Here is a 230,686-nt window from a genome sequence, read left to right on the forward strand (position 1 = left end):
AACCGGGAAGAACACGCGCGGATCCTGCAACAGCGCCGGGTACGCGAACGCGGAGCGGTCAATGATCTCCATGACCTCGAAATTCCTGCCAAAGCGGCCGTCATCGAGGGTGATGGGGCGCCCCACGACCTGTCCCACGGCGAACCTGGCTCCGTTCTCGAACGGAACCGCAACCGGCGTCTTCCCCGGGAGGGTCCGGAACGCCTCCTCCTGCGCCGCGCGCTTGCGGGTGGGCTTCTTCTCCTGAGGCTTCGGGGGCGCCTTCTTGGGCGCCCGTGACGGCCGGCGGGACCCGTCGTCCACGTAGACAGGGGAGTAACCGTCATCTCCGGCCGACATCGCGGCCGCGGCCGCAGCGCTCCGGTTCACCGGCGGAAGCGCAACGGTCCTGAGCGACTGGGGGTCGACGTCGTCATGCGGCTCCCGCAGGATCCAGAGAATGTCCCCCTCCGGTTCCTGCGGCAGGAATTCGTGCCGGGGTTCTGGCCAGACGTAGTCCATGTCCGGAATGGCGTCCGGGAAAACGGACGTGTAGAACTTCGGTTCCTTGTGCACCAGCTTGGAACGGTGGCTCAGGTGGAAGTCGGGGTCCCCGAGCCAGGGCGGCAGGATGATCTTGGCGGCGTAGTCCGGATGGGCAGCCTGCGGCGCAAACTCGGCGATGTTCGCCCGGGTGTTGTCCGGGTGGCCACGTTCGATCCATTCGTCCACCATCGCCAGCCCATACATGGTGAGGGCCGGCACGTGGCCCATCCACATGCGGATGGCGGGGTGGGTCTGCCAACCGTACCCGGGAATCACCAGGGCGCGGAGGGTCTGCAGCGCTTCAACCCGCTGCTTGCCCAGCCGTGCAGTGTCCAGGGCTTTGGCGCTTTGGCGGAAGTCAGGGTACGGGAGGAAGGTTTGCATCTATTCAGTCTGACGGTCCCCGGCGGAAGTGCCAATTGCTGTGCCAACGGCCACATCGCGGAGAGGTTAATGTCCAAATAGTGGACGCATGCATACGACGTTCAGGTTAAACCACTAAGATCACCGCAACCCCAACCGCGTTTCGGAAGCTCTCTCATGACATCTACACCTGACAAAGCAGTCGCCCACGCCCGCACCGCCCTGCCCCGTTTCGGGCAGATGCTGGCCCCGGAAGCCCAGGGAATCCTGGTCCTCGACGAGTTCACCATCGATCCCGCCGCCGCGCGCAAGGACCAGCACCGGTTCCGCGACGGCATGGCCACCGTGGCCAGGACGGTCCGGCGGATCGCCGCCCTTCGCGTGGTCATCGCGCTCGTGGCCATCGGCAACCTGCCCCTGTTCCTGCTGTCCAGCGGCGTGTGGATCTACGGAGTCTCACTCGCCCTGGTCGTTGCGGTCCACGCAGCAGTGACGCTGCTCAACCGGCACGAACCGCGGCTCAAGCAGCGCTCCGCCCTGGAACTGCACATGCACCGCGAACGCAGCGCCAACTACCGCAAGGTGCGCGACGCCGTGAAATACATGATCGACACCCCCAGCCGCATGAACGAGCACCTCTACCTGGAGTTGCTGGCCGTCAAGCGTGTCGCCCTGAACCTTGCGCACGGCACGGTTGCCCTGCTGGACACCAGCGATGACTCCGCCTGGAAGGTGCGGATCGTCCGCGAACTGCCGGCCAGCTGACCGGCGGTTCCCTGCCGACTCCGGCAGCGGCCCGGGAATTAAAAGAACGACGCCGGCACATCCCTTGTGGGGGTGTGCCGGCGTCGTCTTTTGGTCAACGGAATTTGTCTATCGCCGACCTGTCTGTGTCGCCTTCCAAAAGGCGGGCGGCCAGGGGGCCGCTGGGGATGCCGCCTCAGGCGTTACGCGGGAAGCTGGATGACCTGTCCCTCGAACACGAGGTTCGGATCCGAAATGGTGTCCAGGTTGGCGTCGGCAAGATGCTGCCAGCCGCCCTGGATGCCCAGCTTGTCGGCAACAATGCTTAAGGTATCCCCGGCCTGCAGCGTGTAGGTCTCGCCGCTAAGGGCAACCGACGTAGCATGCCGCGGCGCCGGTGCCTGCTTAACCGGAGCACTTTGAGCCGGGGCACTTTGAACCTGGACGCTCTGCGTGGGAGCAGCCTGGACGGGCGCGCTCTGGACCGGGGCTCCGCCGCCCCCGCTCAGGCCGAGCTGGGACGCGCAGGAGGGCCAGGCACCCCAACCCTGGGAGGCCTGGACCCGCTCCGCTACCGCGATCTGCTGTTCACGGCTGGCATCCGCGGGGGAGCCGGTTCCGCCGTAAGCGGCCCAGGTGCTGGAGGTAAACTGCAGGCCGCCGGAGAAGCCGTTACCGGTGTTGATGGACCAATTGCCGCCGCTCTCGCACTGGGCGAGTGCATCCCAGGTGGAGGTCGGGGTGGCTGCGTTGGCCGCCGTGGCTGAGAGGGCCAAACCTGCCGCGGAGACGGCGGCCAGGGTGACTCCACGGCGTGCGGCAGTACGGAATTTGGTGTTTTTCATGATGGTGATGCTCCTGAAGGCCACCAGCGCTGGTTCCGTCCCCGGAGATCGTCGCGCCACTGCCCGCCCCTGACAAATAGAGGTCACTGTCGGTGGCTGCCGCTGGGCAGTTCTGGTGGAGGCAGCACCGGGCAATCAAAGAGCCCGCCGGGCGGGCATGCATTTCACGCTAGGACATCGCTTGGGCGTTATCAAATCGAGATTCCAGCAGGGGTGTCGGGTAGGTGCAGTGCATCTGCGGGGAGCCGGCGGTCTTTAAGGCGTCGAAGTCCCGGGCAGGCGCAAAACCGGGAGGGGCATTATCCTGACCGGATGGACAACTTTGCCGGCGGCAGCACCATGCCCGAAACCGAAACGGACCCTGCGGAACCCGCAGCCCCTGCCAAGCCCCTCCCGGTGGCAGAACTGCACCTGCACATCGAGGGCACGCTGCAGCCCGAGCTCATCTTTGCCTTGGCCGAGCGCAACGGTATTGCGCTGCCGTATTCCGGTCTGGACGAACTCCGCGAGAAGTATGAGTTCACGGATCTGCAGTCCTTCCTTGACCTCTACTACGCCAACATGGCGGTGCTGCGTACCGAGCAGGACTTTGCGGACATGACCCGGGCCTACTTGGAGCGGGCTGCTGCCGCCGGGGTCCGGCACGCGGAAATCATGATGGACCCGCAGGCGCACCTCTCCCGCGGCATTCCCCTTGAGGCGTGCGTCAGGGGTGTGGCATCGGTGCTGGCGACCTCGGAGGAGGACTACGGTATCTCCACTATCCTGATCGCGGCATTCCTCCGGGACCTGCCGGAGGACTCCGCGCTGGAAGTCCTCGGCCGGCTGCTGGCCATGAATGCGCCCATCGGTGCCATCGGCCTGGATTCGGCCGAAGTGGGAAACCCGCCGTCCAAGTTTGAGCGGCTGTACGCGAAGGCGCGTGAAGCAGGCCTGCGGTTGACGGCGCACGCGGGGGAGGAGGGCCCGGCGTCGTACATCATCGAAGCCCTGGACCTCCTGGGCGTGGAGCGGATCGACCACGGCATCCGCTGCATGGATGACCCCGACCTGGTGGAGCGCCTGGTGGACGAACGCATTCCCCTGACGGTCTGTCCCCTGTCCAACGTCCGGCTCCGTGCCGTGGATACTCTGGCCGACCATCCGTTGCCCGCGATGCTGGCCGCCGGACTCAACGTCTCGGTCAACTCAGACGATCCCGCCTACTTCGGCGGCTACGTGGATGACAACTTTGCGCAGCTGACTTCGGTGTTTGAACTCTCTGATTTCGACAGGGCACGCCTTGCAGCGAACTCCATCCATTCCTCGTTCGCGTCAGAGGAGCGGAAAGCGGAGCTGCTGGCGGAATTGAACGGCAGGGAAGTGTCCGACTGACCGCTGCTGTGTCGGGGGCAACAGCCGGTCTTTCTGCCCGGTAAACTAAGTGCCGCAGGCGTGTCTGGGGAGTGCAGGGCAGCATCCATGCCAGCACTTGAGGGTTATGCAGACAGCCCTTACCCGAGACCTCCGCCTCACTTGCGGCACTATCCGCTTCATAGTCGGTCACGACACGCAGAATTTACCAATTAAAGTCGCGCGATTTAATCGGCTGTTGGCAAGATGCCTAAGACCGATCGCTTTTATATAAGGGGAATCATGGCCAAGTCCACCGCAGAAAACACCTACCTTCGACTCAAGACCGTGCTCGATGTCCTGACCGAAGGCGTGTGGTCCGGCGATGCACTGAATGCAGGCCAGGTCCTGGCGGAAGCAACTGCCCGCGTGCCGTTCAACGAGCATGAGGCAGAACTTCTCAGCGGCGGAATCCCGCGCGGCCACAAGACCCTCACCTCCGCCACCGCCAAGCTGGTCAAGGCCGGCTGGCTGATCAAGGGCCGCTCGGGCTGGACCATCACCGAGGACGGCATGCGCGCTACCGTCGCCTTCCCCGACGCTGATTCCTTCGCCGCAGCGCTCGACGCCGGCACTCCCGTCCCTGCCGATACTCCCGTTCCCACGGCTCCCGAAGGCTTTGTCCGCCCGGTCTCCGCCGCCGCGGCGACGCTGGAGGTTCCGGCCAAGGAGGAGGCTCCGAAGAAGACCGCCAGGAAGGCTCCCGCGAAGAAGGCCGCCTCGGCGGTGGGCAAGGCAGCCAAGGCGATCGAAGACGCCGTCGAACCCGTAGTGAAGGCAGTACGCAAGGGCAAGGCTTCGGCCAAGGACAAGGCAGCAGCAGCAACCCCCGCTGCCGAGACCTCCGCCGCCACCGAGCCGTTCGAGGGCCCGGACGTTGAAACCCTTCCGCAGCCCGAAGCTGTGGCCTTGGCTGGTGACTTCAACACCATCCTGGGTGCCCCGGAGAACTGGGCACCGCAGTACGACGAAGCGCAGATGGAATTCGATTTCCTGGACCAGCTGTGGAAGAAGAGCGCCGAGCTTCCCGCCGGGTTCTACACCTTCAAGATCGCCCTCAACCGATCCTGGACTGAGAACTACGGTGCCTTCGGCACGTTCGACGGTCCCAACCACGAGTTGCACCACGCCGGCGGCAAGGTGACCATCCGCTACAACCACGCCACCCGCGACATCACCATCAACTAAGGGATGCATCCGCCCGGCCGGGCCGCGCTGACTGTCGTTTCCAAACAACGGTGACAGGTAGCGCGGCCCGGCCGGGACGGCAAGCTGCGGACGAGGAGGTCCACCATGGGTAGGCACGCAGGGCCCGCGCAGGAAAACCCGGCGCAGGCCAATATCCGGCTGGACGCGCGCGTGTCCGGCATGGTGCAGGCTGTGGGCTTCCGCTTCCGGACCATGGGCCAGGCTGAGGACCTTGGACTTTCCGGCGAAGTGAAGAACCTCGACGACGGTTCGGTTTCCGTGGTGGCCGAGGGGCCCGAGCCGAAGGTGCGCCAGCTCCTGGAGTGGCTCAAATCCGGCCGCACGCCGGGCCGGGTGGACAACGTGGAGGCATCGATGTCCGAAGCCTCCGGTCAATTCCGGGGCTTCCGGGCGCACTGAGTCGCTCCCGCGGCAGCGACGTTCCCGCGGCGCCGTCAGGGGGCCTGTCCCGCGCTAATCCCGCGGACTAAGCCCGATGAAGGCCCCGAGTTCCTCCAGCCCCGCGGGCTTGTGCGGCATGTAGCTGGTGAGGTCGGGGGAACGGATGATGACCGCGCGCCACTGGCCGCGGGACACCGCCACGTTGATGCGGTTCCGGTTGAGCAGGAACTCCGCTCCCCGCGGAGCCTCTGACACGGCCGAGCATGCCATGGAGACCAGCACCACGGGAGCTTCCTGGCCCTGGAACTTGTCCACGGTGCCCACCCGGACATCGGGCAGTCCGGCCTCCGCCAGGTGCCTGCGGATCAGGTGGACCTGGGCGTTGTAGGCGGCCACCACCAGCAGGTCCTGCTGCCCGAGGGGGCGGGATTCGGTCTCCGGGCCGCAGGTCCATTTCAGGCCAAGGTGCCGGCGGGCCTGGCTTACCACTTCTGCAGCTTCTTCTTTTGACGCGGTGGCGTTGCCGGTGTGGTTGACGAACACCGTCTCCACCCCGGGCGCCAGGACCTCCAGTTCGCGAAGGGACGCGGCCGGAGCCGATGCCAGCCTTCCCTCGTAGCTGAGGTTCGACACTGCCCGGCACAGGTCCGGATGCATCCGCCAGGTATCGGCGAGGAAGTAGCCCAGGCTTACGGGAAGGGTGGCGTGGCCGGCCGCGAGCCAGCCAAGCGCGGACTGGTCCACTGGTTCCGGGTGCGCGCCCTGGGTGACTTGCGGGAGCTGCTGGGGATCGCCAAGCAGGAGCAGCCGCGTACCCGCGACGCTGACCGCCAGGGTGTTGGCCAGCGAGAACTGCCCGGCCTCGTCAATGACCAGGAGATCGAGGGACCCGGCGGGGACTTCCTTGCCGGTCATGGTCCAGGCGGTGCCGCCCACCAGGCATCCGCCCGGGGATGCCAGCAGGCGGGACACGTCGCCTTCTGAGGTGAGGTTCCAGGGGACAGGATGGGGTGCGGCCAGTTTCTTGCCCACCACCTGGGGGTCCACTCCGCCGGTTTCGATTGCCCGGCAGAGCAGGTTTTCCACCACGTTGTGGGACTGGGCAACCACCCCGACCTTCCAGCCCTCGGCCACCAGCCTGCCGATGACATGGGCACCAACGTAGGTTTTGCCTGTCCCTGGCGGACCCTGGACGGCCAGATAGGAGTGGTCCAGGTCCCGCAAAGATTCGGTGATGGCCGGCGCGTAATCGGCTGAACCATCGTCGCCATGCCGGACGTCCGCCGGCCCTGGCAGCGAGTGGAACCGCGGCGGCAACTTGCGCAGGATGTCCAGGCCCGGTTGCGCGGGGAGGGACGGCACCGAAGCCCCGACAGCGCTGGCGATGTCCGCGATGGCTGCTTCAATGCTGGCGGTGGCCAGGGGCTGGTCCTCCGTGAGTGCCACCGGAAGGTGCGGATAGGCGCGAACTTTCCCGGTCTCCCGCTCGGCAATGGTCACGAAGTGTTCCGGGCTGTCCGGTGCCGGCTCCAGTTCGCTGATCCTGGTCCCGAAGGAGTAGGCCCTGGTCCCCGGGGCAGCGTCCGGGGCGGTCATGCCATCAGGTCCCGGGGCGTCGTACAGCCGGCACCAGTTGGAGTCGGCGCGGAAATCGGAGCCCTCCGTCATGGTGCCTCGGAGCTTCAGGACGCGGGTTTGCATCCGTTCCCGGGGCTTGGCCAACGCCCAGTCCGAGACGACTTCCGCTGACGATACAACGAACACGTTGCGTTGGTCGGACCAGTTTTCCAGCGGCGCCTCGACCCGGTCGAAGTGTTGCCACCAGAACTGCTTGCGCTCACGCCGGTGATATCCGGTGGCTGCCGCAACCATGGCGATGGCACGCTCGTCGTCAGTCCACGGGCGGTTGTCCGGCAGGCCGGCAAGATACTCGCGGAGCCGACGTTCTTCGGCGGTTTCGTCCTGTGCATCCTGGCGTCCGTCGACTGCGGGATCTGTCGGGGGAGCAACGGTCAAAGCAGCCGCCGCAGGGGCGTCCCCTGACGCTTGGGCGTCCGCACGGGCCACGGAAGCGATTCGAAGCAACCAGTCACGCAGCCGAAGGGTGGAGAGGCAGTCGTACCGGTTGTAGTCGGAAATCGACGCCAGGATGGTGTCGGCCTCGTCCTGCCGCCCTTCATCGCGGGCGGCACAATAGGCGGCGTAGGCCACCACCGAAGCGCCGGCGTCCTTGACGTCCCCGGACCGGAGGTTGTCTCCCATGTACAGCGGTTCAAGCTTCTTGATGGAGTACGACGCCTCCGAGATCCGAAGGGAATGCCGCACCGTGGCGTACAGGTCCACCAGCAGCCCCTGCCGGAGCCAGTCATCCACCGTGTCCTCGCCCGCCTGGTGCGCAAGCGAAAGGTTCCGCAGCGCGGTCTTTTCGTACGGGGCGTAGTGGTAAACGTGCATGTCCGGGTACCGGGCACGCCGCTTTTCCACGTAGTCCAGGAAGTCCAGGAAGGCGCGGCGCTCCCCGGAACGGGAGTGCGCCCAGAACGGGCGGAAGACGGGATCGCCTTCCGCACCAGGCACCGGGGCCTCGATGACGCCAAAGAGGTACTCAATGCCCCACGCGCCGGTGGCCGGGTCCTGCCACAGCGGATCGCCCTCGAAGTCGAAGAAGATGTCCCCGGCACTGGGGGCGGGCAGCGATCCGATGGTGTTGTCCGGAAGGACCGTGTAGGAGACCGTGTGCGGCTGGCCATCCTTGGTAAATGTCCTCGAGCCTGCGGGCTGGTCCAGGCCCAGCTGCATCCTCGCCTGGGCGCGGAGCCGGGCCACGGAGTTCCTGGCTTCGCCGGCCGGCATGGCTGCCAGTTCATCGATGCTGGTGATCTTCGCAGCATGAAGTTTCCGTCGCTGGACCACGGACATGCCCGCCACCATCAGCAGATCCCTGTGCAACTTCACCTGCTCGGCGCAGTAGTCGCAGCGCCCGCAATGCACGACGCCGGGCTGCTGCCACTGGACGGGACCATCGGCCGCCCGGTGGGTGGCTGTGAGTTGGCGGAAGCGCCGCCGTCGTTCACGGAAAACGGGCAGCAGGTCCGGCAGGGAATGGCTGCTCCGCAGCCAATCGTCGCCGACGCGGGTGCCGAGGACCAGCGTGACGGCGGGGGAGGGATCCAGCCCCATCCCGAGGAGCTGGTCGCCGTAGGCAGCCAGCTGCAGCAGGGCCCCCACCTTGGCGTGCCGGGCAAGTTTGGTGTCCCAGACCTCGTACCGGCCGGGGTTCCCGGTGCCTGCCGCCTCATTGACCAGGAAATCCGCGTAACCAAGGAACTCGCCGTCGAAGAAGGTGGCCTGGAACACGACGTCCGCCCCGGACCGCAGGGCAAGTTCGGTCTCTGCGTGTTTCGCCTGAAGCTCGCCCCGGAGGTTTTGGCCGCGGTCCAGTGAGTAGACGCCGGACCCGCGGCCCGCGTCCCATTGGCCGTACTTGGCCACCAGGCTGGCCAGCACGGTCTGTTCATGCCGGTCGCCCAGTTCGCCGGCGCGCTTCTGCATCTCATCGACCGGGAACTCTGCCTTGGGAGTACGCCCCAGCTTTTCGTCCAGGATTCGCAGCGTGCGGTACTCACACTCGGAAGCTGCCACAAGGTCGCTGGCGGAGAAGACCAGGTCCGGCGGCGCAGCGGATCCGGCATGATGACCGGCAGCGTCCAGCAGAAACACGGGGCCTCCCCAACTGTTTGCGGGCCCGGAGACGGTTTCCCTGGCCTGGAATCAAACCTAGCAAGAGGGACTGACAAACAGGCACCGTGGGTAATTGGTTAGCCCATTTGGGTGGTTGGAATTTCCGTGGACGCCGGAGTCCCGCAGCAGTACCCTTTCAGTGCGGGCAGCCGCCACAAGCGCCTGGCCGGGAGATGAAGAAGGCGCCCATCCAACTCCGGCGCCGCGTTTGGGTCTGCGATCTGGGGGCAACCAACCGGCCCTATCGGCTGCTGCGGGCCTTGGCCGCCGCCGGCAGCTAACGGAAATCCCATATCCCAGAAACGGTTCCAGTCATGACTGTCCTTCTTCGCCGCGCTGCCATCTTCAGCCTCGCCGGGCTGTCCATCCTCGCTGGGAGCGCCGCTCCGGCCCAGGCAACCAACGACGCCGCCAGTTGCGTCGGAATTATTGTTTCCACCCAGGCGCAGGCAGGGGAGCTTGACGTGAACTACTTCAAGGACCTGGCTGATGACGAAGACGCACCCAATTTCGGGCAATTCGTCCAAGGCGGTGCGCACTTGCACTACGGCTCGATGGAGGCATGCCTTCCTGATTAGCTCCTGATCAGCCAGCCTGACCAGGGCGCGCGCGACGGCGGGACTTCCCGCCGTCGTCGGCCGCACACCTTGGGTGACTTAAGTCAGGCGGGCAACGCTCCGCCGTGAAGGACGCCGGGCGGCGGCGTCGGAGAACAGCTCCGGGGTGGATTCCTGGATGCGCTGGACGTCCTCGAAGACGGCGCGAAGGTGAAGGCGCAGGCTGCTGTCCGCATCGGAAAGGTCGTTGGCTTCCAGTGCGTCCACCACGGCCGTGTGCTGCTCGATCAAGGTGGAAACGGGCCGGGTGTCCAGCAGGCTCATCCGTCGCGCCCGGTCCAGGTGTGCCTTGGCGGAGTTGACCGCACTCCAGGCGGATTCGTGTCCGGCCAGGCGCAGGAGTTCCCGGTGGAAATCCTCGTCCAGCCGGAAGAATTCCTCCACGTCGCCGCTGGCGTCAGCATCCGACTGCGCCTTGAGAATACCCCGCAGGACGCCGATGCCTTCCGCGTCCACGGCGAGATCCCGGAGCGACGCGCACTCGATGGCTTCGCGGATGAACTGCGCTTCGGAGACCCGCGCCAGGTCCACCAGCGAGACGAACGAGCCGATCTGGGGAAAGACCTGCACCAGTCCTTCCTCGCGGAGCAGGATGAGGCTCTCGCGTACCGGCGTGCGGCTGACGCCCAGCTCCTGCGCCAGCTCGTTCTCGGATAGGGGCTCGCCCGGCGGGAGTTGCAGCGAGATGATCCTGCTGCGGAGCGTCTCGAGGGTTTGGTCGCGCACCGAAAGCCGGGGGGAAGCACCTCTTTTGTCCGTTGCCATGCCATTAGTCTAGCCCGTTGACACACTAGAATGGTAGTGCTTGTATGGTAGTAGAAATCGAAGTGCTGCCGGTTCACTGATGCCCATCCGAGGGGCCCGGCCGGGCAGTCCACAGCTTTCCGCTGTTCAATCCCCTTCAACGTTTTTCCTCCCCCTAGACAGCATCACCTGCAAAGGAGCAACTGATGACCGAAAGCATTGCACCGCCTACCAGCAGCAAGGTTGAAGCCCGGAACACCCGCGACCTCGCAAAGGTGGCCGTCTCCGGCTGGCTTGGCACGGCCATGGAATTCATGGACTTCCAGCTGTACTCCCTGGCAGCCGCCATCGTCTTCAACAAGATCTTCTTCCCGGACGTCAGCCCCGTCATCGGCCTGATCGCCGCGATGGCCACCTACGGCGTGGGGTACGTTGCCCGCCTCTTCGGTGCTGTCTACTTCGGCCGCATGGGCGACCGCATCGGCCGCAAGAAGGTCCTGTACATCACCATCGCCCTGATGGGTGCCTCCACCACCCTGATCGGCGTACTTCCCACCTACGCCATGGTGGGCATCTGGGCACCCATCCTCCTGGTGGCCCTGCGCCTCATCCAGGGTTTCGGGGCCGGCGCGGAAATCGCGGGTGCCACGGTGATGCTGGCGGAGTTCGCTTCGGCTCGCCGACGCGGCATCATCTCTTCCCTGGTCTGCCTGGGCACCAACTCCGGAACCCTGGGCGCCTCGGCATTGTGGGCCATCCTGGTCAGTTCCCTTTCGCAGGAGGACCTGCTGAGCTGGGGCTGGCGCGTCCCGTTCCTTGCCAGCTTCGTGATCATGCTGTTCGCCGTCTGGATCCGCCGCTCCATCAAGGAAAGCCCGGTCTTCGAACAGCGTGCCGACGTGGTTGACGGCGTGGCACTCACCAAGGACAAGATCAAGAGCGCAGCCGCAAAGGCCCCCGAACTCGCGGGAACCAGCACCATCGAAGCTGCCCTGCACCAGAAGAAGGGCAAGGCGTTCCTGATCGCACTGGGCCTGCGCTTTGGCCAGGCCGGCAACTCCGGACTGGTGCAGACCTTCCTGGTGGGCTACCTGGCCACCGTCCTGATGACGGACAAGAGCGTGGGCACCAACGCGATCATGTACGGCTCGATCCTCGGCTTCGTCACCATCCCCTTGATTGGCCTCCTTGGTGACCGCTTCGGCCGCCGCCCCCTGTACCTGGTGCTCAGCGCCCTCACTGCCCTCTACGCCATCCCGATGATGCTCATGATCACCAGCGGCAATTCGGCGCTTATCACCATCGCCATGGTCATCGGCCTGAACCTGGGCGTGCTGAGCCTCTTCGCGATGGAAAGCGTCACCATGGCCGAGTTCTTCGGTGCCCGCACCCGCTTCACGCAACTGGCGCTCGCCAAGGAGATCGGCGGCATCCTGGCCACAGCCATCGGCCCGCTGCTGGCGGCAACGCTTACCGCAGTCACCGGACACTGGTGGCCGCTCGCCGCCATGGTCATCGGCTACTCGCTGATCACCCTGGTCTCCGCAGCTGTTGGCCCCGAGGTCCGCGGCCGCGACATGGTCCGCCTGGAGGACGCAGTATGAAGGCAGTCGTCGTCCACGGTGCCAACGACCTCCGCATCGATGACCGGCCCGAGCCCGTCGCCGGGCCCGGAGAGGTAGTGCTCGACGTCGAATGGGGCGGCATTTGCGGCAGCGACCTTTCGTACTGGCGCCACGGAGCGTCGGGTACCGCGGCGCTGAAGTCACCGCTCGTCCTGGGGCACGAGGTGGCGGGCCGGATCGCCAAGCTGGGCGCCGGCGTCGAACATCTCGAAGTGGGCCAGCCCGTCACGGTGCATCCCGCCGAACTGGTGGGGGACGGCGCGCTGCCGGAGCGGCTCCGGGGCAGGACCAACCTCTACCCGCAGATCCGCTACTTCGGCTCGGCGGCGTTCGACCCCCACACCGACGGTGGGTTCAGCGAACGGAAACTCGCCAAGGCATTCCAGGTCCGGCCGCTTCCGGACGGGGTGGACACCCTCCGTGGGGCACTGGCGGAGCCGCTCGCCGTCGCCATGCATGCCGTCAGCCGCGCCGGCAGCCTGCAAGGCCGGGACGTGCTGGTCAACGGTGCCGGGCCCATCGGGTCGCTGGTCACGGCGGCCGCCAAGTACGCCGGAGCCCGGACCGTGATTGCCACCGACATCAGCGACGCGTCCCTGCGGATTGCCAAGGCCATGGGCGCAGACGAGGTACTGAACGTCTCGGACACTGCGCTCCCCACGGACATGGAGCTCGTCTTCGAGGCCACCGGGATCCCTGCCGTTTTGGGCGGAGTCCTGCACGCCACGGCCCGCGGCGGCACCGTCGTCCAGGTGGGCAACCTGCCCGGCACCCCTGCGGCCTCCGCGCTGGGGGACCTGGTCACCCGGGAAATCACCTGGATAGGGTCCTACAGGTTCGTGGATGAAATCACCGATGCCTTGCAGGCCATGAAGGACGGCCTGGACGTCTCGCCCATCATCACCCACAAGTTCGCCATCGAGGACGCGGCGCAAGCCATGCAAACGGCCGCGGACCCCGCGGCCGGCAGCAGCAAGGTCATGCTCCGCCTCAGCTCGGACTGACACCCACCCCCACCAAAACAGCGGTAAGTGCCCGTTCTGAACCCTCACAGCGGGCACTTACCGCCACCGAACATTGCATACCACCATGAGAAGGACTCCCAGTGAAGATCACCGACGCACGGGTTGTGGTTTCGTCGCCCGGACGGAACTACGTCACGCTCGTAATTGAAACCGAGGACGGCATCACCGGCATCGGCGACGCCACTTTGAACGGTCGCGAGCTGGCTGTAGCCTCCTATCTCTCCGAGCACCTCTGCCCGTTGCTCATCGGCCGCGATGCCCGCCGCATCGAGGATGCCTGGCAGTACTTCTACAAGGGCGCCTACTGGCGCCGCGGCCCGGTGACCATGACGGCCATCGCAGCCATCGACGTCGCACTCTGGGACATCAAGGGCAAGGCGGCCGGCATGCCGGTCTATGAACTCCTGGGCGGCGCGGCCCGCGAGGGCGTGATGGTCTACGGACACGCCAGCGGCACCACCCTTGAGGACCTCAGCGCAGACTTCCAGCATCACCTGGACCTTGGCTACAAGGCCATCCGCGCCCAGGCAGCCGTGCCCGGCCTGGACAAGACCTACGGGATCGCCCCCGTGGACGGCAGACTCTACGAGCCGGCCAGCGGCAACGTGCCCCAGGAAGACACCTGGGAGACCACCGCCTACCTGGACTTCGCACCGAAAATGATGGCCCACGTCCGAGGGGAGTTCGGCTACGGCGTCCACGTCCTGCACGATGTCCATCACCGGCTCACGCCCATCGAAGCAGGCCGGCTTGGCGCCTCCCTTGAGCAGTACCGGCCGTTTTGGATCGAGGACCCGACGCCGGCTGAAGACCAGTCGGCATTCCGCCTGATCCGCCAGCACACCACCACCCCCGTCGCCGTGGGTGAGGTGCTCAACTCGATCTGGGACTGCCAGCAGCTCATCACCGAACGCCTGATCGACTACATCCGCACCTCCGTCTCGCACGCCGGCGGCATCACGCACCTGCGCCGCATCTTCTCCCTCGCAGACCTCTACGGCGTGCGCTCGGGCTCGCACGGCGCAGGTGATCTGTCGCCGGCCTCGTTCGCAGCCGCACTGCACGTTGACATGAGCATCCCCAACTTCGGCATCCAGGAATACATGGGCCACCGCGACCCCGCCGGGGAAGTCTTCACCACCTCCTACACCTTCAGCGACGGCTACATGCACCCCGGGGACGCTCCCGGCATCGGCGTAGAGTTCAATGAGGAAGCCGCCGTACGCTTCCCCTTCGACCCCAAGTACCTGCCGGTGAACCGGCGCCTGGACGGATCGGTGCACGACTGGTGAACACTGCAGCCCACCAACCCTTTGACGTGGTGGTGATGGGGGAGATCCTCGTCGAAGTCGCCACCGACCTTCCCTTTGCCCACGGCGTTCCCGCGCAGCTTGGCATCTCCGGCGACGCCCTCAACGTCGCAGCCTCCGCCGCCGCCGCAGGCGCCACGGTAGGCCTGTTGTCCGTGCTGACCGATGACGAATTGGGCCACGCCATTGCCGCCCGTATCGCCGAACTGGGCGTTTCGACCGACCTTCTAAAGTTCCGGCGCGGCCAGCAGGGCGTTTACCTCGTCCACAGCGATCCTGCCGGCGAACGCGAGTTCTCCTACGCCCGCAGCGGCAGCGTGGGTTCCACCCTGGGCCCGGAGGACGTCGATCCCGAAGTTGTCGCGGCAGCCGGGGCCCTGGTGGCGGGCGGCATCGCCTGCGCCATTTCACCAACGTCGCGCGCCGCCGTCGTCAAAGCTGCCGGCCTGGCCACACGCTTTGTCTACGATCCCAATTACCGCCCCCGCCTCACCACCGTGGAAGAGGCGACGGCGGCACTCACCGCCCTGGCGCCGCAGGCCTTCCTGGTCACGCCGTCATTCCCCGGCGAGACGGATGCCCTGCTGGGCGTTGCCTCTCCGCAGGAGGCCGCGGCCAAGCTGCGCTCGCTGGGTACCGCCAACGTTGCCGTCACCTGTGGGGCGGAAGGGGTCCAGCTCGAATGGAGCGGCGACGCCGCCCAAGGTGCCGGCTCTGCGTGGGTGCCGGCGGTTCCCGCCCCCGCCGTGGTGGACCAGACCGGTGCCGGGGACGCGTTCGTTGGGACGCTCACCGCGCGTCTGGTGCTGGGCGACGACTTCCCGACGGCGGCACGTTTCGGGGCTGCCGCATCGTCGCTGGTGGTGGGCGGCAAGGGCGGTACCGGTTTCATCCCCACATTCGAACAGACCAGGGCGCACGCCTCCGGGAACTTCTCCGAAGGAGCGCAGCCATCGAACGCCTGACTACATCTTCCCTGGCAACCAGCGGACACCACGCCGGCATCAAGCGGGACAAACTGCAGCCCGGCATCGTCCACCTGGGCCTGGGAGCCTTCGCCCGCGCCCACACCGCGGTCTTCACGGAAGACGCAATGCTTGCCGCCGGCGACTTCGAGTGGGGGATCATCGGGGTCACCCAGCGTTCCAGCACCGTGGCCCGGCAACTGGCGCCCCAGGATGGCTTGTTCACCGTGGCAGAACGGGGAGGCAACGCCGCCCCGCTGCGTGTGGTCTCCAGCATCGTCGACGCCATATCCGGGCGCGACAACCCCGAACTGGTGGTCGAGCGGATCGCCGCACCGGCCACAAAGATCGTCACCCTCACCATCACGGAAAAGGGATACCGGTTCGATCCGAAAACCCGCACCCTTGACCTGCAGGACCCGGAAGTCCAGGCGGACCTCTCGGGACGCCCGCCGCGTACCGCCATCGGGCAAATTGTCCGTGGCCTGCAGCAACGGCCACTCACGGGTGCCGGAGCCATCACCGTGGTGTCCTGCGACAACCTGCCCGGCAACGGCGAACTGACCGGAACCCTGGTCCGGAATTTCGCGGCCGCCCTGCCCGCACCTGAAAGCGAACCCCTGCTGGTCTGGTTGGCAGGAAACGCAACCTTCCCCAGCACCATGGTCGACCGGATGGTGCCGGCCAGCACGCCAGGCGACCTGGCCGGCGTCGAACGTGAACTTGGCCTTCGGGACGAAGCCGCCGTGGTGGCCGAACCCTTCAAGCAATGGGTGATTGAGGACAATTTCGCCGCCGGCAGGCCGCGCTGGGAGGATGCCGGGGCGGTGTTCAGCACCGACGTCGCCGCGTGGGAGGCAGCCAAGCTGAGGCTGCTGAACGCCAGCCATTCGATGCTGGCCTATCTGGGGCTCGCCGCGGGCAAGGAAACCATCAGCGACGCCGTGGCCGTGGACGCGTTCCATACCGCCTGCCGGCGCATGATGCTCCAGGAAGCGCTGCCCACCATCACCCTCCCGGCCGGGCTGGGCGGGGAGCAGTACTGCGACGAGGTGCTCCGCCGCTTCGCCAACCCCGCCCTGGGCCACACCACCGCGAAAGTGGGCAGCGACGGTTCCCAGAAGATAGGGCTGCGCCTGCTGCCCACCATGAGGGGAACGCTCGACGCCGGCCGCGAACCCCGCTGGGCTGCGCTCGCCATTGCCGCGTGGATGCACCATGTGGCCACCACCCTGGAAACCGACCTCAACGATCCGCTGGCCTCGGAGCTGAACGCAACACTGCCGGCCGCCAGGGACGCCGACAGCGTGGTGCCTGCACTGCTGGGCTTCCGGCCCGTTTTTGACCAGGACCTGGCGGAACATGGCGGCTTCCGCAACCTGCTCCTGCACTGGTACCGCATCATCGAAACCAACGGGCCGGACGGCCTGGGAAATGAGATCAACCATGGCTGACGCATCAGGCGTCCTTGGCGTTTCACCTGTCATCCCGGTGGTCACCATCGACGACCCCCAGGATGCGGTGCCCCTGGCCCGTGCCCTGGTGGACGGCGGCGTGAAGATCATCGAGCTGACGCTGCGCACCGACTCCGCGCTGACCTCGCTGAAGCTGATCGCCGAGGAGGTGCCGGACATCCTGGTGGGCGCCGGCACCATCCTCACGCCGGGCCAGGCCGACGCCGCCGTCCAGGCGGGTGCCACATTCCTGGTCAGCCCCGGTGTCACCCCGGCCCTGCTCAAGCACATGCTGTCCCTGGACGTCCCGGTGCTGCCCGGCGTCGCCACCGTGGGCGAGGTAATGGCCGTCCTGGAAGCCGGATTGGATGCGATGAAGTTCTTCCCCGCCGGGCCTGCAGGCGGTCCGTCCTATCTGGCGGCCATCGGGGCGCCCCTCCCGCACGTGCAGTTCTGCCCCACCGGCGGCATCAGCCTGGCCACCGCCCCGGATTACCTTCGGCTGCCGAATGTGGCCTGCGTGGGCGGCAGCTGGCTCACTCCGGCGGACGCCGTCGCGGCCAAGGACTGGGCGCGGATCACCAGCCTGGCCAGCGGGGCGGCCGCGCTGGGCCGGTAATCCACCCCGCAAGCCGGCCGGGCGTCAGCTCTCGGCTGCGGCAGCCCGGACCTGGGCTTTGTCGTGCTCCGCGTGGGCGTTGCGCAGCAGCTCCATGAACTCGGTTTCGTTGCGGACCAGCCGCTTGTACTTCTCGGGAAGCTTGCGGATCTGGTTTTCTTCGCGGCACATCTTGGCGAAGATCTTGTCGCGTTCGGCCATGTCCGTCTCGTAGTTGAGGTCCATGTATTCCGTGGCGTGGCGCCGCGCCCCGGACACCGCGTTCTTGGCCTTGCCCTTGGGGCTGAAGATGGACGCCAGGATGGTCACCACCAGGACACCCAGGATGACGCCCAGCGAGACAACGGTGCTGACCTCCACCACGTTGACGTGCTTGCCGTCGTTGATGAAGGGAAGGGTGTTCTCGTGCAGGGCGTGCAGGATGAGCTTCACGCCGATGAAACCCAGGATGACCGCCAGGCCGTACGAAAGGAAGATCAGCCGGTCCAGCAGGCCGTCAATCAGGAAGAACAGCTGGCGCAGGCCCATCAGCGAGAACGCGGTGGCGGTGAACACGATGAACACGTTCTGGGTGAGGCCGAAGATGGCCGGAATTGAATCCAGGGCGAACAGGATGTCCGTGCCGCCGATGGCCACCATCACCAGCAGCATCGGCGTCAGGACCCGCTTGCCGTTCTCCACTGTGAAGAGTTTGTCGCCGTCGTAGTGTTGCGACGCCGGCAGGAGCTTCCTGGCAAGCCGGACCACCAGGCCTTCGGAGTCGTCGTCGTGGCTGTCGGGTTTGAGCAGGTTGCCGGCGGTGAGCAGCAGGATGAGCCCGAAGATGTAGAACACCCAGGCAAAACTGTTGATCAGTGCCGCGCCCAGGAAGATGAACGCCGTGCGGGCGATCAGGGAGAACACGATGCCGAACAGCAGCACCTTTTGCTGGTCCGCGCGGGGCACCTTGAAACTGGCCATGATGATGAGGAAGACGAAGAGGTTGTCCACTGACAACGCCTTCTCCGTCACGTAGCCGGCAAAATATTCCGTCCCCATGTCGGGTCCGCCGAACACCAGTACGGCCAGCCCGAACAGCACGGCAATTCCCACGTAGATCGCGGACCAGGTGGCGGATTCCTTGAGGGAGGGCGTGTGGGCCTTACGGACGTGGAAGAAGAAGTCGAAGGCCAGCAGCCCCACGATTCCCGCAATGGTCAGGGTCCAGATATAAGCAGATACTTCCACGCGGCGGGCCTTTCGTCGGAGGGTCCCTCCAGCCTACCTAAGCGGGCTTCAGGAGTTCGTGCTCCATGACGGCGGTCCGGGACAGCGTCTTGTACCCCTCCTGTTCAAAGAGCACCGTGATGACGTCGTCCTCGTGCCGCATCACCAGGCCGGGCCCCCACTCCTTGTGCACCACCGCGGACTGCAGCGGGAAAGGCTCGGCGGCGGCGGAAGCCGGCCCGCCGCCGTCGGACGCCTTGCCCGGCTGTTTCTTCCCCTGCTTTTGCTTGGCGTGGGACTTCTTTCCCGCCTTCCCCTTGTCCGGCTGCCCCGCGTCCCCCGAAGCGGCAGCAGCGCACCCGTCGCAGTTTCCGCACGGCTCCGGCAGGTCCTCGCCGAAGTAGCCCAGCAGGAACTGCCGCCGGCAGCCGTCCGTCTCCGCGTACGCACGCATCATGGTCAGCCGGGACTGGTCCACGCGCTGCCGGGCTTCGGCGAGTTCGACGGCGTCGTCCACCAGGGCGGGCAGCTTGGCTTTGGAGGTCAGCCGGATGCCCCGCTTGCCTGTGCTGACGGCGCCAACCTCTTCCAGCTGGTTGATGAGTCCCGTGATGCGGCGGGCGGGTAACCCGGTGAGCTCGGCCAGGGACGCCTTCGGCGCGGGAGCCTTGGCGGCCTTGAGGATCTTCAGCACGGCCAGGAGGGAACCGGTGTCGGGGGAGTGGGTGCCGAAGAACTTCCGCAGGCCGAGGTCCTCGGAGCGGTAATGCAGCACGGCGGATGCGGGTTCGCCATCCCTGCCTGCCCGTCCGATCTCCTGGTAGTAGGAGTCCAGCGACTCCGGAATGTCGGCATGCACCACGAACCGGACGTTCGGCTTGTCGATGCCCATGCCGAACGCCGTGGTGGCAACCACGACGTCCAGCTGGTCAGCCAGGAACAGCTCATGGATGTGTTCCCGGTCCCTCGCGGAACGGCCGGCATGGTAAGCCTCCGCGCGCAGCCCCTCCTTGACAAGCTTGGCCGCGTATTTCTCCGTGTCCTTCCGGGTGGCCGCATACAGCAGGCCTCGACCCTTCCCAGCCAGCTCCGCCACCTGCTCAAGGACGGCCTTGCGCTTGCCCTTGTCCTCATGGTGGCGGACCACATCGAGGCTGATGTTGGGCCGGTCGAAGCCATGGACCAGGACCAGTGGCTGGTTCATGCCCAGCCGCTCCACGATCTCGTCCCTGACCGGCGGGGAGGCCGTAGCGGTCAAGGCAGCCACGGGCGGATTGCCCAGCTGTTCCCGGACATTGCCGAGGGCGAGGTAGTCAGGTCGGAAATCGTGGCCCCAGGAGGAAACGCAGTGGGCCTCGTCCACCACGAAGAGGGAGATGTTTAGGGCTTTGATCCGGTCCACGGTTGACTGCTTGGCCAGCTGTTCGGGGGCGAGGAACAGGAACACGGCCTGGCCATCCTCGGCGGCCTGCCATGAAGCCTCGACTTCGGCGTCTCTGTGCGAGGAGTTGATGGCCACAGCGGCATCCGGCCCGAGCGCCTGGGCCAGGCCGTCCAACTGGTCCTCCTGCAGGGCAATGAGCGGTGAAACCACGACGGCGGGACGTCCGGTGGTCCTGTGCAGGTGCAGGGCGGCGACCTGGTAGATGGCGGATTTGCCATATCCGGTGGGCATCACGGCCAGGACGTCGCGGCCGTCCGCAAGGGCTGCCATGCCAGCCAATTGGCCGTCCCGCAGGTGGGGCAGCGAGAAGGGTGATTCAGCAAGGGCCCGGAGGGCTGGTTCGTCGGCCATGGAAAGCGGCTCCGCACAGAAGAAAACTGCGGCCGCTTGCTTCAGCCGTAGGAACCACCCTACGCCAGCCCCGCGCCGCCGTCGTAAACCTTCGGGCGTATGTGGAAAAGCAGGCCGGACAGGGTGTCAGCCCACGGGCCTGCCGGCCGGCGGCCGTCCTTGACTTCAGGGGCAGCCTCAACAACTGTGGAAATTACCGAAACGGCTGGGCAGCAGGCGCATCTGGGACCGGCAAGCAAGGAGAACCCAACGTGGCGCGCGAAAACCCGAAGGTCGAAGAACCCGACGAATCCGAACTTGAGGTGAGCGGCCATCCCAAGACCTGGGCTGCCGGCGTGCCCGGCGTCTACCACTCGATGCAGCCTGCCCTCAAGCACATGGGCGTGGAGCGCTCGCGCAAGACCCTGCTGGCGCTGAACCAGAAGGACGGCTTTGACTGCATGAGCTGCGCGTGGCCGGACCCGGGCCACCGCAAGACCTTCGAATTCTGTGAGAACGGGGCCAAGGCGGTCACCTGGGAAGCCACCCCTGTGGTGGTCGGAAGCGAATTCTGGGCCGGGCATCCCGTCAGCGAACTGCGCCGGCGCACCGAGTACTGGCTGGGGATGCAGGGCCGGCTCACCGAACCGGTGTACAAGCCCGCGGGGGAGGACCACTACCGTCCGGTCAGTTGGGAGGATGCCTTCACGATCATCGCGGACAAGCTGAAGTCCTTGCCCAACCCCAACCAGGCAACGTTCTACACCAGCGGCCGCACCTCCAACGAGGCCGCCTTCCTGTACCAGTTGTTCATCCGGGCCTACGGCACCAACAACCTGCCCGACTGTTCCAACATGTGCCACGAGTCCTCGGGCTGGGGCATGGGCCAGACCATCGGCGTGGGCAAAGCGACCGTCTCCTACGACGACTTCGGCAAGGCCGACCTGATCATCGTCATGGGCCAGAACCCGGGCACCAACCACCCGCGCATGCTGACGGCACTGGAAGAAGCCAAGGAGGCCGGCGGCCACATCGTCGCCATCAACCCGCTGCCCGAGGCCGGACTGATGCGGTACAAGAACCCGCAAAAGGTCAAGGGCGTCATCGGCCACGGCACCCAGATTGCCGACCAGTTCCTGCAGGTGCGGATCGGCGGGGACATGGCCCTGTTGCAGGCCGTTTCGAAACGGGTGCTGGATGCCGAGGATGCCAATCCGGGCAACGTCCTGGACCACGCCTTCCTCCAGGAACACTGCGAGGGGCTGGCTGAACTCCGGGCGCACCTGGCCAACCTCGACGAAGCCGCGGTCCTCGAAGCCACGGGTCTGCGCAGCGGGGAAATCGATGAACTGGCGGCCCGCTATCTGGCTGCGGACAAGGTCATCATCACCTGGGCCATGGGCATAACCCAGCAGAAAAAGGGCGTCGCCACCATCAAGGAGATCATCAACCTCCTGCTGCTGCGCGGCAACATCGGAAAACCCGGCGCCGGGGCTTCCCCAATCCGCGGCCACAGCAACGTCCAGGGTGACCGCACCATGGGCATCTGGGAACAGATGCCGCCTGCCTTCCTGGACGCCCTGGGCAAGGAGTTCAGCTTCGAACCGCCCCGGGAACACGGCGCGGATGCCGTGGAAACCGTCCGGCAGATGCGCGACGGTGGCATCAAGGTCTTTGTGGGGCTTGGCGGCAACTTCGTGGGCGCGATGTCGGACACCTCAACGGCCGAGAACGCCATGGAGAACACCGAACTTTCCGTGCAGATCTCCACCAAGCTCAATCACTCGCATGGAGTCACCGGGGCTGAAGCGCTCATCCTGCCAACCTTGGGCCGGACGGAGATCGACCGCCAGGAAACCGGGCCGCAGTTTGTTTCAGTGGAGGACACCGTCTGCGCGGTGCACTCTTCCCACGGCACGGTGGAACCGGTGGGACCCAACCTGCTGTCCGAGGTGGCGATCATCTGCCGGCTGGCCCAGGCGACGCTGGGAGACACCATCAACGCCGACTGGGCCGGCTTCGAGAAGAACTACGACCTCATCCGGGACCACATCTCCCGCGTGGTCAACGGGTGCGGGGACTACAACCGCAAGATCCGGCAGGCCGGCGGCTTCGTGCTGCCCAACGGCCCGCGGGATTCACGGACTTTCCACACTCCCACCGGCAAGGCCATCCTGACGGTCAACGAACTTGAGCACGTGGAACGCCCCGCCGGCACCCTGATCCTGCAGAGCATGCGCTCGCATGACCAGTTCAACACCACCATCTACGGCAACAACGACCGTTACCGTGGCATCAGGAAGGGCCGCGAAGTGGTTTTCGTCAATCCGGCAGACCTTGCCGAACTGGGGCTGGCCGACGGGCAGCGCGTGGACATCCGTGGCGTATACAGGGACAACGTGGAACGGGTCCTCTGGAACTACCGCGTGGTGTCCTATCCGTCCGCGAAGGGCTGTGCCGCGGCGTACTACCCCGAGGCCAATGTCCTGGTTCCGCTGGACAGCGTGGCCGAGGGCAGCCAGACACCCGTGTCCAAGGCGGTCATCGTCCGCCTGGAGCCGGTGAAGGTACTGGAGGACGAGCCCACCGCCGCGGGCTGACTGTTCTCGCCGGCTATTGACCGGTGTCCGCCCACCCGCTGCCTGCCGGCCCGCCGTGGGCGCCGTCGTCGATCAGCTGGAACGCCACCTTGGCAGCCTTCTCGATGGCTGCACCAGCGGCTTCCCTGTTCCCGGCGCTGCCCGTGCCTGCCTCCAGCGCTGCCGCGTAGCCCACCAGGAACGTGGTGACGGGGGCGGCGGCATGGATGACGTTCTCGGAGGATTTGCGGGCCAGGTCAAGGAGCAGCTCCTGGTCCATGTTGAGGTCAAGGATCTGCAGTGCCTGGGCCAGCCGGTGGCTCCACTGGTCCAGCACCCGTGCTTCGTCGTCGTTCATTGCCATGGTTCTCCTTAGCGCCGTTGGTGCGTTTACGTGTCGATAGTGGACATGTTGGGGTAGCGGGCGCCGGCAGTTGCTCCGGCCGGTGCCAGCTGGTCCAGCAGCTCAAGCTCGTCCTGGCTGAGCTCGATGTCCACGGCGCCCAGGTTCTCGCGCAGCCGTTCACGTTTCTTGGTGCCCGGGATGGGGACGATATGTTCCCCCTGCGCCAGCAGCCAGGCGAGGGCCAGCTGGCCGGGAGTGCACTGTTTTTTGTCGGCCAGCTCCCTGACCCGGTCCACGAGTTCCAGGTTGCGGGTGAAGTTGTCGCCCTGGAAACGCGGGGAGTGGCGGCGGAAGTCGTCCTCGGCGAAATCGTCCACGCTGCGGATCTGCCCGGTGAGGAACCCACGGCCCAGCGGGCTGTAGGGCACAAAACCGATGCCCAGTTCCGCGAGCACGGGAAACACCTTGGTTTCAGGCTCCCGCTCCCACAGCGAATACTCGGTTTGCAGGGCGGTGATGGGGTGCACGGCGTGGGCCCGCCGGATGGTCGCGGCGGATGCTTCGGACAAGCCTAGGTGCCGGACTTTTCCGGCCTGGACCAGTTCCGCCATGGCGCCAACCGTGTCCTCGATGGGAACGGTCTTGTCCACCCGGTGCTGGTAGTACAGGTCGATGTGGTCCACGCCCAGGCGCTGGAGGCTGGCGTCGCAGGCGGACCTGACGTATTCGGGGCGGCCGTTGATGCCCACCCAGGAACCGTCTTCGCGGCGCTCGTTTCCGAACTTGGTGGCCAGGACCGCTTCTTCGCGGCGGCCGGCGATGGCGCGGCCCACCAGTTTTTCGTTGGTGAAGGGGCCGTACATGTCCGCTGTGTCCAGCAGGGAGCCGCCGGCATCCAGGAACTCGTGGATGGTGGCGATCGACTCCTGCTCATCGCCGTCGCCGTAAAACTCGCTCATGCCCATGCAGCCAAGGCCCAGGGCGGACACTGTGAGTTGTCCAATGGTGCGCGTTTTCATGGGTGCTCCTCAACGGTAGAACGTGTTCGGAAACCAGCCGGCAGCGTCCGTTTCCAGGGCAGCGGAACCGGTTGGTGCAGCGTACGCCACTATAGGGGTTTCCCTCATGGATTGCTCCCCTAAACAAGGGGCTTCATACCCCTAGACCCCTTGGTGGGCCGTGCCTAGACTGGGCGAATCCCCACCCGGAACCGTTGCCTGACCACTTCACATATCAGGACGCACCAATCGGCCAGGGCTGTTCCCCTCGCGGGATGTGCCACCCAACCAGATCACGGCCGTCCCACCGGACGCCTGACTACAGGAGCGATAGATGACAGGGAACAAAGCCGTTGCCTACAAAGAAGCCGGCAAGGTGGAAGTAATCGACATTGACTATCCGACGTTTGAGCTCAAGGACGGGCCAGGTGTCAACCCCGCGAACGTGGGACGCCCGGTCAACCACGGAGTGATCCTCAAAACGGTGGCCACCAACATCTGCGGATCGGACCAGCACATGGTGCGCGGCCGTACCACGGCTCCGCCCAACCTGGTGCTGGGCCACGAGATCACCGGCGAAGTGGTGGAGGTGGGCCGCGATGTCGAGTTCATCAAGGTGGGCGACCTCTGCTCGGTGCCGTTCAACATCGCCTGCGGCCGCTGCCGGAACTGCAAGGAGCGCAAGACCGGCATCTGTTTGAACGTGAATCCCGCGCGCCCCGGCGCCGCGTACGGCTACGTGGACATGGGCGGGTGGGTCGGCGGCCAGGCCAACTACGTTCTGGTGCCGTACGCAGACTGGAACCTGCTGAAGTTCCCGGACAAGGACCGGGCCATGGAGAAGATCATGGACCTGGCCATGCTTTCGGACATCTTCCCCACAGGGTTCCATGGCGCAGTCACGGCAGGGGTGGGCGTCGGTTCCACCGTGTACATTGCCGGGGCCGGTCCCGTGGGTCTTGCGGCAGCCACCAGCGCGCACCTGCTGGGGGCCGCCGTCGTCATCGTGGGCGACATGAACGAAGACCGGCTGGCACGGGCGCGCAGCTTCGGCTGCGAAACCGTGGATCTGACCAAGGGCGATCCGAAGGACCAGATCGAGCAGATCCTGGGCGTCCCGGAGGTGGACTGCGGCGTCGACGCCGTGGGATTTGAAGCGAAGGGCCACGGCCACGATGCCAAGGAGGCGCCGGCAACGGTCCTGAACTCCCTGATGGAGCTCACGGCCGCTGGTGGAGCCCTTGGTATCCCCGGCCTGTACGTCACGGGCGATCCGGGCGGCATCGACGAGGCCGCCAAGAAGGGCGCACTGTCACTGAGCCTCGGCACCGGCTGGGCAAAATCGCTGAGCTTCACCACTGGCCAGTGCCCGGTAATGAAGTACAACCGGCAGCTGATGATGGCCATCCTGAATGACAGGGTCAACATCGCCAAGAACGTCAACGCCAAGGCCATCCCGCTGGAGGAGGCACCGAAGGGCTACGCGGAGTTCGACGCCGGCGCAGCCACCAAGTACGTCCTCAATCCCAACGGCTACTTAAGCTGACGCGGCGGCGGGCGGGGATGCCACCAAGGGCCCCTTGCTGCGGAAATAACTGTTGCCCGGGCCGGGTTAGGCTTTGCACGGGCAACACAAACCGCAAACGAAGGAGTTTCCCTTGAGTGACATCACCGTCCGCCACAATCCCGGGCGCGAACGCTTCGAGATCCTCGACGCCGGCAACGTGATCGGCAAGGCGGTGTACAAGGAGTACGACGGCGGGGAGTCGCCGCAGCGGATTTTCTACCACACGGTGATCAACGAGGAATACGGCGGGCAGGGCCTTGCCGGGCGGCTGGCCACGGCTGCCCTGGACAGCACGGTCCAGGCCGGGAGCAGCATCATCCCGGTATGCCCGTTCATCAAGAAGTTCCTTGCAAAGCACCCGGAATACTCGGCCAACGTGGTGCCTGTGGCGCCGGCGCACCTGGAATTCCTGGACAGCGCGCTGTCCGCCCGCGCCCGCGGCTAGCGCATCCCTATTACAGCCGGCGGAACACCCCGCAAGCCTTCAGGAAGCTCCCAACCGCCGGTGATTTAATCAGCATCTGTCAGCGCGGCTCACCGCCGCGCTGGTGTTGTTTTTGATTGCCGAGGCGGGACAGGAGCCCTTGTATGTCCGTGCACCCCATGGTGCCCACACCAGGCCGCGGTGCTCCGCTGCAACCGCCGGGCAGGCCATCAAACGGCAAGCCAGCTCCGGGCAGGAACCGGGGCCACAGAAGGCTGCTGTGGCTGGCCCTTGCGGTAGTACTGGTCATCGTCGGGACCATCACCCTGGCCGTGGTCCGGTCCGAGCCACTCACCGGTGCCGTGGTCCCCACCCAGCCGGCCGTACCCGCAGCGCCGGTGGCGGCAGCTCCGCCGTCGTTGCAGGACAGCGTGGACGACATCCTCAGTGACGCGGCCGAATACCGGATTGGGCTGGCGCTCGCCGATGTGTCCGGAGGTGCGGAACGGACGTTCGGCGACCAGGACACGTTCACCGCGGCCAGCACGGCCAAGATCCTCACTGCCGCCGCCTACTATCACCTGGTGGAAAACGGGCAGGCGGGCCTGGAGGATCCCATGGGCGACTACGACGCCGCGTTCCAACTCAAAGCCATGGTCAACGACAGCAACAACGACTCCTGGCTGTTGCTGATGGATGCCGTGGGGTACCCGCAGTTGATCGCCTACGCGGGCTCCATCGGCGTCACCTACGACCCCGAAGAGAACCTCCTGACCGCGGCGGACATGGCCCTGATCCTGAAGAAGCTCTATGCAGGCGAACTCCTGGATAAGGACAACACGGCGCAGCTGCTCAGCTACATGCAGGACACCAACAACGAGGACCTCATCCCGGCGGGATCACGGTCCGGTGTGGATGTCTACCACAAGTACGGGGAAGTCTCCGGGGAACTGCACGACGCCGCGCTCCTGAGCTACCGCGGTTCGACCTTCGCCCTGGTCATCTATACGGAGAACCCCGACGGCGGGGCGGATGAGGGCCAGGCCGAGGTGATCCGGGACCTGACCAGGGCGGTGGAGGACGCACTCTTCCCGGTGGGAGTGGCAGGAAAATAGCGCACGCCACACCGCCCGGGAGCCCGCCGAGTCGCCCGCGGCGGAAGCTTTAGGCCAGACTGTTACCGTGAGCAACAACCCCCGGACTGCCCTGGCCGTCGCCGGACTCAGCCTGGGCACGGCACTGAACCCACTGAACTCCTCCATGATCGCCGTGGCCCTGGTGGTGCTGCGCGCCGACTTCGGGCTCGACGTTGCTGCCGTCACCTGGGTGGTCACCTCGTTCTACCTGGCCTCCGCAGCCGGGCAGCCGGTGATGGGCCGGCTCGCCGACCGGTTCGGCCCGCGGCAGATGTTCATGCTGGGCATGGGGCTGGTCGCCGTCACCTGCGCGCTGGCCCCGCTGGCCCCGAACTTCGCGCTGCTCTGCGTGGCACGGGCGGTCATGGCTCTGGGAACTGCCACCGCATATCCCAGTGCCGTGGTGATGGTGGGCGCTCTGGCGCACCGGGCCAAGGTGGACTCGGCCCGCCCGCTGGGCCGGTTGCAGATGGCCAACACGTCCGCAGCCGCGGTGGGCCCGGTGGTCGGCGGCCTGCTGGTGGGCTTCGTGGGCTGGGAGTCGCTGTTCCTGGTCAACGTCCCGCTGGCACTCGCGGCATTGCTGACCGTGCGGAAGGCCGCACCGCCGGACCAGGTCCGGGAGCGCGGCAGCCTGGCGGAACTGGTGCGGGACTCCGACGTCCCGGGGATTGCCGGGTTCATCGCCGCCCTTCTCCTGGTCATGATGGCTGCGCTGAACGTGGCGCCGGACTACCGGTGGTGGATGCTGGCCGCCGGAACCGTGGTCGCGGGGCTGTTTGCCTGGCGGGAGCTGCGCTTCGCCAAACCCTTCCTGAACCTGCGGCTGCTGGGCCGGAACCGGCCGCTGATGCTCGTGTACCTGGCGTTCGCCGTGTTCAGCAGCGTGTACTACTTCGTCTTTTTCGGCCTCCCGCAGCTGCTGCAGGAAGCCGGCGGTTACGACCCCGGCGTGGTGGGGCTGCTGATGCTGCCCCTGGCCGGCATGTCCGTGGTAGCCACCCCGTGGGCAGTCTCCGCCATGGGAAGGTTCGGTGTCCGGCGGGTGCTGCTTGCCGGCGTCGTCCTTTTGACCGTGGTGGCGGCGCTCATGTGGCTGCTGACCGGCACGCTGGCCATCCCCGTTGTGGTGGTACTGACCGCGTTGATGGGCATCCCGTACGGCACGGTCAGCATCGCCTCCAACCAGGGCATGTTCGTGTCCACCCGGCCGCAGGACCGCGGGGTGGCGGCCGGGATCTACCAGACCTGCCGCTACGTGGGCGCGATCACCGCCACCGTGATGATCGGCGTGTTCGCATCAGGCGGGGTGCACCAGGACAGCTGGATGCGGATGGTGCTGGCCATGCTGGTGCTCTGTGCCGTGACGTTCGGGATCTCCGTGTTCTGGCGGCAGCAGAAGGCCTAGGTGCGTTGCGCGGGTGCCCCCGGAAAGGTGTGTCCAGCCTGCGCTCACCTGCAGTAGTACACCTCGCGGTTGTACAGGAGCCGGTCCCTGACCTGTTGGCTGTCTTCCCGGTCGGTGCACCGCCCGGTGGTCTGCGCATAGTGCTGGCCCACTTCGATGGACTCCCCATTCCGATCGAGGCTATGGGTATTGATCCGGGTCCGGACGGTGGAACCGGCTGACTGATCGTCCGGATAGGTGCTGGAGGAGTTGTACGACGACGATTCCAGGCCGCTGGGTGTGGAGACGTCAGTGCTGACTGTGACACCTGAATGGCAGAACCGGGGATCGCTGTAAGTGCCGCATTCGCCGGGCTTGCTGACTTGCGCGCCATCGCTGCTTGCTGCCTGTGCCGGTCCCGCAAAAGCCGCAGCGGCCAGCGCCACTGCGGTGCCAATAAGGGCGGTGCGTTTCGTGAACATCGTGATTCGTCCTGCCTGCCGGGGGTATGGAGAGCTCCAATTCTGGCCGCCGCCCCATCCGCCCCCTAGGGCCATTGGTCCCCGATGCCGGCCCTTGGCGCAGGATCAGGCTGGGGTGAGCAGTCAGGGGCTAAGTGGGTGCCACCGGCGTGACCCGGATCCGGGCAATCCGTAACCGGTCCATGCTGAGGACCGTCAACACGTACCCCGGTATCTGCACCCGGTCGCCTGCCTTTGGGAGGCGGCCCAGGCGGTCCATCACGAACCCGGCCACCGTTTCGTAGTGCCCCTCCGGGAGTTCGATTCCGGCGGCGGCCTTGAACTCCTGCAGGATCAGGCCGCCGTCCACGTCGATGGTTCCGTTGGCCACGTTGACCCGGTCCTCGTGCTCGGCGCCGGTGTCGTATTCGTCGTAGATCTCGCCCACCAGTTCCTCCACCAGGTCTTCGAGCGTGACCACGCCGTCGGTGCCCCCGTACTCATCCACCACCAAAGCGATGTGCTGGTTGGTCTTGCGCATCCGTGAGAGGGAGGGGAGCACGCGGTTGGTGCCGGGCAGGGGCAGGATCTCCCGGGCGATGTCCCGCACGGGCGAATGGTCCTGCACCTCGTCGCGGGGCATCAGGTCGCGGATGTGGACGAAGCCCAGGACGTCATCCGGGCTGCGCCCGATCACCGGAAACCGTGAGTACGGGCCGTCCCTGACCATCCGGCGGGCGTCCGCGACTGTCATGGCGCCGTCAATGAACGTCACTTCCGTGCGCGGGCGCATCACCTCCTGCAGCGTCCGGTCCCCGGCGCCGAACACGTCGGCCAGGATGTGGCGGCTGCTCTCTTCGAGGAGTTCGTTCTCGGCCACCATGTCCCAGAGCTCTTCGGAACTGATGCTTTCCCGCTTGACGCGCGGGTCGCCGCCAAAGAGCCTGACCACGGCGTCCGTCGAGACCGACAGGAGCCAGATGACCGGCCGCATGGCATGCGACAGGGCAATCAGCGGCGGGGCCAGGATGCGGGTGAAGGCAACAGGGCTTTGCAGCGCCAGCCTCTTGGGGGCGAGTTCGCCCAGGACCAGGGAAAGAAAAGCCACCAGCAGGGTCATGCCGATGAAGGACACGGGCCCGGCAGCCGCACCAAGTCCGAGGGCTTCAAGGAGGGGTACGACGGCGGGAGCGATCGCCGAGGCCCCATACGCCGCCGAGAAGAATCCGGACAGGGTCACGCCGATCTGGACCGTGGAGAGGAAACGGTTGGGGTTGCGGGCAAGGGCGGCAGTCCGGGCGCCGGTGTCACCGGATTTCTCGATGCGGCGCACCTGGCTTTCGCGCAGGGAGACCAGTGCGATTTCCGCCGCCGCGAACACCCCGCCCAGCAGCACGAAACCGAGAACCAAAGCGATATTAACCAGGGTGCCGCTGTCCATGACACGACCTTACCCAGCCGCGGACCCGCCGGCGCCTGCCTTCGTGTCGAAGTCAGGACGCCGCGGGGCGGGGCCGAAGCCGGAGTGCCTGCATACCGCCGTCAACAGCCAGGTCCACTCCCGTGGTGGACCCGGCGAGGGGGCTGGCCAGGTATGTGACGGCTGCAGCGACCTCTTCCGGGCAGACGAGCCGGCCGTGCGGCTGACGGGCCTCAAGGGCGGCCCGCTCGGCCTCGGGGTCTGCCGCTGTGGACAGCAGGCGAGCGATCCACGGAGTGTCAGCGGTACCCGGGTTTACGCAGTTGACCCTGATCCCTTCCTGAAGGTGGTCGGCAGCCATGGCCAGGGTGAGTGACAGCACAGCACCCTTCGTTGCGCTGTAGAGGGCGCGTTGGGGCAGGCCTGCGGTAGCGGCGACGGAGCAAGTATTGACGATCGCCGCGTGGGAGGACCGGCGCAAGTACGGAAGGGCGGCCCTTGAAACGCGGACTATACCCATCACATTGATATCAAACACACGGTGCCACTCGTCGTCGTCGTTGGATTCAATGGTGCCCTGTGCGCCCACTCCGGCGTTGTTGGCCAGGATGTCGATCCCGCCCAGCTGCTCTGCTGCCTGCCGTACGGCCCGCCGGACAGAGCTGTCATCCGAGACGTCGCACTGAATTGCTGTGACCCCTTTCGGCGCCTGCTCGGGGCGGAGGTCCAAAACCGCCACTGCTGCGCCGCGCTCCTGCAGCAATTGGGCCGTTGCGGCCCCTATTCCGGAGGCTCCGCCGGTGACGATTGCCTTAAGTCCCGCAAACTCCATTGTCTGGTCCTTTCGTGGTCGGGCTACCTAGCCCTGGAAGAATTCCTGGCGCTGGCGGCCGAGTCCCGCTACTTCAATTTCGACGACGTCCCCGGCCTTCAGGTAAGGAAAGCGCCCGGACAGGGCGACCCCCTCCGGAGTGCCGGTGCAGATCAGGTCCCCTGGCTCAAGGACCAGGAACTGGCTGAGATCGTAGATCACCTGCTCCACCCCAAAGATCAGGTCACGGGTGGAGGAGTCCTGGCGGATTTCACCGTTGACCCAGCTCCGTAACTGCAGGTCGCTGGCGTCCACTTCATCCGGGGTAACCAGGTACGGGCCGGTGGGGCAGAATCCGGCGCAGCTCTTTCCCTTGGACCACTGGCCGCCGGACACCTCCAGCTGGAATGTGCGCTCGGACAGGTCATTGACGGTGACGTAGCCGGCGATGTGGTCGCGAGCCTGTTCGGGGGACTGCAGATAGGAAGCCTGCCGCCCGATGACCACTCCCAGCTCGACCTCCCAGTCGGTCTTGGTGGACCCGCGGGGAATCGCCACAGCATCGAACGGGCCTGCCACCGTGTTTGGGGCCTTATGGAAAATGATGGGCACCGACGGAGGAGCGGCCCCTGACTCGGCCGCATGGGCCGCATAGTTCATGCCCACGCATATGACCGATGACGGCCGGGCGATCGGGGCGCCGATCCGGGCACCATCAACTGCGATCTCTGCCAGTTCCCCGGCGGCTAGCGCTGCCGCTGTGCGCACCGGTCCGTCGGATTCCCAGAAGCCGGCATCGATGTCCGCCGCCACCTGTTCGAGGGAGTAGTACTTCTGGTGGTGCAGGACGGCTGGTACTTCCTTGCCTGGCTCGCCAATTCGTGCGAATTGCATGGTCCTTCTTTCGCTAATTGATGCTGTTGGGTTGGGGGAACTACGTGATGAGGCCGCGGTTGCGCAGCTCGGCCCATAGCTGGTCCGGGACTGCCTGCGATGCCAGATCGAGGTTTTGCTTCACCTGTTCGGGCGTCCGCATGCCCAGGACCACGCTTGTCACGGCGGGGTGCTGGCACGGGTACCTCAAGGCGGCGGCAGGGAGGGTGGTTCCATGCGACTCGCAGATGTCGGCCAGCAGGTTTGCCCGGTCTAAAAGCTGCGGGGGCGCGGGTTGGTAGTTGTAGGTGGCGTCGCGCGCCGGACGGTCTTTGGAGAGCAGGCCGGAGTTGAAGACTCCGACGTTCACTACTCCCACTTTCCGCTCAAGGCACGCCGGCAGCAGATCCGCTGCTGCTCCCTGCTCCAGCAGCGTGTACCGGCCCGCCAGCATGATCACATCGATGTCCGTTTCGGTGACGAAGCGGGCGAGCATTTCGGACTGGTTCATGCCTGCGCCCCAGGCACCGATGACGCCCTCATCCCTCAAGGCGGACAGGGTGGGTGCGGCACCGTCGACAGCCTCGCTCCAGTAGTCGTCCGGGTCGTGGATGAAGACGATGTCGATCCGGTCAGTCCCGAGCCGCTGGAGGCTTTCCTCGATGGAGCGCAACACCCCCTCGCGTGAGTAGTCGCGGACCCGGACCAGATCATCGGGCACGTCGAACCCCTGGGTGTCCTTACCGTTCGGGGATGGGTTGGGTCGCAGTAGGCGCCCCACTTTGGTGCTGAGCACGTAGCTGTTGCGGTCCTGGCCGGCGAGTGCTTTTCCAAGGCGGCGCTCCGAAAGTCCCAGCCCGTAGTGTGGGGCTGTGTCGAAGTACCGGACGCCACCCTCCCAGGCTGCTTCAACGGCGTCGATCGCCTCCTGCTCCTGCACCTGCCGGTACAGGTTGCCGATGGGGGCGCCCCCGAACCCGAGGACGGGCAGTTGGATTGCGGTGCCGGGGATGGTGCGGGTTTCTGTTTGCATGGTTAGTCTTTCTCCTCTTCCGGGTGTGCCGGACCCCGGACTGCCTTGAGTCCGTAAGCGCGAACTGCGGTTCCACGGGCGACGTTTTCGCGTTCGTAAGAGGAGGCGTCGGACATCGCCTGCTCCACCGTGAGAATCCAGTCCTGGTACGCGGCCGGCTCCGTCAGAGAGACCGGCCAGTCACTGCCGATCATGCACCGATCGGCCCCAAAAACGTTTAAGGCTTCCAGGATGAAGGGCAGCGCCTGCGGCCCAAGTGGACGCGTGGGGTCAGCTTCCGCGCCCGCCCCTGAAATCTTCACGACGACGTTGGGCAGCCTGGCCAATCGACGCATCGCTGTGCTCCATTCGCTGAGGCTGCCGGCTGCAATGGGTGGTTTGCCCATGTGGTCCAGCACTATGCGCAGTTCCGGTATCCGGGCAGCAAAAGCTGCAAGTTCCGAAAGCTGCCACGAGCGGACGCAGGCGTCGAAGGCAAACCCGGCCCTCCCTACATGGCGGCCTCCGGCCAGTGTTTCCGCCGTCAGCATGAAACCGGCCTCCCTGTCCTGGAACAGCTGGCGCACCCCGCGGACCAGGGGCCGCTGACACAGCTCCGCAAGGTCTTCGGACACGCCGTCCCCGCGGTTGATGGGGGCATAGGCCACAATCGCCGCCAGCTCCGGCCAGGTGGCCCGGAGGCTCGCCACCCAGTCAACTTCCTTCAGCGCCTGGTCATCACGGCAATCGGCCTGCACAAAGACAGCCTGCGTCCCGGGCGCGTGTGGAAGTTCCCGTGGAAGGAAGGGCCGGTTCAGGGAAGGGACACGGTTCAACCAGTCATAACTGAGCACGGAAGGGTCCCAGACGTGGACGTGTGAGTCTATTACCTGAAGCAACTGTCAGCCCTCATGCCTGTCCGTCGGGCCGAACGCCGATGGTCAGGAGCAGGTTCGCGTAGTGCCGGGTGTCCCCACTGGCGATGACGACGGCGACGTTCGGCGACCGCGCGGCATCGTAGAAGTCGAAGCGCTGGTGCGAAGTGATGGGAATTGCGGTGCCCAGCGCTCGTTCGTAGCCTTTGACTGCCTCCGTCCAGTTTCCGTCCGGAGGCGTCATTACCGCGGCGGCTTCGAGCGGAACGGCGTCGATCAGCACCTCCAGTACCTGGTCAATGGTCAGCAGGCCGGGCCGCAGATTCAGGGCTATCCGCCTCGCGGCTGCAGGGGCGCCGGTGTTGTGCGGGTAGTTTGCGTCCGCCAGGAGGATCTGCGAGCCGTGGCCGGATTCAGCGAGGGCTGCGAGCAGGCCCGGGTGGGTAAGTGTGTAGTTGATCACGCCTGTTCCCCTACCCTTTCCCCGGTCCCTGCCCGAGCGAAGGCGACACCGCGCTCAGCGCGGGCCGATTCCCATGCCTGTTCGGCTTGGCCGGCGTCGGTGCCGGCCCAATAACTGCCCCGGGGAAAGGAATACGCCTGCAACGTCTGCTCCTTCAGTTCCGACGAGTACCCAGGGTTCGCCGGCATGATGTAGGCGCCGTCCCGGATGATGCACGGATCCACAAAGTGTTCGTGCAAGTGATCCACGAATTCGGTGACCCTGCCGGCCAGGTCTCCGGAGACGGCAATGAAGTCGAAGATGGACAGGTGCTGGACGAGTTCGCACAGACCTACCCCGCCGGCATGTGGGCACACCGGGACACCGAACTTGGCGGCCATCAACTGGACGGCCAGCACTTCGTTGACGCTGGCGAGCCGGCAGGCATCCAACTGGCAATAGTCGATCGCCCCGGCCTGGAAGAGCTGTTTGAAAAGGACGCGGTTCATGCCGTGCTCGCCGGTGGCCACCCCGATCGGTTGGACGGCCCTTCGGATCTCGGCGTGGCCCAGGACGTCATCCGGGCTGGTGGGTTCCTCGATCCACAGCGGATTGAATTCAGCCAGCTGCTTGATCCAGTCGATGGCCTGCGGAACATCCCATACCTGGTTTGCGTCGATCATGAGGTTGCCCTCTGGCCCGATGACTTCGCGGGCGATCCTGAGGCGGCGAATGTCGTCCTCGAGGGATGCGCCAACCTTGAGTTTGATGTGGCGGTAGCCCTGGTCCACGGCCTCCTGGCAGAGCCGCCGTAGCTTCTCGTCCGAGTAGCCCAGCCAACCGGCCGAGGTGGTGTAGCACGGGTAGCCGTCCCGGGCCAGCTGGTGGATGCGCTGATCCCGGGTGGGGTCGAGTCGTTCCAGAAGCGCCAGGGCTTCCTCCCGGGTGAGGGCGTCTGAAAGGTAGCTGAGGTCGGCCGCGTCCACGATCTGTTCGGCGGTCATGTCCACCAGGTAACGCCACAGGGGCTTTCCCGAGCGGCGGGCGGCAAGATCCCAGACGGCGTTCATCACGGCTCCGAGGGCAAGGTGCTCCACGCCTTTATCGGGCCCCAGCCAGCGAAGCTGGGAATCACGTTTCAAGCTTCGGTACGCCTCGCCAAGGTTGCCGCAAAGGACATCCAAGTCTTGGCCTATGAGGGGCCTGGCGCGCAGTTCCATCGCGGCGGAGCACACCTCATTGCCCCTGCCGATGGTAAAGGTGAAGCCGCAGCCATAAAGGTCTGGGTCGTCCGTTTTCAGCACGATGTACGCAGCGGAGTAGTCTGCGTCATGATTCATGGCATCTGAACCGTCTGCGGAAAGCGACGTGGGAAACCGCACGTCGAAAATATCGAAACCGGTGATTTGTGGCAAGGTGAGCCCTCCAGGTTCAGGCCGTGAAGACGGCGCTCCAGCAACATCGCGAGCGTCATCTGATGTATGTGGAAGTATTTGATGAGAATATCGGAAGAAGCATCCCATTCCAAGGGATACATCTGATGAAAGCGAATTGTGCGTTCAGCGTCACTAGACGAAGCACTGGGAAAGGTGGCTGCGATGACCAACAGCAACTCCACTGGGTCGATGTCCCAAACCGACGTCGTTATTTCGGGCGTGAAGCAGATGCTGTCGTCCCGCAGGCTTCGGCCCGGCGACCGGCTGCCCATTGAGAAGGACCTGGCAGCAGAGCTGCAGGTTTCCCGGGGTTCCCTTCGGGAGGGCGTGCGGGCATTGTCCACTATGGGCATCCTGGAGACGAGGCAGGGCGCCGGCACCTTCGTGACCAGGCTGGAGCCGTCGGCTTTGCTCTCCGCGATGGAATTCTGGGTGGGCCTGCAGGATGGAGAGCGGGCAAACCAGGTGCACACTGTGCGGCGGGCCCTTGAGACAGAGGCTGCTGCCGCGGCAGCGGTTTGTATCGAAAGCTCGCAACTCGACGAGGCCGAAAGCATATTGGAGCGGGCGAACGCGGCCATTCAAGCATCGCCCATAGACCATGCCGGCGCCATGCAGTGTGACATCGAATTCCATCGGCTCATCGCCCATGCCTCAAGGAATCACGTGCTGTCAGCGCTGATCGAAACCGTCTCCACCAACACCATCCGCGGCCGGATGTGGCGGTCCATTCATGACAATGAAGGCCTGCTGGCCACGCATCGGGAGCACTTGGGAATCCTGGAGGCGCTCAGGCGGAATGACGTGGACAGGGCCAGAACCCGCATGGCGAACCACCTGTACGCGGTGGAGGACTACGTGACAACCATTCCCGCTCCCGAGCTTGAGGAACAGACGTAGGATTCGTCAGACCTTGTATTGACTATTTCCGACAAATGGCCTGTTTAGGGTCGATCCAGGAATTTTGGAGTCAAAAAGATCAGATGATTCCTTGACTTTCCAAACTGGGGCGGGTCATGCTGTTGGGGACAAGGGTTGCGGGAATTACAGCGGGCAGGCCACGAGGACGTCGCCGGGCAGCCTTTGTCCCCAGCTATTGAAAGGACGTTCGTTGTGTCGACTAACCGTGTTACCGGCAAGCTGCTGACAGCTGCAGCGGTTGCAGCCCTGGCCGTCGGAAGCCTTACCGCATGTGGTTCCTCAAGCGGGAGTTCATCATCGGGGGAGAGCAAGGAAGCCTCCGCCGTGTACACCTGGATCACCAATGAAAACGACAGGGCCCAGTGGCAGGCCTTTGTGGACGCAGCCAAGAAAAAGGACCCTGCATTCAACCTCACTTTGGAGGGTCCGAGCTTCAACGATTACTGGACCAAGGTCAAGACCCGCCTCTCCAGTTCCGGAGCGCCGTGCATCATCACAACGCAGGCGGCTCGTGCCCAGGAGCTTAAGGACCTTACGGTGCCGCTGGACGACATGGTTAAGAGCAACAACATTGACGTGTCCATGTACAACAAGGCAATGATCGACGGCCTGACCGTTGATGGCTCGCTGCGGGGGATACCTTATGACGCCGAACCGGTGGTTCTTTACTACAACAAGGATCTCCTGGCCGCGGCCGGCGTGGCGCCGCCTACCACCAAATACACCACCAGCCAGTTCGCGGCCGACCTTAAGGCGCTGACAAAAGGCGGCGTGATGGGCCTCGCAGTGCCGCCGGGATTCGGCTCGGGCCCGGGGCTTCCCATGGCATTCGCCAACGGCAATGAACCGGTCAAGGATGGAAAGCTTGACCTCACCAACCAGGGCCTCGTCAACGACCAGCAGTTTGCCTTCGACCTTGTGGCAAAGGCGCAAGTCGCGAACCCGCCGCAGGCGTCGGACGGGACCGATGTGCCGGAGCAGCAGTTCATGAGCGGCAAGGCGGCGATGATCATCGACGGTCCCTGGATGTACGACACCCTGACCACCAAAACGCAGGGCAAGGTGGGCATCGCCGTCGTCCCTTCCACCTCGGGAGAGAGCATCGGCATGATCCAGGGGTCCGCGTTTGCCATCGCAGCGTCCTGTAAGGACAAAGAAGCTGCCTTCAAGAACATCATGAAGATCACCACCCCTGAGGTCATCGGCGCTGTTGGGGCCGCCCGTGGAACCGTTCCATCTGTTGAGTCCGCGGTGAAGGACTGGGCCGGGACCAAGCCGGCGGCTGACGTGGCAGTTGTCCAGGCCCTTCTGAAGAGCGGGCGTCCGCTGGTTACCACCCCTAGCTGGAACCAGGTGGAGACCAACTTCACGCAGTACTCCGGAGAAGGCTTCCGCGGCAGCAAGACCGCGCAGGAACTCCTCTCCACCATCATGAATTCAGCCAAGTAAACTCCCCGGGGGCAGGCTCCCGCACCGGAGCCTGTCCCCTTCATGGAACAGGTCAACGATGACTGCTTTACCCACACTTGCTGTCAAAGACGTGAAAAGGACCCCCGCCAGGGGCGGGCAGGGCCGGCTCGCAGCGGCTTACCTCGCTCCCGGGATGCTCGGGTTCCTGATTTTTATCGTGCTTCCGCTGGTGGCTTCGCTGGTCATCAGCCTGTTCGACTGGCCCTTGTTCGGGGCACCAAAATTCGTGGGGCTGGACAACTACGTTCGGCTGCTCACTGGTGACCCGGTGTTCTGGACGGTTCTGGGCAACACCCTCTTTTTTGCCGTCTCCTACACCGTGGTCAACCTGATCGCTGCCCTGGCTGTTGCCATCTGGCTTCACAACCTGGGCAGTTGGGGCCCGTTCTTCCGGGTGCTGTTCTTCATTCCGGTGGTGACCCCCATGGTCGCCAACGCGTTGGTTTGGCGCCTGATGCTGACCGATGACGGCGTCATCAACAGCTTTCTGGCCAACTTTGGCATACACGGGCCTTCCTGGCTCAGTGACAGCCAGCTCGCCATGGGGTCGTTGATCGCAATGTCTGTCTGGCAGGGGATCGGCTACAACATCATCGTTCTCGGCGCAGGGCTCAGCGGCATCTCGCCGAATTTGCTTGAGGCCGCCCGCATCGATGGGGCAGGAGCCTGGCAGCGGTTCTTCCGGGTGGTGCTGCCGATGCTGTCGCCGTCGCTCTTCTTCTGCACGGTCATGACCATCATCGGCTCTTTCAAGGTATTTACCCAGCCTTACCTGCTGACACTCGGCGGGCCGGGCGATTCCACCAACACGATCGTTCTGTACCTCTACCGCAACGGTTTCTCCTTTGACAAGCTCGGCTACGCGTCGGCACTCGCTTGGGCGTTGTTCGTCATCGTCATGCTCATCACCGCACTGCAGTTCTCGCAGCAAAAGAGGCTGGTCAACTATGACAACTGAAACTCTCGCCCAACCGGAAATCGACAAGGGCCTCGCGCACCGTCGGCACGCAACAGCGTCGCGGAAGAAGAGGCGGGCCGGCCGCCTCGTCAGCCGCATCGGCGTTGTCCTGGTCGGCGCTGCGTTCTTCTTCCCGTTCCTCTGGATGTTCGCCACATCGCTGAAGCCCACCTCCGAAATATTCTCCACCGGTGCCAGCTTCCTTGCCTCCCGCGTGGAGTGGTCGAACTACCAAACAGTGTGGACCGCTATTCCCTTCGGACGGGTCATCATCAACAGCTTCTTGGTGGCCGTCTCCGGAGCGGTGCTGACAACGGTCGTGTCATTGCTGTCCGCCTACGCTTTTGCCCGGCTGCAGTTCAGGCACCGGGAGAAGTTGTTCCTCGTTTTCCTTGGCACGCTGGTGCTGCCCCAGGAAGTCCTGGTAATTCCGCTCTACATCATGATGGCAAAGCTGGACATGATTAACTCCCTGCCGGCGCTCATCGTCCCTTTTGCTTTCGGTGCCTTCGGTGCCTTCCTGATCCGACAGTTCCTGCTGTCCCTGCCCGTTGAGTTTGAAGAGGCAGCCCGTATCGACGGAGCAGGTTCGATCAGGATCCTGTGGAGCGTGATCCTTCCGCTTGTCCGTGCGCCGCTGGCCGTGGTGGCTGTCTTCAGTTTCATCGATTACTGGAGCAGTTTCCTGTGGCCGCTGATCGTCATCAACGACGTCTCGCAGGCAACCATTCCACTGGGGCTCTCCATGTTCTCCGGTGAACGCGGAACGGACTGGGGACCGCTCATGGCGGCCGCTACTTTGGCGGTGATTCCCAGCCTGCTCGTCGTCATCCTCCTGCAGCGCCAGCTCGTGAAAGGCGTCAGCATGGGCGGCTTCGGCGGCCGCTGAGCACCGCCCTGACCCCTGGAATTCCCAAAATCAACCATCTGGAAATTGGAGTGCATTATGACTGACAGCACAGCTATGCCTGAAGACTGGAACAAATTGGCCAGGCCCGTGCCGGAGTGGTTCCAGAACGCGCCGTTCGGCATCTTCATCCACTGGGGCGCCTACTCCGTTCCCGCCTGGGCCGAACCCATCGGCGCCCTGGGCACCATCGAGGACCGCGAGTGGTTTACCCACAACCCTTATGCGGAGTGGTACTACAACACCATCCGCATTGACGGCAGTCCTGCCCAACAGCACCACCGGGACGTGTTCGGAGGCGAGGACTACGACGCCTTCCTGGACCAGTGGAAAGCAGAACAGTTCGATCCGGGGGACTGGGTGGAGCTGTTCAAATTCGCCGGTGCCGATTACGTGGTGCCCACCACGAAGCACCATGACGGCATCGCGCTCTGGGACGCTCCGGGAACAGGCGAACGGAACACGGTCCACCGCGGACCGCGCAGGGACCTGATCGGCGAAATCGCCCGGGCCGTGGGTGACAAGGGCCTGAAGCTGGGCCTGTACTATTCCGGCGGACTGGATTGGCATGTACGCCCCTTCCCGCCGCACGTCACCAGCGAAAGCGTCCACGACACTTCCCGCCCCAAGGACGCCGGCTACGCCGAATACGCCTACAACCACGTGGTGGACCTGGTGGACAAGTATCGTCCAGACGTCCTGTGGAACGACATCGAATGGCCCGACGCCGGCAAGCACTTTGGCGAGTACGGGCTCGGCCGGCTGTTCGAGCACTTCTACTCGATCAGTCCGCAAGGCGTGGTGAACGACCGGTGGGGCGCCACCCACAAGGACTATGCCACCAGCGAGTACGAAGCGGCCAGGGAGAACGAGTCCGAATCCGAGTGGGAGAACTGCAGGGGCATCGGATTCTCCTTCGGCTACAACCAGGTGGAAGGACCGGAGCAGTCGCTGACCGGCCAGCAGTTGGCCCGCCAGCTCACGGACGTGGTCTCCCGCGGTGGCCACTTCCTGCTGAACGTGGGACCGCGGGCGGACGGCACCATTCCTGAGATCCAGCGCCAGGCCTTGACCGATCTTGGCCACTGGATGGCTTCCGCCAAGCAGTACCTCGTGGGTGCCCGTCCGCTTCAGGATGGAACCGTGGCAAGCAGCGACGACCCCTGGATCCGCTGGGTTGACCGCGGAACGGAAGCCGTGGCCTTCGTTGACTTGCTAGGCGGGGGAACGGAAGCCGCCTTGAAGCTGGACGCGGGCAGGTTCTCATTGTCACAAGCGTCAGCGGCGGGTGACGGCGGAACGGTCGAGGCCACCGTGGATGGACTCAAAGTCACCCTGTCGCCTGACCGAACCGGGCCGGCCATCGTCCGCGTCCCCAAGGCATAGTCCCGGAAGTGCATCGACGGCGGCGGGCAGCACCCGCCGCCGTCGTGCGTTACCTCAAAATCAATGGCTTAGGTGTACATCAGCGAGCCGGGCGTAGTGAGTTTTTCGCCGGTTTCCAGCCATGTCTTGAGACCGGAGAGGATCATCGGCCAGCCGCCGTAAAGCTGTTCGTTGGCGCCTTCGCGCAGGTCGCTGTGGGTGACGGTGAGGTGGCAGGAATCGCCCACCGGTTCGATCTCCCAGGTGATGGTGGACGTGCCCTCGGCCTTGACGTCCTCGCCCCACAGGGCGCGCATGGTCTGGACCAGGCGGCGCGGCGGGTCCACCTCCAGGTTTTCGCCTTCGCCGAGGGCCTCCCCGGCCTTCGGGTTGCCCATCACGAAGCGTCCGCCCGGTGACCAGTCGGAATCGATGGTGTTGCCGAACTGGTACTTGCTGCGGATGTCGCTGTCCGTGATGGCTTCCCAGAGCCGTTCGGGCGTGGTCTTGATGTAGATCTCGAAGATTTTTTCCATGGGACTTTCCAATCTGGATTTGAGGTCGCTGAGGGCAGCGGCCCATGGTTCTGCGTATTTGCTGACCCAGCGGTCGTGGACCAGGCGGATGGGGACAGGATTGAGGAAGTGCAGCTTTTCCCGCCCCCGACGGCGGGTCACCACCAGGGCTGCGTCCTCCAGGATGCGGAGGTGCTTGGCGATCCCGAACCGGCTCATGCTGAACCGGGCTTCAAGGGCGCTCAGGGTTTGGCCGTCCTCGCGGTAGAGCTCATCGAGCAGGTCCCGGCGGGTGGGGTCGGAGAGTGCCTTGAACACGTCGTCCATGACAGCAATGATATGTGACCTAATGGTCACCTATCAAGGGGTCTTGCCTGCCTCAGTTGCGGGAGGCAAGGTTCCGGTCCCGCTCCTCGAACACTTCCTCACCGGGCCCGGTGAACGCGCGCGACCTCTCCACTGCCTCGATGGAGCCGGTGAACAGCTGCGATTCGTGCGGGTCCGCCGGGGGACGGGCACCGGCGGCCGGGGGCGACCCCAGCCCGCGCAGTGGTGCCCTGCGCCGTGCGGCCGTGCCGCCGTCGTCCGCTGCCTGCTCCCAACGCTGGTGCGGCAGGGCCTCCGGATGGTTCTGCTGCAGGAACATGACCATGGTTTCCCGGACCAGGCAGCGCAGGTCGAAGAGCGCGGCACTGTCCGCCGCGCTGACCAGGATCCGGACGCGGACAAAGCCGCCGGTGGCGTCGGTGATCTGCAGGACGCCCACGCGCTCGTCCCAGAGCTCGGAATCCGCCAGGACGCGGCGCAGTTCGGTGCGCATGTCCTCCACGGGGGCGCGCCAGTCCAGGTCGAACTCCACGGTGCCCATGACCTCGGACTGGCGGCGGGTCCAGTTCTCGAAGGGCGTGGTGGTGAAGTAGGTGGACGGCAGGATGAGCCGCCGGTCGTCCCAGAGGTGCACCACCACGTAGGTGAGGGTGATCTCCTCGATCCGGCCCCATTCCTTCTGCACCACCACCACGTCGTCCACGCGGATGGCATCGGTGAACGCCAGCTGCATGCCGGCAAAGACGTTCACCAGCGACGTCTGCGCGGCGAGGCCCGCAACGATGGAAATCACCCCGGCGGACGCCAGCAGCCCCGCGCCCAGCGCCTGGATGGCGGGGAAGGTCAGCATCGCGGTGCCGACGGCGAGCACCACCACCAGTGCCACGGCAATGCGCCGTGCCAGGATCATCTGCGTGCGCAGGCGCCGTGCCCGCCGGTTGTCCGCCACGTCCACGCTGTGCCGGTTCAGCACCACGGCTTCCACGATGAGCAGCACCGCGACGGCGAGCCAGGCGACCGCGCCGATGAGGGCGATCAGCAGGAGATGGTCGACGCCGGCGTGCCAGCTTTCGTTGTTGGCAGTGAGCCTGAGGGCAGCACGGACGCCCACCAGGCACAGTGCCAGCCGCAAGGGCTGGCGGGCCACCCGGGAGGTTGCCTGCAGCTCGGGCCGGTTCCGGTTCAGATGGAGGACCACCTTGCGGAGGAGCCAGGACAGGACCAGTCCGGCGGCCACCGCCACGGCGACGGCAAGGAAGGGCATGGCGCGGTTAAGTAGGTCTGGCATCCGTTAACCACTACCAACTTCGGCGGCAGGACCGAAATCGCGCCGGCGCCTTGGCGTGCCCCGCTTATGGCCCCAGCGGCAGCAGGAGCAAGGCAACGAGTGCCGGGACGGTGGCCGCGAGGGTTCCCGGCACACTCTCCCATTTACTTGGGTAGTGGCCCTGGATGTCGGCGAGCAGCATGGTGGGGGCGGTGAGGACCATGTTGGCGCAGCAGTAGACCACCAGTGTGTAGCCCACCACGAGCTGCCCGGAGTTGGCGGCAACCACTCCGGCGATCACCCCCAGCGCAATCACCAGGTTCCTGTAACCGGTGGGGATGGCCCACATCATCACTGCACGCACATTTTCCGGCGGCGTGCTCAGGAACTTCTGAGCCCACCGGTGACGGCGGAGGAGGAAGCTCTCCACTGGAAACACGACGATGTAGATGGCTGCGGCGAGTACCGCGAAGACCTGCGCTGCGGCGTTCATGCTTGCAGCGTAGGGCTGCGCCTGCGGGCTGCTCCATCCCCGCATTGGGGGATCTTGGACGCCCACGCCGACGCTGGCGCCCGCGCTCGTACCGGAAGGCCGTTTGGCACGTGTTCATCTCCCCACCACGTGGGTAGCCTTGGGCCCATGCAGAAGATATCTATTGACGCGCTGGCCCGGCAGCAGCTCGAAGCAGCCATCGGCTCCCCGAACGGAAGGGCTGCGGACACGGTGTACGGGGGCCACGAAAAGATCCTCCGGCAGACGGTCATGGCGATGACCGCGGGAACGCAGCTGAGTGAGCACCAGAATCCGGGCGACGCCACGGTGTTCGTGATCCGGGGCTGCGTCAGCCTCCGCGCCGGCGGGGAATCCTGGCAGGGCAAGTCCGGCGACCTGCTGATCGTCCCGCCCGGTCTGCACAGCCTTCACGCCGAGGAGGACTCCACCTTCCTGTTCACGGTTGCCAAGCACCGGGACTGACCCAGGGTCAGGCCGGGTCCTTGACGGTGTCCTTCACCGGCCGGGGCTCCAGCCAGATGCGTTCACGGGGGCCTGGTGGGTAGGCGTAGCGCTTACCGGCAAGGGTGATCACCAGGGCGGCAACCACAGGAATCGCCGCCGCCGCCGGGACCAGCAGCGGGCCGCCAACCACCAGGGCCGCGGAGCCGTAAAGTGCCCCGACGGTGATGCCCAGCTGGATGGTCAGGACGGTGAGCCCGTTCGCGGCCTCACTGTATTCGCCGCCGGCCCGGAGGATCGCCGACTGGTTGTAAATGCCGATCGCGCCCAGGCCGGCTCCCCAAATGGTCATCAGCACCAGGGCGGCGGGCAGGTTCCCCACGGCGAGGGGCAGGAGGAACATCGATGCTGCGATGGCCGCCGTCGTGATGAGCAGCGAGCGGCGGGGACGCGAGTCCACGGTGAGTCCAGCGATCCAAATACCCAGCAGTCCGGACCCGCCCAGTACCGTGAGCGAGAGGCTGATGGCGTAGTCCGGCAGGGCCGCCTCGCGGATGAACGGCGCGATATAGGTGAACAGCGCGAAGTGGGCCAGGACCAGCAGCGGCCAGGCGGTGGCCACCGGCTTCACGCCGGGCTGGCCGATGGCCCTGCGCAGTGACGGCCGGACCGAATCGGTAATGCGCCGGACGCGGGGAAGCAGCCAGAACGCCAGCACGGTCAGGACCACGCCGAACCCGGCGAGCACCAGGAACGCTGCGCGCCAGCCCAGGAATACGCCCAGAGCCGTACCCACCGGAGCGCCGATGGCCAGGCCCAGGCTGTTGCCGCTGAACACTATGGCCAGGGCCTTGCCCACCTTGTCCGCCGGGACCACGCGGGATACGAACGGCGCCATGGTGGTCCACAGCAGCCCATGCGCCAGCCCGCCCACCAAACGCGCGATCATCGCGGCGGTGAAATCCGGTGCGAGTCCCACCATCGCGTTGCTGAGCGCGAAGGTCAGGACCAGCCCAACCAGCAGGGCGTGGCGGGGAATCTTCCCCAGCATCCGGGCGGCCGGAACCACCGTGACAACAATGACGGCGGCGTAGGCGGCGGCAAGGTAGCCGGCCACCGGCTCGGACACTCCCAGGCCGGTGCTGATCTGGGGCAGCAGGCCGGACGGCAGGAGTTCAGTGGTGATGGCCGTAAAAGCGATGGTGGCGAGGACCACCATCGCGGCATACGGAAAACGGGCAGGTTCCGGCGCAGGGATCGCGGAAGACATGGGGGAAGCGTCCATTCAAGGGGGAGGGTGTGGAATGCGGCGCTGCTCGCCTGACAATTCCTCCCTTAAATTTACCGGATCGAAGGGTCTGTCACAGACATGACACGTTGTCCGGATCGTGCTCCCGCTCCTGCCGTGCGGGACCCGCTGCCAGGCTCCCCGAACCTGGTCCACGGCCGTGATCCCCGAACCGTGATTCCGGTCAGGAAGTCCTACCTGCGGCCGAAATCGGTGTCCGTGTACGACCCCGGCCGGCCGGACGCACTGCCTTGGCAGGTACAGGTGCCCTGCACTTCGATGCGCACCGCCGTCGGCCGCGCGGCGTCCAGGTGCAGGGTCACGGGCTCATGGTCCGCAGCGGCGACGCGCAGGAGTGATTCTTCGGGGGAGATGGCAGACATCGCTGTCCTTTCGGAAGGGGGGTCGTTTTAGGGGGATTGTTCAGGAGGACTGTTTCCGGGGGCAAGCCGGGGGCGTGCCGCCCGGGACGAAGTGCCGAATCAGAGGCCGGCTGATTCGCTGGCCTGCAGGGTTTGGTTAAGGCGTATGTCCAGCAATCCTGCCGCGACCGCCGGTGCCAGCCCGGGGGCCAGCGGAAGGCGGGGGACCACCAGGCAGTGCCACAGGTGGTAGATGTCCGCCTTACCTGACCATACGGTGGAGGAGACATTGCCGTTCTCGTCGAGTTCCTGCTTCCAGGACCCATGCTCGTAGTCGATGAACCAGTCACGGGCATGGTCCCAGATCCGCTCATACCAGTCCGCGTACTTCTGGTCCCCCGTGGCGATATAGAGGGCTGCCGCACCCCCGATTGCCTCGGCGGGCACCCAGCGGATGCGGGTGGTGACCACCGGCTTGCCCTCCCAGTCAACGGTGTACACAAAGCCGGGGTGGCCGTCCGGTTCCCAGGCGTCGCGGATGGCGGCGTCAAACAGGCCGCGCGCATCGTCGAGCAGCCAGGCCGGGACGTCCAGGCCGCGGGCTTCGAGCCCGGCACGGAGGTGGAGGAGCAGGCGCGCCCACTCAACCCAGTGGCCCGGGGTGCCGCCGTACGCCCGGAACTGGCTGGCCCGGTCATCGGTGTTGTACTCCGGCATGGGGTTCCACTCCGGGTCGAAGTGCTCGAACACCCGGTAGTTGTTGTTGCGGGCAAAGTTGTGGATGAGCACTTCGGCGATGTGCAGGGCCCGTTCGAGCCAGCGGTTCTCCCCGGTCACATCGGCCACAATGAGGTATGCCTCCACGGAATGCATGCTCGCGTTTCCGCCACGGTATGCCTCGGTTTCCGTGAATTCCCGGTTCCACGAGTCGAAACACATGTTGGCCTGGTGGTCCCAGAATTTGGTGTCAGCCACCCGGAGCGCCTCGTCCAGCAATTCGCGGGCCCCTGGCCGCCCTGCGGCGACGGCACTGGCAGCGGCGAGGAGCACGAAGGAATGCTGGTAGCCGGACTTCGTATCGTTCACGGGGCCGTTCGCGTCCACCTCGGCGTACCAGCCGCCGAACTCATCGTCGTGGAGGGGGCCGTTGAGCGCAGCGATGCCGTGGTCCACAAGGAGCGCGGCACCCGGCCTGCCCATCAGCGCGGCGACGGCGAAACTGTGCGTCATCCGGGCGGTGATCCACAGATGGGTGGGCTTGTCGGCGAACACCTTGCCGTAGTTGTCCAGCCAGCCGAATCCGGTGGGGACCTTGGAGGCCTCGGCAAAGCGGACCAGCCGGTCCGTCTCCGCCTCAAGCCATCGTGCGTGGGCGGCACTGTCGAGCCACGTCATGTTAATTCCTCTCTCTGGTGCTGGTGCAGGTGAAAAAATGTCGGATCAGGCGACGGCATCGGATATGCCGCGGATGATGGTGGCGGCCGCGCCCAGGTAGGCCAGGACGATCAGCAGTATCTGCGCTGCGCGGGTGGGGACGTGCTTGGCGGCGAGGTCGCCGAGAACCAGGCCGGCCAGGCAGGCGACGGCGACGGCGAGCCACATCGCCAGGGGCATCACGGGGAACGTCTGGGGCGCGGTGATCGCCTTGGAGATGAGCGAGAAGACGCCGATGGTGAAGAAGTACGGTTGCATCGTGGCCGCGAAGGACTTGTGCTGCCACCGGGTGGCGATGGAATACATGCTGACGGCTGGACCGCCCACTCCTGCCGCTGTGTTCATGAACCCGCTCAGGCTGCCGGCGGTGAGCAGGTACCGCCGGCGCGCCGGCAGCGTGGCGGACTTCAGGGCCAGCAGGATGGTCAGTCCGGCGGCGAGGATCACCCCGATGGAAATTTCCAGGACCGCCGCCGGGACCAGCCGGATCAGGAATGCGGCCGGGACAATGCCGAGCAGCGCCGAGGCCGCGAGCATCAGGTACCGCTTCCAGTCGATGTCCCGCACCACCCGGAAGATGATGGCGCCCGCCGTCACGGCGCCGCACACATTCACCAGCACTACTCCTTCCACCGGGCCCAGGAGCAGGACCAGGAATGGCGCGGCCACCAGGGCGAAGCCCATCCCGGTGATCCGCTGCATCCCGGCGCCCATGACGACGGCGCCCAGCACCAGTCCGGTGGTCAGCACTTACGGCCGCCAGGCCACGTACTGGACCTCCTCGAACTCTTCGAGGCCCAGGCTTGATCCTTCCCGGCCCAGGCCCGACTGCTTGGCGCCGCCCATGGGAGCGAAAGCAACGGAGGGCAGGGGATCGTTGACGCCCACTATGCCGGCTTCGAGGCGTTCGGGAATGTCCCAGCCGCGCTTGGCGCTGCTGGTCCACACGTAGGCAGCCAGGCCCATCTCGGTGGCGTTCGCCTTCCTGATGGCGTCCTCGTCGGAGGAGAAGGTGACGACGCCGGCCGCGGGGCCAAAGACTTCCTCGGTCACCAGGCGTGCGTCGTCCGGGACGTCCGCCAGCAGGGTGGGTGCCAGGAAGGACCCCTTGGCCGGGACGTCGGTGCGCTGGGTGACCTGCCGGGCGCCCCGGCTGAGTGCGTCGTCCACCAGGGACTGAACCGCGGCCACCCTTTCGGCGTCGATAACGGGACCGAGCTCCGGAACCGGTGCGCCGCCGTCGGGAACGCCGTGGCCGATGCTCATCGCATCAAAGCGGGCGCCCAGCCTCTGTGCAAACTCTTCCGCGATGCCCTCCTGGACCAGGAACCGGTTGGCGGCAACGCAGGACTGGCCCGTGTTGCGGAGCCGGCCCAGGACGGCACCGTCGACGGCGGCGTCCAAATCGGCGTCCTCGAACACGATGAAGGGTGCGTTGCCGCCCAGCTCCAGCAGCGGCCGGACCACGCGTTCCGAGGCTGAGGCCATGATCTGCCGGCCCACGCCGGTGGATCCGGTGAAACTGACGGCCCTGACCGCGGGGTGGGACATCAGGGCGGCGGTGATGTCACGGGAGGGGCCGTGGACCACGTTGACCACGCCGGCGGGGAAGCCGGCGTCGTGCAGGACTTCGAACAGTCCCGTGGCAGCCAGCGGCGCCTTCTCAGACACCCGGCCCACCACCGTGCAGCCTGCGGCCAGCATCGCGGCGAGCTTCCGCGCCTGGATGGAGACCGGGAAGTTCCAGGGGGTGAGGCTGAGCGCCACTCCGATGGGTTTGCGCAGGCTCAGATGGCGGCGGCCACGCAGTTCAGGCGGGCTGACGGTGCCGGTGGCCCGGCGCGCCTCCTCCGCGAACCAGCGGAAGTACTCCACGGAGAAGTCCACCTCCCCCTGCGCTTCGGGAAGCCGTTTGCCGGCTTCGAGTGCCAGGGTGTGGGCCAGTTCGTCGCGGCGTTCTGCCAGGAGGTCGGCGGCGTTGCGGAGCAGGTCTGCCCGGTGGCGGACGGTGGAGCCGGACCAGGAATTGAAGGCCTCCGCGGCGGCGTCGGCGGCCTTGGTGGCATCGTCGGCCGTGCCCCAGGCCACCTCTCCCACGGTGGTGCCGTTGCCCGGGTCAATCACGTCCTTGGCGGTTCCGGAGGTGTGCCAGGTGCCGCTAATGAGGTGCCGGGCGGATTTGAGGTTCATGGATTGTGCCTTTCGTAGGGCTGGGAAAAGATTCGGCAGTTCCGGGCGGCCGCCAAAGCCGGGCCCGGGGCCTGGTTCCTTATCCCTTGCTCGCGCCGGCGGTGATGCCGGCTACAAAGTAGCGCTGCAGGAAGACGTAGGCGATGACGACGGGCAGGGATGCCAGGATCACGCCGGCGAACAGCAGCGGGTAGTTGGTTTGGAACTCGCCCTGGAAACTCAGCAGAGCCAGCGGCAGGGTGCGGTTGCCGGGGGACTGGATGAACAGCAGCGGGTACAGCAACTCGTTCCAGTGGATGACGAACAGGAAGATGGCGGCTGCGGCGATGGAGGGCGCCGAGAGCGGCAGGGCGATGGAGAAGTAGGTCTTCCACGGTCCGCTGCCGTCGATGGAGCTGGCCTCGTAGAGTTCCTTGGGCAGGGTCCGCATGAACCCGCCCAGGATGAACACGGCGATGGGCAGCGTGGAGACCACGTTGGCCACGACCAGGCCGGCCAGGTTGTCCAGCAGGCCAAGCCGGCCGAAGAGCACATAGAGCGGCACCATGTTGGCCTGCGCCGGGATGGCCATGCCCAGGACCAGGAACCCGAAGATGGCCCAGGCCATAAATCCCTTCAGCCGGGACACTGCGTAGCCGGCCAGGCTGGCAAGGAACAGGGTGAGCGGCACGGAGATACCCGTGACGATCGCGCTGTTCATGAAGGATGAGCCCAGGTTCTGGCCGCCCACCACTTCCGCGAAGTTGTCGGCGGAGAGGGAGTGCGGCAGGCTGAATGGCCCGGCGAACAGTTCCTGCGTGGACTTGAAACTGCCGAACGCCACCACGGTCAGTGGAACGATGATGATGACCGCATAGATGGCCAGGATGGCGCGGCGGCTTAGTGAGGCGAGCATGCTGCTATTCCCCCTTCGGGGTCAGCCGGAGCAGTCGGCGCTGAAGCCAGGTGACCAGGGCGATCATCGCCATGAAGATGATCGACTGGGCGGCGGCGTAGCCGAACTCCGAGTTGGCAAAGGTGCTGTAAATGCGGGTGGACAGGATGTCCAGGGCAGCCTTGGGCGGGTTGCCCGCGATACCGAGGATCAGGTCGAATGCCTTGAACGACTGGACGGTGGTGTAGGCCACCACAATGGACGTGGCCGGGGCCACGAATGGCCAGGTGATGGACTTGAACTGCTGCCACTTGTTGGCGCCGTCCATTTCGGCTGCTTCGTAGAGTTCCCTGGGGATGGCCTGCAGCCCCGCGATATAGACCACCATCATCTGGCCGGAATGGAACCACACCTGGGTGACAGCAACCCAGTAGAGGGCCTGGGCGTCATTGCCGAGGTAGGCCCCGCCGTCCACCCCCACGGTTCTGAGGACCGAGTTGGCCAGGCCGAAATTGGGGTCGTAGATGAACTTCCAGATGAAGGCCACGGACACCGAGGACAGGATGGTGGGGAAGAAGAACAGGGCGCGGAGCAGGATGCTGCCGCGTGAGTTCCGGGTGAGGAGCAGTGCCAGGACCAGCGAGAACGCCGTTTGGGCGATGACCACCAGCAGCACGAACTTCAGGTTGTTGGTCAGGGCATTGGTGAACAGCGAGTCCTTGGTGAACGCACGGATGAAGTTGTCCAGGCCCACGTAGTTGAAGGCCGCCGAGAAGCCGTTCCAGTCCGTGATGGCGTACTGGAAGGCCTGCAGCGTGGGCATCACCAGGAAGAAGGCGACGACGGCGACGGCGGGCAGTGGGAAGAGGTACAGTGCCGGATTCACCCGGGTGGGGGAGCGCCGGCGCACCTTGGGGGCGTTGGCGGAGGTTTGGCTCTCCGGCGCCTTGCCCTTGGCTGCGGTTCCGGGATGGATGCTCATAGCCGTTCATCAACAATCTTCTGGGCGGCGGCGGCTGCCTGTTCCGGGCTGGTGCCGGAGATGACGGCCGTGGCACTGGCCTCCACCGCATTGCGGACGTCGAGGTTCTGGAACTGGAAGCGGGCTGCGAGCGCCGTCTTCTTCTGCAGCCAGGGGCTCAGCCGCTTCAGGTCCGGGTTGGTGTACTCCACCTTGTCCACGGACACGTGCTGGGCGGTCTGGTTGGCGTAGTAGCCGGCGTTTTCGGGCTCGGAGAGGAAATCGATCCAGGCTGCTGCGGCGGCCTGGTTCTTGCTGGCCGAGTTGACGCCGAGGATGAACGTGGCGTTGTAGGCGCCCTCGTATTTGCCGTTGCCGTCGGAAGTGGTGTTGGGGAACACCAGGTCGATGGGGAACTTGGCGCCGAGTCCCCGCACGGCGGCGATGTGGTAGGAGCCGGTGGCCAGCATGGCGGCCTTGCCCTGGGAGAACAGGTTCTGGGCCGGTTCCACGGCGGTGCCGGTGGCGTTGGGCTGAACGAAGGGCTTCAGGTCCTTGTACTGGTTGAGCATCTTGATGAACCAGTCGTCGGTGCACTTGAGCTTGCCCTGTTCGATCTGGGCGCACATGTCGTCAACGGGGGCGTTGTTGGCAATCATGCAGTTGAACAGCTGGCCGCCGTTTCCAACATCGCCGCCCGGCCAGGAGATGGGGATGACACCGGCGGAGGCCAGCTTCTCGCACATGCCCAGGAACGCATCCCAGTTCTTGGGGGCGATCTCCGCACCGGCCTTATCAAAGAGATCCACGTTGGCCATGGGCATGGGGAACACCACCTGGTAGGGCAGGCCCAGTTGGCTGTCGCCGTTCCGGCCCGCGGACAGCAGCCCCTTCTGGTAGTTGCCCACCGCCTTGCTGTCCTTGAGCTCGGTGTAGATGCCGGCTTCGGTGAAGTTCTTGAACTGGGCGCCGCGGAAGGTGGCAAAAGCGTCGCCGATCGAGCCGCCGCGCAGCTTCTGGAGGGCCTGGGCGTTGTAGTCGTTGGAGGTGGAGATGTCCTGGGCAACCTCCACGCCGTTGTGCTGGGCGGCGAAGCGCTTGATGAGTTCGTCGAACACGGCCTTGTCCTCGCCGCGCCAGTGGGCGAACGACACCCTGCCGGTCACGGCGCCGGTGGAGGGTGCCGCCGGTCCGGTTGCACCGCCAGGTCTGGTGGAACCGCCGGGCCCGGCGCACGCTGCCGCAGCGGCGCCGAAGCCCATGGCTCCCAGAAGGGCGACTGCCTGCCTGCGTGAAATCTGACTCACAATAATCTCCTCGTTGAGTGTTTGGTGTGCCTTGTTTGCTTACTGCGGAAAGGGTCTGCCCCGGTCAGGACGTTGGTGCGCGCCACTTATGGCTACGCGTGCGTCCTCTGCGCGGAGACGACGTCGTCAACGACGGCGCAGAGGCGCTGCAGCCGGCGGACGGCGTCGGTGGAGAGGGATTCGACGACGTCGGGGGCACCGATGCAGGATGCCCAGACGGCGCGTCCGGAGAGGAAGCCGCTGGCGCCTTCCAGGCAGGCCCACCGAACGGCATCCGGGAAGACGTCCTCGGGGACGCCGGAGGACAGGACCACCCAGGGGCCGTCGATGGCCTTGGTCAGTTCGGCGCAGGCGGCGCGGACCTGGTCTTCGGGGGCTTGGCCGTGGAAGGGGACCTCCGCTTTGTAGAGGTCGGCGCCCAGGCTTCCGAGTTCCTTGGCTGCGGCCAGGATGCCGGCATCCCAGTCAAAGTCGCCGCCGGCCAGGGGCTTGCGGGAGACGGGCTCGATGATGCTGATCAGTCCGGCGGACCGGCAGCTTTCCACGAATTCACGGACCATGGCCACACGGCCTTCGGCGGGCTCGTCCGGGCGGTAGAGGACCAGCAGCTTGAGGGCCTTCACCCCCAGGGCCGCGTACTTCTGCGGATCCACCAGCCGGTCGATGGTGACCTCGCCAACGAGCTCGCCGTGGGCGGATTCGAAGTGGTCGGCGGAGGCGATGAGCCCGCAGTTGGGGTCCACGACGCCGGCTTCGATGGCCTGGTCCAGGGCGAACTGACGGTCGATCAGGATGCCGGAGGCGTACGGGGTCAGGATCCGGGCCGCTTCAAGCTTGAAGTCGCGCAGGTCCTGGTCCGTGACGGGCTGGTCGGTGTGTTCGGCGAACATGTTCCGCATGGCTTCGCGCTGGTCCACGGCCAGCATGGCGAAGGCGCCTGAGGGGCGCTGGAGCGGGGAGAGGTCGGTATGGCTCATGGGGTGGCTTCTTTCGGTGGTCAGTTGGACGCTGGGACAAGATTGACGGTTTGGTGCGGGATGGCGGACCGGCCGTCCAGTCCGCCGCAGGAGGCGGAGGCGGTGCGCCCGGCGAATACGGCGGCTTCCACCAGTGGAAGTCCGGCAGCGACGGCGGCGAGCAGGGCGCCGTGGTAGACGTCGCCGGCACCGAGGGTGGACACGATGGTGGCGGGCGTGGCCGGGACGTGGACGGGTTCGGCGCCGCGTTCCAAAACCCAGGCACCTTCGGAGCCGGCGGTGGCGACGACGGCGGAGGCGCCGTCGTCAATTGCCTTCCGGAGCAGCGACTCAGGGGAGAGGTCCTCGCCGTATTCTGCGCGGAGCCTTTCGATGGTGGGGACGTACAGGGCCACGCCGCGGGGGCTGAAGGCGGGGATGGGGTTGCCGGCGTCCACGCTGATGGCCAGGCCGGCCGGCCGCGCGGGGGCATTGGCCACCGCGTTCCAGCCCAGGTGGTCCGTGTGGACCCAGGCCGCTGACTGGAGCAGTTCGGAGAAGCGGCTGTCCCCGGGGAAGCTGACCGGCGGGACCGGACGGGTGACGATGGCCCGGCTTTCGGTGGCCCTGCTGACCACGATCACGCTGGCACCGGTCTTGACGCCGGCGTCGCGGATCACGGCGGAGGTGTCCACGCCTTCTGCCTGAAGGCCGCTGACGATGCGGTCCCCTTCTTCGTCGGTTCCCAGGACGCCGGCAAAGGCCGTCCTGGCTCCGGCGCGGGCGGCCGCTACGGCTGCCGTGGCGGCGGGTCCGCCGCCCGCCGTGGCAAAGTCCGTGGCGACGGTGCGGCTGTCCGCGGCAGGGTAATCCTGCACCAGGGCGATGGCGTCAAGAGTGGCGCAGCCTACGAAGAGCAGGGTTCCGGTTGACGGTTGGGGCACGTTCCACCTCGTTGTAGTTCCGGCTGATACTGAAGAAATATACACATAGCATGTTGGAAAAACAACACTTTCTGTATAGTTGTGTTTGGGATGCAACGCCGCGGTCCCGCCCACTCAACGTAGAGAAACGGAGCAGCTCATGTCATTGCCTACTGCGGAATCGGTCCGGACCATCCGGTATGGCCTCATTGGAGCGGGCCATATGGCACGCGAACACGTCCGGAACCTTGCCCTGATCCCGGGAAGCCGCATCACCGCAGTCTCGGATCCCACACCCTCTTCACTGGAAGAGACGGTGAAGGAGATCGGCCATGAGGTGCGGACTTTCCCTTCCCACCAGGAGTTGCTGGCCTCGGGCCTGGTGGACGCGCTGGTGATTGCCAGCCCCAACGACACCCACCTGGGCATCCTCAAGGACATCTTCGCCAGCGGGACCAACCTTCCGGTCCTCGTGGAGAAGCCCGTGTGCACCACGGCGGAGCAGGCGGACGAACTGGAGGCGCTGGCCGGCAGCTACCCGGCCCCGGTGTGGGTGGCCATGGAATACCGGTACATGCCGCCGGTCCAGGAGATCATCCAGGCGGCGCATGGCGGCAAGCTGGGCAACATCCACATGCTCTCCATCGTGGAGCACCGCTTTCCGTTCCTGCACAAGGTGGATGCGTGGAACCGCTTTGCGGAACGGACCGGCGGGACGCTGGTGGAAAAGTGCTGCCACTTCTTTGACCTGATGCGCCTGATCCTGCAGGACGAGCCCGTACGCGTCTTCGCCAGCGGCGGCCACGACGTGAACCACATGGATGAGGTCTACGACGGCCGGGTGTCGGACATGCTGGACAACGCCTATGTGATCGTCGATTTCAAGGGCGGCCGCCGCGCCATGCTGGAGCTGTCCATGTTCGCCGAGGGATCCAAGTTCCAGGAACGCATCTCCATTGTTGGGGATGCTGCCAAGATTGAAACCCTCATCCCGGTGGCCGCCAACCACTGGATTCCCGGTGACCACGCTGAAGCGACGGTTGAATTCAGCCCACGGTCCCCGCTGGGTCCCGAAAAGCACGAGGTTCCGGTGGATGAGGCTGTCCTGGCGGCCGGCGCGCACCACGGCTCCACCTACTATGAGCACCAGGGCTTCCGGAAGGCCATCCTGGGCGAGGGGCCGGTGGAAGTCACCATTGCGGACGGACTGCAGTCCGTACGCATGGGCCTGGCCGCCGAACGCTCTATTACGGAAGGACGCCCCGTTGAGCTTGGCAATGCCGCCCTCGGGGTACGTTCATAAGAAGATACATGTTGGAATTGCAACATCCCGCCAGGCTCCTGCCCGGCGCACGGGGGAGGGAGAACAGCCAATGGGCACCGCAGATAAAGAGGCGCCGCTGACACCCCGCCAGCGCACCATCCTCGATGAGCTGGGCCGCCGGGGGTTCATTTCAACAAATGATCTGGCGGAGACCTTTGCCGTCTCCGACATGACGGTGCGGAGGGACACCCGGGTGCTGTCCAAGCGCGGACTGGCCCGGGTGGTCCACGGCGGCGTCAGCGCCGTGGACGGTCATGGCCAGAACGCGAACTTCGCCGCGCGCGTCCGGGAGCACGCGGACGCGAAGCTTCGGGTGGCCAGGGTGTGCCTCTCGATGATTGGCGAACGGGATGCCATCATCCTTGATGCCGGCACCACGACGTACCAGATCGCGCAGGAACTGCCCACGTCGTTCACCGGCACCATCATCACGCACTCCGCGCCCGCCATCCAGCGCTGCCTGCAGCTGACGGCGGCGCGCACCATCTGCCTGGGCGGGGAGCTGCTGCTGGACAGCCAGGCGTTCAACGGACCGATGACCGTCAGCGCCGCCTCCGGACTCCGTGCCAAGACAGCCTTTATTGGCGTCAGCGGCATCCATGACGAGGCGTTCTATATTGAGCGCGACGTGGAGCGCGCCACTAAGATCGCCCTTATGAATTCAGCGGAACAGGTAGTGGTGGTGGCAACCCACCAGAAGATGCTGCGGTACGCGCTGGCGCGGCTGGCGGCGTTCGACGCGGTGGACATCCTGGTCACGGACGCTCCGCCGCCGCGGGAGATCGAGACAGCCCTGCGCGCCGCCAACGTCAAGCTGATGGTTGCCGCATGACGGCCCGCCTGCGCGTGTGCCTGCCGTCCCGGGACCTGCTGGACGCACTGGCGCCGATTGACGGCGTCGACTTTGTCCTGTGGGACCTCACCGGGCCGGCGCCGGACGGCCGGCTGGACCTGCTGGTGCCCGGCTACATGGGCAAACCGGCGGCGCTCGCCGCACTGGAGGGCGTGGACGTCGGCCTGGTGCAGAGCCAGTCCATCGGGTACGACGGCGTCGCCTCGGTGCTGCCCGCCGGCGTCACCTTCGCCAACGCGGCGGGAGTCCATGAAACCTCGACGGCGGAGCTCGCCGTGGGGATGATGGTTGCTTCCCAGCGCGGCATTCCGGACTTTGTCCGGAACCAGGAAACCGGTACGTGGGACAACAGCCAGCGGCCCAGCCTGGCGGACCGGCGCGTGCTGCTGGTGGGTTACGGGGGAGTGGGCAAGGCCATCGAGGCCCGGCTCCTGCCGTTCGAAACCGACGTCACCCGGATGGCCAGCCGCGCCCGCGACGATGAGCGCGGGACCATCCTCGGGATCGATTCGCTGTACCAGCAGCTGCCGCTGCACGAGATTGTGGTGGTCAGCGTCCCCCTGGGCGAAGACACCAAGCAGTTGGTGGATGCGAAGTTCCTGGCGGCCATGCCGGACGGGGCCCTGCTGGTCAACGTGGCCCGCGGCCCGGTGGCGGATACCGGGGCCTTGCTGGCAGAGACCGCAAGCGGACGGCTCCGGGCCGCGCTGGACGTCACCGATCCGGAGCCGCTGCCCGCCGACCATCCGCTCTGGACCACTCCCGGCGTGCTCATCACACCGCACGTGGGCGGCGCCAGTTCGGCCATGTTCCCCCGGATGGTCCGGTTGCTCAGGAAGCAGATCGGGCTGCTGTTGGAGGGCAAGGACCCGGTGAACGTGGTCCTCCCTTAACCGCGGCGGTTCCCGCCCCTATGCTTGGCCCATGTCCACTTTTGAAGTCCGCCGCAGTTCCGTCATCCCTGCCGCCGCCGAAGACATCTTTCCGCTCGTCAACAACTTCCACGAATGGACTGCCTGGTCCCCCTGGGAGACCATCGACCCCCGCATGAGCCGCCGCTACTTCGGCACTGAAGCAGGCACGGGGGCCGGGTATGAGTGGAGCGGCAACCGCAAGGCGGGCAGCGGCACCATGGAGATCGAGGAGTCGGTGCCGTCGAATCTGGTCCGGATCCGGCTGCAGTTCACCAAGCCCTTCAAGGCCCTGAACCCCACCACCTTCACGTTCACCCCTGCCCCGGGCGGCACCGAAGTGACCTGGCGGATGACCGGCGAGAACAAGGGCCTGGGGAGGGTGTTTGCACTGTTCATGAACATGGACAAGATGGTGGGCGCCGATTTCGAACGCGGCCTGGCCGCGTTGGCTGCCACAGTGGCGGCACGAAAGAGCTGAGGCCGCCACATGGGTGTCGTTGACGAAGCCCTGGACAGGATTGACGGACCGGACCGCAGTTGCCTTCAGCACGTGGTGGAGATTGCGCGGTCCCTGGCTCCCGACGCCACGGAGGGCATGAGCTACGGCATGCCCGCCCTCAAACTGGACGGCAAACCGCTGGTGGCGGCCGTGGCCGCAGCAAAGCACCTCTCGGTTTTCCCGTTCTCCTCCGCGGTGGTGGAGGCAGTGGCCGGCCGGCTGGAGGGGTACTCCCTGTCCAAGGGGACCATCCGCTTCACGGCGGACCATCCAGTGCCGGACGACGTCCTCGCTGACATCGTCCGGCTGCGGATGGCGGAAATACGGAAATAGGGCGCAGGACGACGGCGGGACCTATGGTCCTTCCAGCCGGCCGCGCCAGTGCATAGCGTGGTGCCATGGCTGATACTCTCTCCTCCCTCGCAGACTCCTTCAAGAACATGGGCGTTGCCCGCGCGTACGGCTCTCCCGTGAATGTGGGCGGGGAGGACATTGTGCCGGTGGCGCTGGTGTCCTTCGGTTTTGGCGGCGGCACGGAATCGGACCAGGGGGCATCGGGCGGCGGGGGCGGCGGTTTCGTTGTCCCGTTGGGCGTGTACCGGACCGTGAATGGGCGCGCGGTCTTCCGCCCCAACACCATCGCCATGCTGGTGTGCCTTGTCCCATTGGTTTCTGTTGCCGGCGCGGCGTTCCGAAAAGCGGCGCGCTCGGCCCGGAAATAAGCGCCGGCCGGCGGCCCGGCATTCCATAAAATTCCCCTATTTCGTCCCCGGTAATTCGGTTCCATAATGGCCTCGTAGACTTCGGGAACCTCCCGCCGCTGTCCTGTGCCACGGCGGAACCAGGGGTTCCAGGTGGCCGCCCCGGCAATCGGCGGGAAGGACGGCCACGAGGCCCGGCCGGGACGGCCGGACTGTTTCAGGGGGAGAGCAACGCCACTAAATGCACAAGGAGAATTGTCATGCTCAAGGATAGGGAAATCATGGCTGTGCTGCCGGCCAAGGATATTGACCGGGCACGGGAGTTTTACCGGGACAAGTTGGGACTGGAGCCGGTCCAGACGGTCGAAAACGACAACCTTATCTACCGCTGCGGCAAGGGAACGGGCTTCCTGCTCTACCAGACGGACAACGCCGGTTCCGCCAAGAACACCCAGATGTCCTGGGGCGTCGATGACGTCGAAAAGGAAGTGGAGGAACTGCGGGGCCGCGGCGTCGTCTTTGAGGAGTACGACATGCCGGGACTCAAGACCGAGAACGGCATCGCAACGATGGAAGGCATGGGCAAGGGTGCGTGGTTCCTCGACAGCGAGGGCAACATCCTGAACATTTCCTCGATCCCCGTCACGTAGCCATCCGCCTTGCACAGGCGCATACTCAATCACCTGGCAGCAAAGCCATAAGTACGACGCCGGCACGTGCCGCCCGAAGCACCCGCACCCGGGTGCGTGGCAGCGGCAGGCCGGCGCCGCCGTCGTAAGCGGCCTGAAAGGAAGGCACGGGAATGGGCGCGGAAGACATGGTTCCGGAGACAAAAGGCGTCTCGGTGGAGTTGCTGGCGGCCGTAGACCTTGACGGCGAGATTGACGGGATGGAAGGCCGGCAGCTGCGGATGCGGATGGTGACGATCGACCCCGGCGGGGTCTTCGGGCCCCTCCATGACCATGTGGGGCGACCCGGAACCGTCTTTATCCTGCAGGGAACCATCACCGACCACCGCGACGGCGCCGCCACGGACTATGGGCCCGGAGTGGGCTGGCCGGAGGACCGGAACACCACCCACTGGCTGGAGAACAGGGGGACGGTCCCGGCGGTGGAAATCTCCGTGGATATCGTCACCAAGCTTCCGTCATAAGTCCACGTGTTGTAAAAACCGGTGGCTTATCCGCTGTGTTCTGGGTATCTTGTGCATACCCGTGGTTGAGCAGTCAGCTGGCAAGTTACTCATGGGGGCCACTGATGGACGCCGCTGCTGACCAGCCACCTTCCGGGAGGATCCGTCCCGGCACCAGCTCACAGGGCAGGGTGTTCCATGCCTTCCGGCGCTGGCCGCTCGTCCCGGCCGCCGACCTGCTCCTGCTGCGCCACGCGCTCGTCGGCCAAGATTCCTCCACCGAACCGGACCACGCGTCCGCTCTCCGATGCCTCGTCGACGACGAACTCACGCGCCGGCTGGCCCTCCCGCCCGCTTCGGGGGACTAAGACTGCCGTGGGTCGGTAACGTGTGACATTGGGGGACCGGCCCACGGCCCAAATAAGCCGTCTGTTCCTTCCCCCGCCAGCCAATTCAAACGGCGGGCTGGCGCCGCCCCAGCGCCAGCCGCAGGGCGGCGCGGAGGGTGAGCCGGTTCCGCCTGGTTACCGCGATGACGGCTGCGACACCAGCCAGCAGCACCACGATCCCGCCTGCGGCCACGGACCAGCGGGCGCCGAACTGGCTCCCGATCCAACCGACCAGCGGTGAACCCAGGGCGGTGCCGCCCTGCAGGATGGCCAGGTACAGGGCCAGCACGCGACCGCGGAACTGTGGCTCCACGGACAGCTGGATGCTGGTATTGCAGCTGTTCAGGAACGTGATGGACGCCAGCCCCACGGGAATGAGGAGGGCAGCGTAGGCCCAGAAAGACGGCGCGACGCTGCCCAGGATGGTGAAGACACCCAGGCCCAGCGCCCCGCCCAGCAGGAACCTCAGCCGAGGACGGGACCTGCGGGCCGCCAGGAGGGCGCCGGCCAGGGTGCCCACCGCCATGATGGAACCGAGAAGCCCGAATTCACCCGGGCCCATGCGGAATTCGGTGGTGGCCATCAGCGAGTTGATGACGGGAAAGTTCATGCCGAACGCGCCCAGGACGCCCACCAGGACCATGATCAGCATCAAGTCCGGCCTTCGGCGCACGTAGCGGATGCCCTCAACCACCTGGTGCTTGTTCCGCTCGCCCTTTGCCACCGGGGCGGGCTGGGTAATGCGGATCCTGAACAGCGAGACCAGGACGGCCGCGAAGCTCGCCGCGTTGAGCAGGAACACCGGGCCCGTTCCCACCCAGGCGATAAGCACCCCCGCGATCGCGGGGCCTGTGAGCCGGGCGGTGTTGAAGGAGGCGGAATTCAGGGCCACCGCATTGGAGATGTTCTCCTGCCCCACCAGTTCCGAGACGAAGGCCTGGCGCGCCGGTGCGTCCACGGCACTGGCAACGCCCAGGCAGAAGGCCGCCACGTACGCATGCCACAGTTGGGCGGTGCCGGTCACCACCAGGAGGCCGATGGCGAGGCCGGTGGATGCCATGGCCAACTGCGTCCACATGAGGATAATGCGTTTCCGGTACCGGTCAGCCAGGACTCCGCCGTAAGGGCCGAACAGCAGCATGGGCAGGAACTGCAGGCCCGTGGTGAGGCCGACGGCGGCGCCTGAGTGGTCGGTGAGAACGGTCAGGACCAGCCAGTCCTGGGCCACGCGCTGCATCCAGGTGCCGATGTTGGAAACGATCGCACCGCTGGCCCAGATGCGGTAGTTGGGGTTTTCGAGGGCCCGGAACATCGCGCTCATTTGCCGCTCATTTCCTGCATGATGCGGGCCGCCCGGCTGAGGGTAAGCCTGTCGTCCTCGCTGAGCCCGGCCACGCGCTGGGCCAGCCAGGCCGTCCGCTGGCTCCGTGCCTCGGCGAGGACCGTCCTTCCCGCATCCGTGATGTCCACGCGGACCTGCCGCCCGTCGTCGGGGTCTGCGCTCCTGGTGACGAAGCCCTGGTCGGCGAGCGCGTTGACGATCCTGGTCATGGACGGGGCCTGGACGTGCTCACTCTCGGCAAGTGCCCGGAGCGTGCTGGGGCCGCTGCCGTTCAGCAGGGCCAGGACCGTGTATTGCCCGGGGGTGATGATGTCGCCCGTTGCCTCAACGCGGAGCCGGCGTGAAGTACGCATCACGGCGGTGCGGAGCTCGATGGCGAGGGTATCGGGCGTGGTGGGGTCTGCGGTTGCAGTGTTCTTCGTTTGGGTGGGTGACATGTATGCGGGTGCGCCTCCTGCTGACGTTCCTTAGCAGTGCTAATTAGTTCTGCTAACTATTATGGTCTGCTTGCTTATCAATGGGCAACAGCCTGCGGTGTGGGTTTGGTGACATGCTCCGGCAGAATAGGAGGCGTGACTGGGGGCAGAGCTGATGTAAAGCGCAAATCCGCGTTGTCGTGGAAAGGAAAAGCGAACCTTGCGGTGGCCGTCCTGGTCATCTGCCTGGGCCCGATCCTGATTGGCGTGGGCAGTTTCATGATCAACGCCGACGAGGAGCTTGCGCGGACCGGGACACAGGCCACCGGAACGATCGTCCACTTCAAGGACGTCACCAAAGCCTCCTCGCGCAGGATGCAGGTTGAATTCACGGCGGCGGACGGGCTGCCCCACAGGACGTTCGCGGCCGTTGACCACGACCAGCATCCCGTCGTCGGCAGCGAAGCCACGGTGGTCTATGCCGAAAATGACCCGGCCAGGGCCGTTGTGCTGGGCCATGAGAGCGACGGTGTGTGGTTCCGTGGCGTGGGCATTGTGCTGACCGTCATCTTCGGCGGACTGGGACTGCTGCTCTGCCTTGGGGTTGGCACCGCGGCCCTCCGTGCCAAATTCCGGAAACCCGCCACAAACCACGTGGTCTGAGACTGTCACGGCTCTTGGGTCTGGCCGCTGCGGCTCGGCGGGCGTAGGCTCGGTCCACCATGACCGAGCAGCAGCCCTTTGAATTGATCCGGCGCTATCCGCATTTCGAGCTGCGCCGGTATCCGGACTACGTGGTGGCCGAAGTGACGGTCACCGCGGATTTTGACCGCGCCGGCAATGCCGCCTTCCGGCATCTCTTCAACTACATCAGCGGCAGCAATAATGCCCGGCAGAAACTGGCCATGACCGCTCCGGTGCTCCAGGAACCAGGGCCCCGGAAACTGGCAATGACCACCCCCGTACTCCAGTCCGGTCCGGTGCCGGGGTCGGGGGAGCCTGCCGAATATTTGGTGGCGTTCGTCCTTCCGGCCGGCGTGACAGCTGACGGCGCTCCGGTCCCTGCCGATCCCATGGTCAGGATCCGCGCGGTGCCAGGTTCCCTTGCCGCAGTGCTGGGATTCTCCGGCAGCGGTTCGGCATCGGCTTTCCAGAAGCGCAACGACGGCCTGCAGGCTGCGCTCACCCTGGCCGGGCTGACTCCCGTGGGGACGCCGAGATTCGCCCGCTTCGACCCGCCGTTCAAGCCGTGGTTCCTGCGCCACAATGAGGTTGTCCAGGATGTCCTGGAACCCCAGGCGGGTGGAACGGCACCGGGCGCTTAGCTGGAAGCAACGCTGTAGGTTTCTTTCCCCCTCCCCACCCGATACTTTCCTGCCTGCCCGGAAAGATCCCTATTCGGGCAACCACGCATAACGGATGGCCAGTCCGCACTCCGCTGCCCCATTCTCTGGGTATCGCTGCCCTTATGGATGGTTGCAGGGGACGCGGAGTCTCCTCCCACTTTCCCTTTTCTGTTGTTATTGCTGAAACTTTACGATAGTTTCTCACTGTGATGCAGGTCGCACTGGTGGGAGCCCGCGGCCATGATGCCAACAAAAGGACGATGATGACCCGCGAGCACAGCACCAGCACCTCCGAACACCGCTTCAAACGCCTGCACGAACGTCTGGGCGGCATCGCCTACGGGGGTGACTACAACCCCGAACAGTGGCCACGCGAGGTGTGGGACCAGGATGTCCGGCTCATGAAGCAAGCGGGCGTCAACCTGGTCACCCTGGCCGTCTTTTCCTGGAGCCGGCTCGAGACAGCCGACGGTCTTTACGACTTTGGCTGGCTGGACGAGGTGATGGACCTGCTGCACCGGAACGGCATCGGCGTGGACCTGGCCACTCCGGACGCCGTCCCGCCGGCCTGGTTGATCGCCCAGCACCCGGACATCCTGCCCGTCCTGGCCGACGGCTCTACGTTCGGCTTCGGCTCCCGACAGCACTTCGACGTCTCCCATCCTGCTTACCGGGAAAAATCGCTGGCCATGGCAGAGAAGATGGGGGAGCGCTACGCTGCCCACCCGGCCCTGCGCATGTGGCATGTAAACAACGAGTACGGACCGGTCTCGTACGGCCCGTACGCCGGCCGCGCCTTCCGGGCATGGCTGCAGGAAAAATACGGCGACCTGGAGAACCTGAACCAGGCATGGAGCACCGACGTATGGGGACAGCGCTACTCCGACTGGTCACAGGTGAACGCACCCGCCCAGCCGCGCACGTGGTCCAACCCGTCCCGCCGCCTTGATTACCACCGGTTCACTTCGGACAGCATGCTGGAGCACTACAAGGCCGAGCGGGACATCCTGCGCCGGTACACGCCAGATCTGCCGATTGTCACCAACTTCATGCGCTTCTACAAGAACAACGATTACTGGGCCTGGGCTGCTGAGGAGGACGCCGCGGCCCTGGACATCTACCCGGACCCGCGCGAGGAAGACGCCCACGTGGCCGCGGCGCTCAACTTCGACCTGATGCGCTCGCTCCGCCGCGGCCAGCCATGGCTGGTGATGGAACAGGCTACCGGCGCCGTCAGCCAGTGGTCCGTCAACGTCTCCAAGCTGCCCGGCAAAATGAGGCTTGGCTCCTACCAGGCCATCGCGCAGGGCGCCGATTCCATCCTCTTCTTCCAGTGGCGCCAGGCCAGGGGCGGCACCGAACGCTTCCACTCCGGCATGGTCAACCACGCCGGGCCCAATACGCGCGTTTTCCGGGAAGTTTGTGAACTGGGCCAGGAACTCAAGGGCCTGGCCGGCCTCACCGGCACACGCTCCAGCGCCAAGGTCGCGCTGGTCTTCGACTGGGACTGCTGGTGGGCCCTGGAACTGGGGAACTCCCCGCGCTCGGACCTGAACTACGCCCAGGAAGTCCTCCGCCTCTACCGCCCCTTCTTCGACGCCAACATATCCGTGGACTTCGTGAACACCACCAGCGACCTCAGCCAGTACGGCATGGTGGTCCTGCCGGCGTCGTACCTGCTCACCGACCAGGCCGCCGGGAACATCGAGGACTATGTGGCCCGCGGCGGGCATCTGGTGGCCAGCTACCTCTCCGGCATCGTGGACCAGGACAACACCATCCTCCTGGGCGGCTACCCGGGCGCGCTGCGCAACGTCCTGGGGGTGTGGAGCGAGGAGATGCATCCGCTGGCCGGGGAGGGCGAGGCAGTCAAGCTTTTAACGGCCGACGGCGGTACGGCCTCAGCCGATTACTGGACCGAGCACCTGCACACCACCACGGCTGACGTTGTTGCGAGCTATGCCTCCGGCCGGCTGGAAGGCTCGCCCGCCGTCACCCGCAACAGCTTCGGCGCCGGCACTGCCGTGTACCTGTCGGCCAGGGTGGACAGCTCCTTCCTTGCGGAACTGCTCTCAACTGAACGTGCCGCTGCGGGAATCCGCGCGGAACTGGACGCGCCGCTGGGAGTGCAGGTCCGCCGTCGTGCCGGCAACGGACGCAGCTACCTGCTGGTCCTGAACCACAACGATGCACCCGCCAGGGTGGACGTGGGGCAGGGCGGCACAGACCAGCTCACCGGAGCCAATGTCACCGGCACGGTGGAGCTCGCCGCCAACGGCGTGCTGGTGCTGGAGGAAATACCCACTAAAGACTCAACCGCAGAAACGGGCCGGTAGGAGGCAGTCATGGCCATGCGATTGGAAGTACCTCCCGAGGCGGTCCCCACGGACGCCGATGCGCGAACTGAAAAACCGCGGAACAAACCCGGAGGCTGGAAGCTGGCCTTCAGGCGGGACTGGCGGCTCTACACCCTGGTGCTGTTGCCGCTGGCCTACTTCGCCATCTTCCGGTACCTGCCCATGGCAGGCAACGTGATCGCGTTCCGGCAGTTCCAGCCCGGCGGCAGCATCTTCGGCGAGAAATGGGTGGGCCTGAAATACGTCACCCTCTTCATCAACGATCCCAGCTTTTGGCAAGCGTTCCAGAACACCATCATCCTGGGCGTGCTGACACTGCTGTTCTGCTTCCCGATGCCCATCATCTTCGCGCTGATGCTGAACGAACTGCGTTCGCAGAAGTTCAAGAAGTTCGTCCAGACCGTGGCCTACCTGCCGCACTTCATGTCCGTGGTGATCATCGCCGGCATGATCCTGCAGAACTTCTCCATGACAGGCACCGTAAACCAAATTGCCAACTCGCTGTTCGGCACCACGGTTAACTTCACCCAGGACGCCGCGTGGTTCCGGCCCATGTACATCAGCTCCGAGGTGTGGCAGACCATGGGGTGGGGAGCCATCCTCTACCTGGCCGCCCTGACCCGGGTGGACGAATCGCTGTACGAGGCAGCCCGGATCGATGGCGCCAACCGCTGGCAGCAGACCTGGCATGTGACCCTGCCGGCCATCCGGCCCACCATCATCACACTGCTGATCCTCAACATCGGCACGTTCATGGCCGTGGGCTTCGAAAAGATCCTACTGATCTACAACCCGCTGAACTACCAGACCTCGGATGTCATCTCCACCTACCTGTACCGGGTGGGCCTTGAATCGTCGAACTTCAGCTACGCGGCGGCGATCGGCATGTTCGAATCCGTCATCGGCCTCACGCTGATTCTCTCCGCCAACGCCATATCCAAGCGGCTCGCCGGAACGAGCCTGTGGTGAAGGGGACAACTGTGAAAGGGACAGCCGTGAAAGAACCCGGCGCGAAAGCAGCACCAAAGGACACAGGTGTCCTGGTCAAGGACATGAAGGTTTCACGCAGCATGCGGCTGTTCCGGGTGGTGAACCTGGCCTTCCTGCTGGTGGTGGTGTTCCTGACCTTGTATCCGTTCCTGAACATCCTGGCGCAGAGCTTCTCAAGCGAAGGATTCATTAACGCCGGCAAGGTCAACCTGTTCCCCATGGGCTTCAACACCGAGACTTACCAGCTGATCCTGGCCGACTCGGTCTTTTGGCGGAACTACGGCAACACGATTCTGTACACCGTGGTGGCCACGGCTATCTCCATGGTGCTGACCACCAGCTTCGCGTATGCCATCGCGAGGAAGGACCTGAAGGGGCGCAGCCTGTTCATCGGCATCGCGGTGTTCACCATGTTCTTCAATGGCGGCCTGATCCCCAACTATGTGCTCATCACCTCGCTTGGAATGCGGGACACCTTATGGGCCGTAGTGCTGCCCAACGCCATCAGCGTCTTCAACCTGCTCATCATGAAGTCGTTCTTCGAGAACATGCCGCGTGAACTGGAGGAAGCGGCCGCCATTGACGGACTTACCCAGTACGGGGTGCTTTTCAAGGTGGTCCTGCCGCTGAGCAAGGCAATCGTTGCCACCATGGTCCTGTTTTACGCAGTAGCCAACTGGAACTCCTGGTTCCAGGCGTTCCTGTACCTGGACAACCCCGATCTGTTCCCGGTGACCATCTACCTTCGCAACATGATTGCCGGCGTCACCACGGCAGGCTCCGCCGGCGGTACGGCGGAGAACGTGGGCCAGATTGCCGCGAACATCCAGTCCGTCACCATCGTCCTGACCGTGATCCCCATCCTCTGCGTCTACCCCTTTGTCCAGAAGTACTTCTTTTCGGGCGTCATGCTCGGCTCCGTCAAGGAATAACCCTTATGAAAGGAAAACCCATGATCCGCAGACGAGATTTCCTCGGCCTGTCCGCGCTCGCAGCCTTCGGCCTGGTGATGGCGGGATGTGACTCTGACTCCGGCAGCAAGGCCGATACCTCAAAGGCCCGCAATGGTGCGATGGACAGCTTTGGGGTTGGGGACACGTTCAAGGCGACGGCGCCGCTGAGCTTCACCTTCCTGTTCAGCGATCAGCCCACCTATCCATACAAGAAGGACTGGCTCCTGTTCTCCAAGATGGCCAGCGACAACAACGTCACCCTGGAACCGACCATCGTTCCCAGCAGCGACTACGAGCAGAAGCGCAGCCTGTTGATCAGTTCCGGCAAGGCTCCGGAGATAATTGCCAAGACCTACCCGGGGCAGGAGAGCGCGTATGTATCCTCCGGCGCCGTCCTTCCCGTCAGCGACTACGTGGACCTCATGCCGCACTACCAGGACAAGATCAAGAAGTGGAAGCTGGAGCCTGAGATTGCAGGCCTCACCCAGGAGGACGGCAAGTACTACGTCCTGCCCGGTCTGCACGAGGAACTCTGGCCGGACTACACGCTGGCGTTCCGGACCGACGTGCTGGAGAAGGACGGGATCGCGGAGCCCACGACCTGGGACGAGTTCCGGGAGGTGCTGCGCAAACTCAAGAAGAACCATCCCGATGTGGTGCCCTTTTCCGACCGGTTCAACGGCAACAGCGTGCTGAACATTGCCGGCACCGCCTTTGGCACCGTGGCAGGCTGGGGCCTGGTGGACGGACTGACGTTCGATGAAGGCAAGAAGGAGTTCGCCTTCGGTGCCGGCAGCGGCCAGTTCAAGGATCTTGTGACCTACTTCAACTCCTTGGTTTCGGAGGGGCTGATGGATCCGGAAAGCTTCACACAGACCGATGATTCGGCCATCCAGAAGTTCACCTCGGGCAAGTCGTTTGTGATCAGCGCCAACTCCCAAAACATCATCACGTACCGCACGTCAATGGAGCAGTCTCTGGGGAAGGGCAACTTCGCCGTCCGAAAGATCACGGTTCCCGGCGGCCCCGCAGGCGATGTCATTGGCGGTTCCCGGCTGGAAAACGGCATCATGCTGAACGCGTCCGTGAAGGACAAGGACAGCTTCGTGGCGCTGATGCAGTACATCGACTGGCTGTTCTACAGCGACGGAGGCCAGGAGTTCGCCAAGTGGGGGGTGCAGGGCACCACCTACAACAAGGAAGGCGGCAAACGCATCCTGGCCAAGGACATCAACTTCCAGGGCCTGAATCCGGGCGGCACCAAAGACCTGCGCGTGGATTACGGCTTCTCCGGCGGCAACTTCGCCTACGGGGGCACCACGGACCTGCTCCAGTCCACCTTCAATGAGGAAGAGCTGGCCTTCCAAAAGGCCATGAAGAGCAAGAAGCCCAGGCCCGTTGCCCCACCCGTACCGTTCAGCGACACCGACCGTGAGCAAGCCACCCTGACTCTCACGCCACTGAAGGACCACGTCAAGCAGAACACCTTGAAGTTCATCACCGGCCAGCGCAGCCTCTCGGAGTTCGACGCCTACGTCAAAGAGCTGGACAGCAAGGGCATGGGCAAATACGTAGAGTTGGCCAACAAGGCCTACAAGGCATACGCCGAAAAGAAGTAGGGCGTACGACGGCGGCCGCGGGCCTTCCGCGGTGACCGAAAGGCAGTCAGTGGTTCAGAAGAAGGCGGAGTACGGAGCCGGCCCCCTGTTCAGGGCGGCCGGCACCGTTGCGGGCGTGATGATGGGCTCGGTCCTCCTGGGGCTGGCCAATATCCTGCTGCTGCCGGCCCTGGTGGCGGCACCCATCGCGGGGGCCTGGCCCCTTGTGGTGGCACTCGTTCCGGCGGGGCCGGCCCTGGTGGCGTGCATGTACGCATTCAACCGAATGGCCGCCGGCCATGAGGGCGGGGTTTACCAGGACTTCGTCCGCGGGTACCGGATGAATCTGGGGCAGGCCCTGCAGGTTTGGGTGCCGTACCTTTTGGTTCTGGCCGTCATCGCGGTCAACCTGGCCGGGCTGTCCTCGCTGCATCCGGGCAACCCGGCCACGCCCGCGCTCAGGCCGGCGATGCTGCTCCTCGCAGTGCTCGTGGCCACCGCCGGCCTGAATGCTTTGCTGCTGCTGTCCAGGTTTTCGTTCCGGACCCGGGACCTCTACCGGCTCTCCCTGTACAGCTTCAGTGCCCGGAAGCGGGTTTCACTGGGCAACGCCGGGATCCTGTTCGTCGCGGGAACCCTGCTGCTGGTGACCACTGCGTACCTGCTGCCGGTTCTCGCCGGCACCGTAGTGTTTCTGGTGTGCCTGAACTCCCGGCCGCTGCTGGCGCTGGTTGAGGAGAAATTCACCGCCGCCTGACCGGTCATGGGCGCAGTTCAGCTGGTTCGGGAAGCCGCTGACTGGATGGCCCCGGCGAGGTCGCGGGGACGGCTCCACATGGGCCAATGCCCCGTTGGGAGGTCGATGACGTCGAGGTGTTCAATGTTCGCCACTTCGGCAAACATGGCATGCCCGGAGCGGGCGAGCTCCAGCACCTGCGCGCCCGGGATCGAGCAGCACACCAGGGTGGTCCGGACCTTGTGGCGGGCATCGTTCGTGAGCTCGACGGCCTGACGAAGCACAGGGCCGGGTTCAGGGACAGCCCGGGCCCGAAAACGCTCGAGGACTTCTGGGCTCAGGCCGTCGAGGCTCGCCTGCTGGGCCAGGACATCGAAGGGCGGCAGCGGAAGCTCCGCCAACTCCTCCGGGATGCCCGGGCCGAAGGCGCTTCCCGGTGCCACAGGGCCGGAGTCGACCCACACCACTCGATGGACAAGCTCAGGGTGTCGGTCCAGGACGAGGCTGACGGGGGCGTTTGCCCCGCTGTGGGCGACGAGAGTGGCGGGGTGGTCCCCAGAGGCCCTGAGCTGGCTGATGACGTCCAGGACCGCCGCGGCCTGGTCGTCGAGGGTCTTTGCCGCACGCCCGGGATCGTCCCCGTCGAGACCGGGCAGCGTCATCGCGACGGCGCGGGATTGGTCGGTTGCCAGGTGTTCCAGCACTTCATCCCACGCCCAGGCGCCCAGCCAGTGGCCGGCGATGAGAATGATGATGGGACGGCTTGCAGTAGTTGTCATGCCAATACCCTCGCAGCCGCCTTGGACAAGGGTGTGTCACTATTTATGTCATGAATCTGCCCGGGCTTGAACGGTGAAGCGGGTCGAACGGCTCCATGCCCTCTCCGAGATATTGCGCCGCAGCGGCAGGCAGGGGGTTTCTGCCGGGCGGCTGGCTGCAGAACTTGAGGTATCTGTTCGCACCATCAAGAGGGACCTCGATGCGTTGGAGAACAGCGGTGCGCCGGTATGGTCCCGCCCAGGTCCGGGCGGTGGCTATGGGTTGGCTGCAGGCGGGTCCCTGCCGCCAGTCAGCCTGTCCCCGGCGCAGGCCGTGGCGCTCATGGCAGCGGTGTCCGCTGCGTCGGATGCCCCCTACGCCGATCTGGCAACAGCAGGTGTCCGGAAGATCATGGATGTCCTCGATCCCAAAACACGGGCACGAGCCGACGCATTGGCCCACCGTGTCTGGGTCAACGCCCTTCCCTCCTCGTCGCGGGCCATCAAGTCGGTACTGGAGGAGGCGATGGCCGAGCAGCGCGTGATTCGCCTTCGCTACACATCCGGGGACGGGACCACCACCACCCGCGACGTCGAGCCGGTGCTGTTCGCAGCCACCAACGGCCAGTGGTACCTGGTTGGGTGGTGCCGGCTGCGCAACGCCATGCGGTGGTTCACCGTTTCGCGTATCGAGCGGGCCAGCGTCACCAAGACGGCCTGCAGTGGCCATGGCATCCATGAGGTTGGGGAACCCCCGGCAAACGCCAGGCCGGTGCACGGCCGGGGGTGAGTCCTCAATCAACCTCTCGGGTCAGTACACGCCCGGAGCGGCGCCACCGTTGCCGGTGTCAGCATGTCCCGGTCAAAACCCACGACGCGGCGGCCGCCCTGCAGGATGAGTTCGTGGCTGTGGGTGTCCCGGCTGCTGGAGGTCGACACGTGCAGCTTCACCAGGCCCGGCGTCACCACCCGCTTCAGATCCACCCCTGTGAAGGACGTCCGGTCGGCGTGCACCGTGAACTCGACCCTCGCCGATGCGCCGGCGGCAAGGTCCACCCGGGCGTAGCCAATCAGTTCGCGGAGGGGCCGCACCACCTCGCCCACCGGGTCCTCGAGGTACAGCTGCACCACTTCGGCGCCGTCAACGGGGCCGGTATTGGTCACGGTGCATCCCACGGTGACGGCATCCGCTGTGGACATGGCGTCCGCACTGGCCGAGTGGCAGGAAAAGTCGAAGGTCGTGTAAGACAGGCCGTGCCCAAAGCTGAACAGTGGCGAGGGGTCCAGCGCGCTGACGCCGGACGGCCCGGCCAGGCGGCTGTGCAGGTAGGTGCCGGGTTGTCCGCCGGAAGTTCGGGGTACGGAAACGGGCAGTTTGCCGGACGGGTTGACGGCCCCTGTCAGGATGTCCCAGAGCGCCTCCGCGCCCTCTTCGCCGGGAAAGAAGCCCTGGACGATCGCCCCGGCCCGGTCCGCGAAGTCGCCCAGGGCGTAAGGCCGGCCGCTGAGGACCACGACGACGGTGCGCGTTCCGGCAGCCTCGGCCGCGGTGAGCACCTGGTCGAGCATGCGGTGCTGGTCCCCGGGCAACTGAAGGTCAGCTGCGTCGTTGCCTTCCCCGGAGGTGCCGCGGCCGAAGAGGCCGGCGTTGTCGCCCACCACGATTACGCAGGTGTCCACCGACGCGGCAGTCCGGCAGGCCTCCGCGATCTGTTCGTCCGTGATGGCCTCGCAGGTGCCGGTCGCAGCGCTGCGCAGCGATCCGAAACGGTTTCTGCCTGCCGAGGCCACGGTGGGAACGTGGACACCCATGGGAACGTCCGGGTGTGATGCGCCCACATGCGCGTCAAATGAGTAGCAGCCCAGCATTGCGAATGGATCCTCTGCCAGGGGCCCCACCACGCCAAGCGAGGCCAACGCCGTAACGGGCAGCGGGAGGCTGGCGCCGCCGTCGTGCATCCCGTTGGTCAGCAGCACCAATGACTGGGCGGCGATCTCGCGGGCCAAAGCCCGGTTCCCGGCTGGATCCAGGTCGACGGCTCCGGCGCTGAGGACCGGGGGCGCGGGGTCAAAATCCGGCGCGAGCAGCCCGGCCTCCTGCTTCTGCCGCAGCACCCGGCGAAGGGCGGTGTCCACCAACGCCTCGGAAACCTCCCCGGACCGCACGCGCTCAAGCAGGGGCGTGCCATAGCAGTTCACTGTAGGCAACTCCACGTCAACGCCCGCTCTGAGTGCCAGGGCGGCTGCATCGCCCGAATCGGCGGCAACGCCGTGGGTGACATGCAGGAAGGCGATGCCGAAGTAGTCGGCAACCACGGTGCCGGCGAAGCCCCACTCGTCGCGCAGCAGCGAGGTCAGCAGTGCGCGGTTGGCGGCTGCAGGAATGCCGTCGGTGTCCGTGTACGCATGCATCACGGAGCGGGCTCCGCCGTGTTTAAGCGCCATTTCGAACGGGGGCAGCATCACGTCCGCCAACTCGCGCGGGCCCATGGACACCGGTGCATGGTTGCGTCCGGCGCGGGACGCAGAGTAGCCAACGAAGTGCTTGAGCGTGGCCACGATTCCGGACCCTTCCAGCCCGGAGACGTAGGCGCTGGCTACCGTGCCCACCAGGTAGGGGTCCTCGCCGATGGTCTCCTCCACCCTGCCCCAGCGCAGGTCCCGCACAACGTCCAGCACGGGAGCCAGCCCCTGGTGGACGCCGAGTGCCCGCATCTGCCCACCAATGAGACCCGCCATCCGACGGATCAGCGGAGGGTTAAAGGTCGCGCCCCACGCCAGGGGGACGGGGAAAGCCGTGGCCTTCCACGCAGCCAAGCCGGCGAGGCATTCCTCATGGACCTGCGCCGGAATCCGGAAGCGTGAGGCCGCCATGATCTGTTCCTGCGCCGCGGCCAGCCGCCGGGCGCCCTCGAGAGGCTCCAAGGGCACCGTGCCGTACATGCGGGTGATCTGCCCCAGTCCGGAGGCAATCATCTCCTCCCAGGAGCGCGCGTCGCCGGCCATCTCATTCTGCAGCGGCGCTACGGAGTCTCCGTCCGTGGACGCATTGACCCACACACCTGCCAGTTGGGCCAGCTTCTCTTCCAGGGTCATGTGCCGCACCAGCTCATCAATGGAGAGGCGTTCGACGGCGTCACGGGAGCCGTTGCCGGCGGCCGGGGAGGTGATGGCTTGCTTTTCGGCGGCACCGCTGGTCACGGGCGTCTCCTGGGATCGTAGGAAGTTTCTAAGAAACTATCAGAAACTATCGTTTACTTTCTAGGTCCTAAAGCATTGACTCTTCAAAGATAATCCTCCTACGGTTGACAATGGGAGTGGGATAAGTCTGCGACGGAACCCACGAAACTTCGTGAATGGAATAGAAACTTTCCATTGACTTTGGGACCAGGCGCCCGGAGGCCCTTCGGACCACTTCGAAGCCCTGGGGCGCTACCTACATCACTGCAACGACGGAGAAAACATGCGGACGTACAGAGTGGCCATCGTGGGAACCGGCGGGATCGCGGCGGTCCATGCTGACAACCTGGCCCGGACAAACGGCAGGGCGGAGCTGGTGGCGGCATGCGACGTGGACCAGGGCCGGCTGGATGCCTTCGCGGAGAAGCACAGCATCCCTGGTATGTACCTGAGCCTGGCCGATCTTCTGGCAGAGGCCAAACCGGACATTGTCCACCTCTGCACGCCGCCCATGTTCCACATCGGCCAGGCCATCGAATGCCTCGAAGCAGGCGTCCATGTCCTCTCCGAAAAACCCCCGGCGCTAAGCCTCGCTGACTTCGACCGGCTGGAGACCGCCCAGGCAAAGGGCGGCGCCCAGTTCTCTTGCGTCTTCCAGCACCGGTTCGGGGATGCGGCAGCCGCGGCCCGCCGGCTGATTGGCGGCGGTGACTTCGGCCGTCCCCTGGTGGCCCGGTGCGACACCCTCTGGTACCGGCCGGACAGCTACTGGGAACTTCCCTGGCGCGGAACCTGGGAAGCCGAGGGCGGCGGGCCCACCATGGGTCACGGCATTCACCAGTTCGATCTGCTGTTGCACCTGCTGGGTCCGTGGGAGGAAATCACCGCCATCGCCAGCCGGCAGGCACGGCCTACTTCCACTGAAGACTTGTCCGCCGCCCTGGTCCGGTTCAGTAACGGAGCCGTGGCCACCATTATCAACTCGCTGCTCTCGCCGCGGGAAACCTCGGACATCCGAATCGACTGCGAATTTGCCACTGTGGAGCTGAGCCACCTCTACGGCTACAGCACGGACAACTGGACCATTACGGCAGCGCCCGGCCACGAGGACCAGGTAGGAACAGCGTGGAACGGCGAGCCCTTGGATCAGGGAAGCGGACACGCGGCCCAGTTCCTGGCCATGTATGGCGCGCTCGACGCCGGCCGCCCTCTTCCGGCCGGGGCAGACTCCGCACGGCAAACTCTGGAGTTCGCTGCCGCCCTCTACGCCTCCGCCTTTACCGGAAAATCCGTGCACCGCGGCGAGATCGTCACCGGCCACCCCTTCTACGGGGGCATGGACGGCGAAGGGCTGGGCGCGAAAGTCCTCGAGGAGACAGCATTCAACCTGACCGCCCTCAAAGCCACCAGCGTCTGAGCCCATACCCAAGGAGGCACCACCATGACCACCCCCACAGCAGCGTCCCTTTCCGCTGTGTCCGCGGCATCACTCAGTTTCCACGACGATGGAGCGGCCCTCACCTTCACAGCCAAAGGCAGGCCTATCGCCACCTATACCTACAAGCCCACGGACGACCAGTACGAGAGTCCGCGGCCGTTCTTCCATCCGCTGACCACCCTGGGCGGGGACGAGGTGACAATTTCCCGCCCGTGGGACCACGTCTGGCATAAGGGACTTTCCTGGGCGCTGCCCAACGTGGGCAAGCACAATTTCTGGGGCGGAGCCACCTACACACGCGCCACGGAGTACGCCAACCTGGACAACAATGGTGCCATGACCCACGGATCCTTCACGGGCATCGACAAATCCGGCCCCGGCATCACGGCGTCGGAATCCCTGACCTGGACCTCGCAGGAAGGGGAACCGGTCATTGCGGAGAGCCGCCGGTTCAGCCTCCGGTTGGTGGAAGACGCTGCCACGGAGAACAGCGAAACCGAGGGGGCATACGCCATCCTCTTTGAGACCAGGATGAGCAATATCTCCGGCGAAGAGATCCGCATCGGCAGCCCCACTACGGAAGGCCGGCACAACGCCGGATACGGTGGCCTCTTTTGGCGCGGCCCCAGGTCCTTTACAGGCGGCGTGTTCCGCAACCAGGAGGATGCGGGTACGGACGAATTCATGGGCACCCGCTCGCCGTGGATCGCCTTCACCGGTACGCATGACGTCACCTGCCGGGCCTCCACCATCGCGTTCGTGGAGGACGGAAATAACCCCGGTGCACCCAACCAGTGGTTTGCCAGGTCGTCCATGTTCGCGTGCCTGGGCTCAGCCCCCTTCTTCAGCGAGGAGGTGCCCCTCCGTGAAGGTGCGCCGCTTTCCTACCGCTACGCCGTGGTGATTGCCGATGGCGGTGTGGACGCCGAACGCGCCCAGGCGCTGGCGGATGCTGCGCAAGCAGCGCTTCGCGATTGGGCGTAACGGATGGCCTCAACGTTTCCGGGCGCCACTGGGCTCTCCGAAATCAGCATCTACGACTGGCCGGGCGCCGACGGTGCAGCCGGCGGGTCGCCGCACGTGCACACCGCTTCCACGGAGGCGTACGTGGTGCTCCAGGGAATCGGCAGGCTGGAGACACTTGACTCGCGCGGCTTCACCTCGACACCGTTGGCGCCTGGGGTGGTGCTTTGGTTTACCCCCGGCACCGTGCATCGCGCCATCAATGATTCGGGTGACCTGAAGGTCCTTGTAGTCATGCAGAATGCCGGGCTGCCCGAACACGGCGACGCCGTGATGACATTTCCGCCCGAGTACCTTGCGCACGCGGAAAAGTACCGGAGCGCAGCGGCGCTGGAACACAAGGACGCCGACGCTGGGCCGGACGCGGGCGAGCACGCCGCGCGCCGCCGTCGTGATTTGGCCCTGGAAGGTTACTTTGCGCTTAAGCAAGCCGTGCTGGTTTCCGGTCCGGCAGCACTGGCCGACTTCCATGCTGCCGCTGCCCGTCTGGTCTCGGACAGGACCAGCGCCTGGGCAGACGTTCTGGCGGAGGGAGCTGCCCGCCAGGCGGAAGTCACCCGGCAGCAGCTGGCCTCTCTGGACACGGCAGAAAGTATCTATCTGTCCGGTGCGCGAACTACGATGGGAAAACGGGAAAACCGCAGAATTTACGGCATGTGTGGCCGGATCCAGACGTGGGAACTTTCCGATACATAGCACCGGGCGCGTGACCCGGGTGAGAGGGCGGTTTCCGTGGTGAGCAAGCAGGACACCAGGCGCGCGACGATCAGTGAGATTGCCCGTGAAGCAGGGGTTTCGGTTCCCACCGTGTCCAAGGTGCTGAACGGGCACGCGCACGTGGCGGCAGAGACGCGTGCCCGGGTGGAGGAGATCATTGCCCGGCGCGATTATGCGCGCCGCCCTGCCAAACGCAGGCAAAAGGCCGGCCTGGTGGACCTGGTGTTTCCGGGGCTGGGCTCGGAATGGGCCCTGGAGATCATCGAGGGCGTAGAACGTGTGGCACAGGACGCCGGCTACGGGACTGTGGTCAGCAGCCTGAGCCTGGACGGCTCGCGCATCCGGCCGTGGCTGGCCAACCTCGCGGAGCGGAAATCGGATGGGCTGCTCATGGCCGTCTACCAGTTGGATGCCAAGCAAATCCAGCGGATCAAGTCCTTGGGGATACCTGTGGTGCTGATCGATCCTGTGGGCCAGCCTGGCCCGGACCTGATGACAGTGGGGGCGGCGAATTGGGAGGGTGGCTATTCGGCCACGGAACACCTTTTGCAGTTGGGGCATAAGCGGATCGCCATGATCGGCGGCCGCGAGGACCTGCAGTGCAGCAGCGCCCGAGAGGATGGCTACATCTCGGCACTGCGCCGCGCGGGCATAGCCCTGGACACGGCGTTGATGGTTCCCGGCGACTTTTCCATCGAAGCGGGCGAGGCTGCAACCCGCAAGCTGCTGGAGTTGTCGGACCGTCCGACGGCGATCTTCACCGGCAACGACGACCAGGCCTTGGGTGCGTACCGGGCTGCGCGTTCCGCCGGGCTCCGCATTCCCGAAGACTTGTCCGTCATTGGGTTTGACGACATTCCGGCGGCCGAGTGGATCGAGCCGGGGCTGACCACGATCCGGCAGCCGGTAGTGCAGATGGCCGAAACTGCCATGCGCGCCCTGCTCCGGCATCTGGATGGTGACGAGGAACTGCCGCAGCGGATCGAGCTCGGCACCGAGCTGGTGGTCCGGGGTTCCACTGCCCCGCCGGCTAAAAAGTAGTCCGCACCCTCCGGCGCCCGCTCCCTTTTGGCAGCTTCTTTTAGGGTTTGTGCGCGTCCCGGATGTCCGCAGGGGTCTGGCCCTGCATCACCCAGCGGTTGCCGTCGGGATCGGTGAAGTAGGCGAACAGGACGCCGCCCAGGTCCTGGATTTCGCTGATGTCCGCGCCCCGCCTGACCAGTTCGGCCCGGACCTCGGTGATGTCCGGAACCACCAGTTGCAGTCCCTCCAGGCTGCCCGGCGTCATGGCGGTCATCCCGGTGCCGATGACTACTGATGTGGGCGAACCCGGGGGAGTCAGCTGGACCACCCTCATGCCCGGAATGTGTTCCACGTCGTGGTCCAGGACGAAGCCAAGTTTTTCGGTATAGAACGCTTTCGACCTGTCGACGTCGGAAACCGGGACCTGGACAACCTCAAGACGCATCTGCATCCGGCCACTCTATCTTTGCGGCTCACGCAAGGGAATGGGAGCCGAACAGACGGGTTTAGCCACGCGAAACCGCGAATTATGAAGCACTCACACGGTATTGCGTCGGGCTTTCCTCAAGGTCCGATCAAGACTTGCTGAATGTTGGCCGAGGACGCGCAGGACGCCCGTTTTCGGTTTCGGTTGGACCATAGGCTCATGACGATGAGTTTGTCGGGCTTAGCAGCAGGCCCGCCAAATGTGGGGTCCCCTTATGGGGACCCCGTGAAAATGGGGAAAGAATGCCCGACCACGACACCCTTTTCGGGTTTGTTCCACCTGCGGCGGCACCGAAGCCGCCGCGGAAACCACGCATTTCAACGTTTATTGTTGCCGGCATCACCGCACTGTTCATGCTTTTGGGCGCGCTGAGCGGCGGAGTGGGCGGAGCCCTGGTTTTCCTGGGCATTTCAACCGCACTCACCGGCCTTTATGTCCTGCTTACAGGGCGGCGCTCCTGGGCCTGGCTCCCGGCGCAACGCAAGGCCGGCGCCATCGCGATCGCCGCGTCCCTCGCCCTCTTCATCGGCGGGGCCGTCGCCTTGCCGCACGTTGCCAGCGCAGACCTGGAGGCAGCCTCCTCGGAGAGCGCCGCCAAGGTGGCGTCCGCCAAAGCGAGCCCAACCGCCACAGCCACGGCTTCGCCGTCGTCCACGCCCACTCCCACCGCTGACAGCACTGGTGAGCCGCTGGACCCGGAGAACCCGGCCGTCCTTGCCGCCGGCGTCACCGCCACCGCACCCAACGCGCAGCCGGCCTACGCCACGAAGGCGGTCGATCTGTTGGCCACCCTTTCCATCAAGGGCCGGGCGCCGAAAACGGGGTATGACCGGGCGCAGTTCGGCCAGGCGTGGCTGGACGTGGACCGCAATGGCTGCGATACCCGCAACGACATCCTCCGGCGGGACCTCACCGGCATCACTTACACGAACAGTGTTCCCTGCAAAGTCCAGACAGGGACCCTGGCGGATCCCTACACGGGCAAGACCATCAGTTTTGTCCGTGGCTCGGGGACCAGCACTGCCGTGCAGATCGACCATGTGGTGGCGCTGAGCGACGCGTGGCAGAAGGGCGCGCAGCAGTTGACCACCGAGCAGCGGACGGCGTTCGCGAATGATCCGCTGAATCTCCAGGCAACGGACGGCCCCACCAACCAGCAAAAGGGCGACGGCGACGCGGCCACCTGGCTGCCCCCGAACAAGCCCTTCCGGTGTGAGTATGTGGCCCGGCAGATCTCGGTGAAGGCGACATATGGGCTGTGGGTGACACAGGCGGAGCACGACGCGATGGCCCGCATCCTCGGTGACTGCTCCGGACAGTTGGCTCCGACCAGCCAACAGTCCCCGGCTCCCGCACCGGCGGTGGCTGAACCGGCGCCTGCCGCGGCTGCTCCTGCTCCGGCGGCGGTTGCCCCCGCACCGGCACCGGTCGCTCCGGCGCCCGCGCCCGTTGTCCCGGCGGCACCTGCGCCGGCTGCACCCGCACCTGCTCCCGCCGCACCGGCACCTGCCGCCGTCTACTACGCCAACTGCACTGCGGCGAGGGCTGCGGGAGCTGCGCCGCTCTACGCCGGCCAGGCCGGCTACCGGTCCGCACTGGACCGCGACTCCGACGGCATCGCCTGCGAGTAGGCCCGTTCTTGTCCGGACTCTTCGGACGCGATTTCAACACCATCACACGCATTCCTAGGGGGAATCATGAAAACAAGTCCCATGCCTGCCGCCGGCAGGTTGAAGAAGACGCTGGCTCTGGCTGTGCTTGCCGGCCTCATGCTGACGGGCTGCGGCGGCAAGCAGGCGGCGACGCAGCCTGCAGCAGCCGCAACCGCTGTTGCGCAAACGATCGAGACCGTCACCGTTCCGTCCGTGACGGGTTTGGCCCTGGACAAGGCCACGGACCAGCTGAAAGACCTTGGGTTTGAAGTTGATGCCAAGGACACGGCCCACGGCAAGTCGATCATGGTCAAGAGCAACTGGCAGGTGACCACCCAGGACCCAGCCAACGGTGCAAAGGCTGACAAGGGGTCCACGGTGCATCTCGGCGTCAAGAGCCTTGACGATATTGCGGCGGAGAAGGCTGCGGCCGACAAGGCGGCAGCTGACAAGGCCGCGGCCGAGAAGGCGGCTGCTGCTGCGAAGGCGGCCGCTGAGAAAGCCGCTGCCGACAAGGCCGCCGTCGATCAGGCAGCCGCTGCGAAGGCTGCCGCCGACCAGGCTGCGCGGGATGCAGCTGCCAAGCAGGCCGCGCAGGCTCCCGCACCTGCTCCTGTGGTTCCCAATAGTGGGGGAGCCATTATCTGCAGCGACGGCTATGTTTGGCCCGGCACCACGCGGCAGGGGGCCTGTAGCAGGCACGGTGGCATTGCCAAGTAGCCCACGCTGGCTCGGTTGGGTAGGTCGTTGTCCCAGGGCTGACTCATCCACCATTCTGGGCAACAAGACGAGCCGTGGATCCTCCTTTCCGGAGGTATCCGCGGCTCGTGGCTTTAAGGGCCAACCGAGGGAATTGAGGTCGGGGCCGGAGATGGGGGAGGCCAGACAGCATGTGCGGCAGCACACACCAGGGAATTACGACGGCGGGAGGCCGCTTGGGTGCCCCGACGGCCGTTCCTGCCCCGGGATTCCGCGGATCTTCACCCGCTAGGGGGTCGATTTGCGGTTGGGTGTGGGGGCGGGTATTGTTTTCTGAGTCGCCGCCGCTGAAGCGGAAAGATAGCGGCCAAACCCCTTACTGAACGGCCTGGAAATGGTTCGCCTCTTGGCGTGCCGGACGCGGGTGGGGCTGGTTTTCGAGTGGAGTGGATCGCGGTAACGCTGATTTGCGAAGCTTGTTGGAACCGGGTAAGTTTGGAAAGTTGCTCCGGAGCGAGCCTGGACGTTGGTTTGGGTGGTGCCGGGTGTGTCTGTTGTTTGAGAACTCAATAGTGTGCCAAGTTTGTTGATACCGATTATGTATGTAATTGGTTGATTGTGCTGTGCCGCCACCCCGTGGTGTGCATGGTGTTTTTAGCTGGTTTCAAATTTTGTGCAGCTGTTTCTGCCGTTATTTCCGGTGGTTGTGGTTGTGTCTGTTTTTGTTTTACTTCAACGGAGAGTTTGATCCTGGCTCAGGATGAACGCTGGCGGCGTGCTTAACACATGCAAGTCGAACGATGATGCCAGCTTGCTGGTGGATTAGTGGCGAACGGGTGAGTAACACGTGAGTAACCTGCCCTTGACTCTGGGATAAGCCTGGGAAACTGGGTCTAATACCGGATATGACCTTCCATCGCATGGTGGTTGGTGGAAAGCTTTTGTGGTTTTGGATGGACTCGCGGCCTATCAGCTTGTTGGTGGGGTAATGGCCTACCAAGGCGACGACGGGTAGCCGGCCTGAGAGGGTGACCGGCCACACTGGGACTGAGACACGGCCCAGACTCCTACGGGAGGCAGCAGTGGGGAATATTGCACAATGGGCGAAAGCCTGATGCAGCGACGCCGCGTGAGGGATGACGGCCTTCGGGTTGTAAACCTCTTTCAGTAGGGAAGAAGCGTAAGTGACGGTACCTGCAGAAGAAGCGCCGGCTAACTACGTGCCAGCAGCCGCGGTAATACGTAGGGCGCAAGCGTTATCCGGAATTATTGGGCGTAAAGAGCTCGTAGGCGGTTTGTCGCGTCTGCCGTGAAAGTCCGGGGCTCAACTCCGGATCTGCGGTGGGTACGGGCAGACTAGAGTGATGTAGGGGAGACTGGAATTCCTGGTGTAGCGGTGAAATGCGCAGATATCAGGAGGAACACCGATGGCGAAGGCAGGTCTCTGGGCATTAACTGACGCTGAGGAGCGAAAGCATGGGGAGCGAACAGGATTAGATACCCTGGTAGTCCATGCCGTAAACGTTGGGCACTAGGTGTGGGGGACATTCCACGTTTTCCGCGCCGTAGCTAACGCATTAAGTGCCCCGCCTGGGGAGTACGGCCGCAAGGCTAAAACTCAAAGGAATTGACGGGGGCCCGCACAAGCGGCGGAGCATGCGGATTAATTCGATGCAACGCGAAGAACCTTACCAAGGCTTGACATGAACCGGACCGCTGCAGAAATGTGGTTTCCCCTTTGGGGCTGGTTTACAGGTGGTGCATGGTTGTCGTCAGCTCGTGTCGTGAGATGTTGGGTTAAGTCCCGCAACGAGCGCAACCCTCGTTCTATGTTGCCAGCACGTGATGGTGGGGACTCATAGGAGACTGCCGGGGTCAACTCGGAGGAAGGTGGGGACGACGTCAAATCATCATGCCCCTTATGTCTTGGGCTTCACGCATGCTACAATGGCCGGTACAAAGGGTTGCGATACTGTGAGGTGGAGCTAATCCCAAAAAGCCGGTCTCAGTTCGGATTGGGGTCTGCAACTCGACCCCATGAAGTCGGAGTCGCTAGTAATCGCAGATCAGCAACGCTGCGGTGAATACGTTCCCGGGCCTTGTACACACCGCCCGTCAAGTCACGAAAGTTGGTAACACCCGAAGCCGGTGGCCTAACCCCTTGTGGGAGGGAGCTGTCGAAGGTGGGACTGGCGATTGGGACTAAGTCGTAACAAGGTAGCCGTACCGGAAGGTGCGGCTGGATCACCTCCTTTCTAAGGAGCACCTCCAACTCTTCTGTGCTGGTGAATGCCGGTGTGGGGGGTTGTCAGGAAGCAAGCCCGCAGCATGGACGATTGTTCCGTGGCGGGTGCTCATGGGTGGAATATCAACAAATAGGTGCCTGGTGGCACGGACCGGTTTGGTTAGTACGAATGTTTTGTTCTTCTCTTCGGGGGAGGGCGGGTGTTCTGGAACGCGGCTGGTTTGGGTTGCTGGGTAGTGTTTGGCACACTGTTGGGTCCTGAGGCAACAGGGCCGGGGGTTTTCCTTCGGGTTTGTTTGTTTCTGGTTTCCCTGCCGTGACGTTCCGTGCGCCTGTTTGGGTGTGTGGGGTGTGTGGTGTGGGGTTGTTGTTTGAGAACTACATAGTGGACGCGAGCATCTTGTATAAGAAGCAATTTCCAAGATTAATGAACCTGGATCTGGCTGCGCTGTTGATGCCCTTTGGGGTGTTGGGGTGTGGTTGGTTTCTGTGGTTCTCTCGAGAAATGTTTTTGATCTTTGTGGTCAAGTTTTTAAGAGCACACGGTGGATGCCTTGGCATTAGGAGCCGAAGAAGGACGTAGGAATCTGCGATAAGCCTGGGGGAGTCGATAACCGGACTGTGATCCCAGGGTGTCCGAATGGGGAAACCCCGCCGAGCGCGCGAGTGACTCGGTGACCCGTACCTGAACACATAGGGTGCGTGGGGGGAACGCGGGGAAGTGAAACATCTCAGTACCCGCAGGAAGAGAAAACAATAGTGATTCCGTTAGTAGTGGCGAGCGAACGCGGATCAGGCTAAACCGTTCCATGTGTGATAGCCGGCGGGCGTTGCATGGTCGGGGTTGTGGGACTTTCCATACCAGTTCTGCCGGGCTGGTGGGGTGTGATGTGCGCGCATAGGTGAACGGTTTTGAAAGGCCGGCCAGAGAGGGTGTTAGTCCCGTAACCGTAATGTGTTTGTACCGCCTGTGAGAGTATCCCAAGTAGTACGGGGCCCGAGAAATCCCGTGCGAATCTGTCAGGACCACCTGATAAGCCTAAATACTCCCTAATGACCGATAGCGGACCAGTACCGTGAGGGAAAGGTGAAAAGTACCCCGGGAGGGGAGTGAAACAGTACCTGAAACCGTGTGCTTACAATCCGTCGGAGCCAGTCTGATTCTGGTGACGGCGTGCCTTTTGAAGAATGAGCCTGCGAGTTAGTGTTACGTCGCGAGGTTAACCCGTGTGGGGCAGCCGTAGCGAAAGCGAGTCTGAATAGGGCGTGTGAGTGGCGTGATCTAGACCCGAAGCGAAGTGATCTACCCATGGCCAGGTTGAAGCGACGGTAAGACGTCGTGGAGGACCGAACCCACTTCAGTTGAAAATGGAGGGGATGAGCTGTGGGTAGGGGTGAAAGGCCAATCAAACTTCGTGATAGCTGGTTCTCCCCGAAATGCATTTAGGTGCAGCGTTGCGTGTTTCTTGCTGGAGGTAGAGCTACTGGATGGCTAATGGGCCCTACAAGGTTACTGACGTCAGCCAAACTCCGAATGCCGGTAAGTGAGAGCGCAGCAGTGAGACTGTGGGGGATAAGCTTCATAGTCGAGAGGGAAACAGCCCAGACCACCAACTAAGGCCCCTAAGCGTGTGCTAAGTGGGAAAGGATGTGGAGTTGCCCAGACAACCAGGAGGTTGGCTTAGAAGCAGCCACCCTTAAAAGAGTGCGTAATAGCTCACTGGTCAAGTGATTCCGCGCCGACAATGTAGCGGGGCTCAAGTACACCGCCGAAGTTGTGGCATTCACATTTTAGCTAAGCCCTTGTGGTTCAGGCGTGTGGATGGGTAGGGGAGCGTCGTGTGGGCGGTGAAGTCGCGGTGTAAACCAGCGGTGGAGCCTACACGAGTGAGAATGCAGGCATGAGTAGCGAAAGACGGGTGAGAAACCCGTCCGCCGAATGATCAAGGGTTCCAGGGTCAAGCTAATCTGCCCTGGGTAAGTCGGGACCTAAGGCGAGGCCGACAGGCGTAGTCGATGGACAACGGGTTGATATTCCCGTACCGGCGAAAAACCGCCCATGCTGAGCGGGGGATACTAACTGCCCGAAGCCTGCCCGAGCGCCCTTGTGGTGTGAGGGTTTTGGTGGAGCGCAGGACCTGATCCCGGGAGGCAAGCGTATTAACAGGTGTGACGCAGGAAGGTAGCCGAGCCGGGCGATGGTTGTCCCGGTCTAAGGATGTAGGGCGAGTGGTAGGCAAATCCGCCACTCATGGTGCCTGAGATCTGATGGGACCCCCGTTTGGGGGGATTTGGTGATCCTATGCTGCCGAGAAAAGCATCGACGCGAGGTTTTAGCCGCCCGTACCCCAAACCGACACAGGTGATCAGGTAGAGAATACCAAGGCGATCGAGAGAATTATGGTTAAGGAACTCGGCAAAATGCCCCCGTAACTTCGGGAGAAGGGGGGCCCCAACCTTGATACACCCTTGCGGTGTGGAGGGGATCGGGGCCGCAGAGACCAGGGGGAAGCGACTGTTTACTAAAAACACAGGTCCGTGCGAAGTCGCAAGACGATGTATACGGACTGACTCCTGCCCGGTGCTGGAAGGTTAAGAGGACCGGTTAGCCGCAAGGCGAAGCTGAGAATTTAAGCCCCAGTAAACGGCGGTGGTAACTATAACCATCCTAAGGTAGCGAAATTCCTTGTCGGGTAAGTTCCGACCTGCACGAATGGAGTAACGACTTCCCCGCTGTCTCAACCATAAACTCGGCGAAATTGCAGTACGAGTAAAGATGCTCGTTACGCGCAGCAGGACGGAAAGACCCCGAGACCTTTACTATAGTTTGGTATTGGTGTTCGGAGTGGCTTGTGTAGGATAGGTGGGAGACGTTGAAGCCCGGACGCCAGTTCGGGTGGAGTCATCGTTGAAATACCACTCTGGTCACTTTGGACATCTAACTTCGGCCCGTAATCCGGGTCAGGGACAGTGCCTGATGGGTAGTTTAACTGGGGCGGTTGCCTCCTAAAAAGTAACGGAGGCGCCCAAAGGTTCCCTCAGCCTGGTTGGCAATCAGGTGTCGAGTGTAAGTGCACAAGGGAGCTTGACTGTGAGAGAGACATCTCGAGCAGGGACGAAAGTCGGGACTAGTGATCCGGCGGTACATTGTGGAATGGCCGTCGCTCAACGGATAAAAGGTACCTCGGGGATAACAGGCTGATCTTGCCCAAGAGTCCATATCGACGGCATGGTTTGGCACCTCGATGTCGGCTCGTCGCATCCTGGGGCTGGAGTAGGTCCCAAGGGTTGGGCTGTTCGCCCATTAAAGCGGTACGCGAGCTGGGTTTAGAACGTCGTGAGACAGTTCGGTCCCTATCCGCTGCGCGCGCAGGAAATTTGAGAAGGGCTGTCCTTAGTACGAGAGGACCGGGACGGACGAACCTCTGGTGTGTCAGTTGTACTGCCAAGTGCACCGCTGATTAGCTACGTTCGGATGGGATAACCGCTGAAAGCATCTAAGCGGGAAGCTCGCTTCGAGATGAGATTTCCATACACCCTCGGGTGTGAGAGGCCCCCAGCCAGACCACTGGGTTGATAGGCCGGATGTGGAAGCGAGGACTAACGACTCGTGAAGCTGACCGGTACTAATAGGCCAACAACTTACACCACACAGATACATACAAACTCTGCTTGCGTCCACTATGTGGTTCCCAACCAACAACCCCCCAACACACGGGTTGTCACGGCACGGAACCACCACAACTGAATAACAACACCACAATGTTGTAACCACCAGACTTCCCACCCCCGAACAAAACACCGGGCGGGCGGGTACAAGGGTTACGGCGGTCATAGCGTGGGGGAAACGCCCGGTCCCATTCCGAACCCGGAAGCTAAGACCCACAGCGCCGATGGTACTGCACCCGGGAGGGTGTGGGAGAGTAGGTCACCGCCGGACACACATTGGTCGAGGCCCCAACCACCAGGTTGGGGCCTCCCACATTTAACCCACCAACACCACAACACGATCCCGCACCTGGGCCCGTGACGCGCCATCAGCTTTCGTCCCCTCACCGGTGACGCGACACCAGGTCCCGCGCCACGGCAGAAGACTTTCACGAAGTGATGAGGCGTGGCCGGCGAACGGGCCGGATATGATGGCGCATCCCGCGGAAACGGGCAGGATGTGATGGCGCGTCACGGGCCGGAAGGGTAATAGGGGCTTCAGATTGTTGAACAATCCGAGTTTTTAGGGCATTCTTGGATGAACAGCAATCCGAGACGGAGATCACAATGCCCAGCATCGACCTGAACAGCGACGTCGGCGAGTCCTTTGGGAACTGGTCCTTCGGTGACGACGCGGCCATCTTTGAAAGCGTGTCCAGCGCCAACGTGGCCTGCGGCTTCCACGCCGGCGACCCCGTAGGCATCATGGCCACCTGCCAGGCCGCCGTGAAGGCCGGCGTCACCGTGGGCGCACACCCCGGATACCGGGACCTGGCCGGCTTCGGCCGGCGCTTCGTGGACATGACCCCGGCCGAACTGACCGCCGATGTGGTCTACCAGATCGGCGCAGTCCAGGCCGTGGCCCTCGCCGCCGGCACTGCCGTCCGCTACGTCAAGCCGCACGGCGCGCTCTACAACACCATCGTCACCCACCCGAAGCAGGCTGGGGCCGTTGTGGCAGCCATCCTCGCAGTGGACCCCACCCTGCCCCTTATGGTGCTCCCCAACTCCGAGATCCAGCGCCAGGCCGAAGCCGCGGGCCTGCGGACCGTGGCCGAGGCCTTCGCTGACCGTGCCTACAACCCGGACGGCACCCTGGTCTCCCGGCGCGAACCCGGCGCCGTGCTGCACAAGGTGGAGGACGTCGTCGAGCACGTACTGCGCCTGGCCGGGGACGGCGTAGTCCGCGCCATCGACGGATCGCTGGTTCCCGTCCACGCCGAAAGCATCTGCCTGCACGGTGACACCCCCGGCGCCGTGGCAATGGCTGCCGCCGTCCGTGCCGCACTGGTGGACGCCGGCATCCGGATCGAAAGCTTCGCCTAGCATGGCCGCCACGCAGCAGCAGCGCACCGCCACTGCCCCTCGCCCGGAGCTGCCCGGGATCCGGCGCGCGGGTGACCGGGCCATCCTGGTGGAGCTGTCCTCCCTCGATGCCGTCCTCAGCCTCCAGGCGCAGCTGACCGCACACCCGCAGCCGGGCCAGATCGACGTCATCGCAGCCGCATCAACCGTCCTTGTCACCGCGGATTCGCCCCAAGCAGTCCAGGCGCTGGCCGCGCACGTCCGCGGGCTGGACCTTGAGGCGCCAGCGGACACCGAGAGCGCGCTTGTCACCATCGACGTGGTGTACGACGGCGAGGACCTGGACGAGGTGGCGTCGCTCACCGGACTGGGCCGTGAGGGAGTGGTGGCCGCGCATGCCGGCCAGCTCTGGACCGCAGCCTTTGCCGGATTCGCACCGGGCTTCGCCTACCTCAGCGGCGAAAACCCCAGCCTCGAAGTCCCGCGGCGCCGATCCCCGCGCACGGCCGTGCCCGCCGGCGCTGTGGCCTTGGGCGGCGCGTACTCGGCCGTCTACCCGCGGCAGTCGCCGGGCGGCTGGCAGCTGATCGGCCGGACCGAAGCCGCCATGTGGGACCTGGACCGGGAAAATCCCGCCCTCATCCGCCCCGGCGATACCGTCCGCTTCAAGGCCGTCCGCAACCACGCCATCGTGACGGAACGGCCCAAAGTCCCCGCCAACCGGACGGCAGAGCACCAGGGGCACGCAGGCCTTGCCGTCCGCAAACCGGGGCTGCAGGCCACCGTCCAGGACCTGGGCCGGCCGGGCTTCGCCTCGCTGGGTGTCAGCAGCGCCGGCGCCATGGACCGCGGAGCCCTCCGCCGCGCCAACCGCCTGGTGGGCAACGCCGAAGGCGCAGCCGGCATCGAACTCCTCTTCGGCGGCCTCGAGCTCGAGGCCCTCACCGACCAGGTCCTGGCCGTCGCCGGAGCGGCCGTCCCGCTGCAGATCACACCGGGGGCAGACTCAAAAGAGGACATCCAGCGGACGACGGCGGCGCGGCACCCAGCGTGCGACGCCCCCTTCGCGCTGTTGGCGGGGGAGAGGTTGACCGTGGGCACCCCCACGGCAGGGCTCCGCTCCTACATCGGCGTCCGCGGTGGACTCGGTGGCCCCGATGCTCTCGGCAGCCGCTCCACGGACACGATGTCAGGGATCGGCCCCGAGCTGCTCGAAGCGGGAACCATCCTGCCGGTGCACGCCGCCAAACCGGGCAGCGTGGTGGGCCACCCGGAAGTGTCCCCCCTTCCGATTCAGGACGGGGCAACCGTGCTGCGGGTGGTCCCCGGACCCCGGCAGGACTGGTTCAGCACCGACACGCTGCAGGACTTCCTGGCCCAGGAATGGACCGTCACGCCAAAGTCCAACCGGATCGGTCTGCGCCTCAACGGCCAGCCGCTCAGCCGCAGCCGGGACGGCGAACTCGCCAGCGAAGGAACCGTCCGCGGCGCCGTGCAGGTGCCGCCGGAAGGCCAGCCCGTCCTGTTCCTCTCCGACCACCCGGTGACCGGCGGGTACCCGGTGATTGCCGTCGTCGTCCATGCCGACCTGGACAAGGCCGCCCAGCTTCCCCCGGGCACAACCGTCCGGTTCACCGCCGCAGCTCCTCCGGCAGAACTGCCCGAAACACCTAAGGAAAGCCCCCATGCGTAAAGTCCTCATTGCCAACCGCGGCGAAATTGCCGTCCGGATCGCCCGGGCCTGCGACGATGCAGGCCTGAAAAGCGTGGCCGTCTACGCCGACCCGGACGCCGACGCGCTGCACGTCTCCGCCGCCACCGAGGCCTACTCGCTGTCAGGCTCCCGGCCCCAGGAAACCTACCTGGACATCGACAAGCTCCTCGCCGTTGCGGCGAAAAGCGGCGCCGACGCCGTCCACCCCGGCTACGGCTTCCTGTCCGAGAACGCCGGCTTCGCCCAGGCCGTAATCGACGCCGGCCTGACCTGGATCGGCCCCTCCCCGGAGACCATCCGGCTGCTGGGCGACAAGGTCAGCGCCCGCGAGGTGGCGGTCCGGGCCGGCGCCCCGCTGGCACCCGGCAGCGACGGACCGGTGGCCAGCGCCGCAGAGGTCCGCGCCTTCGCCGAACAGGTGGGCCTTCCCGTGGCCATCAAGGCGGCGTTCGGCGGCGGCGGGCGTGGCCTCAAGGTGGTCCGGGACCAGGCCGACATCGAGGAAAGCTTCGACTCCGCGGTCCGCGAATCCCTGGCCGCCTTCGGCCGGAGCGAATGCTACGTGGAGAAGTTTTTGGACCGGCCGCGCCACGTGGAGGCCCAGGTCATCGCGGACACGCACGGCAACGTGGTGGTGGTGGGCACCCGCGACTGTTCGCTGCAGCGCCGCCACCAGAAACTCGTGGAGGAAGCCCCCGCCCCCTTCCTCACCGCTGAGCAGCGGGCCGCCATCCACGCCTCGGCCAAGGCCATTTGCCGCGAAGCGGGCTACGTCGGTGCCGGCACCGTGGAGTACCTGCTGGACGGCACGGGCTTCCTGAGCTTCCTGGAGGTCAACACCCGCCTGCAGGTGGAGCATCCCATCACCGAGGAGACCTCCGGGGTGGACCTGGTGGCCGCCCAGCTGTCCATCGCGGCGGGGGAGAAGCTTCCCATCCTCGAGGACCCGGAGCCGCGCGGGCACGCCTTTGAGTTCCGCATCAACGCCGAGGACCCGGGCCGCGGCTTCCTGCCGTCCCCCGGCACCGTGGAAACCTTCGAAGCCCCCACCGGTCCCGGGATCCGGGTGGACACCGGCGTCCGTTCGGGCTCGGTGGTCCCCGGGCAGTTCGATTCCCTGCTGGCCAAACTCGTGGTGACCGGGGCGGACCGCCAGCAGGCGCTCCGCCGTGCCCGCCGCGCCCTGCGGGAGTTCCGCATCGGCGGCCTGGCCACCGTGCTGCCGTTCCACCGCGCGGTGGTGGACGCGCCGGACTTCACCCGGACCGACACGCTGGGCGTCTACACCACCTGGATCGAAAACGAATTCACCACCGCCCTTGAGGCGGATCCGGCCTTCAGTCCCGCCGCGCCGGAAGAGCCCCGCCGGACCATCGGCATCGAGGTGGACGGCAAGCGGATGGAGCTGGGACTCCCCAAGGCGCTGCTCGATTCCCTGCTCGACGGCGGCGGCAGGGGACGCGCAGCGGCTCCGCAGGCCGGCGGGGAGGCCGCGGCGGAGAAGAACGACGGCGACCTGCTGGCCACCATGGCCGGCACCGTGGTCAAGTGGCTGGCTGAGCCCGGGGCCAGCGTCGAGGAAGGCGAAGCGGTGCTGGTGCTCGAAGCCATGAAGATGGAGACGGCCGTGGCCGCCCACCGCGCCGGCACCGTCGGTGAGCTGTACGCGGCGGCCGGAGACGCCGTCGGGCCCGGGCAGGTGCTCACCACCATTTCCTGAACGCACCTCACGAGGGCATCCGCGCGAACACGCGGCACACCGCCAGGCTGAACCAGAGCTGGAGGTCGTGGAACCTGTCCCGGAGCAGGTGGCCGGTGAAGAGCCCTGACGGCTCCTGGTGCGCGGCCAGCCAGTCGCGCGCCTGGCCGGTTTTTTCCGTTCGAAGGCCGGGGTGGATGATGCTGATCGCGTCGAGGGCGGAAACGAGGTCCGTCATCCAGAAGGGAAAGCAGAACTCGGTCCAGTCGGAGACGCGGCCCTTATCCGGATAGGCGTCCGGCTCGAAGAAGCGGCCCGCCAGCATTTCCGCGGCCTTCTGTGCGGAGGTGCTTGCGCGGTGCGCGGGATGGGCCGCGTAGGCCCTGAGCACCACCCCGGTGATCAGGTGCGAGAACGGCTGCGACGGATCGCCGGTGATGGTCTGCGGCTCGTCCAGCGCGTCCAGCTTCCTCCCCCGGGTGCGGAGGGGAAGGGCCCAGCCGCCGTCGTCCTGCCGCGACGCCTCAAGCCAGCTGAACGCGCGTTCCAGGCGCGGGTGGTCGCCGTACCCCCCTTGCACAGGAGCCCGATGAGGGCCGCTGTGTAGTTGGGAGACACCTGGTTGCCGTAAATCCCCCGAAGGTCACCTGGCTCGGACTGGTGTGAAAGCACATAACCGGCGGCCGCGGCGATGGCCGGATGCCGGCGGGTGAGCCCGAACATCTCCACGAGGAACCCGAGTTGCCGGTAGGTCTCCAGCAGGTCGTAATCCATGCGGTCCCGGGGCCGTCTTCCCGGATAGTCCCACGACCCATCCGCCGCCTGGTGCCGCAGGATCCGGCGCGGGACCGGAAGGTCCCAGAGTGCCTCATCGGCCGCCGGGGCGGCCGGCAGCCCTCCCGGTCCGGGGACCAGCTCGCGGACGGCCCAGGAGCGCACGGCGGGGTGACCGCTGGACAGCAGCGGGGCGATCGGGTCGAACCGGAGGCCGTCAAGCCACGTCATGGTCACCATGATGGCGGAATACGTCCGGTGCGGACAGGGCACCGCTGTCCTGCCCGATATCGTGGTGCCATGACGTTTGACGAGGTACTGGCCGATCTCCAAGCCCAGGCCAGGACCACAAAGCACGCCGAAACGGGCCTCTGGGTGGCCGCCCAGCTGCGCAGCCGCATCGCCGCCGGGCAGCTGGCTCCCGGATCAAAGCTCGCCGAGGAAGCCCTCCGCGAGGCCCTCGGCGTGTCCCGCAACACCCTGCGGGAAGCATTCACGGCGCTCCATGCCGAACACATCGTGACCCGCATCCCCAACCGTGGTGTGTTCGTGGCCCACCCCACGGCAGACGACATCCGCGAAATCTACCGGGTGCGCCGGTTCCTGGAGCCCGCGGCGGTCCTGTGGTCCGGCGATGCCCCGCTGGAGCCCCTGGCGGCAATCATCAAGGCCGCCAGGGCGGCCGCCGCCGACGGCGACATCCCCGGCATGGCCAGCGCCAACCAGGACTTCCACCGCGCCATCGTTGACCGCTCCGGCAGCGAGCGGCTCAACAGCCTCATGGACCAGGTGCTGGCCGAGATGCGCCTGGTGTTCCACTCGATGGCGGCCAACCCTGCCTTCCACGAGCCCTACGTGGAGGACAACGCCCGGATCGTGGACCTCCTGGAAGCCGGCGAACTGGCCGCGGCAGCGGACTTTCTGGCCGCCTACCTGGACCGCGCGGAAGCGCAGCTGCTCGCCGCCGTCGGCCGCTAGCCAACCCTTCCCCAAAAAAGGGGGTTGCAGGATTGTTGAACAAAAAGCTATGCTTTAGATCACACCGTTGTTCTGCAGCTCACTTAACCCTGCAGCCCTAACGTGTCCGGGGCTCCCGCCCCTCGGCGCCGTCACCCCCACCACCACACTCACGGACGCGCCGGCCCCCACTTTCGCAGACCCGTCACGGGTCCCCTGGGAAGGGATAATCATGCTTGTACTCATCGGGGTGCTGCTGGTGATCGTTGGCTTCGCCATCCGCCTGAACCCCCTGATTGTCGTCACCGTTGCGGGTATCGTCACCGCACTTCTGGGCGGCATGAACCCCGCGCAGATCCTCGACTCGTTCGGAACCGGTTTTGCCAGCAGCCGCTCGGTCACCATCTTCGTGGCCGTGCTGCCCGTGGTGGGAATCATCGAGTTCTTCGGGCTGCAGGAACAGGCCAAAGTCCTCATCGGCCGGCTCGCCAAGCTGACGGCAGGCCGGGTCCTGATCGGCTACCTGGCCGTCCGCCAGATCACCGCCGCCGTCGGCCTGAACAGCATCGGCGGCCACGCCCAGACCGTCCGCCCGCTGGTGTTCCCCATGGCCGAAGGCGCAGCGCTGCGCCGCTACGGGCACGTCCCGGACAAGATCAGCGAGAAGATCAAGGGCCACTCCGCCGGGGCGGACAACGTGGGCGTGTTCTTCGGCGAGGACGTGTTCGTCGCCGTCGGCTCCATCCTACTGATCACCACGTTCGTGGACACCACGTACCACCTGCACCTGGAACCGCTCCAGCTGGCCCTCTGGGCCATCCCCACCGCAATTGCGGCCTTCCTCATCCACGGCTTCCGGCTCCTGCGCCTGGACAAGCAGCTGGACAAGGAATACCGCGAATACGAGCTCACCGCCCAGAAGGAAACCGCAGGAGAAGCGAAATGATCAACGTTGAAGCCGTCTACTGGCTGATCGGCCTTCTGTTCGTCGCCTGGGCATCACTCATTGCCGCCGACACCAACCACCCCCGCCGCTGGGGCAGCTCCTCCTTCTGGGGCCTGCTGGGCCTGTGCTTCTTCTACAGCACCTGGGTCCAGGCCGGCACGGCGCCCGGCTGGATCCTGGGCATCGCCGTCCTGGTCCTGGTGGTGCTGGCTTCCACCGGCCTGCTGGGCCACGGCAAGCACCGCACCTCCACCGGCCACGAGCGCGAGGCCTTCGCCAAGCGCTTCGGCAACAAGCTCTTCATCCCGGCCCTGACGCTGCCCCTGGTCACCGTCATCCTGGTGCTCGCAGCCCCGCTGCTGTCGATCGGCGGCACCCCGCTGCTGGACCCCAAGAACACCACGCTGGTAGCCCTGGCCATCGGCGCCGTGGCTGCCGTCGTCGTGGCCCTGGTGATCCTCAAGCCCAAGAACCCGGCCACGCCCATCTTCGAAAGCCGCCGGATCCTCGAATCTATCGGCTGGGCCGCGCTGCTGCCCCAGATGCTCACCACGCTGGGCATCCTCTTCACCAAAGCCGGCGTGGGCACCGCCGTGGGCACGCTCGCCTCCGGCCTGCTGCCCAAGGGCTCACTGATCGCCGGCGTGCTGGTCTACTGCATCGGCATGTTCCTGTTCACCGTGCTGATGGGCAACGGCTTCGCTGCGTTCCCCATCATGACCGCTGCCATCGGCTGGCCCGTGCTGGTGGAGACGTTCCACGGTGACCCCGCGATCGTCTTCGCGATCGGCATGCTGGCCGGCTTCTGCGGCACGCTCTGCACGCCCATGGCAGCCAACTTCAACCTGGTGCCGTCCGCGCTGCTGGAAATGGACAACAAATACGGCGTCATCGCCGCACAGGTGGGCACGGCCATCCCGCTGCTGGCGGTGAACATCGCGCTGATGTACTTCCTGGCCTTCCACTAACCCTTCCGCAGACCCTGCCATTCAAAGGAGCATGATGGACAACGATCTTCGCGCACAGGCGGCACCGGACTACGCGGCCGTGGTGCTGGGCAACCTTTCCGAGCCCTTCCCGCACTCGGCCCACCACACCCAGGTGTCAGCCGACGACCGGCCAACCCCCGAGCAGATCCACCCCGCCTTCTACACCTCCTTCGACTGGCACTCCTGCGTGCACATGCACTGGCTGGGGGTGAGCCTGGTGGGCGGCACTCCAGGGTCACCCTTTGCTGGGACTACCGCGGCAGGAGCGTCCGACGGCGGCACGGCGGCTTGGGTGGATGCCGCCACCGAGGCGTCGCTCCGGACAGCCCTGGGCGCCAACCTGGCCCCGGCCAAGCTGGCAGTGGAACGGGACTACCTGCTGGCCAACCCGTCCTGGGAGCGGCCCTACGGCTGGGCCTGGCTGATGCGGCTGGCCGCCACCTGCTCCGCCTCCCGGGATGCGGAGATCCGCGAATGGGGCACCGCTTTGGAACCCCTGGTGGATGCCGTGGCGGAGCTCAGCGCCGCCTGGATGGCCAAGGCACAGTATCCCGTCCGGCACGGGCTGCACACCAACGCCGCGTTCGGTGTGGGGTACATGCTGGATGCCTTCCGCTCCTTGGGCAGGGTTGATGCCGCCAGGGCGTGCGAGGACGCGGCGCGCACCTGGTTTGCCAATGACCGCGGCTGGCCGGGCGACTGGGAGCTCAGCGGCCAGGACTTCCTCTCCGCGGGCCTGAGCGAGGCGGACCTGATGCGCCGCGTGCTTTCCGCGGACGAGTTCGCCGGGTGGTTCGCGGGGTTCCTGCCGGAGCTGTCCACCGCATCGCGCATCCTGCAGCCGGTGAGCGTGACGGATGAGACCGACGGCTACCTGGTGCACCTGCACGGACTGAACCTGACCCGCGCGGGACAGGTGGCACGGATCATCGCCACGCTTCGTCAATCCAGCGGCCCGGAAGCCTCAGCCGCCGCGGCCGTGCTGTCCGACGCGCTGGACCCGCTCCTGAAGGCCGGGCTGTCCGGACTGGAAAGCGGCGACTTCATGTCCACGCACTGGCTGGCCAGCTTCGCGTGGGATGCGCTGGGATCGGTGGCTGAACTCGACTGATTCCCGGGCTGGCGTGGCGCCCTCACCAGTCACACTCCGTTCGGAGCGTCTGACGGGTGCATGCCACGCCGGTGGCGGGCTAGTCTTGCATCACCACGCGCGGAGTGCGTGACCTGGGAGCAGCGGGCAGGGTTGTAATGAGCTGACCATCCGCCCGCGAGCCCAAGGAATCCCATGCGCCAGCAGCTCACGACCTGCCCGCCAGACCCCGCAACAGCAGAGGAGTCCACCACGCTTCGGCCCAGGAGGAAGCGGACCAGGCACCCGCGGCTGGCGGTGGGGGACCGGGTCCGCTTCGCCGAGGGAACCCTGGCCGGCACGGGTGTGGTGGACGCCGTCACGTCCGACTACTCGGTCATTTGGGTGTGGACCGACGAAGGCCAGGGGCGCCGGATGTTCCTGCAGGGCTACGGAAGCATCGTGTCCTCGATTTAGCTACGACGCCGGTCCGCGCGGCGCTCATCCGCCTGGACGATTCCGTCCCGGACTGCGGCGCGGATGACGCCGTAGAGGATGTAGAAGAAGACCGCTCCGAAGAGGACAAACAGGACCAAACCTGAGAAGTCACCCATGGTTGCTGCCCTCCTCCGGCCAGTACTGCTGGGCTGCCTTTGCGGCATCCCGCAACTTCCCGCCGTCGAGCATGATGGACGTTTCCTCAAGGCCGAAATCGGTCCACTGGGAAACCAGGCGGAGGCTGCCGGCAGGGGGAAGCGGCCAGAGCCAGAGCGAGCCGGTGCCCTGGAACTCATCCTCTCCGCCACCGCCGCCGCCATTGTTCAGGACCAGCGCCGGAGGTTCGGGTTCCTGGCCACGCTCCACGAAGCCGTGGGGACCCAGGGTGCCGGTGCTGGCTTTGGAACCAACGGGGAACTGGACGCCGAACATCAGGCCGGTCTGTTGTCCGCGGCCACTGCGGATGCCCCTTCCCGGCTGGAAGAAGAGGTGCTGCAGGTCGGCCCAGTCTTCGTCGGATTGCTGGTCACGGCGGAACAGCCAGGACAGGTTGAACACGCAGCCGGTGGAGAACACGTCCGCACTTTTGACCGCCACCACCCTCCACGGAGTCCTGGACACAAACCTGCCGATGTGGACCACGGACGGCAGCTCGTAGACTGGGGCGCCCGCCCATGGCGGCGGGACGTACCGTTGAGACCTCGGCCTCGGTGGGAGCGGAGGTACTGGAAAGTCCTGGAAGAAGGTCACGGTGATCCTTGGGTCCGCTGGCTGCGACCGACCAGCGGAACAGCGGCAGCGCCGCCATGGATCCCCCAATCCGTCCTTACCCGGCCAGTCTAGCCTCCGGTTTGCCGACCCGCGGGACGCGCGGGACCCCCGTTGACCCGGTCAATCCCGCCCGCCAAAATGCTGGCCGATGGCTGCCTGGATGTGATGGCGGTGGCGGCGGAGGTAGCGTGCGTACTGTCAATTAGTCATCGCGCGGATGGTGCTTTGCTGGCCGAAACATATGCGCTGGCCAGTTCGCTGCCCTTAACTCTTGCTGCCCTGCGCTCCGGGCATATCTCTTGGCAGCATGCCCGGACCATGGTGGACCAAACCGCCAGCCTGGACTCTGCAGGCGCAGCCGCCCTGGAAGCGCACTTCCTGGATCCTGACACGGGCAACCCGGCCCGGGGTTGCCCGGTCGGAGAGATGCCGGCCCACCGGTTCAAGGCCAAAGCCCGCATCTGGCGCGAACGCCACCACCCGGAGACCCTGGAAGGACGCCACGCCAGCAGTGCAGCGGACCGGCGCGTGGAGTACACGCCGGACTGTGACGGGATGGCTTGGATCTCCGCCTATCTGCCCGCCACCACAGCCTCGGCGGTCTGGAACCGCACCACCGCCATTGCCAGGGGACTCCAAGGCCAGGACGAGCACAGGGCCCTTTCGCAACTCCGCGCTGACGTGCTCTCCGCCGCCCTGCTCACCGGTGGCGGCAACCAGGACCTCCAAGGAGGCGACAAGGCACCGCTGGGGCCCTGTGCGGAACCGGTAGCTCCTCCCTGGGCTCCCTCACGCCTTTGGTGGGACAATAAAGGCAGGGCACTGTCACGGCGCCACCCAGGCGTCGGCACGTCCCACTCGAGTAACCAGGAGGGGATCCTGGTGGACGCCACCACTATCGTTGTCATCGTCATCGTTGTCCTGCTTCTCATCGCTGCAAGAATGTCCATCCGGATCGTGCGGCAATACGAGAAGGGCGTACTGTTCCGGCTTGGCAGGGTCATTGGCGTCAGGGATCCGGGCCTGCGGCTGATTGTCCCGATCATCGACCGGCTGCCGCTGGTCAGCCTCCGGATCGTGACCATGCCCATCCAGTCGCAGGGCATCATCACCCAGGACAACGTCAGCGTGGATGTCTCCGCCGTGGCCTACTACCGGGTGGTGGACGCCGTGAAGTCCGTCATCGCCATTGAGAACGTGGCCTCCGCCATCGACCAGATCGCCCAGACCACCTTGCGGAAGGTGGTGGGCCGCCACACCCTGGACCAGACCTTGTCCGAGACCGAACGGATTAACGGCGACATCCGCGAAATCCTCGACGTGCTCACCGTCGAATGGGGTGTGGAAGTCACCCTGGTGGAACTCAAGGACATCCAGCTGCCGGAAAGCATGAAGCGCGCCATGGCCCGCCAGGCCGAGGCGGAGCGTGAGAAGAGAGCGAAGATCATCGCGGCCGAAGGCGAGGCCATCGCCGCGGCAGCGCTCGGCGATGCCTCCGACACCATGATGGCCCACCCGCTGGCACTGCAGCTTCGCAACCTGCAGTCCCTGGTGGAAATCGCGGTGGACAAGAACTCCACGGTGGTGTTCCCCGCCCCGCTGATGAGCACCATCGGCGAACTTTCCGCGTTCCTGGCGCGCGAGAACCAGGCGGCGTCCGCGGCCGGCCCCTCACCTGTAAAGGCGGCCTGACCGGCGGCCTGACCCGCGCGCAGCCAAGGAGCGGGCCGGACCCAGCATGCCCGGACTTTCGGTGCGGAACGCGGCGGCCGCTAAAGTCGTGCCATGACCACTGCTGCTCTACGGCCTGTCTACTTCCTGTCGGACAGTACCGGCATCACCGCGGAAACACTTGGCAATACACTGCTGACGCAGTTCCCGGTGGACAATTTTGACCGCGTCACCATTCCCTTCATCACCACCCCCGACCAGGCGAGGTCCGTGGTCCGCACCATCGACGGCCTGGCTGCCGCCGGGCCCCGGCCCCTCGTGTTTTCCACCGCCGTCAACAGCGAAATACGGCAGATCCTTGGCGGTTGCAACGGTGTGATCGTGGATCTGATCGGCACCCATGTGGGGGTCCTGGAGCAGGCGCTGGGCACCCCTGCCAGCGGTGAGCCGGGCCGGGCGCATGGGTTGGGGAACGCCGCGCGCTACCAGTCCCGGATGGCCGCCGTCGAGTACGCCATGGAGCATGACGACGGGCAGAGCCTGCGTGCGCTGGAGAAGGCCCAGGTCATCCTGGTGGCCCCGTCCCGGTGCGGAAAGACGCCCACCACCATGTACCTGGCGCTGCAGCACGGGATCTTCGCGGCGAACTTCCCGCTGGTGGATGAAGACTTCCAGCGGGACGGGCTGCCCAAGCCGCTGCGGCCTTTCGTGTCGAAGTGTTTCGGCCTGTCCTCCAACCCGCTGCGCCTGAGCCAGATCCGTACCGAACGGCGCCCCAGCTCGCCCTACGCATCCCTGCGGCAGTGCGGTTTTGAGCTGCGCAGCGCCGAGCAGCTGTACGTTTCCCACCGGATCCCGTACCTGAACTCCGCCACCGTCTCCGTGGAGGAAATGGCGGCCACCATCCTGCAGCGGATGAACCTCAAGCACTAGCCGCCATTTCACAAACGTGGCGTAGCGCACATCATGTGGAAAGTGCGCTGCAGACCTGCCACTGTTGACAGGGTTTTTTCTTCCGGCCGGCACTACCGTGACGGCCAGCATTGCTTACGCCACCCACTGCAAAGGAGCAGCAATCATGACGACAGACGTTCTGTGGTTCTCTGAACTTGGACTCAAGGACCTGGACAAGGTGGGCGGCAAGAACGCCTCACTGGGCGAGATGGTGCAGAACCTGACCTCGGCCGGCGTCCAGGTTCCGGACGGCTTCGCCACCACGGCAGACGCCTACCGCCGGTTCCTGTCCGACTCCGGACTGGACCAGAAGATCGCCGATCGCCTGGTGGGGCTGGACACGGATGACGTGACGGCCCTGGCCTCCGCCGGCCAGGAAATCCGCTCCCTGGTCCGGGAAACGCCCTTCCTGCCCGACTTCGAAGCACAGGTCCGCGAGGCGTACCAGCAGCTGGTGGACAAGCATGCCGGCTCCGCGGACCTGTCCTGGGCGGTCCGGTCCAGCGCCACGGCGGAGGACCTGCCCGATGCCTCGTTCGCCGGGCAGCAGGAGACCTTCCTGAACGTCCGCGGGATCGAGAACATCCTGCAGGCCATCAAGGACGTCTTCGCGTCGCTCTACAACGACCGCGCCATCGCCTACCGCGTGCACCACAAGTTCGAACACGCCGACGTGGCACTCTCGGCCGGCATCCAGCGCATGGTGCGCTCCGACGTCGGCGCTTCCGGCGTCATGTTCACCATGGACACCGAGTCCGGCTTCCAGGACGCCGTGTTCGTCACCTCCTCCTACGGGCTGGGTGAAGCCGTGGTGCAGGGTGCGGTGAACCCGGACGAGTTCTACGTGTACAAGCCCGCCCTGGCGGCCGGCCGTCCGGCGATCCTCAAGCGCGGCCTGGGGGAGAAGGCCCTGCAGATGACGTACACCAACAACAGCGAGATCGGCCGCACCATCGACTTCGTGCCGGTGGAGGCTTCGCTGCGCTCGCGCTTCAGCCTGACGGACGACGACGTGGAGCAGCTTGCCCGCCACGCCGTGGCCATTGAGAAGCATTACGGCCGTCCGATGGACATTGAGTGGGGCAAGGACGGGACCGACGGCGGCCTGTACATCCTGCAGGCCCGCCCGGAAACCGTACAGTCCCGCCGGGCCCCGGGCAGCATGAGCCGTTTCCGCCTGAACGCAACCGGCCCGGTCCTGGTGGAAGGCCGGGCCATCGGGCAGCGGATCGGGGCCGGCAAGGTCCGGATCCTCACCGCCATCGACCAGATGGCGTCGTTCCAGACCGGCGACGTGCTGGTGGCGGACATGACCGACCCCGACTGGGAACCGATCATGAAGCGCGCCTCCGCCATCGTCACCAACCGCGGCGGGCGGACCTGCCACGCCGCGATCATCGCCCGCGAACTGGGGATTCCCGCCGTCGTGGGCACCGGCAACGCCACGGACACGCTGTCCGACGGCCAGGAAGTCACCGTGTCCTGCGCCGACGGCGAGACGGGGGCCATCTACGAGGGCCTGCTGGACTTCAGCGTTGAGGAAACCGGCATCACCAACCTGCCCGAGGCGCCGGTGAAGGTCATGATGAACGTGGGCACCCCCGAACAGGCGTTCACCTTCGCGCAGCTGCCCAACCACGGCGTGGGCCTGGCCCGGCTGGAGTTCATCATCAACCGGCAGATCGGCATCCACCCCAAGGCCCTGCTGAACCTGGACAGCCAGCCTGCGGATGTGGCCGCCGAGATCCGGGAACGGATCAGCGCCTACGACAGCCCCCGCGAGTACTACATCAAGCGCCTGGCCGAGGGCGTGGCCACCATCGCCGCCGCCTTTGCGCCGGAACCGGTGATCGTCCGGATGTCCGACTTCAAGTCCAACGAGTACGCCAACCTCATCGGCGGCCCGGCGTACGAGCCGCATGAAGAGAACCCGATGATCGGCTTCCGCGGCGCGTCCCGGTACCTGGAGCCGTCCTTCCGGGACTGCTTCGACCTTGAGTGCGAGGCCCTCTCTTTCGTGCGAAACGAGATGGGGCTGACCAACGTCAAGCTCATGATCCCGTTCGTGCGCACCCTGGACGAGGCGCGGGGCGTCATCGAACTGCTCGCCGAGAACGGGCTGCGCCGCGGCGAAAACGGCCTCGAGGTGATCATGATGTGCGAACTTCCCTCCAACGCACTGCTCGCCGACGAGTTCCTCGAGTACTTCGACGGCTTCTCCATCGGCTCCAACGACATGACCCAGCTGACCCTTGGCCTGGACCGGGACTCGGCGATTGTGGCCAACAGCTTCGATGAGCGGGACCCGGCCGTGAAGAAGCTGCTGAGCATGGCCATCAAGGCCTGCAGGGCCCGCGAAAAGTACGTCGGCATCTGCGGCCAGGGCCCCAGCGACCACCCCGACTTCGCCGAGTGGCTGGTACAGGAAGGCGTCAACTCCGTCTCCCTGAACCCGGACACCGTGGTGGACACCTGGCTTCGGCTCGCGGGGGCCTCAGCTGACGCTTCGGAAGGTGCAGCCGTGGCCGCCGTCGGAGCAGCCTGACCAGAAACGCTTGAGGATTAAAGGGGCGGTTCCGCCACTGCCGACAGGTGGTGACGGAACCGCCTTCACTGGTTGGACGGTTTCACTGGTTGGACGGTTCGGGGAGCAGCCCCAGCTGGCCAAGAAGTTCCATCTGGTCGAAGTAGGCGTGGTGCGCGGTGATCAGGCCTGCCTCCACTTTGGTGATGTCGCAGCTTCGCACCCGGACCTGCTTTCCTGTCGGCGGCAGCGTCCCGCCGGTGGGCAGGTTCAGCTGCCCGGTGTTTGTGCCCACCACGAAGCCCTCCAGGATGGCAACGTCCCCGGCCTCATGAGTGGCCACCTGCTGGTACGTGACGTCCGGCATGGCCTCCCAGAAGTGGAGGAAATAGTTGGTGATCGCCTCGCGGCCGGAAATCTCTCCCTGGTCCGGAGTGCTGATTACGGCGCCTTCGGCGTAGCAGCCTGCCAGCGCATCCCTGTCCTTTGCGTCCATGGCCGTCATCAGCCGGCCCATGACGTCACGTGCCTGTCCCATTGCAGCCTCCATTGTGGTTCCCGGTTTTCCTCTACGGACGGCCCGCTTCGTGCGGCGTCCGTAAAAGGAAAAGTACGACGGCGGAACACACCCCCGCGATCCCCGCACCAGGGGTTTCGGGGCGCCTGGAAAACCACCCATTTGGGGGATTGCCGGCCTGCCTGCCGGGCGGATACTGGAGGTATGTGGGAGGAGCGCGCGGAGCGTGCCCGGCGGGACATCGCCGCCATGGCCGCCGGCGGGATGGACCTGCCTGACCTCTATACCTCGGCGCTGGCCGTGGTGCAGCGGGAGGTGCCGTTCGAGCAAGGGTGCTGGGCCGCCGTCGACCCCGCCTCCATGGTGATGACCTCCGTTACCAACTGGCTGCCGTGGCCGGTGGGTGGGCGCCAGTTCGAGGAGTATTTCCTCCGCTTTGCCCAGTCCGAATACACAGGCCGGGAACCCAACACCTTCGCCGAGCTGCTGCGCCGGCCCCGCCCCATCGCGAGGATTTCGGATGCGCCGCACCGTGAGGTGGTCCGCAGCGTCCGGATCAACGACCTGATCAAGCCGCTGGGCTTCGAGCATGAGTTGCGGGCCGCGTTCCGCGTGGACGACTTGTGCTGGGGCGTGGGGAGCATCTTCCGGGAAGGCGGCAGCGACTTCACCGACCGGGAGGTGGAATTCCTGGGCGCGGTGACTGCCACGCTCGCGTCGGCCACCAGGGCCGCCGTCCGCGTGGCGCACCCGGCGGGACCGGCCGCCGTCGGGCCTGTCATTGTCCTGGCCGGGCTGCACGGCGACCTCCGCGCGGCCACGCCGGCCGCCGCCTCCTGGCTTGCCCAGGTGGAGGACGCTGCGCCCGGGCGCTTCAGCCAGACGCTCTATTCGGTGGTGGCGCAGGCGCATGCGGCGGCAACCGGGACGGCGCGGGCCAGGATGCGCGACGCCGGGAACAATTGGGTGGTGCTGCAGGCCAGCAGCCTCATCACCGGCGATGATCCCGAACAGATGGTGGTCACCGTGGAACCGGCAACCACCCACGACCTCGTGGCCCTGCTGCTGATGGCGTACGGCGTGACCGCCCGGGAACGGGATGTCTGCCTGGAGGTGCTGGCCGGAAGTTCGACGGCGGAGATCGCCCGGCACCTGTTCATCTCGCCGCACACGGTGCACGACCACTTGAAGTCGCTCTTTGAAAAGGTGGGCGTCGGCAGCCGCGGCGAGCTGGTGGCCAGGCTCGTGGCCTGACCGGCAGTCTGTTTTAACGGGTCCGAGGACTCTGTGTCCGGGGGCGCCCGCCCTGGAAGCTGGAGGTACAGCCGGCAACCGGAGGATCCCATGCATGCCTTGGCGGAATCGGTGCGCACGCACCCGCTGTGGTGGTACTACGTTGTTACCTTCCTCTTGTCGTGGGGCGCCATTGTGCTCGCGGTGTGGGCGGTCACGGGTGGCCTGTCGCCTACGCCGGAGCAGTTCCAGCTCACCATCCCCGTAACCGTGCCGGCGATGCTGCTCGGACCAGCGTTGGCCAGCCTGGTGCTTACCGGAGTTGTATCGGGACGGGCAGGCTACCGGGACCTCTGGGCGAGGCTGCTGAGATGGCGTGTGGGCGGGCGCTGGTATTTGGTCCTGCTGGTGGCGCCGGTCTGTTTGGCCGCGTTCGTGCTGGTGCTCTGGCTGGCGTCCCCGGATTACGCGCCTCGGATCGCCACGGCTACAGATAAGGGCGGCACCATCCTCACTGGACTGGCCATCGGGCTGGCGGCGGGATTTCTCGAGGAAATCGGTTGGACCGGCTTCGCCATCCCCAAGGCGAGGCAGCGCTTCAGTGTTCTGTGGACGGGAATCCTGGTGGGGGTGCTGTGGGGTGCGTGGCACTTCTTCGTGAATTATTGGGGTGGGGGCGGGACCAATGGCGGGGTGCCCCTGGGAATCTTCCTGTCGCTGTGGCTGGTGGCCGTCCTCGTCGGCCAGCTTACGGCGTACCGGGTGCTCATGGTGTGGGTTTACGACCATACAGGCAGCATGCTTCTGGCAGCGCTGATGCACGTCAGCCTCGCGGCGTTCCAGTACATCCTCAACCCGCTGACACCTGGCATTCCGCAGCAGGTCTATCCCTGGGGCCAGGCGGCCGCCATGTGGCTGCTGGTTGCTGCCGTGGCCCTTGCCCGCCGGGGGGACCTCACAAAACAAAGAACGACGACGGCGCCGGCCTGAGCGCTGCGCGGCCGAGGCAGCATCTCAGTCCGCGCCCTTGCCGGCCAGGATCTGTTCGCGCAGGATGTCCGCGTGGCCGCAGTGCTGGGCGAGTTCCCGCAGCATGTGCAGGTACAACCAGCGCAGCGGGAGCGGTCCCCGCCGGTTGCCGGTCACGACGTCGTCGAGGCCCAGAGGGGCGGCAGCAGCCCGGGACGCGGCGCACGCGTCCCGGTGGGCTTTCCGGACGGAGTCGATGGTGTCACCGTCGTCCAGGATGAACGACTCGTCAGGAGTGGCGGGGATGCCGATCTCGCTGCGGGGACGGCCGGTGAAGGCTTCGTCGAACCAGACCTTCTCCACGAAGGTGGCGTGCTTCACCAGCCCCAGCAGTGTGGTGCGGGAGGGAACCAGCCGACGCCGGACCTGCTCCTCGGTCAGCCCGTTTAGGCACCCGTTGAGCGCGGCCCGGTGCTCATCCAGGAAGAACTCGAACTGGACACGCGCAGGTTCGTTGATGACGTCGTCCATCGAGTGGGAGTGGGAAGCCATAAGCAGACCCTAGCAAGCCGGAAAGGGAACGCGGCTTACTTCATCGCCCCCGTAAGCATGCCTCCCACGTAGTACTTCTGGAGCAGGACATAGATAACGATGCATGGGACGATCGTCACCGCGACGCCCGCCTGCAGTGCCCCCCAGTCCAGGGTCCCGAAAGTGCCGCTGGAGAGCACGTTCAAGGCCACCGGAAGGGTGTACTTGGACTGGTCTGTCATGAGGATCAGCGCGGCGAAGAACTCGTTCCACGAGGCGAAAAAGGTGAACAGCGCGGTGCTGATCACCCCCGGAATGGCCACCGGGAGCAGCACCCGGACCATGGCACGCAGCACGCTGCACCCGTCCACCAGGGCAGCTTCCTCAATGCTCGCCGGCAGCGCTGCGAAGGAATTCCTCATCAGGAAGATACCGAATGGCAGGTTAAAGGTGGTGTACACCAGCATGAGGCCCAGGAGGTTGTTGGTCAGGCCGATCTGGTGCAGCACCAGGTACAGCGGAGTGATGACCGCCTGGAAAGGGATCATGAAGGTGGCGAGGGTAGCGAAAAACAGCAGGTTGCTGCCGCGGAAGCGCAGTTTGGCAAAGCCGTAGCCGGCCAGCGTGCTCAATACGATCGTCAGGAGCGTTGCGCCAACTGAGACGAGGACGCTGTTGCCCAACTGCTGGACGAAGCCCGCACCGCCGTTCTCGTTGCCGAATAGCTTCGCGAAGTTCCCCCACGAGAAGGAACCCGGGAAAAGCGTGGGCGGCGCGGCAGCAGCCTCGGCAGGGGACTTGATCGACTGTGAGAGAACTACCCAGAACGGGTAGAGGAACAGGGCCGCGAGGCTGAGGTTGATAATCCACCAGGCCGTGCGCGGCACCGGGCGGAGTCTGGATTGCAGTGAAGTCATGGAGGGGTCCGTTTCCGATGGATTGGACTAGTTGTGGTCCGAGTTGCGGAGGATGAGCATCTGGATGGCGCTGACGACCGCGAGCACGATCATCAGCAGGGCAGAGAGCGCAGCGCCATAGCCGAGCTGGAAACCCTGGAAGGACACCCGGTAGATGTGGTACACCGCGGTGATGGTCTGGTTCGCCGGGCCGCCGCTGGTCATGATGTAGAACTGGTCGAAGGCCAGCAGTGAGCCGGCTACCGAAAAGACGAGCACCAGCGCGAGGGTGGGCCGCAGCAGCGGCAGGATGATGTAGCGGAACACCTGTGTTCGGCTTGCACCATCGATCCTGGCCGCTTCCTCGAGCTCCACGGGGATGGACTGCAAGCCCGAGTTCAGCAGCAGCATCTGCATGCCGGCAACCTTCCAGACCACCATGGCGCACACGATGCCCAGCGCTCCGGCGAAGCTTCCGAACCAGTTGTCCGAGTGCGAGGCCAGCCCGCCGCGGGTAAGCAGGTCCAGCAGGGGCCCGATGTTGGGCTGGGCCATGAAGAGCCACAGGTAACCGGCGGCGGCGAAGCCGACCACCACCGGCAGGAAATAGATGGACTGGAAGATTCTGGAAGCTTTGCCCGGACGCCGGATCAGGAGCGCCAGCGCGATCCCGATGACCAGCAGCAGGGGAGTCATGATCACGGTGTAGAGGAGGGTGAACCCGGCTGCCCGCAGGAAGTCCTGGTCCTGGAACGCCGTCGCGTAGTTGCCCAGGCCGATGAAGCTGATCTTGCCCAGCAGCGGCCAGCGGTTCAGGGACATCCACAGCATCAGGACCACGGGCAGGAAGAAGAAGACGGTGAGGAGGATCAGCGCGGGGGCGACCACCAACGCGCCGAGCCTGCTGCGCGAGGTGGTGAGGGTCCGCCGGCTCCGTGGCGGACGTAGGGGCGCCGTTGGGCGTTGGGGCTTGCCGGGGCGCGTTGTCAGGGTGGTGTGGTGTGCCAAAGTAGGTCTCCTTGAGGACGAGGCGGGTGCTGCCGCGGGTCCGCGGCAGCACCCGTGGATGTCAGGGTCCGGTCTGGATGATCTGCTGGGCGGCCTGCTGCGCCTTTTGCTGCGCGGCCTGGATGTCGCCGCCGAAGACGGCCTCGTTGATCATGGTTGCCCATGGTCCGTTGTTGTCATTGAACAGCTTGTTTTCCACGACGCTGTACGGCGTCTTGCCGGTCTCCAGCGCCTTGCTGAAGATCTCGTTGCGCGGGTCTGCCGAGGCGTAGACGCTCTTTACGAGGTCAGTCCTGACCGGGACGATGGAGTTCTTCGCCAGCAGGGTCTGGGCCTCGTCGCCGGTGGCCCACTTTACGAAGTCCCATGCGGCAGGCTTGTTCTTTGACCCGGTGGTGACCGCGATGTTGTCGCCGCCCGCGAAGGAAGCTGAGCCGCCGTTCTCTCCCGGGATGGGGGCGATGCCGTAGTCAACCTTCTTGTCCGTGTTCAGCGTCTGCGTGAAGAAGGCGCCGAGCACCACCATGCCCACTTTTCCAGCCTGGAACAGGGCCGGCTGGGCGGTGCCCGAGTCGGTCTTCGCCGCCTCCGGCATCACGCCGGCGTCGTGCATCTGCTTGTAGAACGTCAGCGCCTTGGTGACCTCGGGAGAGTCCAGTTTCGCGGTCTTGCCGTCGTCGGAGAGTACGTCGCCGCCGCTGGCCCAGACGCTGGGGGTGAACTCGAAGATATTGCAGCCGCCGCACTGGCCGGCCATCGTGAAGCCGTAGGTGTCGGGGCCCAGGGCGCGGATCTTCTTGGCGGCGTTGAGGATCTCCTCGTAGTTTGCCGGCGGTTTGGCAGGGTCAAGGCCGGCCTTCTGGAAGAGATCCTTGTTGTAGAACAGCACGGATGCTTCGGCCGTGAAGGGCAGGGCGTAGGTCTTGTCCTCCCACGTGGAGAGGCGCGCGTGCGACGGGCTGAGCTTGTCCTTGTACGGCAGTTTCGAGGCGTCGTCGGTGATGTCCTGGAGGACCCCGGTGGAGGCGAAGTAGGGCAGGTAGACCAGGTCGATGGAAGCCACGTCCGGGCCCGACCCGCCAGCGGTTGCCGTGCCGAATTTCTGCACGAAGTTTCCGCTGGGCACGATGGTGACCTGGACCTGCGCCTTGTGGGACTTGTTGTACGCGTCCGCGAGCAGATCCATGAACCCCTTCTGTGAATCGCGGGCCCACAGCGTGATGGTCCCGCTCGGCTCCCCGGAGGAGGCCTGCAGGGAGTCGGAGCCGGAGGAACTGCCACAACCGGTGGCCGTGAGGGTGAGGGATGCCGCCAGCGCCAGTGCTGCAGCGAGTTTTGTGCGTTTCATATGCCGTTTCCTCTTCATAGGGATGGGTGGGAGGTGCAACTAGGCGAGGGGGATCCAGACCCGCATGGCGGCCGGCCCACGGTTGGCCCAGCGGAAATACGGGATGGCAGTCAGTTCGACGGGCCGCTGTTCCGCGGCTTCCGTTCCGGAGGTGCGGTAGAGCGCCTGCTCCGACTGGGGACGGGCGACGCCTGCGGCTTTGAGCACGGTGCGCACCCCGGGGATGCCCTCCGCCGCTGCAATTTCCACCGGCGCGGCCGCGTCGACCGCAAGGTCTTCCAGCACGACGCCGTCCGCCTGGTCATGCTGCTCGAGGCAGTAGACCACGGGCCCACGGACCAGGGCGACCGTGCCGCGCACAGCATCGACGCGGGGATGAGCGCTAACAATTTGGACAGGCATCGGCAGTGTCAGCAAGACGATGGTGCTCCCTTCCCAGTCGCGGCTGAGCCGGAGGTAGCCGGATGCATCAGTCACTGCCTCGATGGGCTTTCCGCCGATGGTCACCTCCGGGTCCTTGCACCACGAAGGGATGCGCACGGAGAGCGTCCACTCGCCGGCAGGAGCCGTGACCTCGATGCTGGCCTTTTCGTCCCAGGGATATTCGGTGGTTGTGGCAACAGTTACTTCGCCGCCGAAAGGTTCACCTGAGGCGCGGATCTCACCGTCGTGCAGCAGCTGGAGCTGAAGGCCGGACTCATCCTGCGTGGCTACGTAATGGTGCAGGGATGCCACGAGGCGTGCGAGGTTCGGCGGGCAGCAGGCGCATGCATACCAGGACAGGCGTTCCGACGGCGCGTCCTCGGTGGAGCCGTCATGGCCGGTGCGCAGTTGCAGCGGGTTGGAGTAGAAGAAGCTGTTGCCTTCAACGGAGGTGGAAGCGGCGATGCCGTTGTAGAGGGCCCGCTCCATCTCGTCGGCGTATTTGCTGTTGCCGGTTGCCAGCAGCAGCCGCCAGCTGAAGTGCAGGCTCGCGATGGAGGCACACGTTTCGGCGTAGGCGCGGTCCGGCGGCAGCTCGAAGGCGTCGCCGAATGCCTCGTCCCGGTGCCGGGATCCGAGCGCCCCGGTGAGGTAGGCCTTTTGGGTGAAAATGTTCTCCCACAGCGATTCCGCGGCCTCCAGCAGGGATGCGTCCCCGTTTTCGAGGTAGGCATCGGCCACTCCGGTGGAAAGGTAGACCTGGCGCACTGCGTGACCTGTTGCCTCGTGGGCCGCCTTGCGGATGGGAAGGTGGTCCTGGAAATACTGGCGGCCGAACCTGTCGTCGGGGAGGATGCCGTGCCCGCGCAGTTCCAGCTGCCGGACGGCCGTTTCAAGGTAGCGCTTGTCTCCGGTCAGGCGGTAGAGCTCCACCAATGCGGTTTCCACTTCCGGGTGCCCGTCGATCTTTTCGGCGCCGCCGGGGCCGAAGTTCTCCACGATGCAGTCGGCGACGCGGCGGGCCACCTCGACGACGGCTCCGTTGCCTGTGGTGCGGGCCACGGCAACTGCCGCCTGCAGCAGGTGGCCGGCGGTGTACAGCTCGTGGCTCCACTGCAGCTTGTCCCAGCGCTTCCCGGGCTCAACGCCCTGGACCCAGGTGTTCAGGTAGCCGTCCGGCTCCTGCACCTTGGCCAGCAGCTCGCCCATGGACGCCACATACTCTTCCCACCGCGGATCCGCCTGCCTGCCGGCCTCCCAGCCCACAGCCTCCAGCGTCTTGTACAGGTCCGAGTCCTGGAACCAGAATCCGCGGAACGCCGCGTCGCTCTCGCCGCCCAGCCGCCGGAAGTTGTCGAGGGCGCCGCTGGATTCCAGATTGTCGATGCAATGCGGAATGGTGGAGGTCCGGTTGAGCTCCTGCCAGCTGCCCAGATGTCCCTCTGGGCGCAGCTGCACGGAATCGAAGGCCAGCGGGCGCAGCGCGTAGTGTCCGGACGTCGTCGCCCCGACGGGCCCCGCTGCGGTCCCGCCGCCGGTACCCTGCCCTGCGGACGGTGCTGGACTGTGGTGAACAGATGTCATCAATGACCTCTTCCAAAGTGTGAATCGGAGGGAGACGGGACAGAATCCGGAAAAGCCGGAAACGGAAAATCAGGAAATCGTCTTCCGAGGCCCAACCCTAAGTGACCTGCGTCTCACCTGTCAACGGCTTCTGCTAGGCTTTATGCGGGCGGAAAAGCGACTTTTCGGCTCTATGAGGAATTGGTCCGGCGGTGAAAGGGGGACTTGTGACGGAAAATAGTTTCCGTTCTTCCGGCATCGCGGCTGTAGCCGCGCGGGCGGGAGTATCGACCGGAACGGTGTCAAAGGCGCTGAACGGGACGGGCCAACTGCGGGAATCGACCCGGCTGCGGGTACGCGCCGCCGCGGAGGAGGTGGGCTGGCTGCCGAACGGTGCCGCCCGGAGCATCCGCAGTGGCAGGACCTACACCGTGGGGGTTATCACCACCGACAGTTATGGACGCTTCAGCATCCCCATCCTGCGCGGCGTCGAGGACGCCCTGGGCCTGGGCGAGATGCTTTGCTTCCTTTGTGACAGCAGGGATGATCCCATCCGGGAACAGCACTACGTGCGTACATTGCTGGCGCGGCAGGTGGACGGAATCATCGTCGTGGGCCGCAAAGTGGATCCGCGGCCGCCGCTCGGTGAAAACCTGCCAGTGCCGGTAGTCTATGCGTTCGCGCCGTCGAAGGACCCGGGGGACTGCTCCGTCACGGGGGACGAGCGGGGTGGTGCCCGCCGTGCCGTTGACCACCTCGTTAAGACCGGGCGACGCCGGATTGCCCATATCACGGGCTTGGAAAACCACGCGTCGGCGGTCCTGCGGGCGGACGGTTTCCTCGCTGCAATGGCCGACCAGGGACTGGAGCCGGTAGGGGATGTCTGGTACGGCAGTTGGACGGAGGAATGGGGCCACAACGGGGTCCGCGCGCTGTTGGCCAGCCACTCCGACGTCGATGCGATTTTCTGCGGCAGCGACCAGATCGCACGTGGCGCCGCCTACGAACTTGAGCGGCATGGCTTGTCGATCCCCGACGACGTGGCACTGATCGGCGTGGACAACTGGTCCCCGTTCACCGATGGGTACAGACCGCATCTGTCCAGCATTGACCTGAACCTCTCCACTATTGGCAGGCGGGCGGGTGAGGCCCTGCTGTCAGCGCTCGACGGCATACCCCTTCCGGGCGTACATATCGTGGATTGTGACCTTATCGTCCGTGAGTCCTCCGGTCCGCGGGGGTGACCCGCCGGCAAACGGTTGGCAGCGCCTGCGGCTATGGCCGCGGTTCCGGGGGCCGCCGGTGCCTGTGGGGGAGCTCGTAGTGGTCGAACACATCGGAGGACGTGCTTCCCACGTGGCCGAACTTCCCGCGCAGCACTTCGGCCAGGTCGTCCAGCGCCGCGTAGAGCATCCGCCCGGCAAACCGGAGTTCGGGGTTGTCGCTGCCCTGCGCATCCGAGGCCAGGTGGTGGGCGTAGGCGATGGTGGCGGGAAGGGAACCCCGTTGCTCCACCTCATGGAAGTAATAGGTCTCGTGGAAGGACAGGAGATCGATGCTCACGGACGCCACGTTCTCCGCCATGGATTCCAGCAGTCCTGCTGCATGCCGTGCATCAAGTGAGGCGATGCCGGACGGACCCGCCGCTTCCCGGAACAGGTTCAACTGGTGGGCGAGTGCGCGCCGGCGGCTCAGCGCCGGGTAGGTCTGCAGGATCCACGAGACCGTGGCGGTCAGCAGGCCGAAACCGGCCACGGCCTGGAACGCCATCACCAGCCGCAGCAGCGGGTGCGTGGCCACGATCTCACCGAATCCAGCGGTGGAGAGGGCCACCAGCGAGATGTACAGGGCCTCCGCAAAGTCGGCCTGCCGGGGCACGTCGGCCGAGTAGGTGAACCCGTTCGACAAATGCGGGAGGTACAGCAGGGCCCAGCCCACGGCAGCCAGCGCCGCCCACGCAGCGATGACAGCCGCCATGGCCAGCGGGGCTGCGATGGAGGACGCCCCGCCCCTGAGTCTCCTGGACAGCAGCCAGAACCCGCGCATGATGGTCCTGCCCACCGGGCCCGAGCCGTGCGGGTACAGCAGGGTATGGAAGACGTCGGCGACCATCAGCAGAATCAGCGCGGCACCAATCACCGTCAGGAGCGCGTCCTCGAAGTTCATGCCTCATCTTAAGTGCGCGGGCTGCCCAGCCGGGGACCGGACAAGGCATAGAGGTTCGACGGCGGAACACGGCGTGGGAGCGAGGGGCCACTGGTTAGGCTGGCGCCATGGACTTTCGACTTCGCCAAGCGACACCGGAGGACGCCGAGGCGGTGGTGCTCATGCAGACTCTGGCCCATGAGGAGTGCTACCCGCATCTGCTCTCTGCGGAATTCTTCCGCCGCCGCAGGGCCAGCATCCCCGAGCGGGTGGAACGCCGGCGGCCATTCCTGGCCACTGACGAGCCACGGATCCTCGCGCTGGACGCCGACAATGACCTGGTGGGCTTCGCGGACGCCGGCCCGGGGCGCGACGACGACGGTCCCGAAGCCGTGGAGCTCTACTCGATCTACACCCTCCGGCGGACCTACGGAACGGGCCTTGGGGCAGCCCTGGTGAGCGCCGCCGTCGGCTCCGGCCCGGCCTACCTCTGGGTGGTGGAGAACAATCCCCGCGCCCTGGCCTTCTACCTGAAGCAGGGGTTCCGGCCGGACGGCAGGCGCAACACGCTTCCACCCGAGTGGGAGGGGCTGCCGGAGTTCCGGTTGGTCCGGCGCAGCAGCCAATAGTGTTCGACGGCGGCCCGTGGCCTGAGTGCAGCGCCCGCCTGAGTGCAGCGCGGGGCTTTAGTGCGGAGTCAGTTCATAGCGCCCGGGCGAGCGCCCGGCCGGCTGTCAGGCCGGTGAAGAGACAGCCGCCCAGGAAGGTGCCTTCCAGCGCGTTGTAGCCGTGGGCGCCGCCGCCGCCGAACCCCGCTGCCTCGCCGGCGGCGTACAGCCCGGGAATGGGTGAGCCGTCCTGTCCGAGGGCCTGGCCGTCAAGGTTGGTCTGGATCCCGCCCAGCGTCTTCCGCGTGACAACGTGCAGCCGGACGGCGATCAGAGGGCCCGCGGCGGGGTCCAGGATCCGGTGCGGCTTGACGGTACGGAAGAGGCGGTCGCCCAGGTACCGGCGGCTGTTGCGGATACCCGCCACCTGGACATCCTTGGAGAAGGGGTTCCTGATCTCGGCGTCCCGCTCCTCGATCTGCCGCCTTATCAGCGCATGGTCCAGCAGCGGCTGCTCAGTCAGCCCGTTCATTCCGCGGACCAGGTCCGCCAGGTTGTCCGCCACCACAAAGTCCGCGCCGTGCTCCTTGAACGCCTCGATGGGACCGGACGCGCCGCGGCCCAGCCGGGTCTTCAGCAGCAGCTTGAGGTCCCGGTTGGTGATGTCCGGGTTCTGCTCGGAGCCGGAGAGGGCAAACTCCTTTTCGATGATGCGTTGGTTGAGGATGAACCAGGAATGGTCGTGCTGCTGGAGCTCCGGCGTTGTCCGGAGGAGGCGGAGGGTGCCCAGGGTGTCGTAGCCGGGCAGGCCGGGGGAGGGAAGGCGCCTGCCCAGGGCATCGAACCAGAGGGACGACGGGCCGGGCAGGATCCGGATGGCATGGTCCGGCCAGATGGGGTTCCAGTTCTGGATCCCTTCGGTGTAGTGCCACATCCGGTCACGGTTCACCAGCCGCACCCCGGCCCCGTCTGCGATGTCCAGCATCCGTCCGTCGACGTGCTGCGGCACGCCTGTGACCATTTTCCGCGGCGGCGTCCCCAGCCGCGCAGGCCACCAGCGCCGAACCTGCCCGTGGTTGCCGCCGATTCCGCCGGACGCGATCACCACGGCCTGGGCCCGGAGTTCGAAATCGGCAACAACATCCCGGTTTGAGGACACCCCGCGCGGGGAATCATCAGGCGCCAGCACCGCGCCCCGCACCCCGGTGACCGTGCCGCCGTCGAACGTTAAACCGTCCACCCGGTGCCGGAAGAAGAACCTGGCGCTGCCCGCCCCGGAGGCCGCCCGCGCCTTGTCCGCGAACGGCTCCGAAACCCCGGTGCCGGTCCCCCACGGGACGTGGAAGCGGGGGACCGAATTGCCGTGGCCGCCGGCCCTGCCGTCGCCGCGCTCGGCCCAGCCCACCAGCGGGGTGAACCGGATGCCCTGTTCCTGCAGCCACGCGCGCTTCTCACCGGCGGCGAACTCCACATAGGCACGGCCCCACTGCTGCGCCCACTCGTCCTCGGGGTGCGGGCCGGAAAGCCGGTCCCACCGGGCGGAACCCTGCCAGTCCTGCCACGCCAGGTCGAAGGAATCCTTCACGCCCAGGCGCCGCTGCATGGGGGTGTCCACCAGGAAGAGCCCGCCGAGGGACCAGAAGGCCTGCCCGCCCAGGTTGGCCGGGTTTTCCTGGTCCACGATGGCCACCCGCCTGCCCGCACGGACCAGCTCATTGCTGGCCACCAGCCCGGCCAGGCCACCGCCGATGATGATGACGTCCGCGTCCAGGCCTGTCACCGGGCGTTGTCCCGGCCGCCGGCGGCACCGGAGCGGCCGGCGCTCCCGGCGGCACGAGCCAGCTTTTCGAACGAATCGCTCCACCCGTTCCGGTGCAGTTCCAGCCGCTCCTCCGTGAGGAACGGTCCCTGCGAGAGCACGACGCGGGTTCCGGCTCCGGTGCCGGCGAGGGAGAGGTCCACGACGGTCTCGGTGTCGTCCGGCGCCGGTTCCTCCCAGGCGAAGGTGTAGACCAGGCGCCAGGGCGGATCGATCTCCAGGAACTCTCCTGAGAGGTGGAACGGTTCGCCCTCCGGCGGGGCCATGCGGAACCGGTAGCGGCCGCCCGCCACCAGGTTGATGTCCACTTCGGGGATGCTGAAGCCGTGCGGGCCCCACCACTCGGCAAGCCGGGCAGGTTCCGTCAGCAGCAGGAACGTTGTCTCCGGCGGGGACGGGACCGTGCACTCCAGGTTCAGGACCAGCGCGGCTGGTTGCTCACTCATCGTCCCACTCTGCCATCCGCCGCGGCGGGCGGAAAGCAAGGCGCTGCGTGTGCGTGCCCGATGGGCGGTGCAGGGCTGACAGGGGAGTGCCTCAGCCAACCAAGCCGCTCGCCGCGCAATTCCTGCCGCTCGGCGCGCCAATAGTACGTTTGCTGATGATTTGCATGATGATAGCCCAAGGCAAAGGGCCCGGGTTCAACAAGGCCTTTCGCCTCTGGATCGATCAGACATCGACGTCATCGACAAGCAAAGGGAATCAACCATGGGCTTCCTGGACCGTGACCACTCCATCGCCCCGCCGGGCTTCAACCGCTGGCTGGTCCCGCCCGCGGCGCTCGCCGTCCATCTGTGCATCGGCCAGGCTTACGCCACCAGCGTGTACAAGACGGCGCTGGTCAAGCACTTCGGGGCCAGCCTGACCGAGATCGGCGTCATCTTCTCCATCGCCATCGTGATGCTGGGCCTTTCCGCCGCTGTCATGGGCACCTGGGTGGACACCAACGGCCCGCGCAAGGCGATGTTCACCTCCGCGATGTTCTGGGCGGGTGGCTTCCTGATCGGCTCGGTGGGTATCTTCACCCACCAGCTGTGGCTCGTCTACCTGGGGTACGGCTTCGTGGGCGGCATCGGCCTGGGCATCGGCTACATCTCGCCGGTGTCCACATTGATCAAGTGGTTCCCGGACCGCCCCGGCCTGGCTACCGGCATGGCGATCATGGGCTTCGGCGGCGGCGCGCTGATCGCCAGCCCCGTGTCCCAGGCCCTGCTGAAGGCGTACGATCCGAACTCCGGCGCCCAGGGCTGGGTGGCCAGCGGCGATGCCGTGGGCAAGCTCTTCCTGACGCTCGCCGTCGTCTATCTTGCCTACATGCTGTTCGGCGCCTTCACCGTCCGGGTGCCCGCCGACGGGTGGCGGCCCGCAGGGTTCGACCCCGCCAAGGTCAAGGCGGCCAAGCTCGTCACCACGGAGAACGTGTCGGCGAAGAACGCCATCAAGACCCGGCAGTTCTGGCTGGTATGGGTAGCGCTGTTCTGCAACGTCACGGCCGGCATCGGCATCCTGGAGCAGGCGGCGCCCATGATCCAGGACTTCTTCCGGCAGTCCGACGGAAAGTCCCTGGTCAGTGCGAGCGTTGCTGCGGGCTTTGTAGGGCTGCTGTCCATCGGCAACATGTCGGGCCGCTTCGCCTGGTCCGCCACCTCCGACGTCACGGGGCGCAAGCGCATCTACATCGTGTACCTGGGCGTGGGTGCCGTGCTGTATACGGTGCTGGCGTTGGCCGGATCCACCGCCACCGCCCTTTACGTGGTGCTTGCCTTCGTCATCATCTCCTTCTACGGCGGCGGGTTTGCTACCGTCCCGGCGTACCTGCGGGACCTCTTCGGGACGTACCAGGTAGGCGCCATCCACGGCCGGCTGCTCACCGCCTGGTCCGCGGCCGGGGTGGCCGGGCCGCTGATCGTCAACAGCATCCTGGACGCACAGGGCAAGCCCGGGCAGCTGAATGCCGCGTCCTACCAGCCCGCGCTGCTGACCATGGTGGCCCTGCTGGTCATCGGGTTCGTGGCTAACCTGCTGGTCAAGCCCGTCGACGCACGGTTCCACGAACGCCGCCCCGAGCGGCACGAATCTTCCCTGGAGGCATGAAATGAGCAGCACAGCACACAACCACGGCGCGCACCAGCCGGTCCGCCGGTCCACCGGCAGGCTGGTACTGGCTTGGGTTTTGGTGGGGATCCCGCTGGCCTTTGGGGTCTTCCAAACGCTGACCCAGGTGGCGGCGCTGTTCGGATAGCCGCCCGGGCTGGGCCAGCGTTGGGCCGTGCGTCACAGTGGCCCAGTTTCGGTCGGCAAGCGACGGCAGCCGCCCGCGATACTCAGGGTTTCACCATGAAAACTGGGCCACTCTGGGCGCGCATCACGCCAGGCGTCAGGCCGTGGCAGGGTTGGCGAGCCGGCTGCGCAGCACCGTTGCCGTCAGCCACGTGACCACGCTGCAGGCCGCGGCTCCCCACAGGATGTCCGTCACGGCCACCAGGGCAGTGAAATCCTTCAGCACAGCGAACCCGGTCAGCGCCCATGTGGCGTAGGTGAAGAACCCAAAGAGGGCAGCGCCGCCCACCCGCTGCCGCAGGCTGATGCCGGGGGTGTTGGGCCGGACGCCGTAGTGCACCATCCCCGCCACGAAGATGACATAGAAGAGGACAGCGCCGGGCAGATTGGCCCTGGGCGCCAGCAGGTGGCCGATCTGGCTCTGGTACAGCGGGTTGGCCACCAGCAGGATCCACACCACATCCAGCACCGCGAATATCAGTGCGCTGACAACGTACGTGATCAGCCAGTTCCTGGTGCGGGGGCCCATGCTTTGACTCCTTGTGTCGGTGACGGTTGCAGAAGCTGTTCGGCGCCGTGGCAAGGGATGGACTGGTCAAACGCGCGAGCCACCCATACAAGCCCCCCGCCGCTCCGAAGACCAAGTGGCAGGCGCCGTGCGTTGTGGAGAATGAAGGTGGCCGCATGATCGTTGGGACCGGCCGTGCAGCAGAGCGCGGCGGGCCAGGGGAAAGGAACGTGTCCGTGAACGAAAAGAGCCGCAAGGCACTCATCAGCACCGTAATTGCCGTGGTGGTGGCGGTGCTCATTGCCCTGGCCGGCAGCCAGGGCGGCTCCCGGATTGGCGGGTTCCCGGTGTTCGCGCTGGGGGTTGCCATCGCGTTCGTGATCCAGTGGCTGGTGTTCATCCCTTCCTACAGGGCGCAGACGGAAAAGTTCTACGACCTTACCGGCGCCCTGACCTACATCTCCATCACGGTGTTCCTGGTCCTGGCCTCCCCGGGCGTGGACGCTCGGGGCATGGTGCTGGCGGCCATGGTGGTGCTGTGGGCCGCGCGGCTGGGCAGTTTCCTGTTTATGCGGATCAGCAAGCACGGCAAGGACGACCGCTTCGATGAGCTCAAGCCGGACTTCTTCCGTTTCCTGAACACCTGGACCATCCAGGGCCTGTGGGTGGTACTCACCGCGGCGCTGGCCTGGGTGGCCATCACGTCCGACCAGAAGGTGGGCCTGGACGGGTTCTTCTGGGTGGGCCTGCTGGTATGGGCCGCAGGGATCGCCATCGAGACCGTGGCTGACCTCCAGAAGACCCGCTTCAAGGACGACCCCGCCAACAAGGGCCGCTTCATCAGCACCGGACTGTGGTCCAGGTCCCGGCACCCCAACTACTTCGGCGAGATCACGCTCTGGGTGGGCGTGGCCATCATCGCCCTGCCCGTCCTGCAGGGCTGGCAGTGGGCGGCCCTAATCTCCCCGGTTTTCGTGGCCCTGCTGCTGATCAAGGGCAGCGGCGTGCCGCCCCTGGAGAAGAAGGCGGACCAGAAGTGGGGCGGCCAGGCGGACTATGAGGAGTACAAGAAGAACACGCCCGTGCTGGTCCCCAAGCTCAAATAGGGGCTTTGGGCAGGACGTACGACGGCGGCACCCGGGCTGGGTGCCGCCGTCGCGGCTTGGAAGGGCGGTTCGGTCCAAGCAAGTAGCCCCTAACCTCCGATCCGAGTACCCCCTTACCCGTGCCCGGCGGCGGGTGGCAACGTAGTCTCGAAAGACAGTGCGGTTATGCAGAGGCCTCTTGCGCTGCACGTTGCTGGGGACGTGGGGTTCTACTCCGGGGAGCGACATTGTCAAAGCATAGGAATTTCAACAGGGGTCTACCGGGCAGCGGAGGCAGGCCTCCCTGGCTCAACAGGCCGAAGGACATGAAACCCGGGGCGGTGCTGACGGCGCTCCTGCTTGCGGCCGAGGGCGGCATGGTCATGGTGCCGGTTGCCGCGACAGCCGCTGGCGCGCAATTGCCCGCTGCCACAAACTGTTCGGCCACCCTGCTCCCGGGCATCGGCGGCCAGGGCAGCAACGCAGTGGCGTCGAGCAGCAACGGCCTGGTGGTAGGCCTCGCCGATACTGCCTCCGGAGGATCCGCGCCGGTGCTCTGGCGCGATGGCCAGCCCACCCAGTTGGCGATTCCACTCGATGCCGCAGTCCCCACCTCCGTAAACAAGGACGGAGTAGTCGTCGGCACGGGATATGACACGGCCAATGAGGTCCTGGTCGGCTGGTGGTGGCAGAACGGTGTCTATCACACCCTTCCCGTCAACCCGGGTGACATCGCGCTCCCGTCGATGGTCTCGGACAGCGGCGTCGTGGTCGGCGCGCTGATCAACGACGAGGAGCACTCGGACGGCCCGGGCGCCGATGACGACGAGCGTCCCGCTGTCTGGTCCACGCTGACCACGGCACCCCGGGCGCTCACCCTGCCCGCCGGTGCACAAGGTGGGCATGCTTTCGCGATCGGTCCGGACGGCACGATCGGCGGGGTGGCCCTCGACAGCGGCGGCACGCCGGTCCTGTGGTCGCCGGCCGGTACCCCGACTTCCCTTCCAACCCTTAGCGGGCGCGGCGGTGTGGTCCTTGCCATCGACTCGGCCGGGCAGGCGATCGGCCAGAGCGCCGTCAATGAGGGAACCCACGCTGCCACCTGGGACAAGTCCGGCTCCGTCAGCGATGCAGGCGCGGCAGCCGGCCCCTCCTCGAGTGCGGCATCGGGCGTTCCGGGCATCGCGGTGGGAACCGGCAGTTCGTCGTCCTTCCGCGGGGACCGCCCCCAAGCGGTGATGTGGATCGGCAAGAGCGCACGGATCCTGCCGCCAGGCTCTGACGGCCAGTTCACCGGAGTGTCCGGGGCGGCTACGTCGGCCTCACGGCAGGCCGGCCCCACCGTTATCACCGGGTACTCCGCCGCAGCCAACGGGCTGCGCCGCGCTACTGTTTGGAGCTGCAAGTGAACGCCCGCAGGCGCATGCGCCACCCACTGCGCTTGGCGCTGGCAGTCCTTCTCGGCACTGCCCTCGTCCTTGCGAATGTCTCCTTCCTTGCCACATCGTGGAACCCGCAGGCCACCGCGGCCACCACCGTGAGCCTGGGGTTCGCCGGTGACACCGGCGGCAACACGAACACCGGCAAGGTGATCGATGCGGCACGCAACGCCGGGACCTCCGCCATGTTCAACCTCGGCGACCTGTCCTACTCCCAGATCACCCCGGAGTCTGCCTGGTGTTCATTCGTCAAGCAGCATGCCGGGACCATGCCCTATGAGTTCATCACCGGGAACCACGAGGACGACGGGCCCGACGGCGTCTGGTCCAACTTCGCCTCGTGCCTGCCGGACAAGCTCGGCGCGGTGGGAAATTACGCCCAGCAGTTCTACACGGACTATCCGGCAACCAGCCCCCTGGTCCGGCTGATCATGGTGTCCCCGAAGCTGACGTACAGCGGAAGCGGCCTTGACTGGTCCTACAAGTCCGGGACGCAGGGCTACAAATTCGTGACGTCGGCCATCGACTCGGCCCGTGCTGCCGGGATCCCCTTCATCATCGTTGGCATGCACATGTACTGCCTGTCGATGGTGAACTACCCCTGTGCCGCCAGTCCTGACCTGATGAACATGCTGGTGTCCAAGAAGGTGGATCTGTACCTGCAGGCCCACGACCATGCCTACGCTCGCAGCTACCCGCTGGCGCTCAAGGGCAGCTGCACGTCCATCCCCGTCACCAGCTTCAATCCCGACTGTGTGGCCGACACCGATCCGACGGGGCAGTTCGCCGCCGGTACCGGGACCATCCTGGCCACAGTTGGTTCGGGCGGCAGGTCGCTCAACAGTGAGAGCAACACGACGACGGCTCCGTACTTCCAGCGGTTCATGGGCAGCAACAACAATCCAACGTATGGCTTCCTGAAGGTGTCGGTGACCAGCACCACCCTGAGCGGGTCATTCGTCGGCGCCTCGGGCGGGACGTTCACCGACAATTTCTCGGTCACCCGGCCGGCCCCTTCACCAAGCCCGACGCCAACAGCTACAGCTACAGCGACTGCTACGGCCACGCCAACGCCTACCCCGACACCAACCGCAACTGACACGGCAACGGCAACGCCGACGCCCACGACGACGATGCCCCCGGCGACAGCCGTCTCGGTCCGGTCGACGGCCACGGGATCGGGTGAACTGACGGCGGCCGGGTCCTATACGCCCTCCCTGCCGGCAGGCTGGCAGCCTGGCGACACGGTATTCCTGTACTCGCAGGTAACCGTGTCCGGGTCCGCGAACACCACCGCTCCGGCGGGGTGGACGCGGGCAGTGGGCGATTTCACCAGCGCCAGCTCCGCCTCGGCGCACCAGGCAGTCTGGTACCGGGTGATGCAGGCCGGTGATACCGCGCCGAGCGTGCCTGAGCCCGCCTCCCGGTATGCCTGGTCCACTGTTGCCGTCCAGGGCGCAAACACCACAACGCCGCTGGACGTCACGCCCACCACGGACACCAACAGCGGGGTGGCCTACCCGGATGTCCGGGCGCCGTCCATCACGCCGGCAACGCCGGGGTCGCTGTTGTTGACCGCCCACGGTGTCAGGAACGGCACCAACTCGGCCACCACGTCCTTCACGCCACCGGCAGGGACCACCGAGCTGGGTGATGCCACCTCCAATATCGCGGCCAAGTCGAACGCGGCCATTGAGGTCAACGCCCTTCCGCTGACCGATACGTCCGCCACCGGCACGAAGGCCGCCACGGCATCCTCAAGCCTGGGCACGCTCATCAACCAGTGCGGCTCGGCCATCGTGGTGCGGCCGGCGGGTCCGTGAGCGGGAGCCAATGATGATGCAGCGGAAGCCTACGTAGCCGTCTCCGGAGGGCTTTCGACGGCGGCACCCGGCCCGGGTGCCGCCGTCGCCGTGTCTGCGCCGTACTTGTGCACGCCTGTCCGGCCCAGCAGGGCGACGCCGAGGGTGAGGAGTGCGGTCAGCAGGACCCCGAGCCCCAGGTGGAGCTGCACGAACCCGGCGCCCACCGCTGCGCCGGCCATGATGAGCCCGATCGCCGCGAGCCGCCGTCCCCAGAACGGGTGCGTGCCGGCGCCAAAGCGGGAGTCGGCCGCCAGGCCCGTGATGGTGGAAGTGACCACCACGGTGGGGACATCCTTGACATTGAGGTGCCGCGCGGTGGCGGCCTGCACACCCATGGTCACCGCCAGGGTGCCGGTGATGGCAACGGTCAGGGCTTCATTGTGCCTGGGGTGCACGCCGCTGAGGAGGAGGGTGGCCACAACAGCCATCACAGCGCTGACGCCCACCAGCAGCCCGGTGGTGCGGCGGTTCCACCCTGACGTGGTGGGCCGCAGCGCCCGGCCGGAGATGACGGCGCCGGTCATGAATCCCGTGAGCGCCACGATGGGGCCAAGGATCGGGAGGTTGTCCCCGCCCAGCAGCGCCATGCCCAGGATCACCACGTTGCCGGTCATGTTCGCCGTGAACACCCGGTCCAGGCCCAGATAACCGACGGCGTCGAGCACCCCGGTGGAAAACGTGAGGACCAGCATGAGCACCAGGTGCAGCCTGGCCGGATGGGCGGGGAGGAAGCGGGCGGGCATGCGCATACCTTTCGGCAGTCCTGGTGGCGGGACGCGGATTGTGCCCAGCAGGGGCGACTGTTCCAGTATGCGCCGGAGCCTTGCCGGCCGGGGAAACGCGGGAAGAGGGAGCAGCCGCAGCTTCACGTCCTTGCCCGAACCAATGCCCGCGCCAGGCACGCGCTGGACGGCCGCCGTCGTCCTTTCCGCGTTGTTGGCGCTCTTCACTCCAGGCCTGCCGGCGGTTGCTGCCGACGGCAGCACGGTCGCCGTCAATGCAGCCGATGTGCTGGAGACCCTCCCGGTCAAGGGCCGGGCGCCGAAGACGGGGTACGAGCGGTCGCTGTTCGGGCCAACGTGGGCGGACGTGGACCAGAACGGCTGCGATACCCGGAACGACATCCTGCGGCGGGACCTGACCGAGGTCACCTACACCACCAGCGTCCCCTGCACGGTCAAGACCGGAGTGCTGGCGGACCCGTACACCGGAACGGTCATCAACTTCGTCCGCGGCACCACCACCAGCAGCGCCGTGCAGATCGACCACGTGGTGGCGCTCAGTGACGCCTGGCAGAAGGGCGCGCGGCAGCTGACCACCGAGCAGCGGACGGCGTTCGCGAATGATCCGCTGAACCTGCAGGCAACGGACGGCCCCACCAACCAGCAAAAGGGCGACGGCGACGCGGCCACCTGGTTGCCGCCGGCCAAGGCCTTCCGATGTGAGTATGTGGCACGGCAGGTGTCGGTGAAGGCGCGGTACAGCCTGTGGGTGACGCAGGCGGAGCACGACGCGATGGCCGGCGTCCTGGGAAGCTGCCCCGGCCAGCCCGCACCGGCGACTGTGGCGCCGGCCGCCGCTACGACTGTTGTGTACTACGCGAACTGCGCCGAGGCGGTGGCTGCCGGAGCCGCGCCGCTGTATGCCGGCTCTGCCGGCTACCGGGCCGGGCTGGACGGCGACGGCGACGGGGTGGCCTGCGAAGGGTAGCCGCGGGCTTAGCGCCCGGGGAAGGGAGCGGGCCCCGTTTCCGGTGGCCTGCCGTTTTGCATACCGGCCCCCGCAATGAGCGCGCCGGCAACCAGGAGGACCAGCGGCGTCTGGAAGACAGAGCCCAGGATGGACAGCCCTGAATCCGCGATGGGCCTGGACGCCGCGACGAGGCATGCCACGTCCATCGCCAGGGCCACCACATAGCCGGCGACGAAACAGACCACCGCCGCGCGAGGCCTGTAGTTCCTGGTGGCGGCCCGCACCGCGGCGTCGTAGACCCGGTACTTGAGTCCGATGAAAAGGGGAGTGAACGTCAGGATGTTCAGGACATCCACTTCTTCCGGAAATTTGAAGAGAGGAACGTTTGCGTTGCCGTGGTAGACGCCGTCGGAGAAGAACCACAGGGCGCCCACGTGGATCAAAATCAGCAGGACCGAGACCAGTCCGTACCGCAGCCACGCCCCGCGCCTGGTCATTCCCATCGCCATGGACCAGTATGGCATCGGCCGTAAAGGGATTTTCAAGGAATCTGCGGCAAACTTGAGACTGCTCCCACGAACGAAAGCAGACCCAATTGATTACCCTCCAGCAGGATGCAGACGGCTTCATCCGGATGAACCGGCACTACCCGGCCAGCGTCCGGATCCGGATCGCTTTCAAAGACGGCACTACGGGTGAGTTCTCCGGCCGCACCCTGAACAACGCCTACGACGCCGCGCTCGCGGAATTCCGCGCCAAAAACGGGCTGGATGCGCGCGGCTACTCCCGGACCACCGCGGGCCGGACCAACTCCGGCAACAGCGTCGACTACGTTCCCGTCCACCCAGGGATGGGGGAGTAGCGGGACGCAATGGCCGATGACGGAGCACCCGCGGCCCTCTTTGACCGCGCCGTTGTGATCTTCAATCCGGGCAGGGCCGGGATGGACGCGCGGATCGAGGCGTTGCATCAGGACCTGGCCGCAGACCTGCCGGGCCTGCGGGTTGAGCTGCTGCCCACGGAGTATGCGGGGCACGCCCGCGTGCTTGCGCGGACCGAGGCTGGGCGGGGTGCACCACTCATCGTGTCCGTCAGCGGCGACGGCGGGTACAACGAGGTGGTCAACGGCGTGATGGAGGTTCCCGGCAGCAAAGCGGTGTGCACCGTGATTCCTGCAGGCAACGCCAACGACCATTATCGGAGCCTGCCCGCCCGGACCCTCAGCCAGGCAATCCGGGAGAAAGCGGTCCGGCCCATCGACCTGCTGCGCGTCACGTTCCGCGGCGGCGGCCGGGAGGAGGTCCTGTACGCGCATTCCTACGTGGGTTTCGGGCTGACGCCCTTGATGGCCATCGGCATCGAAAAGGGCGGCAAGGGAAAAGTCCTGGAACTGGTTTCCGTTGCCCGCACGCTCCGGAACCTGAGGCCGTTCGAGCTCGTGCGGGATGACGGCGCCACCGCCAGGTTCGACAGCCTGATCCTGGCCAACATCTCGCGGATGGCGAAGTACGGAACGGTCAGTGAGTCGCACTATCCGGACGACGGCCGGTTCGAGGTAGTGACCCTGCCCCACGCCGGGCTGATGAAGATGGCGCTGATGACGCTCCGCGCCGTGACGCTGGGACTGGGGGAGCAGCCCAGCGTCACCAGCTATGCCTTTTCCACGCGGAATGCTGTGCCGTGCCAGATCGACGGCGAGGTGGTCCATATCCAGGCAGGAACGCATGTCCTGGTGGAAAGCGCCAAGGGTGCCCTGGCCACTCTGTGACCGTTCGCCGCAGGACTGCGTCCGTGCCGTACAGGCCGGAAGTGGTTACGGCTGGACGGAGTCGAAGAAGGTGTAACCGGTGTCCGGCTGTCCGTTCGCTGCCTCATGTGATTTCATCCGGATGAAGTCCATGTCCTGCTGGGACAGCGTGGTCTCGCCGTGGACGTCGTCGTTGGCCGCTTCGCCATTGGCCGCACTGATTTCCGCGGAGAGCGTCCGCGGGAGGATCATGCACCCCGGGTTTTCCAGCAGCCACTGCGTTACAGCGGAGGGAAGCTGGTTCCAGTGGTCGCGGATGCGCAGATCTGTCATGGTGTGCCTTTCGTGGCAGTTGCCGGATGCGAGTCGAAGAGAGTGTCGGCTGCTGCCCGGCGGAGGGACCCAAGGGACGTACTGTCGGAGACAGGATGTCCAGTCACGGGTGTCCCGGGTACGTTGAGTGTACGCCCAATAGCGGGCTCCAACGTGCCGGAAGCCCTGGCATTTTCTGGCTGCCAGCGGGGCTGCCATCCGATGCCCGGTCAGGGGCGTTCCATGGTGACCGTACCGGCGTCGCCATCCACGGCGATCCGCTGCCCGCTGCTGAGCCGCTGCGTCGCCACCCCGGTGCCCAGGACCGCCGGGATGCCATACTCGCGGGCCACGATGGAGCTGTGGCTCAGCGGGCCGCCCACGTCGGTCACCACGGCGGACGCCATGGCGAACAGCGGAGTCCACGCGGGAGTAGTAATGCGGGCCACCAGCACCTCGCCGGGCCGCATCTGGCCGAAATCCCCGGGTCCGCGCAGGACGCGCGCCGGTGCGGTGACCTTGCCGGAACTGGCGCCGGCGCCCTTGATTACGTCGCCGGCCTGGTGCTGGGAGCCTGCCGGCATCCACGACCCGAAAGACCGTTCCATCCACTTGCTCTCGGGAAGCATCTGCGGTGCATTCGCCTTCGCCTGGCCCCGCCACAGCATCCGGCGATCCTCGACGGCGGCGGCCCGGACGGGACGGGCAGCTCCGGCAATCACCACGGCGGCCGGAGCCCCTGGCTCGGCGAGACCGAATTCGACGGCGCTCCGCAGCTCCTGGAGCCGGAGCCAGAACACGTCATCCGGCGCCGCGACCACGTGGGAGTCTACCAGGCGCCGGCCGAGTTCCAGCAGCATGCGCCGCATCAGCGGCCAGGCCAGCCCGACGTCGGCCAGCGCGTCTTCGCGTGAGGGTGCCGTTTCCTGGGCCCACTTCAGCAGCCGGTGGAACAGGGCCCGGCGCCGCGGCCCCAGCCGGGCGGCCATCTCCCGGGTCAGTTCCTCGCGGCGTTCGGTGAGCTGCCGCTGCCGCTCGTGCGGGTCCGTGCCCTGCCCGCGCAGGTAGAACTTCACCGTCTCCAGCTGGGCGGACGGGTCGTCGGCCGGCACCGGGGTGGCGAAGTCCAGGTTGTAGACGGCATGCCCGTACAGGTCCAGGTGCTCCTTGAAGGCAAGCCGCCATTCCTGCCACAAGACGTCGTCCACCCCGTCCGGTGCGGCACCGGTGCGCTGGCTCCCGGCGAGCTCCGCCGTCGGCCGCTCCAGCAAAGCCGCTGCCAGCGCCGGATCGCTGCGCGCCCAGCCCGCCAGATCGTAGAGGGACTTGTCCGCCCGGATGGGTTCGCTGTCGAAGCCCAGCAGGAACGCCTGGGCGGGAGGATCGCCGTGGCGCCGGACGGCCCTGCCATAGAACGTCCGGAACGAGATCTCGCTCATGGCGGCGAGCGGAATGATGGACTGCACGGCGGTGTAGTACACGGTTCCGGCGTCCAGGAGGGCCTGAACGCCCTCCAGCAGCTGCCCGCCGGCGAGCTCCGAAGGGGGTTTCACGGACCAGTCCTTGACCAGCTGCTGGTAGCGCGGGTGCGAATAGTCGCGCCACCCGGGGATGCCCATGTGCGCCGTGCCGCGCAACAGCGCCCCCATCGCCGGCACCGTCCGGCCGGTCATCCGCAGCATGGCCCAGTTGCGGTAGTAGTAATAGGCGTAGCCGTTGATGGTGGGGAACCGCACGTCGCTTTCGCGGAGGGAGTTGATGCCCAGCGCCTGGTCCATCAGGGCGGACAGCGAGCGGGACACCGAGCCGTCAATGAGGTCGGCGAAGAGCGGGGAGAGCGGGTCCGGCATCTGCTCCACGATGCTCGCCCGGAAGTAGAGCCCGTTGGGATAGGGCACGGGCCAGGTCTCGGGGACGTCGGCCGCGGGTTCGGGAAGGGCGGTGATGGGCCGGGACTGCAGCAGGAAGAACCGGCCGCCGGCCCGCGCCCATTCGACGTCCTGCGGAGACCCGAAGTGGTCCGCGATCCGCTGGCCGTAGCGGGCCAGCTCCGCAGCTGCCGCGTCATCCAGGACAGGCGCACGACGGCGGGCTTCCGCCACCGGCTGCTCCCGGGTTCCGTTCTCCACGGGAACCGTCATGACCTCCTTGTCGGCTGTCTGCCGCGAGATGATCCTGCCGGTGGCGGACTCAACCACCAGGTCATCGGTGGTCACCGTTCCGCTGACCACGGCCTCGCCCAGGCCCCATGCGGCGCTGATCGCCGTCTGGTCGCGCCGGCCGTTGGCGGGGTTGGCGGTGAACATGACGCCGGCGGCGCCGGCTTCCACCATCTGCTGGACGACGACGGCGAGCCGCACCTGCCCGGGCTGCACACCTTCGCGGGCGCGGTAGGCCATGGCGCGCGCCGTCCAGAGGGAGGCCCAGCAGTCGGTCACGGCTTGGGTCAGGGCGTCCTGGCCGCGGACGTTCAGGTAGGTTTCCTGCTGCCCGGCGAAACTGGCCGACGGGAGGTCCTCGGCGGTGGCGGAGGAACGCACCGACACGGACGTCCCGCTGCCCAGGCGTTGGTAGGCGCCCGCGAGTTCGGTTCTGATGGCCGGTGGCATGGTGCCTTTGCCGAACAGGGCCCGTAGCTGCCCGGAGGCGTGTTCGTAGTCCTCCGGCGAGGCGTCGGGTGGAAGGGAGGCCAGTTCCCGGATGGCCGCATCGAGGTTGTTCCCGGTGATGAATTCCGAGTAGGCGGCGGTGGTGAGGACGAACCCGGGCGGGACCGGCAGGCCGGCCTGGATGAGGCCGCCGAGGCCCACCGCCTTGCCGCCGGCTGTGCCGAGGTCGTCCCGGCCCACGTCGCCCAAGTCCTTGACATAGGTCATGACTGTGTCCCCCTGCCGCGCATCGCCGTCGGCCGTTTCAGACGGCACACCCCGCCTGCGTCCCGGGAGCCGTCCTCCTGCAATTGACATGTTCCAGCCTGTGCCGCGGCGCCGGGACCCAGCTAGGGCCTAACGGCCTTCCGGAAGCGTCCGCATACCCCTAATCGCGGTGTTGCCACGGCGCCCGCCATTAGGTATCCCCGCGTATTGACTGCCTGTAGCCGGAGGCATACTTTCGGCCTTGTCGGGGCCGGACATCCGTAATCCGCGGAATGTGGCGCCGTCGCATGCACATGCCAGGGAGGAAAGACCATGCCGAAGTATTTGTTTGAAGCAACGTACGTGGGCCAGGGGATCAAGGGGCTGATGCAGGAAGGCGGTACCAAGCGGCGTGATGCCCTGGCGGAGGCCTTGAAGTCCGTGGGCGGCTCGCTGGAGAGCTTCTACTACGCGTTTGGCTACTATGACGTCCTTGGCGTGTTCGAGGCGCCCGACGATGCAAGTGCCGCGGCACTGTCGCTGCTGATCAATTCGACCGGGAACGTCAACGTCCGCCTGAAGCCGCTCCTCACCGTGGAAGACCTGGACCAAGCAGCCAAGAAGACGCCGTCGTACCGGGCCCCGGGACAATAGGCGGGTTTGCAGCTTTGCAGTGGGCCGGCGTCGGGGAATTTACGACGGCGGCCCGCCGGCTTGGGCGTTCCACCCAGCTTGGGCGTGCCAGCGTGCAGTGTGGGGCCTAGGGCAGGGCCGGATGGCCGAAGGAGGGACGCTGGCCGGAGCGGTAGGCGGAGTCGATGATGGGCTCGAGTTCGTCGAGCACGGTGTGGTTTCCGGGGAGAACCACATGGGCCAGGAATTCCGATTCAAGCGTGGCAATGCCGGCTGCCGCCGCCCCGAGTTTGGCGTCGATGGCCAGCGCCAGGGCATGCCAGGATTTGCGGTTGACGCGTTCCAGGACCTTGGCGTTCGCTTCGTGGAGCCGGCTGTCCGCGATGTCCCCGCGGATGGCCAGGGCGCCTTCTGACTGCAGCAACTGCATGACGATCCGGAACTGCCTGCCGTCGCCCTTGAAGGCGACGGCGCCCAGGCTTCCCCGCTGGCTGAAGATGATGTCCGTTGCCCCGTAGTTCTCGAGCGCCTGCCTGATGTGTTTCCGGGAAACCTCGCTGCTGTAGGAGTCACCCCGGGTGTAAGGACCTGTCATCTTCTAACTATGCGCCCTTTTGGCAGCGTGCGCGTACGCGCACCACGGCGGGCGGGGCTATTCCGTGGTGGCAAAGACTTCTGCGACCCGCGGAGCGCCCACGGTGTGGACCGCAGGTAGGATCGGAGGATTGCCGCGGGGGTCGGCAATACGTTTGGGGGAACACCGTGATGCATCTGCCGCTCCGCCGTGCCGCAGGCGCGGCCCTTTCTGCCGGGACGGCACTGCTGGCCACCGCATCGCTCATACTGGGATCCGCCGTCGTAGCCGCCCCCGCGTCCGCGGCCGATCCGAAGGTGATTGGCGCCGTCGGCCAGCCGCTGGGTATTGCGTCCGGCCCGGACGGCACGCTGTACCTCAGCGACTACAACTGGGCGGGCAGCGTCAACGCCTACAGGCCGGGGGAGACGGTGCCGTCCCGCACCATCACCACCGGGCACTTCCCCACCTCGCTGGCCGTAACGCCGGACGGGACGCTGTACGTGGCGCAGAGCAATGGTGCGCAGTCAGAAATCGGCGTGGTGGCACCGGGCGCGGACGAAGTCTCGCTGGTGATGAAGGTTCCTGCCGGCACGCGGTGGCTGGCCGTGGGGCCGGAGGGATCGCTCTACGTGGTCAATTCGGACCAGAACTCGGTGTCTGTGGTGAAGCCGGGCGATGCGTGGGTGCAGCGGATCATCCAGGCCGGGCCGTATCCAGTGAAGGTCGCACTGGCCAAGGACGGGACGGCCTATGCCACCAACCAGCTGGCCGGCACCGTCACCGTGGTTCCGGCCGGTGCGCCGTGGCCGTCGCACACGATTGATGTGGGTGCCAGGGCCGAGCCGCACGGGATCGCCGCAGCGCCGGACGGGACCGTCTATGTGGCCAACATCCTCACCAACGATGTTGCGGTGATCGAGCCCGGCGGCACAACGGTGGCGCGGCGGATTCCTGTGGGCACTGCGCCGCAGGAGGTGCTGGCCGCTGCCGACGGGACCGTGTACGTGACCAACAGCCTGGACGACACCGTCTCCGTCATCCCCGCCGGGGCGACGGCTGCCGCGCATACCATCGCCACCGGGGACGATCCCGCCAGGATGGTGCAGCGCAGCGACGGGTCCGTGGTGGTGGTCAACAGGAAAGGCAGGTCACTGACCGTGCTCGACGGCGGACCGGCCACCGGAGCGGCGCCCACCACGGGCGGGGGAGAGCCAGCAGCAGCAGCCGACGGCGGCGCATCAGATGGTGCCGGGTCAGAAGGTGCCGACATCGCCCAGGGATCCTTCGATGTGGCACTTCCGGCAGTCGCCGCCGGAGCGGGCGCTTTGTTCCTGGGCGGCGCCGCCTTGCTTGTTGTGGTGCTGCGCCGCCGCCGGAAGGTCAGCGGGGCTGACGGCGCCGAGGTGTGGGCGCTGGACTAGCCCAAGCCCTCCGGCTGATGCGCCGGGCTGACAGCGTCCGGCTTCTGGTCGCTCTGCGCGTAGTACGACCTCAGGCCATGCTTCACGCCCAGCCGGATGATCCAATACAAAAGAGTTGCGCCAAGTGCCACAGGCACAACCATTACCGCCGCATTCAACAGCATCCACGCAATATCCACAGTGTCCCCCAATGTGAGTTTCTCCAAGCCTCTCACGAGTGACACCTCCGGGAAATTCAAGGCCCGTGCCATGGATCGTCAAAAGCCATCCCGGAATTAAGTTCCGGGAGTAGCACCTTTGCCCTTTCGGTGCGGGTGGCGGCAAAGCCCAATTGACAGTCCAGCCGGACGCAATCTTTGAGACTCCAAGCACGTACACATTGGTTGAAGCCAAACGCATCAGGTACAGCCTGAACAATTGGCGCGCGAATACATCACCCTAATGTCCAAAACCGGGCCCGCTGCTCCTGTGCTTTTTCTTTTGGGTGCAGCCCCGCCGGTTCGGGTCAAAGGCCTTGGGCAACTTGAGATAGCCGAAGCCGTAGGCCGCTTCCTCGGTCCCGTGCTGGAACGTGTCGCCGACGTATCCCTTCCGTCTGAATCCGAGCTGATGGCCCGCCTACCGGAGGTTTTCTGTTGGATCTCCTGGCCGGAACTGGACGGCTGTGTCCGGGAAGCGGCTGCTACTTATTCAGCCGGCCATCCATCCGGTGATGCTTCGGTACAACGCATTGCCGCCTTTGTTCAAAACGCCATCGCCTGGCATGCCTGATTTTGCAACGGGACCTGACCGTGGACCTGCCCTGACGAAGAGGAAGTAACCGCGGCTTCATCAACTGTGCTTGGAACGGCTTTCCTTGGCCGCCGTCGTGGGCGCTCCGAGGTCTGGACGGGCCAGGCGGCGGAGCAGGGATATGGCATCGTCGACGGGCACAGGTTGGAAGAACTGCGCGTCGGCGAGCTCGACGGCGGCGATTGCGCGTGGCGCCAGCTGGGCTCCGGCGTCGGTGACGCGCAGCCGTTTGGCACGGGTGTCCGCCGGATCGACTTCCCGTTCGATGAGTCCCTTGGCTTCCAGTGCGCGCAGGACCTGGGAGGCCATCTTGACGTCGGTGCCGGCCTGCCGTGCCAGGGCCAGCTGGTTCGGGTGTTCACCTTGGTTATTGAGCCACCAGGCGCAGGCGAGCAGCACAAACTGCACGTGGGTGAGGTCGAGCGGCGCCAAGGCTGCCGCGATGTCCCGCTGCCAGCGCAGCGTGGTGTGCCAGAGTAGGAATCCGGGACTTTCGCCGGGGTTGAGGGGCATCAGCCGCCAGCCATCCTGACCAGGGCGGCCATGGTCTCGGGCCAGTCGGCGGTGATGCCGGGTCCAATCTGCGGGCCAGCTTCGTTGGCGCCGTCGCCGGTGATCTCCATCCGGTACACCACCCGGTTCCGGTTGGGTTCGATGGTGTCGATGCGGTGGGTGGTCCTTAGGAGAAGGTCGCCGAAGCGGGCCTCATCCACGAACCGTTCGTTTTCAATAGCTTCGGCGATGATCAGCGGGATCGGATCGTCACCCGGGGGCGTCATCAGGATCTGCGAGCCCGTGGCGAACGGGCCGTTGATCTCGATCTTCTCGATCTCCCCGTTCCAGGCGCCCCAGTTCTCGACGTCGGACCACAGCCGCCAGATGGACTCAGGCGTGGCACTGGTTTCGATGCTGTTCTCGTATTCCCACATGGTGGCCTCCTCGGCAGATGGTCTATGCAAAGATTATCTATGCACGGACTATTTTGGTCCACAGGCAACCCGTGCCGCTCCTGTATCCTGACATGTAGGTTCAAGGGCTTCAGCGCCCCATCGACCAAGCCCGGTTTACTGCCGGATGTCGGTCTGGAATCCTGGCCCGCCGCCTTGGACGTCATCGAACCGCCACTGCAATCGTCAGGATCCGATTGCCCCCAATATCTTGGAATGGATCTTCATCCCTACTCACACCCCAGCTCCCGCGGGAATCCCACCCGCTGACCCCAAACCTTCGCGCGCTGCTGCGGTGGATGGATACGTGGCCTGGGTTGAGGCCGGCGCCGGCGTGACCGCGCGGTGGCGCTCGGCGAACGGCAGGCCGGCACCGGGGCACGTGGAAGTGGTGGACGACGCCCTCACCGCCGATGCTGCGTACCGCATGGCATCACAGGGGACCGCGATGCTCTGGCACGGCGACTTCCACAACGCGCGGCAGATCCTCAACGCCCTGGACCGACGGATAGGCACCGGAAAGAAGGCCGGCGGAACCCCTGCCGAGCAGTTCTACCGGCACCGGCAGTCCGCCTCGCACCGCGCACGCATTCTGGGCCTGCTGCTGATTCCCCTCGATCCGGGCCCGGTGGTGCCGCTGCGCCGCGCACCGGATATCCGGGAAGCCGCGGCGGAAGCGTACGGAGGCATTGGAGAATCTTCCGTGGTGTCCCTGCACGAGCTCGTCGGGGCCGTCGGCGCCCACGAGTGGCGGCGGAATGGTGTCTACGTCGATGCTCTGCAGGACCGCATCCACCCGCATTACGGCACGTTCTTTCCCACCCGCAGCGAGTACGTGGATCTCGTGGCGGCGGCCGCACTGCCCTCCGATACGCTGGCGTTCGACGTCGGAACCGGCACCGGAGTGCTCGCCGCCGTCCTCGCCCGCCGCGGCCTCCGCCGCGTGATCGCCACCGACAACGAGCCGCGTGCCATCGCCTGCGCCACTGAGAATTTCCGGAACCTCGGTGTCCAGGACCGCGCGGAGGCGGTCCTGACCGACATGTTCCCGCCCGGACGGGCACCGCTGATCGTGTGCAACCCGCCCTGGATTCCGGCCACGCCGCATTCCAGCCTGGACAGCGCCGTCTACGACCCTGGGAGCAGGATGCTGTTCCGCTTCCTGGCCGAACTCCCCGGCCATCTGGAGCCGGGCGGTGAGGGCTGGCTGGTCCTGTCCGACCTGGCCGAGCACCTGGGCCTGCGGTCGCGGAAGGACCTGCTGGCCGCCGTCGAAGCGGCCGGGCTGAAGGTGACGGAGCGGCTCGACACCAAGCCAACGCATCCGAAAGCTTCCGACCGCGAAGATCCCCTGTTCGAGGCGCGCTCGGCCGAGGTCACGTCCTTGTGGCGGCTTGTCAGCCGCTAGCACCAAGGGATGTGCCCCACGAGGCGGGCACTGCGCGGCCCGGCGCTAATTGGGCGCCGTCCCGTAATCGGTCAGGCCGTTCCTGATCGCGAACAAGGTGGCCCCCACCCGGTTGGTTGCACCGATCTTGGTGTAGATGTGTTCCACGTGGTTGCGGACGGTTTTCCGGGAGAGGAAGAGGCTGTCCGCGATCTCGGCCGGAGTCATGCCGCGGCAGAGCATGCCGAGGATTTCCACTTCCCGCGGGGTGAGCCCAGCCGCGGCGACATGCGAACGGCGGGGCTGTTGGCCGGCCGCCACGAGCACGGCCTCCACTGCTCCGGCGGCGAGCCTCCCGGCCGAAACTTCCTGCCGGAGCCGGGCGGCCGCATCAGCCGGGGTGAGCGCGGGCCGGTGCGGGCGTGGCTCCACGGAGGCATGGTAGGAGTCCGCTGCCGCCAGGATCCGCTGCTTGATCCCCAGCTCGTTTCCGCCGATCCCTCGTGGATAGCCGGACCCGTCCAGCCGCTCGTGGTGTGAGCCGGTGAGGGCCGCCTCGCCCTTCAGGCCGGGAACGCGGCTGAGGATCCGTTCGCCCAGGAACGGATGCATGCGGATACGTTCCAGCTCCAGCGCTGAGAGGGGCTCCTTCTTGTCCCACACCTGGTTGGACACCCCCAGGCGGCCCAGGTCGTGCACCCAGCCTGCGCGGCGGAGCTCGGTGACGTCGTCCGCCGGCAGCCCATGCTCCTCGCCCGCGGCGGCCGCCAGGGCCGCCACCGCGCGGGAGTGTCCGGCCGTGTAAGGGGACTTGAGGTCCGCGAAGTCGCCGATGGCGCGCAGCACCACATCCAGTTGGCTGCCCGACAGGGGAGCGTCAGTGGGCGCCACGTCAAGGGCCGCCTGCCAGCAGTCGACGTCGAGGAGTCCTTCGGTGAGTGCCTGGGCTTGGTCGATGAACAGCCCGGCCAGTGCGGGATCGAACTGGCTGCCGCGGCGTGCCCGCACCATGTCCACCGCGCCCGCCACGCCTTCCCTCCGCAGGAAGACCTCGGCCGTATCCGCCAGGTGCATGATCCGCATTTCCAATGGAATGTCCGGCCCCGCCACCCCCTCCGGCAGCCCCTTGCCGTCCCACCGCTCAAAGGTGTGGGTGAGCAGTCCTGCCACGCCGTCGTCGAGCCCTACACTGCTGGCCAGCACTCCGGCGGAGACGCAATGCGAGGCAATCATGGTCCGCACCGCCCCGCTGCCGGTCGCCGCGAAACGCGTCCAGCGGGCAACGCGGGCCAGCGGCGGGAGGCCGGCGCCGGCGTGACTGAACATGCCGGCGTACATGGGCAGGCCGTGCTGGTCGCGGCGGTAATAGTCGGCGCGGAAGCCGATATCGTCCGTGAACAGCGCGGCGAGTTCAAAGGAATCCGCGTGGCAGCCGATCCAGGCCAGCTGGTTGGCGTAGTAGATCCTGCCCTGGCCGGCGTCGTCCACGCCCGCCGCCCCGGCGATCCGCAACGCCAGCAGGGACGCACGCAGCATGTGCTCCATCGGCTGCCCAAGCCCCAGGTCGATGGCGAGCGACAGCCCGGCCAGGACTTCGCTGCGCCGGGGCGCAGCCGATGACTGCATCACACCTGCCATTCTAGGAAGCCGCCAGCCACGGCAGTAGGGACCACGCGTGCGGCTGTTATGCCGTCTGGTTCTTCCCGGTCCGTGCCTGGACGGGGCCTGGTCCGGCGGATCGTGCGGTGGACGGGAACCTGACGCCCACCTGCGCTCCGAACAGTCCACGCTGCGGAAGCCAGAAGTCCGCCAGGTGGTCCTGGACCGGCAGTGGGCCCGGAGCTCCCGCGTCCTCATCCCGGATGGTGGCCTGGGAATCCGTCACGAGCCACAGCTGCCGCGGCTGGGCCTGGAACGTCTGGCCATTGGGCACAACGCCTGATACTTTCATCCTGCCCGCGCCGAGCAGCGGGCCGGCGAATGCCCCCATGGCCCGGAGCACCAGCTCGTTCCGCCACAGGCTTTCCGGCATCCGCACGGCCATGGCGGTCAGCATCGTGGTGGCCGCGGACGTGCCCAGCTGCAGGCGCCAGTCAAGCACGCCCGGAACCGTGATGACGGCGGTGAAGGGCCCGCTCCACTGGATGTCGACGTCGGTCTCCACCGTATGGTGGACGGCCGCCCCGAAGTAGCGGGCGCAGCTGAACTCGGGCGCGGTGTTGGCGTAGATGGTCCACTCGCCGCCGGGCGTCCGGTGCCAGACGGAGCGGTAGCCGGGGCCGACGGAGCTCACCGGGAAATCCCGGAAGGCCAGGTAGTGGCCGCTGGTGAAAGGCAGCCCCAGGACGGCGTAGCCGGCGAAGTGCTCGGCGGCGTCCTCGGGAAGTTCGGCAAGTTTGCGTGTTGCCTCTGCTGATGACTGCGGCTGGTAGATGGTCATGGCCGCCTCCTTTTCTCTATGAGGCGAGACTATGACCGGGCCGCAGCAGGGGCATGGGGCAGTTGCCCCATTTAGCATCGGCTTTTACGCGGCGTCGATGGCGTCGAGCCACTCCTGGAACGTTTGGCGTCCGACGGCGGAACCCGGCGCCGGGATCAGCCCGCCGTTGCGCATTGCCTTGCCCATGGGGCCCGGCACCCGGAGCGGAACGATCAGTTTTTTCTGCTGCGTCTTGGCCAGATAGGCCGCCACCAGGCCTTTCAGGTGTTCGGTCCGCGGGCCGCCGAGGTCTGGAATGCGTCCCTTCGGCCCGGACTCGGCCGCATCCACGAGGGCAGCCGCCACCTCCTTTGCCGCCACCGGCTGGGTGACCATCGTGGGCACGAGGACCAGCAGGCCCACTGAGGCGGCCTTGATGGACATCGGTACGAACTCGTGGAACTGGGTGGACCGGAGGATGGTCCAGGGAATGCCGCCGTGCTTGACTTCGTCTTCCTGCACCAGCTTCCCGGCGTACAGTCCTGAATTGGCTTTGTCGATGCCCACAATGGACAGCGCCACATGGTGCTTTACGCCGGCCTTCTTCCCGGCGGCCAGCAGGTTCTGGGTGGCGTTGGTGAAGTAATCCACGGCCTTCTTGGTGGACATGGCCTGGATGCCGGAGACGTCGATGACGGTCTCGACATTTTGGAGTGCCTGATCGAGGCCGCGCCCGTTGACCAGGTCCACCCCCTCCGCGCGGCTGAGGCTGGCCACCTCATGCCCGCGTTTCCTGGCGATGGCCACGACGTGGCGGCCCACTGTACCGGTTCCCCCTGCAACGGCAATCCTCATGGTTGGAATCCTATGCCGGGTGACTGACAAAGCTGCTGGTCTGTGGGCGTTTCCGACGGGTTCTAACCCGCCACCGCCGCGGCATCGGACGTTGATCCTACGCCCTGTCGCTGCTACCGAATCCGGCCTTTCCTCCAAGTGCAGCAACGGCTGCTCCTACCGCAGCGACACCGACAGTTGCGGCGACTGTGACCATCTTGATTGCAAATGCCTTGTGCTCGCTGTCCTTCACTGCCTCCCTGTCGACTGATTCGCGAATCATTTCTAGAATCCTGAATCTGTCTTCAACGGTGAGATTATCGCGTTCCAGTTCGCGATTCAGGGTCTTTCGATACGACTTGTATGCGTCGTGTACCTTCTTCTGACTTTTCCAGCTGAATTTTTGGGTGCTCTCGTACCGCTGCTCAAGAGAATCCAGTGTTTCGGCCACGAGCGATTTGAAATGCGGAAACTGCTCGATGGCCTTAAACGCAACTTCTTTGTCCATCTGCGGCATCTCTGCCACGAAAGTGAGAAGTTTTTCCTTGGATAGGTTCCGCCAAGAGTCAATGTTCAGCGCTTTCTTGACATCGTCCTCGCTAGTCAACGTCATGTGTGCCCCCGTCTTTCCTACTTGCGCCTGTGCTCCACATGGTATCCGCGGAGGGACGCGTCCGCTGTTTCAAGGGTTCCACCCACAACTAAGGGACATCGTTGCGGCAATGGGCGGCGCCGCTGGTGACGTGATTGTCAACCGTGGAGATCGACCGATCCGACTATCCCACTACTGCAGCCTTCGCCGCCCGCGTCGCGTTCATCCACTCAGTCAGCCACGGCGCCCGCACGCTGGAGGTGATCCGGCAGTCCGCAACAAAGGTTCCGCGAGCGCCGGCGTCGATCCAATCCTGCAGCGCGGACAGGTCGCCAAGGGAGCGGATGACAGCTGACTCAGCCCCAAGAGCACTCGCAACTCCACTGAAGTCCACCTCCGGAATCAGCATCGGCTTCTCGGTGAGCCCCTGCGAGCCGTACTGGTGGATCTCGGCCCCGTAGGCGGCGTCGTTGTAGATCACCACGATGGCGCTGCGGGCCGTACCGATCAGAGACTCGAGGTCGGACAGGCCCATCAGGAAACCGCCATCGCCGGAGGCCAGCACCAGAGTGCGGACGTCCTCCAGCGCGCGGGCTGCCCCGACGGCGCTGGCCAGGCCCAGCCCGATGGTCTGGTAGGCGGTCCCCACCATCACCAGGTCCTGCGGCCGCGGGATGTTCCAGTACATGGGCGCCCAGCCGATGAAGTGGCCGCCGTCCTGGACCACGGTGCGGCGCTCCGGCAGCACGGCGTCAAGGGCGGTGGCGAGGGCGCGCGGGTCCAGGCGCCCGTCCACAGTTTCGGCCGAACCCAAATCCTGCCCCGGCCCCGCAGCCAGACGCTTCGAGGCTTCGGCCCGCCACCCCGCCACAGCGGCCTCGCCGTCCAGTAGCGACAACAGCCGTGAAGCGGCGGCCTTCGCATCTGCCTGAACGAAAAGGTCCACCCGCGGATTCGTCGGCTCCACCGCGGTGTCGATCTGGATGACGGTGCTGTCCGGGCCCAGCAGGTGCCCGAACCGCATGGTGAACGGGCTCAGGCTGGCCCCGGCCACCAGGACCACGTCGGCCTCGCCCATGAGCCCGGCGGCGGTGTCGGTGCCGAAACCGCCGGCCACGCCTAGGTACCCCTCGCCCTTGAGGAGGTTGAGCGCCAGGGCGGTTCCGGCGGTCAGTGCGCCGAGCCGGTCGGCGAGTTCGCGGAGTTCCGGGCCTGCTCCGGCCAGGTGCGCACCCCGGCCGGCCAGGATCAGCGGCCGCCTGGCACCGGCCAGCAGGCGGGCAACCTGCCCAAGGCCGCCGTCGACGTCGTCCGTCACCTTTGGTGCCGCCGGCTCCGGAAGGTCCTCGTCCCCGGCCTCGAGGGCCGCGAGATCGTAGGGGATGGCAAGGACGACGGCGGTGCGGCGCGTGAGTGCGTACTCCACCGCCTGCCGGGTGATGGCGCCCGCGGCGTCGCGGGTGACGGTGAAGGTGGCCGCGCCGAGGCCGGTGGCGATGGCTGTTTGGTCCACGTCCCAGGGCCGGGCGCCGGTGGTGGGGGCGTCGCCGGTGACCAGCACCACCGGGATCTGCGCCTGGACCGCCTCGGCCAGGGCGGTGAGCGCGTTGGTGTAGCCGGGGCCGTAGGTGGTGGTGCCCGCGGCGAGCCGTCCCGAGGTCCGGTAGTAGGCGTCGGCCGCGGCGATGGCGGCGCCCTCATGCCGGACGGGGGAGAAGCGGAGGCCCTGCTGCTCGGCGGCGTCCAGGAAGTAGACGTTGCCGTTGCCCATGACGCCGAAGACGTCGCTGACATAGCTGCTGAGAACCTGCGCCACGCGGCCGGAGACGGTGAGTGAAGTCATGCAGGCATCGTGTGGCCTGGCGGCGAAACAGGCAACACACGGAAATGCAGTTGGTACTTTTGGCGGCAGAGGAGCGGGCTAACTGACAAAACGCCCAGCTGTGGTGCGTATCACGCCTCCCGCTCAACGAGCTTCCGGAACGTCTCCAGCTCGCCCTGAAAGCTGCCTTGATACGAGCCGGTCGCGAAGAGCCGGCCGAAAATCGCGGACACGAAACCGCGCGTCACGATCACCTGGTCAATGCGGGTGCCCGCGCCATCGGCGGTGAATGTCACATCGGACTCGCCCTTCAGGATGGCGTTGCCGAAGCGGGTACGGATGTGACGAGGCCGCTCGACCGTGAGAACCTCGGTGGGGCTCGTCATCCGCCCGAACTGCACCGTATAGCGGCTGCCGGCCTCATCGATAGGACCGACGCGGTCGGTCACGCCGCTGACTCCGCCGATCCATTCATGGAACCGGTCAGGATCAGTCCAGATTGCGAAAACCCGCTCAGGGGGCGCTCCGACAAACGTGGACAGCCGGTACGTAGGCATGTGTTCAGTATGCGCTCCCGGGCACGCGGAGGCGAGGGACAGGGCTCGCCCGCACGCCGGGAAAGCTGCGAAGAAGTCCGCCGTCGGACGTGGTTAGTCCGGCGTGCGGGATTCCTGCTCTGACAGCCGGCTGATGAGGCCGTCATAGCGGGGCGGCATGAGTTCCAGGATGGAGATGGCCGTGCTGGTCCGCTGGATCCCGTCGATCTCCAGGATCTGGTTGGTTATGCGGTAGAGGTCGGCCGTGCCGCGGGCCACCACCTTGGCCATGAGGTCCGCGTCCCCGGTGGTCGCGTGCACCTCGATGACCTCCGGGATGGCGGCGAGCCCGTTCTCCACCGAGCCGGTCCGGGTCTGGCTGATGGAGAGGGAGAGGAAGGCCATGAGTTCGTAGCCGAGCGCGGCGGGGTCCAGCCTGCGGCTGAAGGAGCGGAGCGCGCCGCTGCGCTCCAGCCGCGCCAGCCGGGCGTGGACGGTGTTGCGGGCGACGCCGAGTGTCCGGGAGAGTGCCAGGGCGCTGGCTTCGGGGTCCTTGTCCAGGGCAAGGATGATCCGGCCGTCGAGGGAATCGAGGGTGCGAGAGTTTGCGATGGTCATATTTTCACCAGGGGTACTAGAAGTTGAGCAGAAGTCCCAAGCACCGGAGCCTACCTTGCATTGTGGTCCGGGTCACTTCCATGATCGGACTTCATGACCAGTGATCAGCTTGTTGCCGCTCCCGAAACTGCGTTGCCCACCCTGCGTGGCGCAGTGGCCGGCCTGCCGTCCTACGTCCCAGGCAGGCGAGGTGCTGGCGCGGACATCGCCGCCCTCGCCAGCAACGAAAGCCACTATCACCCGCTGCCCGCCGCCATGGCTGCGGTGACCGAAGCGGCCGGCAGGATGAACCGCTACCCGGACATGGCCGCCGTCGAACTCCGCGAACGGCTGGCCCGGCACCTTGGCGTCACCGCGGAGGAAGTGGCGGTGGGACCCGGAAGCGTGGGCGTCCTCCAGCAGATCATCACCGGACTGTGCGACGCCGGGGATGAAGTGGTGCTCGCGTGGCGCTCCTTCGAGGCGTACCCCATCCTGGTGGAGCTGGCAGGCGCCCGGGCGGTCCGTGTTCCGCTGGACGACGCCGAGGGCCACGACCTCGACGCCATGGCCGCCGCCGTCACCGACCGCACCAGGGTGGTCCTGCTGTGCACGCCCAACAACCCCACCGGCGTGCCGATCAGCCATGAACGCCTCGAGACCTTCCTGCAGACCGTGCCGTCCAGCGTCCTGGTGGTGATCGACGAGGCCTACGTGGAGTACGCCGACGCCGGCCCCGACTCCCTGGCGCTCTACCGCCGGTACCCGAACGTCTGCATCCTGCGCACCTTCTCCAAGGCCTATGGGCTCGCGGGACTTCGCGTGGGCTACGCCGTTGCGGCACCGGCCATCGCCGAAGGACTGCGGCGGACCGCCCTTCCCTTCGGTGTGAGCGCGCTGGCCCAGAAGGCGGCCGTCGCGTCGCTGGACGCGGGGGAGGAGATGGAAGCGCGGGTCTCTTCCGTGAAGCAGGAGCGCGCCCGGATGGCCGCGGAGCTGGCAGCCCAGGGCTGGAAGCTGCAGCCCAGCCAGGGCAACTTCCTGTGGATCCGTGTCGGTGACCAGCTCTTGGCAGGGCTGGTGGATGCGTTCGACCGCGCGGGCATCCTGGTCCGGGTCTACCAGGGCGACGGCGTGCGGATCACCGTTGCCGACCCCGCCTCCAACAACCGCGTGCTCCGGCTCCTCGAAACCCACGCGGCCTGAAGTTTTATCCCCAACAGTTCCCAACAACTAAGAGGAATCCCCATGGAACAACAGACAAAGACGTCTGCCCGCCCACTCGGCGCGGCCCTCAAACCCCGGCAGCTCACCATGATGGGCCTGGGCAGCGCCATCGGCGCGGGCCTGTTCATCGGCTCCGGCGCGGGCATCCAGGCTGCCGGCCCGGCTGTGCTGATCTCCTACCTTGTGGCCGGCACGCTCATCATCCTGGTGATGTGGGCGCTCGGTGAGATGGCCGCCGCCAACCCTGACAGCGGCGCCTTCTCCGTCTACACGGCGAAGGCTTACGGGCCGGTGGCCGGTGCCACCGTCGGCTGGCTGTGGTGGCTGCAGCTGGTGGTGGTCATCGCCGCCGAGGCGCTCGGCGCGGCGGGCCTGCTCGCGACGATCTTCCCGGCGCTGCCGGTGTGGCTGATGGCCCTGGTGTTCATCGTGGTGCTCACCGCCGTGAACCTGACCAGCGTGAAGAACTTCGGCGAGTTCGAGTTCTGGTTCGCCCTGCTCAAGGTGGCGGCGATCGTCGGGTTCCTGCTGGTTGGCTTTGCACTGCTCTTCGGCTTGGTGCCGGGCGTGCAGTCCCCGGGCCTGTCCAACTTCATGGGGGAGGGCTTCGCGCCCGGTGGCTTTGGCGGAATCGCGACCGCACTGTTTGTGGTGGCGTTCGCATTCGGCGGCACCGAGATCGTGTCCGTGGCCGCAGCCGAGACCGCCGAGCCGGCCCGCTGTGTGAAGAAGGCAGTCCGGACCGTGCTGTGGCGGATCCTGGTCTTCTACATAGGCGCCATCTTCGTCATCGCCGCGGTGGTCCCTGTGGGTTCGGCGGGGCTGAAGAGCCCGTTCGCCGCTGTGCTGGACGCCGCGGGCATGTCCGGCGCAGCTACCGCCATCACCCTGGTGGCCGTCGCCGCCCTGCTCTCGGCGCTCAACGCCAACCTGTACGGTGCGTCGCGGATGGCGTACTCCCTCGCGGAGCGGGGTGAGGCACCGCGTTGGCTCGCTTCGGTGTCGACGGCCCGGGTTCCGGTGGTTGCGGTCCTGGCCAGCGTCGCCTTCGGCCTTGTCACGGTGGTGCTGGAGCTGGCCTTCCCCGAGAAGGTCCTTCCCGTCCTGCTAAACATTGTGGGCTCGACCTGCCTGCTGGTGTGGACGTCCGCCCTGCTGGCCCAGCTCGCGCTGCGCCTCCGTGCCGACCGCGACGGAACGGAGCTTCCGCTGCGGATGCCTGGCTTCCCGTGGCTCACGGGCCTTGGCCTGGTCATCCTCGCGGCGATCTTCACGGTGGGCTTCATCGGCGAGGATTCTCGTCCACAGCTGTTGAGCACGTTTGCTCTCGTGGCGGTCCTTGCGGTGGGGTGCTGGCTGAACCACCGGTCGGGTACGACTCCCGCCGCTGTTGAAGCTTCAGACGGAGACAAGCAGCCGGTACTCATCGACTGAAATCAGCCGACTTGAACCACTCGAGGGTTCAGGGCGCTCCGGGGGCGCGTCCGGTTTTGCCGGGCGCACCCTTGCCCTACTTGCCGGTCGCCACCCGAAGCGCGGGATATCTTAGAAGTGGTGCCAAGAGTGGCACCATGGTGTCTGTGGCGAGCATCGACAAGATCGAAAAGCAAGCTAGAAACGCACCCCGAGAACGTCTCCTACAGTGCCATGCTCAAACTCTGTACTCATTACTTTGGCGAACCCAGGTCGGGTTCGGGTAGCCACAACGCAATATTCAAAATGCCCTGGCAGGGGGATGCCAGGATCAATCTGCAGAACAAGAATGGCAACGCCAAGCCGTATCAGGTGAAGCAAGCCATAGCCGCCATCGATCGGAGCAAGGAGAAGTAGATGTCCACTCGGAAAGCAGCTGCCGTGCCGTCCCCGGTGGCGCAGTACCGTTACTCGGTCCAATGGTCGCCTGAGGACCTGGAGTTTGTGGCCACTATCCTTGAATTTCCGTCTCTGTCCTGGCTGGACGAGGATCAGTTTGAAGGGCTCCGCGGCATTGAACGCCTAGTGTCCGACGTCATCGACGATCTTAAGCAGGCAGGTGAGCCGGTTCCTGAGCCCATCGCGACGCAGAAGTTCAGTGGCCGCCTCACCTCCGGGTGCCCCCGGAGCTGCATCGCAAGCTGGCGATCGAGGGTGCCAACAACGGCGTGCCCCTGAATAAGTACGCAATTGAGCGGTTGACGGCCTGAGTTCGAGGGTGCGATAGAGGAGTCTCAGGGCACGCCGTGGGCCTCTGGCTGCTGAGGAGCGGTCAGCACGTAACTGGAATCAGCCAGAACTTTGTGTCGCCTCTGGTTGAATGTCTTCCGGATCTAAGCCGCAGCCAAAGCCGGGGACTTACCGGTTCGTGAGCAATCATGCACACCCGGTAGCTGGACCTGTCCAGGGCGGTCGGGAAGACGTACGCTCGCCGCTTTCCGGTTGTGCGGGTCGGTAGCCTGCGGAAGCTGCAGAATTACCCCCACTTAATTCCACATACTGGACATTTTCGAAAGTTGCCCGGATACGACGTTTCATATCCACATGCACGGCACACATACCCTGCCATGCGAAGCAATAATGCTACATACCAATTGATAGTCCACGCTCCGATCGTTCGAATGCCATGCTGAAGGCCGCCAATGTTTGAACATAACTAACGGCCTCCAGCAGCCTGAAAGTTGTCTATCCGATCAGGGTGAGAGCTGAGTCCGCGCGCTTAAGTGCCTCCACTGAAGTCGCAACAAGTTTTCTGCTGCCCGAGAGCGATACAGAATTGCGGGCTCCGCTCCAAGCCCTTGCGAAGCCCCCGTCGCCCAAGGCCACAAACCCTATGTGACGTTGTTCTCCTATATCATTTACATGCACTTGGATAGCTGAGGATCCTCCAACCAGTCCGCTCTTTTCGGCAGCAAAGCCAAAGTCAGGTTGTTCGTCGAGTGCATCGAATTGCAAGTTGCTGATGGAGGCATTGCCGAGCGCGCTGCGCAGCACCTGGCGGATTTGTCCGATGTCGAGTTTGGTGGAGTAGGTGCTTTCTTCGGATTTCATGTCTTCTCCGCTGTCGTTTTACAGAAGCCTTGTGCTGCTTCAAGTGTTCTCACGCGTGGGGCAATTGATTTTTGGTGTCCTGGCATGCCGGCCAAACTAAGGCTTATCTGGGCTCTTCCACTCGAATCTGCACAACTGGCAGACGTACTTATACCACCCTTGGTTGTCGGGACGACCGACGTCCATGCCGGTCTTTTTCGCGCATTGGGGACAGGTCTTTGCCACTAGTTTCTCATTTCAAGGCTATGTGCAGATCGCGATGATCCATGCCGGTCGTCACGTCAGGGGTTGAGGTTTTTTGGAGTGCGTTGTGGGTTCTTTCGCTCGCGCGAACGCGAAGTTGAACGAAAATCGTAAACCTTAAGGGGTCGCGAAGAGACAGGCTCAACCAGCTTAGGCTGATCCGCCTCCGGGCCGACCACAGGCCGCGTAGCTTCTACCAGATTTTAGTCCGCCCACTGCAGCTCACGGTTACGGATGAAAGTATGAACCAGGAGGTTTGCGGGACTATTTTGAGCAGGTTCCCCATTGACATTTATGCCGATCAACTGAGATGCCATGAGCCTCTGCCTCTTTACACCATGCACACTTCGACTTCCCGGAGTTAGTACACGCACATGCCATTGAATTTTTTCCTTTCCACCGCGCTGACAGATGCAGTATGGAGTTTCTATGTCATAGACAGCCGCATGTCAATGAACTTTCAGATATGCGCTGCATTTTGACGATACTCGACGCACAGCTTCCCGCAATCTTTTGCCTTTCTTCTGACAAGGAAGTAATCCGACACGGGAGTGAAGTAGCCTGTCGCCATCAGCGTTTCCGAACTTACACATATTGGATCTGATGAAGCCTGTAAGTGGCCACTGTACGACCAGGGGGAGCCGCAGACGGCAATCACCTCTGATGGCAATGCTGATGGAAAGACAAGAAGCAAAGCAACATCATGCAAAGGAGAAAGAAATGGCAAGTTGGCAAGAACGAGCGAAAGCCACCGCCCAGGCCTTGATAGTGGCAGCAGGTTCGACGTATAACGTCGCCACCGGTGACATCCAGAAGGCCGCATTCGACATCGCAAAGGACTACGGGACTACAACGTCGCGTCAGATAGAGGACGAGATCAAACGTCACATCCGGAAATAAGGCCGGGCATGGCGGCCTGAAACGGTGACCCCTGCGGCTCGAGATTTGTCGTCTCAAACCGGGAAAGAACGTAAAGACAAAATCACGCCCGGTTGCGGCAAGAGGCAGGGACGTAGAGAGCCACGACAGACGATGGTGGAAAAGATGCGGAGCCGATGCAGCACCAGCGGCTACCGACCCGCGTCAAGCGCAATCGGGACTTTGATGTCATCTCATTGCAATTTCATTCCACCCCGTTCGGGACGAAACCACTGGCCCCAGACCCTGAGCCTTGTCCCGATTCAAGAGGGGCTTACCCGCGGAGACGCATCAGCGGTTCTCCGAGGTCTTCCGTCATCAACAAAGGAGAGCCACATGGTCTGGTTTAACCGCAAAAATGTCTCACCTCAGGGGTCCGCAGTGGTGGAGGTCCCAGTACGGGCACACAGCGCCCACCTCTTATCCGAACCCAGTATGCTCGCACTCGCTAGGGACTGCGCCGAGGCAGCCGGACCGGGGCACGCCGGAGAGCTTTCCAGCGTACTCACGGCCGTCTTCAACTATGTCACTTCCGAGGTCCGCCGCTCCTTTACGGCGCTCCATCGCCCCGAGGCTGGAGACGGTTTCGAAGCCCTTTACGCTCTGCCGGGCTTCAACGAGCAGATGCTCTGGGACTACCTCACTGGGGACCCAGGGAAGATTGCGGTCCATAACCACCTCGCCGAACAGCTCGAATCAGAACCCGTCCGTGAAGCCCTCATCCAAGGGATCCGCGCGGGAAGCTATTCTCCTCAAGCCGGGCAGTCCCAGAGCCACGGCGCCTCTCCTTTAACCGAGGACTCGAGTGGGGAGACCTCCCTGGCGGACCCTGGCCTAGAGAAAACCGACCCACGGCAACTGCTCTACACGCTTCTGAGCAATTCTGGGCTCAGTTTCGTGCTAAGCGGACCGCTACCAGTGGAGGATATCCTCGAGCGCGCCGTCGCGATCGCTCCCGTACTGAGAGACTCGCGCCCCCTCGGCCGCGGCTTCTTTCGACTGACCCGGGATCCCGAAACTACATGGACCGCTGTCGAAGGCACACACGGGGCAGCGGTGGTCGTGGCCTGCGCCCCGGGGTCAAACTCCGGCCTCATCTATGAAGCAATCCTGGCGCCCTTTCAAAATGCACCCCAACCGCTGTCAGTCGGGATGGTGCACCTCGGATCCTCGTCGCAGGAGGTCATCCGGGTTCTTGCCGGGGCAGATGTTGTGCCGCCCTGGGAGGCACCCACATTTATGCACTTCAGGGCAGAATCCCAAGGGTGGGCAACGCTGTCCCCATCATTGAGACGGGCAGCCCATTCCTGGGAACGGCTCGGCCTCGACCTTTACAAAACCATCGTCACGGACATCGACGGCGACAACACCAGCGTGATCTTCGGGATGTTCGGCAACAGGACCCTCTTAGTTCTTGGCATTGGGTCCGCGGACGAGGACTCAGGCCAGCTCCAAGAGCTCGACGGCATGGGACCGTACATGCTTGAGCGCATCGAGGGTATTCAGGCTTTCGTGCGCCCCGTCCCCGATAACGTGAGCGCGGAACAGCTAGACGAGCTCAGTCAGAGCATCGCCGACGATTTCGCCGCCGGCGTCGCACGGCTCAGGAAGGCCACCCCGTCAGCAGAGCCCGTCCTCCCACCCGAACCCGACGGCATCCCACTCTGGAAACGGCTTGAAAGCTTTCCCCCCGAGACAACCGACCTGCGGCCCTTCCGATGGCCAGCGCTGGCCGTGTACACCACCATAGAACGAGTCCGGGAGTCTGTGCCCGAGGAGCACTCCACCTTCGAATCGATCAACACCTTGGCCCACCACCTGAGGGCGAAGAGGGGAGCGGGATTCGAGCACTCGTGGCGAAGCTCAGGGGACGCCCCCATCTCGCCCACTTGGCTCACCGTGACCTCTGCCAGCTTGGACCCCGTGACCGGTAGGGCAGTCGCCAGCGCCCGTCTCACCCACGAAGTGTGGGGGCTACCGCCGGCACACGATCTGGGAGCTATTGACGGACGCAACGCGACGTTCAGCGAAAACGGTCACCCCGGCGGCCTTTACTGGCCCGCATCCTCCCTTTATGTGGGCTCAGCCCAAAGCGGCGCATTCCTTCCCCTGGACGCCACCGTCAACGTCCTCGCTGTTGACCTGCACGGGGCCACAGGAACCATCGGAACTCTCGAACACCTCGGTGGCTCAACGGGTGCGGTGGCCCTCTACGACGAGAACGGGCAGCGCAGACTGCTCACCGTAGTTGACGGTATCGCCGGAAATGAACCCTTAAGGTTTAACGGCGACGGCTCTTGGCTGCTCATCACTGGAAGCCGGACCTCTACCATCGTGGAAGTAACGACCGGCCGATCCCTGCAGCTGAACGTTGCGAACACCGCCTGGTGGCCCTTGGGGGAATCCAGCCTTCTCACCGTTGAGCATGAGGGCGGCAGAGCAGTCCCTAGGCTCTTCAGCCTCGCCACGAACAGCTACACCAGAACATTCAGTGAAATCACCCTCAACGTCCCTATGCTCACGGACTACCCCTACCTGTGGTTCCCGTCGGTCTCGCCGGACGGGACAGAGGTCCTCGTGCTGACGCCCACAGGGGTCACAGACGAATATCAGCGAGAGCACGGCACAGGTGACCGGGTTGCACGCGTCACCCTCACGGACGGCAGAGGGAAGCTCCTCAATGATCCCTACTTCAATGCCGACCAGTCCCTCGAACGCGATGTCCGAGAGGTCAGGTGGACAGGGCGCCCGACAGGGCACCCCGTTCAACTCCACCCAGACCTCGCAGCAGAACTCCGAGACCCCGTGTCGGTTCACGAGCACCTTTCCCCGGCCCGATGGGCCGACGAAGCCGAGAGGATCCTCGTCAGCACCCTGAACAAGGCCATCGAACTCACCAAGGCGCACCAACCAATGCATCACCTGATACCCGAGGTCCTGGCGACCCTCGTGCCAGTGGCCAAGGCCCCTGACATCTGGAAAAGGCAGTCGGAATGGCTCGTGGGCCTCCAAAAAGCCACATCGAACCTCACGGACAGCCTCAGCACCAACGGGAACGCTGCTGCCTGGAGGGCTTTCGGGTCGGCTATCGCCGCAGTCCAAGCTGGACGTCCCGAGCTCATCGATCCCCTGATCCAAGGAACGGTCGGATAAGGAGGCTGCGGGCTTCTTCTACTTTCTAGTCCTTGAGGGAACAACCCTTTCGTCTGGCTCTAATGCAGTAAGGGTGCGTCCGGCTCCATAGCCTTCTGGTTAGGACTGCTAACCAGAAGGCTATGGCCCGAACCTGCGGTCGACGCGGAGACAGCGCTTACTCCAGCCCGATCTGATCGCCGTCATGCCCGGCCTGTTCCTCGGTGAACTGGTTCAAGGCTGGCGGCTGCAGGTGTGCGTTCCGTGCTCGCCAATCATTAGGGACTCGCTGCTGCGTGAAACGTGCGAGGCGGCGAAGCGCAGGATCTCCTCGCCGGCCATGATCCCGGAAGCGGACGTCACTCTAAGGTGGGGGAGGTGAAATGCAGTTCGGTCCAGTTCGCCGTGGGCCGGCCTGATGGCCACATCGGCAACCTCTAATATCCCGGCATCAAGTTTTGAGTCGCCCGCTGCCACCAGCATGTCTACGGGTTGCCGGCGTCGAACTTCTGCCAGGGCCGCCTCCTTGGTTACGGGAGACGGAATTAAGTATAGTTTCCTGCCCTGCAAAGAGATGGTCCATCCACGTTCTTGGCACCACCCCGATAAGTCTTCCAGATAGTGGGCAGATAGTTCTTCGCGGTTCACCATGCAGTACACGAAGACGTCCTCGGCTACTCGACCCCGCAGGATCGCTGGGGGGCTGCCGGGGCCGAGGACGTGATCGTGGACTTCCTGCAATGGTGCGCAATTGGAATGGACGGTGGATTGGATTAGCTCGGTCCATGCGGGATCCGGGACTCCGTCCTGCAAGAGGACCGCCCCGTTTGTTGTAACGGCGTAACCTTGGTCCCGTCCGGGGATGTTGACGCGGCGGAATTGCAGCACTGTTCGAGTGGTGACGGGAACAAAAATCGCGTGCCGGGCAAGGCATTCCAGGGCATTCCAGGCTGTCCGGGTCATGAAGGATAAGGGTGCGCCTTCGTAGACTTCTGCGACCACCAGTGAGGGTGCAGAACTGTCAGAACACCGCAGAGCCATCGAATTAGCCGAGTAGATTAGTGTCCGGTCAAGGTCAGAAGCGACCATGAGCGCATGGACGTGGGGCGATGAGGCCACATGAGGCTCGGTCCCATCAGCAACTATGGTCATAGTGCTTCTGCCTTCGCGTCTGCGTCCGTCATCGACACCGCACGGCGCAGAGGATGAATGAGGCCGACACATGTATATGGAAGGTCATCCACATACTCCACATCCACGTCGCGGAGCTTTGCCAGCAGAAGCACGTGCTGCACGTCTTCCCTTGAGGTGGATCTCACCAGGATCTTCCAAGGCACCCGGCGCAGGAGTACCCGTGTGGTTTCCCCAACCCCGGGCTTTACCAAGTTTGTGTTGTTGATTCCGAAGTCCTTGCTGATCCGCTCGACGGCGGCCCATCCGGACCAGTCTGCAGATCTGTCTCCGACGGACTCCACTGTGCCGGCTCCCGCCGACGTTACGACGTTGTCATAGACGTCAGCGAAGCGCTCGGACACTGTATTGAGGAAAGCCTCGGAAACGTCCTTGGACGCTAGTTCCCGGTAATATTTGGCCCCATGGAAATCGTCGTCGAAGACGAGATCTCTGTTGAAAACAGTGCGGGACACTAGTCCGGACACTGTCGAGTTTAAGCAGGCCGACGGAATCAGGAAATCATCCCGGGTACCGAATATTTCCGAGCAGTGCCCCGGGTCGGCCAGCACCGCCAGTTCCGGACTGAATCGCGCTCCGTCGGTTCGCCAGAACTCTGCTACCGCCGCCTCAAGTTCACGTGCGATGGCACCTTTGCCTGTCCATCCATCCACGAACATGATCCGTTCCGGCGCGTAGTGGCTCGCGAGGTAGCTCAGTGCTGTCTGGTCAATCCCGACGCCCCGCACGATGCTGGCAGTGTAATGAGGGAGATCGACGCAGTGCACCTTCGCGGCCCAGCGCTTCATCAGGATACCGACCGGCGTCCCCGCCCGTGCCAAGGAGACGAGGACTGGAGCGCCTGCTCTGAGTGCCAGCACCTGTTCAGTGACACGTCCAACGGCGCACGCCACCCGCGACGCGGACCTGGACAAAGCGGCTTTATAAAGTTCCTCGTACTCGCTTGAGGGCTCATATTCCTGGGGAAGCGACTCCGCATAATTGGCCCGGCCTGACTGGATGGCGGTCTCCCGTACAGCGGTGGGAGCTTCCAGTTCCGCGAAGCTCAGGTCCTTGATCAACCACCGCACTTCGCTGGCCGCGTACGAGCCAAAGGAAGGACCTTCTCCGGGCGTGGGGAACGGTGGCGCCGCCGGCAGCAAAACAACGTGCACGCTGGCCCCCGTCATCGACACAGCCTCCGCAAGGCATCCTGGGCCCGTTAACGCCGCTTCTTGCGTTCCCGGTTCCGCCAATACCAACACGTGGTCAAACCGCTGGCCTGCTTGGTTGAAGTTATAGGCATACCGTCGGCCGGGACCATCTGTGGTTGCATTGTGGCTGTCGAAGCTTACCGCTGAACGAACGGGATATCCCTGACGGTCAATCACGGCAATGGGGGAGCGGGTGCTGGTGGAATATCGGACTGATGCCCTGGGCAGTCTTTGCTGGAGAGCACAGGCCATGGCCAACGGCAGCGCCATAAATTCCTCGGTGGCCAGGATCAGCAGGCGGCCTGTCGGAGGAACCACGGTGGCCACCTCCTCGGCAATGCGGTCGGCACCGCTGGCCGTGGCCCTGGCACTGTTCCCGAAGCGGGCACTTCGGATCGGGTCCACGCTGCGGGTGAGGTCCAGAACGGACACGTCGCCCGCCTTCGATGCGGAGACCAGCTCATTGGCGAAATGGCTTACATACGAGGCCGCCTTGGCCGGCAAGTCCCCCGGCAAAGCGATGTCGCCGTTGGCAAGACTCACTACGGTGATCCTGCAGTCCAGCTTGGCTGCCAGCCCGTCCAGCCGGGTCCGTTCCGCGGCTGGTCGCAGGTCAATTAGGGAAGCAACAATGTAGTGACGATGCGGGGCAGTGGCGTGCAGAGCAGTGATGGTGTTGACGATGGTTGCACCGGTGCTCAGTTCATCATCAACCAGCACGATCGTGCCGACACCGCTGAGAGCCGAATGCCGGGTGGGGAGCAGTTGGTGGTATGTGGCGTGGGAGTGCGACTCCTCGAAGGCTGCGTAGGGGCGAACTGCTTCCGGGCCGGTCACAGCATGGCGGGTGGAATGGATGTAATAGGACCCAAGTGAATCGGCCACCAGCTGGCCGAGGCCTGTAGCGGTCTCGGCGTAGCCGATTGTTGCCACGTCAGGACTTGCTGGCTGGCAGCGCAGGTCCCGGCAGAGGTCAGCGATAGCGACTGCCCGGTTGGCGTTTGACCATGGTTCCCCGGCCAGCAGGTCGTGGAACCGCGACGCCGCGTCACGGACTAGGGTGTCAGTGTCGGCATGCGGGCGGAGAGCATGACGCACCTGCATGCCCAATAGCAGGCCCGCTGCCACCGCGATTCCTGGCTCGGTTGGAACATGTTTTGCCAAGACCCGCGAGACCAGCAGATGGGAGCGCTTGGGGTTTCGACGCAAGGCCAGGTCCACCAGGTCCGTCACCGGCAAAAGGCTGGGCCGGGAACTGGGCGAGACGGCGAACCCCCACTCAGTGAAGCTCGCGGCCGGATCCAAGAGTGTGGATTGTGCGACTGTCATTTCATACTCGCTTCCCAGAGCTCTGCAAAGCTGATTCCGTGATTTGCCACCCCGAAGGCTCTGGCCCGCAGCAGGGTTCGTTCAGCCCAGGAACGGTGGGGCTTGTGCTCGTTCATCTTGTTTCCATAAGACGAGGCCTGGACCCCGCCGGAAAGCCCGGCGGCGATGTCAGTTGCGTCCAGGAACTCCTCGTGGCTGACAACGGACATTGAGTGCACCACAGGGACGTGGCTTGGGTGAATGACGGTCTTGCCCAGAAGGCCGTTTGCCTGATCGAGTTCGATCTCCCGAATCAGCCCATCGAGGTTCTCCAGCAGCAGGCGCTGGCGCAGAGCCTCCTCGTGGACATTACTGAATGGCGTCGCCCTTAGAAGGGGACGCAGGACGCGCTCTTTGTTGGAGAAGTGCTCCCATACGGGACCGGTGATGACCCAGCTGCTGCCCGTTCGGCCGAAGACATTTACGACATCGCCGATCACATTTGCCACCACATTGACGTCATAGATGGTCAGGTCTCGTGACCGGCGGAGGCCGAATGCGCCGGACATGTCTGTAGCCCCAATGCGGATGCACAGGACCAAGTCGCGGTTGGCGGTGATTGCGGTCAGTGCGCTGTGCAGGGCTGCCGTCCTGGTTTCCACGTAAGTGGTGACGGGGTCCTCAATGATGGGCATGCACAGGAGCGGCGACAATTTCTCCGTTGGTCTGGTCCGTCCGGCCTCACGGTTTAGCTGTCGCAATGCCTCAAAAAAGGCCAGTCCCTTTCCCGTGTCGTTTTCAAATTTGGGCAGGACGAAGCCAGCCAGGACGTCGAGGGTGGACCCAGCGCGGCGACCGATGTTGAGCAGTTGTTCGGGGGTCCGGCACCTGATGAACAGTAGCGGGAGCGCGGAGCGACAGGGCTGGGCAGCAAGTTCAGCAAGGGCGTCAAGAAGATTTGTTTCGGCTTCTGCCACGTCATCGTCCGCCACGGAGTCTTCCAAACACAGGACGAAGCTGAGGCAGCCGCGTTCCGTCTGTTTGAGCACAGCCTTCGCCAGGGCCGGCCGGTTCGCGGGTGCGTAAAGCGTCGCGCCGAGGGCGACGGCAAGCAGGCCTGGGTGTGAGGTCCGAGATAGTTTTTCTGGAGGTCGGAGGAACAGCCGTTCACGTTCTGGCTGGCTCAAGTATGTGAAGTGTTGCATTTGTCCCCCAATGGTCGCTCACCAATTGCTAGCGGCGACCAGTTTGTATGTGGGTCGGAGTTGTCATGGTGAAACCGAAGGCAGCCCAAATGGTCTGGTCGTTTGCGGACTCGATGTACTCCGCACGAAGCTCAAGGAGGTTATCGATGCGGGAGATATACAGGACCGCACCCCTGCCGTCCGGGGTGGTGGGTGCGACCGCCAACGCGGCTTCCCCAAAGAGGCTGACAACCAGTGGCTGGTCCTGCGCAATGAAGATCGCGCGCCGGAGCCGTTTGACGTGTCTTAGTGTGATGGCAGCCGACCCGTCGTGGAACGCCACCAGTTTGCGGTTTCCGGCGGTCCGGCTGGCAACTCCGGCGGTCTCTCCGTGGACGCTTTCAGCACCTGTCAGCTGGTCGGTATCCTCCCAGGCCATGGACCTCGCGCCGTGTACCAGCAGCGTCCCGATGCCGGACTGGCGTGCATTGAGCCGCACGATGGGCGCATTCTCGGTCATCTGGCGGGTGTCCGTGAATCTCGGTGCATCGAAGAGCAGCGCGGATTCGAGGACCGGGGCGTGCGGGGCAGGAGGCGTACTCCTCGGGGCGGACGTACCTGCACCGCTGGGTCCGCCAGTGCCGGTTCGCGGGCGTTCAAGGGTTAGGCCCGGAGACGGCGCTGGGCGCCGTGTTTCGTCCATGCGCGCAGCGGCGATTCGGCCGGGGGCTGGCGCGGTGGAGGCAGGGCCCGGCCGACGGCGGCGGGACAGATAGGTGACGTCGGGGCGCGGGGGCCGCGCAGAGTAATTCATGTCAGAAGGCCAGTTTGTAATCGGCGGCCACGCCGGCAAGTCCGTTCTGGTAGCCCTGGCCGATAGCCCGGAACTTCCAACCACCGCTGTGCCGGTACAGCTCCCCGAACAGCATGGCCTTGATCTGCATCTGGTTCCCGGCGGGGATATCGAAGCGCAGGAGTTCGCGGCTATTCTCGTCCGCGACCCTCACGTAGGCGTTCTTGACGGCCCCGAAATTCCCAGGCCCACGTAAGTCTGGGTCCACGTACAGAACGAAGGCAATTTTCCGCACGTTGTCTGGCACCGAAGCCAGGTCGACGTCGATTTGTTCCTGGTCGTCCGTCCCAACGAACTCCATGCTGCCCTCGGGGGTCGTCAGCTGGTTGAAGAACACCAGGTGGTCGTCGGAAAGGGCCAACCCATCCTGGCCGCACATTATGGCCATCGGAACAAGCTCGGCCTGGGGTCCGAGGCTTTGGGTGATGGTCCAGCCGAAGGCAACGAGGACTTTCCGGAGGGCGGGGTTCTCGACGGTTAAGGCAGCATTGCTGCCCGGGATCATTGAAGGCACTAGCTTCCTTCCAGGTGAAGACTGCCAAGATCGAACTTGTCCTGAAGGAACCGGCCGTGAATGGTCAGTTCTGTTGCGGTGCCGCCACGGACCTGCTGGTTAAGGTCAAGGACAGTGGAATGGAGAGTTGCGAGCTGCGCAAGCAGGGTGGCTGTTTCGCGGGAACCGTACACTCGGACCGATTTGGGCAGCATCAGGTAGGTCCTCAGGGAAGTAGGAAGGTAATCGCCGATAACGGCACCGGCAAGGACCACCTGCTCAGCGGAGGCGCCGGTCTTTTGCATGTGGACCATCAAGGGGGCCAGAAGGTCGTCAAGTTGCCGGAACTGCGAGTAGACCAAGGTGGGCACCTCGCCTCCTGCCTGTCGGGTTTCGCTACGGAGAGCGTCGAGGGCCGTCCCACTGGCAGCAAGGTCTACGGCGTTCTGGTCGAGCACGGGATCGGGCCCCTGTTCGGTGTTGGAGCTGCGTGCAGCAGCGGGACCGAACAGGGACCCCAGAAACTTACCGACCATGCTGAGATCGGGCCATTCGTTGTGCGGACACTAGTTGCCTTCTTGTTGCCGAACTCGCTCCAGGTAAGGCCTGGCACGTTCGAGACCTGCTTCGAGGGCATGCACGGTGCCTTCCATGCTCTTGTTGGCCTGGGACCGGAAGGTGTCGATCGCGTCCATGGTCTGGAAGACGTTATCGAAAGCCTTCTGCAGTGTATCCACGCTGACCCCGGAACTCGCTGCCTGCTGGTGGATCCTCGCGGTCTGGTCCTTGAGCATCTCGGACGTCTTAAGGATCATGTTGTTCGTTGTCGTGTTGATGGCGTCGATCTGGTCCAGCACCATTTTCTGGTTTGCCAGCGCCTGTGCCACGATCACGGCGGTACGCAGTGCGGAGATCGTAGTTGTGCGGGCCCGCTCGACGCCCTTGATCAGCTCGGTGTTGTTTTTGCGGATCATGTCGATTGCTAAGTAGCCCTGAACCGAGACAGCCAGCTGGGTCAGGATGTCCTGATGGCGCTGGCGGATCGGGTACAGGACATCCGAGTCGAGCTTGTTGGCCTCCTCGATCTGGCCCTGCATCTTCATCTCGTCGATCCTGCTGGCAGTTGCTGTGTCCAGCGCCTTGGCGAATACGGCATATTCGCTCAAGCCCTGCATGGTTTCCCACAACCGGGTCTTTTCCTCCGCGAGCGAGGCATTGTCTTTGAGCAGGGCGTCCTGGCCTGCCATCAGGGACTTGATGATCTTGTCCAGCTGGGTCTGGGCGCTCTCGTAGCGCTGGAAGTACTTCGCAAGCTTGTTACCGCCCGGGATGATGCCCAGGATTTTCCGGCCAACGCCCAAGTCGGCGTTGTTCGGAGTCAGGTCCTCAACTGTCGAGCGGAGCTCACCCAGCGTTGAGGCAACCTGCACTTGAGCGTTGCTGCCGGACTTTTTCGCTCCGGCCAGTGACGTGGATGACCGCTCCAGCAGCCTGCTGGAGGTGTTGGCGGAGGCCACCAACTGCTGGCCGCCAAGCCGGTTGATGCCATCGATCTTGCTGGAGTACTCGGGGCTGAACGGGCTCATTGCCGAGACCTCGGTAACGAAGGCGCGAGCCTGGGCATTGATCTCCTGCTGGCGTTCGGCCGGCACCGGGACCATGCCGGGGGCGTCGTCAACTTTGACGATGCCCACGGGTTCCGGTGCGCTCAGTACCAGCGGTGTCGATGTGGCGGCCTCCGGCGGCGTCAGTTGCATGCTCATGTTCCGTCTCTCTTTCTATGGGGTACTTAACCGAGCTGGACGCCGAAGTCGGCGGCGACACCGGCAAGGCCTGAGGCGTAGCCCTGGCCAACTGCCTTGAACTTCCATTCACCGTTGTGCCGGTACAGCTCCGAGAAGATCATGCAGGTTTCCGGGGCGGCGTCTTCGCTGAGGTCGTAGCGAACGATTTCGGTGTCGTTGTCCTGGTTGACAATCCGGCAGTAAGCCGAGCGGACCTGGCCGAAGTTCTGGCGCCGTTCATCTGCCTGGTCGATGGAAACAACGAAGACGATGCGGGAAACGTCCGCCGAGAGGGTAGAAAGGTCGACGGCGACAATCTCGTCATCCCCGTCACCGACACCTGAACGGTTGTCGCCCTGGTGGACAACAGCGCCGTCGGGGGTTGCCGGCTGATTGTAGAAAATGAAGTCCGCTGAGGAACGGACTTTTCCGTCCTCGCCGAGCAGGAGCGCCGAGGCGTCCAAGTCGAAGGCGTCACCCGTCGTCGTGCGGGGATCCCAACCCAACCCGACATGTACTTTGGTCAGTCCCGGCGCTGACTTTGTCAGCGACAAATTGGATCCCTTGGTCAGGGTAAGTCCAGCCATTACCTGCTCCTTCAAGTTGTTAAAAATTGTTCCGGTCCGTGGGCCTGAGGCTCGGCGGACCGGAGAAGTCAGTCGAGGACGATGCCGAAGTCAGTAGCGATTCCATGTAGGCCTGTGGCGTAGCCCTGGCCTACCGCACGGAACTTCCAGTCGCCGTTATGCCGGTAGATCTCCGCGAAGATCATGCAGGTTTCAGAGGCAGCATCCTCTGTGAGGTCGTACCGGACGATCTCTGTGTTGGTGTCCTCGTTGACGACACGGCAGAAAGCATCCCGCACCTGACCGAAGTTTTGGCCGCGGGAGTCAGCTTGGTCTATAGAAACCACCACCACAATTTTTTCGATCTCGGGGGACAGCGAGGCCAGGTCGATGAGGACCTGCTCGTCGTCACCCTCGCCCTCACCGGTACGGTTGTCGCCTTGGTGGACCACGGCGCCGTCCTTGGAGGCGAGCTGGTTGTAGAAGATGAAGTCATCGTTGGAGCGAACTTTTCCGGCTGCCGTGAGGAGCAAGGCGGAGGCGTCGAGATCGAACTGCTGTCCCGCTGTCGTGCGGGGATCCCAGCCGAGGCCGATCATGGCCTTGCGGAGGCCGGGATCTGCTTTGCTCAGGGAGAGGTTGCTTCCCTTGCTGAGAGTGAGGCTTGCCATGGTATCTCCTTAGGGGGTTGGTCTTAGAGGGCAGCAGCTGCGGGCTGAAGGACGTCGTGCGCGGTCTTGCCGTTCGCCGGGGCACCGATGGCTTGGAAACGCCAGCCGCCGACGTCCCGGGAGAGCTTCGCCATAATCATGGCCGTGTGTCGGCCAGATTCCGTCAGCTGGTACTTGGCCACTTCCGGGGCTGCAGCCACAGATTCATCAATGACCCGACAGAAAGCGTTTTCCACCATGTCGAAGGTTTGCTGGCTGTAGCTCGTGATGACGAAAACAATATGTGCCGCGGCGGGGGAGACCGCACTGAGATCAACGGTGATCGATTCATCGTCGCCATCTCCGGCGCCGGTGAGATTGTCGCCGGTGTGCTTGATGGAACCGTCTTTGCTCTTCAGGTTGTTGAAGAAAACCAAGTCCAGAGGCTGCTTGTTGGCATCGAACAGGATGGCCGAGGCGTCGAGGTCAATTTCGACCGTTTTGGTGCCACCGAAAAAGCCCCGTTTAGCGGGAACAGCGGAGTCCCAGCCAAGGCCCAGTCGAATTTTGGTGAGCGACTCGCCGTTCCGCTTTGTCAGCGACAGTGACTGGCCCTTTGTAAGACTTAACCCCATCGTCATGCTCCTGTTCTGTGTTTACTTGGAAACTGTGGAAAGTTCGGTAATTTCTGCCTCACCGGCGAGCACGGCCTTCTTCTTGTTGCGCAAGGTGGAGCCGATGAAGGCCGCAACGATGAAGACCACACCGATGAGGCCCGTGATGACCTCGTTGATAGAAACCGAGATGGTGATGAGCAGGATGACGGCGAGAGCGCCGATAGCCCAGTGCGCGCCGTGGTCGAGGTATTCGTACTCGTCCAGGGTTCCCTGTCGAACAAGGTAGACCGTCAGGGAGCGCACGAACATGGCCCCGATCAGGCCCAGGCCCAAGGCGATGATGATGGGGTCCGACGTGATGGCGAAGGCGCCGATGACGCCGTCGAATGAGAAGGACGCGTCGATGACCTCAAGGTAGAGGAAGAGCATAAAGGCAGCTTTACCGGCCAGCTTGGCTGGCGCGCTGGGGCCGGCGTGGACGGTAGCGGCGGCGTCATCGAAATCTATGTCGCCATCGTGGTCTACATCGAAGAGGTTGCCCAGGCCATTGACGAGGAGATATGTGATGATTCCCAGGAGCCCAGAGAGCAACACGATGCCCTGGTGCTCTCCCGAGAGGCTGCCGGCGAGGACCAGGGCGACAAGTCCAACTACCAGGGACGCACTGTCGAGTAGGCCAATTTTGGCCATTGGAACTTCAAGGAATCTGATCCACTTTATGTCGCGGTCTTCAAACATAAAGTCGAGGAAAAGCATCAGCAGGAACAGCCCGCCGAACGCCGCGATCTGCGGGTGGGCTTCATGGAGCAGATAGCCGTAGGTGCCCGGTGCGTTTGGATCACCCTTTTGCAGAGCCAAGTTGATGGCCTCTACCGGATTGAGATTAGCGGTCACGCCAACGATCAAGAGGGGGAAAAGGACGCGCATGCCGAAGACGGCGATGATGACACCAACAGACAGGAACATCTTCTGCCAGAAAGCGTTCATACGTTCGAGGATGCGGGCGTTAACCACCGCATTATCGAAGCTGAGGCTAATTTCAAGGACGCCGAGAATGAGGCACAAGATGAGTGCTTGCGGTCCCCCGTAGAGGAATGCAATTACCAAGGCGGCTGCGCTGACCCCAAAAGACCAACCGAAAGTTCTGAGAAACACTTCTGTATCCAACTCCTGTAAAACGGGCCTGGTCGATTGTTGACGACCTCACCACGCGTGTTAGCAGGAGTAAGTCTCCCCCCTGACTTGTTCGATCATCCTAGCCCCTACGTCTTCTGTTGAGCACTGCAAAATAAAGACGGTGGATTAGCCCTTCGGAAAAACTATCCGCATCTTGATCGAACCTTGAGGAAAGGATCGTTGACTGGTCCCAGGTTCAGTCCTCAACTGGCGCTGTTGCTGCTTGTCCGCCAAGTTCTGAGCGCCAATCTGTCGTGTGCAACGCAAGTTTGTCTTCGATAGCAACGCCGAGAACACGTTCGGCCGAAGTTGCACACCAACGGCTGCGGATGACTCCCTCTGACACTCAACGAAGGATTGATTACTCATGGCACTTTCCCTTGCAAAGATCAGCACGGAGGCGCCGAGTCTCCTGTCGCTGGCCAAAACTGCATCTCAGGCTATTGATCTGTCCGGACTGAACGGGCAGAAAGCCAAAGTTGCGGTCGCGTTGGACTTCTCCGGCTCCATGTCTCCGGCATACAAATCGGGCTCGATGCAGCGGCTGGTCGAAAAGACGTTGGCACTGGCAACCCAGTTCGACGACGACGGGGCCATCGACTTCTTCGTTTTTGACTCCTCCGCCGCATATTTGGGTGAAATCAGCATCGCTGACTTTTCTGGATCCGTGGATCGTTTGACCAAGGGACGACGCATGGGCACTACAAACTACGCCGATGCATTCCTGTCGATCCGGGAACACTTTGGATTTGCTCCTCCGACAGCGCCCAGGAAGGGGCTCTTCGGACTAGGGAAGGCAAAATTCGGGCCGACGCGGCCTGTTACGTCTATGCCCGCGGAGATGCCCGTATATGTACTGTTCCTTACGGACGGTGCGCCAGATAGCAAGAACGCGGCCCTCCAGGCACTCACGGAAGTGTCGAATGCACCCATCTTTTGGAAGTTCCTCTCGATTGGTCCTCAACCAATAGCGTTTCTCGAGCAGCTGGACACAATCACGCAGCGCTTCGTAGACAACGCCAACTACGAGCCCATTGGGGACGTTGACGCGATCAACGATGCCCTCTTGTTCGGGAAGATGCTGAAGGAATTCCCGGAATGGCTCAGCGAAGTCCGAAACAGGGGACTCATCCAATAGCAGGCGACCCGAGGGTGCGCCAGCCATCCACCCAGTTGCTCAAGCCCAATTCGTGGGGGACGAGATCACGTCTTATGCTGGTGGAGCCAACCGCGAAGTGCGTGGTGGGACCTAATGACGGCGAGCCTTTATTAGACCCAGGGCGCTTCATTAAAAGGGTTGGGGACCGCATGCCGGACGACATCAAGTACGAGTACAGATCTGTTCAGGCCGTGCGCGGTTTGGAGAGCCGCTCCATCGCTAAGGAACAGAGGGAAGGCGGCTGGGAACTAGTCGACCAGACCCACGGGACACTTCGGACCACACTCAAATTCCGGCGGGTGAAGCCGGACACAACTTTGTCAAAGGCGTGGGGTGTTTTCCGGGGACTTGCACCCGCCAAGCAACGGGCTGTCGTAGCGGGAATGGCCATTCTCCTGTTACTAGCTGCTGTAGGCATTGGCACCTCCGCAGCAAAGGAGAAAAGAGACGCTAAGCCAACCGACTCGGTGGCCCTGAGTGAAACATCGGCGCCATCGCCCCCTCCATCGGTGACTCAAGCAACCGGTCAGACGTCGGGCTCGTCGCCTGCCCCAACGGTGGCTGAAGAAGCCGACCAAATCATCACCCCCGAGAACAACGAAGAGTTCGCTGCACTCCTAGCAACCACCGACACCTGCGGTCCCTCGGTGGCGGATTTCGCGGCGAAGTACCACGGTCGGAGAATTGCGTTCGACGGCTCGATAACGAACCTGCAGCAATATGAGAAGTACAAAACCCGATACGACATCCTTATCGGTCCCGGAGACGCGGGGCCAAAGACCACAGCTGGCCCCAACTTTAAATACGGAAACGTGAACACGATCGATCTCAAGTTCATTGGCAGCAGTGTTCCGTCATCCGTGAGTGAGGGTGACACATTCCGGTTTGTCGCTGAGGTTGGACAGTACAAGCCAGTCCAGGGCTGCCTTTTCTTCCTCACCCCAGTTTCCACCACAGTTCGGTAAAGCCTCCCGGATAGGTAAGCCGGCGAGGACCAGGGCCAGGACTTCTAGGGCTCTTCAATGTCGAGGATCAGCGGCATGTGGTCGCTATACATCAACCAGTCCTCTTGGCGCCCGATCGCCATCGATGGGGAAACTCCGCTGAAGAAGGCGAAGTCGATGTGGTAGCCGAAATGGAGCTTCTTGGTGTGAAAGTAGGTATTTGTGGTCTCATCGCCATGTGCCACACGTTCGCTCTGGTGGTAGACGCTCTGCAGGCCGAGCGCACCAAGTTTCTCCACCAGCATCGAGTGGTTCCTGCCGGGATGCTCTCGGTCCCAAACAGTGTTGCTATTAAAGTCACCCATGACTAACGAGGGTGCTGAGGCCAAAAAATCAGTATGACGGCCGACGATTTCATGTGTCACTCGGACGTACTTGAGATCTTTATCCCGGACGTGCGCCCACAGCCCGATTATGTTCAGACCATCCACTGTGAATGGGATATGCCAAGGCAACAGCGGGGGGGCCTCGTGAAGCATGTAAGAACGGTCCGTGAAGCCGACGACACCCAGGCCCTTGTGCGGGTTGGTACCGACCCAAGCCTTGAACCGTGCCTCAGTTTCCTTGATGTGTCGTTCAGAGGTTTCGGGTAAGATCGCGACGTCGGGCTTCAGGGCCTCAATAAGGTGGCGCTTCTTTGAAAAGCCCATGGCGCAGTTCCAGGAAACGATTCGCATGGTGGATCAGCCTTTGGAATCTAGGGTCGAATGCTCAAGCAACCTGTTACGTCCTAGTTTCGGTTGTGGCCGGTCTGGCGCGAGAGCAGGGCTCTCTTGAAATGGTTTTCGGCCGCATCCACCTGCGATGTCGGCGCACTCGGGGAGAATACTCGCAAGATGCTGAACTGGAAGTGCCGGGCATGGGCCGCATCCGCGCCGGCCAACTCCCGGAGAGCCACGTTTCCGCCGTGCCCGTTTCGGGCGTAATCGCTCCAGCGTCCAAAAAGACGTTCGGCTCCGTCGGCCTTACCCACATACAGCTTGCCGCTCTTTGTGTCAGCGATGAGATAGATGCCTTGCACAGAACTCAGCGCAGTCCGCCATTGGCTGTATCGGTCATCACTGACCACCGCCTGAAGCTCTTGGTAGCTGATGAGGAGCGAATCGAACCCCGGAAACGGTTCGGTCTGAGGGTCAGCAATCTCGACCACCGAGAGCGAGCCAGCCGTCCGGCCCGCCTTGGCCCAATTCACCGTGTCGGCAGTCCACTCGATGACCAGCCGGTCGGTCATCGCCGCAAATACGGTAGATGGCCTTAGGTCGAAAAAGCGCCAGACATCAGTTCGTTCTTCGTGGACTTCACCGTAGTTTTCGTACGCCCTGATGAACCTTGCCCGGCGGCCCGAGGTCGCCAAAAAGTTTAACCAAATCCCGGGAGGGTTCCTTCCCAACTTATTGTTGTGGCCCTGCTCGCGTGTGTATGGCAAGAGATTCGGCCCCATTGCGTCAGCCCGGGTCTCCAAGCCGCCAGCGTTAAGCGTATGTCGAATAACCACAACGTCTTCCGGCGCCAGGCCTGCTGCCTGGAATAGGTTGCCTAGCTTAAGTTCACACGCGGGGTCGATGTTCATTTGTCAGCCTTCGCTCAATCCTGCCCGTGGCTTTTGGGAGCCCGGTTCAGGATACCGGCCGCGGGGCTAGGCGCTCCTTTGTACACCCGTGAGATGCATCGGAGGTAAGTCCGCGCCCAACACAGAGCCAGCCTGCGTGTTCCGAGTCTGTCGGGCATCTAGTGGGTTACTGTGCGACAACATTGCAATGACATGTCGAGGGAGACCACCTATGGAAACGTCATCCACCGCCTCCAGTTCAATAGTCGGAAAGCTCCTTGAGGAAGTTTCGTGGGAGAAAGCCAGAGACTATAGGGCTGGCGGGCAGGGACGTGAAAATGTACTGACCGCAGAAGTGCTCCTAGGCCTTGACTTCTTGCCCCGAAGTCACTTCCTCGGGTCTGTAATCCGGGCGGCGCAGGGTGCCGATGCGGCCCGGGAGAAACTTGCCGCTGAAGCTGAGGAATTGCAGATGCGCTTTCTCCCCGGTGACTTCAGCCTCAGTTCGGAGGACCGTAAGGTCAAGCTAGTGGTTCAGCCCGACGCCATCTTCGAAACTTCAAGCACGTACACGCTTGTTGAAGCCAAACGCATCCGGTACGGCAGCTTCCAGCCCGAACAATTGGCCCGGGAATATGTCACTCTTGTGTCCAGGGCCGGCTCTGCTGTCCCGGTCCTCTTCCTCTTGGGTGTTACCCCGCCGCTTCGGGTCAAAGGCAACGGCCAACTCGGAATCACCGAAGTTCTGGGCAGAACTCTCGGCCCCGTGTTAGAACGTGTCGGCGACCCATCGCTCCCCTCTGAGTCCGAGCTTATGGCACTGATACCTGAAGTCTTCTGCTGGATCTCATGGTCTGAGCTGGACGATTGCCTTCGCGAAGCAGCGGCAACTTATCTGGCGGGGCATCCTTCTGGCGATGCTTCCGTTCAGCGCATCGCGTCTTTCATCCGAAATGCAATCAACTGGCATGCTTGATATCGCCTCACCACTGCGGTAGGGAGCTGCCCAGCCACCGCGGCCGTCGCTGCCCGGTTCGCGTTCATCCACTCGCTCATCCACGGGGCGCGGACGCTCGAGGTGATCCGGCAGTCGGCCACGAAGGTGCCCTTGGCGGCGGCGTCGATCCAGTCGTGCAGCGCGGACAGGTCGGACAAAGACCGGATAATGGCGGACTCGGCCCCCAGCGCCTAAGCAACCCCGCTGAAGTCCAACTCGGGGGATCAGCATCGGCTTCTCGGTCAGGCCTTGGGAACCGTAGTGGTGGATCTCGGCTCCGTAGGCTGCGTCGTTGTAGATCACGACGATCGCGCTGGGGGCGGCCCCGATCAGCGAGGTCGATCCCACGATGTTCAGCAGGACCGGAAGCACCTTCTCTGGGAAGGCCAGCTCCAGCACCTCGGTGACAACGCCGAAGGCGACGCTGGCCAGGACCGCGGCCACAGGGACGCGGGACTTGGAAACGGAAGCAAGCCAACGAGGAGCTTCGCCACGCTCGGCCAGGGTGTACGTCATCCGGGAAGCACCGTACAGGTTGGCGTTCCACGCTGACAGAAGTGCAGCGACAGCTACCAGCGTGATGGCGGTGGCAGCACTCGGCATGCCAGCCGCGTCCAGCACCGCGGCGAACGGGCTCTTCAGCCCTGCCGAACCCACCGGGACCACAGCAGCGATCACGAAGATCGCACCGATGTAGAACACCAGGATGCGCCACAGCACCGTCCGGACGGCCTTCTTCACGCTGCGGGCCGGCTCAGCCGTCTCGGCTGCAGCCACGGAAACAATCTCGGTCCCGCCGAACGCGAAGGCCACCACAATGCCTCTTGGGGTGGACGTCCGCTCCTGGCCCAGCTGGCACTGCGGTTGCGCGCCGACCGCGAGGGAACGGAGCTTTCCCTGCGGATGCCCGGCTTCCCGTGGCTCACTTCCCTGGGGCTGCTGATCCTCGCGGCGATCTTCACGGTGGGCTTCATCGGAGAGGATTCGCGTCCCCAGCCCCTGAGCACCTTCGGGCTTGTAGCGGTTCTTGCGGTGGGGTGCTGGATCAACCACCGCCGGCGGGGTACTGCGCCCGTTTCCGAAACTGCTGACGTTGCCAAGGCCACGGTTCTCGTCGACTGAATTAGATGGGTCGCACGAAGGCGTCCGGCTTTGGCCGGGCGCGCCCTTCCCATGTTCGGGGCACTCGCGGGCAGTCTAACTAGACGAAAAATTGCCGCGCGAGTCTCGAGGAGACGGCTTGAAGTGCTGCGCCATTAGCTCTCGACAGTCATCTGGGAGAGTGCACTGACCTCAGATGGAAAGTGCTCGAGCGATTCTCTCCCTATGTCTGGCATACGCAAGTACTCCATCGCCGTCGATGGCGTGCACCCGAATAACCGGTGGCAGGCCCATCGCCGAGGCGGCCAAGTCACGCAGAGAGTCATAGTAGGCGCGTTGCCTCGTTCTTGAACCCGGGTTGGGGAAGCCCTTGGCAAGCTTGGAGGCCCGATACTTGTCGGCTCGCCCGGCGTTGCGGCGGCATAGGTCAATGTATTCGGCGCGGTCGAATCCGATGGCTGCATCCGGAGGGTAGGCGTCTAATGCGATTAAACGCCAAGTTGAGAAGTGTTGAAATTCATCGACTTCAATAATCGTGCCGGTCGGCTCATGGATTAGGTCGCCTCGCAGCACTGTAGAACGCCCGGCGGCGTACGGGGCAGCATCTCCCTCAAGCGCCAGAAAGATATCTTCGAGGAATCTGAGCGCGCCGGCCGCCTCTTGCGGGAGGCCGAAGTGTCCCTGTTCGGTCATCCATGGAAACGAATAACTCTGAGTGAGTTCAATGCCATCGGCCGCGGCCGCCGCCTTAAAGGCCAGTTCGGTGTCTCCTCGTGCCATGCTCATCACCATAACTGGGCCATTTGGTTACGTTAGGCCTTTGCTGGGAATCAGTGTTGCCGGACGAATCGGTCGGGGCAATATCCGTCGTTTTCTTACCCTTTTCAAGTGTTTCTACCAGAGCGCCAAGGTTTGCATCCAGCTCCTTCAACCGCTGGTTTTCAGCGATTGTCGGCATCCGGAGGTCCTGAGCGAAGCGCTCTAGCCAAAGGGCCAGGTCCTCGGGTGCTTCTCTTCGAAGATCCTCGTGGTAACGCCTACTGAAGCTGGCAAATCCCGTGAACGTTGTCATGGGGTGGTCGCTGCTGAAATTCACCATGAGCTCAGCAACGGCGCGCTGTTCTTCTCGCCAGAAGATGAGGTCAAGTCCGGACGAGCTGTCTGATGCGAAGGTGCGCGCCAAACGCCCGACGAGGTCTGCAACCTCGGAGGTATCTGGGTCGGATTCGAACCGAAGCAAGTTCGTGCGGCTATACAGGAGTTCCTGGACTGCCCAGTATCTAGCAAACCGGTAGAGAGTCCCAAGAAGGGCCACATCACGGCGATGGTCGTCTTTGCTGATGATGTAGAAATAGAAGTTGTTTTTGCGGATATTGTAAATTCTGCTCTGGAGGTCCCTGGCGGCGAGCAATAACGGTTCGCGCAGGTTATCAAGTTCAGCTCTCGCACTGCGCTGCCACTCGTGATGCGCCTTTTCCGCGTCCAAGCGGTCCTTCAGGCGAAGAAGCTGTTCATTGTTTTCTGCTTGGCCCCGCTGCGTCCTCAGGCTAGCTGCAGCGGCGATTAGTGACGCCACAACGGTGGCGGCTAGTGCTAGAAAAGCCGTAACGACGGCGGCAAGTAGGCCAGGATCCATGCCCCATCGTAATCCTGGCCCAGCTGACTTTGTCGGGCTTGCCTAGGAAAGACATTTAGTCTCCGCCCTCCGCCAGCCCCATAAACATCGTCCGGTGCAGGATGTTCACGTGCTTACGGGACACCTCCACCGCTTCCTCCACGTTGCGCGCGCGGAGGGCCGCCACCAGCGCGATGTGGTCACGGTTCGACGTGTGCAGCTTCTCGATGGGGTAGGGGATGAAGTAGTCGTACAGCTCGGCCAGGGTCTCGTGGTAGACCTCGACGGCGGTGTCCAGGCACGATGCCGTCCCCACCAGTTGATGGAACTGCTCATCCATCCGGTGGTAGTAAGACCAGTCGCTCGCCCCTGCCATCTCCCGGGTCAGGCGTTCCAGCTCGTCCAGCTGCTCAGTGGTGGCGTTCACCGCCGCATAGTGGGTCACCGCGCATTCGAACAGCAGCCGCCGGTCCACCAGCCGGTTCACCTCCTGCGACTCCGCGGGCGATGCCGAAAGTGACGCCAAAACATCCGACGGCGGCGCGTCCGCCACGAACGTCCCTCCGGCCCGGCCGCGCCGGCGCACCACCACGCCCTGCTCCGCCAGGCTCGCCAACGCACGCCGGGCGGTGATCGGGCTGACGGAGAGGCCCAGGGCCACGTCCTCCTGGTCCGGCAGCCGCTCGCCGGGTTTCAGGAGCCCCAGGGAGATGGCCATGCCGATCCGCATCCGCACCGCATCCATGGCGCTGCGCCGCTCCATCCCGGTGATCCTGCCGGCGCCAAGGCGCGGGGGCACGGCGGTCTCCTCCAGCTGATCAGTCACAACCGCTACTTTACGGCCCACACCCGCCCCCTTCCCTTTATTGGATCATTCTGATCTAATATAACCCGGATCACACCCCAACGCGGAGAAAAACCCATGCAACGCATCCTTCCCCTCATCGCCGCGCAGGCCCGGCCGCGGCTCATCGGCGAGCCCGTCTCCGCCTTCGCCGACGAGGTCAAAACAGCACTCGAAGCCCAGCCGCACAGCAAGCTGGTCGTCTTCCCCGAGCTGCACCTCTTCAGCGACCAAAACCCGGACCTCCAAAGAACCGAATCCCTGCAGGCATCCGCCGAACCGCTGGACGGCCCACGGGTCACAGAACTGAAGCAGATCGCCCAGGACCTCAACATCTGGCTGGTCCCCGGCAGCGTCTGCGAACGCGGCCCGGAAGGGCAGCTGTTCAACACCCAGCTGGTCCTGTCCCCGGAAGGGGAGCTCGCCGGGTACTACCGGAAGATTTTTCCCTGGCGCCCGTTCGAGCCCTACGATCCCGGCGACCGGTTCACCACCGTGGACCTGCCCGGCATCGGCAGGGTGGGGCTGAACATCTGCTACGACGCCTGGTACCCGGAAGTGTCCCGCCAGCTCGCTTGGATGGGCGCCGACGTGATCCTCAACGTCGTCAAAACCACCACCCCGGACCGCAAGCAGGAACTCATCCTCGCCAAGGCCAACGCCATCGTCAACCAGGTCTTCATGGTCAGCGTCAACTGCGCCGGCCCCACCGGCCAGGGCAGGAGCATCATCGTGGATCCCGAGGGCAACACCCTCACAGAAGCAACGGACGAGAAACCGCAGCTGCTCACCGCTGAACTGGACCTGGCCGCCGTCGACCGCGTCCGCACGCACGGTACGGAAAACCTGAACCGCCCCTGGTCGCAGTTCCGCGAGGGGGAGCCCGCCGTCGAACTTCCCGTCTACCAAGGCCGCATCAATCCGGCCACCTGGACACCGCCGTCCTACAAGCCCTAAGGAAACACCGTGACAACAACCCTCGCCCGTACGCTGAAGCTGCCCTCGCTGGTCCTGTTCGGGCTGGCGTACCTGACCCCGATCATCGTCCTGGGGATCTTCGGGATCATTGCCGAAACCACTGGCGGCGCCGCGCCCGCCGCATACCTGGTGGCTCTCGTGGCCATGCTGTTCACCGCGCACAGCTACGGCCGGATGGCCGTCGCCCACCCCGTGGCCGGCTCCGCCTACACCTACGTCCGCCGCTCCATCGACCCCCGCGTCGGGTTCCTGGTGGGCTGGGCCGTGCTCCTCGACTACCTCTTCCTGCCCATGGTCATCTGGCTCATCGGCGGCTCCTACCTGACCGCCCAGTTCCCCGGCATCCCCATCGGCGTCTGGGTGGTGGGCTTCATCGTGATCACCACACTGCTGAACATCCTGGGCATCAAGGTGGCAGACAAGGCCAACTACGTGCTGATGGCGTTCCAGCTGCTGGTCATCGTGTTCTTCGTGGCGCTGGCCATCGGCAACGTGGTGTCGGCCAACGGCACCGGGGGACTGGCCAGCGGGCAGCCGTTCTTCAACGACACCGCCAGCTTCACCACCATCTCCGCCGGCGCCGCCATCGCCGCGTACTCGTTCTTGGGGTTCGACGCCGTCACCACCCTCACCGAGGAAACCATCAACCCGCGCCGCACCGTGCCGCGCGCCATCATGCTCGTGGCGCTCATCGGCGGCGGCATCTTCGTGGCCGTGTCCTACGTGACCCAGCTGGTCCACCCGGGCGGTGTGTTCGAGGACTCGGCGTCCGCGGCCAGCTCCATCGCCCTGCGGATTGGAGGGCAGCTGTTCGGTGCCGTGTTCCTGGCCGGCCTGGTGGTGGCGCAGTTCGCCTCCGGCCTCGCCGCGCAGGCCAGCGCCTCGCGCCTGCTGTACGCGATGGGCCGCGACTCGGTCCTGCCCAAGGCCGTCTTCGGCAAGCTCAGCGAGGAGTTCCACACCCCGGTGGCGAACCTGGTAATCACCGGCGTCGTGGGCCTGATCGCGATCTTCCTGGACGTGGCCACATCGACGTCATTCATCAACTTTGGTGCCTTCACCGCCTTCACGCTGGTGAACGCGTCGGTGGTGTTCCACTATGTGCGCCAGCGCCGGGCCGGGCATCAGCTGAACCCGGTGTCCTACGTGGTGGTCCCGGTGATCGGCGCGATCATCTGCGCCTACCTGCTCTCCCAGCTGGACAGCAACGCCATTACGCTGGGACTGTCCTGGTTGGTGCTGGGCGTGCTGGTCCTGGCCCTGATCACCAGCGGGTTCAAGGCATCGCCGCCGGAGATGACGGCGACGGAGAAAGCGACGGTTGAGGCGGCCGCCTGAGTTTTGGTTGGTTTGGGTCCTGCTGTTGGGCCGAGGGAAGGAACACTCGTGAAGATAGCGCTGGGGCAGGTGGAGTCGGGCGCCGACATCCGGGCCAACCTCGCCGCGATCGACCGGTTCGCCGCTCAGGCCGCGCGCAACGGTGCCGCGCTGGTCGCCTTCCCGGAGTACGCCACCTATGAGAAGAAGAAAGTGGACGCGACGTTCCCGGAGGTGGCCGAGCCGCTGGACGGGCCCGTCTGCGGGGAGCTTGCCGGCATTGCCCGCCGCCACCGCATCGCGCTGGTGGCGGGCGTGGTTGAAACCTCGGAGGAGCCGGGCCGGGCGTACAACACGCTGGTGGCTTTCGGGCCCGACGGCGGCCAGCTGGCTTGCTACCGGAAGATCCACCTTTTTGACGCGCAGGGGTTCGGGGAGTCCGAGTTCATCAAGCCGGGTGAGTCCCTGGAGCCGGTGGTGTTCGAGCACGGGGGAGTGCGGTTCGGGCTGATGACCTGCTACGACCTGCGGTTCCCGGAGCTGGCCAGGTCACTGGCCGACGCCGGCGCGCAGGTTTTGCTGGTCTGCTCGTCGTGGGTGCCGGGCGAGCACAAGACTGAGCAGTGGCTGGCTTTGAACGCGGCCCGGGCGATCGAGAACAGCGTGTATGTGGCGGGGGTGTGCCAGGCGCCGCCGGTGTCGGTGGGGCGGAGCGTGTTGCTGGACCCGATGGGAGTTGTTGAAGCGGACCTTGGGTTAGCTGCTGGGGTGCGGACTGTTAAGGTTTCGCTGGAGACTGTGGAGCGGGTCCGGGAGTCGTTCCCGATGTTCCGGCAGCGGCGGCTGTAACCCCTCAGCCGTTATGGATAATCCCTTCCCTCAGCGCGGCTTGAGTCCAAGAATGCAAGGCCCGTCATCGAAAACCATTGACATCAGAGCCAGGCGGGACCAGCATGGCCACAGGGGACAAAGTGGAGTTCATGACACTCCTGAAACTGGCCCAAAGGGATTCCGATATGACACCCATAAGCGAGCAACCCACCAGTAGAAGTGAAGTGGAAGCCGCTCAGCTAACGGCACGCCTAAGCAATTTGGCCTTCATATTGCTGGACATGCCACCCAACGTCACCGAGGGGATAGACCGCACCACCGCTGTCCGCAATATTCTCCGTGCCTTCGCGCAGGAAGGGATCGCACGAGAGGCGTCAGCAGCTACAGAGCACGCAAACCCCAGTGAGCTCGCGCTTGCGATCACCAAAGCCTGGGAAGCCGTAGAACACTCACCCCTACCCGACCGGGAATGGCCCAAGATGACTCGTCTACTCGGCGATGACTTGCTGGAGATCCTTGTCGGTACCTCGAGCTCCTCCCTATACCGTTACCGCTCAGGAGACCGGCACACACCAGACCACATCGCGGAACGCCTCCACGCGGTCACCCTCATCGCCGCAGATCTTGCAGGGAGCTACAACGGCTTTGGCATCCGCAGATGGTTTACCCGGCCGCGAGCGCAACTCGACGGCAGCTCACCGGCAGACGTGTTGAAAGGCGACTGGGACCCGGATGACGAAAGTGTCGAACGAGTGAAGCAACTCGCGGCAGCCCTCACAGGACCCATGGCCACATGATCGCGTATAGACACGGCGACCGCCACTATCCCTTCTTTTGGGAAAGCTCCAACCAGCCCTCGGCCCGCTGGAACGCTAAGGGACGAGGGCCGGTCCAATACCTAGCCGACACGCCCGCAGGCGCATGGGCCGAGTTCCTTCGTCATGAAGGAATCACTGATGAAGAGGACCTGCAGGGCGTAGAGCGAGCAATCTGGGCGATCAATATAGACGACGAAACCTTTGGAACACCAAACCTCCCTGAACATCTACTTCTGGGGGACATGCACTGCTATCCAGAGTGCCAAGCAGAGGCTGAACGCCTTCGCGAAGCAGGCGCAACTGCGTTGCAGGCCCCTTCCGCAGCGCTCGCGCCTGGGGCCGCCAACGGATGCCAAGTGAACAACGGACTTCATGACGGCCCACCAGCTGACGGCAAAGTCTACGTCCTGTTCGGCGCCCGTCCCGTGGCGGTCGGGTGGCTCATCGTGGATAGGGGAAGACCTCCTACTACACTGATGCCGTTCGTCCGGCACTTATAGGCACGGGTTCGCCGCTCCAGCATCTAACTCCATCTAGGATTTGTGGTTCTTTCACGCCCAGCCGGGCAGCGCCTGAACCCGGTGTCCTACGTGGTGGTCCCGGTGATCGGCGCCCTCGTCTGCGCCTACCTGCTCTCCTGGCTGGACAGCAACGCCATTACGCTGGGGGTGTCCTGGCTGGTGCTGGGCGTGCTGGTTTTGGCACTGATCACGCGGGGGTTCAAGGCCTCCCCGCCGGAGATGACGGCCACGGAGAAGGCAACGGTCGAGGCCGCGGTCTGACCCTGACGGTTTGTAGTGTGGCCGCCGGGCCGAGGGAGGGAATGGTTGTGAGGATCGCGCTGGGGCAGTTAGCGTCGGGCGCCGACGTCCGGGCGAACCTCGCCGCGATCGACAGGTTCGCCGCCAAGTCCGCGGACGACGGCGCAGGGCTGGTCGCCTTCCCGGAGTACGCCACTACGAGAAGAAGAAAGTGGACGCGACGTTCCCCGAGGAGCCGCGGGACGGCCCCGTGTGCCAGGAGCTCGCCGCCATCGCCCGCCGCCGTCAGATGGCGCTGGTGGCGGGCGTTCATGCCTGTCACCCTCGCATGGTCGTATGTTGGTTCCGAATTTTTGGAGAAAAGCAGAGTTTGTCGAGCCCTTTGGGCACCGTGGCTGGGCGAGTGAATAAAGGCGTCCCGAGCATTTTCATCCGTTCATCCGCAGTCCATACACGCTATGCGGTAAGCGCCTTATAACTTTCAGAGCGATATTTGCAGTTGCAGGAACAATTCACACGGATGTACCCCAAGGAAGCATAGGGGGACACGAAGACTGGACGCCTCCTTGCGGGACCAGACCGTATAGAGTTCGTCTAGCTTAGATAGGAGCAATCGTGGGAAAACTCACTGTAGAATCGATTGGTATTTCAGAATTACTCGATCGACTTCGGTCTAATGCCTGGTTGGTGCCCGCTTTCCAGCGCGATTTCGTCTGGTCAGAAGCCGATGTCACCAGTCTGGCCCTCTCAGTTATAGAGGCCCGACCAATTGGAATGGCTACCCTGTGGGAACAGCCAGACGATAGCGACCTCACACTCGTACCGGCCTCGATTCCGGATACGCAGAACGGCCAATCAGTTGATGCCTCCCTGTCGTCGCCTGAGGATCGGCCCAAGAATTTTTACGCAGTCCTAGACGGACGTCAACGCGCTACCGCACTTGCCATGGTCTTCGGAGGTTTGCGAGCAACAGATGCGAGGCGGCGGTTTTCGGGACGATACTTCCTCGACGTTTCCCACGACGACCCGAGTGGTCGCGTTCGTTATGTGCGTGAGGCGCAAGTCAAAGCTAGCAAGTACGACCAACTAGCAGTCTGCATCGGTGACGGCCTATTTCCACTCTCGCCGGAAGCTGACAAGGACTTGATGGGTCAGTGGTACACCTATATTCAAGCAATCAACGATCCGTCCAATTATCCGGATCAAGCACTACCTGAAGCGGAGGAGCTTGCGCGGCGGAACGAAATACTTAAGCAAGCTTTCAAGGGAATCACCGAGACTGTGTTGGCGGTTTACATCGTGCCAGCTGAGTACACACTTGGCGAGATATGTGAAATATTCGAAACCTTGAACACCACAGGGACAAAGGTATCCACCGTGGACTTGCTCCACAGTTGGCTATATAACGACACAAGTTCTGAGCCTGAGCCGATTCTTCTCCGTGACTGGATTGACAACCTGGGAGAACTTGAAGGCGCTGTCGGCTGGGCCTCGAAGTCGAATCGACCCGAAATTATTGCCCAGGCTGTGACGGCTTGCTATGTCGCATTGGACTCAGAGAAGCCGGCACCCCGCGCGGTCGGAGGGAAGTTAAAGCCGACCGCAGTTACGTCCATCAAGGCAGGAGACCTTCTCGCGACGCCTGCTGCCTTCTGGAAGCAAGCCATCGAGAACGAGCGGGATCTCGCAAATTATGTCGGCGACTTCCAGACGTGCGTGGCGGGCGGCAACTTCCCGCTGTCTGATTCCCCCTACCCGGTTACGATGGCAATGTACTCCGCGCTTCGTTGGTATATGGCACACGACAGTCGATATGCGAACCAATGGAATGTGGAAGAACTGAATGGGCTCTTCCGAGCATTCTTCTGGAGAAACTCTCTTGCCACCCGATACGACCAAGGGTTCCTCAGCCAGAGCAGCACGGATATGCGGGTTTTAAAGGAAATCCTGTTTCGCCGAGCTAAAGCAGGAAATGCGAATTCTTGGGCCGCTGAGGCTAACGACCAATTGCAGTCGTCGCTCGAGTTGCCGGTTCCAGATGCCGCGTCACTAAAACACCAGCTCTTACAGGCCAAGCCTGCCGGTGCCCTCGGACGTGCACTCACTCTTGTTGTCCGGACGCAACCAACCCAAGACCTCGTTAACCCAAACGTCTCAATCGCATATCCAAGCTCTAAGCCCGTGGACCTGCACCATCTCTATCCTTTGAACTGGTGTGCAAACAATAAGCACGGAAAGCTCGGCGAGATTCTGGACCCTAACAAGGCTGAGTTCGATTACGCCAAATCCGTAGCCAACCTCACGCCTCTTACACGCGAAAGTAACAACACTTGGCGGGCCAAGACGCCTGGCCTTGCGCTCACGGAAAAGGGGGTTACCTTTAACTCTTCAAAGTCGCGATTGGAAAGTCATTTTATTTCAGCCGAAGCATTCGCCGCTCTTACGGCCGATGAGCCGGATCCCCTGAGCTTCTGGGAATCGAGGGCAGCCGAGATTGAGAAGGACTTGCGCTCTAGGTGCAACGTCCAACTCTGAGTGACTCATGAACAACGACATCTCCTCCGCCATGGCACCACTCATGGCGAAAGCGTTCACCACTGGTGTTGAAACCACCATTGCTCAAATCGCGGACTTACTTGGACTTCCTGAAGGGGATCCCCTTGCAGCCGTACAGGCGGTCGTACAAACAATTGAAGCCTGGGGACTGGAGCTCAACCCCAATCAGTCTCGGGGCACTTTTGAGTCCGCGCGGGTCCTCCGAATCCCAGAGATCAACAGTTCAAGTGCGGGGATTGCCAACTTGATAGCACTCGGTGAGGGTCCAGGCATCGAATTCAAAAGTTCACTCTTATGCTCAATTCGTGATTGGCGACGGGATGGCAGCCTCACTGAACTTCCTGCTTTACCCGGGGAAGTCCTCAAAACCCTGTGCGCTTTCATGAACAGTGACGGGGGTGAGCTACTGATTGGAATAGACGATGATGGAGAACTATGTCACGGTATTGAGCGCGACCTGGATCTCAAGGCTTGGGACTTCGACAAGTGGCAGCTGCACCTCGTCTCACTCATCGAGGGGCGCTTCCTCGACGGCGCACTGGTGATGCCCTACATTCGGATTCAGCCCCACTGGCTAGACAACTCACCAATTGCACATGTGACCGTGTTGCAGCGTACTGCCCGCTCTTTCGTGCGACGGGAAAAAACGCGACCCTACGAATTTTTTGTCCGGAACGGTTCGCGATCCGACTCGCTCGATCTCCCGTCGTTCTATGCCCACCTACAGTCGCGCAGCGGCCTCTAGCTGTACTAATCGAGTTAATGCAGACGCGGCTGGCGGGTTATCCGCCTTTCGCGAGCCGCTTATAGATTTGCTCAGGAGTTTGCTCTTCCTGGGGTTCCCTTATCTTCGCGGGTTGGCTCCTTCCAGCAATTGCCAGCGCAGCCTTCCGCTATTTGCGCAAGCTGAACTAGAGTGATGCCGATCTTCGAGTAGCCAGTTCCCTCCGCGGTATTTGGAGAGGTGTCCGAGTTGCTGTCGTTGACGGTCGAAAAGTGAGCCATTGTGACGACGGCGGAGTTCAGCGGTCGTTGCAACAATTTATGGTTCGGTGGGTGGGGAGGCCAGTCTAATGAGGTGCTCCATGGGGGTCTGCCATCCGAGGATTTGGCGTGGTCGCTGGTTGAGTTCGGCGGCGACAACACTGAGGTGTTCGCGGCTATGGACGCTGAGGTCTGTCCCTTTTGGAAAGTATTGGCGGAGCAAGCCATTGGTGTTCTGGTTCGATCCGCGTTGCCACGGGCTTGCGGGGGTCGCAGAAGTACACCGGGATGAGTGTTTGCCGCGTGAAGTCCTGGTGGCAAGCCATTTCAGTGCCCTGATCCCATGTCAGGGATCCGCGTAGATGAGCTGGGAGCGGTCGCATGGCTTCTGCCAATGGATCCCGCAGGTTCTCAGCTCCGCGATTACCTGCCAGGTGCACGAGGATGATGAAGCGGGTGGTCCGTTCGACCAGTGTGGCGATGGCGGACCGGCCGCCTCTTCCAATGATTAAGTCGCCCTCCCAATGCCCTGGTACTAATCTGCCGGTCACCTCTGCAGGCCTGTCTCGGATCATCACCATGTCGGGAAGCGCTTGGTCCGGTGCTCCTTCCGACGACGGGACCGCCGGCCCATCCGTCCGCTGCGCAGGGAGACTGCGGGATCTACGGCCAATTCCAAACATCCACGCCCATACAGGGCCTGGTAGACGGTCTCCGGAACCACGTGCATTTCCGGTCTTCCGGGGAACTCCCTGCGCAGGCGGTTGCTGATCTGGCGGGGACTCCAACGTTGCTTCAGGTGTTTGCGCACGAATTCCCGCAGCTCCGGGTGGGCGGCGATCTTCCCGGTCCGTTGGCGGCTCCGTCGACGTTCGGCAGAGCGCTGGGCCGTCCGCGGGCGGTAGTTGCCAGACGGTTGGCGGATATTCCGGCGGATCTCTCGGATCACGGTCGACGGACGCCGGCCCAGTTCCGCAGCGATAGCGCGGATGCTTCGCCCGGCATGCAGGAGGTCCGCGATCGTGATTCGTTCCGCCTCGGAGAGAAATCGGGCCGAGATCACGACCGGCCTTTGATGCGAGATCGCTGCGACCCGCTTGATGTCTCCGGACTTCAGAACAACGGAGTGGCCGTGGTGCCACCGAGTGCCTGAACTCCGGCTGATTCCCACACTTCGGCAAGCCTCAGAGTTGCCCATTCCCTGTTTCATCAGCTGATCATAATGAGCCCGTGCGGCGTTCTTCGGAGGGGCGACCCGCGACCTTCTTGGTCTTTTCATCTCTGCCAACTGCAACTCCTAAAAGCTCAGGTGTTGCAACGACCACTAGACGCCAAGCCCGCGAAATGGCTCACTTTTCGACCATCGCTGACAGTTGCAAGGGGCTGGTGCCAACTAATAAGCGAACTCTGAACTGCTTCAGGCGGGAGGCTGCATGACTCTGCCCCGTAGTGCTCGAGCATCCCTGTCCGTTGAAGCTCTGTATTCACCTCTGCTGTGCACTCTCGGCAAAGTCACAAGGGCTCCTGAACGAGCATTAGAATTCTCGTTCAGGAGCCCCAGTGAATCACATGAAGAACGGATAAAGCTTGGACATCAACATTCTTGATTTCACCATGGCCTGGGCAGTAGCAGGCTTAGTTCAGCCATTGGTTCTAAGGCTTCGGAATAGGTTGATGACATGGCTAGGGTTGCGGTCAAGCATGAACGTATCGACATAGACCACCCCATCCAGGCCAGCGTGTTCTGCATGGACTTGTGCTGTTGCCTTGGCCAGTCTGTCTGACAATAGGGCAGTCTCTCCTGATTCGAGGGGGTGCCGCAGGATCACCGCGATGCGTCCCTCGGCTGGCTTGTCCCACAAGGCGCAGGCGGCAGAATCGTTCTCGAGAGTGGAGACGATGTAGACCGCCGCCCAGTTATTGATTGCTTGCCGTTGCTTGTCCAGCTCAACGGTCAGACGCTTGCCGTCTAGAACTGCTTTCAGGTCTCTGGCCAGGCGCCAGTCAAGGAGTGCGTGGTATGCCATATTCGAATAATCGCGCAGACAGCGGTAGCAGGAAGACGAGCACTCCAGTGAGTGCTCACCCCCCAACTCGTCCAAGTATGTGTCAATCTCAGTGAGATATTCTTGGAGGATTTCGGGGCTTCCCAAGTGGCTGCTGAAACCCGCGCCGTTCTCCAAGGTGTCAGCAAGGAAAGCAAACGTGGTGGGCTCACCGTCCTTCAGCGCGGTATAGATTCCCGCATTGAATTCCTGGGATTGTATGTCTAGCTTTTTGGCAGCCACTGTCCTCATCAGGAAGCTCAGTGAGTACCAAGCGGCTCGGCGGCCTTGAATAGAGTCGTACGCGCCGTGTTGTTGAGGCATTCCGCTGCTCAGATCAAGCCGCAGGCCTTGGGACTTGATTACTGCTGACTGCGGTCCATAGAAAAGGAAGTCTGTCGGTTGAATTGTTCCCAGCGCAGCAGCGATGGAGGGTTTGGACTGGTCGGCGTGCACCGCGCTGGTCCCGTCAGGAGCTACGGCTAAGTAGCCGCCCCAGTAATCGCTGGGGAGGGCTTGCTTGAACTGGAAAGACTTGCCGGAGTTGTCATTGATTACGTACCTCTTCCCGCGGCCGGAATATGTGACTGAACCGGGGAGAGAAACGGGGAGCAGCTTCTGGAGGTCGGCCACGGCCCGGGTCGAGGTTGACTTGGGTGACCAGGAGAAATTGCCATCAAAGTCCCGGGGGGTACCTGCGCGATATCCTTTGGGCTCCCGAAGATCGATGGTGCTGAAGATTCCGGGGTCAGCTCCACACTGCGGGCAAAAGCTTCCTGCGTATTCCGAGCCTGTTGGTTTTTCTTCGACGTATGCGCACTGCCTGCATACATCGATTAGTCGTTGGTCTCCCAATGTATTGTCTTCCGCCGCGACTGTACGACCAGCCGGGTAGAAAGAGGCTGCTCCGATGACAGGATAAATTTTCCCGTCGCGTACAAGCTCGCTGCCCGGGGCGAACTGGTTAACTGCCATCGCTGCGTCGCGGTCGATTACATTGTCGGGCGGCCAGGGGAAAGCGGAACTTGGCTTCTTGAGGTAAAGGTCCCGAACCTTTGAAGGGAAACCGAACATCGGCAGGAGGCCAATTTCGGCCAACCGCTGACTAAGGTCGGAATGGCCGGGGACGTCACTGAAGGCAACCACGGAAATATCCTCAACCAGGGACGTGATACTGACACGTGCAACGTCCAAGTCATCTTGGCTAAGGTTTGTGTACGTTGCCAAGCCAGCTACCGCCTCCTCAACTGTTGACCAGTTGTCGTCGAGCCATCGACTTAGCAGTGGTTTGACCTTCGGCCAGTCCGACACCAACCCGAATTGGCCATGGGTGTTGTTGCCTAATCCTGAAAACTCGTCGTCCACGGAAAGGGCATCGGTAAGGTCGATGAACGCACGCCGAAGGGTTTCACTTCTCAAAGCGCGCGTATAAATTTCTGGACGGTTGAGGGCTAGGTAAGGCTTCGGTGTTGGTTCGTTGGTGATGAGTTCGGGCCGTCCAAAGTAATATTCATCGTGGCTGCGGCCCCTGCAGACCGTGAGTGACACAGCCATGGGCGTCAGGCGTCGGCCGGCACGCCCGACGCGTTGCTGATAGTTGAAGCGGGTAGGTGGCATGTTGGCCAGGATGACGGAGTCGAGGGCGCCAATGTCTACCCCAGCTTCCATCGTTGTGGTGACGGAGAGCAGCTCAATCCCATCGGATTTCTTGTTCTCCGTCTGGTTGAGGAAAATATTTTGAAACCGGGCTTGTCGGGATTGGGCGGCGAGCCGATCGGTTTGGCCGGTAAGTTCAGCCGCGTTGAGTCGGAACTGGCCTTGGTCATTGATGGCCTTATGACCGTAGTAATCAAGATCTGTCCCATGAGCAGTTGCCTCTGGGAGGTCCTTACCGCAGTACGTGCACAGCCCGCACCCGTATATCAGGTGCCGACGTCGGCAGGTCTGACATGTCCACTCATTGCTGGAGGGCGGGTAGATGGTCGCCATGTCGGCGTGGATGAGGAATTTAGATACTGCGTCACCCCACACCTTTTGGACGGACGTGTCAACGTCATCAATGTCCATGTCGAACTTCACCGCGACTGCCTGCCAGAAGGTCTTCAATTTCCTCGGTGGCGTGTTGGATTCGTTTCTCATACCGGCGAATCTGCGCATTCCTGCAAGAATGCGCAGGCTGGACTGGGCGATGGCAGCCGGAGAGGATGGGACAGTCTGGGCGCTGATGACAGATCCTACGAGCCCAACCCAACCTAAACCTAGAGACTCATAGTCGCGCCCTACCCCGGAAAATAACCCGTCGATGATCTCCTTCTGCAGATTTTTGTCTACCGCATCCTCGAGCTTCTTCTGGGCAGTGGATAGGTCTGTTTTGCGTGCAGGTGAAGGATCCCAGCGGTAGATATGCGACCAGGAAGAGGGGGACTTCTCGTCAGTTTGCTGGAGGGAAGCGGATGGACCGCCGGGATTTATACCCATCTCCAGCAAACGCTGACTAACACGGTCGGTGAGTACGGGAAGTGAAGGAGACTGAGCAAGCTGGCGGATGGCTTCCTCTTCCGGCACATCACTCTCGAGGTCCCATACGTCCTGCAGGAGAGTGAATGCATTCAGATCCTTGGCGCGCAGGCGTTTGATCGCGTCCTTGGACTCTGCGGTCTTTTTTCCGTGGACGACATGTTCCTTGGCTAAGGGGATATCGGTTGCAACCTGATCTGCTGCCGCAAGTTCTGTACGGACGAGCAACCGCAACAGATCCTGATAGTGCCGGAGGCTGATTCCGGACGATAACTTGGCGGCGTCCTGCCGGCTGTCCGTGAAGACGATAGTTTTCCGGTTCGCGGGCTCGAGGTCTTGCAGCAGCTCTGTGATTAACACCTGATTTATTTTCTCGAAACCCGTGCGCATGGCCCGAATGGGTGATCTTTGACGTTTTTTGTCTGCTGCTGCTACGGGTCCGTCAGCGGTGTGGGTTATTTCCCAATCATCGGCGCAATTAGGGCACCGCGTTGGGAACGGCGACAACTGCTCGGGGTTACGTTTGAACGCACCCGAGTTCTGCCCGCGCTTGCTCGCTGGTGTGGCCACCTGGAAGGTCCAGCCCGTGTGGTCATTACTTCCGGTCGGACGGAGCTCGCCCGTCTCGGGTCTGAGGATTGAGCGTCGGAATGCGTACTCTACTTTTTTGCTGTCGGCGGTCCATTCCCGATTCTCCAGATCCGGGTTCTGCTTCTGCGGCCAGTAAAGAAGGTAGTTATTGGCTGTCCGCTCGAGACCTACCTGGTCGGGCAGACGTTCTATGTCAGACAGGTCTGCCAGCAGGGTCACTGACTTTCCCGGAGGCTGGGTCGAACCGGTGGGTACGTACCCTCCCAGGAAGACGTCTCCGCAATTTTGGCAGTACAGGAATTCCAGTACTCTGGAGCCGCATAGGCACCGGCTGACAGGTTCAGAGTACAGGCGTCCTACAGGACGCGTCTGACTGTCGCCTTCCTGAACTTCAGGGCAGGCTGGATCCGTACAGGCCCACATACCTGGTACGTTGCGGAAAAAAAGATGGCTACGCAGGAGAGGCCATTTGACCTCGCCTGTTTTTTCCGGAAACGCTGAAGCGGCTTTCAGGAGCTTCTGTACTGCCTGACGGCGTGATTTTTCAGGCAGTGAGGGGAATAGGTGGTGTTCCATCTGCTTTAGAGACTTCGCCTGCGGCTTCGATTGGGGCTCCCCGTTTTCGCCCAGGAAAAAGACGTTACTCAGGGCACTGGCTGCCGTGAGCTTATCGGTGTCTCCGGGGGTACTCTCCGGGCGCGCGAATCCCGTTTCGGAAAGATCAAGGGCTGGATCCTGTGGGCGGATGAGCTGTCCGGAAAGGAAATCGAATGATTCGCGCGGCACACCGAAGAATTCCTCGACGAAGGCCTCGTCCCGGTTGGGTTCCAAGGAAGCGGAAGCTGCGATGACCTGGAACTGGCTGGAGTTCTCAGCTAGTCCGAGCCTCATCTTCAGGTTTCGGATGAGCAGCGCGACTTCTGTGCCGGCGGTACCTCTGTAGGAGTGCAGCTCGTCGACGACGAATGTGAATCGATGGTTGGAGTTGGCTTGAAGCCATTCGCGGGTTGAGTCGAAGTACCGGCCGTCACGCTCGCGCAGGAGCAGGACGTTAAGCATCGAATAGTTGGTGATGAGGATGTCGGGGGCAGCATGGGCCATGTCCCACCGGGAGACCATTTCGGCTCCACCGAGATGAGGCATGAAGTACTTAGACTCATCATCGAGCTGCTGCATCTGAGTGCTGCGGTGATCGATATCTTGAAGATAGGAGCGTAGATTCTCTACGGCAACTTTGTTGTCGAGCGTTCCTGTGACGGGCGTTGCTCCCGTGTACCGACCGAAGTAGAAGCGGTGCCCGCGCCTGTTTTTGTCTAACCAGATCCGGGCAGCGTCACTGTCCAGTGCCTTCCTCAGCCGAATGAGCTGGTCATCAACCAGCGCGTTCATCGGATACAAGATGATGGAGCGGACGGCTTTGGTGCGTCCGGTCTCTGTCTCCCGATGTGGAACGAACGGACCATTGGAGCGTCTCCACCACGGCGCGAAAGATGACCCGCTACCAGTCCAGGAGCTTGATTCGGCCAGAAGGTTGGAGAGTAGGGGCAAGAGGAAGGCTTCGGTTTTGCCTGCACCGGTCCCTGCTGTCACCACGACATTGCGTTTATTCTTTATGACCGATATCAGGGCTGATTCTTGGTGTGTGTACAGGTTCCGATCGGCAGGGATGAGGCCGGTTCGTGCGAACTCGACCAAGTCCTTCGATGCGTTGGCCTGTCGTGCTGAGTCCTCGAAAGACTGGGGTGCTGCTTTGTATTCGGGGCGCAGTTCGATGAAGGGTTCCCTGTAGACGCCGTTGTCCTTATCGAGGATCCGACGTCGTTCTGCTTCGAGGCTTTCATCAGCGAGCCCGAACGGCGTGTCGTAATAACGAAAGTAGGACTCCCGCAAGTGGTTGAACGTTTCCACTATGTCTAAAGGCATGATGTCGTCTTTCTGTAGAACGTGCGGGAGCGCTGCATCTTTAGCGCACTTTCAGGTGTTGATGAATGGATCGAGCTACGGCGAGAGCAACAGAGCTCGGTACGTTGTGGTATGTCCACGGTCCACCGGTGGTCTTGACGGGACTGACCCCGCTGCACAGGGCCAGCGCTTGCCGGTGTTGCACCGGTAACGGCAGGCCGGCGTTGACATGAAGTGTCCCAATGGGATCTTCGGCATCTTCGAGGATTTCAAACTGGAGATACTGGCTGTCTACTTCGGACATGGTGAGGCACATACCTTCTGCATAGCCGATTGAGGACCAGAGCCCCGATCTGAGCAACCAGTATTGCCACCGTCCGTTTACGATTTGTTTGTACAGTCCGTCCCGGCGAAAAGCTTCAACATGGGTGAACTCTCGTTGGAAGACGTTGAACATTTCGACTGCTGACCCGTAAGTGTTGGGTCCTCCTGCTCGAGGCCCTGGAACGAGCAGAGGAAGGTTCGCGGCTAGGGACGAGGCAGCACAGGGGATGAACCCTGCTCCTGCGTTGGCGGCAATTTCGCTTAGTTCTGCTTCACTGTCGTATTCAAGGAGAAGGGTTCCTGGGTCGCCAAGCGTCGTTGTCCCGGTGTCCGGAGCTCTCACTTTGTGCAGCACAGCCTCCGCTTCAAGCCTTTCCTCCAGTTCCGCTGTTCGTTGGCCGATTACCAATGCAAACGCCGAGGATCCAGGGATTTGTGTCAGTACGGTTGGTCGAATTTGCCATTTGCTTTCCGGCCACAGCAAATCTAGATGCCCCAACACCTCCAGACGCCGAAGATACGCTCGAGCCGCATTCGTTTTGGCATGAGGAGGACCTTCCATCAACGCGGCGACTGATGACGTCACGTCGGAAAGGCGGCCATGACCACGAAAACTCAGCCACTTTAGGACGAGATCACCGTCCATAGATGCTGTCCTCCATCGACTGTGACAAATACGATCTCCACAAGAGGTCTTCGTTATTGATGGTTTCCATTGCTGCACGGCGCCAAAATTCCTGGGAATGGCCATCTAGTGATTCGAAGTTCGGTGGATCACTTGATGTCCGTTGGGGCCGCGACAACTTCCCACCCCGTTCGGTTAAGACCCAAGTTGTACCCGTCGGGACAGAAACTTTCCACTGGTAAGACTGCGGGAATCCGAGCCTGGTAATGAAAAGCGGAATAGGAGGTTCACCACGCCTTCGTACCAGCCCCGAGGGAGATACGAACCATACAGCGGCATTCCGTCCCCTTCTGCAGAGCACGTACTCGGGAGCTCCCGCTTCACGCGCCGGATCCGGAGGCACCACATCGTCTTGACCTTTGGTGTGCGCTCCCTCCCACTGAGCGGCAGAACCGGTGGTGTGGACGAAAAAATCCAAGGTGACACCAGCGACGGAAACTGTGTGCTTTCCCCCAGTCAAAGGCCCAGCGACACGAAGGGGAAAGAGGGAACCGTTGGCCTTCAGTCGTGTTCCGGGCAGTCTGTTGTCAAGGACAACGTGTACGAACTCGTTAGAAGATTCCTCTGGAAGCTGCACGTCCGGCTCACCCCCTTGAAGGTAATGGCGGCCGCCGACATCCGTCCGTAATTCAAGACCGTTCACAAGTTTGGGCCCTGAGTTGGGAGGTGCCTTTAGGAGCTGGCCCAAGCTATTGAAGGCCCCTGCCGCTGACAGGTCAATCGGCTCTACCAAGGACACGTCTACATAAACGGCCCATCCTGGGAAGAGCTTGCCGCGCAGCTTCCAGTAACCTGACGCGGCACTTTTCGTGAGAAGTTCATCCATTTCCGCAACATCGGTGTCCCGCACTACGAACATGTGTGGTTCATCTGGAGTGGCCTCAGGCATTGACTGCCACTGTCCCGATGAGGGATCGATGCGCAAGATCCACATGTCACGCACATTCTTGGTCAGGAAAGCTCTCGTTCCTACTGCGCGGAAACGATAATTAATCAGAGGAGCGCCTTGGGGGAGGCTGCCTTCTACGACGTCGTAGAAGGATCCGTAATCGGGTTTTTGGATCGAGAAGAGGGAACCGTTGTCCTGCCTGAGCTGGTCCATTTCCAGCCGCGGATCCACAGGGATCATCCAGTTTATCGACCAGTCCTCTGGGTCGATACACATGCGTAGGTCCAACCGTACGCGGCCCTTAACCACAGCCGGTCCGGAACTCTGCTCGGCAGCCAATCTGCTAATCACAGCCAAGAGCAACGGATTTCCCTGGCCCTTCTGAACCAAGTCGACGAATGCCGGGGAGAATCCTCGTGGCTTGTCCATCCACAACCGGAGTAAGGCCAGTAACTGATCCGGTGCCGATTTGGAGCTTCTATCAACCCGAAGTCGGTCAAAAAAACCGGACAAACGTTCCCGGTCGGACGCTTTCAACACGGTCTGAGAAAGTGGATAACCGATTCTGTTGAAGGTCTGATGAGTGCGGATCGTGCTCGGGCCTAGGAGATCGTCGTTCCTCTCTATCCAGTCGTCGAGGGCCTGCCACATGTCTGCAACTAGATCGAAGTGTTTTTGTATCCCGGTGGCCGTGAGTCTGTTTGTACCTGACGTCATCAAGCTGACTAGTCGAGGATAGTAAGCAGCAGAGGAAAATGCCCCGTCGTTGCGCATCCTGGATCCTGCGATGACGGTGACGGCCAGCAGAGGCAAGCATGGTGGCGCTTGATCCTGCGGCCCCTTCCGCCATGCTGCCATCCGTCGGTCAAGAGGCTCGAAAATTGCCGATGTGTGAGTTTGCCTGAGCTCTGCGAGAACAGCCGAGCGCAGTGAAGCCACGGGATCAGGTAGGTCGGGACAAATACGCGCCATTTCATCATCATCGAGAAACATGATGATGGGCTCATCTGGTCGGTCCATCGGAAAAAATTCTTCGGACAGCTTGGCCTGCCACCTGTCGTAGTCCATATGACTCCCCAAAACTTCCCTGTCCCCCACATCGTGATTGTATTCGCTGGTACTGACACGCATTGCTGGCCCCACAGCTACGAGGATCGATCATCGAAATCAATGGAGGCTGGAACTGGTGAGGTCAGTGTAAGTAGGACTAGAGGTACTAGCGGGTAATGATGCTGCTGACATGCCGATGATGGGACTTCGACCTGCTCAGTGGGAGAGCCAGTGGAGGAGGAAGTGCGTTGTTGCACATGTCGGTCGGCGAGCGTCCCGTACGGAGTCGGCGGGTCTGAAAGAATAGACACATCATGGATGAAATGAAACGCGCGAGCGAGCTGACAGTGGTCGAGATCTGCGCTGGGGCAGGTGGTCAAAGCCTCGGGTTGCACCTTGCGGGGTTCCGGCACACACTCGCAGTTGAGCTTGACCGCGACGCGGCCCAAACCCTCGAGCTTAATCTTTCTCGCCTTGCAGCCGCTGAGGGGCAGCCGGAGCCGAAAGTTGCAGTGGGGGACGTCGCTGACGAGTCAGTGTGGAACCCCACCGAACATGCGGGAGTCTCGCTGCTCGCGGGCGGAGTGCCCTGCCCCCCGTTCTCGATTGCCGGTAAGCAACTCGGTTCGTCGGATGAGCGCGATTTGTTCGCCTGGGCCGTCGAGGCTGCTGGTCGCATGCAGCCTGACGCGGTGCTGCTGGAGAACGTCCGCGGGCTATCGATGCCGCGTTTTGCCGGGTATCGACAGGCCGTCCTCGACCGGTTGGCCGAGCTGGGTTACCGCGCCGACTGGCGGCTACTTGAGGCAAAGGATTACGGTGTCCCCCAGCTGCGGCCTCGCTTTATTCTCGTGGCCCTGCGGGAAGAATTTGCACCCTATTTCGCGTGGCCTGAGCCGACACCGGCAGTACAGACGGTGGGCGCTGCGCTCTATGATCTGATGGCAGAAAACGGTTGGCCCGGCGCGGAAGCTTGGGCAAAGGGGGCCGACCGGGTTGCCCCGACCGTTGTTGGGGGCTCCAAAAAGCACGGCGGGCCTGACCTTGGCCCAACACGGGCGAAGCGCGAGTGGCGCGCCCTCGGAGTCGACGGCCTTGGGATCGCAGACGCAGCGCCGGGCCCAGATGTCCCAGTGGACTTCGTCCCCAAGCTGACGAATCAGATGGTTGCCCGCATTCAGGGCTGGTCGGGCCACGCGTACGAGTGGGACTTCGCCGAACGCAAAGGGCGAAAAACTACAACCTACCGGCAGATCGGTAATGCGTTTCCCCCACCGGTAGCTCGGGCTGTCGGGGTCGCTATCGCATCCGCACTACGTAAAGACGGAACTCCGTCAGGCCGCCACGGCGCGGGCAGCCATGACGAGGTTTACCGCGCGCTACGCGAGCATCCTGGATTTGTCTCGTTCGCGGGGTTGCGGAAGGCGCTTGGAGGGAGTCTCACCGACAGTGATATAGAGCGCAGGATTGACTTCATCAGCCGTGACTTTGAGGTTGAGGTTCGCGTTCGCCGCGGCGTGTCAATGTACAAGCTCGGGGAGTGGCGGGCGTTCCGCGGGCAGGCGAACCACGCCCGCCACGAAGTGTTTGCGGTCGATCGCTTACGCGCCAAGGTTAGCTAGCCGCCTCATCTATATGGCGCTCTTTGTGAAGATCTTGTTGGTGCAACGCCATGTGGGCTTCGCCGACAGTGTGTCGCGAATTGACGTCTGACGGTCAAGGCTCAATTTTCGGAACACTAATTTTGATCAAGTTTTAGGAGTTTTCCATGCCAGACTTCGGCATTCCTCCCAAGGGGGAGGAAATCAAGGCAGTCATCGACCAGCGCCTCAAACTGGCGATGACTGAAAACGGTGCGAAGGTCACGATTGACTGGCGTGGTGAGCCTCGCCACCTGTACGTGATTTCTGTGCCAGTCGATATGCTCTACTTCAACCCGGATACCCACCGAATCCGTGCTCAGCGGACCCTCGACCCAGAACGCGATAGGGCCATAGAGGTGAACCCCTGGGGGCAGGTAGCCCAGGACTACCTCCACGATCTGCTTAGGCAGCGGCCGTCCAACCCGGACCAAACGGACCCCGATTACACCGCGCTGATGGACGAGCTGGACGACGTCGGTCAGCGCGAGCCCGGGATCGTTACCCCTCACGGAATCCTGGTCGACGGCAACACTCGAGCCGCCGCGCTTATCGATCTCGGCGAGCAGAACATCAGGGTCGGCGTTCTGCCGGAAGACACTTCGCGCAAAGACATCAACGCCGTGGAGTTGTCACTCCAGCTGCGGAAGGACCGCCGGCGCGACTACTCCTACATCAACCGACTGATCGCGATCGACGAGGAACTTGGGCGCGGGCGCACGGAAGCCGATGTTGCGAAGGATTTCAATATCAAGCTTGCGACGCTGCAGCGAGACCGCTGGGTCTACGCGCTAATACTCGACGCGATTGACCGCAGTAAGACCGCGGACGGGGCAGCCCTGCGTCTGATTGATTTCGAACAGCACCAAGAAAAGCTACGTGAGCTCCACCGCGACTTTTCGAAGCTGGCTATGACCGACCCTGATGCGGCCAAAACCCTGATGCAGTCGCGTCTGGCAATGGTTCTCCTGGACTACCCGAAGACTTCCTTGCGTCTCGCTGAGGCAGATTTCCACACGCGATATCTCGAGAGCCGTCTCCCGGAGGACCTGAAACCGAAATTGTCCGTTCTGGAAAAGGTCTTAGTCCCGGGTATTCCCGGGGCGGTCCTACCAGGGCAGAGTAGTGCTTCTGCCGCAGCCGAAGCTCTCACAAACCAGCTTCTCCGTGCCAAGGCTACGGCGACTGATGGCAAGAGCGCCAATCCCGCGGATGTCGCATGGGCGTCTGGTGTCATGAAGCAGGCGCGGGATACGTTCGACACCGCCGTGAAGCTTGCTGGGCAGAACGCAGAACTCGTAAAGCGGCAGACCGCGGTGCCTGAGCGGCTGACTGATGCTGCGGACTACGTCACTCAGTGTGCGAGCGAGTTCGCTGAGGCGAAAGCAAAGCGAGCCCTCGACGACGAGGCTTTTGACGACGCACTGATCGTGCTCCGCGATAGCCTCCAAAGCCTCGCCCGCCAGGCTGGACGCACCTTCTCCGCGCCAGGGGAAGGTGTTGCCTGGCTCCTCAACGCCGTCCGGTCCAGGTGATGATGCCCGACCAGCCAAGCCTCAGCATCGGCCTCGCGTTGGAGGTTACGCGCGCCCGGCTCGTCGCTCGGCCAGGGCTGGAGGATGACCTCCGTAGGCTGGCAGTCGGCTTCCGCACTAGCGTGCAACGGTCGCCAGGTAGTGTCGAGATTGAGCTCGACGATCTCCTAACAAACCTTGAGGTACTCAGTAAATGGCCTCATAAGGCAGATGGTGAGGTGCTCTGGGACGGACAGCTACAGGCGCTCGTAGTCGACTCGCTGCATGATGCTCAGACACTGTCTGGTCAGTTGCATGACCGCAGAGCGGAGGCGGCAGTGGGTTCCGAAGCCGTCCACGGCCTTCTCGGGCCTGAATGGACAGGAGACCTCACATCCTTTCAGCTGCGCGACATCGCCAAGCTGCTGTCGCTTCGGCACGGAGCCAACTTCTCCGTCCCGGGTGCTGGTAAGACGAGAGTCGGACTTGCTGTATTTCACGCGCTGAGACGCCAAGAGAATCTCGAGCGACTCCTCATCGTCGGACCCAAGTCCAGCTACGACGCGTGGTGCTATGAGAACAGGGAATGCCTGCATCCGCCGCTGTCTATGGAGGTAACCGATGGCGTCCCAGCTAGCACTGTGGAAGCAATCATCGTCAACTATGAGCGCCTCCCCAACCTGGTCAGCTCGCTTGGCCGCTGGCTCACAGAGCGGCCCTCTATGATCATCCTCGATGAGGCCCATCGCATGAAGCTCGGGGCGGACGGTGCATACGGCGCAGCCTGCCTCGCTCTCGGCCCTCGCGGGCGGCGCCGGCTTATCCTCACGGGGACACCAGCCCCGAACGGGGTCAGGGACCTCGAAAACCTCTTCGGATTCGTGTGGCCCGGTACTGGTCGCCATAGCGTACTCCGGGCGGTGAACGGTGGCGACCTAGCCGATGCGAGCCGCACGCTCAGACCTCTCTTCACCCGAACGACCAAACATGAGCTCGATCTGCCGCCAGTGGAGACCAGCCTTCGAGTTGTACCGCTGCCTCCATTGCACGCTGAAATTTATGAGGCCCTCGTTGGGCAGTTCTCCGCGCGCGCGACCGGACACGAGGGCGACTTCCAGGCGCTTGGCCGGATTTTGGTATACATGCTCATGGCTGCGACCAGCCCTGCCCTGCTCGCAGTTGGGACCACGAAGTATGAGCCGCTTGCATACCAAGTGCCGCCGCTGCCGGTTCCCGAGCGATCATCGCTTTACCAGCTGATGCAGGACCTTCCAACCTACGAGATGTCTCCGAAATACCAGGAAGTGCTTGCGATAGTTAGCGAGAATGCTGCCCAGGGTCGAAAGACGCTCGTATGGTCAACGTTTGTCCGCAGCCTCAACACGCTGCAGAGAATTCTGGCGAGGTTCGGCCCTGCCGTGGTCCACGGTGGCACTCCCGATCGCGAAGAGCAGATCCAACGGTTTCGGAGTGACCCTGACTGTATGGTGCTGCTGTCCAATCCAGCAACGCTCGGTGAGGGGATCAGCCTGCATCACGAGTGCCACGACGCGGTTTACGTTGACCGAGACTTCGCCGCAGGGCGCTTCCTACAGAGCCTCGACCGTATTCACCGTCTTGGGCTCAGGCCGGACACCACGACCCGAATCACCGTTCTCGCCGCAGAAGGCACCATCGATGAGGTGGTCGCGGCGCGGCTCGCGAGCAAGCTGAAGTTTATGGGAGGCATCCTCGAAGATCCAGCGGTTCAGCAGCTGGCTGATCTGGACGAGGAGCCTCCGGTCGGTGGAGGTTTGGACCAGGCGGACCTTCAGTCGTTGATGGGCCACTTGCGTGCGTCTACCACCTGAGCCGATCCTGCTCGCTGCCCGGCGCTGGTTGGAAATTCTCCCAGTGAGTGGTGGCATCCCACGTGCCCAGGCATTACTGGCGACCCACAAACAGTACAGCGACTTGTCACCCACTCAGTATGCGACAGCACTCGGTTGGCTGCATGACATGGAGCTACTTGAAAAGCTCGGATCGCCGATTCCGTTGGCCAACTTGGTACTCGGCGCGATCTTCGAGAATGCAGCACCCCCGTGGGTGCAGGACGCCGACGAGCTTGTTCAGTCACCGGACGAGTTGCCCTCGGACGTTGTTTCGGCCGGTGAAGTGCTGGGCCTCGATGCGGACGGGGTATACGAGCAGCTCGTCACCAGTTGGGGCAAGGTCGACACCGCTGCTCGCGAGAGGGTTGGTTTTGCGGGCGAAGCAGCGCTTGTCTCCATTCTAAACGAGTGCGCTGACAGCCGTGTTGACCATGTGTCGACGTGGTCCGATGGGTTCGGATACGATATCGCCTTCGCTCAGGGCGCTGCATCCGCCCACTTGGAGGTGAAAAGTACAACGAGGATTGGACGATTCACTGCCTACTTGTCGCGGCACGAGTACAAGGTGATGCTACGAGACCCTTGCTGGGTGCTCGTCGTCGTGCGCCTTAGCGCCAACCTCGAGATCGCCGCAGTGGGCTCAGTGCCCCGAGAGTGGATTGCTGCGGCCGTACCACGTGACGCAGGGTCTTTCGGAAGCTGGGCGTCATGCAAGCTCGAGGTGCCTGGCGAGGTTATCGAGGATCGTGTCACGCAGCTTGGGGTGGATGTCGCCAGCCGACTTCCGCCGTGGCGTCCCGTGTAGCCGCGAGCGACGGCTCGGCGAGTCTGAACCCCGGCTTCCGGTGCAGGATCGTATGATCACGGGGAACTAAATGAGCGCGCCTGGGTAGGCAAGAATAGAAGGAACATCGTGAAACAACCGGCGTGGGATGACCCGGAGTCCAAAGCGGGAACCATGATTCGTGGGGCGCTATGGCTCCTGCAGGTGGTTGGTGAGGGGGGTACCTTCACAAAGAACGAACTGCGAACGGCGTTTCCCGGCATTTCGCAGATCGACAGACGGATTCGGGATCTCAGGGACTATGGGTGGATACTGCACTCCAGTGCTGAAGACGCATCTCTTCTTGCGGAAGATCAGCGGTTCGTGAAGGCTGGAGTGCCGGTGTGGGACCCGCACGAACGCAGGCAGGCTGCGCCCCGGAAGGCGATTTCGAGCAAGGACCGGCAGACAGTCCTTATCCGGGACGGGTACATGTGTACCCTCTGTGGCATCGCGGGCGCTGAGCCGTATCCGGACGACCCCGTTATGACAGCTGTCGTTGCCGTCTCGCGACGCACTATCCGAACTTTTGACGGCCGAGAAACCGAAACGTTGATGACCGAGTGCAAGCGATGCACGTCAGGACGAGGGGCATCGCCGATTGACGAGCGCGATGTCATTACGGCCGCCGCAGAACTCAGCCCCGGAGACAGGCGGCGTTTCATCCGGTGGATGGAGCGTGGCCGACGCGGCAGCACCGAGCTCGACCGCGCATGGGCGGCATATCTGCGGGTGCCGAGTGATAGGCGACAAGACGTCGCTTACCAGCTTCGCCGGGAACAGTGAGACCACCGCCAATCTATTTCGCCAGGAATATGCTCAGTTGCGGATGCAGCGAACTCTTGGTCCCCGAAGCCTGGCCGCGGTTGCCGTGGCCGAAGCGAATGCCGAGGTGAAGGGCTACCCCGAGTGGCCGCCGTCGAACTTGCGAACGGTTCCCTGGGCTCGGGCGTGACTGAAAGGCGATCACAGCGTGCTCGCAGTGTGGTGTCATCCCAGATCATAACGGACTGGTCGATGCCAGGGCTGAAGTTGTGATCGCGTGGCGCTCCTTCCAGGCCTATCCGTCGTGGCGGAGCTGTCAGTACTCCGGCCGGTGCGCCTACCGCTACGCGATGTTGGGTCACGACCTCGATGCCATGGCAGCGGGCATGACCCCCGCACCAAGCTCATCCTGTCCTGTACGCCTAACGGCCTCGGCGTGCGTCGGCGCGTACATGACAATCAACAGCGAGAGCGTCCGCGTATTGAGACCGCTGCCCGCGTCCGTCAATCCCACGTTTTGCCTCACCAATGAGCACTAAATCGCCCGGGCGTATGGGTACAAGGAAGGCCTACAGAAAATCCAACTCCGATGCACGAACGACTGCTCGTCGGCTTGGCGTGGGATACGATTCGCCTAGACGGCTTGGCCCCGGAGGCGGCTATCACTTCACTGGGCGCTTCAAGCTTCAAAAGGGAGGCCGCGATGGATCTCTACGCGCCTGCTCGATGAATCCCATGCTGTTGCGAGGTTTTGAGTTGTATTTTCCTAGTCGTCAGCGTTTCGCGCGAGGTTCACGGAAACGGCACTGGGAGTGAGCAGATCGCTCGTCAGCCACTGATAAATCTCCCCGCACAGTCGGCGGTAGCGCTCGGGGTCAAGCTTCTGCCCGCCCGTGACGTCGCCGTGAGCGATTGGATTCCTTACAGAGTAGAGGTCGTTCAAACTGTCGCGCCTCGGCCTCGTTAAAAACTCATCAAATCGGGCGGCATGATCTTCTCCGAAGCGGCCTAATAGCTTTGCGAAGGATTCCGCATTGAGATTTGGAGCATGAGAAAAGAATGACTTGGCGAAAGCTCGGCTTGGGCCCCCGCCCGTTGAGTCGAGGTAAAGGTGAACGCACACATAAACGAGTTGTTCCAAAAAGCCAGCGCATCGTAGGCATAAGTAACGGCGAAGATCCTCTTGCAGCCTCATCTGGTCTACCGGTATGAAAGAGATGGCCTTATGGTAGCGCTCGAACTCTGATTCTAGACGTGTCCAGAGGGAGTATGCCGCGGGGTGGGCGATAGTAGTCTGTGGCATTTCTATCCCAATAACACAGAGTAGGCTGTCCTTAGCCTCCCGTACACACTGTCACGGTGAGACGTACTGCGTGAGACCCAGTCAGTGTAGTGTTCGTCGGCCCGCAGCGTTACGATCGCCTCCCTGACGCTATCAGCGCTAAGCTGTAGTCCACTCGCATGTGCAAAGATCAAGGTACCTAAAACGGCGTCCACATGCGCCGCATTTACTCTGCCCGCGTATTTTAAACCATCACGTCCATTAGCTTCCACTAACAAAGCACAACTGGCGCTGAAGGCCGCTGCTAATGAGGCGGTATCTATGTCGTTCAAAGATCCGTGCCGCTCGAGAAAATCATTTAGAAATTGCGCCATTGGGGGCTTATAGGCAGTACGTCGTAATTCTTCGTTATCCCAAGAACCGGCGATCTTTCCAAGTACTTCGGCCATTGCCAGAGCGCGCAAAACTAGCTCATGGTCTTTGAGCTTTTTATGCGCGGCCCCAAAAAGGTACCGCCATGATTTATCGTGGTTCAGTTCCCGGATGAAGTCCACCAAAGGGCCTCTGTATAGGGCTACGCGGATCTCTTGAGCCGTTAGTGATACGCCACCGCTATTCAGTCGGCCGAACAGACGGTATACAGCGTCGCGACCTTCCTCGCCAGCTGGTTCTATCACTACAGCCTGGATGAAAGTGTTGTTTAGCCGACGTTTGCTCTCACTCGAAAGTGTTTCAAACGTCGCGCCTTGAAAGTCCTCAGCTACATCTCGAAGTGCAAATTCGCGTCCATCAGGGAGGCTGCCGCTGTAGAAACTCTGCAACGTCGTGAGGCGTTGTTGCCCATCCAATACAAGGTACCGACCGTCAGGTTCCACCACTAAGAAAATGCTCGGAACAGGCCATCCTAGAAGCAGCGACTCGATGAATTTCTCCATACGAGGTAAAGTCCACACGCGCTGGCGCTGAAATCCCGCAATGGTTAGGTCGCCAGATTCGTCAGGATCAAATCGAGGTATCAATATATCGTGATCATTCAGCCGCCTGACAAGGCCTGCAACATCGAAGTCTGCACCGAAATAGGGGAGGCTTGATGGAGGTGTTTCATACAGGCCGGCGTCGTCAGCTTCAGTTTCGTCGTCGACAATAACGTCAGCTTCGTCTTTGTAGGAAAAATCGGTCTCGGTCATATCGTCCTGCTGGCTCTTAAATGGGCGGTAGGTTCAGTCATTCGGCGGTGACGGGATGGGGTCGTGTTATACAAGTTACAGCACTCGAGCTAGGCCGAATCGCGGCATCCGCTCATTATGCAATTGGATGCAGTTGCCGGACTGATATGGCCATGAAAGCTGCCTTCCCACCGAGGCTTGACACTACGAGGATGCGCCGCGGTGGACCTTGCAGTTTCGTGGGCAAGGGCACCCGCGGTGGGGCCGACGTCGAGGATGTTCTTTCCGAGCAGGTGAGAGTCTCTTCGGAGCCAGGAAGAACGCGACTCTGTCCGTCGGCCGTGTTCCGTCGATAACGACTAACCGTTACTCGAATCGCAGCCACTTCTACCGCAACACCCGCGTCCCGGAACTTCTGCACCTGCGCCGGGTAGGCGCCGTCGTCCGTCACCAAAGTCCACGGCAGCGCCAGCCGCACCCAGGCGTGGAACGGCCGCAGCCCCAGCTTGGACGAGTTGGCCAGTCAAAGCTCATCCGCTCCAGCGCCGCCTCCGCCAGCGGACCCACAAAACTCTGCGAAAGGCTGCGCAGCCGGCCGCCCAGGCAGTCCACCTCGATGCCCTCGGACTCGGCGAGTTCCTGCATGGTGTTGATGCCCGGCGTGGTCACGGACAGCTTCTCGAACCCGCGCAGCTCGTGGGCCAGGGCGCCCACTGTGGAGCCGGCGTCGAGCAGGATGTTTTCCCCGGGCCGGATCACGGCCGCCGCCCAGCGGGCGATGGCGTGTTTCTGCTCGAATGCCTCGCCGGTGCGCTGCCGCAGCGACGCCTCGGGGTGGGCGCCCAGTGCCATGGCACCGCCGTAGGTGCGGGCCAGCCGGCCCTGTCCGTTCAGCAGCGCCAGGTCGCGGCGGATGGTGGAGGCTGTCACCTAGAACCGGGCGGAGAGTTCCTCCACGGAGGCCAGGCCGGTGGTCACGGCAAGGTGGTAGATCTCCTCGCGCCGCGCGTTTGCGCTCAGCATTCCCGGTCTCCTTCCAGTGGGCATGGCGGTGGCAGTGCTACCCATGCTAGTTCCGGCCCCGAATCAAACTGGTGACCTACACGGCCACAGCCGGACGGGTGGCTATCTCCGCCGCCTGGTGCAGCGCCTCCACTATCGAACGGGAATTGGGGATCGCCTTGTCGGCGATGTCGAACGCGGTGCCGTGGTCCACTGACGTGCGGATCACGGGCAGGCCCACCGTGATGTTTACGCCGGCCTCGATGCCCAGCACCTTCACCGGCCCGTGCCCCTGGTCGTGGTACATGGCCACCAACAGGTCGTAACCCCCCTGGCCGCCCAGCGGTTTAGAATGACTCAATATACGAGGGCGGCGGACGCCTAAACGCTAAGTATCGGGGATCCCGGGGACCGACCAGCCGGCCCAGGCCTTCCACCGCCTCCACATCCCGAGCACCCATATCAGTGGACAACCACCGCATCAGCAGTCCGGCATCCCCACTGGCCCGCACCGCCGAGCCCACGGCCATATCCAGCTGGTCCCGCAGCAGCTGCACCGCCAGGACGCCGGACCGGCTGAGCAGGGGAGCGGTGTACGCCTCCAGCGCCTCGGCCACTTGCCCTTCACGCAGCAGCCGCAGCACCCGCCCCGAGTCAGAACACCCGGCCACGCCGGCAGCAAGCCGGTACGGGTTCGACTCCACCGCGTCGCCCAGTATCGACCGGACCCGGAACATTTCGGTCCGGATGGCCTGCGGCGTGCCCGCGTCGCCATGAAGTTCATAGGCCAGTTCCTCGGCGCTCCACCCTTGCGACCGTGAATCCAGCAGCGCCAGGATCTCTGCCCGGCGCAGTGTCAGAGGCACCCGGCTCCCGTCGGCAAACACCGCCGCGGGTCTGTCGCCCAGGAGCTCCAGCCGCTGCACCGCAACACGAGGCAGGAGACGCTGCCGCGACGCACGAACGGAAGACGACACACCCAAGGAGGGGCCGCCGTCGGACGTTCCCAGCAGCGACTCCGCCACCCGGACCGCGCACCGCACCATCCGCAGAGTGTCCGCGCTGATGGTGTCCAGCGGCCCGGACACGTCCAGCACTCCCAGCAACGCACCCGTCAAAGGATCCGTGAGTGGGGCCGCCGTGCACGCCCAGTCGTGGTGGGTGCGGACCAGGTGCTCGGCGGAGAACAGCTGCACCGGGCCGCCGTTGACCAGTGCCTCGCTGATGGCGTTGGTGCCTATGCCCGCCTCGGACCAGTCCGCGCCCCCGGAGAACTCCAGCCGGTCCGCCCGGCGCAGCGCCTCCCGGCTGCCCACCCGCCACAGGATCTCACCGCCGGCGTCGGTGAGCACCAGCAGGTGCCGGCCGGAACTGGAATCGTCGGCCAGCAGGTCCTGCAGCGCCGGCATCACCCGCTGCAGCCGGTGCTCCCGCCGCAGCTGAACCACCTCGGACGGATCGTGCAGGTGCCGCGGGCTGTGCTGGTCCGGGCTGATGCCCAGCGCCATCGACCGCCGCCACGACTCCGCCAGCGGCACGGGGATCTCCGGCCGCGGGACACCCGAAATGACCAGCTCGTGCGCGCGGCGAAGGGCACGCGCGTACTTCGCCGGGTCCGAAAACCTCAGGCCGTAGTCCACCGTCTCCTCCTCACCGCCGGCATCCTTGCCGGCAGTGCCCGTGTAACGCGCTTGTTACCCCCGCCGCGTTCCAATAGTGATGCAGCTCACACCCGCCCCAGCATACCGCAGGGACCCGGCGGGACGGGGCCGCCCGGACCACCTGAGGGACCGCACACAAAGGAGTGGAGATGACCGAAACACCCACCGCCGCCGCGCAGACCTGGCTGGCCAGCCTGGACGGCGCGCTCCAGCGCCGCGACGTGGACGCCGCGCTGGACCTCTTCGAGGAGGACAGCTACTGGCGCGACTTCGTGGCATTCACCTGGAACCTGAAAACGCTCGAAGGCAAGGCGGACATCCGCCGGATGCTGGAAGCCACGCTGGACCATGTTCAGCCCGCCGGCTGGGCGCTCGCGGAGGACGCCACCGGCAGCGCCGCGCCTGACGGGACCGTGGAAGCCTGGATCTCGTTCGAAACCGGCGCTGCCCGCGGCTACGGCCACCTCCGGCTGCGGAACGGCAAGTGCTGGACGCTGCTCACCACCATGCAGGAGCTGAAGGGCTTCGAGGAGAAGAAGGGCCCGCGCCGCGAGCAGGGCGTGGCGCACCAAATCGTCCGCGGCCGCCGCTCCTGGAAGGAACTTAAGGAGGAACAGGAGGCGCGGCTGGGCTACGAGGAGCAGCCCTACTGCGTGATCATCGGCGGCGGGCAGGGCGGCATCGGCCTCGCGGCGCGGCTGCGGCGGCTGGGAGTGCCCACCATCGTGATCGAGAAGAACGAGAACCCGGGCGACTCCTGGCGCAACCGCTACAAGTCCCTGCACCTGCACGACCCCGTCTGGTACGACCACCTGCCCTACCTGAAGTTCCCGGACGACTGGCCCGTCTTCGCCGCCAAGGACAAGATCGGCGACTGGCTGGAGCACTACACCCGCATCATGGAGCTGAACTACTGGTCCGGCACCGAGTGCGTGGGTGCGGAGTACGACGACGGCACGCAGGAATGGGCGGTCAGCGTCCTTCGCAACGGGTCAGCAGTGACGTTGCGACCCAAGCAGCTCGTCTTCGCCCTGGGCGTCTCCGGCTACCCGAACATCCCCGCGTTCGACGGCGCGCAGTCCTTCCTGGGGGAGCAGCGGCACTCCTCCCAGCACCCCGGCGGCGGGGACTGGACCGGGAAGAAAGCCGTGGTGATCGGCTCCAACAACTCCGCGCACGATATCTGCGCGGACCTTTGGGAGCACGGCGCCAACGTCACCATGGTCCAGCGCTCCTCCACCCACATCGCCCGCAGTGAATCCCTGATGGACCTGGCGCTGGGGGACCTGTACTCGGAGAAGGCGCTGGCCAACGGCGTCACCACCGAGAAGGCGGACCTGCTCTTCGCTTCCCTTCCCATGCGCATCCTGCCCGAGGCGCAGGTGCCCGTGTACCAGGAGATGGCCAAGCGGGACGCGGACTTCTACTCCCAGCTGGAGGCCGCCGGCTTCGACCTAGACTTCGGCGTGGACGGGTCCGGCCTGTTCCTGAAGTACCTGCGGCGAGGCTCCGGCTACTACATCGACGTCGGCGCCTCGCAGCTGATCATCGACGGCCGGGTGAAACTGAAGAACGGGCAGGTTTCCAAGATCACCGGCAACGCCGTGGTGATGGCGGACGGCACCGAGCTGGAGGCCGACCTCATTGTCTACGCCACCGGCTACGGGTCCATGAACGGGTGGCTGGCGGACCTGGTCTCGCCCGAAATCGCGGACCGCGTTGGCAAGTGCTGGGGATACGGCTCAGACACTCCAAAAGACCCTGGCCCGTGGGAGGGGGAGCTGCGCAATATGTGGAAACCAACCAACGTCCCCAACCTCTGGATCCACGGCGGCAACCTGCACCAGAGCCGGCACTACTCGTCCTATCTGGCCCTGCAGCTCAAAGCCCGGATGGAAGGGCTGGAGACGCCCGTCTACGAACTGCAGCCCAGCCACCACACCCGCTAAAAGGAAGAACCCACCATGAAGGCAGCACGATTCCACGCCCGCAAGGACATCCGCATCGAGGACATCCCGGAGCCGGACCTCCGCGCCGGGGCGGTGAAGATCGACGTCGCGTGGTGCGGCATCTGCGGCACAGACCTGCACGAATACCTCGAAGGGCCCATCTTCTGCCCGGCGCCGGGCCATCCGCACCCGCTGTCCCACGAGCAATCCCCGGTGACCCTGGGACACGAATTCTCCGGGACTGTCTCCGAGGTCGGCGAAGGGGTGACGGGCCTGGCGAAGGGGGACAACGTCGTCGTCGAACCCTATTTTGTGGACGGAACCTGCGACATGTGCCAGGCGGGCAGCTACCACCTCTGCCGGCAAATGGGCTTCATCGGGCTGTCCGGCGGCGGGGGAGGGCTGAGCGAGAAGATCGTGGTGGACCAGCGGTGGGTGCACCCTATCGGGGACATTCCGCTCGATGAGGCGGCGCTGATCGAGCCGCTGTCCGTGGCGCACCACGCGGTGGCGCGTAGCGGCGTGAAGGCGGGCGACACCGCGCTGGTGGGCGGGTCGGGTCCCATCGGGCTGCTCACCGCGGCGGTTCTCAAAGGTATGGGGGTGACCACGATCATCAGCGAGCTCACCCAGGCGCGCAAGGAAAAGGCCACCTCCAGCGGCGTGGCGGACCACGTCCTGGACCCCAGCAAGGAGGACGTGCCGGAGCGGGTGCGGGAGCTCACCGGCGGGACGGGCGCGGACGTCGCCTTCGAATGTGCCGGCGTGAACGCGGTGCTGGACACCATGCTCGACTCCGTCCGGCCCGGCGCCGTAGTGGTCAACGTGTCCATCTGGGGCGCGCCCGCCACCGTGGACATGCAGAAGATCGTGCTCAAGGAGATCGACCTGCGCGGCACCATCGCCTACGTCCGCGACCACCCCGCCGTGATCAGGATGGTGCAGGAGGGCAAGGTGGACCTCAAGCCGTTCATCACCGGCCGGATCGCGCTGGAGGACCTGGTGGAGCAGGGCTTCGACACTCTCATCAACCACAAGGACACGGCGGTGAAGGTGCTGGTGCACCCGTAGGGGCCGGCGGGCGGACGCCCGGCACGCGTCTCTGATTTTTGAAGCCGGGGTCAAGCACCTCGCCCATGGCCGTGTGAGCACACGTCAGCCTAATATTCCTCGGGCGAGACGCCGGCGGGTTCACACTAGTGGCCAGCGCGATCGGCGATACTCGATTCATGGTTATCAACATCAGGCTCAGCGACCGAACGACGGCGGAGAGCGATGATCCGCTTGGACGTGATTGGTACGGTTATGACCCTGACGCAACACCGGAGCAGCTCTGGGCCAACAATCGGGGTGACTGGTTTCTGAGTGCGAAGAGTATCTCAGATGAGCGTTGGGCCGCGCTCAACTACCAAGGCCGGGTCGTGCTGGTTGCGAAGCTCAAGAACCCGAATCACGAGATTCTGGCAGGTAACACACGGGCGCCAAAGAAGGCTCTCATAGGCCGCGTCCTGCCGGCCGGACATTCCATTCACGATGCCCTGATCGGAACGCAGGTCGATTACGCGCCTGGCAGCAGGAACTCAATTCTGTATGGCCCGGACCCTGAGATGGGCGAGGTAGACGCGGACCTAGCTGAGGCGGGGGATCTACCCGGTGCTGAAGGGCAAGGGCTACAAATGGACGCCGAGGTCCGCAAGACGATTGAGAACGCTGCGCAGGATCGTTTGATGCGGTACTACCGAGACCTTGGCTGGACGGTTACAGATACCCGACACGATCGTCCCTACGACGCTGAAGCGGTCAGAGGTACTGATCGAGTCTACCTTGAAGCGAAAGGCACCCAGAGCAGAGGGAACTCGGTTATTGTCACGCGCAACGAGGTCGATCACGCCCGCCTGTATCCCGGACTCTGCATGATGGGCGTATGGTCCGGAATGCAAATTGTGGACGACGAAGTGGACCCTGAGGCGGGAGAGTTCAGGATCCTTCCCTTCAATCCGGACGACGGGAAACTACGTCCCCGCGATTTTGATTGGACTTTCCCCGGCGACGCGCCATGACGACCACCGGGCACCTCCTTGTCCGTGGACGGATTCCGATTGCCAGGGCGTCGCTCAGTCAAATGGGCTGTTTCCCATGCTTACTTAGCGGTGCAAGATTCTCTGCTGACCCCCAAGCCTATATACGAAGTGAGACGAAAACACCTTGATCAGCCGTCCCCAAACCATACAGATCTATCTGCCCCAGGGTGATCCAGCCGGCATCCGAATGGCTGAAATCACTACGCGCACGGTGCGCGTCTTTGACGTCCCACGAACGCTACTGACCGAATTCCTCAAAATGCCGGAGGCCTCCCAAGTCGGTCTCTATTTTCTCTTCGGCGCCTCAGAGGACGCCTCCGAGGTTTGCTACATCGGCCAAACAGGAAACGTCGGCGGCCGGCTGAAGCAGCACACTGCGACTAAGGACTATTGGGAGCGGGCATTGGTCGCCGTCTCATTGACCAATACCTGGACCGACACCCATGTGGGGTACATGGAATGGCAGGCCATCGACAAATCGCTCCGGGCCGATAGGTTCAAGCTAATGAACGGTAACGGCGCATCCAACCGGCACACCCCGGCCCCACTGGAGGCTGATTGTAACGAATACCTGGACACCATCTCCGTGCTCCTAACGACGCTCGGATTTCCCGTGATGGAGCCGCTCCAAAAGCACGAATCGAACCTCGTACCGCTCCAAGCAGCCGTTTCATCTGCGCACTACCTTTCCTTCACCCGTCCGGGATGTGAGGGAAAGGGAACTCTAACCCCGGAGGGGCTGGTGGTGCAGGCCGGATCATACGGCCGTCCCTTGGAATCGAACGGATGTCAGGCTTGGATCGTAAATCTGCGACGAAAGCTTCAGGAGCAGGGAGTTGTTGAAATTACGAGTGACCGGCTGACCTTGTTGAAGGACCATTTGTTCAATAGCCCCACCGCCGCCGGCGTTACTCTGGTGGGTCGATCAATAAACGGCAGGACCTCCTGGAAGAACGCTGCCGGAAAGACGCTGGATGAGCTAGAGCGCATGAACCTCGACGCGACCTAAAAAGGTTAAAGCGACCGTCGTCGTTTCAGCAAAGAAACGCTTGCAGAGGTGTTCGCTCATTTGAAGCGTCCCGCTCTGTGGGCGCCGGCAGGTAGCCGCCGCGGTGCCACAGATGGCCGAATGTTGGGACCGCCCGAGGTCAGAAGATTGACCTGCGCGGCACCATCGCCTACGTCCGCGACCCCACGCCGTCATCAAGATGGTGCAGGAGGGCAAGGTGGACCTCAAGCCGTTCATCACCGGCCGGATCGCGCTGGAGGACCTGGTGGAGCAGGGCTTTGACACCCTCATCAACCACAAGGACACGGCGGTGAAGGTGCTGGTGCACCCGTAGGTTCTGCCGGGCGGACCCCGGGCATTGAAGGAAGGACGACGGCGGGACGCACGTGCCGCCGTCGGGCTTCCCTTTGCGAGCTTTCTACTTGTGGGGAGCTGCCTGGCGGGCGCTGTTGCGCACCACCAGGGTGGGCGGGATGGGCGTGCGGTCCACGTCCCGCCCCTCCATGGCGCCGATGAGCACCTCGGTGCTCATCAGCGCCAGCGCGTTGAAGTCCTGCCGCACGGTGGTCAGGGGAGGCAGGAAATAGTCAGACCCCTCAACGTCGTCGAATCCCACGATGCTGACATCGTCCGGAACCCGGATGCCGTTTTCGGTGAAAGCGCGGATCAGCCCCAGCGCAGTGTGGTCACTGGCGGCGAAAATGGCCTGCGGAACCTTCCCCTCGCGTACCAGCCGGAGGCCCGTTTCATAGGCCCACTTGGGGCTCCAGTCGCCTTCGATGCACAGCCCCGGCTCCAGCCCCGCATCCCGCAGTGCCGCTTCCCAGCCACGCTTGCGGACCCGTCCATCGAACCAGTCCATGGACCCGGCAATATGGGCGATGTCCGTATGGCCCAGGTCTATGAGGTGCTGGGTGGCAAGCCTGGCGCCGAGTTCCTGGTTTTCCGAGTAGGTGAAGACATTGGGAGTCGAGGAGGCTCCGGCGGCGATCATCTCCACCGGTACACGGCATGTGGCGTTCCAGACGGCTGCCGCCATATCCACAACCGGCGCGATGACGATGATCCCTCCCACGCCGCTGTCGTCCAGGCTGTCGAGGGCGTCCTGGACAGACTCTTCGTAGGGTTTCTCGACGCTGATGACCGTTGTGGCGAAGCCCTTCTTCCGCGCAACGTTTTCAAGCGCCAGCAGCGTTCCCACGGGGCCGAACCGCGGCGAGCCGTCGGAGAGTATGCCGATGGACGTCGAGCGGTTGGTAACCAGTGCGGTGGCTGCCCGGTTCCGCCGGTAGCCGATGTCCTTGATGATCTGGAGAACGCGTTCGCGGGTTGAGGCGCTGACGTCCGGCGCGTCGTTCAGGACCCGCGAGACAGTGCCAAAGGAGACGCCCGCCATCTGCGCCACATCGTTGATGGTGGGTTTCCTGCGCGACGGCGCTGCGGGAGGCCCGTCATTGCCCTCCCGGCGGACTGCCATGCCTGCCATGCCTCTCCTTGTCCTGCGCTGTGCGAGCCGAGCCTGGGACAGCTGTGAGCCCGCTTAAGCTTACGTCCCTGCCCCCGCACCAGCCTGCCATGTGATCGTTGACACGCGCTCCGTTAGCGTTTACGCTGGTTACCGTAAACGTTCACGGAAGCTTCGTAAACGTTCACGAGGCAGAATTGGACTAGAGAGTGAGCGGTATGAGCGACACAATCGCGGCCGCTCTTTCACTCAATCCAGGGACCAGCTTCCGGAACGTCGATGAAGCCCAGTGGGCACATCTTGAGGTACTGCTAACGGGCGCAGCACGTGATGATCTCGCAGCAGCTGTCCGCACTTTTGTCCCCGCCGGTTCCTCGGCAGTTATCGGCGTATTCGATGACAACACCCTGTGGGCAAGCCTGGTTGTCTCCCTCGACCAATCCGGCACGCCTGTGTCACTGACGACCATCCAGGGGTCAGTAGTCCAGGCCGCCGGCGGCATGGCAAAGGTGGCAGGGGAGGCGGTGCGGTGGGTGCAAACCCACCACGGGCCGTGTTCATTGGGACTTTTCGTAGACAAGGTCCACGCGGAAGCCTTCGTGAAGGCTTCCGACAAGGCGGCCGCTGTCCGCACAGCCGCAGCCGCAGGCTGCCTTGTCCTGTCGCCGGTTCCCCCTGCCCTCGCCATAGCGCTGGCCTGATTCAAACAACCACACCACCCATTCCATACAAGCACTGGAGAACAATGATGATCCGCAGGCTTCCCCTGGTGGCCTTGGCCGCAGCTCTGTCCCTTTCCGTCGCATCCTGCAGCAGTTCAGCAGCGGGCACCTCCAATGCCCCTGATGCCGGCGTTTCCGAGAAGGCCCAGCAGGCCCTAGACAAGATCAAGGGACAGGTCATGAGCAAGGGTCCCAACGGCGAAACTCCGTCCCCGGCCTCCGTTGCGGACCTGACGCCCGAAGAGATTGGAAAAATCAAGGCACTCAATGCCAAAGCCGCCATCGTGATGCACTACGGCGGCAACGACTGGGCCAACGCCCAGACCAACGGCCTCAAGAGCGAGTTCGAAAAGCTCGGCATCCAGGTGATTGCGACAACGGACGCCAACTTCAAGCCGGACAAGCAGGTCTCGGACATCGAGACCGTCATGACACAGAACCCGAACATCATTGTGTCCATCCCCACCGACCCCGTGGCCACCTCCTCGGCCTACAAGAAGGCCGCTGCCGCCGGAACCAAGCTCGTCTTCATGGACAACATCCCCCAGGGACTGACCGCCGGCAAGGACTACGTTTCGGTCGTTTCCGCCGACAACTACGGAAACGGCGTCGTCTCCGCACACCAGATGGCCAAGGCCATCGGCGGCAAGGGCAAAATCGGGCTTGTTTTCCACCAGGCTGACTTCTTTGTGACCAAGCAGCGTTACCAGGGCTTCAAGGAAACGATCACCAAGGAATACCCCGGGATCCAGATCGTCGAAGAGAAGGGGATCGCCGGTCCGGACTTCGCCGGTGATGCGCAGGCAGCCGCAAACGCCATGCTGAGCAAGTACGCCGACCTCTCCGGCATCTGGGCGGTATGGGATGTCCCGGCCGAAGGTGTCATGGCTGCCGCCCGCGCCGCGGGCCGGCCGGACTTGAAGATCGCCACCGAGGACCTCGGCAAGAACGTCGCCATTGCGCTGGCCAAAGACCAGCTCGTCGTCGGGCTCGGCGCCCAGGTTCCCTTCGACCAGGGTGTCACTGAGGCCCGGCTGGCCGCAGGCGCCCTCATCGGCAAGCAGGCACCGGCCTACGTGGCGCTGAGTGCACTGCCGGTTGACCACTCCAACGTCCTGGAAGCCTGGAAGCAGGTCTACCACGAGGACGCCCCCAAGGACATCCAAGAGTCCTACAAGAAGTAGCCAGAGCCGACCGTGCGGGAGCTGCAATGCCCCCGCGCGGTCCCGAAAGGGCAACAATGAACACCGCAGACAATGCCGTCGAAATGCGTTCGATCTCCAAAGGCTTCAATGGCGTCTCCGTGCTGAAGGACGTCAGCTTCGACGTCCGGAAGGGCGAAGTCCACGCCTTGGCAGGCGGCAACGGCGCCGGAAAATCCACGCTCATGAAGATCCTCCAGGGCGTTTACCAGATGGACGCGGGTGAGATCCTCATCGGCGGGAAACCCACCGTCATCAACTCGATCCAGGAAGCCAAGGCAGCGGGCATAGGCATGGTCTTCCAGGAATTCAGCCTGGTACCCAGCCTGACCGTGGCCCAGAACATTTTCCTTGCCGCCGAGCCACTCGGTGCGGGCGGGTTCATTGACGACAGGGCCTCGGTCCGGCGGGCCAAGGAGATCTTCGCCGACATGGAGGTCGATGTAGACCCCCAGGCTGAGGTCTCCCGGCTGGGTACCGCGTACTGGCAGTTGACCGAGATCGCCAAGGCACTCTCGCAGAATGCCCAGGTACTGATCATGGATGAACCCACCGCCAGCCTTGCCCGGCACGAGTCCGAAGCGCTCTTCGAACTCATTGACCGGCTCAAGCAACGCGGGATTTCCATCATCTACATCTCCCACCGGATGGACGAGGTCTACCGGCTCGCGGACCGGATCACCATTCTCCGTGACGGCCGCCGGCTCCTGACCGAACCCTTAAGCGCGGTGACGCCCGAACAGATCGTCGAAGGCATCGTTGGCAAGAAAATCGAAGGCCAACTTGCCTACCGCGAGCGGGCGGATGTGGCCCATGGGGGAGCACCCCTGCTGGAGGTCCGAGGCCTGAACGTCGGGCGGCGGGTGAAGGACATCTCCTTCACGCTTCGGCCCGGCGAAATCCTTGGGCTGGCAGGGCTCATGGGAAGCGGGCGCACCGAACTTGCGCGCGCCCTGTTCGGCATCGACCGGCGTGACAGCGGTGACATCCTCATCAGGGGGAAGAAAAGCACCCTAGCCTCACCGCAGCAGGCCATCGACGCCGGCATTGCCCTCATCCCCGAGGACCGGCGGGCGCAGGGCCTGGTCCTGGACCACTCGGTCCGCGACAACCTCCTGCTGCCGCTGCTGGGCCAGATTCAGCGGGGACCGCTGCTGGACGGTGCCAAGGGCAAGGAGTTGTCCTCATCCCTGATCAAGAAGTTCGCGGTCAAGGTGGCCCACCCCCACCGTCCTGTGCGGCTGCTCTCCGGTGGCAACCAGCAAAAGGTGGTCATCGCCAAATGGCTGGGCACCAACCCGGACATCCTCATCCTCGATGAACCGACGGCCGGCGTCGACATCGGCACCAAGAGCGAAATCCTGGACATGATCCGCGAACTCGCCAGTGCCGGCAAGGCCGTCATCGTCATCTCGTCCGAGTACCCCGAACTACTCGCGGTCAGTGACCGCGTCCTCGTCCTCAAGGACGGCTCCGTCATCCGTGACATCCCCCGCAGCGAGATCGCTGACGAGGAATATCTTCAACTTGCAGTCCAGGGAGTCTGACCAGTGAGCAACGCAAACACCATCACCCCGCGCGAGGCCGCGGTAAGCCGCAATTTCGGGTCCATGCTGAAAGAGCTGGACTGGCGGCGCTACGTCATCTACATCGGCTTCGTCGTCGTCTTTATCTTCTTCGCCGTCCTGCTGCGGGACCAGGGCTTCCTGTCCCCGCAGAACCTCCTCAACATCTTCCGGCAGACGGCCACCATCACGGTCATCGCCGTCGGAATGACGTACGTCATCTCGTGCGCGGAAATCGACCTGAGCGTGGGCTCCGTGGCAGGCCTTTCCAGCGTCTGCACGGCCATGGCCCTGGCACAATGGGGCCTGGTCCCGGGCATCCTCGCGGGCCTCGCCGTCGGACTCGTGGTGGGCTCCGTCAACGGTGCACTCGTCAGTCTCCTGGGTATCCCTTCCTTCCTGGTGACACTGGGCATGCTGGGCATCGCCGTCGGTGTGGCGCAGTGGATCACAGCCTCGGCCCCGCAGCCGATCCTGGACGACACCTTCAACACGCTGTTCGGGTCCGGAGACTTTGGCCCGGTGCCCGGCCTGGTGGTCTGGAGCGCAATCTTCGTCGCCATCGGCGCCGTCGTCCTGAACCGCACCAGGTTCGGCCGCCAGGTCCTCGCAACGGGCGGTAACCGCAACGCTGCCGAGTTCACCGGCATCAACACCAAGCGCATCAAATTCCAGGTGCTACTCATCTCGGGTATGGTGGCCAGCGTTGCCGGCATGCTGTACGCCGGCCGCCTCCAGTCCGGCCGGTTCCAGTGGGGATCGGGCGATGAGCTCTCCGCGATCGCCGCCGTCATCCTGGGCGGTACCAGCCTCTTCGGCGGATTCGGCTCCATCATCGGAACGCTCTTTGGCGCCCTTCTGATCGGCCTGATCAACAATGGACTGATCCTGGCCGGCCTGGACAGCAGCCAGCAGCAGGTGGTCCGCGGCGCAATCATCATCCTGGCCGTCGCACTGGCCCGGAAGAAGTAGCACCCGTGTCTTCCCAACTGCGCGCCGGAATTATCGGAACAGGCTTCATGGGTTCCGTCCACGCCCACGCTGTACGTGCAGCCGGCGGTGACGTCATTGCAGTCGCCGGACGCACCCAGGCTTCTGCCGAAGCCGCGGCATCCGCGCTCGGTGCCCGCTTCGCAGCCGAATCCCCGGAAGCGCTGATCGCACGAGCAGACGTGGACGTGGTCCACATCTGCACCCCGAACGCCACCCACGCCGACCTGGCACGCAAGGCCATTGCGGCAGGAAAAGCAGTGATCTGCGAGAAGCCCCTGGCCACCAGCGTGGATGATGCCCTGGAGCTGCAAGCCCTCGCAGACCAGGCCGGCGTGGTCACCGGTGTGCCGTTCGTGTACCGGTTTTATCCGGCTGTCCGCGAGGCACGCGACCGCATCGGACGCGGCGACGCGGGCAACCTGTGGCTCCTGCACGGCTCGTACCTGCAGGATTGGCTGGCCGGCGCAGAATCCACCAACTGGCGGGTGGATTCAACCATCGGAGGAGCCTCCAGGGCTTTCGGTGACATCGGCGTCCACTGGTGCGACCTCATGGAATTCACCACCGGGCACAGAATCACCAGGCTCGTGGCGAGGACCAGCCGGGCCCACGACCAGCGCGAAACCGGCGGGCAGTTGTCCTCCGTTGCCACGGAGGACGGCGCCACGCTCCTGTTCGAGACGGACAAGGGTGCCACAGGGTCTTTGGTGGTCAGCCAGGTCAGTCCCGGCAGGAAGAACCGCCTCTGGTTCTCTTTCGACGGAACCGAAGCATCATTCAGCTTCAACCAGGAACAGCCGGACACCCTGCACGTGGGCCGCATCGACTCACGCTCGGAGATCCCTGTCGGCCCGCAAACACTCACCACCCCGGGCGGCCGGCGGTACGCCAAACTTCCGCCGGGCCACCCGCAGGGATACCAGGACAGTTTCAACGCCTTCGTCGCAGACGTCTACGCGGCTGTCCACGGTCAGGAACCCGCTGGCCTGCCCACCTTCCGCGACGGACTACGCGCAGCACTCCTTACCGAGGCGGTCGTAGCCTCGGCTGCCCAGCAGCGGTGGGTCGACGTTCCCCACACAGACAACCTCATCGGATCACTCAGATCTTCCCCGGCAGCTGAAAGGCAGAAGCAATGAAACTCGGTTACTGTTCCATCACCTGGGGCGGCGTGGTCGGCCACCCGCAAGGCGTGACGAGCGTGAAGGACCTCTTCTACATGGCCCATGGGTCCATGCGGGACGCCGTCCAGGACATCGCATCAGTCGGATACCAGGGTGTTGAAATGTTTGACGGCAACCTGGCCGAATACGCCGACAAGCCCGAAGAACTTAAGGAGATCTTGAGCGGCAACAGCATCGAGCTGACCAGCGTCTATACCGGGGCGAACTTCATCTACGCCGACATACTTCCGGACGAGCTGCACCGGATCCACCGTGCCGCCGAATTGGCTGCCACCTTTGGAGCAGAACGGCTCGTGGTAGGAGGCGGGGCACGCCGCGCCGCCGGAACCACTGACGAGGACTACCACCGCCTCGGCGAAGCTCTGGACAGCGTGACGGACATCGCGGAAAGCTTCGGCCTGTCGGCAAGCTATCACCCGCACCTGAGCACCATTGTGGAAAGCCCGGAAGAACTGGACAGGCTCATGCCGCTCACCCGGATCGGCTTCTGCCCGGACACCGCACACCTTGCAGCCGGAGGAGCGGACCCGGCCGCAGTCATCCGGAAGTACCCCGACAGGATCCGGCACGTCCACCTCAAGGACTTCCAGAAGGACCCTTTCAATTTCCTGCCGCTTGGACAGGGCGAGCTCGACTTCCCCGACATCATCGCAGCCATCCGCGAGAGCGGCTATGACAGCTGGCTCATGGTCGAACTCGACAACTACGACGGTGACCCCCGGGAAGCCGCGGCCCTCAGCAAGAAGTACCTCGAAAAGCTCCTCTCTCACTAATTTTTCAACCGCGGGGACTGCCCCAGACGGCAACTGCCCCGCCTTCCGGAAGGAACACGATTCACATGCAGAACCTCAACGTCGGCCTCATCGGAGGCGGCTTCATGGGCAAGGCCCACTCGCTGGCTTACGCCGCCATGCCCATGTTTTTCTGGCCCGCACCAGCCATGCCGGTCCGAAAAGTCATTGCGGAAGCCAACCCGGATCTCGCGGCGGAGGCGGCCCGCCGCTTCGGGTTCGAGAACTCCACAGCGGACTGGCGCAGCATCATCGACGATCCGGACATCCACGTGGTGGACATCGCCACGCCCAACCACCTCCACGCCGAGATTGCCATCGCCGCCGCCGAAGCAGGGAAGCACATCATCTGCGAAAAGCCCCTGGCGCGTACGGGCGAAGAATCCAAAGCGATGTACGACGCGGTCAAAGACAAGAACATTGTCCACATGGTCGCCTTCAACTACCGGCGCACGCCCGCCGTCGCGCTGGCAAAGAAATACATCGAAGAAGGGGCAATCGGACAAATCCTCAACTTCCGTGGCACCTACCTGCAGGACTGGAGCGCCGACCCCAACTCCCCGCTGTCCTGGCGCTTCCAGAAATCCATCGCAGGTTCCGGCGCCCTCGGCGACATCGCAACGCACGTCATTGACATGGCGCGCTACCTGGTCGGCGAGTTCAGCGCCGTCAATGCCCTCCTGTCCACCTGGATCCCCGAGAGGCCGCTGCAGACCGGTGGCGCCGACGCGCTCGGCTCCGTACGCGGCGGTGAAGGCCCACGCGGCCAGGTTGATGTGGACGACGAGGTCATGACCATGATCCGCTTCGCCAACGGCGCTGTGGGTTCGGTGGAAGCAACGCGCAATGCCCACGGACGGAACAACTACATCACCTTTGAAATCCACGGGACCGAAGGAAGCATCGTCTTCAACTACGAGCGGCGGGATGAACTGCAGGTCTGCTTTGCATCCGACCCGGGTGACCGCCGGGGATTCCGCACCGTTTACACCGGGCCCGCACACCCCTACGGAGAAGGACTCTGGCCCATCCCTGCCCTCGGCATTGGATACGGCGAAACGAAGATCATCGAGGCGCACGACTTCTTCAACGCCATTGCGGAAGGCGGCAGCGTCAGCCCGAGCTTCGCCGACGGCTACCAGGTGGCCCTCATCGATGACGCAATCGTCGAGTCCGCTGCAAAAGAAGCGTGGGTCGAGGTTCCGCAGATCGACGCATGACCAAAAGGGAGGGGCGGCGGCCATGCCGCCCCTCCTGCCGGCACAGGAGCACCCCAGGAGGTAAAAATTGGGACAGACAACGGTCAGCCAGGTAGAAGCGCAAGCCTGGCTAATGCCAGTGTTCACCGCAAAAGCAGGGCGCGAAGCCGCGCTTCATGAAGCACTCATGGGGCTTCAGTCCGCGAGCCGAAAAGACGCCGGATGCCTGGAATACACCGTCTTCTCCGATGGTCAAAGGCCAGGTACTTTCATCCTTTTTGAGGGATGGGCCCGCCGCGCCGACCTCGCCGCCCACAACGAAGAAGACCACGTAAAGGAATTCGTGAAAGGGGTGCAGTCACTGCTGGCCGAACCGTTCTCCGTAACCCCCATCACCCCGCTTACGTGACACTAAACGGCCCTCCCAAGCGGAGCGAAACAGGTAGTTGCAGCCCAAAAGACAGGTACCGGCCAACGGTGACCTTGGGGTTGCCCGGTCTATAGACTCCGGCTTGAGCAGGTGATCTTCGTCCGGGCCGCAACGCCCGCGCCACAACAGGATTTGCTCTCGAAATGGGGGAAACGTGATGCAGCTACTGAGCACAGGGTCCGGGCGATACCAGGGTTCACCTTCATCCGCTGCCCGCCTTCGCGGCCGGAGTGTGGCACTTATCGGGACGATCCTGGCGGCCCTCATCCTGGCGGGCACTATCCCTGCAACCGCTGCAGCCACGGTGACCTCCACCATTCCGGTCGGCTCAAGCCCCAGGGACGCCGCGTTCACCCCGGACGGATCGAAAGCCTACGTCACCAACTGGGAAGCCGGCACGGTGTCGGTCATTGATGTCGCGTCGGGCACGGTGGCTTCCACGATCCCGGTCGGGCCGTCTCCGCTGGGTGTTGCGGTGGCCCCGGACGGGTCGATTGTTTACGTCACCAGCGGGGATTCCGACATGGTGTCGGTCATCGATGTCGCGTCGGGCACGGTGGCTTCCGCGATCCCTGTCGGGGCGGCTCCGTTCGCCGTTGCGTTTGCCCCCGACGGGGCGACGGCCTATGTCACCAGCGGCGGCAGCGGTTCAGGCACGGTGTCGGTCATCGATGTGGCCTCGGGCACGGTGGATTCCGCGATCCCGGTGGGGCCGCTTCCGAATGCCGTCGCGTTCGCCCCGGACGGGTCCAAGGCCTACGTCACCAACGGGCAGGACTCCAACATGGTGTCGGTCATTGATGTCGCCTCGGGCACGTGGACCTCCACGATCCCGGTCGGGTCATCTCCCACGGGCGTGGCGTTCACCCCGGACGGGTCAAAAGCCTACGTCGCCAACAACGAGGGCGACTCCGTATCGGTCATCGACGTTGCGTCGGGTACGGCGACCTCCACCATCCCGGTCGGGTTTGCCCCGGACAGTGTTGCGGTCGCCCCGGACGGGTCGGCGGCCTACGTCACCAACTCCGGTGCCGACACGGTGTCCGTCATCGACGTGGCCTCGGGGACGGTGACCTCCGCCGTCACGGTCGGGACGCATCCGACCGGTGTTGCCGTGTCCCCGGACGGGTCGGCCGCCTACGTCGTCAACACCGTTTCCAACACGGTATCGGTCATCACCGTGGACGCAGCACCGCCGGTGTTCACCGCGGCCACACCGCCCACCAAGGCGAACACGCGGACCGCCTACAGCTACACGTTCGCCGCCACGGCTGCCCCCGCCCCCTCCTTCCACGTGTCCTCCGGTGCACTGCCTGCAGGCCTGAGCCTGGATGCGGCCACGGGTGTCCTGTCCGGCACCCCGGCCAAGGCCGGCAAGTTCACGTTCAGGGTGACCGCCGCCAACGGTGTCAGCCCCCATGCGGTTACGGACCGCATCACAATCACCGTGACCAAGGCGAAGGCCCGCTGAGCGGACACGCCACGGTCGTCGAACAGCCCCGTAGGGCGGGCGGACGCAGGGCTGGAAGGAACGACGACGGCGATACGCAAGTGCCGCCGTCGTCCTTCCTGCCCTGCCTGCTGGCCACAGCCCGGGTGGCCGGGAAAATATCAAGGGGCTTTCCCCCTATCCAGCCGGGCCACGCGCGCGGAAGATAAGCCCATGAAAAAGCTTGTGCTGGCGAGCTTCGCCGCCCTTCTCCTGGTTATTGGCTCCTTTCTGGGCGGTGTGGTCCCCGGCAACGCCGCGGCCGACCCTGCCATCACTGCAGGGCAGATCCTGGTCAAGTTCCGCGACAATGCCGCCGCCGCAGGCGCCCTCAGATCGCACGGGCTGACCGACGGGCCCGACGTCGGCAGCACCGGCGCGCACCTGATCACCGTGCCGGCAGGGAAGGAGCTGCAGCTGGTCGAAGCGCTGGGCCGGAACCCCGCGGTGGAATACGCCGAACCGGACTATGTGGTCACTCCGGCCTCGGACGACACCTACTTCCCCAGCCAGTACGCGCTGCAAAACACAGGCCAGTCATTCACGAACACTGCCGGTACCGTGACCGTAGGCAAGGGCAAACCTGACGCGGACGTGGACGCGGTCGAAGCCTGGACCGTCACCACAGGTACCGGGATCCGGGTGGCTGTCCTGGATTCCGGCGTCGCGATGGACAATCCCGACATCAACCCGAAGGTCGTGGCGCGGACCAACTTCACCACGTCCAGGAGCAACGACGACAACTACGGCCACGGAACCCACGTCGCCGGAATCGTTGCCGCCACCGCCAACAACGGCATGGGCGTGGCCGGCGTGTGCCCGGGATGCAGCATCCTGGCCGGGAAAATCCTCAGCGACACGGGGATGGGATCAAGCTCAGGCCTGGCGAACGGCATCAACTGGGCCGTCAAGAACGGCGCGAAGGTCATCAACATGAGCCTGGCGGTCGGCGCGTCAACCACCCTGGAAACTGCGGTCAATAATGCCTGGAACGCGGGTGTGGTGCTGGTTGCTGCGGCCGGCAACGGTGGGAACACCTCCATGAATTACCCGGCCGCGTACCCCAACGTCATTGCCGTGGGCGCAACCGACAACAACGACACGAAGGCGACATTCTCCACCTATGGCACGTGGGTGGACGTGGCAGCGCCGGGGGTCAGCGTTTACTCCACCTTCCCCAACCACCGGTTTACCCTTGCCAGGGAGTACAACCGTTCCCAGGGGTATGACATCGGCAGCGGCACCTCGATGTCCTCGCCTGTTGTCGCCGCGGTGGCCGCGCTCGCCCGCAGTGCCAACCCCGGCGGCACCACCTCGGACATCCGCGCCAAGGTCGAATCCACCACCGACGCGGTTGGCGACATCGGGAAGGACTGGGCCCATGGCCGGGTTAACGCCTGCAGAGTGGTCGGGGCGCTAGGTTGTTGACCCTTCCGGCGGCGTGGAGCCCGTTGTAGGGTCGTGGCGTGATCGTCCCCGATATCTCCCAGAACGCCGTGGCGGTGGCGGATCACTACGACGAGCTAGACCCCATCTATCGCCGGGTCTGGGGCGAGCATGTCCATCACGGCCTCTGGGTGACCGGCCATGAGACACCCGGCGAGGCCGTCGAGGCGCTGGTCGAAACAGTTGGCGACCGGCTGGGGCTGATGCCGGGCCAGGCGTGCCTCGACATCGGCTGCGGTTACGGCTCCACAGCGAGGTGGCTCGCAGTGACACGAGGTGTCCGGGTCACCGGCTTCACGCTGTCCGCTGAGCAGGCCCGCTACGCCGCTGCGCATCCCATACCGGACGTGGACATCCAGGTCCGCGACTGGCTCGCCAACGGCCTTGACGACGCCTCGGCCGACGCGGCCTGGGCAATCGAGTCGAGCGAGCACATGGTCGATAAACCCAGGTTCTTCGCCGAGGCACACCGCGTGCTGTCACCCGGCGGCCGCTTCGTCATCTGCGCGTGGCTCGCCGAGACCGATGCCAGCGGGTGGAAGGTCCGCCACCTGCTGGAGCCGATCTGCCGCGAAGGGCGCCTGCCCTCGATGGGCACGCGCGAGGAGTACGAGGCGATGGCAAGGGCGGCGGGCTTTACGGTCACCGGCTATGAGGATGTCAGCAGCCGCGTCGCCCGGACCTGGCCGATCTGCGCCGGCCGACTCGTGAAGTTGTTGCTCACCGACGGCGAAACGCGGCGCCTCGCCCTTGGCTCACGCAACCGCAACTCGTTCCTGGGCATTCCCCGCCTGATCCTGGCCTACCGCACCGGTGCGATGCGATATGGCATATTCACGCTCGCCAAGGCTGCGGAGAGCGGGCCGTAGCCCGCACGCCAACTGCCTCAGGGCAGCGGCTGCCGTTCGCCCACGCTGACGGAGGACGACGGCGGCAGGTACTCACGCCGTCGTCGTTCCATCCGGTGCTGCTGGCCCGGAGACGGGATTCTGGCACGTTTGGCTCGGTTGCACCTGGCGCAGGCCGCCACGAAGTTCTGCAGACTGGTGGAACCGCCCTTGGACCACGGGTAAAAGTGGTCGCCGTGCTCGGCCGGGCGGCCGCAGCGACGCCCAAACCCGGCTTCCAGCTCGCATAGCCCGCCAGCGCGGGCCATCCCTTCGCGGCGCTGCTGGCGGGTGAAGCGCCGCACGGGATCCCGGCGTCGTAGGTCCCGGCTGCTGATGATGGCGGCCGCAATGCCAAGAACGACGGCGGCCACGCCGGGGACAGTGACCGCGGCGACGACGCCGTCGAACAGGCTGCGCAACACCCCGGCGGCGGAGGACGCTCCCGCAGCCGGAGCTGCCTTCGACATGAGCGCTGACATCACCGCGACAGCGAGCCAAACCATCACCGCTGAATACGCCAAGCGAAGCCCCTGCCGGGTCCAATAGATGCGGCTGAGTTCCGGCATAGATCCCCCCTGTTTTGTTCGCCGGAAGCCCCAGATCCCGGTCATCCAGGAAATCGTATAGGCCGGGTGGGCGCGGATGTCCCAGGTTTTACCGAGTTTTTGCTGAACTTCCCCGATCAGGGGCAGCCGCCGTCGGAAGAAGTAACCGTCTGTAAGGATGGACCCATGAATGAGAGCAGCATCCGCCAATTCCAGGAATCCATCACCATCAAGGCATCAGCCGAGACCCTCTACAACCTGGTCTCCGATGTCACCCGCACCGGTGAGTGGAGCCCGGTCTGCACGTCGTGCTGGTGGGACGATCAGGACAGCGCTGGCCAACCCGGCGCCTGGTTCACCGGGCATAACGAGCTCCCGAACCGGACCTGGGAGACCCGCTCGCAGGTGGTGGCTGCCGAACGCGGCCGCGAGTTCGCCTGGGTGGTGGGCGGCAAATTCGTCCGCTGGGGCTTCACGCTCACCCCCGCAGCCGACGGAACCATCCTGAGCGAGTCGTGGGAATTCCTGCCGGAGGGAATAGCCATGTTCAAGGAGAAGTACGGTGAGGCGGCTGACGCCCAGATCGCCGACCGCACCCAGCAGGCGCTGGACGGCATTCCGAAAACGCTCGCCGCTATCAAGCGGATTGCGGAGGATTCAGGGGTGGACGGGGGTGGCCGCCTCTTTTCCTAGCACCGTTGTCCAGGGGCGGGCGGTCCAGGACGTCACGACGCCGGCTTTGACGTAGGGATCGGCGGCTGCAAAGGCCTTTGCCGCCTCGAGTGCGTTCTCGCCGGTGAAGATCAGCAACCCGGTGAAGGGTCCGTCACCAACGGCCCCGCCCAGCAGAAGCTCGCCGCGTTCCACTGCTTCCCAGCCCGCCTTGAGGTGGTCTGAACGGTATTGTCCGCGGGTCTGAAGGTAGTTGTCCTCGTAGGTGTATTCGAGCACGGCGTGCATGTGGTTCCGTCCATTTCGTTGAGTGGTTTCGCTCGTTGTAGAAGTAGCGTACCCATGGCTGGCGCTGCTCAGGGCTCCGAATGGACCCCGGGCTGTTCGTGGATGCCGCACCAGCCGGCGATGAACAGGGCGATGCTCTTGGTGATCCGGCGGATGGATTCGACCGAGACCCGCTCGTCGAACCCGTGGATCGACTCTGAAACGGGGCCGTAGACCAGCGCCGGCGTATCGGCATAGAGCGTGAAGACCCGGCCGTCGAGGTAGCCCGGCGTGGTGAAGCTTTGCAGTTCACTGCCGAACACCTGCTCATGGGTGCGCTCCAGCATGGCCTCTGCTTCGCTTCCGGGCTCCAGCGCATAGCCCTCGGAGAAGAAACCTGTCTTCACTCCGACCGCGTTGATCGGGTCGGGTCCCCGGCCCAGGGAGGCAAGGCAGTCCTGAAGTTCAGCCCATGCCTGCTCCGCGGGGATGCCGGGATATATTGCCGCGCGCACGTCGAACTCGCACCAGGCCGGGACGCTGGAGGGCCAGTCCCCGCCCTGGATGCCGCCGAAGTTGAAGTTGATGGGGTGGTCCAGGTCTTCGAAGTAGCGGTGCTGTCCGCGGTCCGCATTCCACTTCTCTTCGACCTCCCGCAGCGCAGAGATTGCCGTATACGCTGCGTCGATGGCGTTGAAGCCGGTGCCCATCTCACGGGGATGGGTCGGATTCCCGGTGACCCTGACCCTGAACCAGAGCACGCCGACGTTGGCGCGCACCAGCATGTCTTCTTCTGGTTCGGGGATGATGACGGCGTCGGCACGATAGCCGCGCATCAGTGCGGACAGGGAGCCGTTGCCTGTGCATTCCTCCTCGACGACGGACTGGAAGTGGATGCGGCCGGCGGGCTCGAACCCCGCCGCGCGGACAGCGTCGAAGGCGAAGAGGTTGGCTGCGAGACCTGCTTTCATGTCTCCGGCGCCGCGGCCATACATCCATCCGTCGATGATGGGGGCGTCCCAAGGGTAGCGGGACCAGGACTCGGACGGACCCTCGGGGACGACGTCGATGTGGCCGTTAAGGATAAGGGATCGGCCCTGCTCGGAGGCTGGACGGTACGTGCCAACCACGTTGGTCATGCCCGCATAGGAAACCGTTGTGGGCCCGTAGCCCTCATGGGCGGACAGGTCATCGGCGTCCAGCTCCCACCGGTCCATCTCCAGGCCACGGCCTGCCATGGCCGCATGCATCAGGTCCTGGGCGCTGCCCTCCCGGGTGCGCAGCGACGGGTGCTTGACCAGGTCCTGGGTGAAGGTCAGCTGGGCATCGAAGGCGGCGTCGACGGCCTCCAGGATGCGGAGTGTTTGGTCGTCACTGAGCAATTTTGTCTCCTAACGAAACGGGGAGCCGTCCGGTGGACGGCTCCCCGTTCTGGTGGTTGAGCATTCGAAAGAGGGTAAAGCTTGGGCTACTGTCTGCGGCCGGCCCTAGCTGCCGGCGACAAGCTTCTTGTCCTGGACCCGCAGGCGCTCGCCGAAGAACCCGCCGACGGCGGTGAGCAGGGAGATGATCGCCAGGATCAGGGCCGCACCCCACGACTGGTTACCGGAGACGCCCAGCATTGCCGTGGCCAGCAAGGGCATGAATCCACTGGTGGCACCTGCGATGTTATAGCCCAGGGCCACACCGGAGTAGCGCAGCTTCGGCGGGAACAGCTCGGTCAGCAGGGCACCGTTGACGGCGTACGCCACCGCTATAAGCATGATCCCGACGGTGATTGCCAGCGTAATCAGCAGTGGGGATTTCGTGTCAATCATGGCGAAGAGGGGGAAAGCGGCGACGGCGCTGACGATACCGCCCCACATGGTGACCTTGCCCGGCCCGATCTTCTCTGCGAGCCGGCCCATGAGGAACGTGACTCCGATCTGGGCCACGGCGGCAACCAGTGTTGCGTTGACCATGACGTTCCGGTCCACCTTCAGGGTGTTGGACCCGTAGCTCACCGCGAAGGTGGTGATCATGTAGAAGCCACCCACGCCGAGGAGGGCCGCGAGTACGGCCACGAGCAAGCGGCCGGAGGCGTGGCGGAAGACCTCGAACGCCGGAACCTTGGACGTTTCACCCTGGGCGAGCAGATCCTTGAAGATGGGGGATTCTTCCACCTTGAGGCGGATCCAGAGCGCGATGCCGAGCATGGGGAAAGCCAGCAGGAATGGAATCCGCCAGCCCCAGGCGTCAAAAGCTTCCGACGGGAATAGGAGGACGAGCGAGAAGGCGCCCGAGGCCAGCAGCGTAGCCACCGGCGAACCGACCTGTACCAAGGCGGCGTACCGGCCCCGCTTTTCAACGGGGGCATGCTCGACGGCCATGGTTACCGCACCGCCCCATTCACCGCCGACAGCCAGGCCCTGGACAAGCCGCAAGACGGCGAGCAGGATGGGCGCCGCCAGGCCGATGCTGCCGAAATCGGGCAACAGGCCGATGAAGGCCGTGGCCGCGCCGATCATGACGATGGTCATCAGCAGCGCGGGCCGGCGTCCGTAACGGTCGCCGATGTAGCCAAAGATCATGGCCCCGATCGGACGGGCTGCGAAGCCGACGCCGAACGTGGCAAAGGAGGCCAGCAGCGCCGCGGTGGGGTCCATATTGGTGAAGAACAGCCGGTTGAAGACCAGCGCCGCAGCCGTGCCGAAGAGGTAGTAGTCGTACCACTCCAGCGCGGTCCCGACGAAGGCGGCACGGGCAATCTTTCCTGCGTCCTTGCCGGAGATCACCGGAGGAGCACCTGCGGCGGGGGAAAGTGAATTTGAGGTGGTCACTGCGTGGGCCCTTTCGAGCGGGGTTGAGTTCTTGCATCTCGGGTCCCGCGGCGGGCGAAGGGCGATGGCCTGCACTGCTGCGGTGATTATTCGAGAGTAGGTGAGTGATAACGCCCTAAACAATGATAATTTCCACCCACTTTCGGCCCCTTTCTTAGGCATTTTCACAAACTAGTCGGTGAACTCGCTGTAGCGGCTGAGGGCGATGAGTGCCCGCGCGGCCTCGCCCGGCACTGTGAGGTCAAGGCCGATCGCCTCGTGAAGGCTGTGGAGGCGGTTCACTACGGTGTTGCGGTGGCAGAACAGCTCCTCCGACGTTTCTTTGATGGATCCGGTCCGCCCATAGCTGCGTGCCACCTCCAGCAGGCGTTGGCGTTCGACGGGCGTGCACTTGTCCAGAGCGTTCTTTATGGAGGTGGAAAAGCCTGGAAACTTCTGCTCCAGGAGGCCGCTGGCGATTCCCATCCATGCGTCCTCCATCGTGGCCAGCCGGGTGCCGCGGCGCTTCTGCTGTGCCAGCACAAGTGCCGAAGCCGCAGCGGAGGGAACGGCATCCAGTCCCTCCACTCCCGGTACGTACCCGGCAGGAAAGGCCGGCGGTTCGTGACGCCAGGTCAGCCCCTTCCGCTGCTGCCGGAAGACATACAGGACTCCGCTGTTCTCGTACATGTAGATGCTGTGGTCGGACTCGAACTGCTGCTGGGCCTGGGATACGGCGTCCAAGGTCACTGCGAGCACTTCGAAGGTCCCGGTGGCCTGCACTTCGAGGGCCGCTGCAAGGTCCTGGACTTCACGTGGGGTGCCAGGTCCGGCATTGAACAGCCGGGAAAGCAGGCGCTGGCGGTACAACTGCTTGTTGCGGGCCAGGCGGGCCTCTTCCTCGGCATAGGCCTGTTGGATGCTGGTCACGTAGCCTTCGACGGCGTCCAGGACCCGGTCCATGTTGGCCACCAGGACACCGATCCCCTTGTCCCGCGCGACCCGTTCCAGCCCCTTCCAGAGAACACGGAAGTCATTGCGGATGGCTACCAGGAACGCGTCGAGGGGAACGCCCTGGCGGGCGCGCCGGGCGGCCACCTCGCGGGGAAGCGTCTGCAGGTCCGGGGGGAGCTCCAACCCGGCCATCTGATAGAGGAACATGTCCATGGTGTCCGCTGCGGTCCGGTAGATGTCCTCCTTGGGAACCACTGCTTCACCATAGGAAATGGAGGAAAAACGCTCCAGGAAGTCGTCCACCAGCAGGGATCGATCCTTCCAGAGACTCTCCAGCAACTCGGTCCATTCCGGCTCGGTGGGACGGCCGGGACGGAACTCCCTGGCGGTCGTACCGTAGGATCGCGCATCGTCACCATCATTTGCTGTCATGCAGGCATTTTATGCAAAAGCCTAAAGTTTGACCATGAAACAGCGTTCTATATCCATTGAAGGCAGCGATATCACAGAGTTGAATGGACGGAGCCGCACTTTCAGGCCGCGGCCCTAACTCCTCGGAAAGGCCCGGGGACCCTAGCAAAGAGGATCCATGCCCTTCGATCTCCTGATTCGCAATGCACGCATACTGACCCAGGATGCCTCCCGCCCCACCGCGACAAGCCTGCTCATTCACGACGGCAGAATCCTCGATGTGGATCCCGACGCCGGCCTTTGCGGCCACGCCCTCTGGACCATTGATGCCGCCGGAACCACGATTGTCCCTGGGTTCAATGACGTCCACGCGCACAGTGTCTGGTTCGGTCTGGGGCTCATGGAGGCCAACGCAGGGGCAGCGGCAAATCTGGACGGGCTGTACCAGATCATCGCCGAGGCCGCCGCCGAAATGGCCCCGGGGGAGTGGGTTGTGGCATCCGGTTACAGCCCGCTGCTGCTCGACGGCCGGCAACCGGACAGGGACCGGTTGGATGCGGCGGCCGGGGGACGTCCAGTGTGGATCAAACACTCCTCCGGCCACGCCTGCACGGTCAACGGCGTAGCACTGGAGCTCGTAGCCGCCCAGGCCGATCTCAGTGCACCGATCGAAGGCGGAGCCGTCGTCATGGGCGAAGATGGCCTGCCGACGGGGCTGCTGGAGGAAAACGCCATGCGATTGGTGCAGGACATCCTGCTGCCGTATCCGCTGGAGACCATTGAACGCGCACTGGATCTGGCCACGTCACACTACCTCTCCGAAGGAATTACCAGCGTCACGGATGCGGGCATCGCCGGTGGCTGGATCGGCTATTCGCCGCGGGAGTTCGCCGCGTACCAGAATGCCCGCGACAAGGGGATGCTGAGCGTCAGGATGCAGCCAATGCTGGTTATGGATGCCCTCCACGATGTGCCCGGCCACGCCGATGACCCGGCCTCCACAAGCCTCGACGCCGGAATCCGCACCGGCTTGGGCGACGATTGGCTGCGCCTGGGACCGGTGAAGATCTTCAGCGACGGTTCGCTCCTTGGCAGTACCGCCTACATGACCGAGGACTATGTCGGCTGCACCCACAACCACGGCTACCTGCAAATGGACGCGGACCAGCTGCGTGAGTCGGCGCTCAGCGCCTACCGGGCGGGCTGGGCGATTGCGATGCATGCCATCGGGGACCACGCGATCGACCACGCTATTGACATCATCACTGAGGCGCAGGAAAGGTTCGGTTCCAACGCACAGCCCAACCGGATCGAGCACGGCGGCGTGGCCCGCCCCGATCAGCTTGACCGGATAGCCCGGGCCGGCATCGTGCTGGTCCCGCAGCCGCACTTCATCACCGAGTTTGGAGACGGTATGGCCCGCCTGCTGGGCCCCAAACGCACCTCGTGGTCCTATCCCGCCAAAAGCCTGCTGAAGCGAGGAGTTACACTGCCGGGAAGTTCAGACCGCCCCGTCTCTAACGGCCGGCCCCTGGATGTCATGCAGTCGTTCGTGGAGCGGCTGACTCCTTCAGGCGACGTGTACGGCCCGGCCGAAAGGATCACCGCGGCCGAAGCGCTGGCAGCCTATACCACGGGATCGGCCGCCGCCACGGGAGCCGGGCACATCAAGGGCCGCTTGGCACCGGGGTACCTGGCGGACCTCGTGTTCCTGGACCAGGACCCCACCGCCGTGGACCCCTCAAACATCTCAGCCACCCGCGTGCTCGCCACCATGGTGGGCGGGCAAATCCGTTTCGGCGAGGAAAATCTGCCGGCGCCGGTCCGCGCCACAGACCTTGAGGCAGCATTGACAGGGAAGGAAACCCCATGAGCACCGCACACGACGAGTTCCTCGCAGACTTCGCCACGATGTCTGGCTTCGGCGCCACGCCCGGGGGAGGCGTGGACCGGCAGGCCGGCACGGCCGCAGACCATGCCACGCGGGCATGGTTCAGCCAATGGCTGGCCCAGCACGGCTATACCGAATCAGTGGACGGGGCAGGCAACCAGTTCGGCACCCTGGACCTGGTCGCCGGCGCCCCCTATGTGCTGGTCGGCTCACACCTGGACTCCCAGCCGCTGGCCGGACGATACGACGGGGCCTATGGCGTGCTCGCAGCGGCCCATGCAGGCGCCCGCGTCGCTGCGGAAGTCCAGGCCGGAAAGCTCCGCCCGACCTACAACCTGGCCGTTGTGAACTGGTTCAACGAGGAAGGCAGCCGCTTCGCGCCCAGCATGATGGGAAGCTCTGTCTTCACCGGGAAGCTGCCGCTTGAGGACGCGCTTGCCACCGCAGACCCTGCCGGAATCACAGTGGCGGAAGCCCTGGCCGCCGGACACAGCACTTCGCAAGGAAACGCCCCGGTCCTCGCCGAGGTTGCACGCTATGCCGAGATCCACATCGAGCAGGGCAGGAACCTGGAAGAAACCGACACCCAAGTGGGGATCGTGGACCGCACCTGGGCCGCCAGCAAGTACCGGGTTACCGTGGACGGAGCCCAGTCACACACTGGCGCCACCCGCATGGAGGACCGCCGTGACGCCCTCTTTGGGGCCGCGCTGGTCATCGCCGCCGCTCGTGAACTGACTGCGGAATTCGAGCCCGGGCTGCTGCACACATCGGTATCCGAGCTGTATGTCCTGCCGAACTCACCGGTCACCATCGCCCGCCAGGTCCTGATGAACCTGGATCTGCGCTCACCGGACGAGTCCGTCCTGGGCCTCGCCATGGAACGGCTGGGCAAGAGGATTGTCGACGCCGAGGCAGATTCCCGGGCGGACATCCGCCTGGACCTGACGCACAACTGGGGTGTGGTGTCCTACCAGTCCAAGGGCGCGGCCTTGGGCAGGGTAAGCGCAGAGAGTTTGGGCTACAGCCACAGGGACGTGATGACCGTCGCCGGGCACGATTCCACCAACATGAAGGATGTGGTTCCGACCGTCATGCTCTTCGTTCCCAGCGTCGAAGGCATCTCGCACAACGAAGCGGAGTACACCCGCGACGACGACGCGTTGCGCGGCGTCGAACTGTTGACGGACGTCACGCGGCGGCTTGTCTGCGGCGAATTGGAAGAGGACTGAGCCGGTAGCCTTTCGAACCAGGCGTTTCGGGGAAGGTTAAGAGGCATGAGCGGTAGGGCCTTGCCCGCTTGGGTGGCCCTACTGTCCTGGCACGGGGGCGCCGGCGCCCCGCCGCAGGCCGGCCGTCACCCCAGCCAAGTCCGTCATGGCGTGGACGGCGTCCTCATTTGCGAGCCCGTTCTCGTGGCAGAGGGAACGCCAGGTCCAGAAGGACACCGCGTGGGCGACGACGGCGCGCAGCCTGGCGCTGCCTGGCTCCGGAAATGCCTCCAGGAGGCGGTCACGGAAGAACGTGTCGCGCTCCCGGAGGCCTGTGCGGTGCTTTTCCGGAAGGGCGGCCCAATCGCCGTAGATGTTCCTGAGCATGGGCTCGCCGTCGCGGTAGAACCGGTACAGGTCTGTGAGTCCGGCATGGAGGCGTTGGAGGGGGTCCGGGTGCTCACACCACGCCGAAGGATCTGGCAGCTGCTGTTGTGAAAGCCAGTGCGAGGAGCAGGCGGAGAACAGCGCTTCCTCGTCGGCGAAATGACGGTAGACCGTCAGCCGGGTGACCTGGGCCTGCTCAGCGATGCCCGCAATGGTGGTCCGGGCAGGGCCGACTGACCCGTGGAGCGCCACCGCCGCGTCCACGATGCGCTGCCGGGTGGTGTCCACCTGCTCGGCACGCTTGTTCATCTGGTACTTGCGCGCTTTGGCTGAACGCTGCTGTTCACTCAAAGTATTGACACCGGTCCTGCGTGGGCTGACAATTCGATATACACCACTGTATATCGAAATTGAAAGGGATGGATGCCATGGGCGCTGAGGAGGCTCCGCGGCTGACAGTCGTGCAGCCTGGGGAGGGACGCCAGGGCAGTCTCGGAAGTATCGGGGTTGTCTTCAAACTGTTCGGTGAACACACCAACGAGCAGATCTCCATCGTGGAACACCCGTTTCCGGTGGGGGCCTTGGTTCCAGTGCATATGCACAGCCGTGAGGACGAATACTCAATCGTCCTGGAAGGCGAGATCGGATTCCGGTCCGGTGAGCGCGAGGCAGTGCTGGGTGCCGGGGGCTACATCACCAAGCCGCGCGGCGAACTGCACACCATGTGGAATGCGGGGAAAGTTCCGGCGCGGATGATCGAAGTCATCAGCCCGGCCGGGTTCGAGCATTTCTTCTGGGGACTGGCCGACCAGCTTGAAGCCGGTGGACCGCCGGACCCTGAAGCCATCGGCAAACTGGCGGCAGAATACGGCCTCCAGTTCGGCGAGGCGCCATGGCTGCCGGGCATCATCGCCCGGTACGGGCTAAATCCACCCATGGGCTGACGGGAAGGCCATGGGCCTCCAGGTTCCCCTTTACCGAACGGGACGGCGACTTGGCCCCGCCGCGCAGAAGCCGGGCGCGCCGCTGGCCGGAATGGCCGCCGTCGTACTTCTGCTGCACGTGGTGGGCTGGGGAGTGCTGGTGCTGGGCGTCGTCCCGCAGAACCTCCTCCTGGGCTCGAGCCAGGTCTTCGGACTGGGGATCGGGCTAGGTGCCTACCTGCTGGGCATGCGCCACGCCTTCGACGTGGACCACATCGCCGCGATCGACGGCACCACCCGAAAGCTCATGGGTGAGGGCCTTCGGCCCGTCTCCGTCGGTTTCTGGTTCTCCCTTGGCCACTCCAGCATCGTCCTTGGCCTCTGCCTGCTGCTGGCTGCGGGAGCCCGCATCCTGGGAAACCAGCTCGGAGATGGCGCCTCGTGGTGGCGGGAGGTCCTGGGACCAGTGGGCGCGACCATCTCAGGACTGTTCCTGTACATCCTGGCCTTCCTCAACCTTGCCCTGCTGGTCCGCGTCGCCACGGACTTCCGGCTGCGGGCGGGGCAGCCGGGATTGGGGACGACTGTGGAGGTCCAGGGCCTTCTGGTCCGCCTGCTGCGCCCGGTCATGCGGAGCATCACCCGGCCCGGCCAGATGTATGTGGTGGGCCTGCTGTTCGGCCTGGGATTCGATACGGCCACCGAGGTGGCGCTGCTGGTTGTGGCCGGGGGAGCGGCGGCGGTGGAACTTCCGTGGTACGCCGTCCTCACCCTGCCCGTCCTCTTCGCGGCGGGCATGAGCCTGCTCGACAGCCTGGACGGATGGTTCATGAACGCGGCCTACGGTTGGGCGTTCGCGCACCCGCGCCGGAGGCTGCTGTACAACCTGCTGTTGACCGGGCTCTCGGCCACCGTGGCGCTGGGTGTGGGGACCGTGGAACTGCTGTCCGTGGTCACGGCGAATACGGGAGCCGTTTCCGGGGTCTTTGCGGCCATCGGCGGCATCGATCTGACCGGCCTTGGCTACGCCGTGGTGGGCGTGTTTGTTCTCGCCTGGCTGGCCGGGGTCTTCATCTGGAGGTTCCGGGGCGGCGCGCCCACCGTCGCCAGCCTGGAGGAGTGAGCCGCCATCAGGTTGCCCTTTGCCTCAGTCTTCCGGCAGGAGGTTGGCCGCCAAGGTGCGGGCCATGAACGCCCCGAAGCGCTCCGCGCTCCAGCCGCGCTTGAGGACCAGGGTTTCGTAGAGTTCGGCCGAGGTGCTCATGAAGAAGACGTCGGCCACCTCCTCCGCCGTCAGGCCCGGCCGCAGGAATCCCCTCCCGAGCACCTGGCGCGCGTTGTGCAGCATCCGTTGGTACCGCCCGTCATCAACGTC

Annotated in this window: 204 protein-coding genes, 3 rRNA genes and 5 pseudogenes (2 of these 212 only partly in view); 117 read left to right on the top strand and 95 right to left on the bottom strand. The window is 64.2% G+C overall.

Annotation, left to right across the window (positions count from 1 at the left end):
* On the bottom strand, positions 1-909 hold the 5' portion of the coding sequence (locus LDO14_RS04560) for an MSMEG_6728 family protein (RefSeq protein ID WP_142068461.1). The gene continues 12 nt to the left of window position 1, outside the view; 909 of the gene's 921 nt are visible here — the first part of the coding sequence; it begins with the start codon at positions 907-909; its stop codon lies off the left edge, out of view.
* A gap of 156 nt (positions 910-1,065) precedes the next feature.
* On the opposite strand from LDO14_RS04560, the gene LDO14_RS04565 reads away from it, so the two are divergent.
* Complete coding sequence (locus LDO14_RS04565) at positions 1,066-1,653, top strand: hypothetical protein (RefSeq protein WP_018771396.1); 588 nt, start codon at positions 1,066-1,068, stop codon at positions 1,651-1,653.
* A 182-nt stretch (positions 1,654-1,835) separates the two neighbouring features.
* Here the strand turns inward: LDO14_RS04565 and LDO14_RS04570 are convergent, their stop codons facing one another.
* A complete protein-coding gene (locus LDO14_RS04570) occupies positions 1,836-2,477 on the bottom strand; it encodes a transglycosylase family protein (protein WP_056389450.1) in 642 nt (213 codons plus the stop codon).
* A 339-nt stretch (positions 2,478-2,816) separates the two neighbouring features.
* Between LDO14_RS04570 and LDO14_RS04575 the strand changes: the two genes are divergently transcribed.
* From LDO14_RS04575 to LDO14_RS04585, 3 genes are all read left to right on the top strand, one after another.
* Positions 2,817-3,851, top strand: coding sequence for an adenosine deaminase (locus tag LDO14_RS04575; RefSeq protein WP_142074044.1), 1,035 nt, complete (start codon positions 2,817-2,819; stop codon positions 3,849-3,851).
* A gap of 261 nt (positions 3,852-4,112) precedes the next feature.
* Complete coding sequence (locus tag LDO14_RS04580; protein ID WP_223993957.1) at positions 4,113-5,057, top strand: glycosidase; 945 nt, start codon at positions 4,113-4,115, stop codon at positions 5,055-5,057.
* Positions 5,058-5,162: 105 nt separating this feature from the next.
* Positions 5,163-5,477, top strand: coding sequence for an acylphosphatase (locus tag LDO14_RS04585; protein ID WP_018771392.1), 315 nt, complete (start codon positions 5,163-5,165; stop codon positions 5,475-5,477).
* A 54-nt stretch (positions 5,478-5,531) separates the two neighbouring features.
* Here LDO14_RS04585 and LDO14_RS04590 read toward each other — a convergent pair whose 3' ends face one another.
* Positions 5,532-9,179, bottom strand: coding sequence for a TM0106 family RecB-like putative nuclease (locus LDO14_RS04590; RefSeq protein ID WP_134165881.1), 3,648 nt, complete (start codon positions 9,177-9,179; stop codon positions 5,532-5,534).
* 335 nt (positions 9,180-9,514) lie between these two features.
* Between LDO14_RS04590 and LDO14_RS04595 the strand changes: the two genes are divergently transcribed.
* On the top strand, positions 9,515-9,778 hold the full coding sequence (locus LDO14_RS04595; RefSeq protein ID WP_018771390.1) for a hypothetical protein: 264 nt from the start codon (positions 9,515-9,517) through the stop codon (positions 9,776-9,778).
* 78 nt (positions 9,779-9,856) lie between these two features.
* Here the strand turns inward: LDO14_RS04595 and LDO14_RS04600 are convergent, their stop codons facing one another.
* A complete protein-coding gene (locus LDO14_RS04600; protein WP_223993959.1) occupies positions 9,857-10,582 on the bottom strand; it encodes a GntR family transcriptional regulator in 726 nt (241 codons plus the stop codon).
* 185 nt (positions 10,583-10,767) lie between these two features.
* Here LDO14_RS04600 and LDO14_RS04605 point away from each other — a divergent pair, with 185 nt between their 5' ends.
* The 6 genes from LDO14_RS04605 (at position 10,768) to eda (ending at position 17,559) form a co-directional block, all read left to right on the top strand.
* Positions 10,768-12,165 carry an MFS transporter gene (locus tag LDO14_RS04605; protein WP_018771388.1) on the top strand — a complete coding sequence of 466 codons (1,398 nt, stop codon included), beginning with the start codon at positions 10,768-10,770 and terminating at the stop codon, positions 12,163-12,165.
* Entirely contained in the window at positions 12,162-13,190 is a 1,029-nt protein-coding gene (locus LDO14_RS04610; protein ID WP_223993961.1) for an L-idonate 5-dehydrogenase, read from the top strand. The genes LDO14_RS04605 and LDO14_RS04610 overlap by 4 nt, the downstream gene beginning before the upstream one ends.
* A gap of 101 nt (positions 13,191-13,291) precedes the next feature.
* Complete coding sequence (gene manD / locus LDO14_RS04615) at positions 13,292-14,503, top strand: D-mannonate dehydratase ManD (protein ID WP_223993963.1); 1,212 nt, start codon at positions 13,292-13,294, stop codon at positions 14,501-14,503.
* Positions 14,500-15,486, top strand: a complete 987-nt coding sequence (locus LDO14_RS04620) for a PfkB family carbohydrate kinase (RefSeq protein ID WP_018771385.1) — start codon at positions 14,500-14,502, stop codon at positions 15,484-15,486. The genes manD and LDO14_RS04620 overlap by 4 nt, the downstream gene beginning before the upstream one ends.
* Before the next feature lie 80 nt (positions 15,487-15,566).
* Positions 15,567-16,940 (top strand): mannitol dehydrogenase family protein, encoded by a 1,374-nt coding sequence (locus LDO14_RS04625; protein WP_263422499.1) that lies wholly within the window; start codon positions 15,567-15,569, stop codon positions 16,938-16,940.
* On the top strand, positions 16,933-17,559 hold the full coding sequence (gene eda, locus LDO14_RS04630; protein ID WP_223993965.1) for a bifunctional 4-hydroxy-2-oxoglutarate aldolase/2-dehydro-3-deoxy-phosphogluconate aldolase: 627 nt from the start codon (positions 16,933-16,935) through the stop codon (positions 17,557-17,559). The genes LDO14_RS04625 and eda overlap by 8 nt, the downstream gene beginning before the upstream one ends.
* 24 nt (positions 17,560-17,583) lie before the next feature.
* On the opposite strand, the gene LDO14_RS04635 is transcribed toward eda, so the two are convergent.
* A complete protein-coding gene (locus tag LDO14_RS04635) occupies positions 17,584-18,786 on the bottom strand; it encodes a TerC family protein (RefSeq protein ID WP_018771382.1) in 1,203 nt (400 codons plus the stop codon).
* Positions 18,787-18,823: 37 nt separating this feature from the next.
* Positions 18,824-20,560: an ATP-dependent DNA helicase RecQ gene (locus LDO14_RS04640; protein ID WP_056389349.1), complete on the bottom strand. Its 1,737-nt coding sequence runs from the start codon at positions 20,558-20,560 to the stop codon at positions 18,824-18,826.
* A 251-nt stretch (positions 20,561-20,811) separates the two neighbouring features.
* Between LDO14_RS04640 and LDO14_RS04645 the strand changes: the two genes are divergently transcribed.
* Positions 20,812-23,139, top strand: coding sequence for an FdhF/YdeP family oxidoreductase (locus LDO14_RS04645; RefSeq protein WP_223993967.1), 2,328 nt, complete (start codon positions 20,812-20,814; stop codon positions 23,137-23,139).
* Positions 23,140-23,152: 13 nt separating this feature from the next.
* Here the strand turns inward: LDO14_RS04645 and LDO14_RS04650 are convergent, their stop codons facing one another.
* Entirely contained in the window at positions 23,153-23,482 is a 330-nt protein-coding gene (locus LDO14_RS04650) for a DUF6457 domain-containing protein (protein WP_026266091.1), read from the bottom strand.
* 26 nt (positions 23,483-23,508) lie between these two features.
* Entirely contained in the window at positions 23,509-24,483 is a 975-nt protein-coding gene (locus LDO14_RS04655; RefSeq protein ID WP_018771378.1) for an aldo/keto reductase, read from the bottom strand.
* Positions 24,484-24,796: 313 nt separating this feature from the next.
* Here LDO14_RS04655 and fdhA point away from each other — a divergent pair, with 313 nt between their 5' ends.
* The 4 genes from fdhA (at position 24,797) to LDO14_RS04675 (ending at position 28,997) form a co-directional block, all read left to right on the top strand.
* Complete coding sequence (gene fdhA / locus LDO14_RS04660; RefSeq protein WP_018771377.1) at positions 24,797-26,008, top strand: formaldehyde dehydrogenase, glutathione-independent; 1,212 nt, start codon at positions 24,797-24,799, stop codon at positions 26,006-26,008.
* Between the two features lie 112 nt (positions 26,009-26,120).
* A complete protein-coding gene (locus LDO14_RS04665) occupies positions 26,121-26,474 on the top strand; it encodes a GNAT family N-acetyltransferase (protein WP_018771376.1) in 354 nt (117 codons plus the stop codon).
* A 143-nt stretch (positions 26,475-26,617) separates the two neighbouring features.
* Positions 26,618-27,568 (top strand): serine hydrolase, encoded by a 951-nt coding sequence (locus LDO14_RS04670; RefSeq protein ID WP_223993969.1) that lies wholly within the window; start codon positions 26,618-26,620, stop codon positions 27,566-27,568.
* Positions 27,569-27,635: 67 nt separating this feature from the next.
* The gene (locus tag LDO14_RS04675) at positions 27,636-28,997 is read left to right on the top strand and encodes an MFS transporter (protein ID WP_223993971.1); all 1,362 of its coding nucleotides are present in this window, start codon (positions 27,636-27,638) and stop codon (positions 28,995-28,997) included.
* 44 nt (positions 28,998-29,041) lie between these two features.
* Here LDO14_RS04675 and LDO14_RS04680 read toward each other — a convergent pair whose 3' ends face one another.
* The 8 genes from LDO14_RS04680 to LDO14_RS04715 all read right to left on the bottom strand — a co-directional run bounded on the left by LDO14_RS04680 (position 29,042) and on the right by LDO14_RS04715 (position 36,285).
* Positions 29,042-29,458, bottom strand: coding sequence for a hypothetical protein (locus LDO14_RS04680; RefSeq protein ID WP_056389367.1), 417 nt, complete (start codon positions 29,456-29,458; stop codon positions 29,042-29,044).
* Between the two features lie 130 nt (positions 29,459-29,588).
* Positions 29,589-30,878, bottom strand: coding sequence for a hemolysin family protein (locus LDO14_RS04685; protein WP_134165901.1), 1,290 nt, complete (start codon positions 30,876-30,878; stop codon positions 29,589-29,591).
* Positions 30,879-30,930: 52 nt separating this feature from the next.
* On the bottom strand, positions 30,931-31,689 hold the full coding sequence (locus LDO14_RS04690; protein WP_018771372.1) for an SDR family oxidoreductase: 759 nt from the start codon (positions 31,687-31,689) through the stop codon (positions 30,931-30,933).
* A 27-nt stretch (positions 31,690-31,716) separates the two neighbouring features.
* Positions 31,717-32,562 (bottom strand): fumarylacetoacetate hydrolase family protein, encoded by an 846-nt coding sequence (locus LDO14_RS04695; RefSeq protein ID WP_056389373.1) that lies wholly within the window; start codon positions 32,560-32,562, stop codon positions 31,717-31,719.
* 40 nt (positions 32,563-32,602) lie between these two features.
* Positions 32,603-33,574 (bottom strand): aldo/keto reductase, encoded by a 972-nt coding sequence (locus LDO14_RS04700; protein ID WP_223993980.1) that lies wholly within the window; start codon positions 33,572-33,574, stop codon positions 32,603-32,605.
* 2 nt (positions 33,575-33,576) lie between these two features.
* Positions 33,577-34,407 (bottom strand): amidohydrolase family protein, encoded by an 831-nt coding sequence (locus tag LDO14_RS04705; protein ID WP_263422492.1) that lies wholly within the window; start codon positions 34,405-34,407, stop codon positions 33,577-33,579.
* A gap of 55 nt (positions 34,408-34,462) precedes the next feature.
* Positions 34,463-34,891 carry an RbsD/FucU family protein gene (locus LDO14_RS04710; protein WP_134165909.1) on the bottom strand — a complete coding sequence of 143 codons (429 nt, stop codon included), beginning with the start codon at positions 34,889-34,891 and terminating at the stop codon, positions 34,463-34,465.
* Positions 34,888-36,285, bottom strand: coding sequence for an L-fuconate dehydratase (locus LDO14_RS04715; RefSeq protein WP_018771367.1), 1,398 nt, complete (start codon positions 36,283-36,285; stop codon positions 34,888-34,890). The genes LDO14_RS04710 and LDO14_RS04715 overlap by 4 nt, the downstream gene beginning before the upstream one ends.
* A 183-nt stretch (positions 36,286-36,468) precedes the next feature.
* On the opposite strand from LDO14_RS04715, the gene LDO14_RS04720 reads away from it, so the two are divergent.
* The 5 genes from LDO14_RS04720 (at position 36,469) to LDO14_RS04740 (ending at position 41,948) form a co-directional block, all read left to right on the top strand.
* Entirely contained in the window at positions 36,469-37,206 is a 738-nt protein-coding gene (locus LDO14_RS04720; RefSeq protein WP_018771366.1) for an FCD domain-containing protein, read from the top strand.
* 213 nt (positions 37,207-37,419) lie between these two features.
* Positions 37,420-38,676, top strand: coding sequence for a sugar ABC transporter substrate-binding protein (locus LDO14_RS04725; RefSeq protein ID WP_223993984.1), 1,257 nt, complete (start codon positions 37,420-37,422; stop codon positions 38,674-38,676).
* A gap of 91 nt (positions 38,677-38,767) precedes the next feature.
* Positions 38,768-39,655 carry a sugar ABC transporter permease gene (locus LDO14_RS04730; protein WP_223993986.1) on the top strand — a complete coding sequence of 296 codons (888 nt, stop codon included), beginning with the start codon at positions 38,768-38,770 and terminating at the stop codon, positions 39,653-39,655.
* Positions 39,645-40,544, top strand: a complete 900-nt coding sequence (locus tag LDO14_RS04735; protein ID WP_018771363.1) for a carbohydrate ABC transporter permease — start codon at positions 39,645-39,647, stop codon at positions 40,542-40,544. The genes LDO14_RS04730 and LDO14_RS04735 overlap by 11 nt, the downstream gene beginning before the upstream one ends.
* 57 nt (positions 40,545-40,601) lie before the next feature.
* Complete coding sequence (locus LDO14_RS04740) at positions 40,602-41,948, top strand: alpha-L-fucosidase (RefSeq protein ID WP_056389382.1); 1,347 nt, start codon at positions 40,602-40,604, stop codon at positions 41,946-41,948.
* Positions 41,949-42,016: 68 nt separating this feature from the next.
* Here LDO14_RS04740 and LDO14_RS04745 read toward each other — a convergent pair whose 3' ends face one another.
* The 3 genes from LDO14_RS04745 to LDO14_RS04755 all read right to left on the bottom strand — a co-directional run bounded on the left by LDO14_RS04745 (position 42,017) and on the right by LDO14_RS04755 (position 44,529).
* Positions 42,017-42,769, bottom strand: a complete 753-nt coding sequence (locus tag LDO14_RS04745) for a metalloregulator ArsR/SmtB family transcription factor (RefSeq protein ID WP_018771361.1) — start codon at positions 42,767-42,769, stop codon at positions 42,017-42,019.
* A gap of 52 nt (positions 42,770-42,821) precedes the next feature.
* The gene (locus tag LDO14_RS04750) at positions 42,822-44,057 is read right to left on the bottom strand and encodes a mechanosensitive ion channel domain-containing protein (protein ID WP_026266089.1); all 1,236 of its coding nucleotides are present in this window, start codon (positions 44,055-44,057) and stop codon (positions 42,822-42,824) included.
* Between the two features lie 64 nt (positions 44,058-44,121).
* Positions 44,122-44,529 carry a DUF1304 family protein gene (locus LDO14_RS04755; protein WP_018771359.1) on the bottom strand — a complete coding sequence of 136 codons (408 nt, stop codon included), beginning with the start codon at positions 44,527-44,529 and terminating at the stop codon, positions 44,122-44,124.
* A gap of 147 nt (positions 44,530-44,676) precedes the next feature.
* Here LDO14_RS04755 and LDO14_RS04760 point away from each other — a divergent pair, with 147 nt between their 5' ends.
* Positions 44,677-45,012, top strand: a complete 336-nt coding sequence (locus LDO14_RS04760; protein ID WP_018771358.1) for a cupin domain-containing protein — start codon at positions 44,677-44,679, stop codon at positions 45,010-45,012.
* Positions 45,013-45,019: 7 nt separating this feature from the next.
* Here the strand turns inward: LDO14_RS04760 and LDO14_RS04765 are convergent, their stop codons facing one another.
* The 10 genes from LDO14_RS04765 to LDO14_RS04810 all read right to left on the bottom strand — a co-directional run bounded on the left by LDO14_RS04765 (position 45,020) and on the right by LDO14_RS04810 (position 55,307).
* Entirely contained in the window at positions 45,020-46,261 is a 1,242-nt protein-coding gene (locus LDO14_RS04765) for an MFS transporter (protein WP_018771357.1), read from the bottom strand.
* Positions 46,262-46,473: 212 nt separating this feature from the next.
* A complete protein-coding gene (locus tag LDO14_RS04770) occupies positions 46,474-46,662 on the bottom strand; it encodes a hypothetical protein (RefSeq protein WP_018771356.1) in 189 nt (62 codons plus the stop codon).
* Between the two features lie 99 nt (positions 46,663-46,761).
* On the bottom strand, positions 46,762-48,036 hold the full coding sequence (locus LDO14_RS04775; protein WP_223993989.1) for an AGE family epimerase/isomerase: 1,275 nt from the start codon (positions 48,034-48,036) through the stop codon (positions 46,762-46,764).
* A 45-nt stretch (positions 48,037-48,081) separates the two neighbouring features.
* A complete protein-coding gene (locus tag LDO14_RS04780; RefSeq protein WP_018771354.1) occupies positions 48,082-48,825 on the bottom strand; it encodes a sulfite exporter TauE/SafE family protein in 744 nt (247 codons plus the stop codon).
* Positions 48,826-50,265 (bottom strand): NAD-dependent succinate-semialdehyde dehydrogenase, encoded by a 1,440-nt coding sequence (locus LDO14_RS04785; protein WP_018771353.1) that lies wholly within the window; start codon positions 50,263-50,265, stop codon positions 48,826-48,828. It lies immediately after the preceding gene.
* A gap of 79 nt (positions 50,266-50,344) precedes the next feature.
* Positions 50,345-51,160 (bottom strand): carbohydrate ABC transporter permease, encoded by an 816-nt coding sequence (locus LDO14_RS04790; protein WP_018771352.1) that lies wholly within the window; start codon positions 51,158-51,160, stop codon positions 50,345-50,347.
* Between the two features lie 4 nt (positions 51,161-51,164).
* Positions 51,165-52,121, bottom strand: a complete 957-nt coding sequence (locus LDO14_RS04795) for a sugar ABC transporter permease (RefSeq protein WP_018771351.1) — start codon at positions 52,119-52,121, stop codon at positions 51,165-51,167.
* A complete protein-coding gene (locus LDO14_RS04800; protein ID WP_026266088.1) occupies positions 52,118-53,407 on the bottom strand; it encodes an extracellular solute-binding protein in 1,290 nt (429 codons plus the stop codon). The genes LDO14_RS04795 and LDO14_RS04800 overlap by 4 nt, the downstream gene beginning before the upstream one ends.
* A 92-nt stretch (positions 53,408-53,499) precedes the next feature.
* Positions 53,500-54,384 (bottom strand): aldolase, encoded by an 885-nt coding sequence (locus LDO14_RS04805; protein ID WP_018771349.1) that lies wholly within the window; start codon positions 54,382-54,384, stop codon positions 53,500-53,502.
* A 20-nt stretch (positions 54,385-54,404) separates the two neighbouring features.
* On the bottom strand, positions 54,405-55,307 hold the full coding sequence (locus tag LDO14_RS04810) for a PfkB family carbohydrate kinase (protein WP_018771348.1): 903 nt from the start codon (positions 55,305-55,307) through the stop codon (positions 54,405-54,407).
* A gap of 139 nt (positions 55,308-55,446) precedes the next feature.
* On the opposite strand from LDO14_RS04810, the gene LDO14_RS04815 reads away from it, so the two are divergent.
* The 9 genes from LDO14_RS04815 (at position 55,447) to LDO14_RS04855 (ending at position 61,077) form a co-directional block, all read left to right on the top strand.
* Positions 55,447-56,589, top strand: a complete 1,143-nt coding sequence (locus tag LDO14_RS04815) for a Gfo/Idh/MocA family oxidoreductase (RefSeq protein WP_026266087.1) — start codon at positions 55,447-55,449, stop codon at positions 56,587-56,589.
* A 70-nt stretch (positions 56,590-56,659) separates the two neighbouring features.
* Positions 56,660-57,442 (top strand): DeoR/GlpR family DNA-binding transcription regulator, encoded by a 783-nt coding sequence (locus tag LDO14_RS04820; protein WP_223993991.1) that lies wholly within the window; start codon positions 56,660-56,662, stop codon positions 57,440-57,442.
* The gene (locus LDO14_RS04825; RefSeq protein WP_018771345.1) at positions 57,439-58,356 is read left to right on the top strand and encodes a 2-hydroxyacid dehydrogenase; all 918 of its coding nucleotides are present in this window, start codon (positions 57,439-57,441) and stop codon (positions 58,354-58,356) included. The genes LDO14_RS04820 and LDO14_RS04825 overlap by 4 nt, the downstream gene beginning before the upstream one ends.
* Positions 58,357-58,387: 31 nt before the next feature.
* On the top strand, positions 58,388-58,855 hold the full coding sequence (locus tag LDO14_RS04830) for an SRPBCC family protein (protein ID WP_018771344.1): 468 nt from the start codon (positions 58,388-58,390) through the stop codon (positions 58,853-58,855).
* 9 nt (positions 58,856-58,864) lie between these two features.
* Entirely contained in the window at positions 58,865-59,209 is a 345-nt protein-coding gene (locus tag LDO14_RS04835; protein WP_018771343.1) for a DUF1801 domain-containing protein, read from the top strand.
* Between the two features lie 65 nt (positions 59,210-59,274).
* Positions 59,275-59,598, top strand: a complete 324-nt coding sequence (locus LDO14_RS04840) for a hypothetical protein (protein ID WP_026266086.1) — start codon at positions 59,275-59,277, stop codon at positions 59,596-59,598.
* 239 nt (positions 59,599-59,837) lie between these two features.
* Positions 59,838-60,227, top strand: coding sequence for a VOC family protein (locus tag LDO14_RS04845; protein WP_018771341.1), 390 nt, complete (start codon positions 59,838-59,840; stop codon positions 60,225-60,227).
* Positions 60,228-60,379: 152 nt separating this feature from the next.
* Positions 60,380-60,730 (top strand): cupin domain-containing protein, encoded by a 351-nt coding sequence (locus LDO14_RS04850; protein ID WP_223993993.1) that lies wholly within the window; start codon positions 60,380-60,382, stop codon positions 60,728-60,730.
* A 104-nt stretch (positions 60,731-60,834) separates the two neighbouring features.
* The gene (locus LDO14_RS04855; protein WP_018771339.1) at positions 60,835-61,077 is read left to right on the top strand and encodes a hypothetical protein; all 243 of its coding nucleotides are present in this window, start codon (positions 60,835-60,837) and stop codon (positions 61,075-61,077) included.
* Between the two features lie 85 nt (positions 61,078-61,162).
* Here LDO14_RS04855 and LDO14_RS04860 read toward each other — a convergent pair whose 3' ends face one another.
* On the bottom strand, positions 61,163-62,419 hold the full coding sequence (locus tag LDO14_RS04860; RefSeq protein ID WP_026266085.1) for an MFS transporter: 1,257 nt from the start codon (positions 62,417-62,419) through the stop codon (positions 61,163-61,165).
* The gene (locus tag LDO14_RS04865) at positions 62,416-62,877 is read right to left on the bottom strand and encodes a MarR family transcriptional regulator (protein WP_018771337.1); all 462 of its coding nucleotides are present in this window, start codon (positions 62,875-62,877) and stop codon (positions 62,416-62,418) included. Before LDO14_RS04865 ends, LDO14_RS04860 begins: the two co-directional genes overlap by 4 nt.
* A 135-nt stretch (positions 62,878-63,012) precedes the next feature.
* On the opposite strand from LDO14_RS04865, the gene LDO14_RS04870 reads away from it, so the two are divergent.
* The 7 genes from LDO14_RS04870 (at position 63,013) to LDO14_RS04900 (ending at position 70,857) form a co-directional block, all read left to right on the top strand.
* Positions 63,013-63,519 carry a DUF3592 domain-containing protein gene (locus LDO14_RS04870; protein WP_223993995.1) on the top strand — a complete coding sequence of 169 codons (507 nt, stop codon included), beginning with the start codon at positions 63,013-63,015 and terminating at the stop codon, positions 63,517-63,519.
* Between the two features lie 59 nt (positions 63,520-63,578).
* Complete coding sequence (locus LDO14_RS04875; RefSeq protein ID WP_223993998.1) at positions 63,579-64,181, top strand: heme-binding protein; 603 nt, start codon at positions 63,579-63,581, stop codon at positions 64,179-64,181.
* Between the two features lie 230 nt (positions 64,182-64,411).
* A complete protein-coding gene (locus tag LDO14_RS04880) occupies positions 64,412-66,538 on the top strand; it encodes a beta-galactosidase (protein WP_223995130.1) in 2,127 nt (708 codons plus the stop codon).
* Between the two features lie 9 nt (positions 66,539-66,547).
* Entirely contained in the window at positions 66,548-67,528 is a 981-nt protein-coding gene (locus LDO14_RS04885) for an ABC transporter permease subunit (protein WP_018771333.1), read from the top strand.
* 83 nt (positions 67,529-67,611) lie between these two features.
* Positions 67,612-68,481, top strand: a complete 870-nt coding sequence (locus LDO14_RS04890; protein ID WP_026266084.1) for a carbohydrate ABC transporter permease — start codon at positions 67,612-67,614, stop codon at positions 68,479-68,481.
* A 5-nt stretch (positions 68,482-68,486) separates the two neighbouring features.
* A complete protein-coding gene (locus tag LDO14_RS04895; protein ID WP_346656247.1) occupies positions 68,487-70,121 on the top strand; it encodes an extracellular solute-binding protein in 1,635 nt (544 codons plus the stop codon).
* A gap of 49 nt (positions 70,122-70,170) precedes the next feature.
* Positions 70,171-70,857: a DUF624 domain-containing protein gene (locus tag LDO14_RS04900; RefSeq protein ID WP_134165941.1), complete on the top strand. Its 687-nt coding sequence runs from the start codon at positions 70,171-70,173 to the stop codon at positions 70,855-70,857.
* A 17-nt stretch (positions 70,858-70,874) separates the two neighbouring features.
* On the opposite strand, the gene LDO14_RS04905 is transcribed toward LDO14_RS04900, so the two are convergent.
* Positions 70,875-71,615 (bottom strand): alpha/beta hydrolase, encoded by a 741-nt coding sequence (locus tag LDO14_RS04905; RefSeq protein ID WP_223994002.1) that lies wholly within the window; start codon positions 71,613-71,615, stop codon positions 70,875-70,877.
* 73 nt (positions 71,616-71,688) lie between these two features.
* On the opposite strand from LDO14_RS04905, the gene LDO14_RS04910 reads away from it, so the two are divergent.
* Positions 71,689-72,384, top strand: coding sequence for a WYL domain-containing protein (locus tag LDO14_RS04910; RefSeq protein WP_223994013.1), 696 nt, complete (start codon positions 71,689-71,691; stop codon positions 72,382-72,384).
* A gap of 8 nt (positions 72,385-72,392) precedes the next feature.
* Here the strand turns inward: LDO14_RS04910 and LDO14_RS04915 are convergent, their stop codons facing one another.
* Entirely contained in the window at positions 72,393-74,795 is a 2,403-nt protein-coding gene (locus tag LDO14_RS04915) for a glycoside hydrolase family 3 N-terminal domain-containing protein (RefSeq protein WP_223994015.1), read from the bottom strand.
* Positions 74,796-75,057: 262 nt separating this feature from the next.
* Between LDO14_RS04915 and LDO14_RS04920 the strand changes: the two genes are divergently transcribed.
* The 4 genes from LDO14_RS04920 to LDO14_RS04935 are packed head-to-tail and all read left to right on the top strand — an operon-like array spanning position 75,058 to position 78,993.
* The gene (locus tag LDO14_RS04920; protein ID WP_056389436.1) at positions 75,058-76,191 is read left to right on the top strand and encodes a Gfo/Idh/MocA family oxidoreductase; all 1,134 of its coding nucleotides are present in this window, start codon (positions 75,058-75,060) and stop codon (positions 76,189-76,191) included.
* 24 nt (positions 76,192-76,215) lie between these two features.
* On the top strand, positions 76,216-77,196 hold the full coding sequence (locus LDO14_RS04925) for a PmoA family protein (RefSeq protein WP_223994024.1): 981 nt from the start codon (positions 76,216-76,218) through the stop codon (positions 77,194-77,196).
* Positions 77,197-77,199: 3 nt separating this feature from the next.
* Positions 77,200-77,931: a cupin domain-containing protein gene (locus tag LDO14_RS04930; protein WP_018771324.1), complete on the top strand. Its 732-nt coding sequence runs from the start codon at positions 77,200-77,202 to the stop codon at positions 77,929-77,931.
* Between the two features lie 36 nt (positions 77,932-77,967).
* Positions 77,968-78,993 carry a LacI family DNA-binding transcriptional regulator gene (locus tag LDO14_RS04935; RefSeq protein ID WP_018771323.1) on the top strand — a complete coding sequence of 342 codons (1,026 nt, stop codon included), beginning with the start codon at positions 77,968-77,970 and terminating at the stop codon, positions 78,991-78,993.
* Between the two features lie 40 nt (positions 78,994-79,033).
* On the opposite strand, the gene LDO14_RS04940 is transcribed toward LDO14_RS04935, so the two are convergent.
* Positions 79,034-79,426, bottom strand: coding sequence for a VOC family protein (locus tag LDO14_RS04940; RefSeq protein WP_134165949.1), 393 nt, complete (start codon positions 79,424-79,426; stop codon positions 79,034-79,036).
* A 278-nt stretch (positions 79,427-79,704) separates the two neighbouring features.
* Between LDO14_RS04940 and LDO14_RS04945 the strand changes: the two genes are divergently transcribed.
* The 8 genes from LDO14_RS04945 (at position 79,705) to LDO14_RS04980 (ending at position 92,505) form a co-directional block, all read left to right on the top strand.
* Positions 79,705-81,093, top strand: coding sequence for a DUF1524 domain-containing protein (locus LDO14_RS04945; protein ID WP_056389444.1), 1,389 nt, complete (start codon positions 79,705-79,707; stop codon positions 81,091-81,093).
* A gap of 66 nt (positions 81,094-81,159) precedes the next feature.
* On the top strand, positions 81,160-81,834 hold the full coding sequence (locus LDO14_RS04950; protein WP_223994026.1) for a PASTA domain-containing protein: 675 nt from the start codon (positions 81,160-81,162) through the stop codon (positions 81,832-81,834).
* A 711-nt stretch (positions 81,835-82,545) separates the two neighbouring features.
* Positions 82,546-84,068: ribosomal RNA gene (locus LDO14_RS04955) — 16S ribosomal RNA — on the top strand.
* A gap of 512 nt (positions 84,069-84,580) precedes the next feature.
* A 23S ribosomal RNA gene (locus LDO14_RS04960) occupies positions 84,581-87,709 on the top strand.
* A gap of 172 nt (positions 87,710-87,881) precedes the next feature.
* Positions 87,882-87,998, top strand: a 5S ribosomal RNA gene (gene rrf, locus LDO14_RS04965).
* Together the 16S, 23S and 5S rRNA genes form the textbook arrangement of a ribosomal RNA operon.
* Positions 87,999-88,333: 335 nt before the next feature.
* The gene (locus tag LDO14_RS04970; RefSeq protein ID WP_018770564.1) at positions 88,334-89,092 is read left to right on the top strand and encodes a 5-oxoprolinase subunit PxpA; all 759 of its coding nucleotides are present in this window, start codon (positions 88,334-88,336) and stop codon (positions 89,090-89,092) included.
* Position 89,093: 1 nt separating this feature from the next.
* Positions 89,094-90,764, top strand: a complete 1,671-nt coding sequence (locus tag LDO14_RS04975; protein ID WP_223994035.1) for a 5-oxoprolinase/urea amidolyase family protein — start codon at positions 89,094-89,096, stop codon at positions 90,762-90,764.
* Positions 90,757-92,505, top strand: a complete 1,749-nt coding sequence (locus tag LDO14_RS04980; RefSeq protein ID WP_223994038.1) for a biotin carboxylase N-terminal domain-containing protein — start codon at positions 90,757-90,759, stop codon at positions 92,503-92,505. Before LDO14_RS04975 ends, LDO14_RS04980 begins: the two co-directional genes overlap by 8 nt.
* Positions 92,506-92,512: 7 nt before the next feature.
* Here the strand turns inward: LDO14_RS04980 and LDO14_RS04985 are convergent, their stop codons facing one another.
* On the bottom strand, positions 92,513-93,064 hold the full coding sequence (locus tag LDO14_RS04985) for a hypothetical protein (RefSeq protein ID WP_223994040.1): 552 nt from the start codon (positions 93,062-93,064) through the stop codon (positions 92,513-92,515).
* A 494-nt stretch (positions 93,065-93,558) separates the two neighbouring features.
* On the opposite strand from LDO14_RS04985, the gene LDO14_RS04990 reads away from it, so the two are divergent.
* The 5 genes from LDO14_RS04990 (at position 93,559) to LDO14_RS05010 (ending at position 97,696) form a co-directional block, all read left to right on the top strand.
* Positions 93,559-94,236: a GntR family transcriptional regulator gene (locus LDO14_RS04990; protein WP_056393210.1), complete on the top strand. Its 678-nt coding sequence runs from the start codon at positions 93,559-93,561 to the stop codon at positions 94,234-94,236.
* Positions 94,237-94,447: 211 nt separating this feature from the next.
* Entirely contained in the window at positions 94,448-95,161 is a 714-nt protein-coding gene (locus LDO14_RS04995) for a DUF969 domain-containing protein (protein WP_018770559.1), read from the top strand.
* Entirely contained in the window at positions 95,158-96,129 is a 972-nt protein-coding gene (locus LDO14_RS05000) for a DUF979 domain-containing protein (RefSeq protein WP_018770558.1), read from the top strand. Before LDO14_RS04995 ends, LDO14_RS05000 begins: the two co-directional genes overlap by 4 nt.
* A 31-nt stretch (positions 96,130-96,160) precedes the next feature.
* Positions 96,161-97,261, top strand: a complete 1,101-nt coding sequence (locus LDO14_RS05005) for a DUF2891 family protein (RefSeq protein ID WP_223994042.1) — start codon at positions 96,161-96,163, stop codon at positions 97,259-97,261.
* Between the two features lie 174 nt (positions 97,262-97,435).
* The gene (locus LDO14_RS05010; protein ID WP_223994044.1) at positions 97,436-97,696 is read left to right on the top strand and encodes a hypothetical protein; all 261 of its coding nucleotides are present in this window, start codon (positions 97,436-97,438) and stop codon (positions 97,694-97,696) included.
* Here LDO14_RS05010 and LDO14_RS05015 read toward each other — a convergent pair.
* Together LDO14_RS05015 and LDO14_RS05020 are read right to left on the bottom strand one after the other, a co-directional pair.
* The gene (locus LDO14_RS05015; RefSeq protein ID WP_223994046.1) at positions 97,693-97,833 is read right to left on the bottom strand and encodes a hypothetical protein; all 141 of its coding nucleotides are present in this window, start codon (positions 97,831-97,833) and stop codon (positions 97,693-97,695) included. The two genes, LDO14_RS05010 and LDO14_RS05015, sit on opposite strands and share 4 nt — an antisense overlap.
* A complete protein-coding gene (locus LDO14_RS05020) occupies positions 97,826-98,293 on the bottom strand; it encodes a hypothetical protein (RefSeq protein WP_223994048.1) in 468 nt (155 codons plus the stop codon). Before LDO14_RS05020 ends, LDO14_RS05015 begins: the two co-directional genes overlap by 8 nt.
* 360 nt (positions 98,294-98,653) lie before the next feature.
* On the opposite strand from LDO14_RS05020, the pseudogene LDO14_RS05025 reads away from it, so the two are divergent.
* The 4 genes and pseudogenes from LDO14_RS05025 to ppsA all read left to right on the top strand — a co-directional run.
* Positions 98,654-99,199 (top strand): annotated as a pseudogene (locus LDO14_RS05025) (DUF222 domain-containing protein); the annotation flags it as partial.
* A 171-nt stretch (positions 99,200-99,370) separates the two neighbouring features.
* Positions 99,371-100,180, top strand: a complete 810-nt coding sequence (locus tag LDO14_RS05030) for a slipin family protein (protein ID WP_208324294.1) — start codon at positions 99,371-99,373, stop codon at positions 100,178-100,180.
* Between the two features lie 93 nt (positions 100,181-100,273).
* Positions 100,274-101,092: a pyruvate, water dikinase regulatory protein gene (locus LDO14_RS05035; RefSeq protein WP_018770551.1), complete on the top strand. Its 819-nt coding sequence runs from the start codon at positions 100,274-100,276 to the stop codon at positions 101,090-101,092.
* A 145-nt stretch (positions 101,093-101,237) separates the two neighbouring features.
* Positions 101,238-103,658: a phosphoenolpyruvate synthase gene (gene ppsA / locus LDO14_RS05040; protein WP_223994050.1), complete on the top strand. Its 2,421-nt coding sequence runs from the start codon at positions 101,238-101,240 to the stop codon at positions 103,656-103,658.
* 82 nt (positions 103,659-103,740) lie between these two features.
* Here the strand turns inward: ppsA and LDO14_RS05045 are convergent, their stop codons facing one another.
* Complete coding sequence (locus tag LDO14_RS05045) at positions 103,741-104,175, bottom strand: nuclear transport factor 2 family protein (protein ID WP_018770549.1); 435 nt, start codon at positions 104,173-104,175, stop codon at positions 103,741-103,743.
* A gap of 183 nt (positions 104,176-104,358) precedes the next feature.
* Here LDO14_RS05045 and LDO14_RS05050 point away from each other — a divergent pair, with 183 nt between their 5' ends.
* Positions 104,359-105,408: a helix-turn-helix transcriptional regulator gene (locus LDO14_RS05050; protein WP_223994052.1), complete on the top strand. Its 1,050-nt coding sequence runs from the start codon at positions 104,359-104,361 to the stop codon at positions 105,406-105,408.
* Positions 105,409-105,498: 90 nt separating this feature from the next.
* Positions 105,499-106,377, top strand: a complete 879-nt coding sequence (locus LDO14_RS05055; protein WP_223994054.1) for a CPBP family intramembrane glutamic endopeptidase — start codon at positions 105,499-105,501, stop codon at positions 106,375-106,377.
* Between the two features lie 24 nt (positions 106,378-106,401).
* Here the strand turns inward: LDO14_RS05055 and LDO14_RS05060 are convergent, their stop codons facing one another.
* From LDO14_RS05060 to LDO14_RS05080, 5 genes are all read right to left on the bottom strand, one after another.
* On the bottom strand, positions 106,402-106,908 hold the full coding sequence (locus LDO14_RS05060; protein ID WP_223994056.1) for a DinB family protein: 507 nt from the start codon (positions 106,906-106,908) through the stop codon (positions 106,402-106,404).
* Positions 106,909-106,943: 35 nt separating this feature from the next.
* Complete coding sequence (locus LDO14_RS05065; protein WP_056393234.1) at positions 106,944-107,804, bottom strand: carbohydrate ABC transporter permease; 861 nt, start codon at positions 107,802-107,804, stop codon at positions 106,944-106,946.
* Positions 107,805-107,831: 27 nt separating this feature from the next.
* Complete coding sequence (locus LDO14_RS05070; RefSeq protein ID WP_223994064.1) at positions 107,832-108,791, bottom strand: sugar ABC transporter permease; 960 nt, start codon at positions 108,789-108,791, stop codon at positions 107,832-107,834.
* A gap of 61 nt (positions 108,792-108,852) precedes the next feature.
* Positions 108,853-110,139: a sugar ABC transporter substrate-binding protein gene (locus tag LDO14_RS05075; RefSeq protein ID WP_056393237.1), complete on the bottom strand. Its 1,287-nt coding sequence runs from the start codon at positions 110,137-110,139 to the stop codon at positions 108,853-108,855.
* A 39-nt stretch (positions 110,140-110,178) separates the two neighbouring features.
* Positions 110,179-112,146 carry a beta-L-arabinofuranosidase domain-containing protein gene (locus tag LDO14_RS05080; protein ID WP_223994066.1) on the bottom strand — a complete coding sequence of 656 codons (1,968 nt, stop codon included), beginning with the start codon at positions 112,144-112,146 and terminating at the stop codon, positions 110,179-110,181.
* Between the two features lie 206 nt (positions 112,147-112,352).
* Between LDO14_RS05080 and LDO14_RS05085 the strand changes: the two genes are divergently transcribed.
* The gene (locus LDO14_RS05085) at positions 112,353-113,369 is read left to right on the top strand and encodes a LacI family DNA-binding transcriptional regulator (RefSeq protein WP_026265967.1); all 1,017 of its coding nucleotides are present in this window, start codon (positions 112,353-112,355) and stop codon (positions 113,367-113,369) included.
* Positions 113,370-113,400: 31 nt separating this feature from the next.
* On the opposite strand, the gene LDO14_RS05090 is transcribed toward LDO14_RS05085, so the two are convergent.
* Positions 113,401-114,291 (bottom strand): potassium channel family protein, encoded by an 891-nt coding sequence (locus tag LDO14_RS05090; protein ID WP_223994068.1) that lies wholly within the window; start codon positions 114,289-114,291, stop codon positions 113,401-113,403.
* A gap of 107 nt (positions 114,292-114,398) precedes the next feature.
* Between LDO14_RS05090 and LDO14_RS05095 the strand changes: the two genes are divergently transcribed.
* The gene (locus LDO14_RS05095; protein ID WP_144601507.1) at positions 114,399-114,899 is read left to right on the top strand and encodes a GNAT family N-acetyltransferase; all 501 of its coding nucleotides are present in this window, start codon (positions 114,399-114,401) and stop codon (positions 114,897-114,899) included.
* Positions 114,900-114,972: 73 nt separating this feature from the next.
* Here LDO14_RS05095 and LDO14_RS05100 read toward each other — a convergent pair whose 3' ends face one another.
* Together LDO14_RS05100 and LDO14_RS05105 are read right to left on the bottom strand one after the other, a co-directional pair.
* The gene (locus tag LDO14_RS05100; RefSeq protein ID WP_223995132.1) at positions 114,973-116,649 is read right to left on the bottom strand and encodes an FAD-binding dehydrogenase; all 1,677 of its coding nucleotides are present in this window, start codon (positions 116,647-116,649) and stop codon (positions 114,973-114,975) included.
* A 5-nt stretch (positions 116,650-116,654) separates the two neighbouring features.
* Positions 116,655-117,143, bottom strand: a complete 489-nt coding sequence (locus LDO14_RS05105) for an SRPBCC domain-containing protein (RefSeq protein WP_223994070.1) — start codon at positions 117,141-117,143, stop codon at positions 116,655-116,657.
* 262 nt (positions 117,144-117,405) lie between these two features.
* Here LDO14_RS05105 and LDO14_RS05110 point away from each other — a divergent pair, with 262 nt between their 5' ends.
* Together LDO14_RS05110 and LDO14_RS05115 are read left to right on the top strand one after the other, a co-directional pair.
* The gene (locus tag LDO14_RS05110) at positions 117,406-118,791 is read left to right on the top strand and encodes an OFA family MFS transporter (RefSeq protein ID WP_223994072.1); all 1,386 of its coding nucleotides are present in this window, start codon (positions 117,406-117,408) and stop codon (positions 118,789-118,791) included.
* A 1-nt stretch (position 118,792) separates the two neighbouring features.
* Positions 118,793-118,939, top strand: a complete 147-nt coding sequence (locus LDO14_RS05115) for a hypothetical protein (RefSeq protein ID WP_018770535.1) — start codon at positions 118,793-118,795, stop codon at positions 118,937-118,939.
* A gap of 135 nt (positions 118,940-119,074) precedes the next feature.
* Here LDO14_RS05115 and LDO14_RS05120 read toward each other — a convergent pair whose 3' ends face one another.
* Positions 119,075-119,506: a DUF2177 family protein gene (locus LDO14_RS05120; RefSeq protein WP_018770534.1), complete on the bottom strand. Its 432-nt coding sequence runs from the start codon at positions 119,504-119,506 to the stop codon at positions 119,075-119,077.
* A 215-nt stretch (positions 119,507-119,721) separates the two neighbouring features.
* On the opposite strand from LDO14_RS05120, the gene LDO14_RS05125 reads away from it, so the two are divergent.
* The 3 genes from LDO14_RS05125 to LDO14_RS05135 all read left to right on the top strand — a co-directional run bounded on the left by LDO14_RS05125 (position 119,722) and on the right by LDO14_RS05135 (position 123,832).
* Positions 119,722-120,591 carry a DUF1295 domain-containing protein gene (locus tag LDO14_RS05125; RefSeq protein WP_223994074.1) on the top strand — a complete coding sequence of 290 codons (870 nt, stop codon included), beginning with the start codon at positions 119,722-119,724 and terminating at the stop codon, positions 120,589-120,591.
* 305 nt (positions 120,592-120,896) lie between these two features.
* A complete protein-coding gene (locus LDO14_RS05130) occupies positions 120,897-121,979 on the top strand; it encodes a hypothetical protein (protein WP_018770532.1) in 1,083 nt (360 codons plus the stop codon).
* Complete coding sequence (locus LDO14_RS05135) at positions 121,976-123,832, top strand: metallophosphoesterase (protein WP_020608498.1); 1,857 nt, start codon at positions 121,976-121,978, stop codon at positions 123,830-123,832. The genes LDO14_RS05130 and LDO14_RS05135 overlap by 4 nt, the downstream gene beginning before the upstream one ends.
* A gap of 29 nt (positions 123,833-123,861) precedes the next feature.
* On the opposite strand, the gene LDO14_RS05140 is transcribed toward LDO14_RS05135, so the two are convergent.
* Positions 123,862-124,617 (bottom strand): YoaK family protein, encoded by a 756-nt coding sequence (locus LDO14_RS05140; protein ID WP_051081403.1) that lies wholly within the window; start codon positions 124,615-124,617, stop codon positions 123,862-123,864.
* A gap of 130 nt (positions 124,618-124,747) precedes the next feature.
* Between LDO14_RS05140 and LDO14_RS05145 the strand changes: the two genes are divergently transcribed.
* Entirely contained in the window at positions 124,748-125,584 is an 837-nt protein-coding gene (locus LDO14_RS05145; RefSeq protein WP_223994076.1) for a DUF1524 domain-containing protein, read from the top strand.
* A gap of 8 nt (positions 125,585-125,592) precedes the next feature.
* Here LDO14_RS05145 and LDO14_RS05150 read toward each other — a convergent pair whose 3' ends face one another.
* Positions 125,593-126,063 carry a hypothetical protein gene (locus tag LDO14_RS05150; RefSeq protein WP_223994078.1) on the bottom strand — a complete coding sequence of 157 codons (471 nt, stop codon included), beginning with the start codon at positions 126,061-126,063 and terminating at the stop codon, positions 125,593-125,595.
* A gap of 98 nt (positions 126,064-126,161) precedes the next feature.
* Here LDO14_RS05150 and LDO14_RS05155 point away from each other — a divergent pair, with 98 nt between their 5' ends.
* Both LDO14_RS05155 and LDO14_RS05160 read left to right on the top strand, forming a co-directional pair.
* Positions 126,162-126,428, top strand: coding sequence for a hypothetical protein (locus LDO14_RS05155; protein ID WP_018770526.1), 267 nt, complete (start codon positions 126,162-126,164; stop codon positions 126,426-126,428).
* Between the two features lie 9 nt (positions 126,429-126,437).
* Positions 126,438-127,334, top strand: a complete 897-nt coding sequence (locus LDO14_RS05160) for a diacylglycerol kinase family protein (protein WP_223994080.1) — start codon at positions 126,438-126,440, stop codon at positions 127,332-127,334.
* A gap of 45 nt (positions 127,335-127,379) precedes the next feature.
* Here the strand turns inward: LDO14_RS05160 and LDO14_RS05165 are convergent, their stop codons facing one another.
* Together LDO14_RS05165 and LDO14_RS05170 are read right to left on the bottom strand one after the other, a co-directional pair.
* Positions 127,380-127,646: a hypothetical protein gene (locus tag LDO14_RS05165; protein ID WP_018770524.1), complete on the bottom strand. Its 267-nt coding sequence runs from the start codon at positions 127,644-127,646 to the stop codon at positions 127,380-127,382.
* Positions 127,647-127,855: 209 nt separating this feature from the next.
* The gene (locus LDO14_RS05170; RefSeq protein WP_346656248.1) at positions 127,856-130,549 is read right to left on the bottom strand and encodes a PEP/pyruvate-binding domain-containing protein; all 2,694 of its coding nucleotides are present in this window, start codon (positions 130,547-130,549) and stop codon (positions 127,856-127,858) included.
* Positions 130,550-130,813: 264 nt separating this feature from the next.
* On the opposite strand from LDO14_RS05170, the gene LDO14_RS05175 reads away from it, so the two are divergent.
* A complete protein-coding gene (locus LDO14_RS05175; RefSeq protein ID WP_223994082.1) occupies positions 130,814-131,134 on the top strand; it encodes a GYD domain-containing protein in 321 nt (106 codons plus the stop codon).
* A gap of 106 nt (positions 131,135-131,240) precedes the next feature.
* Here the strand turns inward: LDO14_RS05175 and LDO14_RS05180 are convergent, their stop codons facing one another.
* Positions 131,241-131,708, bottom strand: coding sequence for a hypothetical protein (locus tag LDO14_RS05180; RefSeq protein WP_018770521.1), 468 nt, complete (start codon positions 131,706-131,708; stop codon positions 131,241-131,243).
* A 170-nt stretch (positions 131,709-131,878) separates the two neighbouring features.
* Here LDO14_RS05180 and LDO14_RS05185 point away from each other — a divergent pair, with 170 nt between their 5' ends.
* The gene (locus tag LDO14_RS05185; RefSeq protein WP_223995136.1) at positions 131,879-133,111 is read left to right on the top strand and encodes a hypothetical protein; all 1,233 of its coding nucleotides are present in this window, start codon (positions 131,879-131,881) and stop codon (positions 133,109-133,111) included.
* Positions 133,112-133,528: 417 nt separating this feature from the next.
* Positions 133,529-133,882 carry a hypothetical protein gene (locus LDO14_RS05190; protein ID WP_223994084.1) on the top strand — a complete coding sequence of 118 codons (354 nt, stop codon included), beginning with the start codon at positions 133,529-133,531 and terminating at the stop codon, positions 133,880-133,882.
* A 60-nt stretch (positions 133,883-133,942) separates the two neighbouring features.
* On the opposite strand, the gene LDO14_RS05195 is transcribed toward LDO14_RS05190, so the two are convergent.
* Together LDO14_RS05195 and LDO14_RS05200 are read right to left on the bottom strand one after the other, a co-directional pair.
* The gene (locus LDO14_RS05195) at positions 133,943-134,416 is read right to left on the bottom strand and encodes a MarR family transcriptional regulator (RefSeq protein WP_223994086.1); all 474 of its coding nucleotides are present in this window, start codon (positions 134,414-134,416) and stop codon (positions 133,943-133,945) included.
* Entirely contained in the window at positions 134,416-134,832 is a 417-nt protein-coding gene (locus LDO14_RS05200) for a polyketide cyclase (protein WP_223994088.1), read from the bottom strand. The genes LDO14_RS05195 and LDO14_RS05200 overlap by 1 nt, the downstream gene beginning before the upstream one ends.
* Positions 134,833-135,157: 325 nt before the next feature.
* Here LDO14_RS05200 and LDO14_RS05205 point away from each other — a divergent pair, with 325 nt between their 5' ends.
* The gene (locus LDO14_RS05205) at positions 135,158-136,258 is read left to right on the top strand and encodes a class I SAM-dependent methyltransferase (protein WP_223994090.1); all 1,101 of its coding nucleotides are present in this window, start codon (positions 135,158-135,160) and stop codon (positions 136,256-136,258) included.
* Positions 136,259-136,303: 45 nt separating this feature from the next.
* Here LDO14_RS05205 and LDO14_RS05210 read toward each other — a convergent pair whose 3' ends face one another.
* From LDO14_RS05210 to LDO14_RS05240, 7 genes are all read right to left on the bottom strand, one after another.
* On the bottom strand, positions 136,304-137,863 hold the full coding sequence (locus LDO14_RS05210) for an HD domain-containing phosphohydrolase (RefSeq protein ID WP_223995138.1): 1,560 nt from the start codon (positions 137,861-137,863) through the stop codon (positions 136,304-136,306).
* Positions 137,864-137,921: 58 nt separating this feature from the next.
* Positions 137,922-138,677 carry a hypothetical protein gene (locus LDO14_RS05215; protein ID WP_223994092.1) on the bottom strand — a complete coding sequence of 252 codons (756 nt, stop codon included), beginning with the start codon at positions 138,675-138,677 and terminating at the stop codon, positions 137,922-137,924.
* Between the two features lie 84 nt (positions 138,678-138,761).
* Positions 138,762-139,511: an NAD(P)H-binding protein gene (locus LDO14_RS05220; protein WP_223994094.1), complete on the bottom strand. Its 750-nt coding sequence runs from the start codon at positions 139,509-139,511 to the stop codon at positions 138,762-138,764.
* A 97-nt stretch (positions 139,512-139,608) separates the two neighbouring features.
* Positions 139,609-140,103 carry a DUF3106 domain-containing protein gene (locus LDO14_RS05225; RefSeq protein ID WP_056393274.1) on the bottom strand — a complete coding sequence of 165 codons (495 nt, stop codon included), beginning with the start codon at positions 140,101-140,103 and terminating at the stop codon, positions 139,609-139,611.
* Positions 140,104-140,266: 163 nt separating this feature from the next.
* On the bottom strand, positions 140,267-141,925 hold the full coding sequence (locus LDO14_RS05230; RefSeq protein ID WP_223994096.1) for a thiamine pyrophosphate-binding protein: 1,659 nt from the start codon (positions 141,923-141,925) through the stop codon (positions 140,267-140,269).
* A 110-nt stretch (positions 141,926-142,035) separates the two neighbouring features.
* Positions 142,036-142,461 (bottom strand): SRPBCC domain-containing protein, encoded by a 426-nt coding sequence (locus tag LDO14_RS05235; RefSeq protein ID WP_223994106.1) that lies wholly within the window; start codon positions 142,459-142,461, stop codon positions 142,036-142,038.
* 93 nt (positions 142,462-142,554) lie between these two features.
* The gene (locus LDO14_RS05240) at positions 142,555-143,058 is read right to left on the bottom strand and encodes an Lrp/AsnC family transcriptional regulator (protein ID WP_223994108.1); all 504 of its coding nucleotides are present in this window, start codon (positions 143,056-143,058) and stop codon (positions 142,555-142,557) included.
* A gap of 93 nt (positions 143,059-143,151) precedes the next feature.
* On the opposite strand from LDO14_RS05240, the gene hisC reads away from it, so the two are divergent.
* From hisC to LDO14_RS05255, 3 genes are all read left to right on the top strand, one after another.
* Complete coding sequence (gene hisC / locus LDO14_RS05245; protein WP_223994110.1) at positions 143,152-144,243, top strand: histidinol-phosphate transaminase; 1,092 nt, start codon at positions 143,152-143,154, stop codon at positions 144,241-144,243.
* A 42-nt stretch (positions 144,244-144,285) separates the two neighbouring features.
* Positions 144,286-145,698 carry an amino acid permease gene (locus LDO14_RS05250; RefSeq protein WP_223994112.1) on the top strand — a complete coding sequence of 471 codons (1,413 nt, stop codon included), beginning with the start codon at positions 144,286-144,288 and terminating at the stop codon, positions 145,696-145,698.
* Between the two features lie 656 nt (positions 145,699-146,354).
* The gene (locus LDO14_RS05255; RefSeq protein WP_223994114.1) at positions 146,355-146,447 is read left to right on the top strand and encodes a toxin-antitoxin system HicB family antitoxin; all 93 of its coding nucleotides are present in this window, start codon (positions 146,355-146,357) and stop codon (positions 146,445-146,447) included.
* Between the two features lie 475 nt (positions 146,448-146,922).
* On the opposite strand, the gene LDO14_RS05260 is transcribed toward LDO14_RS05255, so the two are convergent.
* Entirely contained in the window at positions 146,923-147,288 is a 366-nt protein-coding gene (locus tag LDO14_RS05260) for a hypothetical protein (protein WP_223994116.1), read from the bottom strand.
* Between the two features lie 906 nt (positions 147,289-148,194).
* Here LDO14_RS05260 and LDO14_RS05265 point away from each other — a divergent pair.
* Entirely contained in the window at positions 148,195-148,431 is a 237-nt protein-coding gene (locus LDO14_RS05265; protein WP_223994118.1) for a hypothetical protein, read from the top strand.
* A 354-nt stretch (positions 148,432-148,785) separates the two neighbouring features.
* A complete protein-coding gene (locus LDO14_RS05270) occupies positions 148,786-151,602 on the top strand; it encodes a hypothetical protein (protein ID WP_223994120.1) in 2,817 nt (938 codons plus the stop codon).
* 213 nt (positions 151,603-151,815) lie between these two features.
* Here LDO14_RS05270 and LDO14_RS05275 read toward each other — a convergent pair whose 3' ends face one another.
* The 11 genes from LDO14_RS05275 to LDO14_RS05325 all read right to left on the bottom strand — a co-directional run bounded on the left by LDO14_RS05275 (position 151,816) and on the right by LDO14_RS05325 (position 162,575).
* Positions 151,816-152,544 (bottom strand): HAD family hydrolase, encoded by a 729-nt coding sequence (locus LDO14_RS05275; protein ID WP_223994122.1) that lies wholly within the window; start codon positions 152,542-152,544, stop codon positions 151,816-151,818.
* A 185-nt stretch (positions 152,545-152,729) separates the two neighbouring features.
* A complete protein-coding gene (locus LDO14_RS05280; RefSeq protein WP_223994124.1) occupies positions 152,730-155,294 on the bottom strand; it encodes a phosphoribosyltransferase domain-containing protein in 2,565 nt (854 codons plus the stop codon).
* The gene (locus LDO14_RS05285) at positions 155,291-156,460 is read right to left on the bottom strand and encodes an HpcH/HpaI aldolase/citrate lyase family protein (protein ID WP_223994138.1); all 1,170 of its coding nucleotides are present in this window, start codon (positions 156,458-156,460) and stop codon (positions 155,291-155,293) included. The genes LDO14_RS05280 and LDO14_RS05285 overlap by 4 nt, the downstream gene beginning before the upstream one ends.
* Before the next feature lie 46 nt (positions 156,461-156,506).
* Positions 156,507-156,977: a hypothetical protein gene (locus tag LDO14_RS05290; RefSeq protein WP_223994140.1), complete on the bottom strand. Its 471-nt coding sequence runs from the start codon at positions 156,975-156,977 to the stop codon at positions 156,507-156,509.
* 295 nt (positions 156,978-157,272) lie between these two features.
* Entirely contained in the window at positions 157,273-157,815 is a 543-nt protein-coding gene (locus LDO14_RS05295; protein ID WP_223995139.1) for a TerD family protein, read from the bottom strand.
* Positions 157,816-157,823: 8 nt separating this feature from the next.
* On the bottom strand, positions 157,824-158,339 hold the full coding sequence (locus tag LDO14_RS05300) for a hypothetical protein (RefSeq protein ID WP_223994143.1): 516 nt from the start codon (positions 158,337-158,339) through the stop codon (positions 157,824-157,826).
* A 30-nt stretch (positions 158,340-158,369) separates the two neighbouring features.
* Positions 158,370-159,566, bottom strand: a complete 1,197-nt coding sequence (locus LDO14_RS05305; protein ID WP_223994145.1) for a toxic anion resistance protein — start codon at positions 159,564-159,566, stop codon at positions 158,370-158,372.
* A gap of 26 nt (positions 159,567-159,592) precedes the next feature.
* Positions 159,593-160,174, bottom strand: a complete 582-nt coding sequence (locus LDO14_RS05310; RefSeq protein WP_223994146.1) for a TerD family protein — start codon at positions 160,172-160,174, stop codon at positions 159,593-159,595.
* 68 nt (positions 160,175-160,242) lie between these two features.
* Positions 160,243-160,824: a TerD family protein gene (locus tag LDO14_RS05315; protein ID WP_223994148.1), complete on the bottom strand. Its 582-nt coding sequence runs from the start codon at positions 160,822-160,824 to the stop codon at positions 160,243-160,245.
* A 23-nt stretch (positions 160,825-160,847) separates the two neighbouring features.
* Positions 160,848-161,444, bottom strand: coding sequence for a TerD family protein (locus LDO14_RS05320; RefSeq protein WP_346656249.1), 597 nt, complete (start codon positions 161,442-161,444; stop codon positions 160,848-160,850).
* Positions 161,445-161,459: 15 nt separating this feature from the next.
* Positions 161,460-162,575: a DUF475 domain-containing protein gene (locus LDO14_RS05325; RefSeq protein ID WP_223994157.1), complete on the bottom strand. Its 1,116-nt coding sequence runs from the start codon at positions 162,573-162,575 to the stop codon at positions 161,460-161,462.
* Positions 162,576-162,963: 388 nt separating this feature from the next.
* On the opposite strand from LDO14_RS05325, the gene LDO14_RS05330 reads away from it, so the two are divergent.
* A complete protein-coding gene (locus tag LDO14_RS05330) occupies positions 162,964-163,734 on the top strand; it encodes a VWA domain-containing protein (RefSeq protein ID WP_223994159.1) in 771 nt (256 codons plus the stop codon).
* Positions 163,735-163,904: 170 nt separating this feature from the next.
* A complete protein-coding gene (locus tag LDO14_RS05335) occupies positions 163,905-164,720 on the top strand; it encodes a DUF4839 domain-containing protein (RefSeq protein WP_223994161.1) in 816 nt (271 codons plus the stop codon).
* Between the two features lie 44 nt (positions 164,721-164,764).
* Here the strand turns inward: LDO14_RS05335 and LDO14_RS05340 are convergent, their stop codons facing one another.
* From LDO14_RS05340 to LDO14_RS05350, 3 genes and pseudogenes are all read right to left on the bottom strand, one after another.
* A complete protein-coding gene (locus LDO14_RS05340) occupies positions 164,765-165,436 on the bottom strand; it encodes an endonuclease/exonuclease/phosphatase family protein (RefSeq protein ID WP_223994173.1) in 672 nt (223 codons plus the stop codon).
* A 53-nt stretch (positions 165,437-165,489) separates the two neighbouring features.
* Positions 165,490-166,329 carry a GIY-YIG nuclease family protein gene (locus tag LDO14_RS05345; protein ID WP_223994175.1) on the bottom strand — a complete coding sequence of 280 codons (840 nt, stop codon included), beginning with the start codon at positions 166,327-166,329 and terminating at the stop codon, positions 165,490-165,492.
* Between the two features lie 1,303 nt (positions 166,330-167,632).
* A pseudogene (locus tag LDO14_RS05350) lies at positions 167,633-168,121 on the bottom strand (amino acid permease); the annotation flags it as partial.
* A 2-nt stretch (positions 168,122-168,123) separates the two neighbouring features.
* Between LDO14_RS05350 and LDO14_RS05355 the strand changes: the two are divergent.
* A pseudogene (locus LDO14_RS05355) lies at positions 168,124-168,427 on the top strand (amino acid transporter); the annotation flags it as partial.
* A 171-nt stretch (positions 168,428-168,598) separates the two neighbouring features.
* Here LDO14_RS05355 and LDO14_RS05360 read toward each other — a convergent pair.
* From LDO14_RS05360 to LDO14_RS05370, 3 genes are read right to left on the bottom strand one after another with little or no spacing between them, the layout of a single operon-like run.
* A complete protein-coding gene (locus tag LDO14_RS05360) occupies positions 168,599-169,186 on the bottom strand; it encodes a hypothetical protein (RefSeq protein ID WP_223994178.1) in 588 nt (195 codons plus the stop codon).
* Positions 169,155-170,042 carry a hypothetical protein gene (locus tag LDO14_RS05365; RefSeq protein ID WP_223994180.1) on the bottom strand — a complete coding sequence of 296 codons (888 nt, stop codon included), beginning with the start codon at positions 170,040-170,042 and terminating at the stop codon, positions 169,155-169,157. The genes LDO14_RS05360 and LDO14_RS05365 overlap by 32 nt, the downstream gene beginning before the upstream one ends.
* A gap of 55 nt (positions 170,043-170,097) precedes the next feature.
* On the bottom strand, positions 170,098-170,847 hold the full coding sequence (locus tag LDO14_RS05370; protein ID WP_223994182.1) for an FCD domain-containing protein: 750 nt from the start codon (positions 170,845-170,847) through the stop codon (positions 170,098-170,100).
* 96 nt (positions 170,848-170,943) lie between these two features.
* Here LDO14_RS05370 and LDO14_RS05375 point away from each other — a divergent pair, with 96 nt between their 5' ends.
* From LDO14_RS05375 to LDO14_RS05410, 7 genes are all read left to right on the top strand, one after another.
* Positions 170,944-171,822 carry a carbon-nitrogen hydrolase family protein gene (locus LDO14_RS05375; protein WP_223994184.1) on the top strand — a complete coding sequence of 293 codons (879 nt, stop codon included), beginning with the start codon at positions 170,944-170,946 and terminating at the stop codon, positions 171,820-171,822.
* A 9-nt stretch (positions 171,823-171,831) separates the two neighbouring features.
* Positions 171,832-173,181: an APC family permease gene (locus LDO14_RS05380; protein ID WP_223994186.1), complete on the top strand. Its 1,350-nt coding sequence runs from the start codon at positions 171,832-171,834 to the stop codon at positions 173,179-173,181.
* Positions 173,182-173,229: 48 nt separating this feature from the next.
* Positions 173,230-174,009, top strand: a complete 780-nt coding sequence (locus LDO14_RS05385; RefSeq protein ID WP_223994188.1) for a carbon-nitrogen hydrolase family protein — start codon at positions 173,230-173,232, stop codon at positions 174,007-174,009.
* Between the two features lie 131 nt (positions 174,010-174,140).
* The gene (locus LDO14_RS05390; protein WP_223994190.1) at positions 174,141-174,788 is read left to right on the top strand and encodes a hypothetical protein; all 648 of its coding nucleotides are present in this window, start codon (positions 174,141-174,143) and stop codon (positions 174,786-174,788) included.
* A gap of 563 nt (positions 174,789-175,351) precedes the next feature.
* Positions 175,352-175,591, top strand: a complete 240-nt coding sequence (locus LDO14_RS05400; protein WP_223994193.1) for a hypothetical protein — start codon at positions 175,352-175,354, stop codon at positions 175,589-175,591.
* A gap of 594 nt (positions 175,592-176,185) precedes the next feature.
* Positions 176,186-178,105 carry a DUF262 domain-containing protein gene (locus LDO14_RS05405; RefSeq protein ID WP_223994195.1) on the top strand — a complete coding sequence of 640 codons (1,920 nt, stop codon included), beginning with the start codon at positions 176,186-176,188 and terminating at the stop codon, positions 178,103-178,105.
* 7 nt (positions 178,106-178,112) lie between these two features.
* Positions 178,113-178,871 carry an ATP-binding protein gene (locus tag LDO14_RS05410; RefSeq protein WP_223994197.1) on the top strand — a complete coding sequence of 253 codons (759 nt, stop codon included), beginning with the start codon at positions 178,113-178,115 and terminating at the stop codon, positions 178,869-178,871.
* A gap of 1,879 nt (positions 178,872-180,750) precedes the next feature.
* Here LDO14_RS05410 and LDO14_RS05425 read toward each other — a convergent pair.
* Genes LDO14_RS05425 through LDO14_RS05435 form a run of 3 tightly spaced genes read right to left on the bottom strand, consistent with a single transcriptional unit; the run spans position 180,751 to position 189,194 of the window.
* Positions 180,751-186,171 (bottom strand): DEAD/DEAH box helicase, encoded by a 5,421-nt coding sequence (locus tag LDO14_RS05425; protein WP_223994217.1) that lies wholly within the window; start codon positions 186,169-186,171, stop codon positions 180,751-180,753.
* A gap of 55 nt (positions 186,172-186,226) precedes the next feature.
* Entirely contained in the window at positions 186,227-187,135 is a 909-nt protein-coding gene (locus LDO14_RS05430; RefSeq protein ID WP_223994219.1) for a hypothetical protein, read from the bottom strand.
* The gene (locus LDO14_RS05435; protein WP_223994221.1) at positions 187,125-189,194 is read right to left on the bottom strand and encodes a hypothetical protein; all 2,070 of its coding nucleotides are present in this window, start codon (positions 189,192-189,194) and stop codon (positions 187,125-187,127) included. The genes LDO14_RS05430 and LDO14_RS05435 overlap by 11 nt, the downstream gene beginning before the upstream one ends.
* 233 nt (positions 189,195-189,427) lie before the next feature.
* Between LDO14_RS05435 and dcm the strand changes: the two genes are divergently transcribed.
* The 5 genes from dcm to LDO14_RS05460 all read left to right on the top strand — a co-directional run bounded on the left by dcm (position 189,428) and on the right by LDO14_RS05460 (position 195,747).
* Positions 189,428-190,735 (top strand): DNA (cytosine-5-)-methyltransferase, encoded by a 1,308-nt coding sequence (dcm, locus tag LDO14_RS05440; protein ID WP_223994229.1) that lies wholly within the window; start codon positions 189,428-189,430, stop codon positions 190,733-190,735.
* Positions 190,736-190,881: 146 nt separating this feature from the next.
* Positions 190,882-192,288 carry a transcriptional regulator gene (locus LDO14_RS05445; RefSeq protein WP_223994232.1) on the top strand — a complete coding sequence of 469 codons (1,407 nt, stop codon included), beginning with the start codon at positions 190,882-190,884 and terminating at the stop codon, positions 192,286-192,288.
* Entirely contained in the window at positions 192,288-194,117 is a 1,830-nt protein-coding gene (locus LDO14_RS05450; RefSeq protein WP_223994234.1) for a DEAD/DEAH box helicase, read from the top strand. The genes LDO14_RS05445 and LDO14_RS05450 overlap by 1 nt, the downstream gene beginning before the upstream one ends.
* Before the next feature lie 148 nt (positions 194,118-194,265).
* On the top strand, positions 194,266-194,943 hold the full coding sequence (locus LDO14_RS05455) for a DUF3883 domain-containing protein (RefSeq protein ID WP_223994236.1): 678 nt from the start codon (positions 194,266-194,268) through the stop codon (positions 194,941-194,943).
* A 108-nt stretch (positions 194,944-195,051) separates the two neighbouring features.
* Positions 195,052-195,747: a hypothetical protein gene (locus tag LDO14_RS05460; RefSeq protein ID WP_223994244.1), complete on the top strand. Its 696-nt coding sequence runs from the start codon at positions 195,052-195,054 to the stop codon at positions 195,745-195,747.
* 745 nt (positions 195,748-196,492) lie between these two features.
* Here LDO14_RS05460 and LDO14_RS21650 read toward each other — a convergent pair.
* The 5 genes and pseudogenes from LDO14_RS21650 to LDO14_RS05480 form a co-directional block, all read right to left on the bottom strand.
* Positions 196,493-197,029 carry a HEPN domain-containing protein gene (locus LDO14_RS21650; RefSeq protein WP_346656250.1) on the bottom strand — a complete coding sequence of 179 codons (537 nt, stop codon included), beginning with the start codon at positions 197,027-197,029 and terminating at the stop codon, positions 196,493-196,495.
* Positions 197,030-197,031: 2 nt separating this feature from the next.
* Positions 197,032-198,195 (bottom strand): DUF262 domain-containing protein, encoded by a 1,164-nt coding sequence (locus tag LDO14_RS05465; RefSeq protein ID WP_223994246.1) that lies wholly within the window; start codon positions 198,193-198,195, stop codon positions 197,032-197,034.
* Positions 198,196-198,547: 352 nt separating this feature from the next.
* Positions 198,548-199,197: pseudogene (locus LDO14_RS05470) on the bottom strand (DeoR/GlpR family DNA-binding transcription regulator); the annotation flags it as partial.
* Between the two features lie 76 nt (positions 199,198-199,273).
* Positions 199,274-199,537 (bottom strand): 4-hydroxythreonine-4-phosphate dehydrogenase PdxA, encoded by a 264-nt coding sequence (locus tag LDO14_RS05475; protein WP_223994248.1) that lies wholly within the window; start codon positions 199,535-199,537, stop codon positions 199,274-199,276.
* Complete coding sequence (locus tag LDO14_RS05480; RefSeq protein WP_223994250.1) at positions 199,524-200,816, bottom strand: GAF domain-containing protein; 1,293 nt, start codon at positions 200,814-200,816, stop codon at positions 199,524-199,526. The genes LDO14_RS05475 and LDO14_RS05480 overlap by 14 nt, the downstream gene beginning before the upstream one ends.
* A 170-nt stretch (positions 200,817-200,986) precedes the next feature.
* Here LDO14_RS05480 and LDO14_RS05485 point away from each other — a divergent pair, with 170 nt between their 5' ends.
* The 5 genes and pseudogenes from LDO14_RS05485 to LDO14_RS05505 all read left to right on the top strand — a co-directional run.
* Positions 200,987-202,786, top strand: a complete 1,800-nt coding sequence (locus LDO14_RS05485; protein WP_223994253.1) for an NAD(P)/FAD-dependent oxidoreductase — start codon at positions 200,987-200,989, stop codon at positions 202,784-202,786.
* 15 nt (positions 202,787-202,801) lie between these two features.
* Positions 202,802-203,857: a 2,3-butanediol dehydrogenase gene (locus LDO14_RS05490; RefSeq protein ID WP_223994255.1), complete on the top strand. Its 1,056-nt coding sequence runs from the start codon at positions 202,802-202,804 to the stop codon at positions 203,855-203,857.
* Positions 203,858-204,015: 158 nt separating this feature from the next.
* Entirely contained in the window at positions 204,016-204,846 is an 831-nt protein-coding gene (locus tag LDO14_RS05495) for a DUF3883 domain-containing protein (RefSeq protein WP_223994257.1), read from the top strand.
* A 208-nt stretch (positions 204,847-205,054) separates the two neighbouring features.
* Positions 205,055-205,876 (top strand): GIY-YIG nuclease family protein, encoded by an 822-nt coding sequence (locus LDO14_RS05500; RefSeq protein WP_223994259.1) that lies wholly within the window; start codon positions 205,055-205,057, stop codon positions 205,874-205,876.
* A gap of 146 nt (positions 205,877-206,022) precedes the next feature.
* Positions 206,023-206,210, top strand: a pseudogene (locus LDO14_RS05505) (2,3-butanediol dehydrogenase); the annotation flags it as partial.
* Between the two features lie 84 nt (positions 206,211-206,294).
* Here the strand turns inward: LDO14_RS05505 and LDO14_RS05510 are convergent.
* Positions 206,295-207,362, bottom strand: a complete 1,068-nt coding sequence (locus LDO14_RS05510; RefSeq protein ID WP_018770474.1) for a LacI family DNA-binding transcriptional regulator — start codon at positions 207,360-207,362, stop codon at positions 206,295-206,297.
* Between the two features lie 197 nt (positions 207,363-207,559).
* Here LDO14_RS05510 and LDO14_RS05515 point away from each other — a divergent pair, with 197 nt between their 5' ends.
* The 11 genes from LDO14_RS05515 (at position 207,560) to LDO14_RS05565 (ending at position 219,231) form a co-directional block, all read left to right on the top strand.
* Positions 207,560-208,042 (top strand): hypothetical protein, encoded by a 483-nt coding sequence (locus LDO14_RS05515; protein WP_223994261.1) that lies wholly within the window; start codon positions 207,560-207,562, stop codon positions 208,040-208,042.
* 44 nt (positions 208,043-208,086) lie between these two features.
* Positions 208,087-209,247, top strand: a complete 1,161-nt coding sequence (locus LDO14_RS05520; protein ID WP_018770472.1) for a substrate-binding domain-containing protein — start codon at positions 208,087-208,089, stop codon at positions 209,245-209,247.
* A 56-nt stretch (positions 209,248-209,303) separates the two neighbouring features.
* On the top strand, positions 209,304-210,812 hold the full coding sequence (locus LDO14_RS05525; RefSeq protein WP_018770471.1) for a sugar ABC transporter ATP-binding protein: 1,509 nt from the start codon (positions 209,304-209,306) through the stop codon (positions 210,810-210,812).
* Between the two features lie 3 nt (positions 210,813-210,815).
* Positions 210,816-211,802 carry an ABC transporter permease gene (locus LDO14_RS05530; protein WP_223994263.1) on the top strand — a complete coding sequence of 329 codons (987 nt, stop codon included), beginning with the start codon at positions 210,816-210,818 and terminating at the stop codon, positions 211,800-211,802.
* Positions 211,803-211,807: 5 nt separating this feature from the next.
* Positions 211,808-212,962 (top strand): Gfo/Idh/MocA family oxidoreductase, encoded by a 1,155-nt coding sequence (locus LDO14_RS05535; RefSeq protein WP_223994265.1) that lies wholly within the window; start codon positions 211,808-211,810, stop codon positions 212,960-212,962.
* The gene (locus LDO14_RS05540; protein ID WP_223994267.1) at positions 212,959-213,780 is read left to right on the top strand and encodes a sugar phosphate isomerase/epimerase; all 822 of its coding nucleotides are present in this window, start codon (positions 212,959-212,961) and stop codon (positions 213,778-213,780) included. The genes LDO14_RS05535 and LDO14_RS05540 overlap by 4 nt, the downstream gene beginning before the upstream one ends.
* A gap of 65 nt (positions 213,781-213,845) precedes the next feature.
* Positions 213,846-215,018, top strand: a complete 1,173-nt coding sequence (locus LDO14_RS05545) for a Gfo/Idh/MocA family oxidoreductase (protein WP_223994269.1) — start codon at positions 213,846-213,848, stop codon at positions 215,016-215,018.
* Positions 215,019-215,085: 67 nt separating this feature from the next.
* Positions 215,086-215,406, top strand: coding sequence for a putative quinol monooxygenase (locus LDO14_RS05550; RefSeq protein ID WP_223994271.1), 321 nt, complete (start codon positions 215,086-215,088; stop codon positions 215,404-215,406).
* Positions 215,407-215,659: 253 nt separating this feature from the next.
* A complete protein-coding gene (locus tag LDO14_RS05555) occupies positions 215,660-216,898 on the top strand; it encodes a beta-propeller fold lactonase family protein (protein WP_018770465.1) in 1,239 nt (412 codons plus the stop codon).
* Between the two features lie 192 nt (positions 216,899-217,090).
* Complete coding sequence (locus LDO14_RS05560; protein ID WP_223994273.1) at positions 217,091-218,344, top strand: S8 family serine peptidase; 1,254 nt, start codon at positions 217,091-217,093, stop codon at positions 218,342-218,344.
* A 38-nt stretch (positions 218,345-218,382) separates the two neighbouring features.
* Positions 218,383-219,231: a class I SAM-dependent methyltransferase gene (locus LDO14_RS05565; RefSeq protein ID WP_223994282.1), complete on the top strand. Its 849-nt coding sequence runs from the start codon at positions 218,383-218,385 to the stop codon at positions 219,229-219,231.
* Positions 219,232-219,248: 17 nt separating this feature from the next.
* On the opposite strand, the gene LDO14_RS05570 is transcribed toward LDO14_RS05565, so the two are convergent.
* The gene (locus LDO14_RS05570; protein WP_223994284.1) at positions 219,249-219,818 is read right to left on the bottom strand and encodes an HNH endonuclease; all 570 of its coding nucleotides are present in this window, start codon (positions 219,816-219,818) and stop codon (positions 219,249-219,251) included.
* A gap of 165 nt (positions 219,819-219,983) precedes the next feature.
* On the opposite strand from LDO14_RS05570, the gene LDO14_RS05575 reads away from it, so the two are divergent.
* Complete coding sequence (locus LDO14_RS05575; RefSeq protein WP_051081402.1) at positions 219,984-220,490, top strand: SRPBCC family protein; 507 nt, start codon at positions 219,984-219,986, stop codon at positions 220,488-220,490.
* On the opposite strand, the gene LDO14_RS05580 is transcribed toward LDO14_RS05575, so the two are convergent.
* From LDO14_RS05580 to LDO14_RS05595, 4 genes are all read right to left on the bottom strand, one after another.
* Positions 220,455-220,757, bottom strand: coding sequence for a YciI-like protein (locus LDO14_RS05580; RefSeq protein WP_018770461.1), 303 nt, complete (start codon positions 220,755-220,757; stop codon positions 220,455-220,457). The two genes, LDO14_RS05575 and LDO14_RS05580, sit on opposite strands and share 36 nt — an antisense overlap.
* A gap of 68 nt (positions 220,758-220,825) precedes the next feature.
* A complete protein-coding gene (locus tag LDO14_RS05585) occupies positions 220,826-222,118 on the bottom strand; it encodes an ArgE/DapE family deacylase (RefSeq protein ID WP_223994292.1) in 1,293 nt (430 codons plus the stop codon).
* Positions 222,119-222,223: 105 nt separating this feature from the next.
* Positions 222,224-223,555, bottom strand: a complete 1,332-nt coding sequence (locus tag LDO14_RS05590; RefSeq protein ID WP_018770459.1) for an MFS transporter — start codon at positions 223,553-223,555, stop codon at positions 222,224-222,226.
* A 171-nt stretch (positions 223,556-223,726) separates the two neighbouring features.
* Positions 223,727-224,920 (bottom strand): helix-turn-helix domain-containing protein, encoded by a 1,194-nt coding sequence (locus tag LDO14_RS05595; RefSeq protein WP_223994294.1) that lies wholly within the window; start codon positions 224,918-224,920, stop codon positions 223,727-223,729.
* A 157-nt stretch (positions 224,921-225,077) separates the two neighbouring features.
* Here LDO14_RS05595 and LDO14_RS05600 point away from each other — a divergent pair, with 157 nt between their 5' ends.
* On the top strand, positions 225,078-226,772 hold the full coding sequence (locus tag LDO14_RS05600; protein ID WP_223994296.1) for an amidohydrolase: 1,695 nt from the start codon (positions 225,078-225,080) through the stop codon (positions 226,770-226,772).
* The gene (locus tag LDO14_RS05605; RefSeq protein ID WP_223994298.1) at positions 226,769-228,022 is read left to right on the top strand and encodes a M20 family metallo-hydrolase; all 1,254 of its coding nucleotides are present in this window, start codon (positions 226,769-226,771) and stop codon (positions 228,020-228,022) included. Before LDO14_RS05600 ends, LDO14_RS05605 begins: the two co-directional genes overlap by 4 nt.
* A 78-nt stretch (positions 228,023-228,100) precedes the next feature.
* Here LDO14_RS05605 and LDO14_RS05610 read toward each other — a convergent pair whose 3' ends face one another.
* Positions 228,101-228,739 (bottom strand): TetR/AcrR family transcriptional regulator, encoded by a 639-nt coding sequence (locus LDO14_RS05610; protein ID WP_018770455.1) that lies wholly within the window; start codon positions 228,737-228,739, stop codon positions 228,101-228,103.
* Between the two features lie 77 nt (positions 228,740-228,816).
* Here LDO14_RS05610 and LDO14_RS05615 point away from each other — a divergent pair, with 77 nt between their 5' ends.
* Together LDO14_RS05615 and LDO14_RS05620 are read left to right on the top strand one after the other, a co-directional pair.
* On the top strand, positions 228,817-229,332 hold the full coding sequence (locus LDO14_RS05615) for a cupin domain-containing protein (RefSeq protein ID WP_223994300.1): 516 nt from the start codon (positions 228,817-228,819) through the stop codon (positions 229,330-229,332).
* A gap of 10 nt (positions 229,333-229,342) precedes the next feature.
* Positions 229,343-230,434 (top strand): HoxN/HupN/NixA family nickel/cobalt transporter, encoded by a 1,092-nt coding sequence (locus LDO14_RS05620; protein WP_223994302.1) that lies wholly within the window; start codon positions 229,343-229,345, stop codon positions 230,432-230,434.
* A 24-nt stretch (positions 230,435-230,458) separates the two neighbouring features.
* On the opposite strand, the gene LDO14_RS05625 is transcribed toward LDO14_RS05620, so the two are convergent.
* A protein-coding gene (locus LDO14_RS05625) for a TetR/AcrR family transcriptional regulator (RefSeq protein ID WP_223994304.1) crosses the window boundary here: on the bottom strand, positions 230,459-230,686 show its end. 435 nt of this gene lie beyond the right edge of the window; the window shows 228 of its 663 coding nt (coding positions 436-663); its start codon lies off the right edge, out of view; it ends in the stop codon at positions 230,459-230,461.

This window comes from Arthrobacter sp. NicSoilB11 (genome assembly GCF_019977375.1).
Lineage (GTDB): Bacteria > Actinomycetota > Actinomycetes > Actinomycetales > Micrococcaceae > Arthrobacter.

What these genes read in the sequence shown, in the direction of transcription:
- LDO14_RS04565 (WP_018771396.1), top strand. Translation starts at nt 1,066, where the DNA reads ATGACATCTACACCTGACAAAGCAGTCGCCCACGCCCGCACCGCCCTG.
- LDO14_RS04570 (WP_056389450.1), bottom strand. Translation starts at nt 2,477, where the DNA reads ATGAAAAACACCAAATTCCGTACTGCCGCACGCCGTGGAGTCACCCTG.
- LDO14_RS04575 (WP_142074044.1), top strand. Translation starts at nt 2,817, where the DNA reads ATGCCCGAAACCGAAACGGACCCTGCGGAACCCGCAGCCCCTGCCAAG.
- LDO14_RS04580 (WP_223993957.1), top strand. Translation starts at nt 4,113, where the DNA reads ATGGCCAAGTCCACCGCAGAAAACACCTACCTTCGACTCAAGACCGTG.
- LDO14_RS04585 (WP_018771392.1), top strand. Translation starts at nt 5,163, where the DNA reads ATGGGTAGGCACGCAGGGCCCGCGCAGGAAAACCCGGCGCAGGCCAAT.
- LDO14_RS04595 (WP_018771390.1), top strand. Translation starts at nt 9,515, where the DNA reads ATGACTGTCCTTCTTCGCCGCGCTGCCATCTTCAGCCTCGCCGGGCTG.
- LDO14_RS04600 (WP_223993959.1), bottom strand. Translation starts at nt 10,582, where the DNA reads ATGGCAACGGACAAAAGAGGTGCTTCCCCCCGGCTTTCGGTGCGCGAC.
- LDO14_RS04605 (WP_018771388.1), top strand. Translation starts at nt 10,768, where the DNA reads ATGACCGAAAGCATTGCACCGCCTACCAGCAGCAAGGTTGAAGCCCGG.
- LDO14_RS04610 (WP_223993961.1), top strand. Translation starts at nt 12,162, where the DNA reads ATGAAGGCAGTCGTCGTCCACGGTGCCAACGACCTCCGCATCGATGAC.
- eda (WP_223993965.1), top strand. Translation starts at nt 16,933, where the DNA reads ATGGCTGACGCATCAGGCGTCCTTGGCGTTTCACCTGTCATCCCGGTG.
- LDO14_RS04640 (WP_056389349.1), bottom strand. Translation starts at nt 20,560, where the DNA reads ATGGCCGACGAACCAGCCCTCCGGGCCCTTGCTGAATCACCCTTCTCG.
- LDO14_RS04650 (WP_026266091.1), bottom strand. Translation starts at nt 23,482, where the DNA reads ATGGCAATGAACGACGACGAAGCACGGGTGCTGGACCAGTGGAGCCAC.
- LDO14_RS04655 (WP_018771378.1), bottom strand. Translation starts at nt 24,483, where the DNA reads ATGAAAACGCGCACCATTGGACAACTCACAGTGTCCGCCCTGGGCCTT.
- fdhA (WP_018771377.1), top strand. Translation starts at nt 24,797, where the DNA reads ATGACAGGGAACAAAGCCGTTGCCTACAAAGAAGCCGGCAAGGTGGAA.
- LDO14_RS04670 (WP_223993969.1), top strand. Translation starts at nt 26,618, where the DNA reads ATGTCCGTGCACCCCATGGTGCCCACACCAGGCCGCGGTGCTCCGCTG.
- LDO14_RS04680 (WP_056389367.1), bottom strand. Translation starts at nt 29,458, where the DNA reads ATGTTCACGAAACGCACCGCCCTTATTGGCACCGCAGTGGCGCTGGCC.
- LDO14_RS04685 (WP_134165901.1), bottom strand. Translation starts at nt 30,878, where the DNA reads ATGGACAGCGGCACCCTGGTTAATATCGCTTTGGTTCTCGGTTTCGTG.
- LDO14_RS04690 (WP_018771372.1), bottom strand. Translation starts at nt 31,689, where the DNA reads ATGGAGTTTGCGGGACTTAAGGCAATCGTCACCGGCGGAGCCTCCGGA.
- LDO14_RS04695 (WP_056389373.1), bottom strand. Translation starts at nt 32,562, where the DNA reads ATGCAATTCGCACGAATTGGCGAGCCAGGCAAGGAAGTACCAGCCGTC.
- LDO14_RS04700 (WP_223993980.1), bottom strand. Translation starts at nt 33,574, where the DNA reads ATGCAAACAGAAACCCGCACCATCCCCGGCACCGCAATCCAACTGCCC.
- LDO14_RS04720 (WP_018771366.1), top strand. Translation starts at nt 36,469, where the DNA reads ATGACCAACAGCAACTCCACTGGGTCGATGTCCCAAACCGACGTCGTT.
- LDO14_RS04735 (WP_018771363.1), top strand. Translation starts at nt 39,645, where the DNA reads ATGACAACTGAAACTCTCGCCCAACCGGAAATCGACAAGGGCCTCGCG.
- LDO14_RS04740 (WP_056389382.1), top strand. Translation starts at nt 40,602, where the DNA reads ATGACTGACAGCACAGCTATGCCTGAAGACTGGAACAAATTGGCCAGG.
- LDO14_RS04745 (WP_018771361.1), bottom strand. Translation starts at nt 42,769, where the DNA reads ATGGACGACGTGTTCAAGGCACTCTCCGACCCCACCCGCCGGGACCTG.
- LDO14_RS04750 (WP_026266089.1), bottom strand. Translation starts at nt 44,057, where the DNA reads ATGCCAGACCTACTTAACCGCGCCATGCCCTTCCTTGCCGTCGCCGTG.
- LDO14_RS04755 (WP_018771359.1), bottom strand. Translation starts at nt 44,529, where the DNA reads ATGAACGCCGCAGCGCAGGTCTTCGCGGTACTCGCCGCAGCCATCTAC.
- LDO14_RS04760 (WP_018771358.1), top strand. Translation starts at nt 44,677, where the DNA reads ATGCAGAAGATATCTATTGACGCGCTGGCCCGGCAGCAGCTCGAAGCA.
- LDO14_RS04765 (WP_018771357.1), bottom strand. Translation starts at nt 46,261, where the DNA reads ATGTCTTCCGCGATCCCTGCGCCGGAACCTGCCCGTTTTCCGTATGCC.
- LDO14_RS04770 (WP_018771356.1), bottom strand. Translation starts at nt 46,662, where the DNA reads ATGTCTGCCATCTCCCCCGAAGAATCACTCCTGCGCGTCGCCGCTGCG.
- LDO14_RS04775 (WP_223993989.1), bottom strand. Translation starts at nt 48,036, where the DNA reads ATGACGTGGCTCGACAGTGCCGCCCACGCACGATGGCTTGAGGCGGAG.
- LDO14_RS04785 (WP_018771353.1), bottom strand. Translation starts at nt 50,265, where the DNA reads ATGAACCTCAAATCCGCCCGGCACCTCATTAGCGGCACCTGGCACACC.
- LDO14_RS04790 (WP_018771352.1), bottom strand. Translation starts at nt 51,160, where the DNA reads ATGCTCGCCTCACTAAGCCGCCGCGCCATCCTGGCCATCTATGCGGTC.
- LDO14_RS04795 (WP_018771351.1), bottom strand. Translation starts at nt 52,121, where the DNA reads ATGAGCATCCATCCCGGAACCGCAGCCAAGGGCAAGGCGCCGGAGAGC.
- LDO14_RS04805 (WP_018771349.1), bottom strand. Translation starts at nt 54,384, where the DNA reads ATGAGCCATACCGACCTCTCCCCGCTCCAGCGCCCCTCAGGCGCCTTC.
- LDO14_RS04815 (WP_026266087.1), top strand. Translation starts at nt 55,447, where the DNA reads ATGTCATTGCCTACTGCGGAATCGGTCCGGACCATCCGGTATGGCCTC.
- LDO14_RS04820 (WP_223993991.1), top strand. Translation starts at nt 56,660, where the DNA reads ATGGGCACCGCAGATAAAGAGGCGCCGCTGACACCCCGCCAGCGCACC.
- LDO14_RS04825 (WP_018771345.1), top strand. Translation starts at nt 57,439, where the DNA reads ATGACGGCCCGCCTGCGCGTGTGCCTGCCGTCCCGGGACCTGCTGGAC.
- LDO14_RS04830 (WP_018771344.1), top strand. Translation starts at nt 58,388, where the DNA reads ATGTCCACTTTTGAAGTCCGCCGCAGTTCCGTCATCCCTGCCGCCGCC.
- LDO14_RS04835 (WP_018771343.1), top strand. Translation starts at nt 58,865, where the DNA reads ATGGGTGTCGTTGACGAAGCCCTGGACAGGATTGACGGACCGGACCGC.
- LDO14_RS04840 (WP_026266086.1), top strand. Translation starts at nt 59,275, where the DNA reads ATGGCTGATACTCTCTCCTCCCTCGCAGACTCCTTCAAGAACATGGGC.
- LDO14_RS04845 (WP_018771341.1), top strand. Translation starts at nt 59,838, where the DNA reads ATGCTCAAGGATAGGGAAATCATGGCTGTGCTGCCGGCCAAGGATATT.
- LDO14_RS04850 (WP_223993993.1), top strand. Translation starts at nt 60,380, where the DNA reads ATGGGCGCGGAAGACATGGTTCCGGAGACAAAAGGCGTCTCGGTGGAG.
- LDO14_RS04855 (WP_018771339.1), top strand. Translation starts at nt 60,835, where the DNA reads ATGGACGCCGCTGCTGACCAGCCACCTTCCGGGAGGATCCGTCCCGGC.
- LDO14_RS04860 (WP_026266085.1), bottom strand. Translation starts at nt 62,419, where the DNA reads ATGAGCGCGATGTTCCGGGCCCTCGAAAACCCCAACTACCGCATCTGG.
- LDO14_RS04865 (WP_018771337.1), bottom strand. Translation starts at nt 62,877, where the DNA reads ATGTCACCCACCCAAACGAAGAACACTGCAACCGCAGACCCCACCACG.
- LDO14_RS04875 (WP_223993998.1), top strand. Translation starts at nt 63,579, where the DNA reads ATGACCGAGCAGCAGCCCTTTGAATTGATCCGGCGCTATCCGCATTTC.
- LDO14_RS04880 (WP_223995130.1), top strand. Translation starts at nt 64,412, where the DNA reads ATGCAGGTCGCACTGGTGGGAGCCCGCGGCCATGATGCCAACAAAAGG.
- LDO14_RS04885 (WP_018771333.1), top strand. Translation starts at nt 66,548, where the DNA reads ATGGCCATGCGATTGGAAGTACCTCCCGAGGCGGTCCCCACGGACGCC.
- LDO14_RS04890 (WP_026266084.1), top strand. Translation starts at nt 67,612, where the DNA reads ATGAAGGTTTCACGCAGCATGCGGCTGTTCCGGGTGGTGAACCTGGCC.
- LDO14_RS04895 (WP_346656247.1), top strand. Translation starts at nt 68,487, where the DNA reads ATGAAAGGAAAACCCATGATCCGCAGACGAGATTTCCTCGGCCTGTCC.
- LDO14_RS04905 (WP_223994002.1), bottom strand. Translation starts at nt 71,615, where the DNA reads ATGACAACTACTGCAAGCCGTCCCATCATCATTCTCATCGCCGGCCAC.
- LDO14_RS04920 (WP_056389436.1), top strand. Translation starts at nt 75,058, where the DNA reads ATGCGGACGTACAGAGTGGCCATCGTGGGAACCGGCGGGATCGCGGCG.
- LDO14_RS04925 (WP_223994024.1), top strand. Translation starts at nt 76,216, where the DNA reads ATGACCACCCCCACAGCAGCGTCCCTTTCCGCTGTGTCCGCGGCATCA.
- LDO14_RS04930 (WP_018771324.1), top strand. Translation starts at nt 77,200, where the DNA reads ATGGCCTCAACGTTTCCGGGCGCCACTGGGCTCTCCGAAATCAGCATC.
- LDO14_RS04940 (WP_134165949.1), bottom strand. Translation starts at nt 79,426, where the DNA reads ATGCAGATGCGTCTTGAGGTTGTCCAGGTCCCGGTTTCCGACGTCGAC.
- LDO14_RS04945 (WP_056389444.1), top strand. Translation starts at nt 79,705, where the DNA reads ATGCCCGACCACGACACCCTTTTCGGGTTTGTTCCACCTGCGGCGGCA.
- LDO14_RS04950 (WP_223994026.1), top strand. Translation starts at nt 81,160, where the DNA reads ATGAAAACAAGTCCCATGCCTGCCGCCGGCAGGTTGAAGAAGACGCTG.
- LDO14_RS04970 (WP_018770564.1), top strand. Translation starts at nt 88,334, where the DNA reads ATGCCCAGCATCGACCTGAACAGCGACGTCGGCGAGTCCTTTGGGAAC.
- LDO14_RS04975 (WP_223994035.1), top strand. Translation starts at nt 89,094, where the DNA reads ATGGCCGCCACGCAGCAGCAGCGCACCGCCACTGCCCCTCGCCCGGAG.
- LDO14_RS04980 (WP_223994038.1), top strand. Translation starts at nt 90,757, where the DNA reads ATGCGTAAAGTCCTCATTGCCAACCGCGGCGAAATTGCCGTCCGGATC.
- LDO14_RS04990 (WP_056393210.1), top strand. Translation starts at nt 93,559, where the DNA reads ATGACGTTTGACGAGGTACTGGCCGATCTCCAAGCCCAGGCCAGGACC.
- LDO14_RS04995 (WP_018770559.1), top strand. Translation starts at nt 94,448, where the DNA reads ATGCTTGTACTCATCGGGGTGCTGCTGGTGATCGTTGGCTTCGCCATC.
- LDO14_RS05000 (WP_018770558.1), top strand. Translation starts at nt 95,158, where the DNA reads ATGATCAACGTTGAAGCCGTCTACTGGCTGATCGGCCTTCTGTTCGTC.
- LDO14_RS05005 (WP_223994042.1), top strand. Translation starts at nt 96,161, where the DNA reads ATGATGGACAACGATCTTCGCGCACAGGCGGCACCGGACTACGCGGCC.
- LDO14_RS05010 (WP_223994044.1), top strand. Translation starts at nt 97,436, where the DNA reads ATGCGCCAGCAGCTCACGACCTGCCCGCCAGACCCCGCAACAGCAGAG.
- LDO14_RS05015 (WP_223994046.1), bottom strand. Translation starts at nt 97,833, where the DNA reads ATGGGTGACTTCTCAGGTTTGGTCCTGTTTGTCCTCTTCGGAGCGGTC.
- LDO14_RS05035 (WP_018770551.1), top strand. Translation starts at nt 100,274, where the DNA reads ATGACCACTGCTGCTCTACGGCCTGTCTACTTCCTGTCGGACAGTACC.
- ppsA (WP_223994050.1), top strand. Translation starts at nt 101,238, where the DNA reads ATGACGACAGACGTTCTGTGGTTCTCTGAACTTGGACTCAAGGACCTG.
- LDO14_RS05045 (WP_018770549.1), bottom strand. Translation starts at nt 104,175, where the DNA reads ATGGGACAGGCACGTGACGTCATGGGCCGGCTGATGACGGCCATGGAC.
- LDO14_RS05050 (WP_223994052.1), top strand. Translation starts at nt 104,359, where the DNA reads ATGTGGGAGGAGCGCGCGGAGCGTGCCCGGCGGGACATCGCCGCCATG.
- LDO14_RS05055 (WP_223994054.1), top strand. Translation starts at nt 105,499, where the DNA reads ATGCATGCCTTGGCGGAATCGGTGCGCACGCACCCGCTGTGGTGGTAC.
- LDO14_RS05060 (WP_223994056.1), bottom strand. Translation starts at nt 106,908, where the DNA reads ATGGCTTCCCACTCCCACTCGATGGACGACGTCATCAACGAACCTGCG.
- LDO14_RS05065 (WP_056393234.1), bottom strand. Translation starts at nt 107,804, where the DNA reads ATGACTTCACTGCAATCCAGACTCCGCCCGGTGCCGCGCACGGCCTGG.
- LDO14_RS05075 (WP_056393237.1), bottom strand. Translation starts at nt 110,139, where the DNA reads ATGAAACGCACAAAACTCGCTGCAGCACTGGCGCTGGCGGCATCCCTC.
- LDO14_RS05080 (WP_223994066.1), bottom strand. Translation starts at nt 112,146, where the DNA reads ATGACATCTGTTCACCACAGTCCAGCACCGTCCGCAGGGCAGGGTACC.
- LDO14_RS05090 (WP_223994068.1), bottom strand. Translation starts at nt 114,291, where the DNA reads ATGAACTTCGAGGACGCGCTCCTGACGGTGATTGGTGCCGCGCTGATT.
- LDO14_RS05095 (WP_144601507.1), top strand. Translation starts at nt 114,399, where the DNA reads ATGGACTTTCGACTTCGCCAAGCGACACCGGAGGACGCCGAGGCGGTG.
- LDO14_RS05105 (WP_223994070.1), bottom strand. Translation starts at nt 117,143, where the DNA reads ATGAGTGAGCAACCAGCCGCGCTGGTCCTGAACCTGGAGTGCACGGTC.
- LDO14_RS05110 (WP_223994072.1), top strand. Translation starts at nt 117,406, where the DNA reads ATGGGCTTCCTGGACCGTGACCACTCCATCGCCCCGCCGGGCTTCAAC.
- LDO14_RS05115 (WP_018770535.1), top strand. Translation starts at nt 118,793, where the DNA reads ATGAGCAGCACAGCACACAACCACGGCGCGCACCAGCCGGTCCGCCGG.
- LDO14_RS05120 (WP_018770534.1), bottom strand. Translation starts at nt 119,506, where the DNA reads ATGGGCCCCCGCACCAGGAACTGGCTGATCACGTACGTTGTCAGCGCA.
- LDO14_RS05130 (WP_018770532.1), top strand. Translation starts at nt 120,897, where the DNA reads ATGAAACCCGGGGCGGTGCTGACGGCGCTCCTGCTTGCGGCCGAGGGC.
- LDO14_RS05140 (WP_051081403.1), bottom strand. Translation starts at nt 124,617, where the DNA reads ATGCCCGCCCGCTTCCTCCCCGCCCATCCGGCCAGGCTGCACCTGGTG.
- LDO14_RS05150 (WP_223994078.1), bottom strand. Translation starts at nt 126,063, where the DNA reads ATGACCAGGCGCGGGGCGTGGCTGCGGTACGGACTGGTCTCGGTCCTG.
- LDO14_RS05160 (WP_223994080.1), top strand. Translation starts at nt 126,438, where the DNA reads ATGGCCGATGACGGAGCACCCGCGGCCCTCTTTGACCGCGCCGTTGTG.
- LDO14_RS05165 (WP_018770524.1), bottom strand. Translation starts at nt 127,646, where the DNA reads ATGACAGATCTGCGCATCCGCGACCACTGGAACCAGCTTCCCTCCGCT.
- LDO14_RS05175 (WP_223994082.1), top strand. Translation starts at nt 130,814, where the DNA reads ATGCCGAAGTATTTGTTTGAAGCAACGTACGTGGGCCAGGGGATCAAG.
- LDO14_RS05180 (WP_018770521.1), bottom strand. Translation starts at nt 131,708, where the DNA reads ATGACAGGTCCTTACACCCGGGGTGACTCCTACAGCAGCGAGGTTTCC.
- LDO14_RS05185 (WP_223995136.1), top strand. Translation starts at nt 131,879, where the DNA reads ATGCATCTGCCGCTCCGCCGTGCCGCAGGCGCGGCCCTTTCTGCCGGG.
- LDO14_RS05195 (WP_223994086.1), bottom strand. Translation starts at nt 134,416, where the DNA reads ATGCCCCTCAACCCCGGCGAAAGTCCCGGATTCCTACTCTGGCACACC.
- LDO14_RS05200 (WP_223994088.1), bottom strand. Translation starts at nt 134,832, where the DNA reads ATGTGGGAATACGAGAACAGCATCGAAACCAGTGCCACGCCTGAGTCC.
- LDO14_RS05210 (WP_223995138.1), bottom strand. Translation starts at nt 137,863, where the DNA reads ATGCAGTCATCGGCTGCGCCCCGGCGCAGCGAAGTCCTGGCCGGGCTG.
- LDO14_RS05215 (WP_223994092.1), bottom strand. Translation starts at nt 138,677, where the DNA reads ATGACCATCTACCAGCCGCAGTCATCAGCAGAGGCAACACGCAAACTT.
- LDO14_RS05220 (WP_223994094.1), bottom strand. Translation starts at nt 139,511, where the DNA reads ATGAGGATTGCCGTTGCAGGGGGAACCGGTACAGTGGGCCGCCACGTC.
- LDO14_RS05225 (WP_056393274.1), bottom strand. Translation starts at nt 140,103, where the DNA reads ATGACGTTGACTAGCGAGGACGATGTCAAGAAAGCGCTGAACATTGAC.
- LDO14_RS05230 (WP_223994096.1), bottom strand. Translation starts at nt 141,925, where the DNA reads ATGACTTCACTCACCGTCTCCGGCCGCGTGGCGCAGGTTCTCAGCAGC.
- LDO14_RS05235 (WP_223994106.1), bottom strand. Translation starts at nt 142,461, where the DNA reads ATGCCTACGTACCGGCTGTCCACGTTTGTCGGAGCGCCCCCTGAGCGG.
- LDO14_RS05240 (WP_223994108.1), bottom strand. Translation starts at nt 143,058, where the DNA reads ATGACCATCGCAAACTCTCGCACCCTCGATTCCCTCGACGGCCGGATC.
- hisC (WP_223994110.1), top strand. Translation starts at nt 143,152, where the DNA reads ATGACCAGTGATCAGCTTGTTGCCGCTCCCGAAACTGCGTTGCCCACC.
- LDO14_RS05250 (WP_223994112.1), top strand. Translation starts at nt 144,286, where the DNA reads ATGGAACAACAGACAAAGACGTCTGCCCGCCCACTCGGCGCGGCCCTC.
- LDO14_RS05260 (WP_223994116.1), bottom strand. Translation starts at nt 147,288, where the DNA reads ATGAAATCCGAAGAAAGCACCTACTCCACCAAACTCGACATCGGACAA.
- LDO14_RS05265 (WP_223994118.1), top strand. Translation starts at nt 148,195, where the DNA reads ATGGCAATGCTGATGGAAAGACAAGAAGCAAAGCAACATCATGCAAAG.
- LDO14_RS05270 (WP_223994120.1), top strand. Translation starts at nt 148,786, where the DNA reads ATGGTCTGGTTTAACCGCAAAAATGTCTCACCTCAGGGGTCCGCAGTG.
- LDO14_RS05275 (WP_223994122.1), bottom strand. Translation starts at nt 152,544, where the DNA reads ATGACCCGGACAGCCTGGAATGCCCTGGAATGCCTTGCCCGGCACGCG.
- LDO14_RS05280 (WP_223994124.1), bottom strand. Translation starts at nt 155,294, where the DNA reads ATGACAGTCGCACAATCCACACTCTTGGATCCGGCCGCGAGCTTCACT.
- LDO14_RS05290 (WP_223994140.1), bottom strand. Translation starts at nt 156,977, where the DNA reads ATGACCGAGAATGCGCCCATCGTGCGGCTCAATGCACGCCAGTCCGGC.
- LDO14_RS05295 (WP_223995139.1), bottom strand. Translation starts at nt 157,815, where the DNA reads ATGATCCCGGGCAGCAATGCTGCCTTAACCGTCGAGAACCCCGCCCTC.
- LDO14_RS05300 (WP_223994143.1), bottom strand. Translation starts at nt 158,339, where the DNA reads ATGGTCGGTAAGTTTCTGGGGTCCCTGTTCGGTCCCGCTGCTGCACGC.
- LDO14_RS05305 (WP_223994145.1), bottom strand. Translation starts at nt 159,566, where the DNA reads ATGAGCATGCAACTGACGCCGCCGGAGGCCGCCACATCGACACCGCTG.
- LDO14_RS05310 (WP_223994146.1), bottom strand. Translation starts at nt 160,174, where the DNA reads ATGGCTGGACTTACCCTGACCAAGGGATCCAATTTGTCGCTGACAAAG.
- LDO14_RS05315 (WP_223994148.1), bottom strand. Translation starts at nt 160,824, where the DNA reads ATGGCAAGCCTCACTCTCAGCAAGGGAAGCAACCTCTCCCTGAGCAAA.
- LDO14_RS05320 (WP_346656249.1), bottom strand. Translation starts at nt 161,444, where the DNA reads ATGACGATGGGGTTAAGTCTTACAAAGGGCCAGTCACTGTCGCTGACA.
- LDO14_RS05330 (WP_223994159.1), top strand. Translation starts at nt 162,964, where the DNA reads ATGGCACTTTCCCTTGCAAAGATCAGCACGGAGGCGCCGAGTCTCCTG.
- LDO14_RS05335 (WP_223994161.1), top strand. Translation starts at nt 163,905, where the DNA reads ATGCCGGACGACATCAAGTACGAGTACAGATCTGTTCAGGCCGTGCGC.
- LDO14_RS05340 (WP_223994173.1), bottom strand. Translation starts at nt 165,436, where the DNA reads ATGCGAATCGTTTCCTGGAACTGCGCCATGGGCTTTTCAAAGAAGCGC.
- LDO14_RS05345 (WP_223994175.1), bottom strand. Translation starts at nt 166,329, where the DNA reads ATGAACATCGACCCCGCGTGTGAACTTAAGCTAGGCAACCTATTCCAG.
- LDO14_RS05360 (WP_223994178.1), bottom strand. Translation starts at nt 169,186, where the DNA reads ATGGCACGAGGAGACACCGAACTGGCCTTTAAGGCGGCGGCCGCGGCC.
- LDO14_RS05365 (WP_223994180.1), bottom strand. Translation starts at nt 170,042, where the DNA reads ATGGATCCTGGCCTACTTGCCGCCGTCGTTACGGCTTTTCTAGCACTA.
- LDO14_RS05375 (WP_223994184.1), top strand. Translation starts at nt 170,944, where the DNA reads ATGCAACGCATCCTTCCCCTCATCGCCGCGCAGGCCCGGCCGCGGCTC.
- LDO14_RS05390 (WP_223994190.1), top strand. Translation starts at nt 174,141, where the DNA reads ATGACACTCCTGAAACTGGCCCAAAGGGATTCCGATATGACACCCATA.
- LDO14_RS05410 (WP_223994197.1), top strand. Translation starts at nt 178,113, where the DNA reads ATGAACAACGACATCTCCTCCGCCATGGCACCACTCATGGCGAAAGCG.
- LDO14_RS05430 (WP_223994219.1), bottom strand. Translation starts at nt 187,135, where the DNA reads ATGGACGGTGATCTCGTCCTAAAGTGGCTGAGTTTTCGTGGTCATGGC.
- LDO14_RS05435 (WP_223994221.1), bottom strand. Translation starts at nt 189,194, where the DNA reads ATGCGTGTCAGTACCAGCGAATACAATCACGATGTGGGGGACAGGGAA.
- dcm (WP_223994229.1), top strand. Translation starts at nt 189,428, where the DNA reads ATGGATGAAATGAAACGCGCGAGCGAGCTGACAGTGGTCGAGATCTGC.
- LDO14_RS05445 (WP_223994232.1), top strand. Translation starts at nt 190,882, where the DNA reads ATGCCAGACTTCGGCATTCCTCCCAAGGGGGAGGAAATCAAGGCAGTC.
- LDO14_RS05450 (WP_223994234.1), top strand. Translation starts at nt 192,288, where the DNA reads ATGATGCCCGACCAGCCAAGCCTCAGCATCGGCCTCGCGTTGGAGGTT.
- LDO14_RS05455 (WP_223994236.1), top strand. Translation starts at nt 194,266, where the DNA reads ATGGAGCTACTTGAAAAGCTCGGATCGCCGATTCCGTTGGCCAACTTG.
- LDO14_RS21650 (WP_346656250.1), bottom strand. Translation starts at nt 197,029, where the DNA reads ATGCCACAGACTACTATCGCCCACCCCGCGGCATACTCCCTCTGGACA.
- LDO14_RS05465 (WP_223994246.1), bottom strand. Translation starts at nt 198,195, where the DNA reads ATGACCGAGACCGATTTTTCCTACAAAGACGAAGCTGACGTTATTGTC.
- LDO14_RS05485 (WP_223994253.1), top strand. Translation starts at nt 200,987, where the DNA reads ATGACCGAAACACCCACCGCCGCCGCGCAGACCTGGCTGGCCAGCCTG.
- LDO14_RS05490 (WP_223994255.1), top strand. Translation starts at nt 202,802, where the DNA reads ATGAAGGCAGCACGATTCCACGCCCGCAAGGACATCCGCATCGAGGAC.
- LDO14_RS05495 (WP_223994257.1), top strand. Translation starts at nt 204,016, where the DNA reads ATGGTTATCAACATCAGGCTCAGCGACCGAACGACGGCGGAGAGCGAT.
- LDO14_RS05500 (WP_223994259.1), top strand. Translation starts at nt 205,055, where the DNA reads ATGGCTGAAATCACTACGCGCACGGTGCGCGTCTTTGACGTCCCACGA.
- LDO14_RS05510 (WP_018770474.1), bottom strand. Translation starts at nt 207,362, where the DNA reads ATGGCAGGCATGGCAGTCCGCCGGGAGGGCAATGACGGGCCTCCCGCA.
- LDO14_RS05515 (WP_223994261.1), top strand. Translation starts at nt 207,560, where the DNA reads ATGAGCGACACAATCGCGGCCGCTCTTTCACTCAATCCAGGGACCAGC.
- LDO14_RS05520 (WP_018770472.1), top strand. Translation starts at nt 208,087, where the DNA reads ATGATGATCCGCAGGCTTCCCCTGGTGGCCTTGGCCGCAGCTCTGTCC.
- LDO14_RS05525 (WP_018770471.1), top strand. Translation starts at nt 209,304, where the DNA reads ATGAACACCGCAGACAATGCCGTCGAAATGCGTTCGATCTCCAAAGGC.
- LDO14_RS05540 (WP_223994267.1), top strand. Translation starts at nt 212,959, where the DNA reads ATGAAACTCGGTTACTGTTCCATCACCTGGGGCGGCGTGGTCGGCCAC.
- LDO14_RS05545 (WP_223994269.1), top strand. Translation starts at nt 213,846, where the DNA reads ATGCAGAACCTCAACGTCGGCCTCATCGGAGGCGGCTTCATGGGCAAG.
- LDO14_RS05560 (WP_223994273.1), top strand. Translation starts at nt 217,091, where the DNA reads ATGAAAAAGCTTGTGCTGGCGAGCTTCGCCGCCCTTCTCCTGGTTATT.
- LDO14_RS05570 (WP_223994284.1), bottom strand. Translation starts at nt 219,818, where the DNA reads ATGCCGGAACTCAGCCGCATCTATTGGACCCGGCAGGGGCTTCGCTTG.
- LDO14_RS05575 (WP_051081402.1), top strand. Translation starts at nt 219,984, where the DNA reads ATGAATGAGAGCAGCATCCGCCAATTCCAGGAATCCATCACCATCAAG.
- LDO14_RS05580 (WP_018770461.1), bottom strand. Translation starts at nt 220,757, where the DNA reads ATGCACGCCGTGCTCGAATACACCTACGAGGACAACTACCTTCAGACC.
- LDO14_RS05595 (WP_223994294.1), bottom strand. Translation starts at nt 224,920, where the DNA reads ATGACAGCAAATGATGGTGACGATGCGCGATCCTACGGTACGACCGCC.
- LDO14_RS05600 (WP_223994296.1), top strand. Translation starts at nt 225,078, where the DNA reads ATGCCCTTCGATCTCCTGATTCGCAATGCACGCATACTGACCCAGGAT.
- LDO14_RS05605 (WP_223994298.1), top strand. Translation starts at nt 226,769, where the DNA reads ATGAGCACCGCACACGACGAGTTCCTCGCAGACTTCGCCACGATGTCT.
- LDO14_RS05615 (WP_223994300.1), top strand. Translation starts at nt 228,817, where the DNA reads ATGGGCGCTGAGGAGGCTCCGCGGCTGACAGTCGTGCAGCCTGGGGAG.
- LDO14_RS05620 (WP_223994302.1), top strand. Translation starts at nt 229,343, where the DNA reads ATGGGCCTCCAGGTTCCCCTTTACCGAACGGGACGGCGACTTGGCCCC.